Source organism: Sinorhizobium prairiense, assembly GCF_029201645.2.
GTDB classification, from domain to species: Bacteria; Pseudomonadota; Alphaproteobacteria; order Rhizobiales; family Rhizobiaceae; genus Sinorhizobium; species Sinorhizobium meliloti_A.
In genome coordinates, this window is record NZ_CP104131.1 from 2,638,155 (window position 1) to 2,865,784 (window position 227,630).

The window sequence follows — 227,630 nt, forward strand, 5'->3', positions numbered from 1 at the left end:
CGCCGTTGACGGTCGCGACCTTCAGCTTGTCGGCGTTGTTTTCGTAGAACGAGAGACCGAAGACGCCGATGCCGTTCTTGTTGGAGTCGATACGGGCCAGCGTCTCGGTGTAGTCGCCGTCGATATCGACGGCCATGCCGTCCTTGCGCACCGCGATGCACTTGCTGTGCTGCTGCTTCTCGTCGCTGACGGCGGCCTTGATGACGTCCTGAGCGCCGGTGTCCTTGCAGCCGGCGGCAAGGATCTTCTCTTCGAAGACTTCGCGCGTGCCGTGCTTTTCGCCCGGAATATAGGCGGCGATTTCGGCGTCCGGCAGCGATGCGTCGACTTCCGACCACTTCTTGTAGGGATTGGCGACGAGCTTGCCGTCGACGACGACTTCGGCAGCGAGCGCCTTGTAGATGTGCTCCGGCTTCAGGGCGAGGTCGGCATTGCCGGCGTCGGTGGCGAAGACGATACCGTCATAGCCGATCTTCACTTCCTGGATTTCGGTCACGCCGGCAGCCTTGCAGGCCTCGACTTCGCTGTCCTTGATCTTGCGGGAAGAGTTGGCGATATCGATCGTGTCTTCACCCACGCCCTTGCAGAATTCCTTGAGGCCGGCAGAGGAGCCGCCGGACTCGACCACCGGGGTCTTGAAGTCGGGGAAGGTCTCGCCGAAATTCTCGGCAACGATCTTGGCATAGGGAAGAACGGTCGAGGAGCCGGCGACCTGGATCTGGTCGCGAGCCGCAGCAACGCCCGCGAAGGCGGCGGATGCAACCAGCGCCGCTACAGTGAGTTTAAGAGATTTCATGAATGTTCTCCCGGAATGGGCTTGTGTTGGTGCGCCAGGGTTCAGCGCTCTCTTCGCCGTTTCATCGGCCGCCCCTAGTTAGCCGCCGATGGCTACAGCTTTTATGTCAATTCGGTGAAACATTTATGACAGGCTAACATGCTGAAAATACTTCCTGATTTCCGCGCAGGAATATTTCAGCGCGGCGTCGTGTGTCAGAAGCGGACCTTGAAGACCGTGCCCTTCCCCACCTCCGAATGGATGAGCAGGCGGGCGCGGTGACGCGTGAGGATATGCTTGACGATGGCGAGGCCCAGGCCGGTGCCTTTCTTCGACCGGCTCGCCTCGACATTGACCCGGTAGAAGCGCTCGGTGATGCGCGGGACATGCTCGGCAGGTATTCCCGGGCCGTGGTCGGTAACCGTCACCTCCGCCTGATGACCGTTCCCGCCGGTCAGCCGGACATCGACCTGCTTGCCTTCCTGCCCGTATTTGCAGGCGTTCTCTATAAGGTTTTCGAAGACCTCCACCAGTTCGTCCCGATCCCCCTGGACGAAAACCGGCGTCTGCGGAACCTCCAGCGCGATCGTCACGTCGAGCTCCCCCGCAAGCGGCGCCAGGCTGTCGCGCACGTGTCCGAGCAGCGGCCCGAGATCGACGGCATCGTCCGGCGCGATGTGCGACTTCAACTCGAGCCGCGACAGCGACAGGAGGTCGTCCACGAGCCGGCTCATGCGCGTGACCTGCTCGTGCATGATTCCGAAGAATTTCTCCTGGGCCTTCCGGTCGTCGCGGGCGGGGCCCTGCAGCGTCTCGATGAAGCCGCGCAGAGATGCGAGCGGCGTGCGCAGCTCATGGCTGGCATTGGCGACGAAGTCGGAGCGCATCCGGTCGATGCGGCGGGCCTGCGAGATATCGCGATACGTCAGCAGGAAGATGCGCCGGCCGGAAACTTCGGAACCTATGTCCGCGGGCGCGACGCGAACCACGTAGACCGCCTCCGAAGGCAGCCGTTCCGCATGCTCGATCTGGTTGACTTTGCCTGTCGCGATCGTCTCGCGCACCATGTCGAGAATGCCGGGCGAACGGACGCGGGCGGAAAGATAGCTGTCCTGGGGGATGGTTCCGAAAGCCTTCTCTGCGGCAACGTTCTGGAAGACGACGGTCTCGTCGGCCGCCACGACGAGCACCGGCATGTCGAGCGCGTCGAGCAGGGGAGCGAGCGGGTCGGCCTTGGTTTCCACGGCAGCGCCGACGCTCGCCGGCGCTGCCTGGACTGGCGGTACCCCCCGGTTGAGGATGGCCGCGACGAGCACGATCCAGAACGGCAGAACGGCCAGCGGATGGATGCCCGCCAGTGCGGCAAGGAAGGCGAGCACGACGGACAGGCCGAGAAGCCCGCGTTCCGCCTTCAACCTCGGCAGCAGGGTGCGCCAGAACACCTTCGCGCCATCCAACACGATACCCTCGTTCCTCAATTCGCTGCCTCCTGCACCTCGACGACTGCTGCTGACCCAGCCAGCGGCCCGGATGCCGCAGAAGTGAGGGTAACCGCCTCAAATCCTCCATCAGAATCCGGCCATAAGGGCGCAGAGATAGCGCTGCTTCATGACATGATTTTCACGACATGCTTGAATCCGCAATGTAATTATGGCCTCCTCCGGAGAAATCGAGCGAGCGGGAGGAAACAGATGGCACGCCACGAAGCACCGGCCGAAGCAAGGCCGGGGAACCGGGCGGTCGAACTGGAGATTGACGGCAGAAGCCGCATCTTCGACATCGACGATCCGGACCTGCCGAAATGGATCGACGGGGAAGCCTTCGGCTCCGACGATTATCCCTACAAGAAAAAGCTCGATCGGGAGGAGTACGAAGAAACGCTGACGAAGCTGCAGATCGAACTGGTCAAGGTGCAGTTCTGGATGCAGGCGACCGGCAAGCGCGTAATGGCGGTCTTCGAGGGCCGCGACGCCGCCGGCAAGGGTGGTGCGATCCACGCGACGACGGCCAATATGAATCCCCGCTCCGCGCGCGTCGTCGCACTGACGAAACCGACGGAGACCGAACGGGGGCAGTGGTATTTCCAGCGCTATGTCGCAACCTTCCCGACCGCCGGCGAGTTCGTCCTATTCGACCGCTCCTGGTACAACCGCGCCGGTGTCGAACCGGTGATGGGCTTTTGCACCGCCGACCAGTACGAGCAATTCCTCGAAGAGACGCCGCGTTTCGAGGAGATGATCGCGAACGAGGGCATCCATCTCTTCAAGTTCTGGATCAATATCGGCCGGGAGATGCAACTGAAGCGCTTCCATGACCGGCGCCACGACCCATTGAAGATATGGAAGCTTTCGCCGATGGACATCGCGGCGCTGAACAAGTGGGACGGCTACACCGGAAAACGCGACCGTATGCTGAAGGAAACGCACACGGAGCACGGGCCATGGACCGTCATCCGCGGGAACGACAAGCGCCGCTCCCGCATCAACGTGATCCGCCACATGCTGACGAAGCTCGACTATGACGGCAAGGACGAGACGGCGATCGGCGATGTCGACGAGAAGATCCTCGGCTCCGGCTCCGGTTTTCTCAGGTGATTCCGACGCGCTGACGATCAGCCGCCCGGCTGCACCCGGATCGCAAAGAGATCGAGGCTGTTGCCGCCGCCGCTGAGATCGCTGTTGATCACCAGTTTTCCAGGGCTGCTAGGTGCCGAGCCGCGCTCGAAATTGATCTTCAACAGCATGTCGACCCGCTCGTCGTGTACGGTGAAGCGGTGCCGGCCGCAGTCGCCGAGCGTCGAGAAATCGCATTCGACTGAGAATTCGGTTGCCTTGCCCGGAGCTGCCTGGACCGTCAGGGCGAGTGTCGATGACTTGCCCGACAGCTGAGCAAGGACATCCGCGGGAATTTCGATCGCCACATCGCCCTCCTTGGAGGCCGCTGCCGAAATCAACCGCAGGCTCTCGCCTGCATCACCGCCGGACGGTTCCGCGCTGGCGCGCGGCCCCGGCGTGACCGCCGCAGTTTCTCCGGGAGCAAAGACCTCTATCCAATCGCCGGAGAAGCCCTCCTGGGCGCCGAGGGTCTGCAGGCCGGCCGCGCCGTCGAAATCCTCCGCATCCACCGTCGCGGGCGGATTGGCGACGCCGGTGTCCGTCGGCGGCCGGAGCAGGTCGTTCGTCTGAACCCACCAGACGGCGACACCGGCCGCCGCTGCAAGCGTGGCAACGATCATCGCATAGGAGAAGAACCGGCTGCGCCTGCGCTTGCGCGGTCGCTGGTCGGCGACGCCCGGATCGGGAGCAGGCTTGCGCGCGGGTTCTATTCTTCCCTCGTCCGCCGCCGCTCTGAAAGCCGCCGGCGAGCCGTCGCGTTCGGGACGCAAAGCGCCAAGCCCGCCATCCGCCTGTGCAGGCGGGCTTCCCTCCGGCTTCAATGCCGGCTCGCTCCGTGGCGCGGCGGGTACTGACGCTTCGGGAGCGGGCTCTACCCTCTCGCCCCTCGCCTTCACCTCGCCAAGGCTCACCACCGGAGTCTGAGCGCGCTCCTTAAGGGCAGCGCGCTCTTCCATCTCGATCGCGCGGATGACCGCTTCGAGCCGGTGACGTTGCACGGAGATGACCTCCGGATCTTCGATCTGCTGCTTCTGCAGACCATTTTCCAGCGCCTGACGCGCCGACTGATAGATGCGCGCCCGGATCTCCGCATTGCTTCGATCCGCTCTTTCCAGCGCATTCCTGATCGCTGTCTCAAGTCCGCTCACGTCAAATCCTTCTGCGCGAAGTCTTCCGGTTGCCGCAATACGCTGCCGGATGTGCCTTTCTCGCGACGAGCCCCGCCTCTTCCCGTCACACGCCGTTGGTTTTATTAAGGATTGGGTAACCGCTGCATTGCGAATTCGCAAGTGCAGCCGCGACTTCGTCCGGTGTTCCCCAGGTAAAACATGGGCGAGCGTGGCCGAATTGCCGGAGCGCGCACCGCTTTGCGGTGTCGCAGCGTCTTATCGGAGGCGCAAAGGTCGCTATTGCCTTCGCGTTTGCTGCATGTCCTTGCGCGCCGGTGGACTTCAGGAACGATGCAGTAGGCAAGCGCGTCCGTTGCTGCTATCAGTTTTGACGTTTACGAGAACGTCAAAGTTGGGATGGAGATTTTTTCGATGTCGTTGCCGCCAATCCTGTCAGGGAAAACGAGGCTGCCGATCGTAGGGGCGCCGCTTTTCATCGTCTCGCATCCCCGGCTGACGATCGCACAATGCAAGGCCGGCATTATCGGCGCCTTTCCGGCGCTCAACGCCCGCCCGCAATCGCAGCTCGACGAATGGCTGGCGGAGATCACCGAGACACTGGCCGACCACGATGCCAGACACCCCGAGTGCCCGGCGGCACCCTTCGCGGTGAACCAGATCGTACACAAATCGAACGTCCGGCTCGAACAGGATCTGATGCTTTGCGTCAAGTACAAGGTTCCGATCGTCATCTCCTCGCTCGGGGCCGTACCGGAGGTGAATGCCGCCATCCATTCCTATGGCGGTGTCGTTCTCCACGACGTCATCAACAACCGCCATGCGAATTCCGCGATCCGCAAGGGCGCAGACGGGCTGATCGCAGTCGCGGCAGGCGCTGGCGGACATGCGGGAACGCTCTCGCCCTTCGCGCTCGTCCAGGAAATCCGCGCCTGGTTCGACGGGCCGCTTCTGCTCTCGGGCGCGATCGCCACCGGCGGCGCAGTGCTCGCTGCGCAAGCGATGGGAGCCGACATGGCCTATATCGGCTCGCCCTTCATCGCCACGGAAGAGGCCCGCGCGAGCGACGCCTACAAGCAGATGATCGTCGACAGCAACGCCGCCGATATCGTTTATTCCAATTACTTCACCGGCATACACGGCAATTACCTGAAACCGTCGATCCTTGCCGCCGGAATGGACCCGGCCAATCTGCCGGAAGCCGATCCCTCCAAGATGGACTTCGGCACGGCAACGGAAGGCGCCAAGGCATGGAAGGACATCTGGGGCTGCGGCCAGGGGATAGGCGCCGTGCGCGAAGTCGGCACCGTCGCCCGCCTTATCGACCGGCTGGAACAGGAATACGACGCCGCACGCGCACGCCTCGGCTTCGCTTCCAATTCCGAAGGGCCGCCGGCCCAGGAATTTTCAAGTTCTCGAAACTGATGGCTTGAAATCTCGCCGCTTTGCGTTTATCAGCGCCTCACATTCGTTCCGCGACGTTCGCGGAACCGCCCCAAGGGCCGCTTTAGCTCAGTCGGTAGAGCACATCATTCGTAATGATGGGGTCACGTGTTCGAGTCACGTAAGCGGCACCACTTTTCTCTTTTATTTTCACAGTCGTTGTGTGACTTCGGCATTTTGCGTGTCGGGCACTCGAGTTGGCGGAACCATGGCGGAACCGCAAACTCAGAAATACGCCATGTCGTCGGACCAGTCTTCCCGGATAGACAGTCCCCTCATCAGCAGCGGCGCGAGCAACCGCGGAACACCTTCTCGTAAACGTGGCGGGCGGCACGATGAGGATGGCGATCTACCCATTTCCGCGAAAATCTCGGGTCAAGCCAGACGGCAAGCTGAAGACGTAGGATAAGGCCGTCATTGCTGGTACCGGTCAACGGTCCTCGCCGAATTTCATCGGCGCGGTTATTCACGACGGCATGTAAGCCTATCGAAACAGCGGCGCGAGGTTGTCGATCGCCAGCTTCAGGAAGCGCGGTGGCAGAGTCTTTGGCTGTTCGCTTTCAAGGAATTCAACGATACGCTGGACCAGAGCGGCCGAAATAGTTCCGCGATGCTGCGCGGCATCCAACTCGTGTTGCGAGAAGCTCGTCACACGCGAGCAATCCAGAAAGCAATCGTGCGTCAGCGCGCCATGATCCGCAGCGGTAAGCGCGAGTTGTCCGACGCCGTGGCGCTGGGGATTCGTATTGATCCAGAAAAACAGATTTTCAGTCGCGCAAATACAGACCGTAAGCTTGTCCTTCGGCGGACGCGCAAGAGCGGTGTAGATGACGTAGACATGGCCGGCGATCACAGAACACCGTAGGCCGCAAACTCTCTGGCCTCGGCGACGATCGCTTCCCGCTCGTCTCCTTCGCCATCGATCATGTGTTCGTAGTCCATCGGCCCATTCGCCGGAGCTTCCAACCAGGCGCGCTCTTGATGGGTAAGGTTGGACAAGGCACCGAAGCCGCGCATGCGGCAAAAAGCAATCGCCTCGTCCAAACACTCCAAATCGCTGGGCGATAGCGCATCCAGATCTGGATCGCGCTGAGCGGCGACACGGGGATAAGGGTCACGTTCGATCAGGAGCGCCGCCATGAAGGCATCGGGATCGCCAGCTTGGTCCAAGCGGCCCTTGATGAAATCGTAAAGCGTCGATGGCACCGGACCGTTCGGCATCGCGATGAACGTATCGCCAACGATCGGGCGCGCATATCGGTTTAAGTGCTGCTTCTCGGCGAAGAAAAGAACCTTGGCCGCGAAGAACGCAGTCACGCCGGGCCACTTGGACGCGACATAGGTCAGCGCCTCTACACCCTTCTTCTCGTTGAATTGAAACCGCAGCATAGTTGCCCTCATATACGAGGCTATCTCACAAAACCCTTGACTTGTCACCCAACATGTGGAGCGCAGCAACTCGTAGTTCAATCTGTGTGGCGCATTTGTAGCACCCAAAAAAACCTGAGCCGATTTGTTTGGGGGCTGGTATCTGGTGGATCCGCATTTCTGGCAAGGCCAGCGCTTCCGTCCGCCGGCAACCGGACAAAGATAAAAATCGGGTGCCTGCGATGCCGACCTCATTGTCGGCGTTGCCCGTCGCGTGTTTGAGAGACGCGCCGAGCCTGCCAGTTTCGGCGAACGACAGGAACCATTTCCAAGCGTCTTCTCCTGGAAACGAGGCACCCGACCGCTGCTGTCCGCCTCTCCGGCCGCGGTGATCGCAGGATGCGCAAAGAAGGGAAATCTCTTTTCGGGCGTCCGACCGTGCTGAAAGCCGTGAGCGTGGCAGCAGGAAAGATAGCCACGCCCCGGCATTATCGATCGCCCCCGCGGACGCCGCTGATCTTTTAAGCGGACGGTCGTCCATGATCACGCCGTCGCGACTGGGGGGCCGCGCTGGCACAGCAAATCAGATCAGCGTATCCAGCCTTCGCGGGACATGATCTTCTGCGCTTCATCGGAGATCAGATAGTCCAGAAACGCTTTTGCTTCGGGATCGGCGTCGGGGGCCAGCGCGACGCTCAAGTCGCGCCATATTGCCCGATCGCTCGACAGCATCACCGCTTCCAGGGTGTCGGGGTTCGAAACCGGCCAATTCGGCCAGGTGATCCAGGCGTCTGCATCCAACGCTTTGAACGCCTTGAAGCTCGCGCCCGAACCATGTTCGAAAGCGACAATGTTCCTGCGGAACGCCGCGACATCCTCCAGCCGGCCGAGGCGGCCCGCGATGTCCTCCCATACACCCGTCCCCGATGTGTTGGCGACGCCAGCCCCCTCGGTTACGACGATTTTCGTCCCGACCGCCAGAAGGTCCTCGAATTTTGCGATCCCCTTGGGATTACCCGCTTTCACGGCAATCACTGCGGGACGCAGGTAAATCGGCGCGACCTGATCCGACGAAAATCCTTGATACGTCTCGAGAAAAGCAGTCATCGCCTGCTCGGAGGTACCCCAAATGACGTCCGCATCGGCCTGCGCCTTTTTCGACCATGTCTTCTCCGGCCCGGCGGTGATTTCGACCTTGCGGCCGGTCTCCTTCGTCCAGACGTCCGCGACTTTCCGGATGGCGGTGTGCGGACCGCCTGCACCGTACAGACGGATCACCCCATCCTGGGCATCGCGGCTGATCGAAGGGTCATGGAGCGCGGTGTCCTGCGCCGAAGCAGGCGTAGCAAGAATCGTTGTCAGAACAATCAGAAACGCAATTCGCACGGGCTTCTCCTTTTTATGCGTGTTGGACCGCAGCAGTCTTTCGACGGCGCGGCAGGAGAAACGACTCTCCGACGGGTACAATCCTTCCCTCATGGAGGAACACGAAACCGTGATCCCCCGTCACCCATCACGTGTAAAAATATCGCGTCAGGTGAAAGAACACCGGTGCCGCGAAGCTCAGCGAATCCATTCGGTCGAGTACGCCGCCATGGCCGCTGATCATCGAGCCCCAGTCCTTTACGCCCATCGAGCGCTTCACGGCCGAGAGCGCCAGTCCGCCGAGAAAGCCCATGGCGACGATGGCGAGGGCCATGGCGGCCGCCTGCAACGGCGTGAAGGGCGTTATCCACCACAAGGCCGCGCCGGCAGCTACGGCCGAAAGCCCGCCTCCGGCAAGTCCCTCGGCCGTTTTCGAGGGGCTGACGACCGGTGCGATCTTCGTCCGGCCGAAAAGCTTGCCGAAGACATACTGCATGACATCGCTGAACTGCGCGATGGTGATGAGGAAGAAGAGCAGCAGAAAGCCTTCGCCCGGCCGGCCGGGGATGTCGAGCGTGAGGAGGGCCGGTGCGTGGCTGATGCAATAGACCGTCAGCATCAGCCCCCACTGGATGCGCGAGACGCGCAGCAGGAACTGCTCCGTGTCGCCCTTGAGCGCGGAAAGGCTCGGCAGGAGGAGGAAGCCGTAGACCGGTATCAGAATGGTGAAAAGCGCATACCAGTCGATCGAGATCAGCCAGTATTGCAGCGGCAGCAGAACGTAAAAGGAAGCGACGAGCGGCAGGTGATCGGCGGCACGCGTCGGCGTCAGCGAGACGAACTCGCGCAGCGTGTAGAAGGAGGTGAGAGCAAAGAGCACGAGCGTGACGCCGCGGCCGAGAGCGAAACTCACCGCGAAGATGGCGATCATCACCCACCATGCCCTGATACGGGCATTGAGATTGTCGATCGTCGCCCGCCCGGTTTCGGACGTCGCGCGGCGCGACAGCACGAAGCCGATCAGCGATGCCGCTCCGAGAAGAGCGACTATGCCGGCGAAGAGGATAAAGAGTTTGTCGTTCAAGGACATGGCAGCCTCATCCGATGGGTTCCGGCGCAAGTGCGGCGACCGCTGCGCGGGCGCGTTCCAGAAAAGCCTCCTTCTCTTCGCCGGTGTGGCGCGCGACCGGCGGTCCGAAACGCACCGTGCAGCTGATGGGGACGGGCAAAAAGGTTCCCTTGGGAAAGGCGCGCGAGGGATTGTCGAGATAGGTCGGGATCAGTTCCACGTCGGGAAATTCCTGAGACAGCCAGTAGAGCCCGCTCTTGAACGGCCCCGGCAACCGCTCGCTGCCGCGCGTGCCCTCCGGGAAAAGGATGAGCGACTCACCCTCGCAGAGCACGTTGCGCAAGGGTGCGAGAGCCGCTCCGGGCGGCCCCTGCGTCGAGCGCTCGACGAGCACGCCGTTCAGCACCTTCAGTCCGATATGACGCCTCACGGCGCCCCTGCCCCAATAGTCCGCCGCGGCGATCGGATGCGTCGATGCGCGCAACGGACGCGGCAGCGCCGACCAGATCAGCAGCGTGTCGAGATGGCTCGCGTGATTGGCGAAATAGATGCGCTGGCGCATTTCCGGCCGCGAGCCCATCCAGTGCGCCTGCCCGCCTACGATGAACCGCGTGAGACCGATCAATGCCAGGTCGATCACGGATTCGCGCCTTCCCGAATGCGCGCGACGATGGCCCTGGTGCGGGTCGCGCATGTGACGAGCGCGCCGGCAAGGATGATCCACGCTGCGGCGTAAAGCACGAGGCGCTCTGTCATTAGAAACGCTTCCGCGAATGCCAGCACGCAGGCGAGACTCATCAACGCCATGCGGTGCTGTTTCGCCATGGGACCGCGGAAGTCCTGGCCCTGGCCGAGCGAGCCGCCGAAGACGCGCACATAGGCCGTCAAGGCGGCCGCAAGCGCTCCCGCCCAGCCGAGCCATCCCGCGCCGGCGGCATAGCCGAGTGCAACGATGAGCAAGGTGTCGGCGGCCCGGTCGGGAAACTCGTTGTAGAGCGCTCCCACCGGCGAACCGCGCCCGCCCTCGACCGCCACCATGCCGTCGAGAAGGTTGCAGAGGAGGCGCAACTGGATAGCGGCGAGCGCCAGGGGATAAAGGAACGGCCAGCGGACTGCGGAAAGGAGGGCCCCTGCCCCCAGCGCGGCAAAGACGACGCTTGCAAGCGAGATCTGGTTCGGCGTGACCGAAGTCTTCAGGAGCAACGCCGTCAAGCGCCGCGCGTAGCCGCTGTCGCGCGCGGCGATGGGGCGACGATCCGCGCCCGGCCTGTCTGCGTCTTCGCCGTCGGGTGCGACACTCATGTTCGAGAGGTACGGCCTACAAATGAAGGATTGCAGTCTGTCTTAAAACAACTTCCATGCAAATGCCATATCGCCGCGTGGCCGGCTTCGGTCTCACTTGGCGGAAATATCCACTCTGGGTATACCGTTGACGGTCGGCTCCGGCTGGCTCGTCACCTCGCGAAGCCATTCGCGCCAGATGGCGACGAGCAGCGCCATCAGGACCGGGCCGACGAAGAGACCGAGAAACCCCATCGTCTTGACGCCACCGATCAGGCCGAAAAACGTCGGCAGGAAGGGCAGCTTGATCGGGCCGCCGACGAGCCTCGGGCGCAATGTCTTGTCTACGATGAAGAGCTCCGTCGTACCCCAGGTGAACAGCGCGACGCCGTGGACGGGCGAGCCGCTTGCAACGAGATAGACCGAGACCAGGGTGAAGCAGAGCGGAGCGCCGCCCGGAACGAGCGCCATGACGCCGGTGATGATGCCGAGCGTCACCGGCGACGGCACGCCGGCCAGCCAATAGGCGACGCCGAGCACGATGCCTTCGCCGATCGCGATGATGCCCATGCCGGTGACCGTCGAGCTGATCGTAAGGGGCACCACGCGCGACAGCCTCTCCCAGCGCATCGGAAAGATCCGTTCGCCAAGATGGTCGAGCTGCTTCGAAAAGGACTGGCCGTCGCGATAGACGAAGAAGAGCGTGATCAGCATGAAAAGGAGCGTCAGGAAGGACTGGAAGGCGGAGGCGCCGACCACTAGCACGCCGCGATAGATATTGCCGATATTGGAGCCGCTCACGAGCTGCACCAATTCCCCGAGAGCGCCGGGGTGACCGACATATTTGACCCATTGTTCGCCGAGCCAGGCGCCCACCGCCGGGATCGTCGCCAGCCAGGCAGGCGCCGGGGCGCCGTTCGCATTGGTCGCAACCGCCCAGACGAGCCAATCGCGCACTTCGTCCACGGCATAGATCGCGACGAGCGAGATCGGCACGACGATAAAGGCGACGACGGAAATGATGGCGATCGTCGCAGCAAGTGTGCGGTTGCCGTTCACGCCCTGAAGCAGCCGCCAATAGATGGGCCAGCTCGCGAACCCGATGACCACCGCCGCAAGCACCGGCACGAGGAAACCATGGAAGAAATAGACGCCGCAAAGCAGAATGAGAACGAGCAGCCACCGGGCCGCCGAAATCGGCACGACGAGGGCGGAGCGTGAATGGGCCGGCTGCCCGAAGAGCCGCGGCTCCGCAGGTAGATTCTCTCGTTCGCGATTGCCCAATTGCACCAATTCTCCTCCGTCTCTTCGAACCTTACAACAAACCCGCAACCTTGCCAGCCCGTTCCGCTCCGCTGGACGCGGTTTCCGGCGCAATGATGGCGGCCGGCTCCGAATCGGCGCTTTACGCCAGAACGCGCGCATTTTCACCTAGCAAGGGGACGTGACAGGGAGATTAGAGCGGCTGAGGAAAAGCGCGTGCGGTTTCGCGCGCAGTCAGGCTACGCGTCCCCTCTCCGGCGATCAACGAACACCGAGGCGAGGAATATGGCGAAACCGCCGATGCCGAGCACGGCGCCGACGAGCCCCGGCGAAGTCCAGCCATAGCCGGCGGCGATGGCAATGCCGCCGAGCCAGGCGCCAAGAGCATTGGCGAGATTGAAGGCGGAATGACTGAGGGCTGCCGCGAGCGTCTGCGCCTTTCCGGCGACGTCCATCAGCCGGGTCTGGACGCCCGGAACGACGGCGAAGCCGCCGCCGATGAAAAGCACGTTGACGATCGCCATCCAGGGGCTCGTCATGGTGAAATAGAAGAGGATGTAGGCGAAGATGTTGAAGACGAGCGCGATGCCGATGGCGCGCGTAAGCGACCAATCGGCGAGCCGCGAACCCACGATATTGCCGAGGATCATGCCTGCGCCGAAGACCGACAGCATGACGGGCACATTGGCGACGGAAACGCCCGCGACCTGGGTCAGCGCCGGTGCGATATAGGTGAAGACGGCGAACATCCCGCCGCAGCCGATCGCACAGATGCCCAGCAGCAACCAGACCTGGAGGCTTCCCAGCGCGCTCAATTCCCGCAGCGGCGTCGCCTGCGGATCGCCCCTGTCCCGCGGCACGTGAAGCCAGATCAGGACCATTGTCATCAGGCTGATGCCGCCGACGATCGCGAAGGCGCTGCGCCAGCCGAGCGCCTGGCCGAACCAGGCGACGAGCGGCGTGCCGAAAAGGGTGGCGATCGTCAGCCCCATCATGACCCGCCCGACCGCGCGCGCCCGCTGGTTCGGTGCCGCAAGTCCTGCCGCGACCAGTGCCGCCACGCCGAAATAGGCGCCGTGCGGCAGGCCCGCGAAAAAGCGCGCGGCGACGAGCGGGTGGAAACTTGGAGCAAATGCGGACGCGAAATTGCCCAACGCAAAGACCGCCATCAGGACCAGCAGCACATGAAAACGGGCGAACCGCGCCGCAAGCACCGCGATCAACGGCGCCCCGACGACGACCCCGAGCGCATAGGCGCTGATGACGGCGCCGGCCGCCGGCACCGACACCGCGACGTCGTCTGCGACCTGAGGCAACAGACCCATAATGGCGAATTCGCCGGTACCGATACCGAAACCGCCGACAGCCAGCGCGATTTCCGCCGCGGAAACCCTGTTGCGGGACTTGCCTATATGGGTGGGGCCGATATCGGCGGAAAGGACGTCTTCGGACATGCGTTACCTTGGCTCGCGGCCCGTCGGCCGCCGCTTGGGAGGGATCTTGTAAAATATCTTGGGGACGTCGGCGCAGCCGATGTCGTGGCAGGGTATACTGCAGTGCAGTATAGGCGGGCCGGCTGCACCTGCAAGAACTGTGCTGCAGGGCACATCAATATTTCACAAACCGGTGCATGCCTGCCGATTGTTGACGTTTACGTCAAAGTTATATAATCCGGATTACGGCTTGAAGAGGCGAGCTAAAAGCAGCATCTTCGACGGAGAGGAAGATCGGGAGGGATTTTTCTTTGCCGCGATGACGGCCGTTCATTGGCGACCAGAGGGAGGAAGGTCATGGCGGAAGCAAGCACCCAGCAGTCGGGTTCCGGTACGGCGAAGATCTGGCTCGGATCCTACCCGCCGGGCGTGCCCGCCGACATCGGCCCGCTCACCTACCGCTCCATCGGCGAATTCTTCGATCACGCGGTTGCGCAATATTCCTGGCGGCCCGCATTCACCTGCATGGGCAAGGCGCTGACCTTCTCCGATCTCAATGCGCATTCGGCCAAAATCGGCGCCTGGGTCCAGTCGCTGGGGCTCGCGAACGGCGATCGGGTTGCGGTGATGATGCCAAACATCCTTCAAAATCCCGTCATCGTCTACGGAATCCTGCGAGCCGGCTTCACCGTCGTCAACGTCAATCCGCTCTATACGCCGCGCGAACTGGAGCACCAGTTGGTGGATGCCGGCGCCAAGGCGATCTTCGTGCTCGAGAACTTCGCCCATACGGTCGAGCAGGTGCTGCCCCGCACGAAGGTCAAGCATGTCGTGGTCGCCAGCATGGGCGACATGCTTGGTCCGAAGGGAACAATCGTCAATCTGGTGGTGCGCCGCGTCAAGAAGCTGGTCCCCGCCTGGTCGATTCCAGGTCACCTTTCTTTCAAGTCGGTTCTTGCCAAGGGCGCGACGCTCGGCTTCAAGCGGCCGAACGTGGCGCCGGGAGATGTCGCCTTCCTGCAATACACCGGTGGCACCACCGGTGTTTCCAAGGGCGCAACGCTGACGCACGCCAATCTTCTGTCCAACATGGCCCAGATGGAACTGTGGCTGAACACGGCCTTCCTGCGCAAACCGCGCCCGGAGAGTCTCACCTTCATGTGCGCGCTGCCGCTCTATCATATCTTCGCGCTCACGGTGAATTCGCTGATGGGGCTGGCAACCGGCGGCAACAACATCCTGATACCGAACCCGCGCGACATCCCCGCCTTCGTCAAGGAGCTCGGCAGGTACAGGACGAACATCTTTCCGGGGCTGAACACGCTCTTCAACGCGTTGATGAACAACCCCGAATTCCGCAAACTCGACTTCTCGTCCCTGATCCTGACCTTCGGGGGCGGCATGGCGGTGCAGCGGCCCGTCGCCGAGCGCTGGCTGGAGCTGACCGGCTGCCCGATCCATGAAGGCTACGGCCTTTCCGAGACCTCGCCGGTCGCGACCGCCAACCGCCTCGACACCGACGATTTCACCGGCACGATCGGCATGCCGCTGCCCTCGACGGAGATCGAGATCCGCGACGAGGACGGGCGCACGCTTCCCGCTGGCGAAATCGGAGAGATCTGCATTCGCGGGCCCCAGGTGATGGCGGGCTACTGGCAGCGCCCTGAGGAAACGGCCAGGGCCATTTCGCCGGACGGCTTCTTCCGCACCGGCGATGTCGGCTTCATGGACGCCGAGGGGCTGACGAAGATCGTCGACCGGAAGAAGGACATGATCCTCGTCTCGGGGTTCAACGTTTTCCCCAACGAGATCGAAGAGGTGGCGGCGACCCATCCCGGCATCCTCGAATGCGCCGCAATCGGTATTGCCGACCCGCATTCCGGCGAAGCGGTCAAGCTCTTCGTCGTGCGCAAGGACCCGAACCTCACCGAAGAAGAGGTCAAGCGCCACTGCGCCGCCAACCTCACCAACTACAAGCGGCCGCGGCACGTGGAGTTCCGCACCGAATTGCCCAAGTCGAACGTCGGCAAGATCCTGCGCAAGGATCTTCGCGGGTAACGGCTTGGGCGCGAAAACGCCCCTTACCCGGCCCGCCGGCCACCTTCTCCCCGCTGGACGGGAGAAGGGGCTCGTGGCACCGCCTCCGTTCAATTTTCCGCTGCGTGCGCGTCCGAGTCCCCTCTGCCCGCCTGCCTGGAGAGGTTAGGGGTGAGGGGAAGTTTTCGCCGCCCTGCCGATGGAGCGATGCGGCCACCTTTTTTCGCTGCAGCGCACACCTGCCCTTGATTTGCCGCGGTTAAACCGACTAGCTATCGCAGCCAAATTCCAATGCCCTCATTCCCATGCCCCAGTTGCGATGCAAGGAGCCCTGCGATGAAAGCGCTTGTCGAAAACCTGAAAGCCACTGCACGCGAAACCGATGCGACCGATATCCGTGCCGCCTTCGCGGCCGATCCGAACCGCTTCTCGCGCTTCAGCACAGCGTTCGACGACCTCCTCTTCGACTATTCCAAATGCGCCGTGAACGACCGGGTGATCGACGGCCTCGAAGCGCTCGCCAAGGCGGCGAAGGTCGAGGAAAAGCGCGATGCGATGTTCCGGGGCGATATCATCAACATCACCGAGGAGCGCGCGGTTCTGCACACGGCGCTCAGGAACAGGTCGAACCGGCCGGTTCTCATGGGTGGCAAGGACGTCATGCCGGACGTCAATGCCGTGCTGGAGGCCATGGGCAAGTTCGGTGACGACGTCCGCTCCGGTGCCCTGAAAGGAGCCACAGGCAAGAAAATCACCGACGTCGTCAATATAGGCATCGGGGCTCCGACCTCGGCCCTGTCATGGCGACGCTGGCGCTTGCCCCCTTCCATGACGGTCCGCGGCTGCACTTCGTTTCCAACGTCGACGGCGCCCACATCGCCGACACGCTGAAGCTCCTCGATCCCGAGACTTCTCTCTTCATCGTCGCCTCCAAGACTTTCACCACGATCGAGACGATGACCAATGCGGCGACTGCCCGCGCCTTCATCGCCGGCAAGCTCGGCGAGGCGGCGGTGGGTCATCACTTCGCGGCCGTCTCCACCGCCCTGGATAAGGTCGGCGCCTTCGGCATCGATGCCGCCCGCGTCTTCGGCTTCTGGGACTGGGTCGGCGGGCGCTATTCCATCTGGTCTGCGATCGGCCTGCCGCTGATGATCGCGATCGGCAAGGAGAATTTCGGCCGCTTCCTCGATGGCGGCCACGCCATGGACGAGCATTTCCGCAGCGCGCCGCTTCGCCGGAATGTCCCCATGCTCCTCGGGCTCATCGGCTTCTATCATCGCAACGTTCTCGGCTATCCGTCGCGGGCGATCCTGCCCTACGACCAGCGGCTGACGCGCTTCCCGGCCTATCTGCAGCAGCTCGACATGGAATCGAACGGCAAGGGCGTGACGCTCGACAGCCAGCCGGTCGAATTCGCGACCGGTCCCGTGGTCTGGGGCGAGCCCGGCACCAATGGCCAGCATGCCTTCTATCAGCTCATCCACCAGGGAACCGATATCATTCCCGCCGAGTTCATGATCGCGGCGAACGGCCACGAAAGGGACCTGCGTCATCAGCACCAGCTCCTGATGGCGAACTGCCTGGCGCAGTCGGAAGCCCTCATGAGAGGACGTACGCTGGCGGAAGCCAAGGCGCAGCTGACCTCCAAGGGTATGGACGAGGCAAAGGCCGACAAAATCGCACCCCACCGCGTCTTCACCGGAAACCGGCCGTCGCTGACCATCGTCTACGATCAGCTCGACCCCTTCGCGCTCGGCCGTCTGATCGCGCTTTACGAACATCGCGTCTTTGTCGAAGGCGCGCTCTTCAACATCAATTCCTTCGACCAGTGGGGCGTCGAGCTCGGCAAGGAACTGGCGACCGGCCTGCTGCCCGTCATCGAAGGCAAGGAAAGCACCGAGGGACACGATTCCTCGACCGCCGGACTCGTTGCTGCGCTGTTGAAGGCGGCACGCTGATCGACGACCGATCGAAGTGATCGGTCAGCCGCGCGGATTCTCCCCTTGCGGGGGAAATGGAGAAAGCCGGAGCGGGCATAGACGGCCGCGCGTGCTGCTTGGCCCCGCCGAGACCCGGCGTGGCCGGCACCGACCTCACAGCCCGAGTTCGTGCCGCCAGGGCGGGTTGGCGCCTGCGCGCGAAACAGTGACGGCCGCCGCCTTCGCTCCGAGCGTCAGGGCCTGACGGATGGCCTCGTCGGTCAGGCTTGCCACCTTCTCCTTGGTCAGGAGGCCGTTGAACTTCAACGAGGCCAGTACACCGGCGTCGAAAGTGTCGCCCGCGCCGACCGTATCGACGACCTCGACCCGTTCGCTCGCGACCTCGACCCTGTGGCCATCCGTATAACCGACCGCGCCGTCCGCGCCGCGGGTGATCAGCACCAGCTTCGGGCCGCGTTTCAGCCATTCGGCTGCGAGCGCGTCGTGACTGCCCTCCATGCCGAACCAGGCGAGGTCCTCGTCGGAGAACTTGACGATATCGGACATGGCGGCCATTCGCTTCATGCGTCCGACATGCGCCCCCGGTCTTTGATGAAGCCGGGGCGGATATTCGGATCGAAGGAGATCACCCGTTTTTCGTGCTCCCGCGCCATCAGCGCCTCGTAAGTGGAGCCGCAGGGCTCGGGAATGAGGCTGATCGCACCGAAATGCAGCGCCTCGCAGAAATCTCCGAGCGCCGGAAGGTGCTCCGTGGTGATCATCCTCCCGGCCGTGTTCTCGTCGAAGAAGGCGTAGCTCGCATGCCCGTCGACGAGCTTCACGAAGGCGAGCGTCGTGTGCAGCGGCAGCGTGGCGCAGGGAGCGAAATCGACATTCGCGGCCTCGAGCGTCGCGCGCAGGATGTCGCCGAACATATCGTCCGAGAGGCCGGTGAAGAAGCCTGTGGGGACGCCGAGCCGGCCGAGCGCGACGGCCGTGTTGAAGATCGCGCCGCCCGCATAGGGCGCAAAGGCGCTCTCGCCCGCCGCCGTCTCCCGCGGCAGCATGTCGATCAGGGCCTCTCCGCAGCAAACGATCATGTCCATTCCTCCCCAAACATATTCATCGATCCGGCAATCGCGCCAAGCCCTTCGCTACTGGACCGCGAGCGCGCTGACGCCCCCGTTACGGCCCGACCAGTCGAGCGGAGCGTTGAGGAAGGCTTCGACCTCGTTCAGCGTCTTCTCGTCGAACAGCGCCAGTTCGCGCGCGACGGCAAGCACGTTGCGCCAGGTGGCGATGTAGTGCAGGTCGACGCCCTTCGACTTCATGTTGCCGCGGGCTTCCGGGAAGATGTCGTAGTAGAAAAGCGCGATGCCGTGCTCGACGACGCCGCCGGCCGCGCGGATCGCGTCGATGAACTTGAACATCGAGCCGCCGGCGGTCGTCAGATCCTCGATGACCAGGACGCGCGCGCCCTCCGACATATGGCCTTCGATCTGGGCGTTGCGGCCATGTCCCTTCGGCGCCTTGCGCACGTAGATCATCGGCAGGCCGAGACGCTCGGCAAGCATGGCTGCGAAGGGAATGCCGGCAGTCTCGCCGCCGGCCACCACGTCGAACCGCTCGAAGCCGGCTTCGCGCAGGATCGTCGCAGCGGCGAAATCCATCACCGCGGAACGGATTCGCGGATAGGAGATCAGCTTGCGGCAGTCGATATAGACCGGGCTCGCCATGCCGGAGGAGAGCTTGTAGGGCTCGTCGGCGCGAAAATGCACCGCTTTGATTTCCCAGAGCATCTTCGCGACCAGGTCGGCCATCACCGCCTTATCGGTGAACGCATTCGAAAACATGGATTCTCCTTCTGCAATCAGGGCTGGACGACGGCCCAATGAAGCGGAAACATCGGGTCGAAGACCGTGACCGGGCCGGCCTCGGTTTCGATCTTGGCGGGATAGCGGACGGGCTCCTCCTGCTTGTGCAGCGTGATCGTTTCCTCGTTTGCCGGCAGGCCGTACCAGGCTGGGCCGTTCAGCGAGGTGAAGGCTTCCAGCCGGTCGAGCGCGCCCTCTTCCTCGAAGACGTGAGCGAGGCAGCTCAAGGTGTTGATCGATGTGTAGATGCCGGCACAGCCGCAGGCGCATTCCTTGAGCGGGTCGACATGCGGGGCAGAGTCCGTTCCGAGGAAGAAGCGGACGTCGCCCGAGATCGCCGCCTGGCGAAGCGCCAGCCGATGCGCCTCGCGCTTCGCTACCGGCAGACAGTAGTAATGCGGCTTGATGCCGCCGACGAGGATGGCGTTGCGGTTGATGATCAGGTGATGGGTGGTGATGGAGCCGGCAAGATTGGCCGCGTGCTCCCGGATATAATCGACCCCGTCCTTCGTCGTCACATGCTCCATGGTGATCCGGAGATCGGGCAGTCGCCGGCGGAGCGGGTCGAGAACGGTTTCGATGAAGACTGCCTCACGGTCGAAAATATCGACCTCGGCCGTCGTCACCTCGCCATGGACGCAGAGCGGCAGGCCGATCTCGGCCATGCGCTCGAGCACCGGCATGGCCTTGTCGATATCGCGGACCCCGCTCGACGAATTGGTGGTGGCGCCGGCCGGATAGAGCTTGACCGCCTTGACGAGGCCGCTCCTGAACCCAGCTTCCACATCGCCCGGATCGGTGCCCTCGGTAAGATAAAGCGTCATCAGCGGCTCGAACCGGTCCCCTGCGGGAATGGCGGCGAGGATGCGCTCGCGATAGGCGGCCGCATCGGCCGAGGTCACCACCGGCGGCACCAGATTGGGCATGATGATGGCACGCGCGAAATGGCGGCTCGTATCGGCGATCACGCCGCGCAGCATGCCGCCGTCGCGCAGGTGAAGATGCCAATCATCAGGGCGGCGTATAACGAGGTCTTGCATATCAGCGTTCTCCCGATGCTCGCGCCCGATCCGCGCGGCCGGCATCATGCGTACCGGTGCGCTCGAAGGGCGGCAACTCATGTGGTGAAACCGCGCCTCGATAACACCATTGCGCCGCCGAAGACAATGGCGATTCGAAAGGTCACCGCAGTCCGCGGCCGGAAACTGCGGGACGAATGCCGAGCACTCTAAAAGTCCCTGATCACGACATCCGCCGGCCTGCGGCTGTCGAGGACCCGGCGGGCATTGGGCAGGTCGTTGCCATAGGCCTTGCTGCGCGCCGCGTCTTCGTCATAGCCGTGATCGTACCAGCGCTGCAGGAGCCGCCGCTCGATCACCTCCAGACCCGGATCTATGAAGATCGAATAATCAAAGGCGCCGTCGAGGCCGTTCCAGGGCGCTTCCTCCAGCAGCAGGTAGTTGCCCTCGGCAAGCACGATACGCGTCTCGGGCGCGATGATCCTCGCCGAGGCGATCGCCAGTTCCCGGGAGCGGTCGAAGACCGGAACGAGAACCTCGCCGTCATCGGCGCGCACGGCAGCAAGCGTTGCGAGAAAGGATCGGACGTCGAAGGTCTCGGGTGCCCCCTTGCGGGCAAGCAGCCCTTTTTCTTCGAGAACGGCATTGTCCATGTGAAACCCGTCCATGGGCAACACCGCCGCCTTTTCGCCCGCCTGCGTGATCGCCTCCGCCAGCGTTTCGGAAAGCGTAGACTTGCCGGCGCCGGGCGGACCGGCGATGGCAACGATGAAGCGGCCGGAAACGACCGCCCGCTTCAGGATTTCATCCGCAAGGGATTTGACGCTCATGCCGCAATCGCCTCGCGCGGCGGCTCCTTCGCGCCGGTCATGAAGGCCACCGCATCGGACATGGTGTAATCCTTGGGATTGATGACGCAGAGGCGGCGGCCGAGACGATGGATATGGATCCGGTCCGCGACTTCGAAGACATGCGGCATGTTGTGCGAGATCAGCACGATCGGCAGACCGCGGCGACGCACGTCGAGGATCAGCTCCAGCACGCGGCGGCTCTCCTTCACCCCGAGCGCCGCAGTCGGCTCGTCCATGATGACGACCTTGGAACCGAAGGCGGCGGCGCGTGCCACCGCGACGCCCTGGCGTTGTCCGCCCGAGAGCGTCTCGACCGCCTGGTTGATGTTCTGGATGGTCATCAGACCGAGCTCGGAGAGCTTCGCCCGCGCCTGCTTTTCCATGGCGGCCCGGTCGAGCGAGCGGAACCACTTGCCCATGATTCCCGGCTTGCGGATTTCCCGGCCGAGGAACATGTTGTCGGCGATCGACAATGCCGGCGACAGGGCGAGGTTCTGATAGACCGTTTCGATGCCGGCTTGCCTCGCCTCCATCGGCGAGCGGAACTGGATGGGCCTGCCCTCCAGCCGGATCTCGCCCTCGTCCGGCGTGACGGCGCCCGATATCGCCTTGATCATCGAGGACTTGCCGGCGCCGTTGTCGCCGATAACGGCCAGGATTTCACCGGGATAGAGGTCGAAGTCGGCGCGATCGAGGGCAGTCACGCGGCCATAGCGCTTGACGAGGCCACGGGCGGTGAGAATGGGTTCCTGTGCCATCAGGCTGCTACCTTTCTGATCCACTGGTCGATTGCAACGGCGATGATGATCAGCAAGCCGATCAGGAGATAGGTCCATTGCGGGTCGGTGCCCATGAGGCGCAGGCCGAGCGAGAAGACGCCGACGATCAGCGCGCCGAAGAGCATGCCCATGATGGAGCCGCGGCCGCCGAAGAGCGAGATGCCGCCGATCACCACGGCGGTGATCGATTCGATATTCGCAAACTGCCCCGCTGTCGGGGAGACGGAGCCGATGCGGCCGATGAGGGTCCAGCCGGCAAGGGCGCAGATGAGACCGGAGAGCGTATAGATGGAGATGAGCATGCGCGTGACGTTGACGCCGGCGAGCTTTGCAGCCTCGGGGTCATCGCCCACGGCATAGACATAGCGCCCCCAGGCCGTGCGGTTCAGGACGTACCAAAGAAGGCAGACGAGGAGCACCATCACCACGACGCCATAGGTGAAGACGGCATTGCCGACGCGGAAGTTCTGGCCGAAGAACTGCAGGATCGGGGCATTCGCGGAAATGTCCTGAGCCCGGATCGTCTCGTTGGCGGAATAGAGGAAGTTGGAGGCGAGCACGATCTGCCACATGCCGAGCGTGACGATAAAGGGCGGCAGCTTCATCCGCGCGACGAGCGTTCCGTTGATGTAGCCGCAGAGCGCCCCCACCCCAAGACCGCAGATGACGGAGAGCACCGGCGGGAAGCCGTAGCGGAAGGTGAACTGCCCCATGATGACGGATGAGAGCACCATGATGGCGCCGACCGAAAGATCGATACCGGCGGTCAGGATCACGAGCGTCTGAGCGGCACCGACGATACCGACGATTGCCACCTGCTGCAGGATCAGCGTCATGGTGAAGGCGGAAAAGAACTTGCCGCCGAGAATGACCCCGAAGGCGATCAGCGACAGAACCAGCACGATCAGCGGCACCGCGGCCGGGCTCGAATGCAGGAAGTGCTGCAGCTTCTGAAGCAGCGTCTTATCATGCGCGTCGAAAGACGCTACGTCCGTCGAACTGTCGGCCAGGACCTTTTCGAATTCCTGGGATGGCTGTGCGGCCGTGTTTGTTTCGCCCATGGGGACTCCTCCCGTGAACCCCGCTCAAGAGGGGGTGCATTGCTGCAGGATGCGCGGCCCACCGGTCGAAGCGGCGAGCCTCAGAACGCTCGACGACAATCCCGCTTGCGCCGCGATCGGTTCTGAGAAGCCAGAGCGGAACGCGGGCAAGAAGCATCTCGCGCTTTCCTCGCCCCGCCCTGAAAATTGCGCAGGTTTTCGATGCCTTGTCAAAGACCTCGGCACTTGCGGAAAGGGCGGCCGGGGCCGCCCTTCCCCTCACGCCTGTGCGCGTGGCCGATCAGCCCCAGCACTTCTCCATGCCGGTCTTGGTATCGATCGACTCGACGCCGGATACCGGCTTGTCGGTGACAAGCGCGACGCCGGTGTCGACGAAGTCCTTGCCTTCGGTCGGCGTAGGCTTCTCGCCCGTATCGGCGAACTTCTTGATGGCCTCGATGCCGAGCGCCGCCATCATCAGCGGATACTGCTGCGACGTCGCGCCGATCACGCCCTCGGCGACATTCTTGACGCCCGGGCAGCCGCCGTCGACGGAAACGATCAGCACGTCCTTCTCGCGGCCGACGGACTTCAGCGCCTCATAGGCGCCGGCGGCGGCCGGCTCGTTGATCGTGTGGACGACGTTGATGGTCGGATCCTTCTGGAGGAGGTTCTCCATCGCGGTCCGGCCGCCCTCTTCGTTGCCGTTGGTGATGTCGTGGCCGACGATGCGCGGGTCATCCTCGTCGCCGATCTTGTTCGGGTCCTTGGGGTCGATGCCGAAACCGATCATGAAGCCTTGGTCGCGCAACACGTCGACGGAGGGCTGCGACGGCGTCAGGTCGAGGAAGGCCACCTTGGCCTCCTTGGCGGCATCGCCGAGCGTTGCGGCCGCCCACTGGCCGATGAGTTTGCCGGCGAGCAGGTTGTCCGTCGCAAAAGTGGCGTCGGCGGCATTGAGGGGTTCGAGCGGCGTGTCGAGCGCGATGACCAGAAGGCCCGCATCCCGTGCCTTCTGGACCTGGGCACGATACCCTGGGTATCGGAGGCGGCAATCAGGATACCCTTGGCGCCATCGGCAATGCAGGTCTCGATCGCAGCGACCTGGCTTTCGGAGTCACCGTCGATCTTGCCGGCATAGGACTTCAGGGTGACGCCCAGTTCCTTGGCCTTGGCGGCCGCGCCTTCCTTCATCTTCACGAAGAAAGGATTGGTATCGGTTTTGGTGATGAGGCATGCCGACACGTCGGCTGCCTGCGAGGGCGATGCGAAAGCAACGCCCATGGCGAGCGCGCCGAATGCGGCAGAAAGAACTGTCTTCTTCATTAAATCCTCCCAAGGATGAAAAATGCCGGCGCGCCGGCTTTCAGGACCCGCTGCAGCATTCTCCTCGGCTGCAGACGGCGCTTCCGACGGTCAATCAAGCACCAAAAATCCAGCCTGTCAATAAATAAATCAAATTGAATTATTATCTCGTTGTGGCATTCTGCGCGTAATGTCGCTTCCGTCCAATCGGGAGGATCGGGCATTGACAATCGCGGGCCGAATGCGGACAGGCCCACGCGAACCGAGCGGCGTCAGGGCGCCGCGATCAGGGTGCGGTCGCGGTAAAGCTTTAGGTACTGCATGGCCGTACCCGGATCGGGGAGGAACCGTACGGTACCAATGGGAGGAAACGGTGGCATGTCACTGACAGATGGCCCCTATACGGGGCCGCCTCAGCCGGATGTGGTCGACCCGAGCGGCGGGGCCAATCAAACGCGCGTGCGCGCCTATAACGAACGGCTGGTCATGTCGCTGGTGCGCCGTCACGGCAGCTTGTCCAAGGCCGAGATCGCGCGCCGCTCCGGTCTATCGGCGCAGACCGCCTCCGTCATCATGCGGTCGCTCGAAGCCGACGGGCTGCTCGTCCGCGGCGCGCCGGTGCGCGGCCGCGTCGGACAGCCCTCCATCCCCATGCGGCTCAATCCGGATGCGGTCTATTCCTTCGGCGTGAAGATCGGCCGGCGCAGTGCCGATCTGGTGCTGATGGATTTCCTCGGCACCATTCGGCTGCACCTGCATCAGATCCATACCTATCCGCTCCCCGAGGAGATCGTCAGCTTCATCGTCGGGGGCATCGGCAAGCTCGAGGGGCAGCTTGACGCCGGCGAGCGCGGCCGCATCGCCGGCGTCGGCATCGCTACGCCGTTCGAGTTGTGGAACTGGTCGGAGGAGGTCGGCGCGCCGCGCGAAGAGATGGACCGGTGGCGTGATTTCGACCTGCAGGCGGCGGTGGCCTCGCGCATCCGGCATCCGGTGTTCCTTCAGAACGACGGAACCAGCGCCTGCGGCGCCGAACTCGCCTTCGGTGTCGGCGCCAGTTACCCCGATTTCGTCTATTTCTATATCGGCTCCTTTATCGGCGGCGGCGTCGTGATCAACTCGGCCCTCTTTTCCGGCCGAACCGGCACCGCCGGCGCGGTCGGCCCGCTGCCTGTCGCCGGCAAGGACGGCAAGTCGACGCAGTTGCTGAAAATCGCCTCGGTCTTCGTCCTGGAAAAGCTGCTACGCGAACGCGGCATCGACCCGGAGCCGCTCTGGTACTCGGCCGACGACTGGATCGATTTCGGCGAGCCGCTCGAAATATGGATCCAGGATGCGGCGGCGGCGCTTGCACAAGCCGTCGTCTCCGCGGTTTCCGTCGTCGATTTTTCGGCGGCCGTGATCGACGGCGGCTTTCCGCCCTGGGTGCGGGCGCGCCTTCTTGCCGCGACGCGCAAGGCCCTCCAGACGCTCGACCTGCAGGGCGTCACGGTTCCGGACCTCGTCGAAGGCACCGTCGGCAGTCACGCCCGCGCGATCGGCGGCGCAAGCCTGCCGCTCTTCTCCCGCTATCTTCTGGACACCAATGTCCTCTTCAAGGAGCTTTGACCGTTGCTGAAAGGAATAAGCCCCATTCTGAGCCCGGAGCTTCTCTCCACATTGAGAGCGATGGGGCACGGCGACGAGATTGCACTTGTCGACGGAAACTATCCCGGGCTGGAGCACGCGCGCCGGCTCATCCGGCTGGACGGGCACCCGCTTGTCCCCGTGCTCGACGCCGTCTTGAGCATCCTGCCGATCGACGATTTCGTGCCGGAGGCGATCTTTCGGGCAACGGTCAAACAGGACCGCGATGCGCTCGACCCGGTGCATCGGGACATCATCGCCTGCTGTCGGAAACATGAGCCGACACAGCCGGTCGTTCCTTTGCTCGGAGCGGATTTTTATCAGCGGGTGAAGGCTGCTCATGCGGTGGTGCAGACCAGCGAGCCGCGGCTCTACGGCAACGTCATCCTGCGCAAGGGCGTCATCTATCCTGGAGAACGTGACGCCTAAACAAAGAACCCGCCGGCGAGCCGGCGGGTTCTTCTCGATCAGGGGTGCCTGCGTTAAGCGGCGACCGTGTTTCCGGTGCGGGCATCGAGCGAGAGCGCGCCCGGGCCGAAGCCTGCCAGCACCAGGAAGGCGCCGGCGATCGTGATGTTCTTCATCATCATGATCTGGTTGAAGACCGTCAGCAGCCCGTTTGCAGCCGGCGGGAAGTCCGGGACGTTGATTGCGCCGCTATGGAAGACGAAGGCGGTGACCACGCAGAAGGCGGCGAGCAGATAGGATGCGATGCGGGTCTGAAAGCCGACGAGGATCGCAAGACCGGCAACGAGTTCGAAGAGACCGGCGAGATAGGCGAGCGCCGTTGCGGCAGGCCAACCGGCACCGGTGATCATGCCGGCCGTCGCCGACGGGTCGGTGAGCTTGCCGAAGCCGGAGGTGATGAAGATGATCGAGAGAAGAATGCGCCCGATGAGCACGATGACATTCTGGGACATGCGCAAGGCTCCTGTTGGAAAACGTGTTGGCAGCAGAGATAACAAGATTTTCGAAATCCTCTAGCCGCCCACCCGGCGACAGATCGTTCACAATCTAGAGACGGAATCGATTCGTCGTCAACTGATGCCTTACCGCTTTGGCTCCGGTCGGCCGATCAAGCGCTTTTCTGTTGCAAGATGAGGCAACAGAGTCAAAACTCCCCGACGCGTAAAGGGGAACGCAGGGGTAACCGCAATGGCTGAAGTCATCCGGAGTTCCGCCTTCTGGCGGTCCTTCCCTATATTCGAAGAGTTCGACAGCGAAACCCTGTGCGAGCTCTCGGGCATCGCCAGCTATCGCAAATGGTCCGCGGGCACGGTCATTTTCCAACGCGGCGACCAAGGCGACTACATGATCGTGGTGGTTTCCGGGCGCATCAAGCTTTCGCTGTTCACGCCGCAAGGCCGCGAACTCATGTTGCGGCAGCACGAGGCAGGGGCGCTGTTCGGCGAAATGGCGCTGCTCGACGGACAGCCGCGATCGGCGGATGCGACGGCCGTCACCAACGCCGAAGGCTACGTGATCGGCAAGAAGGATTTCCTCGCCCTCATCACGCAAAGGCCGAAGACCGCCGAGGCGGTGATCCGCTTTCTCTGCGCGCAATTGCGCGACACGACGGACCGGCTCGAAACCATCGCGCTCTACGATCTCAACGCCCGCGTCGCCCGCTTCTTCCTGGCGACGCTTCGCCAGATCCACGGCAGCGAGATGCCGCAAAGCGCCAATCTCCGGCTGACGCTCAGCCAGACGGACATCGCCTCGATTCTCGGAGCGAGCCGGCCGAAGGTGAACCGCGCGATCCTGTCGCTGGAGGAGAGCGGCGCGATCAAGCGAGCGGACGGCATCATCTGCTGCAATGTCGGCCGCCTGCTGAGCATCGCCGATCCGGAGGAGGATTGATGCCGCTCGCCTAAAGCGGGCGGTTTCAAAAACTTGGAGCGGTTGAGCGTAAGGCCGAGGATGCATCACCGCATAACCCCGCTTTCCGGAGGGATCATCGCCAGCCTCGCCGTGGCGCTGCTGCTCTATCTCTCTGCCGGAACCATCCTCGACACCCAGCGTGAGCTCTTTTTCGATAATCTCACCCAATGGGTCCCCTCGCCGAGGTCGCCCGACATCATCGTCGTCGATGTCGACCGCAAGGCCTATGAAGCGCACGGCGGCAACTGGGACAGGGCCGCAACCGCCGATCTGATTACACGCCTGGCCGCGGCCGGGCCGAAGACGATCGCCGTCGATTTCGTTTTCAGTTCCGCCTGCGACCCGGCTTCGCCCGCAAACGCCGCGCTCGCCGCGGCGATCGGCAGGGCACCCGCGGCCCTCGGCTTCCTGGCGGCCGATCGCTTTCTCGAACGGCCGCGCCCCGTGCCGCCTCTGGCCCTCCGGCGCCAGCTGGCCGTCCCCGCGCAGTGGTTTATCGAAGGGGCAGAGACCTCTTGCCCGGCCTTCATGGACCGGGCGAGGGCTGCGACGGCGGCTTTTCTCGTCGGCGACGAAGACGCGCGAGTCCGGCGCGTTCAGGCTTTCGCCATACTTGGCAACGATGCCTACCCGGCGCTCGGCATCGAAGCGGGGCGGCTTGCCGCCGACAGCAGCACGCCCGTTCTCGGCGGAGAACCCGCCTGGCTGAGGCTCGATCACGCGATCATCCCCCTCGACGAGAACGGCAACCTGCGCTTCCCTGCAAGTTCCGAGGAGGCGATCGCCGCCCGCACGGTCTCTGCGGCCGAAATCCTCGCCGGTCGCTTGGAGAAAGGTCGTTTGGCGGGAAGGCTCGTCTTGATCGGCAGCAGCATGCCGAGCCTTGGCGGCCTTCGGCCCACCGCCTCCATGCCGCTCCAGCCGTCGGTTCAGATCCACGCCGACATCGCCAATGCAATCATGACGGGGTTCGTGCCCTACCGCGGCAGCAATCTGCCATTGATCGAGGCGGTCTTCGCCTTCGCAGCGGGAGTCGCCGCAGCATATGCAGCAACCAGGCTTCGCCCGATGGCATCCCTTATGCTGGGCGCTGCGACGGTGCTCGCCGTCATCGCCTTTGCCGGTGCGATCTATGCCTCCACCGGTTGGCTCTTCGACGCAGTCGGCACATCATTGGCACTGGTTGCGGTGCTCGTCGTCACCAGCGCATTGCAGTTCGCGCGTACGCGGCGCGCCGAGGCGATCGCCCGGCGGAAATTCTCGCAATATCTGCCGCAATCCGTGGTGGCGCGCTACATAGACGAGCCCGATCGCGGGCGCATGGCCGGTGAGGAACGCCCGGTGACGGCGCTCTTCACCGATATCGAGGGTTTCTCGACACTTTCGCAAAAGCTTGCTCCGCGCGAACTCGTGGCCCTGCTCGACGTCTATTTCGCCGAGGTGAACGCGCTCGTCGCCGGGCATGGCGGCATGGTCGACAAGGTCGTCGGGGATGCCGTCCATGCTCTCTTCAACGCGCCAGAGGACCTGCCCGACCATGTAGACAAGGCGATCGGCTGCGCCGCGGCGATCCATGTCCTGACCGAGGAGATGCGCGGACGTGCGCAATTTGCCGAACACGGTTTCGGCAGGACGCGCATCGGCATCGAAACCGGGCCGGCGGTACTGGGAGAGGTGGGCGCCGGAGGGAAGCTCGACTACACCGCCCATGGCGATGCGGTGAACCTCGCCGCTCGCCTTCAGGAGGCGAACAAGTTTCTCGGCACCGCCATCTGCGTCGGCCCGGCAGCGGCTGCGCAGTCGAATGCGGCGCTCAGATCCCTTGGACGCCACGATATCAGAGGCTTCGGATCGATGGAGCTATTTACGGTAGCGAGCGATGGGCTGAACAAGCACCTTCGAGCGGAATGAGGACCGCCACCGCAGCGCGGGATGCCGGCCATCGCCGCTACCTCAACCCGACGCTCGCATAGGCCTGACGAATCCGCACCTCTCCCCAGCGCGTCGGTTCGCTGGGAGCGGCGCCCGGGCGGCTGATATCGACGCCCTGGCCGGCCGCAACTGTCCGTGTAACGCCGCCGCCCCGAACGGACACCACGCCATGTTCAACGAAGACCGCGAACGCCGCTCGGCTCGGGCCGCAGAAGAATTTCGTTCCGCGAACGCCGATCATGCCGAAGGCGGTGCGCACCGCGACGTCCGTCTTGGGCAAGCCTTCGGGCCGGTCGAAGACCATCCGGCCCAGTCCCAGCTCCAGGGTTCCGCCCTGGCCGGCGATGTAGCTGTCGATCAGGAGTTCCGTTTGCGGCCCCAGCAGGATACGCGTTTCGCTGAGGGCGAGATCGGCGAAGCTGTTGCTGCTCGTCAGGACATAATCCTTGTCGAGAACCGCACCGCCGATCGCCAGCCGTTCCTCGTCCCCGCCCTGCCGACGGCGGACGTTGCCGCGGATCTTTGCGGCCTTGCCCACGACCGGAGCTGCTGCCGTCGAACGGCCGCCCGATACGGCGGCAAGCAACACCCCGCCAAGAAAGATCCGTCTCCTCACCTCGAACTGCCGCATCGGCTTCTCCGCTGGGTTTCGCAGCGCTCCCTGTTCGGCCTCCGGCTCCTCACGAGGATAGACCGAGGCGTCCCCGATGCAAGACGCATCTTGGGGTCTGCCTGAACTCACCGTTTCATCGCCTTCGCCGCTGTTTCCCGCGGAACAGATACCGAGTCGGAGCGACCCTAGAATGTGGGGGCAAGAGGGAGCGCACCATGACGAAATACGTTGAATCGAGCCTTCGTACCGGCCTGCATCATCTGCTCGCGACGGCCGTGCTCCTGCCCCTCTTCGCGACCATGCCTTCCGCGGCGCGTGCAAGCGATCTCACCGCCGCCGAGCAATGCGACCGCGAGGCCGGTAGCGAATTCGATCTCGAACGCAACAGGGCTTTCCCGGCCGTTGCGACGCAGAACATCCGCATCGGAGTGGCGCTTTCCGCCTGCCGCGAGGCCTATAATCAGAACGGCGGCGCCCGGACGCAGTTCCAGCTCGCACGCGTTCTCGACAGGGCTGGACAGAAGCTGCAGTCGGCACGAATTCTCGCCGAAGCCGCCGAGAATGGCCACGCTCTGGCAATGGCCAGCTATGCCGATCTCCTCGCCCAGCGCGGCATGGCCGGTAAATCCTCCGGCGATTTGCTGACCGTCCGGCGCTTCGCGCAGGCAACCGCGGAGCGGTTGCAGTGATGGGGGCGGCAGTCCGGTCTTCCGCATAGGTCCGACCCGCCCGAAAATGCCGCTTGACGCCTGCGAGCAGGCGCAGGAGCGTGACCCGTGAGACATCAACGCGGGACGCACATGACGAAGCTCATCATTTTCTCCGATCTCCACATGATGCCCGAAGGCGAGACGATCATCGGGCTGGACCCGTATCGGCGGCTCGCAAACGGCATCGCCCACGTCAACCGCTATCATGCGGATGCCGACCGGGTGATCTTCGCCGGCGATCTGACGCATCGGGCGGACCGCGCTTCCTACGAGCGGCTGAAGGCCCTTCTCGGCGAACTCACCCCACCGGCGGCACTCATGATCGGCAATCACGACCGGCGCGAAGTGTTTCTCGACGTCTTCGCCGAAACGGCGGTCGACGCGAACGGCTTCGTCCAGCAGGTGCTCGATTTCCCCGATTGCCGCGCGATCCTGCTCGATACGCTGTTTGCACCGCCCTACGACTATCCGGTGAGCCACGCCGGTCACCTATGCGACAGGCGGCTTGCCTGGCTCGGCCGGCAACTCGAAGAGGCCGGCGGCCGGCCGGCGCTCGTCTTCATGCACCACCCGCCGCATGTCAGCGGCTTTGCCGGTATGGACATGATCCGCCTCATCAACGAAGACGACTTCTACGCCCTGGTGAAGCGGCACGGCAATGTTCGTCATATCTTCGCCGGTCATGTTCACCGCACCATCAGCGGCTCCAGTCGCGGCATTCCCTTCTCGATCTTCAAAAGCCCCGTGCACCAGCAGCCGATGCCCTTCGACACGGCGGACGCATCTCTTTCGGTGGACGAGCCGGCGGCCTACGGCATAGCGCTGGTGACCGGCGACGGCGTGCTCGTGCATACGGAAGACTACGAGATAGCTAGACGCGACGCGGTGGGGACGTGACCTTCCGGCGCGAGCGGCAGGCATTCCGGCGCCACCCGCTTCGTGATAGGCTCATGCCATGAGCCAGTCCGTTCCCGCCAATCAGAATTTCGACTGCCAGAGCTGCGGCGCCTGCTGCGCCTATTCGGCCGACTGGCCGCGTTTTTCGCTCGAGACGGAGGAAGAGCTCGAGCGCATACCAGCAGACTATGTGGCTGCGGATCTCGGCGGCATGCGTTGCGAGAGCGGCCGCTGCACGGCGCTCGAGGGCAAGCTCGGCCGTTCCGTCGCCTGCAAGGTCTACGATATACGCCCCATCGTCTGTCGCACCTGCATGCCGGGGATGACGAGTGCCTGATGGCGCGGGAGCAACTTTTCGGGCTGCATGCTGACTTTCGTCCGGAACATTCGCCTGCACTCCGTATAGTTCTCCCTTTGTCTTGCCTGTCGTGGAGAAACATTCGGCCATAATGCTAATTTGCCGGATGGATGTTCGGCGATGGCACGCGTATTTTCTGCCACGACATCAGGGCGTCGATAGCGCCCGCTACCGTTCCGTGGAGGACAGCGTTCAATGAGCCCGAGCCCGCTTCAAAAAACCCCCGTCGAGGTCGCCCCGGCGCCGTTCGCCGACTTCGCACCGCCGGTCCGGCCACAGAGCACACTGCGCCAGGCGATCACGGCCGCGTACCGCCGCCCGGAAACGGAATGCCTGCCGCCGCTTCTCGAAGCGGCCACGCAGCCGAAGGAAACGCGCGACGCGGCCGCACGAACAGCCCGCAAGCTGATCGAGGCGCTGCGCGGCAAGCACAGCGGCTCCGGCGTCGAAGGCCTGGTGCAGGAATATTCGCTTTCCAGCCAGGAAGGCGTGGCTCTCATGTGCCTTGCGGAAGCGCTGCTGCGCATTCCCGACACGGCGACGCGTGACGCGCTGATCCGCGACAAGATCGCCGACGGCAACTGGAAATCGCATCTCGGCGGCAGCCGTTCGCTCTTCGTCAATGCCGCGACCTGGGGCCTCGTCGTAACCGGCAAGCTGACCTCGACGGTCAACGACCGCAGCTTGTCGGCGGCGCTCACACGTCTCATTTCGCGTTGCGGCGAGCCGGTGATCCGGCGCGGCGTCGACATGGCCATGCGGATGATGGGCGAACAGTTCGTTACCGGCGAGACGATCCAGGAAGCGCTGAAGCGTTCGAAGGAACTCGAGGAAAAGGGCTTCCGCTACTCCTACGACATGCTCGGCGAGGCCGCGACCACGGCCGCCGACGCGGAACGGTATTACAGGGATTACGAGAGCGCCATTCACGCGATCGGCAAAGCCTCCGCCGGCCGCGGCATCTATGAAGGCCCCGGCATCTCGATCAAGCTCTCGGCGCTGCATCCCCGCTATAGCCGCGCGCAGGCCGCGCGCGTGATGGGCGAACTGCTGCCGAAGGTCAAGGCGCTCGCACTCCTCGCCAGGAATTACGATATCGGCCTCAACATCGACGCCGAGGAAGCCGACCGGCTGGAACTGTCGCTCGATCTCCTCGAGGAGCTCTGCCTCGACGGCGAGCTCTCCGGCTGGAACGGCATGGGCTTCGTCGTCCAGGCCTACGGCAAGCGCTGCCCCTTCGTTCTGGACTTCATCATCGATCTCGCCCGGCGCTCCGGGCGGCGCATCATGGTGCGGCTCGTGAAGGGCGCCTATTGGGATGCCGAGATCAAGCGGGCGCAGCTCGACGGGCTCGCGGATTTCCCGGTCTTCACGCGCAAGATCCACACCGACGTCTCCTATATCGCCTGCGCAGCCAAGCTGCTTGCCGCGACCGATGTGGTCTTCCCGCAATTCGCGACACACAATGCCCAGACGCTCGCCGCCATCTATCACATGGCAGGCAGGGACTTTCAGGTGGGCAAATACGAATTCCAGTGCCTGCACGGCATGGGCGAGCCTCTTTACGAAGAGGTCGTCGGCCGCGGCAAGCTCGATCGTCCCTGCCGCATCTATGCGCCTGTCGGCACCCATGAGACGCTGCTTGCCTATCTGGTCCGGCGCCTGCTCGAAAACGGCGCCAACTCCTCCTTCGTGCATCGCATCAACGACCCGAAGGTTTCGATCGACGAACTGATCGCCGATCCCGTCGAAGTCGTCCGCGCCATGCCGGTCGTCGGCGCCAAGCACGACAGGATCGCCTTGCCGGCCGAGCTCTTCGGCGATGCGCGGACCAATTCCGCCGGGCTCGACCTTTCCAACGAGGAAACGCTTGCGTCGCTTACGGAAGCGCTGAAGGAAAGCGCGGCCATGAAGTGGAGCGCCGTGCCGCGGCTCGCAACCGGTCCCGCTGCCGGCGAGACGCGCGCGGTTCTGAATCCCGGAGATCATCGCGACGTCGTAGGCTCGGTGACCGAGACCTCGGAAGAGGACGCACGGCGCGCCGTGCGCCTTGCCGCCGAAGCGGCGCCGGATTGGGCGGCCGTGCCGCCGTCCGAACGGGCCGCCTGCCTCGACCGCGCCGCCGAGCTGATGCAGGCCCGCATGCCAACGCTTCTCGGACTGATCATCCGCGAGGCGGGCAAATCGGCACTGAACGCCATTGCCGAGGTGCGCGAGGCGATCGATTTCCTGCGCTACTATGCCGAACAGACGCGCCGCACGCTCGGCCCCGGTCACGGGCCGCTCGGGCCGATTGTCTGCATCAGCCCGTGGAACTTCCCGCTGGCGATCTTCACCGGGCAGATCGCCGCCGCACTCGTGGCCGGCAATCCGGTGGTCGCCAAACCCGCGGAAGAGACGCCGCTGATCGCCGCCGAGGGTGTGCGCATCCTGCATGAGGCCGGCATCCCGGCAAGCGCGCTGCAGCTTCTTCCGGGCGACGGACGCGTGGGTGCGGCGCTGGTCGCCGCAGCCGAGACCGCGGCTGTGATGTTCACCGGGTCGACGGAAGTCGCGCGGCTGATCCAGGCACAGCTTGCCGACCGCCTTTCGCCTGCCGGCCGGCCGATCCCGCTGATCGCCGAAACCGGAGGCCAGAATGCGATGATCGTCGACTCCTCGGCGCTTGCCGAGCAGGTGGTCGGCGACGTGATCACATCCGCCTTCGACAGTGCCGGCCAGCGCTGCTCGGCCCTGCGTGTGCTGTGCCTGCAGGAGGATGTGGCCGACCGCATCCTGACGATGCTGAAGGGCGCGTTGCACGAATTGGATATCGGCCGCACCGATCGGCTTTCCGTGGATGTCGGGCCGGTCATCACGTCAGAGGCGAAGGACAACATCGAGAAGCACATAGAGCGGATGCGCGGGCTCGGCCGCAAGGTCGAGCAGATCGGGCTTGCCTCGGAGACCGGAGTGGGCACCTTCGTGCCGCCGACGATCATCGAACTCGAGAAGCTTTCCGATCTTCAACGCGAGGTTTTCGGGCCGGTGTTGCACGTCATCCGCTACCGGCGCGACGATCTCGACCGGCTGGTGGACGACATCAACGCCACCGGCTATGGCCTCACCTTCGGGCTCCACACGCGCCTCGACGAGACGATCGCGCATGTGACGAGCCGCATCAAGGCCGGCAACCTCTACATCAACCGCAACATCATCGGCGCGGTGGTGGGCGTTCAGCCCTTCGGCGGGCGCGGTCTTTCCGGTACCGGTCCCAAGGCCGGCGGTCCGCTTTATCTCGGCCGCCTGGTTACGACCGCACCGGTTCCGCCGCAGCACAGCTCGGTGCACACGGATCCGGTCCTTCTCGACTTCGCCAAGTGGCTCGACGGCAAAGGTGCGCGCGCGGAGGTTGAAGCGGCCCGCAACGCCGGCAGCAGCTCGGCCCTTGGCCTGGATCTGGAACTGCCCGGCCCGGTCGGCGAACGCAATCTCTATACCCTCCATGCGCGCGGCCGCATCCTCCTCGTCCCGGCGACGGAGAGCGGGCTGTACCACCAGCTCGCCGCAGCGCTCGCGACCGGCAACAGCGTCGCGATCGATGCCGCCTCCGGTCTGCAGGCTTCGCTGAAGAACGTGCCGCAAACGGTTGGCCTGCGCGTCTCCTGGTCAAAGGACTGGGCCGCCGACGGGCCCTTCGCCGGCGCGCTGGTCGAAGGTGACACCGAGCGCGTCCGCGCCGTCAACAAGGCCATCGCCGCCCTGCCCGGCCCGCTCCTGCTCGTCCAGGCCGCATCGAGCGAGGAGATCGCCCGCAACCCGGACGCCTATTGCCTGAACTGGCTCGTGGAAGAGGTTTCCGCCTCGATCAACACGGCGGCAGCCGGCGGCAATGCCAGCCTGATGGCGATCGGCTGAGCGCTCCGATTTGCCCCTCCCCATCCCTCCCCCTTGTGGAGAGGGGTTGGGGAGGGGTGACCTTGACGATGACGGTGCGCCATCCGTCCGCTATGACCGCTGGAAGAATCGGGACAAAGCGGATGTTCACGCTCCAACGCATCGAGACCTCGACACAGGAAATCAAGAAGAGCCGCTTCCTGGCGATTGCCGGGCCGATCGAGGACGAATCGTCGGCCAAGACCTTCATTGCCGCCCACTCGGACACTGCGGCCAATCACAATTGCTGGGCCTGGCGGGTCGGCCAGAGCTATCGCTTCAGCGACGACGGCGAGCCGAGCGGGACGGCGGGCAAGCCGATCCTTGCGGCGATCGACGGTCAGTCGCTGGATCGCGTCGCCGTCGTCGTGACGCGCTGGTTCGGCGGCATTCTGCTCGGCAGCGGCGGACTGGTCCGTGCCTATGGCGGCACGGCGGCGCTTTGCCTGCGGGCAGCGGAGAAGATCGAGCTCATCGAGCGACAGCGCGCCGAGATCGCCTGCGACTTCGCCGATCTCGCGCTCATCAAGGCGCGGCTGGCAGCGCGCGGCGTGTCGATCGCCTCCGAGAGTTTCACCGGCACCGGTGCGGTGCTGTCGGTCGAGATACGGCAAGACGCATTAGACGACGTGCTCGCTCTGGTGAGCGATCTCAGTCGCGGCAAGGCGCTCGTGACACTCTGCGACTGAGCTTTCATCTGCGCCACTCTCGTCATAGTTATGCCAACCACCCGGAGCTGAAGTTCCGGCAGCAAGATGGATAGGATACATTCGATGAAAACAAGGATCTTGGGACGAACGGGCGCCACGATTTCGGAGATCGGTTTCGGCGCCTGGCAAATCGGCGGCTCCTGGGGCGACGTCAGCGAGGAGGATGGCAAGCGCGCGCTCAATGCCGCCCTCGACAGCGGCGTCACCTTCATCGACACCGCAGACGTCTATGGCGACGGGCGTTCCGAAAAAATCATCGCCGCGGTGCTGCGGGAACGGGGCGGGGAGAAACCATTCGTCGCCACGAAGGCAGGACGCCGGCTCAATCCGCACGTGGTGGAGGGCTATACACGCGGCAATATCGAGGCCTTCATCGACCGCAGCCTCGCAAATCTCGGCGTCGAAACGCTTGATCTCGTCCAGCTCCACTGCCCACCGCCGGAGGTCTACTATCGGCCCGAGGTCTTCGGCGCGCTCGATGGGCTGGTGACCAAGGGCAAGATCCGCCATTACGGCGTCTCGGTCGAGAAAGTCGAAGAGGCCCTGAAGGCTATCGAATATCCGGGCGTCGCCACGGTCCAGATCATCTACAACATCTTCCGCCAGCGGCCGCAGGACCTATTCTTCGCCGAGGCGAAAAAAGAATGTCGGCGTCATCGTGCGCGTGCCGCTGGCGTCCGGCTTGCTTTCGGGCAAGATCGGCAAAGATACGGTCTTTGCTCCAGACGACCACCGCAACTTCAATCGTGACGGCGAAGCCTTCGACGTCGGGGAGACCTTTGCCGGCGTGCCCTTCGACGTGGCGCTGCAGGCGGTCGACGAGCTTCGTACGCTGGTGCCCGCCAATGTGCCGATGGCGCAATTCGCCTTGCGCTGGATCCTCGCGCAGGACGCCGTTTCCGTCGTTATCCCCGGAGCCCGCAATGCCGCGCAGGCGCAGTCGAACGCCGCCGCCAGCGCCCTTGCGCCGATCGACGGCGCGACGCTCGCGGCAATCGAGGCGCTTTACGAGCGGCTCGTCAAGGTTCATGTTCATCAGCGCTGGTGATGGATGAACCGGTGAGAGGGTGATGACGAGGGAGGCATTCGATCTCGAACGCTTCGTCGCGGCGCAGAAAAGCACCTATCCGGCTGCTCTTGCGGAGCTTCGTGCCGGGGCCAAGCGGACCCACTGGATGTGGTTCATCTTTCCGCAGATCGCGGGCCTCGGCCATTCGCCGACGGCCCGATTTTATGCGCTGTCGGGCCTCGGCGAGGCGCGCGCCTATGTCGGACATCCGCTTCTCGGCCGACGTATTCTCGAATGCACGGAAGCGGTCAATGGGGTCAGGGGGCGCACCGCTCTTGAGATCTTCGGCCGGCCGGACGATCTGAAGTTTTGCTCATCGATGACGCTCTTCGAAGCGGCGGCGCCTGATGTCGACGCCTTCACCCGGGCGCTCGACCTTTACTTCGACGGCGTCCGGGACAAGAGGACGATTGAGATTCTCGGGAAGAGCTGAACCGCGCTCAAAAGGATGCGGCCGCTCCCTGCGACAGGACGAGCAGGAACAGCACCGCACAGACCGTCAGGCCGGCGATGATGAGCATCAGTTCCTTCATCATATAGCGATACATCGCGTCCCTCCTTTGCGGACGGCGAGTGCTGCTCCAGCACCGCACGTCCTGTTGGACGTACAAGGGGCTGTAGTGCTTCGCATTGCCGCATGCCTTGATCCTGAACCGGTCGAGGCCCAAGTGAAGGTGCAGCGGATCTAATATGGGAATCCGTTACGCGGCTTTAAGTTCCGCGCGAAGCACAAGTGTGTGAACGCTGGCGGGCGCCCGATGGAACGTCGCGCGCGCCCCGTTCAATTCCACTTCACCCGCCTGAGATGAGAGTTGCGAGCGCTGGCCGGAACACTATCTCCAGGAGTCCATCGCTCTAAAGCGCCCTTCATCGCACAAACTATGCAGGAGCTTGCTCATGCTTGTTAGGCTGACCGTACAGACGATCGTCTGGTTCGGGTTCATCGGAGCCGTCCTCTTTCTTTCCGCCGGAACGCTCGCCTGGCCCGCGGCGTGGAGCTACCTGTTCCTCATGCTTGCGCTTTCGTTCCTCGTCGGGCTGCTCCTTGCCCGGCACGATCCCGCGCTGCTCAAGGAAAGGCTGGCTGCCCCAATCCAGGAAGGCCAGCCCCTGGCCGACAAAGTGCTCCTTTCGGTGATCCTCCTGTTCCTTGTCGCCGGCTTCGCCTTCATGGCGCTCGATGCAGCGAGATTCAAATGGTCTTCCATGCCGGTCTGGGTGCAGGCTCTGGGTGCGCTGCTCCTCGTCCTCTCCATCGGATTCAGCTATCGGACATTGCGCGAAAACAGCTTCGCATCGCCGGTCGTCAAGTTGCAGACCGAGCGTGCGCAAAGCGTGATCACCACGGGACCCTATCGTTACGTCCGTCATCCCTTCTATACGGGCAGTCTTCTCTTCGTCGCCGCAACCTCTTTGTTCCTGGGCTCCTGGTGGGGGCTGCTCGTGGCACTCGGACTGGCGGTATTGCTCGCGATCCGGATCGGCATAGAGGAAAGGGCGCTGCGTACCGGGCTCGCCGGCTACGATGCCTATGCGGAACGCGTGCGCTACCGGCTCGTGCCCTACGTGTGGTAGCCGACCCGGCCGTTCGCCGTTGACTCCTCCGATGATGAGAGGAGAATGTCATCTTCCGCGTCACTACAGTGCCCCGCGTCCCGCCGGACGCCCGAAAGCTGCTGTAGCACTTTGAAGCGCTGCATTTTTTCTTGAGTCCAAACGGCTTGGGAAGACTGCAGCAGGATAGGAGAGGCGCCTACGATGACGATCGCCAGGAGACTTCAGGACTATATCGACGGCGAAGGGATCACCTACGACACCCTCGCGCATCACCGTACCGCAACCACCAGTCAGACTGCCGAAGCCGCCCATGTGCCGGGCAACAGGCTCGCCAAATCCGTGGTCGTTCACCACGAGATGGGCTATGCGCTCGCCGTCGTTCCGGCCACGCATCGGGTCGAGCTCTCCACGCTGCAGGACGTCATGAACCGCCGTCTCGGCCTCGCCTCGGAGGAGGAGGTCAGCGAGCTCTTCAACGATTGCGAGACCGGAGCCGTCCCGCCGATCGGGGAGGCCTATGGCGTGCCGGTCATTCTCGACGAGAGCCTCGACAGGGCAAACGATGTCTATTTCGAGGGCGGCGACCACAGGACGCTCGTGCATATGAGCGGCACCAATTTTCGCAACCTGACGAAGGATGCGCGGGTCGCCCGGTTCAGCCACCCGTCATGAGCCGAGCCGCTTATCGGCGGCGGGCCCGATCGGGGTTCACTGGGCGATACCGTCGTGGATATGGCGATGCAGGACGCGCTTCCCGCGGGAATGAGCATCCCCTGCTCCTGACCCTTGCGGTGAAGGTCGCATATGCCGGGAGACGTTCTCGCGAGCGGCGGAAAAAGCCGCTTGCCCTTGAAAGTCTGAGATGATTCGGAAAATTTTTACGAGGCAGGCTTCAGTCCGCCTGCGTCATCCGCATGCGCGACGGCAATGCAAGGTGCATTCTCACCGGAAACGCAGGTTTTCCTTTGTAAGCTCGTCGACCGACGAGCAGCCCATCAGCTTCATGCCGCGTTCGATCTCTATGCGCATCAGTTCCAGCGCCCGTTCGACGCCGGCCTGTCCTGCCGCAGCGAGCGGGAAGAGATAGTAGCGGCCAAGCCCGACCGCCTTCGCTCCCAGCGAGAGCGCCTTGAGCACATGGGTGCCGCGCTGCACGCCGCCGTCCATCATCACGTCTATCCTATCTCCGACGGCCTGAACGATCTCGTCAAGCTGGTCGAATGCGGTGCGTGAACCGTCAAGCTGGCGCCCGCCGTGATTGGAGAGCACGATTCCGGTGCAGCCGATCTCGACCGCGCGCTTGGCATCCTCGACCGAAATCACGCCTTTCAGACAAAACTGGCCGCCCCAGTGCTGCACCATCTCGGCGACGTCGTCCCAGGACATCGACGGATCGAGCATCTCGGTGAAGTAGCGGCTTATCGACATCGCGCCGCGGCCCATATCGACATGGTTTTCCAGCTGCGGCAGCCTGAAAGGCTCATGGCGAACGTAATTGACCGCCCAAGAGGGCTTGATCGCAAATTGCGTGATGCCGGCGAGATTGAGCTTGAAAGGAATGGCAAACCCCGTGCGCTTGTCGCGCTCGCGATTGCCCCCGGTGATGCTGTCCACCGTCAGCATCATCACCTCGATGCCGGCCTGCTTGGCGCGCCCCATCATCTCGCGGTTCAACCCACGATCCTTGTGGAAGTAGAACTGGTAGACCTGCGGGCCGTCGCAGATCCGCCGGGCCTCTTCCAGACTGACGGTGCCGAGCGAGGAGACGCCGAACATCGTGCCGAACTTCGCCGCCGCTGCCGCCACCGCACGTTCGCCCTGATGGTGGAACAGACGCTGAAGCGCGGTCGGCGAGCAATAGACTGGCATCGCCAGCCTTTGGCCCATCACCGTCACCGACATGTCGATATCGCCGACGCCGCGCAGGACATTCGGAACCAGATCGCAGCCCTCGAACGCAGTCGTATTGCGCCGGCAGGTGACCTCGTCATCGGCCGCGCCATCGATGTAGTTGAAGATCGGCGACGGCAGGCGGTGCTTTGCCATCCGACGGAAATCGTGGAAATTATAACAATCTTTCAGACGCATCTGCCCCTCGGACCCGAACGGCGGAATCAATAGCACTTTTTCGATAGAGCGGAATGAGGAAATCAAACGAGCCCCGACTGGAATCCGGCGCTCAGTCCGTCGTCGAGCCGGCAATGATGGTGAGGCGCCGCATGGATGGTATGTGGACACTGAAGAGGAAGACGCCCCACCATTCGGCGCCGTCATCGAAATAGTCCGAGACCTCCGGCAGCCGCATGTCGGACCAGTCGAGAATTTCGCTCGCGCGGTGCGGCGGCAATATGAAGTCCCTGATCTCCTCGAACACCGCCTGCACCTCGCCTGGCCTGGCGTCGAGCGGATAGGGCGGACTGGAGAAAGCGTAGGCGAATTGCCCGCCGGTTTCGGGGCAGGCGCTTGCACCCGAGATGATCTTCACACCCTCAAGCGAGCTCAAGACCGGATCCGTCAGCTGCGATCCGTCGGCGGTCTTATAGCGGCCGAGCCTCAGCAGGTTGCCGCTGTCCGGGTCGTACCAGTCGCCGAAGAATGCCTTTTCGGTGATGCGCCGGCTTCCCAGAGCGCGCAGCTTCCCGGCATCGAACCTATGGAAGTGGCGCAACGCCTGCGGAACTGCCGAAAGCACCTCCTCCTCCGTACCGCCTGCGTTCTCGAAGACCGCGAAATCGAGCACGCCCAGCATCTTGTCGAAGCGTTCAAAGGCAGGCGGCAGCTTCTCGATCCGGTTCATTTCAGTTTTTGGTCCGTCCAGTCGTCCGTCTTCAGGGGCTCCGCAACCCGAGTAAAAGCTCTGTCGCGGGTCACAAGGACCGCATCGAACGCGACCGCATGAGCAGCAATCATCATATCGAGGGGCGCGAGAGCCGCGCCCTTGGCTTCACAGGCAGCGCGTAGGTCGCCATAGCTTCGGGCGGCAGTGCGATTCCAGGGCAACACGTCTACCCGAAGAAGGAATTGCCTGACCCGTTCAGATAGCGTCCTCGGATAGCCTCGCTTGGCGAGACCGTAGAGCAACTCCCCCTCGGTGACGGATGATACGACAATATCCGTGATGGGAAGCGAGACCAACCGATCGATGATCTCGGGGCGGTCGCCCTTGATGACATGACCGGCAATCTTGGTATCGAGCATCCACAGGCTCATTCCTTCCAGCCCTCGAACGGATCTCTATCCTGCGAAGGCTGCTTGCGGTCGGCCGGCCCCAGGAAGTCGTCCCCGACCTGATCCTTGCCATAGAGTTCAAAAAGACCGTCCCATGAATCCGGCTTGCGTGACAGAATGACATCACCGGTCTTCGGATCACGACGAACGAACACCTCGCTGCCCTCGAAGCGGAACTCTGCAGGGAGCCTGACGGCCTGGCTGCGGCCGCTGGCAAATATCTTGGCTGTTTTGGTTGCCACGGTAACCTCCGCTTTCGATATCTATCATGATATATACCAAGCAGAAGATGCCTATCAAGCGGAGGACATCGACGGGGACTTTCGAGACGCTGCCGATCCGTGCAGGCCGGCGGCGTTCGCCATTTCTACCCATGGCACCCGCCCCCGTTGGCATGCGCGCCTGATATCTCGTCGCGACTATTTCAGAACGACAACGGCTTCGACTTCGAAGAGCATGGGGTCGATTGCAAGCTTGGGAACGGGAACCAAAGTCTGCGCCGGCAGCGCGGCGCCGAACATTTTCTTGACGTTGCTGGTCAGCACCTCAAGCTTGGACATGTCGTGATCGACGACGAAGACCGTGAGCTTGGCGACCTGATCCGGCCTGGCACCGAGCGCATCGAGGGCCGTGCGCAGATTTGCATAGGCCTGCTCGACCTGGACAGCGAAGTCCGGCGACAAGGCTCCGCTGCTGTCCTGGCCGCCCTGCCCGGAGATATAGGCCACCCGGCCCTCGCGGGGCACGATCACTGCCGTGCTGTAGCCGTTCGGCGTCGGGTCGTAGAGGTTTTGCGGGTTGACGATGGTCAGCTTGAGATCATTCTCATTCGCTGTCGTGGCAGTGGGAACGCCGGTGGTCATGATGATCAGCCCTCCGATAAGCAGATGCGTGATTGCGCGTGACATGTTTTTCTCTCGGGTCCGGGGCTGCGCGCAATGAACCTCGCCGCCTTCGGGATTGAACTTTTACTGCCGCATGATCTGATGACTCGTACGGCGTACCATTCACTCGCATCGTACATAGTACGAGTCAACCGTTCAGGATCGACTTTCGTGGCCTTGTCGGCTTAAATCGGCATTCTGATCAGCAAGGAAGACGGATGACGGCCAAACGCAGCGGCGCCCGGAGCAAACGGCCTCAGCGGACAGGTGTATCGCCACCGTCCGCGCAGGAGGCGCGCAGTGAACCGTCTCTCTCCCGGCAGCGTATCGTGGCGACCGCGGTAGAGCTGCTGGACGCCCACGGGATAGACGGATTGACGATGCGTCGGCTGGCCGATCGCCTCGGCTCGGGCGTGATGAGCCTGTACTGGCACGTCGACAACAAGGAGGATGTCTTCGATCTGGCACTGGACTCGGTGCTCGAATACCGTAGACCGCCACAAACGGTTGAGTCTCAGGACTGGCGCGGAGAAGTCGTTCACGTGCTCGAGGACTGGCGCGCCAGCATGCTGCGCCATCCCTGGTCGGCATCTCTGCTGCCGCGCCGGGCGCTCGGCCCGAACATTCTCAGCCGCCTGGAACTGCTGGGCAGAACCTTGTCCGGAGCCGGTGTAGCCGACGCAGATCTGAACGTCGCGTTATGGTCGCTCTGGAACTATGTGATGGGCGCCACCGTCACCCGGGCGAGCTTCGACGTCTCGGACGATGACAGGGCCGCGGCACAGCAGCGCCTTACATGTCTCAACGAACACTACGCGACGATCGGACGCTCCCGTCTGCTGCTGGACAACGATTGGGACGGCGCCTTCCGGAAGGGCCTCGACTTCCTGCTAGACGGCCTTGCTCCGAGACAATGAGCGTTCGGGTTTGCCGAGGCCGTTGCGACAGGATCATGTGAATGGATGCAGCACCTGATACGCCGGAGGCCGAGGCGTTGAGCTTTACGACCTGCTAACAGGAGGGGGACTGCTCGCCGGCGAAGTCGATGGAGCGGAATTGTCGCGGGCGCCGAAGAACGTCTTGGTCGCGCGCGAGACAATGACGCTCAGCCTACGCAGAGCCGTTCAACATTTCGAGGACTTGCAGATGACAACGAACCTTAGGGCGGAGATAATTGATGTCGTTTGCCACGATAAATTGCCTCTGGACATAGTGTAACCCATTGAGAAACAAGAGGTCAAATTTTGCCGCGTACAGCAAAACTCCCATAGTCCTGACGTCACGGGCCACAAACGGAAATCCGCGTTGGTGGGAAGGTAGCGCTAGACAATCTAGCGCTACCCTATTCCTCATTTCTCCGGCAGGCTTTCAACAGCGTCAAAGACACGAGCCGAGTAGGTGAGCGCCGCGCCGGCGTTCAATGCGATCGCCACTCCCAAAGCTTCGGCGATCTCGCCTTTCGAAGCTCCCAGTTCGACGGCCTTCTTGGAATGGACGGCGATACAGCCATCGCAGCGCGTCGTGACCGCGACGGCCAGCGCGATCAACTCGTGCATCTTCGGCTCGAGCTTGCCAGTATTGTTGCCGCTGTTCTCGATCGTGTTCAGGCCGCGCAGCACGTCGGGGCTGAGTTTCGCGAAGTCGCCGACCCGGCCGATGAGGGCATCCCGGTAGGCGTTCCAATCCTGCATGTTGTTCATGGCCCTCTCCCTCACTCACGTCCGGCGGTCACGCCGCCATCGACCGGGAGAATCGTGCCGGTAATCCACGAAGCCTGCTCCGAAGCGAGGAAGAGGATCGCCTCGGCGACATCACGCGGCTGGCCGTTGCGGCCGAGCGGATGGAACGAATTGAACGTCGGCAGAACCTCCTTGACCTGATCATCGGACAAGAAGGTGTTGTAGACGGGCGTCTCGACGACGGCCGGGGCGACTGCGTTGATCCGGATGTTGTATGGCGCAAGCTCGATCGCCAGATTGCGGACCATGGCGTGCACGCCGGCATTGGCGGCGGAATAGGCAGCCGAGGGCGTCGCGCCGATCGCCTGGATCGCCCACATGGAGCCGGTCTGGACGATTGCGCCGCCCTTGTCCTTCATTGCCTTGGCAGCGGCCTGAGCCGTGAAGAACTTGCCTTTGAGGATCGTGTCCAGATACCAGTCGTAATCCGCCTCGGTCAGTTCAATGAACGGCTTGGGGTTGAAGACGCCCGCATTGTTCACGAGAACGTCCAGGCCGCCAAACCGTGAGACCGCTGCCTCGACGAGCGCTGCTCCGGTTTCGGGCTTTGCGATATCGCCGGCGGAAACCACGAGGTTCTTGCCGCTCGGATCGATTTCCTTCGCCGCTGCTTCAAGTTTGCCAAGATCACGGCCGTTGATGGCGACCTTCGCACCTTCGGCCACGAAACGTGCCGCCGTCTCCTTGCCGATACCCGAGCCGCCGCCGGTGATCGCTACTACCTTGCCTTCAAATCGCATAATGATCTCCTTGTTGTCTATCTATCGATAGATAGAGGAGACCTACATAGAGATTGATTTCCTTCTGCGCAACCTCTATCTATCATTAGATAGACAAACGAGGTCGTGATGAGCGAAATGAGAGACGCGATCCTGGATGCAGCCGAGGAGCGCATTCGAGGCGCGGGTTATAGCGGCTTCAGTTTCCGGGAGATCGCGGCGGACGTCGGGGTCAAGAGCTCCAGCGTCCACTACCATTTTCCCACCAAGGAGAAGCTCGCCGCGGCGGTCGCCCGCCGCTACACGGATCGGTTTCTCGTGGGAGTAGACGAAAAAGTCCAAGCTGGCCGGGACATCGTCCAGGCGTGGCGTCAGGTTTTCCGCGACGCACTCGCACGCGACGGCAGGATGTGTCTTTGCGGAGCGATGGGGGCGACCTCCCACGATCTCGCCGACGAAGTCAGGAACGAAGTGAAGCGGTTCTTCAATCTCGGCATCCAACGACTTGTCGAGGGGGTCTTCGGAAGGACGCCGCGATCCAGGTTCTCGCGACGCTCGAAGGCGCTATGCTCACCGCCAACATTCTGGATGATCCCGCCATATTCGAAAGCGGCACTGCCGCTCTCGCCTAGGCGCGAATCGGTCTCGCCGACCGCCAGACAAGCGGGACCAGCACAAGAGCCACCGCGGGAAGCACGACCCAGTTGATCGTCTCCCATCCCGAACTGTGGAGGAGGGAGCCGGCGGAGAAGGACGCGCAGGCAACCGTACCGAAGACCAGAAAGTCGTTCGCTCCCTGGACCTTGCTGCGCTCGGACGGTCTGTAGCAGTCGGCGACCATCGACGTCGCCCCGATGAACCCAAAATTCCAGCCCACGCCGAGCAGGATCAAGGCCATCCAGAAATGGGCGATATCGAACCCGGAAAGTGCGACGGCAGCCGAACATCCGATCAGGAGAAGGCCAACGGCGGCAACCTTCTCCTTGCCGAAGCGAACCATCAGCTTGCCGGTGAAGAAGCTTGGCCCGTACATGGCAAGGATATGCCACTGAATGCCCAGGGCCGCTTGGTCCACCGAGTGGCCGTGGCCGACCATGGCGATCGGCGATGCCGTCATCACGAAGGTCATCAAACCATAGGAGACGACGCCGGTCGCGATGGCGAGCAGATAGCGCGGGGTTGTTAGAATGCTGAGGAGCGGGCGTCCATCGTCGGTTTCCATGTCTGAAACTTTCACCTTCGACGGCTGATGCAACATCAGGAGGACGGGAATGGCGAGAGCCGCCAGTGCCGCCTGGCTGATGAAGCTGCCCGCGAAGGGAGTGCCAGGGAATGCGTCTCGAGTCCAGATGACAAGTTGCGGTCCGATGATCGCCGCCGCCAGTCCGCCGACAAGAACGCGGGAAATGGCCTTCTGGCTCTCGGCACCCGTCGCGTTGTCCGCCGCGGCGAAGCGATAGCTCTGGACATACGAGGAATAGAAGCCAGCAAGAGCAGTTCCGAGGCAGAAGATGATAAAGCTGCTCAATGCTATACCGAGAGCCGCGATCAGCCCTGAGATAAGGCCAATTCCCGCACCTGTCAGATAGCCTGAACGGCGGCCGAAGCGCCTCATGACGTAAGCGGCCGGAAGGGTTCCGAGCGCCAATCCAAGATTCAGCAGACTGACGGGCAGCGTGATCAGATCCGGATCGGGAGAAAGGTGCTGCCCGACCAAGCCGCCGAGCGAGATGACGATCGGAGCGTTTGCACCGCCAAGCGATTGGGCAACCGTCAAAACCCATGCATTGCGTCGTGCGGTCGTCTCGACCGCACTGGCCTCTACTGCGCTCATCTGGCACCTTGTTTCGATAGATACTGGGAGACAGCGCGCTGGGCAGCCGTGACCGCCCCGGAGAGATAACCGGGTTCGGTGGGGCTGGTTTCGCTCCCGGCGAGGCTCAGCCGTCCATCCCACCCCCCGTCACCCACGCGTCGTCGCGAACGACGGGATGCCCGGCGGCGACAAGATCGGTCGAAGTGGCCGTCAGGGGATCGACGGCCCAATCCTTCAATAAAGTGGCGACAGGACTGCGGGCTGCGGGACCGAACAGCCGCTCGAGCTGGACCAGGCACGCAATCTTCAAAGTTTCCTCGCTGACTGCTGCGCGCTGTTCCGCGCCTACCCCGATGAATCCGAAGAGAGCAGCCCTTCCGGAAGCCGTCGTGGCGTCGTGGATCTCGGCCATCGGACCCGCTATGCTCTGCGCCGTCCCGGAAAGGCCTGCGGCTCTCCAGAACGGCCGGTCGTAGATTGCGAAGAACTTGGCGTGCGGCGCCATCCAGGTCGGCGTGTCGCGCCACCGTCCGGCGGTCGCGCCCTCCTGCGCCGGGCTGAACGTGATTGTAGCCTCGATGAGCCTCGGCGGCAGCGCTGCTATGACATGGTCGGCGTCGATGATATCTTGCTCGCCGCTGGCGTTCTCGACCGTCAGCCGGACACCCGTTGACATGAGCGTCATCCCCTTCACCTTCGTGCGGAGAAGGATGCTGTCAGGCGAAAGCTCGCGGGCGAGTGCCCGCACCGCCGCTGCCGTCCCGCCGGCGAGCCGCATCGATGGTGGCTCCTGCATCATAGCCGGGAAGCGTTGGGGCCTCTGGCTCGGAGATCGTTCGAAGACCACTTCGCCCTCGCTGTGCTGGACGAATGATTGAAGATCGAATTCAGCGACCAGGTCTGCCATCGCGGGCTGCATCTGCGGCCAGTACCAGGAAGGACCTAAGTCAAATCCGTCTTCCGATGAATTGCCGGAGGCATCAGCGGAGAAGACACGACCGCCGATACGCTCGCGTGCCTCGATGACCAAGGCGTCGACTCCCGAAGCCTTGAGCGCCCAGGCCGCATACAGTCCCGCGAGGCCCGCGCCGACGACGGCGACTTCGTATGATCTCATGTTACCTGTCCTTCGTCGTTCCGGCGTCTTCGAACCTCACGACGTCTTCATGGAGGAGCGGGCCAGATTTCATCCAGACGCGGGCGCCATCGTTTCCGACCTTGGCCCGAACCGCTTGTCCGGCAGGTAGGCGCAGCCATGACCAGTGGTCGAGAACGTCGCCTTCGACGGTAAAACCTCCGCCGAGAACAAGGAGTTCGAGACCATGCGGGTTGGCAACCTCCACAGCAGCGCCGGGCTGCCACTCCTCCATCATCACCTGCTCGTCTTTCCCATCGAAGAGGATGCGGGAGGACGACACGCCGGGCCGAAGCTGCGCTTCCTCGCCTTCGCCCGGACGGCAGACGACCCTTTCCCGATCGTCGGCCCTGAACTGCCAGAGCTTGACCAGGATGACACAACCCTCGTCGCTGCCCGGAGCATGACCCGTGCCTGGAGGATTGCGCACATAGGTGCCGACCGGGAAGTCTCCGCTCTCGTCCTGGAAGACGCCATCCAGGACGAGAAACTCTTCTCCGCCCGTGTGTTCGTGGCGCGCGAACCGGCTGCCGGACGCGTAACGAACGATCGATGTCGCTCTCGCCTTCTCCTCGCCGATCCTGAACAACATGCGGCGGTCCACGCCCTTGGCTGGGCTTGGCACCCAATCGATCCGGTCGGCGTGTATGAGCACGGGCTTGGTGAGGTCTTCGTTGATCAGCATGTCAAAGCTCCGACCTGCCGCCGTCGACGACGATCTCCGCGCCGAGCATGTAGCTCGATGCGTCGCTGGCAAGGAAAAGGACAGCGGCCGCGATCTCCTCAGGTCTGCCCATGCGCCCGATCGGCACCTGGCCGCCGACGCGTTCGGCGTACGCGCGGAACTCCTCTTCCGTCTGGTTTCTGCCGCGGTGGATCGGCGTTTCGATCGAGCCTGGGCTGACGGCGTTCACCCTGATCCTGCGGTCCAGAAGTTCAGCCGACATCGTCCTCGCGAACGAGCGGGCAGCGGCCTTGGAGGCGGACAATATTGCGCGGCCAGGAGTTCCCACCTGGTTGAGCCATGACGTGTTGAGAATGATCGAGCCGCCCTCGCTCATCAGCGTCAGCACCGACTGCACGGTGAAGAAGACGCCTTTCACATTCGTATCCATGATCGTGGCGTAGGTATGCTCGTCCACGGTGGCGAGCGGCGTCCCGATAGCCACGCCCGCGTTCGCGAACAGGATGTCCAGCGTCGAGAATTCCTCCGCAAGAATGGTCTTCATCCGATGGAGATCGGCGAGCGACGACACGTCCGCCTGAATGGCGAGAATATCGTTGCCCAGTTCCGCTTTTGCAGCCTGAAGCTTTTCCGCCGATCTGCCCGTGATCGCGACCCGTGCCGCATTCTCCCGGAGCATCTTCGCTGCCGCGAGACCAATCCCGCTCGATCCGCCTGTCACTAGTGCCGTCTTGCCTTGAAGTATCATGCGTGAACCTCCGTCTAAGGATCTACGAATGTCCTCTCGCAATTGCATTGACGAGGAAAACAAACGATATCGGAAACAAAGAAAATCTTTCTCGTAGGTGGAGAACGGATCACACATGAGGAATCTCACGAGGCTCAAATCACTGCAGGCTCTCGAAGCTTCGGCAAGACACGGAAGCTTCGTCGGGGCCTCCACGGAACTCGACGTGACCCCGCCCGCCGTAGGGCAACTCGTTCGCTCCCTGGAAGACTGGGTCGGCTATCCGCTCTTCCGGCGAACGCGGTCCGGGGCCGAACGCCTGATGCCCGTGGACGAGGCAAAGGAAGCTCTCGAGGACATCTCGCAGGGATTAGACCTCCTGGAAACAGGTCTGCGGAAGTTGCGCGGGCGCAAGGCGCGCACGGTCGTCGTCGTGACGGCATCCCAGGCGCTCGTCGCGAACTGGCTGCTCGGGCGGCTCGACGACTTCACCACGAAACACCCGAACATCGATGTACGTCTCGACGTCTCCGATCGCGTGATCGACCTCGCTCAAGGAGATGCCGATATCGGCATCCGATGTGGCCTAGGCAACTGGAAAGGTGTGAAGTCGACCTTCCTCATGGGTGAGGAGATCATCGCGGTATGCCATCAGCGTCTTTTACCGATCGACAGGGATGTGACTGCTGGCTGGATCGTGGGACAGACCCTGGTACATGACGGGACGTCGCATCCCGGGGGAGATTTCCCGTCATGGGCGGACTGGCTGGCGCGCGCAGGAGCGAACCAGCCTCCCGACGATGGCGGTCTGAAGATCAACTCGACCGCGGCCGTCATCAATGCGGCTGTCGCCGCCAGAGGCGTGGCGCTGGTAAGAAAGGCGCTCGTGGCGCAAGAGCTGCAAAGCGGCCGCCTGGTTCATCTGATGCCTCAGGTGAGATGGCCGGTGAAATGGGCGTACTATGCCGTGGCGGCACCGAAAGCTCTTCGCCGGTACGAGGTCACCGCCTTCCACGATTGGTTATGTGATCAAGCGCCATCGAGCTCGCTCGAATAGAGTGGCACGCATCCTAAGTCCGCTCCGCTTTGGCGCAAAAGTTGCCGCCAACAGCCAAACTTGTGTCAGGGCGATCCATGGGCTGCAGGGTTGGAAAGGGAAGCTTCCCGTCCCATAGGCAACATAGTGGCCAAAAAGGCAAAATATCGTGGCGTTCGACAATTGGAAAGAATGGCGCACCCGAAGAGATTCGAACTCCTGACCCCCAGATTCGTAGTCTGGTGCTCTATCCAGCTGAGCTACGGGTGCGTGCCTGGAAGCGGTGACCACCGCTTGCGTGGCGATCCTCTAAAGCGTCCTTTCGGCGATTGCAAGCGCCTTCGGGAAAAAATTTCATTTTTACGACGATGCCGGGAAGGGACGGAATATCAGGAACGTCCCTTGGCGCGGAAGGCATCGAGCCGCACCGGGCGGTCCGGCAGTTCTATGCGAAACAGCGTGCCGGGAGTGGGCTTTTCGACGAGCGCGATCGTTCCGCCATGGGCGAGCACCAGTTCGCGGGCGATTGCCAGACCCAGGCCCGTTCCGCCGGAGCGCGCCGAGCCGCGGAAGGCGGCGAAGAGATTTTCGCGTGCCTTGGCAGGCATGCCGGGCCCTGTGTCGTCGATCGAAATCGTCACCACGCTGCCGGTACGCAACGCCGAAACCGAGATCCGCCGCTCGGAACCATCCTCCGGCTTGTAATTGGCCAGCGCCTCGACGGCGTTGCGACAGATATTGTGGACGATGCGGAACAGCTGCTCGCTGTCCGCGTCGACCTCGATGTCGTCGCGGATCTGTATCTCGAACTCGATACCGTCCTGGCGATCGACGGCGAGCAGTTCGGCTACGTCCTCGACCAGCGGCCGCAGCGCCAGGAAACGGCGATGCGGCTCGGCCTCCGTCGTGCGGCCGTAGGAGAGCACTTCGCGCGTATAGCCGACAGCGCGGTCGATGGTCCGAAGCAATGTCGGCGCGAAGCGCTTGACCACGGGATCGTCCACGTCGGCCAGGCGATCGGAAATGAGTTGCGCGGAGGACAGGATGTTGCGCATGTCGTGGTTGATCTTGGAAACGGCGAGGCCGAGCTCCGCAAGGCTCTTCTGCTGCTTCAGGGTTCTCTGCAATTCGCGCTGCATGCTCGCCAGGTGCTGACCGGCGACCGCCAGTTCGTCCTTGCCTTTCGGCGGCACCAGCACGCGCTCGGGGCTCGACGGCTCGTCCGAAAACTCCTGCATGCTCTTGGTCAGCCGCCTGATCGGGAGAATCAGCATGCGATTGATGGCCAGGAAGATCAGCGCCGCGGTGATCAGCGAGATGACGATCGACAGGAGGAAGACGTTGCGCGAATAGACGAGCATGGCCGTGCGCAGCTTGGCGTCCTTCATCACCAGCTCGATCGTCGCCTCGCCTTCGCCCAGCGGGCCATAGACGCGCACCACCCGGTTGCCGCCGAAGATGAGCGTGTCGAAGGCGTCCCGGATCGCGCCCAGAGCCGTGAAGTTGGCTATGTCGTATTCGCCGTCGATCGCGGGGGGCATGTCGACGCTGGCGATCATCCGGGAGGCGTCCTTGCGGCGGATGACGATGGCCTTGGTCCCGGTCGCCATCAGGGTCTCGCGCTGCACGGCGCGGGGCAGCTCGACATTCTGAAGCCCGTCGACCACGACGGCGGCCGCCGCCACGGTGTTCAGGCGGTCCTGAAGCCAGCGAATGCGCATATTGGCGACGGAAGGCACGAAGATCAGTACCTCGGCCAGCATCACGAAGGCGACCGTCAGCAGCAGCAATTTGCCGGAAAGCCCGCCAAGAAAGCCGACCGCCGCTCGAGGTGCCGCACTCGCATTGGCCGGACGCGCGTCTTCTACCATAAGCCCAAAAGATTCCCTGGATCAGCCGAAATTCCGCAGAAACCGGATCGCGGTCCGCAGAAGGCGATTTCGCGCCATGGGGGAATAATAGGAGATAGCCGCCTGTTTTCCAATCTCCGAGAGAGTCGGATAGGGTGCGACATAAGTCTGGAAATGCCTGAGGGTCAGGCGGTTGGCGACCGCGAAGGCCCAGAGACCGATCATCTCCCCCGCTCCAGGGCCTGCAATGGCGGCGCCGAGAACCCGCCCGCGCCTGCCGACGACGATCTTTATCAACCCTCGATCCAATCCGTCGGTGCGGGCGCGATCATTCGCGGAAAAGTTCAGGCGAACGGTTCTGCCCCCCGGGGCGGTCTTCCGCGCGCGCTTCTCCGTCAAACCCACCTGCGCCAGCTCGGGCGCGGTGAAGATCACCTGCGGAACGATGGCCGCCCTCTCGCGTCCCGGCAGGCGGAAAAGGATCTGCTGCAGCACCAGCCGGGCGTGATAGCTCGCCTGATGCGTGAAGAGGCCGCCCGCCGCATCTCCGACCGCATAGACGCGGCGGTTGCTCGTCCGCAGGTCCGCCCCGACCTCTATGTGCTTCGGCCCGTGGCGGATGCCGGCCGCATCGAGATCGAGCGGTCCGTGATCGGAGGCACGACCGGCAGCCACCAGCAGGTCGCTCCCTTCGATCTCGAAAGGGCCGCTCTCGTTCTCGCAGAAAAGCCGGACGCCCGTCTCCGTTTGCTCCGCCGAGCGGATCTCCGTGCGCTCGTGCAGGAGCATGCCTTCCGCACGCAGCCCGTCGAGCACGATCGCCGCCAGCTCGGGATCCTGGCCGGATAGAGCCGCGGCCCTGTCCACGACCGTGACATCGGCACCCAATCGGCGGTGAGCCGCGGCCATCTCCAGGCCGACCGCGCCCGCGCCGATGACGACGAGATGTCGCGGCAGGCGTTTCAGGCCGAAGAGCGTTTCGTTGGTGAGAAACGGCGTCTCCGCAAGTCCGGGGATCGGGGGAATGGCGGGGGAGGAGCCGGCGGCGATCACAAAGCGGCGGGCGCGGATCAGATAGTCGCCGGCAGCGACGGTGCGGTCGTCTACGAAGCGGGCCGTTTCCTTGATCACCTCGACGCCGAGGCTGGTGAAGCGCTCTACGGAATCATGCGGCGCGATGCCTTCGATGACGGACTGTATGCGCGCCGTCAGCCGCTCGTGGTCGACGACTGGTCCCGCCGCGGCAATGCCGAATTCCGCAGCCTTGCGGATCGCTTCCGCATGCTTGGCTGCTGCGATCAGGGCCTTTGACGGCACGCAGCCGTAATTGAGGCAATCGCCGCCCATCCGGCCGTGCTCGACCAGAACGACGGGCACGCCGAAAGCGGCCGCCCCGGCGGCCACGGAGAGCCCGGCGGCACCGCCGCCGATCACGCAGATGTCGGGTGTCAGTATATTCGCCACGCGGCTAGGCCCTCCGCCTCCGTCACGCACCTTTGCGGCGCGACTGTATTAGCCTGAATGCCAGAGGCAATGCAGCAATCGATGCGAGGGCGACGAGGGCCAGCGAAATATCTCTGGTGGCGAAATCGGCAAGGACGAGTTCACGGCCGCTTGCAGCAGCAAAAGCGATCACGTCGCCGAGACCGCGGCCGAGCCAGGTATAGGCGAGAGTGCCCGGCACGATGCCGATCAGCGTCGCGAGCGCATAGGTGCGCAGCTTCACCTCGAAGAAGGCGGGCGCGATATTGATCAGGAAGAAAGGAAAGATCGGCGCGAGGCGCAGGATCAGGAGGTAAAGGAAGGCGTTGTCCCGGAATCCATCGGCAAGGCGCTCCAGGACGCCGCCGGCACGGCGCCTCAGGATGTCGCTGAAGGCGCCGCGCGCGGCGATGAATAGCAGGCAAGCCCCGAGTGTGGCGGCAAGAACCGTAATGGCTGCGCCGGCAAGGCAGCCGAAAAGGAAGCCCGCGGAGATCGTCAGCACCGATGCCGCCGGAATGGAGAAGACCACCACCGCGACATAAATCGCGAAGAAGACGAGAACCGAACTGACCGGATGGGCGGCGACATGGGCGGCGAGCGTCTCGCGCTGGTCGGCGAGCGCAGACAGCGAAACATAGTCCTGCAGGCCGTAGGCATAGCTCAGGACGCCGCCCGCAAGCAGAAGCGAAATCGGCAGGAAGCGCCAGGGAGAGCGATGCGGAACAGGCTGAAGGTCTCGCCGGCTCGACGAGGGTTCGAGAGCCGGTCCTTCTTCCGCCCCGTTGCTGATACCATGGCTCATGCGATTTGCCTTCGGTGAGATTCTGCCCCTGAATTAGAAGGAATTCACCCCCGGAACCAATAACGAATCGTCGCGCCGGCAAACGACGCCGTGACCGGGTCGCCGCGGCAAGTCACGCCGGCGTGAAAGTGCCTGCGGCCCCTTCCGGAGGGCAGGCTCATCTCGGAAATGCCGCTCGCGGCGATCGCCGATCGCCGCGAGCATAGCTCCTGTTACGCAACTCGAGCGCGCCGCGGCAGGCGGACTCAGAACTCCTCCCAGTCGTCGCGAGCGACCGCAGCGGAGCCGTTGCCGAATGCGCGCACGACCGTGCCCATCATGCGGCGGGCGGGCGAGGCCACCGGCCGGCTCGCTTCCCTTGCCGGCGCGACCGTACGCACCGCCTCGCGCTCGACCTTGAAGTAGGCGATGAGGTTGGCGAGATTGTCGGCCTCGGCGGACAGCTTATGCGTGGCGGCGTTCGCCTCCTCCACCATGGCGGCGTTGCGCTGGGTGACCTGATCCATCTGGTTGACGGCGGTGCTGACCTCGCCGAGACCCGTGGCCTGCTCGCGTGCGGCCGTCGCGATCGAATGGATGTGATCGTTGATCTTCAGGACGCGCGTCTCGATCTGACCGAGTGCGGCTCCCGTCGCCTGGACGAGCTTGACGCCGGTGGCCACTTCGCCGCCCGATTTAGAAATCAGCGACTTGATATCCTTCGCGGCGCTGGCTGCACGCTGGGCGAGTTCGCGGACCTCCTGGGCAACGACGGCGAAACCCTTGCCGGCATCCCCCGCGCGCGCCGCCTCGACGCCGGCATTGAGGGCCAGCAGGTTCGTCTGGAAGGCGATCTCGTCGATGACGTTGGTAATCTGGCCGATCTCGCTCGAAGCCTGTTCGATGCGGCCCATGGCATCGATGGCGTTGCGGACGACTGATGCCGACTCCGCTGCGCTGTCCTTCGCCTCCGTGACCATGACGGTCGCTTCCTGGGCCCGCTCCGTAGAATTGCGAACCGCGGCGGTTATCTCGTCGAGCGCCGCCGAAGTTTCCTCCAGCGCGGCGGCCTGCTGTTCAGTCCGCTTGGACAGGTCGTCGGCGGCACTGCGCAATTCCGTAGAGTTCCCGTTGATCGAGTCCGTCGTCATGCGGACCTCGCGCAGGGTCTTCTGCAGGGTCTGCAAGGTATCGTTGACGTTCGTCTGCAACTCGGCGAAGGCGCCCTGGAACTGGCCCTTCATGCTTTGCGTGAGGTCGCCCGTCGCCAGGCGCGCAATGACCCTCCGGGTCTCGGCGATGCCCATATCGACGCTGTTGACCAGTTCGTTGACGCTCGCCGCAAAGCGGTTGAGATCGTCGTTGTCGTAGTCCTTGCCGATGCGCCTGGTGAAGTCCCCTGCCGCAGCCGCCGCAACGACCGTGGCGATGCTCGACTGCAGGTCCGCGCTCTTTTCGCGCAGGACCTCTTCCTGGGCGTTGAGCTCTCGAACGGCGAGGCTGTTCTGCTTGAAGACTTCGACCGCCGCCGCCATGTCGCCGATCTCGTCCTTGCGCCCGGCGAAGGGCACATCGACCGAGAGATCGCCGCCGGCGAGCAGCTTCATCTTGCTCGTCAGATCGAGAATCGGGCGGCTGAGGTGATTGGTCGCAATATAGAAGGCGGCGCCGATCCCGGCCAGCATGCCGAGCGCTGCCGTTGCAAGGACGATCAGCACGATCGAGCGCTTGTAGTCGGCAAGATCCGCGGTGATCGTCTGAAGCGAGGCAAGATTCTCGTCGACGACCACGTCGATTTCGGCCTGGAACGCCTTGCGGTTGGCCCGGTTCGCCTCGTTGTTGCCCTGCTCGTTGGCCGCTTGCGGCGCGACTTGCGTGCCGAGGCGAGCCGTCTCGCTTCGGAACGTCTTGAATTCCTCCGCGCGCTGGACGAGGGTATCGAAGGCGGGCAGGACGTCGGCGGGCACCAGCGGCCGCCACTCGGTGAGCAGCGCGTCGATCTTGTCGAGGTTCTTGAGAATTCCCTCGGCAAAAGGCTTTGCCTTCTCGACCGTCGGCGCCGCATAAATGCCCCGCGCCTCCATCACCACCGCCGTTACCAGGCGATTGAGCCTCTCGCCCTTGAAGGCCCGGTCGGATGCGTTCTGGTATTCACCGAGCCGTTGGTTGTACTCGCTCACGATCAGCAACGACATGCCGGTGATCGCTATCGCCAGCAGACTCATGATGCCGACGATGAGGTTTATCTTTCCACGAATTTTCATGTCCTGTCCCTGTCCCCAGCCGCATACTCGCCTAAAACGGGAAAGTAACTCACGGCTTACACGCTACTGAGTAAATGCTAAAATGCGCGTGGTTAACAAAGCACCCATCGGGCCCACTCATTTTAGGGTGTCATGCGGCTAATCATGAGCACGCCGCCGGCGTCTGGGAATTGACTCTATCGGGTTTTTGTCCCTATAAGCCGCGCACGTCCGGTGGAGCCGCCCGTTGGCGGAGCCATGCCCGGCGCGTAAACGCTCTTGCATCATGCAAACCCAAGAAGGACCGCACACCGCGGTATTTAAATAAATGAAGCGTACCTACCAACCGTCCAAGCTTGTTCGCAAGCGCCGTCACGGCTTCCGTGCACGTATGTCCACCAAGGGTGGGCGCAAGGTCCTCACAGCCCGCCGGGCTCGTGGCCGCAAGCGTCTTTCGGCGTAAGCCGAATCTGCCCGAAACCTTATGTCCGGGCAAATGACGACAGATAAAGACAAGACGGCTGTCGGGCGGCTGAAAAGCCGTCCGCAGTTTTTGGCGGTCCGGGCTGGAGAAAGCCGCAGAGGCCCGCTATTTCTCCTCGAAGTTCTCGACCGGAACGATCCGGAGGGAGAAGCCCGCGTCGGCTTCACCGTTACCAAGAAACACGGCAATGCCGTCGAGCGAAACCGAATGCGCCGACGCCTCAAGGAAGCCGTGCGGCTTTCGGCCGGGTTTGCAATGAAACCCGGACACGACTATGTGATTGTCGCCCGGCGCGATCTCCTGAATGCCCCTTTCGACGCATTGACTCGGGCGCTTCGGGATCGCATCGAAAACAAGCCGAAACAGAAGCGGCCACCGGCCGGTTCCAGGAAATCATGATGGAAAACAACCGCAATTATTTCGTGGCGATCGCCCTTTCCGTGCTGATCCTTATCGCCTGGCAGTTCTTCTATGTCAGCCCGAAGATGGAAAAGGACCGCATTGCCGCGGAACAGGCGCAGCAGGCGCAACAGACCCAGCAACAGCCAGGCGCTCAGCCGGCTGCACCTGGACAGGCGCTGCCCGGCGGTGCGATCCCGAGCGCAGGCGAAAGCCGCGATCAGGCAATCGGCAAATCGGCCCGCGTGGCGATCGACACGCCGGCGCTTTCCGGCTCCATCAACCTGACCGGCGCACGCTTCGACGACCTGAAACTCAAGGGCTACCACGAAACCGTCGACCCGAAGAGCCCGGTCATCACGCTCTTCAGCCCGGCGGAGACCGCCGACGGCTATTTCACGGAAATCGGCTATATCGGATCGGACGCGACCGGATCGGTTCCGGGGCCGCAGACCACATGGACGCTTTCGGGCGGCGACAAGCTCACCCCCTCGACGCCGGTGACGCTGAGCTACACGAACGACAAGGGCATCACCTTTGTCCGGACCATCTCGGTCGACGACCGCTACATGTTCCAGGTGGTCGACAGCATCAAGAACGAGACCGCCGCGCCGGTCTCCCTGTCTTCCTACGGCCGCGTCACGCGCTTCAACAAGCCGACGACTCCGAGCATCTACGTGCTCCACGAGGGCTTCGTCGGCGTTGCGGGAGAGCATGGCCTCCAGGAAGTCGGCTATTCCAAGGTCGAAGACGACGAGCCCGTCGAACCGGGCAAGTCGACCGGCGGATGGCTGGGCATCACCGATAAATACTGGGCCGCGACGATCGTGCCGCCGCAGGCGACGCCCTTCGACATCCGGTTCTCGCATTTCGCCGACGGGCGCCCCCGTTACCAGAGCGACTACAAGAGCGATGCGGTGACGGTTGCCCCGGCCAGTCCGTGGAGCTGAAGAACCTCGTCTTCGCCGGTGCCAAGGAAGTCCCGGTCGTCGACAATTACGAAGTGGCCTATTCCATCCCCAACTTCGACAAGCTGATCGACTGGGGCTGGTTCTACTTCATCACCAAGCCGATGTTCAAAATGATGGATTTCTTCTTCCGTCTCTTCGGCAATTTCGGCATCGCGATCCTGATCACCACGATCGTCGTCAAGCTCATCTTCTTCCCGCTCGCCAACAAGCAATACGCATCGATGGCGAACATGAAGAAGGTTCAGCCGAAGATGGAGGAGCTGAAGAAGAAATTCGGCGACGACAGGATGGGGCTGCAGCAGGCGATGATGCAGCTCTACAAGGAAGAGAAGATCAACCCGCTGGCGGGCTGCTGGCCGATCCTCATCCAGATCCCGGTGTTCTTCGCGCTGTACAAGGTGATCTACGTCACCATCGAGATGCGGCATGCGCCCTTCTTCGGCTGGATCCAGGATCTCTCCGCGCCCGATCCGACGACGATCGTCAATCTCTTCGGCCTCCTGCCCTTCGATGCTCCGTCCTTCCTGCATCTCGGCGTCTGGCCGATCATCATGGGCATCACCATGTTCCTGCAGATGCGCATGAACCCGACGCCGCCGGACCCGACCCAGGCGATGCTCTTCACATGGATGCCGGTGGTATTCACCTTCATGCTGGCATCGTTCCCGGCCGGTCTCGTGATCTACTGGGCCTGGAACAACACGCTGTCGATCCTGCAGCAAGGCATCATCATGAAGCGTCAGGGCGTCAAGGTTGAACTCTTCGACAATCTGAAGTCGCTCTTCTCGAAGAAACCGAAACCGGCGGAATAGAGCACTTCCAGGAAGCGCAGTGAAAGAGTTGGAAGCCCCGGTGCGACGCGTTCCGGGGCTTTTCTTTTCGATTTCCCGAGCGCCACCGGCGCCGCCCGGGCGCTCTCAAGCTTGACAAGCCTCTGCAAAAGCCTGATGCCGAGGCCAAAGAGGAAACGCCAGAACATGTCCGGGACGAACAAGCAGAATGCCGCAAGCGTCTTCGGCCGGCCGTGGATCTTCATCCGCGGCGTGCCGTCGATGAAGTTCCTGCCGCCGGAGGGACCGACGGAGATCGCCTTTGCCGGCCGCTCCAATGTCGGCAAGTCGTCGCTGATCAACGCACTCGTGGGCCATAAGGGGCTTGCGCGCACATCGAACACGCCCGGCCGCACCCAGGAACTCAACTATTTCGTGCCGGACGGCTATTCCGGCGAGGCCGACGACCTGCCGCCGATGGCGCTCGTCGACATGCCGGGCTACGGCTACGCGCAGGCTCCCAAGGAACAGGTCGACGCCTGGACGAAGCTGGTGTTCGACTATCTGCGCGGACGCTCGACGCTGAAGCGCGTCTACGTGCTGATCGACGCGCGCCACGGCATCAAGAAGAATGACGAGGACGTGCTGGCACTCCTCGACAAGGCTGCGGTTTCCTATCAGATCGTGCTGACCAAGACGGACAAGATCAAGGCGGCCGGCGTGCCGCGCCTCGTCGGGGAAACCCTCGAAAAGATCAAGAAGCGGCCGGCGGCCTTTCCGGAAGTGCTGTCGACATCGTCGGAAAAGGGCGAAGGCATCGAGGACCTCCGCGCGGCGATCGAGCTTGCCGTGACGCGCTGAGGCGCGAAACGGCGCCGCTGAAGGGCGATCCCCTCGTCTTCGACCTCCGTCACTACCCTGACATGAAAAGCGCTCTATCTCTGCTTCGCGGCGGCAGATTGTCTGCCCGAAGGATCAGGAGAGAGACATGTCCGATTTGATTGTCGTGGGATTCGATTCGACGGATGAGGCCGACAAGGTCCTCTTGAAGCTCAACAGCCTGAGGAAGGAGTATCTGATCGATCTGGAAGATGCGGTCGTCGTCGTTCGCGATGCCGACGGCAAGGTGCATCTGAAGCAGAGCATGAACCTGACCACCGTCGGAGCCACGTCCGGCCTCCTTTCCGGCTCCCTCTGGGGCGGGCTCGTCGGGCTGCTCTTCCTCAATCCGCTCGCGGGTTTCGCCCTCGGCGGCGCTATCGGCGCCGGTGCCGGTGCGCTTTCCGGCTCGCTTGTCGATTACGGGATCGACGACGACTTCATCAAGTCGCTCGGCAACACCATCCCGAACAATTCCTCGGCGCTCTTCGTTCTGGTGCGCAAGGTGCAGCCGGAAAAGGTGCTGGCCGAATTCTCCGGCCTGCGCGGCCGCGTGCTGAAGACATCGCTCTCGCCGGAGCAGGAACAGAAGCTTCAGGAAGCCCTTTCCGAGGCGCAGACGCCGTCACCGCAGGCGGGGACATTCTGATCGGTTGCCGAAGGGCGATCGGCCCTCGTCGCACAACGATCTTCTCGCCGGAGCCGGCGGGAAGATCGCCACGCTCAGGCGGTTTCCGGTACGAATGACAGGGAGAGCCCGTTGATGCAGTGCCGCTTGCCGGTCGGCGGCGGACCGTCGTCGAAGATGTGGCCGAGATGACCGCCGCAGCGGCGGCAGTGGCATTCGGTCCTCATCATGAACAGGGTATCGTCCTCGCGTGTGCCGATCGCGCCGGGAAGCGCCTGCCAGAAGCTCGGCCAGCCGGTACCGCTGTCATATTTCGCCTCGGAGGAATAGACGGGCAAGGCGCATCCCGCGCATTGAAAGAGGCCGTTTCGCTTTTCATCGTCGAGCGGGCTGCTGAACGGCGGCTCGGTGCCCTCCTCCCGCGAAATGCGATAGCGGTCCTCGCCGAGCAGCGCCCGCCACTCCGCGTCGGTCCTGGTGATTTCGAAGGTGTCGCCGGCGACGGCGCGCATGGGCCCTAACAGACCGCGCAGGGTGACCACCGCGGCCAGGGCCGCGCCCGCCATCAGCAAGTCGCGCCGGCTGATCATCGGAACCTCCATCGGGCGATGCAACTGGCATTGGCCGAATCTGGAGCGAGAGGCGGAAGTGCTTCTTCCTCCCGCAGCCGGTTCGGCCTGATATCGTAATTTACCGCATCGGCCCGAAAATCGGTATCGATTTCCGGAAAGCACGATGCAACGATACGACAAATTGAATAAAGGCCTGTTCAGATTGGGGCCACCCGCCGCGGCCGGTTTGATTTCCTCATTCCTGTGCTCGTCACAGAGATGAAAGCAGCGCCGCGTCTGCGGCGCGGAAGAGCCTTTCCAGCCCAAGGACTTGGTCTGGCTGGATTCCTGTGACAAGCACAGGAATGAGGAAGAGGAGAGATTGCAGTCCTCCGAAGGTTCCCACAGCGCCGCTGTGCCGACAAACCGACCAGAGTTGCAGCAGCCGTCATGAACTCAAACTTTGTGCGTCCACTCGGGCGCACGGCGCTCAAAGCGGCCGCGGCATTCCTGCCGTGACTGCGTGGCCCGCGTGGAACGAGACTTAGAAAGCGCGCGCCGTGCCTTGCGCGATGACCGCACCGGTGGGCGAGCCGGTCGCCGAGCCGCCCAGGGGCTCGACACTGACGGAGAGCCTGGAGCCGCTGGCAATCCGGCTTCGCATTCCCGGCTCGAGCACGATTTCCCCTCGCCGGACGGCGGCAGCACGCCGAGCGAGACCGGGGGATCGTCACCTTTGATCAGCCAGAGTTCGAGCGATTTCTCCTCCATCTGTCCGGCGGCGGCCGGCGACAGTCTGAGGCGCCCCGTAGCCGGTTCGAAGTGCGTGACGAGGTTGATGGCGCTGCCTTGCGCTTCGAGGCTCGCAACGAGTTGCGTACCGCCCCGGCGATCGCTGAAAAGTCCGGCCACCGCGCCTGCCATTACGACGACAGCCGAAAGCGATACCAGCGCGACGCTGCGCCAAAGGGGAAGCGAGCCCCAGATGCCGCGGGGGTCGTCTGCGCCCCGGCCCGCTTCGAAGACCGCGTGCTCGGAGGAGCGAAACCTGCGGCGCGGCGCGACCGATTCATAGGCGTCGCCGAAGGCCGCAAGATTGTTCTGCCAGCGGATGACCATGGCGGCGAAGTTTCGGTCCGTTGCCATGCGCGCCTCGGCCTTGCGACGGTCCTCGGCAGACAGCGCGCCGAGCACGTACTCTCCCGCGATCACCTCGTCGCGGCGGGAATCTCCGCTTTCGGGCTTCTGCGTCGTCATGGCTTCCTGCACTCTCTCAGCTTTAGAAGGCCGGCACGATTCCCTTCGATCTCTTCCAGGCAGGCGTCGATGCGCCTATTCTCGGGACTGCGGCGGTCCTTTCCGGATCAAAGCAGGATCAGTCAAATCGCCAGCGCCGTCAATCGGCTTCTCGGCCATGCCGCGCACGCGGCGAGCACTTCGGCTCAGCCAGGCGACCGCCGTCACAATGGCTTTATGTTGCGCCCGGATCATTCCCTCCGCCAGAGAGTTGCGCTAAACAGCAGCCGGTATTTTTCGAGGATCCGCCATGTCCGCATCAGAAAGTGAAATTCAGGCCCGCCTGCTCGCCCAGGCTCTGCCCTACATGCAGCGCTACGAGAACAAGACGATCGTCGTCAAATACGGCGGTCACGCCATGGGCAATGCCGACCTCGGGCGCGCCTTTGCCAGCGATATCGCGCTTCTGAAGCAGTCCGGCGTCAATCCGATCGTCGTTCACGGCGGCGGCCCTCAGATCGGCGCCATGCTCAACCGGATGGGCATCGAGTCCAAATTCGAGGGCGGGCTCCGCGTCACAGACGAAAAGACCGTCGAAATCGTCGAAATGGTGCTTGCCGGGTCGATCAACAAAGAGATCGTCGCGCTCATAAACCAGACGGGCGAATGGGCGATCGGCCTTTGCGGCAAGGACGGCAACATGGTCTTTGCGGAAAAGGCGAAGAAGACCTTCCGCGACCCGGATTCCAACATCGAGCGCGTGCTCGACCTCGGCTTCGTTGGCGATGTCGTCGAAGTCGACCGCACCCTTCTCGATCTGCTCGCCCGCTCCGAGATGATACCGGTGATCGCGCCTGTGGCGCCGGGACGGGACGGCCACACCTATAACATCAACGCGGACACTTTTGCCGGCGCCATCGCCGGCGCGCTCAATGCGACGCGCCTTCTCTTCCTGACCGACGTTCCGGGCGTTCTCAACAAGAAGGGCGAACTCATCAAACAGCTCTCGGTCGCCGAGGCGCGGGCGCTGATCGCCGACGGCACCATCTCGGGCGGCATGATCCCGAAGGTGGAGACCTGCATCGAGGCGATCAAGGCCGGCGTCCAGGGAGTCGTCATCCTCAACGGCAAAACGGCACATTCGGTGCTGCTCGAAATCTTCACCGAGCACGGCGCAGGCACGCTGATCGTGCCGTGAGGCGCGCCTTGTTTGCGTGATTTGCCCCTTACCCTAACCTTCTCCCCGTCTTGACGCGTCATGACGGGGAAGGGTCACGGCAGCGGGATGAGGGACCAATCTCTTACCTCGTCCCGTAAACATTCTCCGCCTCGCCGCGCAGCCGGGCGATCATCTCCCGGTATGGGAATGGCCCATAGCTCACCCGCCCGACGCCGGCGGCCGCCAGCGTGGCAATGTCCGGCGCCCCCGGCATCATCATCACGTTGACCGGCAAAGGTGATGCCGCACAGAGCCTGGCGATGAGGTCCCGATCGGCGAGACCCGGTGCGAAGAAGCCGCTCGCGCCCGCATCCGCATAGGCCTCGGCGCGGGCGATCGCATCCTCCATCAGGGCCGCGTGGCGCGCCGCATCGCTTTCCTGCAGGAAGAGGTCGGTGCGGGCGTTGACGGACAGTGCGATGCCCTGTCGCTCCGCCATCTCGCGGATCGCGCGGATGCGAGCCGCCTGCTTGTCGATCGGATGGACGCCGCCCCTGCCAACCATCTGGTCCTCGAAATTGATGCCGATCCCGCCCGCATCGATGACTTGCGCGACATTGGCCGCGGCCTGGGCCGGGTCCACCGAATAGGCGCCCTCGAAGTCCACCGAGAGCGGCAGGTCCGTTGCCGCGACGATCTCGCGCACGGTCTCGAGCAGCAGAGGCAGCGGCAGCTTCTGCCCGTCCCCGTATCCATGTGCCGCCGCGACCGACCAGCTCCCGGTGGCGAGCGCCTTGGCGCCGGCCTCGGCCACGCACCGGGCGCTGCCTGCATCCCAGATGTTGTACAGAACCACCGGATCGCCTTTCCGGTGCAGTGCCCCGAAGGCGAGCGCTCTTTCTTCCTGGCTCATCGTATCTTCTCCCAGTCCGTCAGGTTGATCGTATCCGTTACATCGTTGGAGCGGCGGCCCGCGCAGGCATCTCCCGGTCCCATTCTCCGAAAAGCCCCACAGGACGCATTCTGCCCTCGTGGCGAAGCAGCCATTGCTTGCGCCGGAGCCCGCCCCTATAGCCCGTCAGCGATCCGTCAGCGCCGATGCAACGGTGGCAGGGCACCACGATTGCGAGGCAGTTGGAGCCGTTGGCCCTGGCCACGGCACGCACCGCCTGCGGGGTGGCGACCTTCCGCGCGATGTCGCTGTAGGAGCGTGTCTCGCCCACGGGTATCGCAACGAGTTCTGCCCATACCTGACGCTCGAAGGCACTGCCGTCGAGGGCGAGCGGTGTGCGAAAATCGGCTGAGCGCCCGGCAAAATAGTCGTTGAGCTCGCGCTCCACCTGATCGATGGGCGGCGTTCTGCCGGGCACCACCGCAGAGTGCGTCTTTCGCTTGAGACTCTCCATTTCGGCCGGGAGGGCCTTGCGATCATGGAACTCGATGAGGTGAAGATGCGTCTGGTCGGCAACCGCCACCATGGGGCCCAGCGGCGTCTCTATCCAGTCGGCAAAGAGCAGCACGCGCCCCTGCGATTTCGCGGGAGCCTGACCGATCAGCCGCCCGAAGGCGGCGCGAAAACCGCTCGGCGACTCATAGCCTGCATCGATCTGCGCCTCGATGACACTGGCGCCGCCGGAGAGCTGGCGGGCGGCTTCGCCCATTCGCCGCTGGCGGGCGAGATCGAGAAAGGTGACGCCGAGGGATCGCTTGAAGGCGCGCCGCACTGTCGACGGATCGAAGCCGCGCCGCACGAGATCGCCCTCCGTCCAGCGGTGCTCCGGCCGGCGGTCGAGCAGCTCGACAAGCTCCTTGACGAGCGGATCTTTCCCGGAAGCATCTTCCAGCGGGCGGCAACGTTGGCACGGCCGGAAGCCGGAATTGACGCAGGCGGAAATGCTGTCGAAGAACAAAGTGTTCTCCCGCTTCGGCTTGCGGGCGGGACATGAGAGCCGGCAGAAGATGCCGGTGCTCTTGACGCAAACGAAGGCCTGGCCTTCATAATCGGAACTGCGGGCCAGCAGCGCATCGTAAAGGATATCGTCGTTCGGCAGATCGAAAAGCATATTGCTTTGTAGCATCAGCCACACGCGCCGTCCGCCGAAATTCGGGCATCTATTCGTGCTGCTTGCCGAGCCCTCACAAGACGATCAGCATGACCACGCCGAGCACGATGAGCAGGCAGCCGAGCAGTTCGAGCCGGTTGATCCACTCCCGGAAGATGAAGAAGGAAGAGGCGAAGGTGAACAGCATCTCCACCTGAGCGACCACCTTGACGATCGCCGCCTGCTGCAGCGTCATCGCCGCGAACCAGCCGAAGGAGGCCGAGGCGCCGACGAAGCCCACGACGAATGCGGGCTTCCAGGCAGCGCCTATGCGTTTCAGTTCGTCGCGTTCACGCGCGACGATCCACAAAAGCATGACGATCGTCTGAAGCAGGATGACGAAGCCGAGCGTGAAGCTCGCCTGGATCACATAGTCCGGCTGAGGCAAACTCGGCTCCAGCGCCAGCGAGGCCGAGCGGTAGGACACCGCCGAGAGACCGAAAAAGGTACCGGAAAGCAGCCCCATTCCCGCCGTGCGGCTGAAGACCGATGCAAGCAGCGAGCGCGCGCTGAGCGTCGTTCGGGCGACGGAGATCAGCATGACGCCCACCACCGAAATGGCAATCGCAACCAACGCTCCCTGGCTCGCCTTTTCGCCGAGGAAGATCAGTCCGAAGAGCGCCGCCTGTGCGGGCTCGGTGCGGGAATAGGCCGTGCCGACCGCGAAGTTGCGGAAGGAGAAGAGATGGACGAGCAGGAAGGTCGCGGCGATCTGCGCCATTCCGCCGACCACCGCCCAGAGATAGAAAGTGCCGTTCGGCACCGGCAGCTGATGCCCGCCGGCGCGCCAAAGCAGGACGAGGTAGAGGAGCGCGAAAGGCAGTCCGAAGCCGAAGCGCACGAAGGTCGCGCCGGTGGTGCCCATGACGCCCTTCAGGTGCTTCTGCATGGCGGAGCGGACATTCTGAAGGAAGGCCGCGGCGACAGTGATGAGAACCCAGGTTTCCATATTTGCCCGCTAGCACGCAGGCCGAAAACAATCCATGACCAATCGGGGCACAGGTGAACAAACCGTTTTGCTTCGCAAGGCCGCCCGTGTCATAAACCCGCCATGAAGAAGCTCGACCGCCTGCCGACCCACGCCGAATTCGCCCATGTCACCGACTGGGTCTTCGACCTCGACAACACGCTCTATCCGCATCACGTCAATCTGTTCTCACAGATCGACCGCAACATGACGGCCTATGTTGCCGAACTCCTGTCGCTGGAGCCTGCGGAGGCGAAGAAGCTGCAGAAGGAATACTACCGCGACCACGGCACCACGCTTCAGGGCCTGATGCTTCATCACGGCATCGACCCCAACGATTTCCTCGAAAGAGCCCACGCCATCGACTACAGCGTGGTGCCGGCCGACCCGGCGCTCGGCGAGGCGATCAAGGCGCTGCCCGGACGCAAGTTCATCTTTACCAACGGCAGCGTCGCCCATGCGGAGATGACCGCGCGGGCGCTCGGCATCCTCGACCATTTCAACGATATCTTCGACATCGTCGCCGCCGGCTTCATACCGAAGCCCGCCGGCGACACCTACGACAAGTTCATGGGCCTTCACCGCATCGACACGGCGAATGCGGTCATGTTCGAGGATCTGCCGCGCAATCTGGTCGTCCCGAAGGCGCTCGGCATGAAGACGGTGCTGCTCGTGCCGCGCAATCTCGAATACGAATTTGCCGAGGCCTGGGAAACGTCGAGCGACGCGGACGATCAGATCGACTACGTCACGGAAGATCTGGCGGCTTTCCTGCGCGGTGTGGTTTCGACCGCGTAACTACCGCCGTCCGGACGCCATCGGGACCGAGCGGGGGTCGACCTTCTCGTAGAACCCGGCAATGATCTCCCATGCCTCTTCGGCCGTCTCCACGAAGTGCAACAGGTCGATGTCGTTGGGCGCGATGGTTCCGAACTCGGCCAGCGCCTCGAAATTGATGATGCTGCGCCAGAACTTCTCGCCGAACAGGATGAGCGGCACCAGGGCAAGCCGGCCGGTCTGCATCAGCGTCATGGTTTCGAACAACTCGTCGAGCGTGCCGAAGCCGCCGGGAAAGACCGTGACCGCCTTGGCGCGCAGCAGGAAATGCATCTTGCGGATGGCGAAATAGTGGAAATTGAAGGACAGGTCCGGCGTGACGAACTGGTTCGGCGCCTGCTCGTGCGGAAGCACGATGTTCAGGCCGATCGAAGGTGCGCCGACGTCGGCTGCGCCGCGGTTTCCCGCCTCCATGACGCCGGGACCGCCGCCCGTGACCACCACATATTCCTTGTAATCGAGCTTTGCCGACTGCTCCGAGCACAATCGCGCGAACTTGCGCGCCTCGTCATAATAGACCGACGCAGCCTCGAGATTCTTGCGCTGGATGTCGTTCTTGGCGGCCCAGGCTTCGCCGCCGGGCTCCGGAATGCGCGCCCCGCCGAACATCACCACGGTGGAGTTGATACCGCGCTCCTCGAGCATCATCTCGGTCTTCAGGAGCTCGAGCTGCAGGCGGACGGGCCTCAGTTCCTCACGACACAGGAAATCGTCGTCGATATAGGCGAGACGATAGGTGGGCGAAGCCGATTGCGGCGTCAGAGGCACGCTCGATGCACGTTGCCTGCTCTGGGAGCTGTCTGCCAGCGGATCCCAGACCCCATCCTTGCGGCGCAGAGTCCGCTTCTTCATGCGTGCCATGTTTCGTTTCCCGTCGCGTTTCGAACACCCGAGACCTCGTCCGGACGCGTCCCTTCGGGTCTTTCTCGGTCATAGAGGCGTCCCTACTGCCGGATTAGTCGAGACTTGCCAAGTCCCGTTGAGGAGCGCGAGCCGAAAAGGCCTTCAACTTTTTGAGGATCATGCTCCATGGGCGAGACGTTTCGGCGAAGCCGCGCGACATCTTGAATCGCTGCATAATCCGTGAAGCTGGTTCCGATTCGGGGAATTATGCAGTAGAGCTTGCAGCACAACGCCGAACTCGAAGGAATTCCGATGACGAACCACGACCTCGCCTCCCTGTCGCAGACGATCGAGACCGCTTTCGAAGGGCGCGACGCCGTCAACACCGGCACCCGCGGCGCGGTTCGCGACGCCGTGGAAACGGCGCTGAACCTGCTCGACAGCGGCAAGGTACGCGTCGCGCAACGGGGTGAGGACGGCACCTGGACGGTCAACCAGTGGCTCAAGAAGGCGGTGCTCCTCTCCTTCCGCCTCAATCCGATGGAACTCGTCAAGGGCGGCCCGGGTGAAGCCGTCTGGTGGGACAAGGTCCCCTCCAAATTCGACGGCTGGAGCGTCAACGAATTCGAGAAGGCCGGGTTCCGCGCCGTTCCGAACTGCGTGGTCCGCCGCTCCGCCTATATCGCACCGAATGCGGTGCTGATGCCCTCCTTCGTCAATCTCGGCGCCTATGTCGGCGAGGGTACGATGGTCGACACCTGGGCGACCGTCGGCTCCTGCGCGCAGATCGGCAAGAACGTGCATCTTTCCGGCGGCGTCGGCATCGGCGGCGTGTTGGAGCCGATGCAGGCCGGGCCGACCATCATCGAGGACAATTGCTTCATCGGCGCCCGCTCCGAGGTGGTCGAAGGCTGCATCGTCCGCGAAGGTTCGGTGCTCGGCATGGGCGTCTTCATCGGCAAGTCGACGAAAATCGTCGACCGCGCGACGGGCGAGGTGATGTATGGCGAAGTGCCGCCCTACTCCGTCGTCGTCGCCGGCTCCATGGCTTCCGGCTCCACCATGGCCAATGGGCAGCCGGCGCCGAACCTCTATTGCGCCGTGATCGTCAAGCGGGTCGACGAGAAGACCCGCTCCAAGACCGGCATCAACGAACTGCTCCGGGACTGACGATGGCCAAGGAGGGGCGGCAGCCGAGCATGACGTGGCTGTTCTTCAGCCCCTCCGGCCGTATCGGCCGCCTGCCTTTTCTCCTCGCCTGGCTCTTCTGGTTCGCCGTCGGCTCCATCTTCCTGGCGCAGATGATGAAGAACGAGGTGGACGACGCGGCGCTCGCGTTCTCGACGCTGGCTCTGATCGTCTCCGGCGTGCTTTCGACCGTCTCCATCGCCATGCTGGCGATCAAGCGCCTGCACGATATCGGCTATCCCGGTCCGCTGGCGCTCTGCCTCTTCATCCCGGTTCTGAGCCCGATCGTTTTCATCGGTCTCTGCCTCTGGCCGGGCGCAAACAGGGCAAACGAATATGGCAGCCGCCGCAACGCGCCGGCCGGAGATTGATTCCGCCCTGTACATTTCAACGCTCACCAAGTATGTAGCGCGGCAACTGAATAGGGCCGCGACCACGTTGGCCGCGGCAATCGACGCCTGATGACGGCCTGCACCGAGGTCCGCTCTTCCGCCGACGACAACCGAAATCCGAAAGAAGAGACATGACAGAATTCGCAGGGATCGCGCCGGCGATCGCCGAGGCGTTGGCAAAACGCGGTTACGAGACGCTGACGCCGGTTCAGCAAGCCATGCTGGATCCGTCGCTCGGCACCGCCGACGCGCTCGTCTCCGCCCAGACCGGCTCCGGCAAGACCGTGGCCTTCGGCCTCGCACTGGCGCCGACGCTCATCGGTTCGGCGAGGAAATTCGCGCAGGCCGGCGCACCGCTTGCACTTGTCATCGCGCCGACGCGCGAATTGGCGCTGCAGGTCATGCGCGAGCTCGACTGGCTTTACGAGATGGCGGGGGCCACCATCGCCTCCTGCGTGGGCGGCATGGATATGCGCAGTGAACGGCGCACGCTGGAACGCGGCGCCCATATCGTTGTCGGCACGCCGGGGCGGCTTTGCGACCATATCCGCCGTGGATCGCTCGATATATCGGGACTGAAGGCCGTCGTACTCGACGAGGCCGACGAGATGCTGGACCTCGGTTTCCGCGAGGACCTGGAGTTCATTCTCGAGGCGTCGCCGGCGGATCGCCGCACGCTGATGTTCTCTGCCACCGTGCCGCGCTCGATCGCGACGCTCGCCAAGAATTACCAGCGCGACGCCGTCCGCATAGGCGTCACCTCCGAGCAGAAGCAGCATGGCGACATCGAGTACCGCTCGCTGCTCGTGGCGCCGAGCGACCGTGAGAATGCCATTATCAACGTGCTGCGCTTTTACGAAGCGAGGAATGCGATCGTCTTCTGCTCGACGCGCGCCGCGGTCAACCATCTGACCGCCCGCTTCAACAATCGCGGCTTTTCGGTCGTGGCGCTCTCCGGCGAGCTCAGCCAGAACGAACGCACCCACGCACTGCAGGCCATGCGCGACGGCCGCGCCCGCGTGTGCATCGCGACCGACGTTGCGGCGCGCGGGATCGACCTTCCGGGCCTCGAGCTCGTGATCCATGCCGACCTGCCGACCAACTCCGACACGCTGCTGCATCGCAGCGGCCGGACCGGTCGCGCCGGCCAGAAAGGCGTGAGCGCGCTGATCGTGCCCGTGAATGCCCGCCGCAAGGCCGAGCGGCTGCTTGAAAACGCACGGATTACCGCCGCCTGGGCAAAGCCCCCGTCGGCCGACGAGGTGGCACGCCGCGACGACGAGCGCATCGCCGCCGATCCAGCCCTTGCCGAAGCGCCGCGCGAGGATGAACAGGCGATCGTCGAGACGCTGATCAGCCGGTACGGGGCGGAAAAGATCGCCGCGGCCTTCGTCCGGCAGTTCCGCTCGAACCGTTCCGCTCCGGAGGAGCTCGTGGAGGTCGCCGTCTACGACGATCGCAGGAAACCGCGTCGCGACGGCCCGGCTTTCACGGCCGACAGCGACCCGGCTCCGCGAGCCGACTTCGCCGACGGCCAGTGGTTTTCCCTCTCCGTCGGGCGCAAGCAGAACGCCGAGCCCCGTTGGCTGATCCCGATGCTTTGCCGTTACGGCAAGCTGAGCAAGCGCGATATCGGCGCGATCCGCATGCAGCCCGAGGAAACCTATGTCGAGATGACGGCCGACGGCGCAGAACGCCTTCTTGCCGCGATCGGCCCGAACCGGCTGCTGGAAAAGGGCATTCGCGTCAAAACCCTTCCCGGTGCCCCGGATACCTCCAGGCCGCGGCAGGACAAGCCGGACTTCGAGAAAAAGCGTCCGCCGGCGGCCGCATCGGAGCGCGAGCACAAGGACTTCAAGCCGAAGCGCAAGTTCGACAAGCAGCCTCCCGTCGCGCAGGATGCGCATCCGGACAGCCGGGGCGCGAAGCCCTGGAGCAAAAAGAAGGGCAAGCCCGAAGCGCAGAAAACCGGCGACTTCAAGCCTGGTGCCAAGCGCAACAACGCCAAGAAGCGCCAGCCTTGAGATGGCATTTCCCGCCGGGTGATCGGCATCGCGGCGGGAAACCTTGAGATGAACCCCCTACGGATCAGGCCTCCAGGAAGCGCAGACCTGCGACGGCGACGATGATCATGGCAATGCAGGCAAGCCTGAGCCAGGACACCGGATCGCCGAAGAGAACCATGCCGAGCACGGTGATGCCGACCGCGCCGATGCCGGTCCATGCGGCATAGGCCGTGCCGGCAGGCAGGTCGCGCATCGCGATGGTGAGCAGATAGACACTGCCCAATGCCGCGCCCACGCCGATGATGCTGGGCACCGGCCGGGTCCAGCCGTCTGCATATTTGAGCGCAAGCCCCATGACGATCTCGACGGCGCTCGCCGCCACAAGCATGATCCACGCCATTCCTGTTCTCCAATGATTTGAACTCTGGCGTCAATCTTGTAGCATGGGCACCGAAGTGCAATTACGCACCTTTTGGTAACCGTCACAATGTCTGCGAACCCGGCTTCCACGCCCCCGACCGCCATGCAATCGACGCCCAGTGTTTTCGATCCGACATGTTCCTCGCGTCACGCGCTGGAGCTCGTGGCCAGCAAATGGGCGATGCTGATCATCTCCGCGCTGGAGTCCGGCCCGATGCGCAACGCCGCGCTCATGCGCAGGCTCGGCGACGTCTCGCAGAAGATGCTGACGCAGACGCTGAAGGAACTGGAGCGAAACGGGCTGGTGATCCGCGAGGACAAGGGGACCGTGCCGCCGCATGTCGAATATCGGCTGAGCGAGGTGGGCCGCTCGCTGAGCGAAGCGCTGGTCGTGCTCGACCGCTGGGCGGAGACGCATTTCGGGAAGCTCGACGCCGCGCGCGAGCGCTACGACGCGCAGACGAACAGGTGAGAACGGGTCGTCACTCGCCGTTCTGCGACTGCGCCATGACCTTCACGACCCAATCGGCGAAAACGCGCAAACGGCTGCTCAAATGACGGTTCGGCGGATAGACGAGATAGATCGGCATCGGCTCGACCTGCCAGTCGGGCAGAACCGGAACCATCGTCCCGCTGCGAAGGTCCTCGCGCACCATGAAGAGCGGCGCCTGGATGACGCCCAATCCCGCCCGGGCGGCGGCAAGATAGGTGGTCGATTCGTTCGCAGCCACCGTATAGCGTCCACTGACCTCGATCTCCTCGTTGCCGCGCCGGAAATGGAACGGCATCTGCTGACCGGTCTTCGGCAGAAAATAGCCGACCACGTAGCAATTCTTCTCCAGATCGGAAGGGTGCTGCGGCACCGGGTGCCGCTCGAGAAAATCCCGCGAGGCGCAGGCGACGAACTTCATCTCCGTGATGCGCCTGGCGATCAGCGACTGATCCGTCAGGGTACCGGCACGTATGGCGCAATCGACGTTCTCCGCGAGATAGTCGATCGTTCGGTCGGAAACCCCGAGATCGATCTGGATATCAGGGTACTTCTCGTGGAACTCGGGCAGCGCCGGAATGATTACCAGATTGGCGAAGGCGCTTGCCGTCTCGACTCTCAGCCGGCCCTTCGGCAGGCTCTGGGCCGTCGAGAGGCTGCCGTCCAGTTCGTCGAGGTCGGAAAGCAGCCGTGCGGCGCGTTCGTAATAAAGCGCACCGTCCGGCGTCACCAGGACGCGCCGCGTGGTACGATTGAGCAGTTTCGTGCGCAAATGCGCCTCCAGTCCCTGGATGAGATTGGTGACGGTCGCCTTCGGCATGTTGAGGGAGGCGGAGGCACGGGTAAAGTTGCCGGTCTCCACAACCCGAAGAAAGGCGCGCATGGCCGTGAGTTGGTCCATTTTCAATAACCGAATTGTTCGAAATACCGAATAGTGTAATCACAACCCGCGGACTATTCCAGACGAAAGACAATGATATGCTGCAAACATCGCGAGTTGTCCCTCATCTAGGGATTCACCCGTGGCGGAGACAAGAGAGATGAACGCGCAATTTACGGAAGAGACGATGCAGACGAGCAAAGGCTCGTGCCGCGCCCGTGTCTACCGCGGCGCATCGCTGCTCGCGCCGCCGCCGATCGTACTGCATCTCCATGGCGGCGGCTTCGTCGACGATTCGATCGCGGCGGGCGAAAACGTGGCCAACTCCCTGGCGGCCGCGGGCGCGGTCGTCATCTCGCCGGAATATCCTTCCGCGTGCATGAACCCGTTTCCGGCGGCACTCGACTGCGCCTATGCGATGCTTTCGTCGATGCGCAGCCGCTGTCCGCAGTTCGCGCACAAGAAGTCGATGCTGTTCGTCGCCGGCGAAGAGGCGGGCGGCAATCTTGCGGCCGGCCTGGCGCTGATGGCGCGCGATCAGTTTCTGACCGACCTCAAAGGCCAGATCCTGCTGTCGCCGCTGCTCGACCCATGCCTGGCAACGGCTTCTTTTCGCAAGTTCTGTCCGCAGAGTTCGGTGCAATCGATCGCCGAAGGCTGGCAACAATATCTCGGCGAGCGCAGTGGGCTCACGCATCCCTATGCAGCGCCGGGCCATTGCAGCCGGCTCGGCGGTCTCGTTCCGGCCCTCGTCGTCACCAGCGAGGAGTGTCCGATGCGCGACGAGGCCGAAGCCTATGCCGAGCGTCTCCGCAAGGCCGGCGTTCCGGTGGAAACGCATGTGCTGCCGGGGCGTGCCTCATGGCTGCCTGTGGGCGGTGCGGCGCAGGAAATCTTGCCATCGCACGAAGAAATCCTATCCGGCATCTTTTCCCGCTTTTTCAAGCAGGCGGGAGCGAAGCCGGCCAAAGAGTAACAGATAAAACAGTAAGCACAGAGCCGGGCTCCCAACCGGCGAGGAGAAAACATGACATCGACAGTAACCCGCCGGGTCCTGTGGGGCGCCGGCTTGAGCATCCTTTTGTCCGTCGGCGGCGGCGCAGCCGTCTTCTTCGGGCTGCCCCAGCGTTTCCAGGCGGATGCCGCGACCGAAGCGCCCGCAGCAGCAGCGACCCCGCCGGCCGTTCCGGTTTCCGTCGCCAAGGCCGAATCGCGCCGCATCACGACCTGGGAGAGCTTCTCCGGCCGGCTCGAAGCGATCGAGCGCGTCGAGATCCGTCCCCGCGTCGGCGGCGCCATCCTGAGCGCCCATTTCCGTGAAGGCGCGCTGGTCCGGAAGGGCGATCTGCTCGTGACGATCGACCCCGAACCCTTTGCCGCAGCAGTCGAGCGCGCCGAGGCTCAGGTCGCCGCAGCCGAGGCCCGTGTCGCGCTGGCCAAGACCGAACTCGAACGCGGCCGCAAACTGGTGACCACCAACGCTATCCCACAGAGCGGGGTCGACCAGAGGCTCAGCGTCTACGACGAGGCGCGGGCGAACCTCCGCTCGGCGAAGGCCGCCCTCCAGACCGCCAGACTCGATCTGGAATATACCGAAGTGCGTGCGCCGATCAGCGGCCGCGTCGGCAGGCTCAACGTGACGGCGGGCAATCTGGTCTCCGCCGGCTCCGCCTCGCCGGTGCTGACCACGCTCGTATCCGTCGACCCGATCTATGCCAGCTTCAATGCCAGCGAAGAGGTCGTGGCGGCAGCCCTGGCAAAGCTTTCCGCCTCGGCGGCAAGGACCGAGGCGATCGAACGCATTCCCGTCGAGGTCGGCACTTCCGCCGACGAGGGAACGCCGATCACCGGCCATATCCAGCTCATCAACAACGAGGTGGACGCGGCAACCGGCACGATTCGCCTTCGGGCGGAACTCGCCAATGCCGATGGCCGCCTGATCCCGGGCCAGTTCGTGCGAATCCGGATCGGCGATCCGCAGCCCGAGGAAAAGCTGGTGATCAGCGACCGCGCCATCAGCTCGGATCAGGACAAGAAATTCGTCCTGGTCGTCGGCGCCGATAACAAGGTGGAGTACCGCCAGGTCACGCTCGGGCCAGTCGCGGACGGTCTGCGGATCGTGGAGAACGGCCTGAAGCCGGGTGAGAACATCGTGGTCAACGGCCTGCAGCGCGTGCGCCCCGGAGTCGTGGTTGCCCCGCAGCCGGCCGAACAGGCGACCGCCTCGATCGCCAAGCCATAAAGCGCCTGCGCCCTGCCGGACCATAGAGGCAGGGCGCCCACAACACATTCCTACGGCATGCACCGGTGCTCGCAGCGAACATTTTCGCCGCAGACGCTCCCTGCTTGCCTGAAGTTCCCAAGGGGGATGCCATGAATTTCTCACGCTTCTTCGTCGACCGCCCGGTCTTCGCGGGCGTTCTCTCCGTGATCATCTTCGTCGCGGGCCTGATCGGCATGACCGGCCTGCCGATTTCCGAATATCCGGAAGTCGTGCCGCCGCAGATCGTGGTCAGGGCGCAATATCCGGGCGCCAACCCGGCCGTCATCGCCGAAACCGTCGCCACGCCGCTCGAAGAGCAGATCAACGGCGTCGAGGGCATGCTTTACATGCAGAGCCAGGCGACCGCCGACGGTCTGATGACGCTGACCGTCACCTTCGAGCTCGGAACCGACCCGGACCAGGCTCAGCAGCTGGTGCAGAACCGCGTCTCGCAGGCCGAGCCGCGGCTGCCGGAAGAGGTGCGCCGGCTCGGCGTCACCACCGTCAAGAGCTCGCCCGACCTGACGCTCGTCGTGCACCTGATTTCGCCCAACGGGCAATACGACATCAACTATCTGCGCAATTACGGCGTCCTGAACGTCAAGGACCGGCTGGCGCGCGTAGACGGCGTCGGCCAGGTGCAGATCTTCGGCGGCGGCGATTATTCCATGCGCGTCTGGATCGACCCCGAAAAGGCCGCAGAGCGCGGGCTTGCAGCGAGCGACATCGCCAATGCCGTCCGTGGGCAGAACGTCCAGGCAGCCGCCGGCGTCATCGGGGCTTCGCCGTCGGTTCCCGGCCTCGACCTGCAGCTCTCCGTCAACGCTCAGGGCCGCCTCAAGACGCCCGAGGATTTTGCCGACATCGTCGTCAAATCGGGCGATAGCGGGGAGATCACGCGCCTCGGCGACGTCGCCCGCGTCGAAATGGGGGCGGCGGACTATTCGCTGCGCTCGCTTCTCGACAACAAGGCTGCCGTCGGCATGGGCGTGTTCCAGGCGCCCGGCTCCAACGCCATCCAGATCTCCGAAAACGTCCACAAGGTCATGGCCGAGCTGAAGCAGACCATGCCGGATGGCGTCGATTACGAGATCGTCTACGACACGACGCAGTTCGTCCGGGCGTCGATCGAATCGGTCATCCACACGCTGCTCGAAGCCATCGCGCTCGTGGTCGTCGTCGTCATCGTCTTCCTGCAGACCTGGCGCGCCTCGATCATCCCGCTCGTTGCCGTGCCCGTCTCGATCGTCGGTACCTTCGCGGTGATGTATGTCTTCGGCTTCTCGATCAACGCGCTCAGCCTCTTCGGCCTGGTGCTGGCGATCGGCATCGTCGTCGACGACGCCATCGTCGTCGTCGAGAACGTCGAACGCAACATCTCCCAGGGTCTCTCGCCGGTGCAGGCAACCTATCGCGCCATGCAGGAGGTGTCTGGGCCGATCATCGCGATCGCGCTGGTCCTCGTCGCGGTATTCGTGCCGCTCGCCTTCATCACCGGGCTCACCGGCCAGTTCTACCGCCAGTTCGCGCTGACCATCGCGATCTCGACGGTGATCTCAGCCCTCAACTCGCTGACGCTCTCGCCGGCGCTCGCCGCCCTTCTCCTGAAGGACCACCACGCCCCGAAGGACCGTCTGACGCGGGTCATGGATCGGTTGTTCGGCTGGTTCTTCCGCGGCTTCAACCGCTTCTTCGGAGCGAGTTCGGAGGCCTATGGCCGCGGCGTCGGCGGCATCCTTACCCGCAAGTCGCTGGTCATGGGCGTCTATGTCGTCCTCCTCGGGGTCACTTTCGTGCTCTTCCGCGCGGTGCCCGGCGGCTTCGTGCCGGCCCAGGACAAGCAATATCTCATCGGTTTCGCGCAGCTTCCGGACGCGGCGACGCTCGATCGCTCGGAAGACGTCATCCGGCGCATGAGCGAGATCGCCCTCAAGCACCCGGGCGTCGAACACGCCATCGCCTTCCCGGGCCTGTCGATAAACGGCTTCACCAACTCGTCCAATTCCGGCATCGTCTTCGTGTCGCTGAAGCCGTTCGAGGAGCGTACGACGCCCGAACTTTCGGGCGGCGCCATCGCCATGCAATTGAACCAGGAGTTCGGTGCGATCCAGGATGCCTTCATCGCCATGTTCCCGCCACCGCCCGTCCAGGGCCTCGGCACGACCGGCGGATTCAAGCTGCAGATCGAGGACAGGAACGGCCTCGGCTACCGGACGCTTGACGATGCGACCAAGGCCGTCCTCGCCAAGGCGATGGCGGCACCCGAACTCGCCGGACTCTATTCGAGCTACCAGATCAACGTGCCGCAGCTCTATGCCGACCTCGACCGCACCAAGGCGCGCCAGCTCGGCGTCGCGGTCACGGACGTGTTCGAGACGCTGCAGATCTATCTGGGCTCGCTCTACGTCAACGACTTCAACGCGTTCGGCCGCACCTACAGCGTGCGCATCCAGGCCGATGCGAGCTATCGCAGCCACGCCGACGACATCGGCAAGCTGAAGGTGCGTTCGCAGACGGGCGAGATGATTCCGCTGTCGGCCCTGCTCAACGTGGAGCAGACGGTCGGCGCCGAGCGGGCGATCCGCTACAACGGCTTCCTCGCCGCAGACATCAATGGCGGACCGGCACCCGGCTTCTCCTCCGGCCAGGCGCAGGCGGCCATCGAGCGGATTGCGGCCGAGACGCTGCCGCCCGGCATTTCGTACGAGTGGACGGATCTGACCTATCAGCAGATCCTCGCCGGCAATTCGGGCATTCTCGTCTTTCCGCTGGCGCTGCTGCTCGTCTATCTCGTGCTTGCGGCCCAGTATGAGAGCCTGCTGCTGCCGATCGCGATCATCCTGATCGTGCCGATGGGCATCATGGCGGCGCTGACGGGCGTCTGGCTGACCGGCGGCGACAACAACGTCTTCACCCAGATCGGCCTCATCGTTCTGGTGGGTCTGTCGGCGAAGAACGCGATCCTGATCGTCGAATTCGCCCGCGAACTGGAACTGTCCGGCAGCAATGCCGTCAGTGCCGCGATCGAGGCGAGCCGCCTCCGGCTCAGACCGATCCTGATGACCTCGATGGCCTTCATCATGGGCGTCGTGCCGCTCGTCACCTCCACCGGCGCCGGGGCGGAAATGCGCTCAGCCATGGGCGTGGCGGTGTTTGCCGGGATGATCGGCGTCACGGCCTTCGGCATCTTCATGACGCCCGTCTTCTATGTGCTCATCCGCAAGCTTTCCGGCGAAAGGCCTCTGAAGCACACGGGAGCGCATATCGAAGCCCCGCATCTCGCCCCCGGCGAGTAGCCTTTCCTGCCCCCCAAAACGGGGTCGATGGCGGGCCGGACATCTGTCCGGCCCGTTCTCTTTCAGCGCCCTGCGAAGCCCACCGGGCTCATCGGACGTGACAGCGGGTGGCTGATCGGATAAACCGGCAATCTCTGTTCCCGGACTACCTTTTCTGGCCCACCGGCTTCGCAGGCATACCTTCCATGTTCCCGACCGATCCCGTCTCCAATCTCGCTGCCCTCATTCGCTGCCCCTCCGTCACACCCGCCGAGGGAGGCGCGCTGACGACTCTTGAAGCCATGCTGGCACCGGTCGGCTTCAAGGTCGACCGGGTCGTGGCGAAGGAACCCGGAACGCCCGACATCGAAAACCTTTATGCCCGGATCGGAGGCGACGGACCGCATCTGATGTTCGCCGGTCACACCGATGTGGTGCCGGTCGGCGACGAGGCCGCCTGGAGTCGACCGCCCTTCTCCGCCGCGATCGCCGAAGGTGAAATGTACGGACGCGGCGCAGTCGACATGAAGGGCGGCATTGCCTGTTTCGTGGCGGCCGTCGCCCGCCATATCGAGAAGCATGGCGCGCCTAAGGGCTCGATCTCCTTCCTCATCACCGGCGACGAGGAAGGCCCGGCGATCAACGGCACGGTGAAGCTCCTCGAATGGGCGGCGGCAAGGGGCGAGCGCTGGGACGCCTGTCTCGTCGGCGAGCCGACCAATCCGGACGGCATCGGCGACATGATCAAGATCGGCCGGCGCGGGTCGCTCTCCGGCCGGATCACCGTTCACGGCGTCCAGGGCCACGCGGCCTATCCGCATCTTGCGGACAATCCGGTGCGCAGCATCCTGCAGTTCGCAAAGGCCCTGATGGACCCGCCCTTCGACGACGGAACGGAAAATTTCCAGCCTTCGAACCTCGAAGTCACGACCATCGACGTGGGCAATTCCGCGGTCAACGTCATTCCCGCGAGGGCGAGCGCCGCCTTCAACATCCGGTTCAACGACCGCTGGACGGCCGAAAGCCTGATGGCGGAGATCGTCGCGCGTCTCGACCGCGCAGCAGCCGACAGCGCGCTGAGGCCCGGCCGCGCTCCGGCCAGATACGAAATCGTCTGGAACGAGCGTCCGAGCCATGTCTTCCTGACGCGCAACAACGCGCTCATCGATTCGCTTTCAGGTGCCGTGGAGGCCGTCACCGGGCGGCAGCCGCAGCTGTCGACCACCGGCGGCAGCATCGGACGCGCGCTTCATCAAGGACTATTGCCCGGTCGTCGAATTCGGCCTCGTCGGCAAGACCATGCACATGGTCGACGAACGCGTCGCCCTTGCCGATCTCGAAACCCTGACCGGGATCTACGAAACCTTCATCGCCCGCTGGTTCGGTCATGCCGCTGCTTGAGGAAGTCCTTGTCTATATCAAGGGGCTGTGGCTGCTGATCCAGGGCAACCACGAAGGCTATCGCTGGCTGGACATCAGCGAGAGCGGGTTGTGGCGCTCCTTCACGGCGATCCTCTGGACGCTGCCGGCGCTGGCCGTCGGCTGGGCCTCATGGCGGCTCTATTATCTCTCGGTGATGCCGACCGGCACGACAGTCGGCATCGGCTTCTTCGGGAAGCTTCTCGCCGTCGATCTCGTGAGCTGGCTGCTGCCGATCGTGCTGATTGCCGTCCTCTCGCGCCCGCTCGGCTTTTCCGTCCTGGTGGTGCCGGTAATCGTCACGACCAATTGGCTCCAGGTCCCGTTGACCTATGCCATGGCGGTTCCGGCCGCGTTGCTGCTGGTCATACCCGGCAGCGCCGGTATGGCAGCCCTGTTGTGGCTTCTGCTGCTCGTCGCCAGCTCCGCGCTGCTCTTCCGCCTCTTGCGGACCGTTACCGCCAAGCAGAACCTGCTCGCCGCCGCCCTTGCCGCGATCTTTCTGCTGTCACCGCTGATGATCATGCAGTTCCTGCAGCGCCTGCTCGGCTTGATGCCGGGTTGAGCGGCGGCGTTCGTGAAAGCCCCTCATCCGCCTGCCGGCACCTTCTCCCCATATGATGGGGAGAAGGGACAAGCGGCATGCTCTTCGCGCTCCGTGCAGCCGCTTGCGTGAAAGGTGAACCGAGCGAGCGCCGCTTGTCCCTTCGCCCCGCGTGCGGGGAGAAGGTGGCCGGCAGGCCGGATGAGGGGCTGCTGTTTCCAGCTAGTAATCCACCCGCATGAAGTAAAGCCCGTCCGGCGGGGCGACCGGGCCGCACGCCTTGCGGTCCCGTGCTTCGAGTGCGGTCTGCAGGTCATCCGGCGTCCATTTGCCCTCGCCCACGAGCTTCAGGGAGCCCGCGAAGGAACGGATCTGGTTGTGGAGAAAGCTTTGTGCCGTGGCGCGGATTTCGATGAGCTCGCCCACACGCGTCACGTCCAGCCGGTCGAGCGTGCGCAAGGGGCTCGTCGCCTGACAGTGGGCCGAGCGGAAGGTGGTGAAATCGTGATGGCCGACGAGGCGCTGCGCCGCCTCGTGCATTGCGTCGTGATCGAGCGGCTTCGGCACCCACCAGGCGCGCCGCGCCTCCAGCGCCAGTGGCGACCGGCGGGAAACGATCCGATAGAGATAATGCCGGCGGATTGCAGAGAAACGCGCATCGAAACCGCCGGGGGCTTCCGCGACATCGAGGATCGACACCCGCTCGCCGGCGAGCGCCAGATGCGCGTTGAGGGCGTTTTGCAGCGTGTACGACTTCCACTCGCGCGTGAGATCGAGATGCGCCACCTGCCCGCTGGCATGAACGCCGGAATCGGTGCGCCCGGCGCCGCGGATCGAGACCGTCTCGCGGGTGAGCGACAGGACCGCCTTCTCGATCGCGCCCTGGATCGAGGGACCGTTGTCCTGCCTCTGCCAGCCGACATAATCGGAACCGTCATATTCGACGGTCAGGCGATAGCGGGGCATCAGGCGATCCTCGCGCCGGCAGCGATGGGCGTGCCGCGCAGGAAATCGGCCGAGGCGAGCGCCTTGCCGCCCGCACGCTGCAATCTCGTCAGCCGCACCGCGCCTTTTCCGCAGGCGATGCTGAGAGTACTATCAAGCACTTCTCCGGGAGCACCTTTCCCTTCCGACATCTCGGAGCCAAGCACCTTGACGCGTTCGTGGCGGCCGGCAATGTCGAGTTCGAACCAGGCGCCGGGAAAAGGCGAGAGGCCGCGGATATGGTTGTGCACCTCGGCCGCCGGCCGGGAGAAATCGATGCGGGTCTCTTCCTTCGAAATCTTGGCGGCATAGGCGACGCCCTCTTGCGCCTGCGGCGCGAGCGGAAGCTCGCCGGCCTCGAGCCTGGCCATGGCCTCCGTCATCAGCACCGCTCCGACCTGCATCAGCCGGTCGTGCAATTCGCCGGCCGTCATCGTCTCGTCGATCGGAACCGACTGCGCGAGAGCGACGGGGCCGGTATCGAGCCCCTTGTCCATTTTCATCACCATCATACCGGTCTCACGGTCGCCGGCCATGACCGCCCGCTGGATCGGCGCCGCCCCCCGCCAGCGCGGCAGGAGCGAGGCATGGCCGTTATAGCAGCCGAAGCGGGTGCCGGAGAGTATTTCCTCCGGCAGCAGCAGCCCGTAGGCAACGACGACCGCCACGTCCGCACCGAAATCCCGGAAGGTCTGACGGTCCGCGGCGTGCTTGAAGTTGACGGGCGTCAACACCGGAATGCCGAGGCGCTCGGCAGCCTGATGCACGGAGGATTTCTTGAGGTCGAGGCCGCGCCGGCCGGCCGGCCGCGGCGGCTGCGTGTAGACGGCGGCGATCTCGTGACCCGCCCCGGCGAGCGCCAGGAGCGTCGGCACGGAAAATTCCGGCGTGCCCATGAAGATGATGCGAAGCGGCAAGTGGCGGCCTCCGTCTCTTTCGATTGCCCGTGAGCGGGCGGCGCTCCAGCTCGAACGCGGCCGCGACGCTAGATCACGATGTTTCAGGCCGGGTCGACCTAAGACATGAACGGATCAGATCGCCTTTGCGCCGCGCGTCTTGGCCGCCTTGGTGAACCTGCGAATCACCATATCTCGCTTGAGCTTGGAGATGTAATCGATGAACAGGACGCCGTTCAGATGGTCGATCTCGTGCTGCAGGCAGGTGGCGAGCAGGCCCTCGGCCTCGACCGCCTGTTCCTTGCCCTCGCGATCGACATACTCGACCGTGATCGCGGCGGGTCGCTCGACCTCGGCGTAATAGTCGGGGATCGAAAGGCAGCCTTCCTCATAGACCGAACGCTCCTCGGACGAGCGGACGACCTTCGGATTGATGAAGACGAGCGGCTGTTTCTCCTCTCCCTCCTTCGTCACATCCAGAACCAGGAGGCGCTTCGGCACGCCGATCTGTATCGCGGCGAGACCGATGCCCGGCGCGTCGTACATGGTTTCCAGCATATCGTCGGCGAGCCGGCGAATATCGGCGTCAATGGTCTCCACCGGTGTCGACACCTGGCGCAGAACCGGATCGGGAAGAATGATGAGCGGCTTGATCGTCATGTCGATCCCCATAGCCGATCTTTCCCTCGACGCGCAAGAAAATTGCCATTGCGAAACCCGTGGCGCTCCAAGTGGGAACGACCGGCACGCGAAAATGTATGTTCTCGTTTTGATCTGGTTTTCGCACGCGAATCTGTTAGCCTGCGGCCATGGAGCCCATCCCCTTTTCCTTCGATCAGCCGCTGTTCCTCGTCGGCGCCCTGCCCGTCACGGCCGGCCACCTCGTCACAGCCGCCGCCCTTCTCGTGGTGCTGTTCTCGGCCATTATGGTGCGGCGCGCCCGTTCGGCTCGCGCGATCGACCGCGAAGAGCAAATGTCGGCGCTCATCGCGGCGCAGACGGAGATGCAGGGACGGATCGCCGCCATGACCGAGGTGCTGGGCGCCCGGCAGGCGGAACTGAACCAGTCGCTCAGCCAACGCATCGACGGAATGACGCATCGCATCGGCGCCTCGATCAGCGAGCAGACGAAGGCGACGCACGAAAATCTGCGGCGGCTCCAGGAGCGGCTCGCGGTGATCGACAACGCGCAGAACAACATCCAGTCGCTCGCCAAGGATATGGCCGGGCTGCAGAGCATCCTCGCCAACAAGCAGACGCGCGGCGCCTTCGGACAGTCGCGCATGGAGGCGATCGTCGCCGACGGCCTGCCGATGGGCGCCTTCGCCTTCCAGGCGACGCTTTCCAACGGCGCGCGGCCGGACTGCACCATCCGCATGCCGAACGGCCAGCCGCCGCTGGTCATCGACGCGAAGTTTCCGCTCGAGGCCTGGAATTCCATGAGGGACGCGGCCAGCGCCGAACGGCGGCAACAGGCCGCGCAGGCGTTCCGCCGCGACATGGAGGTGCATATCCGCGATATCTCCGGCAAATATCTCCTGCCGGGCGAGACCCAGGATACGGCCTTCCTCTTCGTTCCTTCCGAATCGATCTTCGCCGAAATCCATGAGCATTTCGAAGCGATCGTCCAGAAGGCGCACCGCCAGCGGATCGTCATCGTCTCTCCGTCGCTCCTGCTCCTCTCGATCCAGGTCATCCAGGCGATCCTGAAAGACGCCCGCATGCGTGAGCAGGCCCACCTGATCCAGGGCGAAGTCGTACGGCTGATGGAAGATCTCTCGCGTCTCGATGAGCGCGTACGCAAGCTCCAGGGCCATTTCGCCATGACGCAGAAGGATGTCGAGGACATCCTGATCTCCTCGGACAAGCTGACCCGTCGGGGCGCCAAGATCGAGGCGCTCGAGCTGCAGGCCGAGGGCGATCCGAGACAGGGCGAAAAGCCGGGCGACGGCAGCGGGCGCCCGATGGACGGGCGCATAGGGCAATTGAAGCTGAGAGTGGTTGACGAGGACTGACGGCGTCGGGCACTCTCCGGCAAATGCGTGTGTCGCCCGAAACCCTGCAGCGGTTTGGAATGACGACAGGCGAAAAACAAAGAAGCCGACGGGACGCCTCCACATGATCACTGTTTTTGGATCCATCAACATGGATCTGATCGCCACCACCGCACGCCTTCCGAAGCCCGGCGAAACTGTTGCCGGAATGGACTTTTCCACTGCGGCGGGTGGCAAGGGCGCAAACCAGGCGCTCGCGGCGCGCCGCGCCGGCGCCTCGGTGCGCATGGCAGGTGCCGTCGGCTCCGACGCCTTCGCCGAGGGCGCGCTGGCGCTGCTCAAGGAGGCCGGCACCGATCTCGATCTGACGAAGACCGTCGGCGAGCCGACCGGCACGGCACATATCATCGTCGGCGGCGACGGCGAAAACGTCATCGTTGTGGTCGCCAGCGCCAATGCACGCGTGAGCGAGGACGACGCCGCGAACGCCGTTGCAAGAATGTCTGCTGCCGACACGCTGATGCTGCAGCTCGAAATTCCAGCCGCCTCGGTGGAGAAGGCACTCTCCGAAGCAAAACGGCGCGGCGTCCGATCGATCATCAACATCGCGCCGCTGACGCCGGATGCGGCGCGCCTCGGCCGCACGGCCGATATCGTCATTGCCAACGAGACCGAGTTCGAGCTGCTCGCCGGCAAAGCGGGCATCGCCGGCGCCGAGCGGGAAGAGGCTATGAAGGGGCTGCACGCCGAGACCCGCCAGACCGTGATCGTAACGCTTGGCGCGGAGGGCGTGGTGGCGATTCACGAAGGCGAACTCCATCGCGCGAAGGGCCTCACGATCGAGCCCGTCGATACGGTCGGGGCCGGAGATACCTTCTGCGGCTATCTCGCCGCCGGCCTCGACGCCGGCCTCGCCTTTTCCGAGGCGCTCCGCCGCGCCGCGGTTGCGGGATCGCTGGCCTGCCTCAAGCCCGGCGCGCAGCCCTCGATACCGCTTGCCGCCGACGTCGCCGCCCGGCTCTGACGCACCTTCCAGGAAAGTGTGCCACCGTTTTCCGTCCGGAAGCGCACAGGTTCAGACTGTTTCAGTGTTTCCATGAAACATTGAAACGCGCTGGAAGACCGTGAGATAAGCGCCCGCCGGCAAGGCCGCCGCGCAAATCCTGCCGCTTGAACCCGGAATCAGGTGCGGCGTTGGCCGTATTTTAATCTTTGATCGTCTAATCAGGTCAGCGAGAAGGCCAGCTCCGGTTCGGCCGCTCCTCCATGCCGGTCGGCATCTGGCGCTCCATGAGGGAGCTTCACCCACAGTTCCGAATATGTCGCGCCGCGGGTTCAGCACCTGCGGACCTCTCAGTGCGTGAGGATTTCATGTTCAAGTTCCAAGCCAGATCGCTGGCGACAAAATTGATCGCGGTGACGGGAGGCACGATCGCCCTCGTGCTGCTCGCGTCGAATTACGTGCTTATCTCCCAGACGCGGGACCGTGTCGAAACGCTGGTCTTCGACGGCGCGAAGACGGAAGCGCGGGCGATCGCGGCCGACATCGCGGGAAGCGTCGGCGAACTTGCCGCCGCCGCGCGGACCATGTCGGGCGTTCTCGGGCGCGGCCATGCCGGACAGTCCACCGACCGCGCAGGCGCAATCAATCTCCTGAAGGCCAACCTGGAGCAGCATGGCTTTGCCTTCGGCAGCTGGTTCGCCGAAGAGCCCAAGGCCTATGACGGGAAGGACGTCGTCGACAACACGGAGCTTGGCGGCAATGCCGACGGTGCGTTCACGCCCTATTGGTCCAAGGACCGCAACGGAAATATCCAGCTCTCGACGTTCAAGGCCGATTATGCGGCCGAGTGGTACGGCCTCGCGGCGAAAAGCGGCAAGGGCGCCATCACCCAGCCATATCTCGCCGAGGGCACCGATGTCCCGACCACGATGACGTCGATCGCCTATCCCGTCATGTCGAACGGCAGAATGATCGGCGTTTCGGGTGTCGATATTTCGCTCGCCGCACTCGCCGACCGTCTCTCGGCGGTCAAGCCTTTCGGCTCCGGCCGGGTCTACCTGCTGTCGCAGAGCGGCAAGTGGCTCGCCGCACCCATCCCCGAACTGCTGATGAAGGAATATGACGGCGAAGGCGCCGAGTTGGTGAAAGACGCCCTTTCCGCCGGCACGCCCCGCATGATCGAGAACCTGACTTACGACGGTAACGAGCCTTTCGACCGTGTGGTCTATCCTTTCAGCCTGCCCGACGTGAGCGCGCAATGGCTGGTTCTGGTCGATGTTCCGCGCTCAGCCATCAATGCGCCGGTACGCGATCAGACCTATATGATGATCGTCGGCGGTCTGATCGTCCTCGGCGCGGTGCTCGCCGGCCTCTATTTCGCCGTTCGCCGCTTCGTCCAGAAGCCGCTTGCCGGCCTCGTGGGCGACGTCGAGACGCTCAGCAACGGAGAATATACCCGGCCGATTTCCGGTCAGGAACGCTCCGACGAGACAGGCGCCGTCGCCAGGTCGCTCGAGGGCTTCCGTCACCAGCTCGCCGACAACAGGCGGCTCGAAAGCGAGGCACGTCACGAGAGAGAGCAGGCCGAACTCGAACGCGGACGTTCGGAAAACGAACGCACCGAGGCCAGCGCTCTGCAGCGCGACATCGTCGCACGTCTCGGCAAGGCCCTGTCGCATCTCTCCGCCGGCGACCTCGCCTTCCGCCTTACCGGCGACTTCCCCGGCGAATACGCCCAGCTGAAACGCGATTTCAACGCGACGATGGAGAGCCTCGAAGAGACGATCCGCACCGTCAACCACTCTGTCGTCAATATCGGCAGCGGCACCAGCGAGATCTCAGGCGCCGCCAACGACCTGTCGCATCGGACGGAACAGCAGGCAGCAAGTCTCGAGGAGACCGCGGCCGCCCTTGACGAACTGACCTCGCAGGTGAACGCCAGCGCCGAAAACGCCAAGGTCGCCGCGAAATCCGTCGAGGTCGCAAGCAGCGACGCGGAACAGTCCGGCGAGGTGGTGCAGAAGGCGATCGCCGCCATGAATGGCATCGAGCAGTCGTCGCATGAAGTCAGCCGGATCATCGGCGTCATCGATGAAATCGCCTTCCAGACCAACCTTCTGGCGCTCAATGCCGGGGTCGAGGCCGCCCGCGCCGGCGATGCCGGCAAGGGCTTCGCGGTCGTCGCACAGGAGGTCCGCGAACTCGCGCAGCGCTCTGCCAATGCCGCAAAGGAAATCAAGACGCTGATCAATACATCGGCGGGCCAGGTTCGCGAGGGCGTCGACCTCGTGGGCAAGGCAGGCGGCGCGCTCGAGAAGATCGCCGAGCAGGTGGTGCAGATCAACGGGCTCATCCGCCAGATCTCAAGCTCCGCCTCGGAGCAGGCGGTGGGCCTCAAGGAGATCAATTCCGCCGTCAATCAGATGGACCAGGTGACACAGCAAAACGCTGCCATGGTGGAAGAGACGACGGCCGCCAGCATGGCGCTGAACGACGAGGCTCGCGCCTTAAGCGCGCTGGTCGCCCGTTTCCAGATCGCCCCGCAGGCGGTGCAGACCCAGGCCCCGGCCGAAATGCTGCGCGGTACGGCCGAGCGGATGCGTGCGGCTGCCCCCGCGGAAAATCGTCCCGCCCAGGCGCCGCGCAGTGCCGCCTACTCGAATTCGACTCAAAAGGTGCTTGCCAAAACATCCGGCGCCAATGCGCTCGCGCAGGACAACTGGGAAGAATTCTGATCGCGGCCCGCACCGGCTGCAAGACGGCGTCCGATCCTCATCGGGCGCCGTCGTCTTTTCCGGGCAAGGCGTACATGGCTCTCAGAGACGGGCCAACCGCTCGATCAAGAGCTCGAAGAAGCCCTCGTCGTCGATGTGCCGCATGACCTTGGCGTTGTGCGCCCGGCCGGTGACCTGCCACCAGTCGACCACGGTCATGCCCGTGGTGAGCGGAGACGCCGTTTCGATCTCGACGTTGCAGTCCCGCCCTGTGAATAGCTCCGGCCGCAGGATATAGGCGATCACGGTCGGATCGTGCAGCGGCCCGCCGTCGGTGCCGTATTTCTCGATGTCGAAACGCTCGAAAAATTCCAGCATCTCGGCAAGGGCCGCTGCCGCCGGGTTGCCGATCGCGCGGATTTTCTCCACGCGAACCTTCCGTGTCAGAACGCGATGGGTGACATCGAGGGGCATCATCACGATCGGGATGCCGGAGCGGAAGACGATCTCGGCTGCCTCCGGATCGACATAGATGTTGAATTCCGCCGCAGGCGTTATGTTGCCGCCCTCGAAGAAGCCACCGCCCATCATCACGAGCTCGCGTATCGAAGGCGCGATTTCCGGAGCCTTCGTCAAGGCCAGCGCGATATTCGTCAGCGGTCCGAGCGTACAAAGCGTCACGGCGCCCGGCGCCTCCGCACGCAGCGTTTCGACGATGAAGTCGACGGCGTGCTGCTCTTGAAGCGGCATCGTCGGCTCGTCGAGCGCAGGGCCATCGAGCCCCGTCTTCCCGTGCACGTGCTCGGCCGTGACGAGCGGGCGGGCGACCGGCCGCTCGGCACCTGCGAAGATCTTCACGTCGGTCCTGTTGCAGAGCTCGCAGACGATGCGGGCATTGCGGGCCGTCAGTGTCAGCGGAACATTGCCGGCAACCGCGGTGATGCCGAGGACCTCGATTTCCTCCGGGCTGCCGAGGGCCAGCATGATTGCCGCCGCGTCGTCCTGGCCCGGATCCGTGTCGATGATGATTTTTCTTGCGCTTGACACTTTTCATCTCCCTGCAGGACCGTCGCTCTCAAGTCAGAGACTATGATTTGCGCGGCCTGCGGAGGCAAGCCGCTTGCACTCACTGCACACAGCCACCATATTGCAGGCAGGATGCTGCTTGGCAGGTCCGACACATGGTCGCTTGAGCTGCAAGGGCTTGGAGAATGAGCAGAATAACGCCTTTTACGAGCCCGCTTCTGGTGGGTTTCGACAGCATGGAAAAGACCCTTGAGCGCATCGCGAAGGGCAATGACGGCTATCCCCCTACAATATAGAGCGAATTCGCGGCGATTCTGCCGCCGACGCGCCGGAACGCCTGCGCATAACGCTCGCGGTCGCGGGCTTCTCGGAGGAAGACCTCGACGTGACGACCGAGGAAAACCAGCTCGTGATCCGCGGCCGTCAGATCGAGACCGGCGAAAGGGAATATCTGCATCGGGGCATCGCCGCCCGGCAGTTCCAGCGGACCTTCGTGCTGGCCGATGGAATGCAGGTTCTCGGCGCGGAATTGCGCAACGGCCTCCTTGCGGTGGACCTGGTGCGCCCCGAGCCCGCCCGTATGGTAAAGAAAATTAATATTTCGGTCCCAGAATAGGATAACCGGCGAGATTTTTTCCTGCGCCGGCGACCACGGAGCATGACCATGGGACTGAAAGCCATCGACACATCGCTGTCGAAGAACGACCTTGCGCATCTTGGCGCAGGCGAGGTCGGCTATATCCGCAAGATGCGTTCTGAGGAGGTCTCCCGTTGCTTTCCGGAAGCGCCCGAGATGGGGCCTGGAATCGATCTGTGGGCCCTGTTCGGCGCCGATGGAACGCCTATCCTGCTGACGGACAACCGCTCCAGCACCTTCTTCAAGGCGGCGGAAGACGACCTTCGCACCGTCACTTTGCATTGAGCGGGTAAGAATTGCCCCTCTCCTCGCAGACGGAGAGGGGACTTAGGCAGCGGCCGCGAATCCCCTTCGCCCCGCGCGCGGGAAAAGGTGGCCGGCAGGTCGGATGAGGGGCCAACTCCAGACGCCCGGTTCACCTACGCCGAAAGGTCAGATAGGCCGAACTGCGCCCTTCCCGGCGGGCCTTGGCTTCGTAGCGCGTGCTCGGCCATCCGGCGAAAGGCGTCAGCCAGTCGGCCGCTGTCTCCGCCGTCCATTCGAAAGCCGCGTGGTCGCGGCAATGGATGAGCGTCCAGTTGATATAGCTGTCGATGTCCGAGGCAAAGCAGAAGACGCCGCCCGGCTTCAGGATGCGTGCGAAGCGGTCGAGATTGACCGCGGAGACGAAACGCCGCTTCCAGTGCTTCCGCTTCGGCCATGGATCGGGATAAAGCAGGTCGATCTGGTCGACGGATGCCGCCGGCAGCCAATCCAGCACCTGCGTCGCGTCGTCATCGTAGAGGCGGACGTTCCTGATCGCCTTCGCCTCGATCTGCCCGAGCAGCTTCGCCATCGAATTGACGAAGGGCTCCACCCCGATGAAGCCGGTCGCCGGGTCTTCCGCAGCACGGTGGATCAGGTGCTCTCCGCCGCCGAAGCCGATCTCCAGGCGGATTCTTTCGACGGGCTCGGGAAAAAGGGCCGTCAGATCGGCCGGAGCCGGCTTCTCGAGATCGAGCTTCAAAAGGGGCAGCAGGTGTTCGAGATGGGCCGCCTGGCGCTCCCGCAAGGGCTTGCCCTTGCGGCGGCCGAAGAAAGCCTCCGTTGCTCTGGCACCGCGCGTTTCGGTCATGTCGTTCTTCCCATAGATGAAGCAGGCTGCGGGTAGAGGACGCACATCGTTTTCCTCATCCAGCTCCGCATCCATGATTTCCGATCGAGCCAAGCCCGAAATCACAATGAAGGAGGCGGACGCTCCTCTCCGGAGCGCCCGCCTGACTGTTGCCACGGCTGATAACAGGCGGCTGCGATATCTTCAATACGCGGCTTCTTCCGAAGCTGCCTCGCCGGCAGGGCTTACGCCGCGCGGCTCGCCGCTCTTCCGTTGACGGACGAGGAGTCGCTCTCGATCGCCTCTTTCAGCGGCTTGACCAGGTCGAGCTTCTCCCAGGAGAAGGAACCGTCGCGGCCGGCCTTGCGGCCGAAATGGCCGTAGGCGGAGGTCTTGGCATAGATCGGCCGGTTGAGGTCGAGATGGCGGCGGATGCCCGTCGGCGACAGGTCCATCGTCTTGCGGATGGCGCTCTCCACCTGATCTTCCGAGACCTTTCCGGTGCCGTGCAGGTCGACATAGATCGACAGCGGCTGGGCTACGCCGATCGCGTAGGAAAGCTGGATGGTGCAGCGCTCGGCGAGGCCCGCCGCTACGACATTCTTGGCAAGGTAGCGGGCCGCATAGGCGGCCGAGCGGTCGACCTTGGTCGTGTCCTTGCCGGAGAAGGCACCGCCGCCATGCGGAGCCGCGCCGCCATAGGTGTCGACGATGATCTTGCGGCCGGTAAGGCCCGCGTCGCCGTCCGGTCCACCGATGACGAACTTGCCGGTAGGATTGATGTACCAGGTGCAGTCGTCGGCGATCTTCAGGTCCCCGAGCGCCTCACGGATATAGGGTTCGACCACGGAGCGGACCTTGGTGGAATCCCAGCTCTCGTCGAGATGCTGGGTGGAAAGAACGATCGAGGTGGCCTCGGCCGGCTTGCCGTCGACGTACCGCACCGTCACCTGGCTCTTGGCGTCCGGACCAAGCTTGGCGACTTCGCCTTCGCCCTTCTTGCGGGCCGCGGCGAGCAGATTGAGGATGCGGTGCGAATAGTAGATCGGCGCCGGCATGAGCTCGGCGGTCTCGCGGCAGGCATAGCCGAACATGATGCCCTGATCGCCCGCGCCTTCTTCGCCCTGCTTGTCGGCGGCATTATCCACGCCCTGCGCGATGTGTGCGGACTGGAAGTGCAGAAGAACGTCGATTTTCGCAGTCTTCCAATGGAAGCCGTCCTGCTCATAGCCGATGTCGCGGATCGCCTTGCGGGCCGCCGACTTGAACTTCGAGGGATTGATGACGTCGACGCCGTTCTTGTCTTTCTTGAGAAGGCTCGGCGGCAGCCTGACCTCTCCGGCGATGACCACACGATTGGTCGTCGCCAGCGTCTCACAGGCGATGCGCACAGTCCACGGATCGACGCCGGTCTTTGCGGCTTCGCGGTAGACCAGATCCACGATTTCGTCGGAGATACGGTCACACACTTTGTCCGGATGACCTTCGGCTACGGATTCACTTGTGAACAGGTAGTTTGCGCGCATGCGGGAAGTCCCCTCAATGAAAGAAGCGGTCCAAACGTTTAGTGGTTTTGCCGGTGAAAAACAAGCACACAACGACATAAATATATCTTTATATCGGCATCACTGCGACGTTCCGCTTTCCCGAAAATGCGGACTTGAGGGAAAATTTTCGCTCGCGGGAGTGAGCCGCCGCCAGCGCGCCTTGTCGGATGCGCAGCCTCGAAGCGCTGCCGTCCTTATCGGCAGGGTTGGAGCTCGGACAGCAGTCTCCATACGAAAAAAGCGGCTTGATGCCGCTTCTTTCGTGCCGGGCGACTTGCCGCCTATTCGCTCTCCGCCTCGGCGGCCAGTGCTTTAACGAGGTCTACCAGCTTGCGCCGGACCTTCGGGTCGGAAATTTTCACGAAGGCGCGGTTGAGCTGCAGCCCTTCCGAGGAGGACAGGAAATCGACGACGTAGTTGGAGCTCGACGCCTCGGCCATCCCCGGCCCGGTGCCGCCGCCATCGCCCGGAGCATCCTCGAAGAAGAACGACACCGGCACGTTGAGTATCTGCGAAATGTTCTGCAGCCGGCTCGCACCGACGCGGTTCGTGCCTTTTTCGTACTTCTGGATCTGCTGGAAGGTAATCCCCAGACTCTCGCCGAGCTTCTCCTGGCTCATGCCAAGCATCGTCCGACGAAGGCGAATCCTGCTACCGACATGAATGTCGATCGGGTTCGGTTTCTTCTTATTCTCGATCATATTCGCCTTCCTAAACACGCTGTTTACGTTACCAGCAACCCCGCATTGCAAAATATGCGCTGCGGCAACCCTGTCACGCTCGACGGCAGGCGAAGGTTGATGGCGAAATACACTATGCAATTTTAGGGGTTTTACGTCAATTCTTCCTAATATTAAAACCTGAGCGCGATATTACTGCAACCAGAAATAGAATTCCCATCGTCAGCCAAAAAATTTGTCTGCGCGTTGCGATATTTGTGAGCGTAGGCAGTTTTCCCGGCAGAATTGTGTCTAGAACCCCCTTGTAATTGTAGCCCAATACTAGCACTAAAACACCACGTGCATCAACAACTGCTGAAATACCAGTATTCGCGGCACGAATCATCGGAGTTCCGGTTTCGACCGCGCGGAGCTGCGCCTGATGGAAATGCTGGCGCGGGCCGGGGGTATCGCCGAACCAGGCGTCGTTGGTGATATTGAGGAGCGCGTCTGCGAGCCGGGCATTGCCGTCCACCTCGTCGGCGAAGATCGCCTCGTAACAGATCATCGGATAGATCCGCCGGCCGCCCGGCAAGGTCAGCATCGGGCGGGTGCTGGCCGCCGAGAAACCGCCCGGCATCGAGGCCGCGACGGAGCTCAGGCCCCAGGAGGTCAGCAGATCCTCGAACGGGAGGTATTCACCGAAAGGCACCAGATGCACCTTGTCCGCCGCACCGACGATCTGCCCTCGATCGTCGATGACATAGACCGAATTGTAATAGCGCGGCGGCAGTCCGGCACCGGCATCCTCGACCCTGACGGCGCCGGCGACGAGAACTTGCCCGTCCTGGAGAACGTCGGCGATCCGCGCCAGGGCGTCGGGATTGTCGGTGAGGATGAAAGGGATCGACGTTTCCGGCCAGACGACGATGTCCGGCCGTTTGGCGCCATCCTGGACCGGGGCGGCCGTCAGCGAGAGATGGTCCTCGAAAATCGACGCACGCTCGCGGTCGTCGAGCTTCTTGGCCTGGTCGATCACCGGCTGGACAACGCGGACGCTCATCTCCGGCTGGAGCGGCACAGGTGCCGGCTGGGCGAGCCGGTAAAAGCCGAAAGCGACATGTGCCACAAAGAGCGCTGCGGCGATGGCGAGACCGGCGCGCGCGCCCTTGCCCGTCCAGATCAGAGCCGGCGCGGCGAAGACGAAAACGGCCAGCATGTTGATCGTCGAAAGATTGACGACGCTGGCCGACTGCATCATCAAGGGCATCGGCATGGCCGCATAGCCGATGGCATTCCAGGGGAAGCCGGTAAAGAGAAAACCGCGCAGCCATTCGGCGATGCCGAAGCCGAGCGCAAGGGCGGCGATCCGGCCCCAGCCGTCCGACCAGAGGCTGCGGGCAATGACGACCGCCAGCGCGTAGAAGAGCCCCAGAACGGCCGGGAGGCCGACGACGGTGAGCGGCAGCGCCCAGGCGAACGCGTCCGCCTCGACCAGAAGCGCATTGCCCAGCCACCAGAGACCACCCAGGAAATAACCGAAACCGAAGGACCAGCCGATCGCCGCGGACGGCATCAGCCGCCGCAGCACGCCGTCGCCGGGGTCGGGCGCCACCCCGTCGATCAGCCAGACAAGGACGGGAAAGGAGACGAAAGCCGCCGCGAAAATGCCGAAAGGCGGCTGGGCAAGCACCGCCAGAAGGCCGGCGAGAAAGCCGACGAATGTTCGGGACACGCCCGAGAGAAGTATGATTCTGCCTGCCAGTCTTTCCATTGAACCTCCCGTCGGCGCCGGACGTGGGGGAGACCTTGCGCGGGACCCTGTCCTCGAGGATTCAAGGACACACGCAGCACGACCGAATCAATCGGCGGCAGTCTTCCAAAAAAGTGGCTGCTTGTCCCCTCTCAAGGCGACGGCGAGCCGGCCCTATTCGAACGAGGACGGAGGCTGGGCACCCGCCCCAGTGGGGCCGGCCGTGGTGAACGCATCGGGCAACGGCTCCTTCTCGACCTTCGGCAGGCGGCGGCGTGACGGCGGACGCTTGCGCATGATCCTGACGCGTTTGACGCGACGCGGATCGGCATCGAGAATCTGGAATTCGAAGCCGGGAATCGCCTGGACCACCTCGCCGCGGACAGGAATCCGGCCGAGCGATGCGAAGACCAGTCCGCCCAGCGTATCGACATCCTCGAGTTGCTCGCGCACGTCGAAGTCCGGTCCGACGGCCTCGGCGATCTCCTCGAGCTCCACCCGGGCGTCGGCGACGAAGACGTCGTCCGAGCTGCGCGCGAACATCACTTCCTCGTCGTCATGCTCGTCCTCGATGTCGCCGACCACCATTTCGACGATGTCCTCGAGTGATACGAGACCGTCCGTTCCGCCGTATTCATCGATGACGAGTGCCATCTGGATGCGCGCGGCCTGCATGCGCTGCATGAGATCCGAGGCGAGCATCGACGGCGGCACGAACAGGAGCTGCCGGACGATCCCCGCCTCCTCCACCGTCTTGTCGAGATCGACGCGAGAAAGATCGAAGCCTGCCTTCATCTGCCGGGGCGCCCTTTCGGGCTTGTCGCCATTCGCCGTCGTCGCCGCATGAGCTTTGCCGTTGCGGCGGCGGTTGCGCGCCTGCTTGGTCACATAGGCAAGAAGGTCACGGATGTGCACCATGCCGCGAGGGTCGTCGAGCCCCTCGCTGTAAACCGGCATGCGCGAGCGTCCCGACTCCTCGAAGAGCACCATGAGCTCGCCGATGGTGATATTCTGGTCCACCGCTTCGATGTCGGCTCGCGGAACCATCACGTCCTCGACCCGAACCTCGCGGAAGCGGAGGATGTTGTTGAGCATAGCCCGCTCTTCGGGCGAGAAAGCCGCATTGCCTTCGGCGTCCGTCATGAGCGCATCGGCGAGATCCTCGCGCAGGCTCGACGGGCTCACACCGCGCAACAGACGCGCGGCACGGCTCCAAAATGATGATGTGGATTTGCTGCCCTCGAATCGGGCGGCGGTACTACTACCGGCCTCGGTGTCGCCGGAGGCTTCCGCCTCCTCGGTCGCGACAGCGGCCGGCTGTGTCTTGAAGTCGCTCATCGTTCCAAACTGTCAATGCGGGGGTTGGTCCCCGTAGGGATCAGATAGGCCAAGACGCGCCAAAATGCGAGTCTCCAACCCCTCCATTCTCTCCGCTTCGTCGTCTTCGATATGATCATACCCGAAAAGATGCAGGAATCCATGAACGAGAAGATGCGTCAAATGGGCGTCGAAGGGCTTTTCGAGCTCCACCGCCTCCCGCCTGAGCGTCTCATGGGCGACCACGATGTCGCCGAGCATCGGCCCCGGCATCCTGCCCGGCGTCACCGGAAAAGCGGGAAAGGACAGAACATTCGTCGCCTTGTCCTGGCCTCGCCACTCCGCGTTTATCGCCCTGATCGACTGATCGTCGGTGAAGACCAGCGACAGTTCCGCCGCCTGTGCGGGCAGCGGCTGCTTCTCCTCACGCGCGAGAAAATCGGCCGCTGCCTCGAGAACACGCTCGCAAAAAGACCGAAGCTCGTCTTCGGGCGGCCAGTCTCCTGCCTCGACGCTGATCTGAATGTCCAATGCCGTCATGATAAACGCGGCCGCCTCAGCGATCGCTCTGCTCGCTCTCGTCGTGAACCGCCGTCTGGCTGTCATAGGCCCTGACGATCCGCGCCACCAGAGGATGACGGACGACGTCGGCATCCTTGAAGCGGATCACCGAGACGCCCTCCACGCCCTTGAGTATCTGCAGCGCCTCCACGAGCCCGGACTTTACGCCGCGCGGCAGGTCGACCTGACTCGGATCGCCGGTGACGATCATCCGGCCGTTCTCGCCGAGACGGGTCAGGAACATCTTCATCTGCATCGACGTCGTGTTCTGCGCCTCGTCGAGGATCACGGCGGCATTGGCAAGCGTGCGCCCGCGCATGAAGGCGAGCGGCGCGATCTCGATGACCCCCGCGGTGATTGCCCGCTCGACCTTGTCGCCCGGCATCATGTCGTACAGCGCGTCATAGAGCGGACGCAGATAGGGATCGACCTTCTCCTTCATGTCGCCGGGCAGGAAGCCGAGACGCTCGCCCGCCTCTACAGCCGGACGCGAGAGGATGATCCGGTCGACCGCGCCACGCTCCAGGAGCTGGGCGGCATGGGCGACGGCGAGATAGGTCTTGCCCGTGCCCGCAGGACCGACGCCGAAGACGAGCTCGGCCCGCTCCATGGCGCGGATATCAGGAATCCTGCATCGGCGTGCGCGCAGCGATTGTCTTCTTGCGCGTCGAAATCTGCGCCATTGTCAATTTGGCTTTGCGCTCCATCGTCGGCAACTGTAGCTGATCGTCGGCGGCGACCGCCATGCGGATCGCACCTTCGACATCGGATGTATCGATCGAAGCGCCACTCTGCAGCCTTCCGTAGAGATAGTCGAGGGCACGGCGCGCCTGATTGGTTGCGACGACGTCACCGGAGATGGCGACGGAGTTTCCCCGCGGCCGGGCGTCGATGCGCAATCGCTCTTCCAGCAATTTCAGATTCTGGTCGAACTGACCGAAGAGCTCGCTCGCAAAGCGGTTGTTCTCGAAGGTGAGCACGAAGTGATTGGCGTCCGTCGCGGATGTCTTCGACTGGCGAGATGAGGAAGAAATCAGTTCGTGTCCGTTCAAGCGGTCAGCTCCTCGCGTCCGATTCCCCGATCATCTCGGCAAACAGGCTGTTCGGCCCGGCCTTGGTGATTCGCACTCTGATAATGTCACCGATTTGCGATGCTTTTGCATCAACATTCACGGGCTGCAGCCACGGCGACCGGCCGACGAGCTGCCCCGGCATGCGGCCCGGCTTCTCCAGGAGCAGGTCGATCTCCCGACCCACACAGGCCTCGGCGAAACCGCGCTGCTGCTTTACGAGCAAAGCCTGCAATATTTCCAAACGCTTGGCCTTCACGTCCTCGGGAACCTGTTCCTTGAGCTCGGCGCCCGGCGTGCCGGGACGCGTCGAATACTTAAACGAGAAAGCCTGTGCATAGTTCACTTCCTCGACAAGTCGGAGGGTATCCTCGAAGTCCTGATCGGTCTCGCCGGGAAAGCCGACGATGAAATCGCCCGAAAGCGCAAGGTCGGGCTGCGCCGCACGAATGCGCTCGACGAGCGCCAGGTATTCGGCAGCCGTATGGCGCCGGTTCATCGCCTTCAGGATACGGTCGGAGCCCGACTGGACCGGCAGGTGCAGATAGGGCATCAGCTTCGCCATCGACCGGTGCGCCTCTATGAGGCTGTCGTCCATGTCGCGCGGATGGCTGGTGGTATAGCGCAGGCGTGCAAGGCCGTCGATTTCGCCGAGGCGCCGCAAGAGGTCGCCAAGGCTCCATTCGCGCCCATGCGGACCCTCGCCGTGCCAGGCGTTGACATTCTGTCCGAGCAGGGTGATTTCGCGCACGCCGCCCTCGACGAGCTTCTCCGCCTCCGCCACGATCTGTGACACCGGGCGCGAGACTTCCGAGCCGCGCGTGTAGGGTACCACGCAGAAAGTGCAGAACTTGTCGCAGCCTTCCTGGACGGTCAGGAAAGCCGTGACGCCCCGCGCACGGGTCTTGGCCTTATCGGGCGCCGGCAGATGGACGAACTTGTCCTCGATGGCATAGTCCGTTTCCACGATACGCTGGCCGGCGCGAGCCCGCTTCAGCGCCTCGGGAAGGCGATGATAGGTCTGAGGGCCTATGACGAGATCGACCGCCGGGACGCGGCGGAGAATCTCGTCGCCCTCCGCCTGGGCCACGCAGCCGGCCACGCCGATCAGCATCTCGCGGCCCTCGCGCGCCTTTGCCTTCTTCAGTTCGCGCAGGCGACCGAGCTCGGAATAGACCTTCTCGGCAGCCTTTTCGCGGATATGACAGGTGTTGAGCAGCACGAAATCGGCGTCTTCCAGGACATCGGTCGCAACATAGCCGTCGCGCGAGAGCGCATCCGACATGCGGTCGGAGTCATAGACGTTCATCTGGCAGCCATAGGTCTTGACGAAGACCTTGCGCGCCGGAACGTTCAGGTCGCCCGCCTCGGGCGACGTCGACAGAAGAGCGGTTTCCTGGGTCATGCGGGTTCTTTAGTGCATAGCGCCCCAAAGTTGAAGCATTTTCGGGCCGGCACGGCGCGAGCCGCGACCGGCCACCCTTTCAGGGTGATCCCGGATTGAGGCATTTGAGAGTACTACCGCGACCTTCGCGCATCCGACGGGACGTCGGGCGCCGCAGAGAGCGCGGCCGGCTCGAGCTTCGCGGCGGATCGGGAACGCCCTCGCAGCCGATCCGACAGCATTTTGCGGATACGCTGCTCGATGAGGCGGCTCACTTCCTTGCGGTTCGCGTGCCGGTCATAATCCACCGCCTCGCCGAAATCGACATCGACCTCCAGGGCTCCCTCTCTGAGCACCCCCAGAAGGTGCGGCACCAGACCGATGTCGCCCGGCCATGCGGCGATCGGCCGATGATAGCGACCCATCGGCATGCCGTGGATGCCGGTGTAGGAAATCGCCAGCGGCTGGACATGAACCACGCCGGTCGGCGACTGCGGGACCGCCGAAGCGGCCGCGCCGAACAGCGAGGTCTTGATGTCGAGCAGCCGGTTGCCGTCGGAGGTCGTTCCTTCCGGGAAGAGCACGACGATTTCCCCATCGGCGAGCCGTCGCCCGATATCATTGACCTGGTGACCGGTGGTGCGCTTCTGCTCGCGCTCCACGAAAACCGATGCCTGAAGGCGGGCGAGAAGCCCGAATACCGGCCAGCTCTTGACGTCCGACTTGGCAACGAAAACGACGTCCGCCACCGAGGAAAGCACCAGGATATCCTTCCAGGAGACGTGATTGGCGCTGAGGAGCAAGGGACGCCGGCGGTCGAGCTCGCCATGGACGCGGACGTGCAGGCCGAGCAGCAGGCAGGCGACGCGATGCCAGTGACGCGGCAGCCGGCGCCGCGGTTTCAGATCGAGCCAGAGACAAAGGATCTGGACCGGCATCAGCACCAGCGAGACCATGACGAGCAGCATGCCGCAAAGAGCGACCCGCACCCAATTGATCATCCGCAGGCACCTTCCAAACTGCGCTTCACCGTTTGCGTGAAATCATGAACGTGATCTATTCCAATGGGTTGAGACGCGGGATACGGGCGAAAACCGCACACGCCTTCCTCATCTCGCTCCAGAGCATTTCCAGGAAAAGTGTGTACCGGTTTTCCGTCCGGAAGTGCGTTGGCCCAAAGGGTTAGAGCGTTTCAGTGTTTCCATGAAACAGCGAGATGCTCTAACGAAGATCGAGCCGCATGACAAGCGCCGCGCTGCGCTCGCCGGGCCGCACCTGGTAATAGGCCTTCCGCTCCCCGACCTTGCGGAAGCCGAGCTTTCCGTAGAGACCGATCGCGGCCTGGTTCGTCTCGTCGACTTCCAGGAACAGTGCCTCTGCTCCCTTGACGGCGGCCTCCCGCATCGCCGCCTGCATGAGGCGCCAGCCGAGACCGGAGCGCGCGTAGCGGGGGTCGACCCCAATCGTCAGTATCTCGGCCTCGCCGGCGACCGCCCGCGACAGGACGAAGCCGCCGAAGGCCGGCCGGAACATGCCGTTGGCATTGGTCTGGCGCGCGACGAATCCGAACACTGTCTCCTGACTCAGGAGCCCATGGATTTCGCCGTCGCTCCAGGCTGCGGCAAAGCGCTGGCGATGCAGCGCGGCCGCGGCGCCGAGATCGGCCTCTTCAAGCGCGAAAATGTCGAATTCGGCGCGGCGGGTGAAATAGTCGGTAAGGCTCATCGGGGCGTTTCTTGGACGTTCTGGAGAATATACGGGCGAATGGCGTTTGGCGTCTTCCGGTCAGGCGCGGGTCACGGCGAATCCGGCCTGGGGCTTGGCGTCCGGTCCGCGCAGATAAAGCGGCTTAGGACGCGCAGAAGCCGGATCGGCCGCCGCGCCCAGCCGGGCGAGGGTCGCCATATCGATCTCGTCCGGCTTGCCGCCCGCCGCGCCGGTGACGGCAAGGGCACCGGAGCCGCAGACGATGCCGGCGAAACCGGAAAAGCGCCGGAGCGCTTCCTCGGCGGCCAGGATTTCCGCCTCCCCTGCGGCCGTCCCGAAGCATCGAAGGCCTGGAGGTAAAGCTCGTCCCGTTTGGCGTCGAGGACGACGAGCACCGGCTGGCCTGCCTGTTTCAGCCGCGCGCTTTCGGCGACGACCTGAAGCGTCGTGACCCCGACTGCCGGCTTTCCGAGCGCCAGGGCAAGGCCGCGCGCAGCGGCAACGCCGACACGGATCCCGGTGAACGATCCCGGACCTATCGTCACGGCAATCCGATCGATCTCGCCGAGTTCCCGGCCCGAGACGCTCAAGGCCTCATCCACGAATTCCATGAGGCGCTCCGCATGGCCACGTCCGATTTCCGCGCCCGCGCATGCCAGAAGCTCTCCGGAGCCGTCGTCGTAGACGGCAGCGAAACAACCGGACCCGGATGTATCAATGGCAAGAACTAGCATTTCAGCCGCGGTCTCCTCCCTGCGTCCTGCGATCGGTGCGGCTGCGAGGGTGCGCAACCGCAATTACCGCATCTACAAGTCGCTGCGGCACGTCGGAATCACACCTGTGATTCTATCCCAAAAACCACACCGGCATAAGGAATATGGAAAACGATATAAGGAAAATGAAGCCGAACTGGAAGCGAAGGATGCGCGGGCCCGCCATGCAGGTTTCCGCGCCTCGACCCGCTTCGGATCAGACGGATTCGACCGCTTCGACTTCAGGAACGAAGTGGCGCAACAGGTTCTGCACGCCGTGCCTCAAGGTCGCGGTCGAAGAGGGGCAGCCGGCGCATGCGCCTTTCATGTTCAGGAACACCGTTCCGTCCTTGAAGCCGCGGAAGGTGATGTCGCCGCCGTCCTGGGCGACGGCGGGCCGAACCCGCGTCTCGAGCAGTTCCTTGATCGTGGCGACGATCGCCTCGTCGCCCTCGTCGAAGAACTCGTCCTCCTCATCCGTCTGCTCGGCACGGCCGGCGCCCGACATGATCGGCTGCCCCGACATGAAATGCTCCATGATCGAGCCGAGGATCGCGGGCTTCAGGTGCTGCCACTCCTGCGCTTCCTTGCTAACGGTTATGAAGTCATAGCCGAAATAGACGCCGGTGACGCCGGGGATCGAGAAGAGCCGAGCCGCAAGGGGCGATCCTGCAAGGGCCTCTTCTTCGCTCCGGAATTCGGCGGTGCCGTTCTCCATCACCACCTTGCCCGGCAGGAATTTCAAAGTGGCGGGATTCGGTGTGGCTTCGGTCTGGATGAACATGTCTCACTCCGTTCTGCCGGGAGCGCTCCTCGACCGGCTTTTTAGAATTGTTCCAAAATATAGGAGCCTCGGGTGGAGCCCGCAAGGCGTAATAGCGTGATTCAAAGCGCTACAGCGACCTTTGCTCATGTGATGGGACGCGCAGCGCTGTGGAGATCAGGTCAACGCGTCGATTTCCTCATCCGTCAGAAGGTCTGGAATGACCGTGACCGGAATCGGGAAGGCCGCGGCCTTCCCGGCAATGGACGAAACGAGCGGCCCCGGGCCTTCCTTCGCCGATCCGGCCGCCAGCACCAGGATCGCGATGTCGCGGTCCTCTTCGATGGCGGCGTGAATCTGTTCCGTGGCGATGCCCTCGCGGATGACGATTTCCGGCTCGATGCCGATCCGTTCGCGCACCGTCTGCGCGATCTTGGCGAGCGTCGCCTCGGCCTCGTCCCGCGCTTCGGCGCGCATGATCTCCTCGACCCCCAGCCATTGCTGGAAGTCGCCGTCGGCGATCACGTAGAGCAGCACGAGGCCGCCATTGGAATTCTTCGCGCGCATACCGGCATAATGCACGGCGCGGCCGCATTCGGGCGTGTCGTCGATCACCGCCATGAACTTGCGGCGATGGCCTTCCATTCGTGAGAGTCGGGTTGAAACCATGCGGTGAACATTACAACGCCGCGCGGCGCCCGCAAGGTCTCATTTTCGTGAACTACTGCAAAAAGCCGATGATTTCGCGGACCTCGCGCATGGTCTTCTCGGCGCGTTCCCGGGCGCGCTCCCCGCCCTTGCGCAGGATAGCGTCGATATGCGCGGTATCGCCCATCAACCGGCGCATCTCGCCCGTGATCGGCGAAAGCACGCTGACGGCGAGGTCGGCCAGAGCCGGCTTGAAGGTCGAGAATTGCTGGCCGCCGAATTCGGCAAGCACCTCTTCTTTCGACCTGTCGGCGAGCGCGGCGTAAATGCCGACGAGATTTTCGGCCTCCGGTCGATCCTTAAGACCGTCCGCTTCGCTCGGAAGCGCGTCCGGGTCGGTTTTGGCCTTGCGGATCTTCTTCAGGATCGTATCGGCATCGTCCATCAGATTGATGCGCGACAGGTCGGATGGATCCGATTTCGACATCTTCTTGGTGCCGTCGCGCAGCGACATGACACGCGGTGCCGGGCCGCCGATCAAGGGTTCCACCGGTGGGAAATAGGCATGGATCGGCTCTTCTCCGACGACGATGTCGACGCCGTAGCCCCGCGTCCGGATATGCTCCATGAAGTCGATGTTGAACTTCTGGGCGATGTCGCGGGTGAGTTCCAGGTGCTGCTTCTGGTCGTCGCCGACGGGCACGTGGGTGGCGCGATAAACGAGGATGTCGGCCGCCATCAGGCTCGGATAGGCGAGCAGGCCGAGCGAAGCGTTTTCACGGTCCTTGCCGGCCTTGTCCTTGAACTGGGTCATCCGGTTCATCCAGCCGATGCGGGCGACGCAGTTGAAGATCCAGGCGAGCTCGGCGTGTTGCGGCACGGCCGACTGGTTGAAGACGATGTGCTTTTCGGGGTCGATGCCCGAGGCGATGAAAGCCGCCGCGATCGACCGGATCTGGCCCGGCAGGTCCTCATGCACGAGCTGCGCGGTGATCGAGTGCAGGTCGACGACGCAATAGATGCAATCGTTGTTTTCCTGAAGGGCGACGAATTTGCGCATCGCGCCGAGATAATTGCCGAGATGCAGGTTGCCGGTCGGCTGAACACCGGAAAATACGAGCGGCTTGAATTCGTTCATGTCGTCCCCAATCGGGCTTGTGGAGGGCCCGGCTCCAGTTGATATCCGCCGCGCTTATGCACGGCGGGCCGGGCGCAATCAAGAGGCATGGTCACGCGGGCTGAAGGAGATCCCACCTATTGCCGAAGGGATCGGCGAAGACGGCAACGGTTCCGTAGACCTCATGGCGGGGCGCCTCGAGGAACGTGACGCCTGCCGAAAGCATGGCGGCGTGATCGCGGCCGAAGTCGTCGGTAAAGAGAAAGAAGCCGACCCGCCCGCCGGTCTGATTGCCGATCGCGGCGCGCTGCCTTTCGCCCTCGGCCCTGGCGAGCAGGAGAGCGGTCTCCGCCGCACCTTTCGGCCGCACGACGACCCAGCGCTTGCCGCCGCCGAGGTCGCTGTCATCGAGGAGGTCGAAGCCGAGTTTGCCGCAGTAAAAGGCGATGCCCTCGTCGTAGTCGGGCACGACGATGGCGACGCGGGCAATCGACTGTCTCATTGCCGATCCGCCCCTTCGCTCGCCCGCTCGGCGGACGGGGCCGGTGCCCCCCGTTTGACGCTGCGGCGGATCATCGAGAGGCTTGCGCCGCCGGTCCCGAACGCGACCGCGAAATAGATCGCCATCGCGGCGGCGATCAGGCCGCAGAGCGTAAGGGCGCGGGTCGCAAGCGATGCGGCGGAAGAAAGGGGCAAGGCGAGCCAATCCACGGCAAAGTGCAACGCGGCCGCCATGACGGCAGCGGCGATCACCAGCCGGGGAATCCTCGTCAGCAAGGGAATATCGCGCCCCCAGTGCCCACGCCAGACGAGCGTCGCGAAAAGAAGCAGGGCGTTCACCCAGCCGGCGACGATTTCGGCCGTCGCGATGCCGCTAGCGGCAAGCGACGGAAAGAGCGTCAGCGCCAGGGAGACGTTCACGGCCACGGAAATTCCGGCGAAGATCATCGGCGTTCGGGTGTCCTCGCGGGCGAAGAATCCGGGAATGAAGGCCTTGATCAGCACGAAGGCCGGCAGGCCGAGGCCGTAGATCGCCAGAATATGCCCGACGACGACAGTGGATTCCGGCGAGAACTGGCCGCGCTCGAAGAGGAGCCGGACGATCGGCTCCGACATGACGAGCAGTGCCGCCGCGGCGGGAAGTGTCAGGAACAGCGTGAATTCGACGGAACGGTTCTGCAGGTTTGCCGCCTCTTTGAGATTACCGCCGCGCAGAGCCCGCGCAAGCTCGGGCAGAAGCACGGTCGCAACGGCAATGCCGACGACGCCGAGCGGCAGCTGATAGATGCGGTCGGCATAGACGAGCGACGAGACGGCGCCTTCCTTTGCAGAAGCGATATTGGTGTTGATCAGGAGGTTGATCTGCGTGATGCCGCCGGTGATCGCCGCGGGAAGCGCCAGCACCAGCAGGCGCTTGACGTTCGCCGTCAGCCGGGGCCGGCGAAAGCCGATCCGGATTCCGGCATTGCGCACCGCGACCCAGACGATCGCCAGTTGCACGAGGCCCGCGGCCAGCACCCCCCAGGAGAGATCATAGCCGACCGCGACCGCATCCTGGCCGCTGTACCAGGCATAGGCCAGAACGCCGATCAGGATGAAGTTCAGGAAGACCGGCGCGATGGCTGCCGCGAAATAGCGGTGCAGCGAATTGAGCATGCCCGCCATCATTGCCGCCAGCGACATGCAGGCGAGATAGGGAAACATGATCGTCGCGAAGGTGACGGTGCTTGTGAATTTCGCGGGGTCGTCGGCAAATCCGGGAGCGATCAACTGCCCGACGATGAAAGGCATCGCCAGTTCCATGGCGATCGTCAGCAGAAGAAGAACGGTGAAGAGGACGCCGAAGACCTCCTCGGAAAAGCGCCGTGCGCCTTCCATGCCGTGCGCCTCGATCTCCCTGGCGAAGAGCGGCACGAAGGCCGAATTGAACGCCCCTTCGGCAAAAAGCCTGCGAAAGGTGTTCGGCAGCCGGAAGGCGGTGTTGAAGGCGTCGGCGACCGGGCCGGTGCCGAGCGCTGCCGCCATGAAGGTTTCCCGGATGAAGCCGAAGAGCCGGCTTCCGAGCGTTGCGCCGCCGACGGTAGCGAATTTCTTGACCAGACTCATGTTTCGGCTTTTGTCGTTTTGGAACCGTAGGGTACGCGGGACACAGGGGTCGGCGCAATGATGCCGGAGGGCATGCGCTCGCGCGCTTCGTCCACCTCGCCCGCCAGCACCGCCTTGAGGCGCGCCGCGATGTTCATCTGCCGGTTCTCGCTGGTGATCTTCGAGCCGACCAGATCGGTGACGTAGAAGGTGTCGATGACCTTTTCGCCGAAGGTGGTGATATGGGCCGAGGCGATGTCGAGCGATAGGTCTGACAGCACCGCGGTCACTTCGGAAAGCAGACCGGTCCGGTCGAGGCCCTCGACCTCGATGACGGTGAACTTGTTCGACAGCGTATTGCTGATGGTTACCTCCGGCGTCACGGTGAAGGCCCTGCTGCGCTTCTTCACACGCGTCCGGCTGGCGATCACCTCCGGAAGCCGCTTGCGGCCGGAGAGCACGTCCTCGATCAGCTTGCCGATGCTCGCCGCCCGGCGCGTCTCGTCCTCGGCGACCGAGAACTCGCGGTTGACGAGAATGGTATCGAGCGCCCGGCCGTCCGATGTCGTGTGGATCTGCGCGCCGACGATGTTGGCGCCAGCCGCGGCGCAAGCGCCGGCGATGACGGTCAGCAGGCGCGGATGGTCCGGCGACAGCACCGTGATTTCGGTGATGGCGTGGAAGTCATGGGTCCGCACCATGGTCGCGAGCGTCCGGCCCGCATTGTCCGCCTCACGGATGAAGCCCGCATGACGCACCTGCTCCTCGAGCGCCACGGTCAGAAGATAGGGCTGGTAATGCAGCCGCACATAAGCCTGGCGCTCCTTCTTGGGCCAGTCGGCGAGCGCCTCCTCCAGCATATGGGCGGCGTGCTTCGCCCGCTCCTTGCGCGACAGTTCCGAAAAGCCGCCCGAGAGCAGAAGCTCGGTCTCGTAGTAGAGCGTGCGCAGGAGCTGGCCCTTCCAGCCGTTCCAGACGCCGGGCCCGACGGCGCGGATGTCGCAGACGGTGAGGATGAGCAGCATCTTCAGCCGTTCGAGGGATTGGACCCGTTCGGCGAAATCGACGATGGTCTTGCGGTCGTTAAGATCGCGGGTCTGCGCGACCATCGACATGGTCAGATGTTCCTCGACCAGCCAGACCACCATTTCCGTCTGTTTCGGGGTCAGCCTGAAGCGCGGGCAAAGCTTTCGCGCGACCTTGGCGCCGGCCACCGAATGATCCTCCGGGCGGCCCTTGGCGATGTCGTGCAGCAGAACGGCGACGTAGAGCGCCTCGCGGTCCTCGATACCAGGCATCAGCATCGCCGTCAGGGGATGCGCCTCCTCCTCCAGGCCCCGCTCGATGCGGGAGAGGACGTCGACCGAGCGCAGGAGATGCTCGTCCACCGTGTAGTGGTGATACATGTTGAACTGCATCATCGAGACGATCTTGCCGAATTCGGGAATGAAACGGCCGAGCACCCCCGCTTCGTTCATCCGGCGAAGGATCAGTTCCGGATTGCGCCGCGAGGTGAGAATCGACAGGAAGAGCCGGTTGGCCTCTTCGTTTTCGCGCAAGTGGGGCCTGATCAGGCTCAAAGAACGGGTCACCTGCTTCAGCGCCGCCGGATGAAATTCGAGCCCGTTAATGTCGGCGATGTGGAACAGGCGCATGAGGTTTGCCGGGTCGCGCTTGAACACGTCGGTGCTCGCAAGCGCGATGCGCCCGCCGTCATCGACGAAATCGAGCGTGCCCGCGATCTTGCGGACGCGATTGCGGAAGCGGCTTATGACGCCCGTTATCCCGGGCGTGTCCTTGGCCTGCTGGTCCTCCAGCGCCGAGCAGAAGATGCGGGTCAGGTCGCCGACGTCCTTGGCCACCAGGAAGTAGTGCTTCATGAAGCGTTCCACTGCCGAGAGCCCGGGGTGATCGTGATAGCCGAGCGCCTCGGCGATCTCGCGCTGGATGTCGAATGAGAGGCGCTCCTCCGCCTTGCCGGTCAGGAAATGCATGTGGCAGCGCACCGCCCAGAGAAAATCCTCGGCCTTCTGGAAGAGCTTGTACTCCTGCTTCGAAAGGACGCCGAGCTTGACGAGATCGGCGGAGTCCTTGACGCGGTAGAAATATTTCGAAATCCAGAAGAGCGTGTGCAGGTCGCGCAAGCCGCCCTTGCTTTCCTTGACATTCGGCTCGACGAGGTAGCGCGTGTCGCCCGCCTTGCGATGGCGCTCGTCCCGCTCGGCGAGCTTCGCCGCAATGAATTCCGGGCCGGTATTGCGGACGATCTCGTGGTCGAAGCGCGTTTCGAGTTCGTTCGCCAGGGCCGCGGACCCGCAGACATAGCGGCATTCGAGGATTGCCGTGCGGATGGTCATGTCTGCACGCGACAGGCGGATGCATTCCTCGATCGTTCGCGTTGCGTGGCCGACCTTGAAGCCGAGGTCCCACAGGATATAGAGCATGAATTCGATCGCCGGCTCCGCCCAGACCGCCTTCTTGGCGGGCAGGAGGAAGAGCAGGTCGATATCCGAGCCTGGCGCCAGCGTTCCGCGGCCGTAGCCGCCGACGGCGGTGACCGCGATGCGCGAAGCCTCGGGAGCCTTCGCGGCGTCGAAAATCTGGTTCAGCACGAAGTCGTGCAAAAGGGTAATCAGCTGGTCCTGAAGCCAGGAGATGCGCTCGGCGCATTTTATTCCTGCGCCGTCTGCGGCGAGCAGTTCGCGCGCCTTGGCGCGGCCCGCGACATTTGCCTCCTTGAAGGCCGCAAGCAAGGCCCGGCGCATCGGTTCGCGCTGTTCGGCATGAGCGGAGGCGATGAAGTCGCACCTGGCCCGAAGCGCCGACACGTCCAGGATTTCGGGAAAGGAGGTTTGGTGTCTGGCCATGAAGTGCCGAGGGGCGTCCTGTCCGACTTAGATCATTCGTTGCAAGCGCCGCTGTATAGCCCTTTTGCCGGCCGAATGACAGGGGAAATAGCCCGGCGAAATCAGCGGTTGGAAAGCTCCTTCTTGAACGCGTAAAGCGCGTCGAGCGCCTCGCGCGGCGTCATGTCGTCCGGGTTGAGCGCCTTCAGGGATTCCTCGACCTTCGAAGGACCCGACGATGCCCTCGCCGCCTCCTCCCGCCGGACGGCGACCTGGAACAGCGGCAGGTCGTCGATCAGCTGGCTCGCCGGATTCTTGCGGTCGGCATCCTCGAGCTTGGCGAGCACATCCTTCGCGCGGGCGACGACCGAGGGCGGCAAGCCTGCAAGGCGGGCGACCTGGATGCCGTAGGAGCGGTCGGCTGCGCCCGGGCCCACCTCGTGCAGGAATATGACGTCGCCGTCCCACTCCTTGACACGCATGGTCGCGTTCGACAGCCGCACGAGCTTTTCGGAGAGCACGGTCAGCTCGTGGAAATGGGTCGCGAAGAGCCCGCGGCAGCGATTGACCTCGTGCAGATGCTCGACCGCCGCCCAGGCGATCGACAGACCGTCGAAGGTCGCGGTGCCGCGGCCGATCTCGTCGAGGATCACCAGCGAGCGGTCCGTCGCCTGGTTGAGGATCGCCGCCGTTTCGACCATCTCGACCATGAAGGTCGAGCGCCCCCGGGCGAGATCGTCCGAAGCGCCGACGCGCGAGAAGAGCCGGTCGACCACGCCGATATGCGCGGCGGCCGCGGGCACGAAGGATCCCGTCTGGGCCATGATCGCGATCAGCGCGTTCTGGCGCAGGAAAGTCGACTTGCCGCCCATGTTGGGACCGGTGAGGAGCCAGATCGCGCCGCCCTGCTCGCCGTTCGGCGGAGAAGATCGCAGCCGTTGGCGACGAAAGGATTGGCAGCCTGGCGCCGCAAGGCCTGCTCCACGACGGGGTGGCGTCCTCCCTCGATCGCGAACATTCGCGAGCGGTCGACCGTAGGGCGCGTATAATTCTGCTCCTCCGCAAGCACCGCGAGCCCGGCCGAGACGTCGATCGTCGCGAGCGCCAGCGCTGCCGCCTTGATCGCCTCGGCCTCGGCGACCACCTCGCGCGTCATGGCCTCGAAGGTCTCGACCTCGATCGCCAGCGCCCGGTCCGCGGCATTGGCGATCTTCGTTTCGAGCTCGGCAAGCTCGGTCGTTGTGAAGCGCATCGCATTCGCCATGGTCTGGCGATGAATGAAGCGGGCGCGGCCGGCATCGGTGTCGGTCATCGATCCGGCATTGCCGGCGGTCACCTCGATGAAGTACCCCAGCACGTTGTTGTGCTTGATCTTCAGCGACTTGATGCCGGTTTCTTCGCAATATTGCAGCTGCAGCCCTGCGACCACGCGGCGCGACTGATCGCGCAGCGCCCGCATCTCGTCGAGTTCGGCGCTCGCGCCCTCGCGGACGAAGCCGCCGTCGCGTTTCAGAAGCGGCAGTTCCTCGGCAAGGGTTGCGTCGAGGCGCGCGAGCAACTCCCGCGGCAAGGCCGCGATCGTGTTGCGCGCTTCGGTCAATTCCGCCGAGAGCTCGGCGCCCGTAAGGAGCGCCGATATCGCCGCCGCGGCCCGCATGCCCGCCTGGATGGCACCGAGATCGCGAGGGCCGCCGCGGCCGAGCGCGAGCCGCGACAGGGCCCGCGGCATGTCAGGCGCCCTGCGAAGAGCGTCGCGAACATCCGTCGTAAACCGCGGCTGATCGGCCAGCACCTCGATCGAATCGAGCCGCTGGTTGATCCGCTCCGGGTCGGTCAGCGGCGACATCAGCCTTTCGGCGAGCAGCCTGGCGCCTCCGCTCGTCATCGTACGGTCGAGCGACTTGAGCAGGCTGCCGTCCCGGGAGCCGGAAAGCGTCTTGGCGAGCTCCAGATTGGCGCGGGTCGCCGGATCGATGAAGAGTGTCGAGGCGGCGCTTTCCCTTTCCGGAATGCCGAGCGCCGGGCGCTCCTGGAGCTGGGTTTTCTCGACATAGGAGACCGCCGCCGAAGCGGCCGCGAGCTCGGCGCGCGAGAAGCTGCCGAAGCCGTCGAGCGTCCCAACGCCGTAGTAGCGCGAAATGCGCCCCTCCGCCGTCGCGCTGTCGAAGAGGACGGCCGGCTGCGGCACCGCGACGCGCCCGAGCACGTCGAAGACGGCCCTGAGATCGGGATCGTGAAAGACGGTGTCGGGCACGATCAGCTCGCGCGGTTCGATGCGCAATATGTCGGCAAGCAGGCGGCTTTCCGCCGTCTCGGCGAGGCGGAAGATGCCCGTCGAAATGTCGATCCAGGCAAGGGCGTAGGCCGGCTCCGAGCCGCTCCTGATGCGCGCCAGCGCCATCAGATAGTTCGATTCCGAAGGCGAGAGCAGCTTCTCCTCGGTGATCGTTCCCGGCGTCACCAGGCGCACGACATCGCGGCGCACGACCGATTTGCTGCCGCGCTTCTTCGCTTCGGCCGGGTCCTCCACCTGTTCGCAGACGGCGACACGGTAGCCGGATGCGATCAGCTTCTGCAGGTAATCGTCGGCCGCATGCACCGGCACGCCGCACATCGGAATTTCCTGCCCCATGTGCTGGCCGCGTTTCGTCAGCGTGATACCGAGCGCGCGCGACGCCTCGACCGCATCCTGGAAGAACAGCTCGTAGAAATCGCCCATGCGGTAGAACAGGAGCGAATCCGGATTGTTCGCCTTGATCTCGATGAACTGCTCCATCATCGGCGTGGCAGTGGAGCGGCTCTCCTCGCTTGCGAGATCGGACACGGAAAGGACGTCGCCCGAACGGTTCGATGCATCCATCAGGAAATTCATGATTGTTCCAAAAAAGAGATGTCACACTATCCGCAAGCATTTATAGACGACAACAACAAAGAGGCTGACCAGGAGGGTCGCCCACAGGAGGTTGAGGAAACATGCCGGGTATCGACAAGACCGACCGCGCAATGACCAGCGTCACGGCGCAGGAAGCGCTGGATTTTCACTCTCAAGGTCGCCCCGGAAAACTGGAAATCTCGCCGACCAAGCCGATGGCGACGCAGCGCGACCTTTCGCTTGCCTATTCGCCCGGTGTCGCCGTTCCGGTCAAGGCGATCGCCGACGATCCGGCGACGGCATACGACTACACGGCTCGCGGCAACATGGTTGCGGTGATTTCCAACGGCACGGCGATCCTCGGCCTCGGCAATCTCGGCGCACTCGCCTCGAAGCCCGTCATGGAGGGCAAGTCCGTCCTCTTCAAGCGCTTCGCCGACGTCGATTCGATCGACCTCGAGGTGGACACCGAAAACGTCGACGAATTCATCAACTGCGTCCGCTTTCTCGGTCCCTCCTTCGGCGGAATCAATCTCGAGGACATCAGAGCGCCGGACTGTTTCATCATCGAACAGCGGCTGCGCGAAGTCATGGACATTCCGGTCTTCCATGACGACCAGCACGGCACCGCGATCATCGCCGCGGCAGGCCTCGTCAACGCGCTGACCCTGACCGGCCGCGACTTCAAGACGGCCAAGCTCGTCTGCAACGGCGCAGGCGCGGCGGCGATCGCCTGCATCGAGCTCATCAAGGCGATGGGCTTCAACCCGTCGAACATCATCCTCTGCGATACCAAGGGGGTCATCTACAAGGGCCGTACCGACGGCATGAACCAGTGGAAGTCCGCCCATGCGGTCGAGACCGACCGCAGGACGCTCGCCGAGGCACTTGACGGCGCCGACGTATTCTTCGGCCTTTCGGCCAAGGGCGCGCTTTCCGCGGACATGGTCCGCTCCATGGGCCCACGGCCGATCATCTTCGCCATGGCCAATCCCGATCCGGAAATCACGCCTGAAGAAGTGGCCCTGATCCGCGACGACGCGATCGTCGCGACCGGCCGCTCGGATTATCCCAACCAGGTCAACAACGTTCTCGGCTTCCCCTATATCTTCCGCGGCGCGCTCGACGTGCGTGCCTCGACGATCAACGATGCGATGAAGATCGCCGCGGCGGAAGCGCTCGCCAATCTCGCCAAGGAAGACGTTCCGGACGACGTCGCCGCTGCCTATCAGGGCAACCGCCCGCGCTTCGGGCCGCAATATATCATTCCCGTCCCCTTCGATCCGCGCCTCATTTCGGCGATCCCGATGGCTGTTGCAAAGGCGGCCATGGAGACGGGCGTCGCCCGCAAGCCGATCGAGGACCTCAAGGCCTATGGACAGCAGCTTTCGGCGCGGCGCGACCCGATCGCCTCGACGCTGCAGCGCATCGTCGAGCGCGTTCGCCGCCAGCCGAAGCGGATCGTCTTTGCCGAAGGCGAGGAAGTGCAGATGATGCGCTCGGCGATCGCCTATGCCAACCAGCAGCTCGGCACGGCGCTCCTGCTCGGGCGCGAGGAAGTGATGCGCGAAACCGCCGAGCGCGAAGGCATCGACCTCGACCGCGCCGGCATTCAGATCGTCAATGCGCGCCTGTCGAAGCGCGTCGGCGCCTATACCGATTTCCTCTATTCGCGCCTGCAGCGGAAGGGCTATCTGTTCCGAGACGTGCAGCGTCTGATCAATACCGACCGCAACCATTTCGCCGCCTCGATGGTGGCGCTCGGCGATGCGGACGGCATGGTGACGGGCCTTACGCGCAACTATTCGACCGCGCTCGAAGACGTGCGCCGCTGCATCGACCCAAAGCCCGGCCACCGGGTGATCGGCGTGTCCATTGCGCTCTGCCGCGGCCGTACGGTGCTCGTCGCCGATACCGCGGTGCACGACATGCCGACGTCCGAGGAGCTGGCGGATATTGCCGAGGAAGCGGCCGGCCTCGCCAAGCGGCTGGGCTATGTCCCGCGGGTGGCGATGCTCGCCTATTCGACCTTCGGCCACCCTTCCGGCGAACGCTCGGAGCGGGTACGCGAGGCGGTAAAGATCCTCGACCGGCGCCGCGTGGATTTCGAATATGACGGCGAAATGGCCGCCGACGTGGCACTCAATGCGCGGGTGATGGAGCAGTATCCGTTCTGCAGGCTTTCCGGCACCGCGAACGTGCTCGTCATGCCGGCTTTCCACTCGGCCTCGATCTCGACGAAGATGCTCCAGGAGCTGGGCGGCTCGACCGTGATCGGCCCGCTGCTGGTCGGCCTCGACAAGTCGGTCCAGATCGCCTCCATGTCGGCAAAGGACTCCGACCTCGTCAACCTGGCCGCGATCGCTGCCTATAACGCCGGGACGTGACGCGGGTCGGCGGAAAGCCGGAAAGCTGCTGACACTTCGGCTGTTGCGCGTCGCCAGGCTATGGTTGGAGCAAGCCTCAAGATCGCGCGAGCGCTCAAAACAAGAGCCCGCTTCCCGGGAACGGAGGCGGGCTCAATGTATCATGGCTGACCAATTTCGTTCGTGATGAAAAGTCGAGATTTGCTCGCGGAGCTACCCTCGCAGGCAGAGCGGCGAATGTTCTCCTTTATGGTTCAATATGCTTCCGTCATGAAAATTCGAGGTGCGGCGAGAGACGATCAGGACACCGACGAGGAGAAACGCCCCGCATCGGCGCCGTAATAGTTCAGGTAACGGCCGGAAATATTGCTGATCGGCAGGACGATCAGAACGTCGGTGGTGCGGAACGCTTGATCGACCACCGCCCCCTCGCCGACCATCGCACCGAGCCGCATATAGCCCTTGATCAGCGGCGGAAGCGCCGCGAGCGCTTTCTTCGGGTTGATCGCCTCCGGAGGCATCAGATCCATCGTCCGGTAGAGCTCCGGCCGGGCGGAAACCGCCCACTCGTCCCGGACCCGGACGTTATGATGCAGAAAGGAGAGCGCGAGCGCGTGCTCTTCGGGAACCACGCCCGGAAACGAACCGCAGCCGAACATCGCATCGATCCCGTGCTTCAGCGCATAGGCCCAATTGCCCTGCCACAGCAGTTCGACCGTGCGCCTGGTGCGATATTCCGGCAGCACGCAGGAACGTCCGAGTTCCATGAAGCGCTTGTCGGGATGACGCGTGAGAAGTTCGCCTATCGCAAACTCCGAAGCCGAGTAGAAGCCGCCGGTCCGCTCGGCAACGTCCTGGCGCAGCAGGCGGTAGGTTCCGACGATCTGCTCCTCCGCATCGCCCTCGATGGATGTATCGAGGACCAGCAGGTGGTCGCAGATCGCATCCCAGCTGTCGATGTCGCGCTTGCGTCGGCCGGCCTCGGGCGCCACCTGCGCCTTCATCTCCTCGACGAACACCCTGTAGCGTACTGCCTGCGCCGCATCGACCTCGGCTGCCGAACGGGCAAGGCGGGTCTCGAGATTGGCGATCCGTCCGAGAACATCGCCAGCCGGAGCCGCAACTGCCTTGCGGATGTAAGCATTGGAGGTGTCAACCACGCCCATCGAATCCAGAAGTTCGATCGTCATATCGTGTCATCCCGAACCGTCATTGCTGCCGGGCTTAGACCACGTTTCTGCAACAACATAGTGACACCAGGGCAGTATACAACCCCGACCCGGCCCGGTGCCCCGAAGCGAGGGATTCTAATTCGTAACGGGATCCATGAGGCGGGTGACTTCGGCAAGGAGCCGCTGCGGGTCGGCGGGCTTCGCCAGCACGGCGTCCGCTCCCGCGGCTCGAAGGCGCTCGTCGAGATCGCCGCGCGCGTCCGCGGTCAGGACGAGGACCGGCACCCGCCGCCTGCCTCCGGCGGCCTCCGCTTCACGAAGACGCCGGAGCACGTCGAGACCATCTCCGCCCGGCATGTTGAGGTCGGTGACGATCAGCGGCGGCGGGGCTGAACCGGCCGAGCGGAGTGCGGCTTCGAGCGTCTTGAAGTCACCGACATGATCGACGGCACGCCCTGTACGGCTGAGAACCGACCGCAGGACGAGTGCATTCACAGGGTCGTCCTCGGCAAGCAGGATGGCGCGAATGTCCGCCGTCGCGACCGTCGACGCCGGCTCCTCCCGCAACACCGGTCTGTTGTCGTTGATCGCGTCGCGTTTCTCCATTCCTCTGAGCCGCCCGAGCAGCACCTCGACCAGCGATCTCTCTCGAAGCGGGCGGATCAGCCAGGCCTCATATCCGCCGAGCCGGCTCACCGGATGGCTTGCGCGCTCCTCGGGGCTGATGAGATAGGTTCTGCGCAAACGCAGGCCGGCGATCGCCGGCTCGCGAGCAAGAAGCTCGCGAAACTGCGCCGCATGACGGTGATCGACGATGACATCCGTCAGCGGCAGCCGATTGCCGAGCGCGCCGGCCACGACCCGTTCTGCGATTGCAAGTGTCGAAGCCCGATGGCACGTACCGCCCAGCGTCTGGATCGTGGCGGCAAGCGCGGCCGAGGAGGGCCCCTCGGGCGCCATGACAAGCACCTGTGCACCCGCCAGAATGCCGCGCCGAACGGGAACGGTCGAGAGACCGGCGCCAGCCATCGGGAAGCGGATCTCGAACCGGCTTCCCTCGCCGGACATGCTCGTGGCGGTCAGGCTGCCGCCGAAGGCCTCCATGATCCGCCGGGATATCGCGAGGCCGAGCCCGGTGCCTTTGGCACGCTGGGCGTCATCGCCTGCCTGCTCGAACTCTTCGAAAACGCGCGCGAGTTCGTCGGCGGACATGCCGGGGCCGCTATCATCGATCCGGATGCGCATGGAGCCGTTCTCGATATCGACGGAGACGAAGACGCCGCCCTTCTCGGTGAATTTCACCGCGTTGCCGACCACGTTGAACAGCACCTGGCGCAGGCGCGCCGCATCGAAGAGCATCCGCTCGGGTACCTCGATGGCGACCGTTGCGCCGATCTCGATGTTCTTCTCGTGCGCGCGGGGCGAAAGCATCTCGACCACATTCTCGACTGTCTGGCGCAGATCCTCCTGCGACGGGCGCAGCTGGAACCGTCCGGCGGCAAGCGACGAAAAATCGATCAGGTCCTCGACCAGTTGAACCAGGGTGTGGCCGGACTGCTGCATGCCGGCGAGATAGTTCTTCTGCTCTTCCGACAACCGCGTCTCGGCAAGCAGCCGGCTCATGCCGAGGATGCCGGAGAGCGGGGTACGGATTTCGTGACTGACGGTGGCGAGCAGACGGGACTTCGCCCGGCTCGCCTCCTCGGCGCGCCGCCGCGCCTCCTCCCTCCGGCTTGCCGCCAGCATTTCCTCGGTAACATCGCGAGCGATGCTGTGGCGCATCAACCGGCCGCGCGCCGGGTCGCGGACATGCACGTCGTGCCAGTCGTAGAGCCGCGTGCCCGCGGGCGTATAGATATGCACAAAGTAGCGGTCTGGGCCCGGCTTCGGCTCGAAGCGCAATCCCAGCTCCGCGCAGGTCAGCCCTCGCGCGTCCGCGCATCCGCAAAGCTCATGGAAGGCGCCATTGGCCTGCATGATCCTGCCATCAGGGTCGCGGACGATGGCGAGATCGCCCATGGCGTCATGGATCGTCGCAAGCGCCGTGGGTTCAATGCCATGCCGTGCGGGGTCCTGCGCAGTCTCGCCGGCACCGACGACCCATTTCCCAGACGCCTCGTCGCGGCCGGACAAAAGCAGGAAGGCGCCGGCCATGCCGCCAGCCGCGATGATCGCCGGCAGCAGGTGCAGACCCGCGCTCGCACCGACGGCAAGGAGCAGCATTGCCGCAACGATGCCGGCGAGAGCATAGGCGATGCGCGCGACCGGCAGCCCTACCGAAAGGTCGCCCAACGACCGGCGCTGCCAGATGACGGCGGCGCCGAGCTTCACCGTGGGTGCCGCTGAGGCCGTCCTGCCGGCTGCCGACCCCGTGTCCGCGCCAGCCCTCATCCGCTCTCGAAACATCCGCTCGCTCATGCCCGCGGACTAGCACGGCAAGCCTTCCGAATGCCTTCAGCCGACGCCTAAAGTTTCAGGGAACGCTCCTTTTTCGCCTGCAGCAGTTCATCGAGAATGATCGCGCCGGCGCCGACGGTGATGAAACTGTCCGCAAGGTTGAAGACGGCAAAGGACCAGGTGGCCGTGTAGAACAGGATATAGTCGATGACATAGCCGAAGAGCAGCCGGTCGACGAGATTGCCGAGCGCCCCGGCAATGATCATCGCGTAGCCCAGATGGGCAAAGAACCGGTCCTTCGGCGTGCGGCGCCACAGCCAGAGCACGAAGGTGACGACCGCCAGCCGGATGCCGACGATGAACCACCCCTCCATGCCGGAGAGCATCGAGAAGGCGACGCCGTAATTGTAGGTTCGGTAGAGGGCGAGCATCGGCACGACCGGCACGCCCTGTTGGAACGGCAGATACGCCTCCACCAGATATTTGACGAACTGGTCGGCGGCGAGCGCGACCAGAATGAAGAGCGCGATCGGGAGCGGCCGCGAGAAAAGTGTCTGCTCCTCCTTCATCGGCCGCCATCCAGAGACAGGAGGTGGCGCCGAGCCTCGAACAGCATGATGCCGGTCGCGATGGCGAGATTGAGCGAATCGGCACGCCCCGCCTGCGGAATGCGGGCGAGTGCGCCAGCCTCGCGCGCGAGTTCCACCGGCAGGCCCGCCTGTTCATTGCCCATCAGAAGCACGACCGGCTTCGATTTGTAGTCGATCGTGCGATAGTCGACGGAACCCGCCAGATGGGTCGCGACCACCTGAACGCCGGCCGCTCTCTGCCAGCGTATGAAATCCTCCGTATTCGCCCGCGCGATCGGCATGGCGAAAACCGAACCCATGGTTGCCCGCACGGTCTCGAGCGAAAAGGGATCCGTGGTTTCGCCGACCAGGATTATCCCGGAAGCCCCGGCCGCGTCGGCGGTGCGGATGATGGTGCCGAGATTGCCCGGGTCGCGCACGCGGTCGAGCGCCACATAGGTCTCCCCCTCCTGCGGACGAATATCCTTGAGCGGAGAGTAGCGCTGCTCGAAGATGCCGACGACCATCTGCGGATTGTCGCGTCGTGTGATGGTGGAGATCACCTTCTCGTTGACTTCGAGGACGAGCCCGCCTCTGGCGACCGTTTTCGCGGCCACCTGCTCGACCTGAGGCTTGCCCTTCGCCGCCTTGGCATAGACGAGCGTCTTGATCTTCCAGCCGAGATCGAGCGCGTCGATGACGAGCTTCAGCCCCTCGGCCATGAAGGAGCGCGTCTCGTCGCGATGCTTCTTCTGCGTCAGGGCCCGGATATCCTTGACGATCGGATTGGTGAGGCTGGTGACCTCCTTCACCTGCCCGACGCGTGCCGTGCCGTGGTCGCTTCTTTCGTTGATCATTTCGGCACCCAGCGGCTGAAGAGAGAGGTGGAGAGTGCGCGGCCCGGTGCAGTGCCGTCGAGGCCGCCCTCGCGGATGATGAGTTCGCCCGATTCCACCCGACCGCCACGCCCGCGCATGGTCTCGCGCATGAGCTCGTGGATCGAATAGAAGCTCGCCCGGATCGAATAGGCGGTGAGCACGAGGCCCCGGGCGTCCGGCGACAGGATCTCGCGGCAGATGTCCAGCATCGCGGCCAGGTGATCGAACAATTGCCATACTTCGCCGTTCGGACCGCGGCCGAACTTCGGCGGGTCGGTGAGGATGATGTCGTAACGGCTGCCGCGCCGCTCCTCGCGTTGGATGAACTTCATGGCGTCGTCGCAGATCCATCGGATCGGCAATGTCTCGGCGCGCGCCAGGACCTGGTTCTCGCGCGCCCAGCCGATCGCCTTTTTGGAGGCATCGACATGCGTGACCTCCGCGCCCGCCTTGGCGGCGATCAGCGAGGCGACGCCGGTATAGCCGAAAAGATTGAGAACCTTCAGAGGCCGGCCGGCTGCGGCTACCTGGTCGCGCATCCACGACCAGTGGGCGAGCTGTTCCGGAAAGACGCCGACATGGCGGAAGGAGGTGAACCGGCCGAGGAAATCCGTATCGAGGAGCTGCATCGGCCAGGTCTCGCCGAGCACCTCGCCCGGAAAACGCCAACGCCCCATGCCGTCCTCTTCGGTATCGCCGGTGAAGACGGCATCGGCCCGCTCCCATATCGATGCCGGCAGGGCCTTCGGCCAAAGCGCCTGTGCCTCGGGGCGGACGATACGATCGGGGCCGTATTGTTCGAGCTTCTCCCCATCACCGCTGTCGACCAGATGATAGCCCGCAGCAGCGGCGGTCTCGAGGATAAGCGGCACCCTCTCGGCCGGCTTCTCGCCGCTTCTCGGCTCGATGCGCCGCGTCGGAGCACTCTCCTGGACGGACGGCCGCTCGCGCTTGCGCGGCGCCGCTTCCGGCGGCGGCCCTCCTGCCGCTGTCTTGGGCCCGGTCTTCGTCCTGGACCCGCCTTTTGTCCGGGGCCCGGCGCCTTTTGCGGGCGGCAGCCTTTGCTCGTGGCGGCCGCCGCGCGCCTCGGCGCCCCGGCTTTTTGCCGCCGTCACCGATGCGTTCTTCGATCGCCGGTCTTTTTCCTTCACGCGCTGATCCTTGGACTTCGTTCAACCATTCGGCGCAGCCACTCTCGACCGGTTTTACGCGCCTTCGCCACGTCCGTAGCATGTTCAGCCTGCAAATAGCATCGCCGGTGCTCTTGGCAAAGCCGTTTCCGATTGCCAAGATCGCCAACAAGAGTGGACGGGAGGACCGGCATGAATATGAGCGGAGAGGAACGTATCGCGGCTGACCGAGACGCGGTTTGGCGTGGCCTGAACGATGCGGACATTCTGAAGCGATGCATTCCCGGCTGCCAGTCTCTTGAATTGAAATCGCCAACCGAGCTTGCGGCCGTGGTCAAGATCAAGATCGGCCCCGTTTCCGCATCCTTCAACGGCACGGTCGTTCTGTCGAACCTCAATCCCCCCGCGAGCTACACCATATCCGGCGAGGGCAAGGGCGGAATAGCAGGCTTCGCCAAGGGCGGCGCCGACGTCACGCTACTGGACGAGGGCGCGGAAACCGTGCTGCGCTACGACGTCACGGCGGAGATCGGCGGCAAGCTTGCCCAGCTTGGCTCGCGCCTCGTCGATTCGACGGCGCGCAAGCTCGCCCAGCAATTCTTCGCGGATTTCAACCTGGCGGTCAGCGGCAAGGCCGAGGCGGCGAGCTGAGGGCTCGCAACGCGCTCAGCACCGATCCTCAGCCTTGCGGCGCGGGCAGGCTCGCTTGCGTCGCCAGCTTCTCCGCCTGGCCGCGCTGCTTTTCGGCCTCGCGATGCCATTTCAGCGCCTCGTGGGCCTCGCTGCGCGCGCGACGCCGATATTTTCCCTGGGTGAACCAGGTCACGGCAGCGCCGAGCACGAGACCGACAATGACGGCGAGAAAGAGAAATACGAAAAACGGAGCCGAGATCGAAAGCACGCTGTCGGCGGGATTGAACGGATTCAGCGCAAGCGTTGCCGTCTGGCGGTTGGCCACGCTCAGGACGATCAGCAGCACTCCGAGCGGCACGAAGACGACGATATTGATGAGTTTCTTGAGCATGCACCCGCTCCGACCAGAATGTTAATGCATGTCGCCCGGAATTGTGGGGCGGCTTCGCGACAACGACATGCATACGAATAGTGACATAAAGCGGGCCGCCTTGTTTCGACACGCTTATGAGGCGGAGAGCCGCACGATGTGCGGAACTCGGCGCCCGCGCGAGAGGCGCCTATCCCTGTGCGCCTCGTTCGTCAGTCGTCTTCACCGTTATTGTTGTCGTTCATCCCCGGATTGAGCCGCTCACGCAGTTCCTTGCCGGTCTTGAAGAAGGGCACCCACTTTTCTTCGACGAAGACGGAATCGCCGGTGCGTGGGTTGCGGCCGGACCGCGATGGCCGGTTCTTGACCGAGAATGCGCCGAAACCGCGCAGCTCCACCCGGTTGCCGGCAGCAAGCGCGTCCGTGATCTCATCGAGTACCGCATTGACGATATTTTCGACATCGCGGTGGTAGAGATGCGGATTGCGCGCCGCCACAATCTGCACCAGCTCTGACTTGATCACGTTCGCCCCCCTTGGTTTTTTTGGCTTGTTTTGTCTGCGTTTGCGCATTCGGGAAGGCTCGCCTGGAGCTACGGCCTCGTGACGCGGCTAGCACACGTGCCTTCCTCAATGCCCTTCAACCTGCCAAACCGAAACAAGACCGTCAAGAAACAACTTGTCCAGGCCGGTCTTTTCGAGGCTCTTCATCGTCGGAAAAGCCTCATATCCCAACGCCTTGACCGCTTCGGCCAGGAGCGATCCGAGGCCGAAGGACAGCGCGCCGCTCGGCGCTTCCCAGTCGAGGACGGGAAGGTCCTTCGAGACCTTTCGTTCGGCCAGAAACGCCCTGATTTCATCATCGCCGCCGAGCTCGTCTACCAGTTTGCCTTCCAGCGCCTGCCGCCCGGTGAAGATCCGGCCATCGGCAAGGGCCAGCGCTTCCGGCCGCTGCAGTTTGCGCCGCTCGGCCACCAGATCGACGAACCATCCGTAGCTGTCGTCGATCATCGCCTGAATCATGGCTCTCGCCTCGTCGCTCGGAGGATGAAACGGCGACGGTTCGGCTTTGAGAGGCCTCGATTTTATCGATTCAAGCGACACGCCGAGTTTGTCCATGAGGGTCTTGACCTGCGGATACTGGAAAATGACGCCGATGGAGCCGGTGATCGAGGTCTCCCCGGCAACGATCCGGTCGCCTGCAAGGGCGATCAGATAGCCGGCCGACGCGGCAAGCGTGCGCACATCCGAGACCACCGGCTTCTTCTCGGCGACCTTGCGGATGGCCTTGTAGATGACCTCGCCGCCATAGGTGGTGCCGCCCGGCGACGAGATCGTCACGATCAGCGCCTTGACGGACTGGTTGTCGGCGATCCGCTCCAGCCGCTCGACCAGCTCCCGGTCGTCCTGGATAAGACCTGTAACGGCGACGCGCGCGACGTGATCGCGCGCACGCTCCGTCACGTCGCCCCAGCCTGAAAAGGCAAACAGCGCGAGGCCGCCGGCGACGAGAACGGCCACCGCCGCCCAACGCCAGAAGCTCAGCTTTCTGCGCAGGCTGCGGCGGTCGGCAATGGCGAGTTCGTCCATGGGTGTCTCCGATTTGTGGTAAGGGGTTCTGTCAGTTTCCCGCGGAACATGCTATCCGCCTGAGACGCGGCAAGCTAGGGCAGTCTGCAACGCGACGCACGGGAATACGCTCCGGGCCGACGCGGGTTGCTGCATGAAACCCCTTGGGGTTTGACGCGGCATGGAGTAGAGCATGCCCGGCGGATTGAAATAGTGCGGCCGGATTGTCTTACAATGCAAAGTTTGCACCGCTCCATTGCCGGGCGGCAGCAAGATAACCATATTCGCCGTGGCTTACGCCGATGTATGTATATGTGTCCCTCGGACTGCCCGAGGTCAGAGGAAACTGACAGGCCCTTGATGCTGAACGAAGCCCGATCCCCGCAATCTTCGCCGATGTGGGTACGAGCTCTGCCGATGCCTATGCTTCGGCGGCGCGGCATTCGGCGCGCGTAAGGCGCCTGAAAGTCCTGCTGCCGCTCATCGCCGGCGCGGTTGCGCTGATCTTCGTCGCCGTTTCCTTCGTGCGCGCTTTCCTGCCCGAAGAGCTGCAGCTCGAGACGGCCACGATCGAGAACGGCAAGATCGTCATGCAGAACCCGGCGATTTCCGGCCGCAACAAGCAGGATATCAGCTATTCGATGAAGGCTGAGCGGGCGCTTCAGGATATCGCCAACCCGAACCTGATCACACTCGAGACCATTCACGCCGAGATGCCGGTCAACGATACGCTGATCGCCACGGTCGATGCGACGAGCGGTATCTACGACCGCGGCGCGAATACGCTCGACATGAACGCCCCGTTCACGATTTCCATGAATAATGGCGTCAATGCCGATTTCCAGTCCGCCTATCTGGACATCAATGCCGGCGAAATGGAGACGAAACAACCGATTGCCATCAGCATGAAGGGCGGATCGATCATTGCGCAGAAGCTGCGAATGACAGATAAGGGACGTGTCGTAACATTCGAAGGCATGGTAAGGGTCAATATCGAACCCAGCGCCATTCGCAAAAACGCAAAATAACAGGACCCCAAGAACAGGATCCCCTGCAGCCATGTCGGTCAAACCTGCCGCTCTCATAAGGATTTCAGCCGCTCTGGCCGTGGCCGGGCTCGGCGCTTCGCTGATTGCTTCCGCCGCCCTCGCGCAGGCAACCTCCAGTCGCATGCAGGGCCTTCAGCTTTCAAACGACCAGCCGATCCAGATCGAGAGCGACAAGCTGGAGATCAAGGATCCGGAAAGCAAGGCGATCTTCACCGGTAATGTGAAGGTCGTCCAGGGCACGACGACGCTGCAGGCCGGCAACATGACCGTCTTCTACAAGGCGGGCGGCGGCTCGGTCACCAGCGGCAACGCCGATATCGATCGGATCGAGGTCAGCAACAAGGTGTTCCTCAGCTCCGGTGCGCAGCAGGCGACGGGCGAAAGCGGCATCGTCAACCTGACCAACCAGACGATCGTGCTCAAGGGCAAGAAGGTCGTGCTGTCGGAAGGCAAGAACGTCTTCGTGGGCTGCCAGTTGAACGTCCAGATGGACACCGGCGAAGCGCAGCTCGACGCCTGCGGCGGCCGCGTACAGATCCAGCTCGATCCGCAGTCCCGCAAGACGAACTGACATAGACCCGCTCGTGCAGATTCCTTTCCTCCAAAAACGCAAACGGGGCAAAAAGCCGTCGGCGGCAGCGACAGCTGCCCGCGCGGTCGACAAGGCGCGCTACGACGGCACGCTGATTGCCCGGGGCCTTACGAAATCATACCGCTCACGCCGCGTCGTCAACGGTGTCTCGCTCGTCGTGCGCCGTGGTGAGGCTGTCGGCCTGCTTGGTCCGAACGGCGCAGGCAAGACGACCTGCTTCTACATGATCACCGGCCTCGTGCCGGTGGACGAGGGCTCGATCGAGATCAACGGCAACGACGTCACGACCATGCCCATGTATCGCCGGGCGCGCCTGGGCGTCGGCTACCTGCCGCAGGAGGCCTCGATCTTTCGCGGGCTGACGGTCGAGGATAACATCCGCGCGGTGCTGGAGGTTCACGACGAGAACGTCGAACGCCGCGAGAGCAAGCTCAACGATCTGCTTGGTGAATTTTCGATCACGCACCTGCGCAAATCGCCGGCCATCGCGCTATCGGGCGGCGAACGCCGGCGCCTCGAAATCGCCCGTGCGCTTGCGACCGACCCGACCTTCATGCTGCTCGACGAACCCTTTGCAGGCGTCGACCCTATCTCCGTCGCCGATATCCAGGCGCTTGTGCGCCACCTCACGTCGCGCGGCATCGGCGTCCTCATCACCGACCACAATGTGCGCGAGACGCTCGGGCTGATCGATCGGGCCTATATCATCCATGCCGGCGAAGTGCTGACGCATGGCCGCGCCAACGACATCGTCACCAATCCGGACGTGCGCCGGCTTTATCTCGGCGACAATTTCAGCCTCTGACATCTGCCGGCAGCGTGCATTCCGGCAGAACGGACGACCGCCGGCTGAATCGGCACCTCCGCCGCCGTCCGTGCTTGACCAAATTCCAGTAATAAGCAATTTTTGGGCCAACTAAAAAATGGGCCCGTCCAAGCGGACACGGCTCGGAGAACTCGACGGGAGTTTCACGCCAGCATGGCCTTGTCCGCCAGCCTTCATCTGAGACAGTCGCAGTCGCTGGTCATGACGCCGCAGCTGATGCAGTCGATCCAGCTGCTTCAGATGAACCATCTGGAGCTCAGCCATTTCATCGCACAGGAAGTCGAGAAGAACCCGCTGCTGGAGGTCCAATCGGCCGATGAGGCAACGACATCGGATCGCGAGGATGCCAGTCCGCATCCGGCTGAGACCGGCGGCGAGACCGACGAAGCGGCAGGTCAGAGCGATCTTTACGACAGCGCCATGTCGAGATCCGGCGAGAGGCTCAGCGAAGGCTTCGACGCCGACTTCGCCAACGTCTTCCCCGACGATACGGCGCCGCAGCGGGCGGATGCGCCCGAGCTTCTCGGCCAATGGAAATCCATGCCGGGCGCCGGCGACGCCGAGGGCTATGATCTCGACGATTTCGTTGCCGGCCGCAAGACGTTGAGGGAGGCGCTCGCCGAGCAGCTGCCCTTCGCACTCAGCACTGCCTCCGATCGGCTGATCGCCCTGCATTTCATCGACCAGCTCGACGATGCCGGCTACCTGCACGCCGACCTCGCCGAGACGGCCGAGAAGCTGGGCGCGGCCGGCGAGGACGTGGCGCGCGTGCTGCAGGTGCTTCAGCAGTTCGATCCGCCGGGGGTCTTTGCGCGCACGCTTGGCGAATGTCTTGCCATTCAGCTGCGCGCCCGCAATCGCCTCGACCCGGCGATCGAAGCGCTCGTGGCCAATCTCGAGCTCCTGGCACGGCGCGATTTCGCAAGTCTCAAGAAGATCTGCGGCGTCGACGAGGAAGACCTGGTCGATATGCTCGCCGAGATCCGCAAGCTCGATCCGAAACCGGGCACCAGCTTCGAAACCGGTGTGTTCGAGGCTATCGTTCCCGACGTCGTCGTGCGTGCCGCACCCGATGGCGGCTGGCTGGTCGAGCTCAATCCGGATGCCCTGCCCCGGGTTCTCGTCAACCACGACTATTTCACCGAAATATCACGGTCCAGCCGGAAGAACAGCGGCGAACAGGCCTTTCTCAACGAGTGCCTGCAAAATGCCAACTGGCTGACGCGCAGCCTCGATCAGCGCGCCAGGACGATCATGAAGGTGGCAAGCGAAATCGTCCGGCAGCAGGACGCCTTTCTCGTCCACGGCGTCGGCCACCTGCGCCCGCTGAACCTCAGGATCGTCGCGGATGCGATCAAGATGCACGAGTCGACGGTGAGCCGGGTCACCTCCAACAAATACGTGCTGACCCCGCGCGGGCTCTTCGAACTGAAGTATTTCTTCACCGTTTCGATCGGCTCGGCGGAAAACGGCGATGCACATTCCGCCGAGTCCGTGCGCCATCGCATCCGCACGATGATCAATCAGGAAAGCGCCGATGCCGTGCTCTCGGACGACGATATCGTCGACGTCCTCAAGAAAGCCGGCGTCGATATCGCCAGACGCACCGTCGCAAAATATCGCGAGACGATGAGCATCCCTTCCTCCGTCCAGCGCCGCCGCGAGAAACGCGCGCTGGCCAAAACCACAGCATTCTGAGCATTTCCGGGCGGCCGCAAGCGCGTAAGCCGGGTTGCGCTTTGGGCTCTCGCCTGCGGAACCGCCGGGGCTCGATGAACGTTTAATCCCACGACGCGCAATTGACTCTCCGCGGTACAGCGGATATGAGGCCGCCGCGCTTGCATAGAGGCAGCGCGCGCTCACGATTTCGGTTGTTCGGGACTCCCGTCGCTGAAGTGCTTGGATGACGGGGGCGCTTGGAATAGACTGGGCACGCAATTCACGAACAAGAGAGGAAACTCCATGAGTGTGCGTGTATCCGGTAAACATATGGAAATCGGCGATTCGTTTCGCGTCCGCATCGGCGAGCAGATCGAGCAGGCCGTAACCAAATATTTCGACGGAGGATATTCGAGCCAGGTCACTGTGGAAAAGTCAGGGTCGCGATTCAGCGCCGACTGCAAGCTTCATCTCGATACGGGCGTGGTATTGCAGGCAAACGGCCAGGCGAACGAGCCACAGTCAGCCTTCGACGCGGCTTCGGAGCGCATCGAGAAGCGGCTCCGGCGCTACAAGCGCAAGCTCAAGGACCATCACAACGGCAACGGGCAGAATGCCACCGAGGTGGCCTATCGAGTGATGGACTCGGTGCCCTTCGAGGACGAGGAAGTTCCCGACGATTATGCGCCGACGATCGTTGCCGAAACGACGAAACAGTTGAGAACAATGTCCGTCGCCAATGCCGTTATGGCATTGGACATGACGGATGAACCGGTGCTGATGTTCCGCAGCCCCGGCAAGGATGACCTGAACATCGTCTATCGACGCAACGATGGGAATATTGGCTGGATCGACGCCGCCAATATCAAGGCATGAGTGGGGATGGGGGAAGCCAGCCGGACTGGCGTCCCCCGTCTTTCCGATCAGCGGGACGGCGGAAAAGCTCGACTTTTCTGTGCATTCGACCCGCCAAGACAAAGATGGGTAGAGCCATCACGGCGCATTTGTGATGAGATTGCCAGGCTCTAACCGGCGAACGAGGATAAAAGAATGGCATTGGCAGGCTTGCTGCATCAAAATGCGATCATCCCGGCCATGAGGGCCAACTCGAAGAAGCAACTCCTTCAGGAATTGGCGGCAAAAGCATCGAAGCTCACCGGTCTTCCGGAGCGGGAGATTTTCGACGTCATCCTGCAGCGAGAAAGACTCGGCTCGACCGGGGTAGGCAATGGCATCGCCATCCCGCACGGCAAGCTTAGCAATCTGCCGTCGATCGTCGGTATCTTTGCGCGGCTCGATACGCCGGTGGATTTCGAGGCATTGGACGACCAGCCGGTCGACCTCGTCTTTCTGCTGCTTGCACCGGAAGGTGCCGGCGCCGACCACCTCAAGGCGCTCTCGCGCATCGCCCGCGTGCTGCGCGACCACGACATGGTGTCGCGTATCCGAGCGAGCGACTCGGCAAGCGCGATCTACACGCTGCTTAGCGACGACACGACATCGCACGCTGCCTGAGTATCTTCTGCCTGCTGTCCTGCCGGAGCGGTTGGAAGAGCATGCGATATTTCGAACAATGACGAAGGGCCGCGCACCTTGCAGAGTGCGCGGCCCTTCGCAAATCGAATTCATGCGCCGTCAGGCAGCAGGCGTCTCGCTTTCAGAGGACGCGGCTTTCGGGCCGCCCTTGGCAACACCGACCATTGCCGGGCGCAGAACGCGCTCGCCGATCGTGTATCCCGCCTGGACCACCTGGACGACCGTGTTGTTCGGGACCTCGGTGTTCGGGACCTCGAACATGGCCTGGTGGAAATTGGGATCGAACTTCTGGCCGGTGGGGTCCAGCTGCTTCACGCCGTGACGCTCGAGCGCCGCGAGCATCGACCGTTCGGTCATCTCCACGCCCTCGATGAGTGCTTTAAGGCCGGCATCGCCCGCCTCTCTGGCGTCGGCCGGAATCGCATCCAGCGCGCGGCGCAGGTTGTCGGAGACCGCCAGCATGTCGCGCGCGAAGCCCGCGACGGAATAGGACTTCGCGTCCTTCACGTCACGTTCGGTGCGCCGGCGCAGATTGTCCATCTCCGCAGCGAGGCGAAGATATTTGTCGCGCAGTTCCGCACTCTCGGCCCTGGCAAGCTCGAGCGGATCCGGCGCGGTCGTGGAAGCATCCGCCTCCGGCTTCTCCGCGGCTTGCGGCTCAGCGGCTGTTTCGAATTCTTCAGGCGCCGCGGCCTCGGGTCCGTTCTTGTTCGTTTCGTCGGTCATGACGTTCTCCGAATTTCTGTCTTTTGCTCTGTTCGGCATCATCAAACCAGCGGAAGTCGCTTTGCTTGAACGTTCTGTTGCCTGGATTTGAAGCCCGATATCGATGTTTGGGCCCGAAAAATCAAGGGTCGATTGCTTCATCGACCAAAAGGATTCGCTCAGCGCGACAGCCGCGACATGAGCTGTGCGGTGTAATCGACCATGGGAACGATGCGGGAATAGTTGAGCCGGGTCGGCCCGATGACACCGACCGCGCCGACGATGCGGTCGTCGCTGTCGCGGTAGGGAGCGACGATCAGCGAGGATCCGGAGAGTGAAAACAGCTTGTTTTCGGAACCGATGAAGATGCGCACGCCCGGGCCGCTCTCGGCGAGGTTGAGGATCTCGATCAGGCTGTCCTTCTTTTCGAGGTCATCGAAGAGCATGCGCAGCCGCTCAATGTCGTCCGTCCCTTCCAATCCTTCGAGCAGATTGGCGCGGCCCCTGACGATCAGCCGCGCCGGCTGGCCGTCGCCCTCGCTTCCGGACCAGATCGCCAGCCCGCGCTCGACCAGGTCCTGCGAGAGCGCGTCGAGTTCGCCGCGCACCGTCTCCTTGACCTTTTCCAGTTGCGTACGCAATTCGGGGATCGTCTGACCGGCAAGGTGAGCGTTGACGAAGTTCGCCGCTTCGGTGAGCTGGGCGCTGGTGATCCCGGCCGGCAGCTCGATGATGCGATTCTCCACCTGATCGTGCTCGCCGACGAGCACCGCCAGCGCCTTGGTCGGCGCCAGCCGGATAAACTCGACATGCTTGAGAACGGGATCGCTCTTGGTGGTGATGACGAGACCTGCGCCGCGCGACATGCCGGACAGCATCTGGCTCGCCTCGGTAAGAAGGTTTTCGACCGACCGGTCCCGATTTCCCGGGTGAACCTGCCTTTCGATCGAGGCGCGTTCCTCCGGCGAGAGATTGCCCACCTGCATGAAGGCGTCCACGAAGAAGCGCAGGCCCAGCTGCGTCGGAAGCCGGCCGGCGCTGACATGGGGGAATAGATCAGGCCCAGATCCTCGAGATCGCTCATCACGTTGCGAACCGAGGCCGGCGACAGCGACACCGGCAACAGCCGAGAGAGATTGCGCGAGCCCAGCGGCTCCCCGCTTTCCAGATAGCTCTCGACAATGCGGCGGAAGATCTCGCCGGAGCGCTCGTCCAGCGCCGATGCGATCCCCTTCGTTCCAGGGTTGCGCAGTACCATGTCAATCCGTGATCAGTATTCCGTGTTCGCAAAGAATATAGTGATCCGCACGGGGAATGGCAAAAGGGAAAAATCACTGCGAAGCTTCGACATCAAGCGGTTCCCTTTGCCCACGCCATGATCTAGAAGGCTCACGAAAGCGCCGCGTGTCTTCAGACGCGCAAAGGCCGCTGGAGCACTTTGAATTCTGCATGATCTTGTCCTTGAACCGAACAGGACTCGAAGCAACATGCAGTCGGGATCGACAGGAGTTGACGATGCGGCCATCCGGTAGAAAAATCGACCAAATGCGCAAGGTCTCGTTCGAGCGCAATTTCTCCAAGCATGCGGAAGGATCCTGCCTGGTACGCTTCGGCGACACGCATGTTCTGTGCACCGCCAGCCTCGAGGAAAAAGTTCCGGCGTGGCTGCGCAACGGCGGCAAGGGCTGGATCACCGCGGAATACGGCATGCTGCCGCGCGCGACCGGCGAGCGCATGAGGCGCGAGGCGGCGACCGGCAAGCAGAGCGGCCGCACGCAGGAGATCCAGCGGCTGATCGGGCGGTCGCTCAGAGCCGTGGTAGATCTTCCGGCGCTCGGCGAACGTCAGATCTCGATCGACTGCGACGTGCTTCAGGCCGACGGCGGCACGCGCACAGCGTCGATCACCGGCGCCTGGATCGCCCTCCACGACTGTTTGAAGTGGATGGAAGCGCGCAACATGGTCAAGCTGGAGAAGGTCCTGAAAGATCATGTGGCCGCCATTTCCTGCGGCATCTTCGCCAACCAGCCGGTCATCGACCTCGATTATCTGGAAGACTCGGCGGCGGAGACGGATGCCAATTTCGTGATGACGGGCAGCGGCGGCCTGGTCGAGATCCAGGGAACGGCGGAAGGCAAGCCCTTCAGCGAAGAAGAATTCGCAAGCCTGATGCTGCTCGCCAAGAACGGCATTGCCGAACTCGTCGAAATGCAGAAGCAGGCGATAGCAGGCTAGACTGCTCTCTGCTGCACGGCAGCAGAGAGATGATCTGACGCTCCGACAATTTACACTTCCGGACGGAACATCGTCATGGCTCTTCCGGAAGTGCTCTGGATCACTTGAGAGGAACCGGTCCGGTGCCGACATTCGAAGGCATTCTGGAAACCGCGCTTTACGCGGATGATCTCGACCAGGCCGAGGCCTTCTACGGAACGGTCCTCGGCCTTGAAAGGATCACGCGCGCCGGCAGTCGCCATGTCTTCTTCCGCTGCGGCGAAGGCGTGCTGCTGATCTTCAACCCGGCGGAGACGGTGAAGCCGCCTGCACCGGGCGCACTTCCCGTGCCTCCGCACGGGACGAAAGGCAACGGGCACATGTGCTTCCGGGTCGCCGCGGAGGCGCTCGACGCCTGGAAGACTAAACTGGAGGCAGCCGGGGTTGCGATCGAGGCGGATGTCCGCTGGCCGAACGGCGCCCGCTCCTTCTATTTCCGCGATCCGGCCGGCAACAGCCTGGAATGCGCGGAAGCGGGCCTCTGGGCCAAGGATTGATTTCGGCAGAACCTGGACGGAACGGAACAGATGCGCAGACTGATCGACAAGACGCTCGTCGTCGCGAGCCATAATGCCGGCAAGATCCGTGAGATCCGCGACCTCATCGGGCCACTCGGCTTCGAGGCGAAATCGGCAGCCGATCTCGATTTCGTCGAGCCGGATGAGACCGGCACGACCTTCGAGGAGAACGCGACGATCAAGGCGCTCGCCTCGGCCAGGGCCTCCGGACTGCCGGCGCTTTCGGACGATTCCGGTCTTGCCATCGACGCGCTCGGCGGCGCCCCCGGCGTCTACACGGCCAACTGGGCCGAACGTGAGGACGGCAGCCGCGACTTCCAGATGGCCATGGAAAAGGTCGAAGAGGCGCTCCGCGACAAGGGTGCGGTGACGCCCGAAAGCCGTACCGCACGCTTCGTGTCCGTTCTCTGCCTTGCCTGGCCGGACGGGCATGTCGAGCTCTTTCGCGGCGAGGTCGAGGGTTATGTCGTCTGGCCACCGCGCGGCACCAGCGGCTTTGGCTACGATCCGGTCTTCCAACCGAAGGGCTACGACACCACATTCGGCGAAATGAGTGCGGAGGAGAAGCATGGCTGGAAGCCGGGCGATCCCGAGGCTCTGTCGCACCGCGCCCGCGCATTCAAGCTGTTCGCCGAAACCTGTCTCGGCGCCTGAGTAGAAAGACAATGCAGATAGCCCCGCTTTCAGTGATCGGTGACGGCATGGACCCCGGTTTCGGGGTCTATGTGCACTGGCCGTTCTGCGCGGCGAAATGCCCCTATTGCGACTTCAATAGCCATGTGCGCCACCAGCCGGTGGATCAGCCTCGCTTCGTCGCCGCATTTCTGAAGGAAATGGCTGCGGTGCGCGCGCTTTCCGGTCCGAGAACCGTCACCAGCATTTTCATGGGCGGGGGTACCCCGTCGCTGATGGAGCCTCAGACGGTGGAGGCGATCCTCGACGGCATTGCCCGGCATTGGCACGTGCCCGATGGCATCGAGATCACCATGGAGGCGAACCCCTCCAGCGTCGAGGCGACGCGCTTCCGCGGCTATAGGGCGGCCGGCGTCAACCGCGTCTCGCTCGGCGTCCAGGCTCTCAACGACCGTGACCTCAAATTTCTCGGGCGGCTGCACGATGTCGAGAATGCGTTGAAGGCCGTGCGGCTCGCCCGCGAGATCTTTCCGCGGATGTCCTTCGACCTGATCTATGCGCGGCCGAACCAGACGGTCGAGGAATGGGAGCGCGAACTGAAGGAGGCGGTTTCCTACGCCGTCGATCATCTGTCGCTCTACCAGCTTACCATCGAGGAAGGGACGCCCTTCTACGGCCTGCACAAGGCAGGCAAGCTCGTCGTTCCGGATGGCGAGCAGTCGGCTGTTCTCTACGAGGCCACGCAGGAGATCACCGCCGCGATCGGCATGCCGGCCTATGAGGTCTCCAACCATGCCCGGCCGGGGGCCGAGAGCCGGCACAACCTCACCTATTGGCGCTACGGCGACTATGCGGGCATCGGTCCCGGGGCCCACGGGCGGCTGGCGATCGGATCAGGCAAGATCGCGACCGCAACCGAGCGCAACCCGGAGGCATGGCTGCAACGCGTCGAAGAGTGCGGCGAAGGCCTGATCGAGCGGGAACTGCTCGATTTCGAGGCGCAGGCCGATGAGCTTTTGCTGATGGGGTTGAGGCTGCGCGAAGGCGTCGATCTCGCCCGCTGGCAGACCCTCTCGGGCCGCGATCCGGATCCGGCCCGGGAAGAGTTCCTGATCGAGCATGGTTTCATCGAACGGATCGGCAATTCGCGGCTGCGCTGCACGCCCGCCGGAATGCTGATCCTCGACGCCGTGGTGGCCGACCTCGCCTGCTGATCGCGGGCCGAGCGGTTCAACCGCCTTCCTTTACCGGTGCGACGATCCCCAGGTAACCCCGAAGGGATCTTTGAGCTGGCCGTAATGATCGCCCCAGAAGGCGATCTCCAGCGGCATCGTCACCTCCGCGCCGGCCTCCACCGCCCGTTTCCACCAGAAATCCGCGTCGTCGACGACGAGGTGCAGCACGAAGCCCTCCGGCGGCTTCCAGGGATGGCCGAATTCCGGGAAGGGATCGTTCAGCATCAATGCGCCGCCGTTGATCGTCAGGTGGCAGTGGATGAGGCGCTTTCCGTCCTGGGCAAGTTTGCGGTCCTCCTCCTTGGCGCCGAAAGCGCGGACGTAGAAGGCCGCCGCCGCATCTGCATCCTCCACGTTGAGATAGGCGATGACACCGGGCCTGGGCGGGCGCGACGGTGCTTGCCAGTCGACCTCGGATCGAGGATCGAGATCGATCGCCGCCTTGAAGCTCCCGTCCATGTAGAAGGGAACGGATTCGTGCTGATGGGCAATCTTCCATCCCCTGTCGGTGCGCGTCAGGCCCAAGGTCAGGCGATACCAGAGCGCCGCCTTCTGACCATCGTGCTTCTCGCCGGAAAGATGCGTCAGCGCAGTGGCGAAGGCGACGTCGCCGCTCACCGAAACGTCGAGATCCTCGAGGGTGAAGCCGAGCGGTCCTTTCCACGTGGAGAACCACTGCTCGAGGCCGCCGGCATCTGCGTCGGAGGCCTTGAGGGGCGGCGCCAGGGAAAAGACGAGGCAATCGTCCGTGCCGTGGGCGAGGACGCGGGCGGCATCCTTCCGGCGCAACGCCTCCGCCCAGCCCCCGATTACCTCCTCGATTTCCGCAATGGCCGTATTGCTGCTCCCGGTAATGGTCATGACCCGGTCCTCCCCTCAGAGTCTCGCAACGAGTGCTGCAAGCTGATCGGCGCATTGGCCCCAGCCCTCGTGGAAGCCCATCTTCTCATGGGCATCGCGGTCCTCGACGCTCCAATGGAGCGCGCGGGCCGTATAGCGGGTCTTGCCGCCCTCGTTCTCGAAGGTCATGACCGCCGTCATGAACGGCTTTTCGGACGGCTTCCAGGCTTCCGTAAAGGCATCGGTGACGACGATCTTCTCGTTCGGCACGACTTCCAGATAGACGCCCTGATTAGGATAGAGTTCGCCCTCGGGCGAGCGCATGACAAAGCGGTTGATGCCGCCCGCCCTGACGTCGAGCTCCGCTTCCGTGATCGTCCACGGCAGAGGGGCGAACCACTGCTTCAGAAGCCCGGCTTCCGTGAAGGCCCGGTAGACCTTCTCGCGCGGGGCATCGATCAGCCGGGTCAGAACCAGTTCGCGTTCGCCGCCGGAATTGGTGTCGGTCGCTGCAGTCATTTTCGAATTCCTCCATGTTGGTTCATTCCAAGGACGAAAGAGGATGCCGCCTGCCGACAGGGGTCAGAAAAATTATCGCTCTTCTTCCGCGACCGTCGCCGGCTCGGCCGCGAGGTGATCGAGCTGCATGCGGATATAGGCCGCTTCGGCCGCGTTGGTGGCCAGTGCGATCGCCCGGTCGAAGGCGGCGCGCGCCTCGCATGCCCGGCCGAGTTGCTTCAAAAGGCCGCCGCGCAGGCCATGATAATAGAAATAGCCGGAAAGCCTCTCGCCAAGGGGCTCCACCATCGCCAGTGCGGCCTCCGCTCCCTCCCGTTTGGAGACGGCGACCGCGCGATTGAGCGTGACGACCGGAGAGGGCTGCAGGCGCTCGAGCGCCTGGTAGAGGAGGTCAATCTCCTCCCAATCCGTCTGCTCAGGACGTTCGGCGCGGGCGTGCAGGGCGGCGATCGCTGCCTGTATCTGGTAAGGCCCGGGGCGGCGATGGCGCATTGCCTTGTCGATCATCGCCAGCGCCTCGGTAATCATCGGCCGACTCCAGAGCCGCCGATCCTGATCTTCGAGCAGGACGACGGCACCGTTTGCATCGAAGCGCGCGCGGGCGCGCGAATGCTGAAGCAGCAGAAGTGCCGTCAGTCCCATGATTTCCGGCTCGGCGGGAAACAGCCGCAGCAGCAGCCGCGACAGGCGGATCGCCTCGTCGCAAAGATCGGCGGAGACGCCCTCGGCGCCGTTCATCGCCGAATAACCCTCGTTGAAGACGAGATAGATCATCGTCGCGACCGCAGCGAGCCGCTCGGCGCGATCGGCGGCATCGGGTGTCTCGAACGGGATGCCGGCGGCCGCCACGCGGGCCTTGGCGCGGGTGATGCGCTGCTCCATCGCGGCTTCGCTGACGAGAAAAGCACGGGCGATCTGCCTGACGGAGAGCCCCGATACGATGCGCAGTGCAAGCGCGATCTGCTGGGTTGCCGGAAGCGTCGGATTGCTGCAGACGAAGAGCAGCCGCAGGATGTCGTCGCGGTAATGCGCCCCGTCGAGGCGATCGGCGAGCTCGCTCTCCCGGTCTTCGAGGTCGGAGAGCAGTTCCTCCGGGGGCAGCGCCGTCTCGCGCGACTGCCGCCGCACCCTGTCGATGCCGCTATTGCGTCCGACGAAGATGAGCCAGGCGGCGGGATCGCGCGGCGGACCGGTACGGGGCCAGTTTTTCAGCGCCCGGATACAGGCCTCCTGAAATGCCTCCTCCGCCAGATCGAGATTGCGAAAGTAGCGCAGCAGCGCACCCATTGCCTGCGGCCGCGCGGAAACAAGAGCAAGATCGATCCAGCCTGTGTCGGTCATGAGGGCAACTCACCGGGTTTATAAAGCGCGAGCGGCCGGACTTCGTAGGAGCCCGTGCTCGGATTGGCGTTACTCAGATCGCGCGCGAAGTCGAGCGCCTCGTCCAGCGAGGCGCAATCGATCAGATAGAAGCCGAGCAACTGTTCCTTGGTCTCGGCGAAGGGGCCGTCGATGACGATCGTCTCGCCGGCGCTGTGGCGCAGCGTCGCCGCCGCCGTCGTCGGCACCAGCCGCGCCACGGGCCCCAGCTTGCCCGCTTCGACATATTTGCGTTGGACGGCGCTCAGATCACGCATGACCCGCTCGTCCTCCTCCTTGCTCCAGGCACTGGTGACGCTTTCATCGTTGTAGCAAAGCACGGCGTAAAGCATTGAAAATCTCCGCTCTGGTCTGAAGACGAATGGCGGTATTGATAGCCGACAAGCGACGGGAAAAAAACGCTCAACAAAAAAGCCCGGCGGACCGGGCTTTTCGTAACTTCGAGCTTACCTTCGTCTATTCGTTGATCAGTCGCTTCAAAAGCTCGATCTCGTGGCTGAGCTTGGTGTCGGCAGAAATCAGTTCCTCGATCTTGCGCACCGCATGGAGCACGGTCGTGTGGTCGCGCCCGCCGAAGCGGCGGCCGATTTCGGGGAAGGAGCGTGGGGTCAGTGTCTTCGACAGATACATTGCGATCTGGCGCGGCTTGACGATGACGCGGGTTCGGCGGTTCGAGACCAGCTCCTGACGCGAGACGTTGTAATGCTTGGCCACTACGCGCTGGATATCTTCGATGCGGACGCGGCGCGGTTCCCCGGCATTGACGAGATGGCCGAGCAGTTCGTCGACCCGCTCGATCGAAAGCTGCGGCTCGAAGGAGCGACGGAAGAGAAGCTGATTGAAGGCGCCCTCGAGTTCGCGGCCGCTGGCTGTCACGTTGCGGGCGACATGGCTCAGGATCTCGGGCGGAATCTCGAGCGAGGCATCGTCCTGGCGCGCCGCTTCGAGACGACGCTTCAGCATTTCCAGGCGCATCTCGTAGTCCGGCCCTTCCATCTCGATCGCCACGCCGCCTTGCAGGCGCGAGCGAACGCGGCTGTCGAGCGATTCCAGCTCCCAGGGTGCACGGTCGGCGGCGACGACCACCTGTTTGGCGGAGTCGAGCAGCATGTTCAACAGATGGCAGAACTCGTGCTGGATCGACTTGCCCTGCAGGAACTGCATGTCGTCGATAATGAGAAGGTCGATGTTGCGAAGCGATTCCTTCAGCGACAGCGCGTCATTGTCGCGGATCGCCGTTGCGAAACGCCACATGAAATATTCGGCCGTCAGATAGACGACGCGCGGCGCGCGCGCACTCTGGAGGGCCGCGAGAGCGATCGCCTGCAGGAGATGCGTCTTGCCGAGACCAACGCTCGAATGGATGAAGAGCGGATTGAAGCGCACGGCGCCGGCGCCGGCCTCGGCAATCGTACGCGCTGCCGCGAGCGCGACCCGGTTCGACGAGCCCTCTACGAAACTATCGAAACCGTAGCGCTGATCGAGAGGCGAGCCGAAAAGCGGCGCCTGGACGGGTCTCGCCGGAGCTGCCGCAACCGTGGCGGCGGCAATTGCCACGGAGGGGGCCGCCGAACGGCGGGAAGGAGAGACGGGCGCCGCTTCGGCAACCGCGGCAACGCTCTCCTCAGGAGCCGTCGGGCGATGACCGCGGGTCGCAGTGCGCACGAGGATCTCCACCTTCAGTATTTCGCCGTCCTCCTGCTGGACGAGCGTGGTGATCAGATCGAGATAGCGATTATTGATCCAGGACTTCAGAAAAGTCGTCGGGACCGAGAGGCGCACGACGCTTTTCGACACTGAATGGAGCTTGAGGCGTCCAAACCAACTTGCGAAGACATCCGGTCCGACCTGGGCTTTCAAGCGCGCACTTACCCGCTCAAACAGTGCGTCATGCCGCATGTCGTGTTTTTCCCCCGCCGCCTGAGACTGATTGCTTCCGGCCTGAAAACCTTCAGGTGCCGTCGCCAAATTCATCCGCATCTTGCCGCCTTCCAATTTCATTATTCCGACGCCGTCATTTCTGGCGGCCTCATCTTTATGTCCGCCCGCCACGGCCGCTCAAAGCCATGCCGCGTCAGCCGGACGCTCTGATACGCACCCCGGGCTCCTCATATCCCGTCACGGCGCGCTGCGCTCATTCGCTCGCCTTCGCCTCAAGCAAATGTCCCCTCGCACTTCGCCTTACCGACTCTGCACGGCTATTTTCAAGCCGACCAGAACCGTTTTTCCTCGTTGTCGGCTGACCGCACCCTCGTACGTAGCGAACAGCCCGAGCCTCCTTCTTCCTATCCCATGCATTCACAAGGCTAAGCCCGGCCGGCAACCATAAGACGAAACGTCCTCGCTCCGGTGCGAAGGCTCGCCCGGTTTTATCGTCTCGACTTGTTTGATTGATCGACGTGGAATTAACCCCGCCACAGGCGACGGAAAGCCCAAAGTCACCCCGATTGGAATGACCCTTAAACTTCCTCGTACAGATGTGATCTGTGTCCCCTGTGGAAGGCATTTAGGCAGGATCGCCCGGCAAGATCAATGGCGTTTTTTACCCGCTCGTAAGCGTCGACAGTTGACTCTCGTGCCGGGTTTTGCATGCCGCTCCCGAGTCCGGCGAGAATCGCTGTTGAATCAAGGGTTTTGTTTTTTGCGTTCTTGCTTAGCTGGCGAAAAAGAAAAAAAATAAAAAATGGCTTGACTCACTTCGGACTCAATCCGCCCGCGTCGCGAGACCACATTTTTGCCGCAACCTCTCATAAGCCACTGAAAAAACTGCGTATTTTTTGTCACGGGATTGACACGAGCGTGACCAGGTCAATCGCGCGCACCGTTGACGACGGCACGAATCGGAAAAGCCCGGCGGTAACGCCGGGCGCTTCATCAACAGCTTTTTTCTTAGCCGGGTTAGGCCGAAAGGCTCTTCACGCGCTGCGCCAGGCGCGAAACCTTGCGCGATGCCGTGTTGGAATGCATTACGCCTTTTGTGGCGGCGCGCATCAGCTCCGGCTGTGCCGCCTTCAGGGCAGCGGCTGCGAGTGCCTGATCGCCGGAAGCGATCGCTTCCTCGACCTTGCGGACGAAGCTGCGGATGCGCGAACGACGGGCCTTGTTCACTGCGGTACGGCGTGCGATCTTGCGGGTCGCCTTTTTCGCCGAAGTTGTATTGGCCATTGATGCCTCTCTTCGAAAACTGACATGGACTCCGCCTCGCCGTGCCGGGTCACTGCGACCTGTCATACAAGCAATTCGGGAGCATTATCGGAAAGCCTCGAACGAGGGCGTTCCAAACTGAGGGCGGCGTATAAAGGGAAACCGCCCGCACGTCAACGCGCAATTTGAGAAAACAGAGTCCTGTCCGTGGCTCACCTGTGTTTGAATTCGGCTTTGCGCTTGGCGACGAAGGCGGCCATACCCTCTTTCTGGTCCTCCGTTGCGAAAAGCGACTGGAAGAGCCGCCGCTCGAAGCGCAGGCCCTCGGCGAGCGTCAGTTCCAGAGAGCGATTGACTGCCTCCTTGGCCATCATCGCCGCCGGCAGCGAGAATGACGCGATCTTCTTCGCAGCGTCGAGCGCCTCCTCCAGGAGCCTGTCCGGAGCCACCACGCGCGAAACGAGCCCGGAGCGCTCGGCCTCCGCCGCGTCCATCATGCGGCCGGTGAGAATGAGGTCCATGGCCTTCGCCTTGCCGACTGCGCGGGTCAGGCGCTGCGATCCGCCCATGCCGGGAATGACGCCGAGCGTAATCTCCGGCTGGCCGAACTTCGCCGTTTCGGAGGCGATGATGAAGTCGCACATCATGGCGAGCTCGCAGCCACCGCCGAGCGCGAAACCGGATACGGCGGCGATCATCGGCTTGCGGGCGTTCGCGACATGCTCCCAGCCGCCAAGGAAATCGGCGAGGTAACCGTCGACGAAATCGAGCCCCTGCATCTCCTTGATGTCCGCGCCGGCGGCAAAGGCCTTCTCGGAGCCGGCAAGGACGATGGCGCCGACGTCCCTGTCGGCATCGAAGGCCTTCAGCGCGGCATCGAGCTCGCGCATCAGCACCGCATTCAGCGCATTGAGCGCCTGCGGCCGGTTGAGCGTGATCAGGCCCACGCGGCCCTGCGTTTCGACCAGCAACGTCTCGTAACTCATTCCCGTCTCCTTCACGCGTTGTCGCAAGATTGAAGAGCGGAATGTGCCATGCCGCCCTATTTCTGGCAGTGCGGACAATAAAAGGTCGAACGTCCCGCCTGTACTATGCGGGCGACCGTACCGTGGCAGCCGGGCGTGCGGCAAGCCTCGCCTTCCCTGTCATAGACGGAGAAGCTGTGCTGGAAATAGCCGAGACTGCCGTCCGCCTGAATGTGATCCTTGAGCGAGGAGCCGCCGGCGGCGATCGCATCGGCAATCACGGCGCGGATCCTTTCCGTCAGTGCAATCAGCGCCTGTTTCGGGCGGCCCCGCCTGTCGACGAGCGTGCCTGCCGCCCTTTTCGGCGAGAGGCCCGAGCGCCACAACGCCTCGCAGACATAGATATTTCCGAGCCCCGCGATCGTCCTCTGATCAAGAAGAGCGGCTTTCAGCGGCTGGACCTTGCCGGCGAAGCGGGCGGCGAGATAGGCGGCGTCGAGGGCATTGCCGGTCGGCTCCTCGCCGAGGCCGCGGAGATAGACGTGGTCGGCGAGCGCAGAGCGCCGTGCCAGATCCATGAAACCGAAGCGACGCGGATCGTTATAGATCACCCGTGCCGGACCGGAGCCGCCATCGAGATGGAAGACGACATGATCGTGCTTCTCGTCCTTGCCGCGCGGGTGGTGGAAAGCGCCGGGCGCGGCCGGATTGGCGCCAGCCTCTATCGGGCCCTTCTCGATCCGGAACGAGCCGGACATGCCGAGATGGGCGATGATGACGTCGCCGCCCTCGAGCTCGATCATCAGATATTTGGCGCGCCGCGAGAGGGCGATGATGCGGCGGCCCGCGACCGCGTTGGCGAAATTCTCGGGGAACGGAAAGCGCAGATCCGGCCGGCGCAACTCCGCCCGCACCAGAAGCGCGCCCTCCATGGTCGGCGCCAGTCCGCGCTTGACCGTTTCCACCTCGGGCAATTCCGGCATCGGCCGTGTTCCTTCATCCTTTATTCATCGCACCCGCCCACGTGAGCGGCACGCCATTCCCATGACGCCGTCGATAGCCTATATCCCGCTGCATGCGGCAGCCGGTCGCCTCTCGCTCAGATAGCGTGCACGGAGCGATTTCGCTATGGTGCCGGCAAAATTCGTTGAAGTGGAGTTTCGTATGGCGGATGAGCGCGTATCGGCGAGGGGCGGAATGGAGACCTCATTCGGTTTCCGCGAAGTCGGCACGGGCGAGAAGCAGCCGCTCGTCAACGACGTCTTCCACAAGGTCGCCAAACGCTACGACATCATGAACGACGTGATGTCGGCCGGGCTGCACCGCGTCTGGAAGGATGCGATGATCGCGGCGCTCAACCCGCCGAGCCGCGAGGGCTATCGGGTTCTCGATGTCGCCGGCGGCACCGGTGACATCGCCTTCCGCATCGTCGAGCGCTCCGGGCGCAAGGCCCATGCGACCGTCCTCGACATCAACGGCTCGATGCTCTCGGTGGGCGCCGAGCGCGCCCGCAAGAAGGGGATCGAGGCCAATCTCGACTTCGTCGAGGCCAACGCCGAAGACCTGCCCTTCGCGGCGAATTCATTCGACGCCTACACGATCGCCTTCGGCATCCGCAACGTGCCGCGCATCGAGGTCGCGCTCAAGGAGGCCTACCGCGTGCTGAAGCGCGGCGGCCGGCTCCTCGTGCTCGAATTCTCCGAAGTGGAGATGCCGCTGCTCGACCGCCTCTACGACGCCTGGTCCTTCAATGCGATTCCGAAATTCGGCAAGCTCATCACCGGCGACGATGCGCCCTACCAATATCTGGTGGAATCGATCCGCAAGTTTCCGAACCAGCGTGATTTCGCCGCCATGATCCGTGATGCCGGCTTCGCCCGCGTCTCCTTCACCAATTATACCGGCGGCATCGCAGCGCTGCATTCCGGCTGGAAAATCTGAGCGCATGAGCACTCCCGGAGCATATTTCCGTCTCATACGGATCGGCTGGGTCCTTGCGCGCGAGAATGCGTTTGCCGCGGTCCCCTCCGAACACCTGCCCCCGCTCGCACGATTCGTGCAGAAGCTCGCCGGCCTGCTCGCCAGCCGCGAGGCCCGGTTCGGTGCGCGCAGCGGCCGCCTCGCCCGGGCGGTGGAACGGCTCGGCCCTTCCTATGTCAAGATCGGCCAGTTTCTCGCGACCCGCCCGGACGTGGTCGGCGCCGAACTTGCCGCCGACCTCTCGCTGCTCCAGGACCGCATGGCGACTTTTCCCGAGAGCGCGTCCAGGGCCGCGATAGAGGCGTCTCTCGGGCGCCCCGTCGGCGAGCTCTTCGTCGAATTCTCCGAGCCGATCGCAGCCGCATCGATCGCCCAGGTTCATCCCGCCGTGGTCATGCGCGACGGCACGCGCGAAAGGGTGGCCGTCAAGGTCATCCGCCCGGGCGTGCGCCAGCGCTTTGTGGCCGACATCGAGGCCATGTATCTGGTCTCGCGCATGCAGGAGCGATTCCTGCCCTATACGCGCCGCCTGAGGCCGGTCGAGGTGACGAAGACGCTGGAGCAGACGACCAAGGTCGAAATGGATCTGAGACTCGAGGCCGCGGCGCTTTCCGAACTTGGCGAGAATACCAGGGAGGATTCCGGGTTTCGCGTGCCCAGGGTCGATTGGGAGCGCACCGGCCGCGACGTCGTGACGATGGAATGGATCGACGGCGTCAAGATGTCGGACATCGAAGGGCTGAAAAGGGCCGGCCACGACCTGAACCGCCTGGCCGAAACGCTGATCCAGTCCTTTCTGCGCCACACGCTCCGGGACGGCTTCTTCCACGCGGACATGCATCAGGGCAACCTCTTCGTCGACGATGCGGGCCATATCGTCGCCGTCGACATGGGGATCGTCGGCCGCCTCGGCCGGAAGGAACGACGCTTCCTGGCCGAGATCCTCTACGGCTTCATCATGCGCGATTATCAGCGCGTCGCGGATGTGCATTTCGAGGCCGGTTACGTTCCCTCGCACCACGACGCGGCAAGCTTCGCCCAGGCGATCCGCGCCATCGGCGAGCCGATCCACGGCCAGCCGGCCGAGACGATCTCCATGGCGAAGCTGCTGACGCTGCTGTTCGAGGTCACCGAACTTTTCGACATGCAGACCCGCCCCGAACTGGTGATGCTGCAGAAGACGATGGTCGTCGTCGAGGGCGTCGCCCGAACGCTCAATCCGCGCTTCAACATGTGGAAGGCGTCCGAACCGGTGGTCGGCAAGTGGATAAGGGACAATCTCGGGCCGAAACGCATCGTCGCCGACCTGCGCGACGGCGTTCATGCGGCGCTGCGGGTTGCCGAAGCGCTGCCGGAGATCGCAGCCCGGACCGAGCGGTTCTCGGCGGAAATCATGGCAATGAGCGAGAACGGCCTGCGCTTCGATCCGGAGACCGCGGAAGCGATCGGCAGAGCCGAGGCGCGCCATACGCGCTCGGGCCGTATCGCGCTATGGCTTATCGCGGCGACGCTCGTCTACATCGCCTGGCAGCTTGCGTGAACGGAGCGGCGGGCCGCCTTGCCCGCCGGCCGGGGAGAAGTGCCAGGCAGCCAGGCGTTGCCATCGATCAAAGCAGGAGGAAGGAATATGGATCTCGGCATTAGCGGCAAAAAGGCGCTCGTTCTCGGTGGCAGCAAAGGGCTCGGGCGCGGTATCGCCGAAGCGCTTGCGGGGAAGGCGTTGCGGTCGCGCTGACCGGCCGGAACGTCGAAACCGCAGCGAAGGCCGCAGCGGAAATCGGCCCGAATGCTGCCGGCTTTTCGCTGGACCTGGCAAAGCCTGAAGTCGTCGACCCCTTCCTCGATCGGCTCGCCGCTTCATTCGGACAGATCGATATTCTGGTGCTGAACGGTGGCGGTCCGCCGCCGACGAATGCTGCCGACATCGATCCCGGCTTCTGGCGGGCCCAGTTCGAGGCGATGGTGCTTTCCGGCATGCGCATTTCGCACCGCCTGCTGCCGTCCATGCGGGAGCACCGCTTCGGCCGCATCGTTGCCGTCGCCTCCACCAGCATCCGCGAGCCGATCCCCGGCCTGACGGCGTCCAATGCGTTGCGCAGCGCGCTTGCCGGCTGGATGAAGACGCTCGCCAGCGAGGTGGCAGCCGACGGCGTGACCGTCAACATGCTCCTGCCCGGCCGGCTTGCGACGGACCGGACCCTGAGCTTCGATCGCAAGGATGCGGAGGCCGAGGGCGTCAGCGTCGAAACCGTTGCAGTGCGCAGCCAGTCGGAAATTCCGGTCGGGCGCTATGGGACGCCGGCCGAGTTCGGTGCTGCCGCAGCCTTTCTCGCAAGCCGGCAGGCCGCCTACATCACCGGGATTGCGCTGCCCGTCGACGGCGGGCTCAGCCGTTCGATGCTCTGACCATGTTCATCCCGCTTCAGAGATCGGCTGCACGAGGCCTGTTGCGCTACGCCGTCATCGCTCTCGTCACTCTTTTCAGTCTAACAGGGGTCGCGAAGGCCGCCATGCTGGATAAAGAACTCCTCACGGCCGCCCGGCTGGGCAATGCCGCCGAAATCAGCGCTCTCGCAGAGCGCGGCGCACACGTGGATGCCCGCGACGAAACAGGCGCGACGGCCCTGCTCATCGCCACGCATGAGAACAATATCGAGGCCGCAAGGGCTCTCATCGCGGCCGGCGCCGACGTCAATGCCAAGGACCGCATCGAGGACAGCCCTTATCTCTATGCCGGCGCGCGCGGCCATCTCGAAATATTGAAGATGACGCTCGCGCATGGCGCCGATCTCAAAAGCACCAACCGCTACGGCGGCACCGCCCTCATTCCAGCCGCCGAGCGCGGCCATGTCGAAACCGTGAAGACGCTGATCGATGCCGGGGTTGCCGTCGACCATGTAAACCGCCTCGGCTGGACGGCGCTCCTCGAGGCGATCATCCTCGGCAGCGGAGGCGACAGCCATACGGAGATCGTCAGGCTGCTGATCGAGGCCGGTGCGGATGTCGACCTGGCGGACGGCGAAGGCGTTACGCCCCTCGCCCATGCTAAAAGGCGAGGGTTCCGGCGGATCGAGCGCCTCCTCCTCGCCGCCGGCGCTCATCAAACGGCGGAATGAAGGCTCAATGTACGTCGAAAATCAGTGATTTATGCGCGGCCACGGCTGCCGTGACGCCATCGCCGACCGCATGCGAGACCGAGCCCGCGCCCCGCGCGGCATCGCCACAGGCATAGATGCGCTCGACGCTCGTCTCCTTTGCCTCGTTCGTCCGGATATAGGGTCCGAGCGGCCCGTCCTCGAATTCGCAGCCGAGCGCTGCAGGCAGATCGCTCGCCATGCGGGTGCGCGACGCGACGAACAGGCCTTCGAGAGAAACGGTCCGGCCGCCATCGAGAACCACGCTCGCCTTCGCTCCGTCGACAGCGACGACCCTCTCCCTTTCGATCTCCACACCGCGCGCTTCCAGCATGGCGGCCTGAGCGGCATCGGGCTCGAACGCTCCATTGGCGAAAAGGGTGGTCGGCCCCCAGTCCGGCAGCATCATGGCCTGGTGAAAACTGGACTCACCGGTTGCGAGAACGCCGATGCGGCCCTGCCCTAGCTCATAACCATGGCAATAGGGGCAATGAAAGACGGCGCGGCCCCAGCGTTCCTGAAGCCCCGGTATCGACGGCAGCTCATCGACGACGCCCGTTGCCAGGATCAGCCGCCGCGCCGCGATCTTTTCGCCCTGCACCGAGACGACCAGATTGGCGCCGTCGCGGCGCGCCGTATCGGCCGTTCCTTCGACGAAACGCACATTGGGATAGGCCAGCAACTGTTCCCGGCCGTGCGCCGCGATCGTCGCAGGCGCCTCGCCGTCCCGGCTGAGGAACCCATGCGACGATTCGGCAAAGCGGTTCCTGCGCGCGCCCGCATCGACGATGACCACGGAGCGTCTGGCTCTGGCCAATTGCAATGCCGCCGACAGCCCTGCATAGCTTCCACCCACGATCGCCACGTCTACCGGCATCACATCAACCGCCATGGTTCTGCTCCTTCATCTGCTGGCGACGGATCGCCATTCGTCGCTGGAAATCGTTTGAAAGATCTGCGAGGCTTATTCGTTCCAATCGCTGCATGAGAAGCGCCTCGGCATCCCGGAGCGCTCCGTCCATCGCGGCATTGACCGCCTGCTCCACCACACAGCCGGGAGCCTCGGTTCGGTTGCCGATCGCAAACACGGGCGGTTCACCGAGCGCGGCATGCACGTCCGCAAGGCTGATGGTTGCGAGATCGCGCACGAGCGACCAGCCTCCGCCATGCCCCTTTTCGGAGCGGACGAGACCCGCTTCCCGTAAACCCGCCATGGTGCGTCGGACCACGACGGGATTGGTGGAGAGGCAGGCTGCCAACTCCTCCGAGGTGATGGTTTCACGCTCCGCCATGTGGAGGAGCGCATGCAAAGTAATGGAAAGTCGGCTATCGCGTTTCATGTAACTCAACATGTTACGTGAAACGCGGAAAGTCAAGCTTCAAATTCGGCCTGCACTCGAAATCAGGCGCGCAATTGCGTGCGGCAAGACGGTCGAGTAGGGTCGCCGGAAACGAACGGGAGCGGCTGGAGCCGAAGCGGAATGACACTGTCGGGCAAGCGCATTCTTCTCATCATAGCCGGCGGAATCGCGGCCTATAAGAGCCTCGACCTGATCCGCCGCCTGCGCGAGCGCGGTGCCGACGTGCGCCCGGTGATGACGGCGGCGGCGCAGCGTTTCGTGACGCCGCTGACCGTCGGCGCGCTTTCGGCCTCTCACGTTTTCACGGAGCTTTTCTCGCGCGAGGACGAGCAGGATGTCGGTCACATCCGGCTGGCGCGGCATTGCGATCTCGTGGTCGTGGCCCCGGCAACGGCCGACCTGATGGCAAAGATGGCGCACGGTCACGCCGACGACCTCGCCTCGACGGTGCTCCTGGCGACCGACCGGCCGGTGCTGCTCGCGCCGGCGATGAACCCGAGGATGTGGTCGCACCCGGCCACGCACCGCAACCGCGCGACGCTCGCCGGCGACGGCGTCCGCTTCGTCGGACCTGCCACCGGCGAAATGGCCGAGAGCGGCGAGGCGGGGGAAGGCCGCATGGCCGAAGCTCTGGAGATCGTCGCGGCGGTCGAGGAATTTTTCAACGGAGCAGGCCCGCTCGCCGGTCGCAAGGCCATCGTCACATCCGGACCGACGCACGAGCCGATCGATCCGGTGCGCTACATCGCCAACCGGTCGTCCGGCAAGCAGGGCCACGCGATCGCCGCAGCACTGGCGCGGCTCGGCGCCGAGGTCACGCTCGTTTCCGGGCCGGTGACGATCGCGGACCCCGCCGGCGTCCGCGTCGTACGGGTCGAGCGCGCCGAGGAGATGCGCGATGCGGTGCTGGCCGCGCTGCCGGCCGATGTGGCCGTCATGGTGGCAGCCGTTGCCGACTGGCGCGTCGCATCGGCCGCCGGCAACAAGATCAAGAAGCGGCCGGGCGAGGCCCCTCCTCCGCTGCAGCTTGCAGAGAATCCCGATATCCTGAAGACCGTCGGCCACCACGCATCGCGGCCTAAGCTCGTGATCGGCTTTGCCGCCGAGACCGAGAACGTCGCCGAGAACGGCCGCGCCAAGCTCCAGAAGAAGGGGGCCGATTACATTCTGGCCAACGACGTTTCGCCCGCAACCGGCATCATGGGCGGCGACCGCAATCGGGTTAAGCTGATCGGCCGTGACGGTACCGAGGAATGGCCGGAAATGGGCAAGGACGATGTCGCGGCGAAGCTCGCCGCGCTGATCGCGGCGAAGCTTTCATCCTGAGGACAGGCCGGAGGTGGGCGCTATTGCCAGGTCGGCCGTCCCGAAAAGGCGAACGTCGACGCCGTTTTCCCCGACGATGATCGCGGATCCGTCCGGAACCTCCACCCAGGCGCTGTCATCGTCATTGAGCGGCTCGGAGACGAGGCAATAGCCGCCACTCGACCCCATCGGACCTGCATAGAGCGTGGGAGCTTTCCAATCCGTGGCATAGCGGACCGCATAAAGATCGCAGCCGTCGGAGAAGGCCGCCGTGAAGCGCACGAGTGCCGGGCGTCCCAGGCGTTCGGCAAGCCGCTCGACGAAGGCGAGCGCCTCGGCAACGGCACCGAGGGGATCACGGTCGAGACCGAACTGCAGGGCAAGCAGGAAGAGCAGCTCCGAATCCGTCGTGCCGCTGCGCGCCGAATAGAGCTCGTTGTCGAGCATGGTCTCCATCGGCCGCCGCAAATGCTCGAAATCGCCGATCTGTCCATTATGCATGAAGGACCAGCGGCCGAAGACGAAGGGATGGCAATTGTCGCGGCGCGTGCCGCCGCCGGTGGCCGCGCGAACATGGGCGAGGAACAGCGGCGAGCGAATCTGCCTCGCAATGCTCTTGAGATTGCAATCCGACCAGGCGGGCAGGATGTCCCGGTAGCGGCCCGGCTCAGGACGGTCGCCGTACCACGCTATTCCGAAGCCGTCGCCATTGGTCGCCGTTTTCGCCCTGACGGCGCAATGGGATTGCTCGATCAGGGAATGCTTGGGCGACGTCACGAGTTCTTCGAGATAAAGCGGCTCTCCGCGATAGGCTGCCCAACGGCACATGCTCGATCACTCCGATTTCGCCCCGCCATATGAAAGCGATTCGTCCACCACCGTCACCAGTGATGTTTCAACGCAACATGGGTAAAAATGCGTTAACACATTCTGCCCAAGCATAGCGGACCGGGCGGACACGCCCTGTTCCATCAGGCACGCGGGACCGGATTTTCGAACAAATATTCCATATTGACAATTCGCGCGCATTTCATTTCATTTCGCCGAGCACAGACAGGGCTTGGCCCGGGAGAAACGAGATGAGCGGCAAGCGCAGGCTGGGCATTGGCCTGATCGGGACGGGCTTCATGGGCAAGGCGCATGCCCTTGGGTTCACGATTGCGTCACGAGTCTTCGACCTGCCCTTCGAGCTGGATCTCGTATCCGTGGCGGACGTGACGCAGGAGGGCGCGGAGGCGGCCCGCGGACAACTCGGCTTCCGCAAGGCGACGGCCGACTGGCGCGAACTTCTGACCGATCCCGAGATCGACATCATCGACATCACCACGCCGAACCTCCTGCACAAGGAAATGGCGCTCGCTGCGATTGCCCACGGCAAGCACGTCTATTGCGAAAAGCCGCTGGCACCGACGGTCGCCGACTGCGCCGAGATGGTCGCCGCCGCGCAAAAGGCCGGCGTCGTCACCCAGGTCGGCTTCAACTATCTCAAGAACCCGCTCATTTTTCTCGCCAGGGACATTATCGAAAGCGGCGAGATCGGCGAAATACGTTCGTTTCGCGGCATTCATGCGGAAGATTTCATGGCTGATGAGAGCGTTCCGTGGGGTTGGCGGCTGGACCCGCGCAGCGGCGGCGGTGCGCTCGCCGACATCGGCAGCCACATGATCGCCTGCATGCGCCATCTCGTCGGGCCGATCCGGTCCGTACTGGCAGAGACCGTCATCCACGTTCCGCAACGCCCTGTCACGCGCGGCGCCACAGAGACCCGGACGGTCGAGGTCGACGACGTCACGAGGGCCTTCGTCCGTTTCGAGAGCGGCGCGAGCGGAAGCTTCGAAGCGAGCTGGATCGCGACCGGCCGCAAGATGCAGCACGATTTCGAGATTTACGGCTCCAAGGGAAGCATCGTCTTCACCCAGGAGCGGCTGAACGAGATCAGGGTCTACTCCGCCGGCGACGACATCAGGAGCCGCGGCTTCCGGACGATCTGGGCGGGACCGGAGCATCCGCCCTACGGAGCCTTCTGCGTGGCACCGGGCCACCAGATCGGCTTCAACGAGCTGAAGGCGATCGAGGCCAACGAGTTCCTGGAAGCGATCGCCAAGGGCGGTAAGACCTCGACCGATTTCCGCGAGGGTTACGAAGTCCAGAAGGTTCTTTCCGCAACCTATCACTCCGCAAGGACGAACGAGTGGGTGGAGATTGGCTGATCTCGACGTCCGACTCGCTGCTGTCTTTGCCCCTCACCCTTACCCTCTCCCCGCGCGTGGGAGAGGGGACGTGCCCGATGGTTTGCGGGCGGTCATGGTTGCGAAGGTAGCGCCGCGCGTTTCCTTCGCCCCGCCTGCGGGAGACAAGCCTGAGGCGATGCGGGTATGCGCACTTCCCGCTGGATAAGGAACCAAAATGGAACGTCCATTCTATCGCTGCAATGGTTAGTCGATTAAACTGAGGCAAACGACGAGAGCGAGCCGGAGGCCCGAACGATGCCCACGCCTGAAACGATTGCCGATGTCCCGCAGGATTTCGAAACGCTGAAGGCGGTTATCCTCGAGCGCAAGGCGCAGCTGCCGAAACGGCTGAAACAGGTGGCCGCCTACTCGCTCGACAATCCGGACGAGATCGCCTTCGGGACGGCGGCGAGTATTGCGACTTCGGCCGACGTCCAGCCCTCGACGCTCGTGCGCTTCGCCCAGCACTTCGGCTTCGAAGGCTTTTCGAGCCTGCAGCAGATTTTTCGCGCACGCCTGCGGGAGCGTACGCCCGGCTACGAGGAACGGCTGAAGGCGCTGCGCCAGAACGATCACAGCAAGCTCGAAAGCGGATCGATCTTCAACGGCTTCGTTGCGGCCGCCCATCGCTCGCTCGACAACATCGCGACCTCGGTCGATCCCGAGGCATTCGAGCGCGCCGTCGGCATTCTCGCCAAGGCGAACACGATCTATCTCATCGCCAAGCGGCGCTCCTATCCGATCTCCAGCTACATGGCCTATGCTTTCGGCAAGCTGAAGGTGAAGTATCAGCATGTCGGAACGGCCGCGGGGATCGACGAGGACATGCTGGCCATGGCGACGAAGGAGGATGCCGCCTTTGCCGTCAGCTTCTCGCCCTACGCGTCGGAAAGCGCCAGCCAGGCGCGCTTGCTCGCCAACCGAAAGGTACCCGTTGTCTCGTTGACCGACTCCGCCTTCTCGCCGCTCGCCGAATCCTCCAGGGTCTGGTTCGAACTGGTCGAGGCCGATCATGCCGGCTTCCGTTCGCTCTCCGCCAGCATGGCCTTCGCCATGGCGCTGACCGTCGCCATCGCCGAGAAACGGCGCCGCATCGCCGAGGGCGAGTGAGGCAATATAGAACGGAAATTCCATATTGACGAAACAACGGAATTTATGTTTCATATGCTCGTCACCCATGGCATAGGCATATTTGTCGGCGCCGGTCCGGCGTCCGCGGGGAGGAAGCAGTGAGCCAGATTTCGTCGGCCCAAGTTCCATCAGGTGCGGGTGCCAAGCCCCTCGACCTCATCACGATCGGCAGAGCTTCGGTCGACCTCTACGGACAGCAGATCGGCACGCGGCTCGAAGACGTGGCGAGCTTCGCCAAGTCGGTCGGCGGCTGCCCCTGCAACATTTCCGTGGGCACAGCGCGCCTCGGCCTGAAATCGGCGCTCCTGACGCGCGTCGGCGACGAACAGATGGGCCGCTTCATCCGCGAGCAGCTTCAGCGCGAAGGCGTGGAGACGCGCGGCATCGTCACCGACCCGGAGCGGCTGACCGCACTTGCGATCCTCTCCGTCGAGAACGACAAATCCTTCCCGCTCCTTTTCTATCGCGACAATTGCGCCGACAACGCGCTTTGCGAGGACGATATTTCGGAGGACTTCATCGGTTCCGCGCGCGCGGTCCTCGTCACCGGCACGCATTTTGCCAAACCGAATGCGGACGCCGCCCAGCGCAAGGCGATGAGGATCGCCAAGGAAAGCGGCGCCAGGATCGTCTTCGACATCGATTACCGCCCTAATCTATGGGGTCTTGCGGGTCACGATGCGGGCGAGAGCCGCTACATCGCCTCGGACCGCGTTTCGGCGCATCTGAAGACCGTGCTCGGGTATTGCGACCTGATTGTCGGCACTGAGGAAGAGGTGCTGATCGCGTCGGGCGAAAGCGACCTCCTCGCGGCACTCAAGACCATCCGCTCCCTCTCCGAAGCCACGATCGTGCTCAAACGTGGACCGATGGGCTGCATTGTCTATGATGGACCGATCTCGGACGATCTCGAAGACGGTATCGTCGGCAAGGGTTTTCCAATCGAAGTCTATAACGTTCTCGGCGCCGGCGACGCTTTCATGTCGGGCTTTCTGCGCGGCTGGCTCACCGGCGAGCCGCACGCGACGTCCGCTACCTGGGCCAATGCCTGCGGCGCCTTCGCGGTCTCGCGCCTGCTCTGCGCGCCGGAAATCCCGACCTGGACCGAACTGCAATATTTCCTCGAGCACGGCAGCAAGGAGAAGGCGCTGCGCAAGGACGAGGCGATCAACCACGTGCACTGGGCGACGACGCGCCGGCGCGACATCCCGCTCCTGATGGCGCTCGCCGTCGACCATCGCAGTCAGCTCGAGGACATTGCCGAGGGAAATCCGGAACTGCTCTCGCGCATCCCGGCCTTCAAGGTGCTTGCCGTCAGGGCTGCGGCAGAGGTGGCTCAAGGCCGCTCCGGCTTCGGCATGCTGATCGACGACAAATACGGCCGCGATGCGCTCTATGCCGCCGGCGCCCATCGCGACTTCTGGATCGGCAAGCCGATCGAGCTTCCGGGATCACGGCCGCTTACCTTCGAATTCAGCCAGGACCTCGGCAGCCGCCTCGTCGACTGGCCGGTCGACCACTGCATCAAGGTGCTTTCCTTCTACCATCCCGACGATCCGGCCGAACTCAAGGCCGCTCAGGTCGCAAAATTGCGTTCGGCCTTCGAGGCGGCGCGCAAGGTTGGGCGCGAGATCCTGATCGAGATCATCGCCGGCAAGCACGGGACACTCGACGACCGGACCATTCCGCGGGCGCTGGAGGAGCTCTATGATGCCGGCTTGAAGCCGGACTGGTGGAAGCTCGAGCCGCAAGCGAGCCGCGCCGCCTGGGCTGCGATCGACGCCGTGATCGAGGCGCGCGATCCGCTTTGCCGGGGCGTGGTGCTCCTCGGCCTGGAAGCACCCTATGAGGTGTTGAAAGACGGTTTCGCCGCCGCCAGAATGTCGAAGACGGTCAAGGGATTTGCCGTCGGCCGGACGATCTTCGCCGACGCCGCCAAGGCCTGGCTTTCCGGCAGGATGACCGACGAGCAGGCAGTCTCCGACATGGCGGCGAAGTTCAAGGCGCTCGTCGATCTCTGGCTGCAATTGGGTGAGACCAAGGCGGCGTAGCGGTCAAATACAAAGGCGGCGCTAGGATGCGGCCGCGAGGAGGAAACAAATGAGCCAGAAAACCGTGCGCCTGACCATGGCACAGGCCGTGGCGCGGTTCCTGACCCGGCAGATGACGATCATCGACGGCGAGCGCGTGCCGATCTTCGGCGGCGTCTTCGCGATCTTCGGCCACGGCAACGTCGCCGGCGTCGGCGAGGCGCTTTACGGCGTTCGCGAAACGCTCCCGACCTACCGCGCCCAGAACGAACAGGGCATGGCGAATGCGGCGATCGCCTTCGCCAAGGCGAGCTTCCGCCGCCGCTTCATGGCCTGCACCACCTCGATCGGCCCGGGCGCGCTCAACATGGTGACCTCGGCCGCGCTGGCGCATGTCAATCGACTGCCGGTTCTCCTCCTTCCCGGCGACGTCTTCGCCAACCGCAGGCCCGATCCGGTGCTGCAGCAGGTGGAGAGTTTCGGGGACGGCACGATCTCGGCGAATGACTGCTTCAAGCCCGTCTCGCGGTATTTCGATCGCATCACCCGGCCCGAGCAGATCATCCCGGCGCTCCGCCGCGCCATGCAGGTCCTGACCGATCCTGCCGAATGCGGGCCGGTGACGCTATCGCTCTGCCAGGACGTGCAGGCGGAAGCCTACGACTATCCGGAAACCTTCTTCGACGAGAAGGTCTGGGTTCCGCGCCGCATCGAGCCTGACCTCGACGAGCTGGCATCGGCAATCGAGGCGCTCAGATCCGCGAAGAAGCCGATCATCATCGCCGGTGGCGGCGTGCTCTACTCGGAAGCGAGCGCCGAACTCGCTGCGTTCGCCGAGAAACACGGCATTCCGGTCATGGAGACCCAGGCCGGCAAGTCCGCTCTGCCGCATTCGCATCCGCTGAATATGGGTTCCATCGGCGTCACCGGCACGTCCGCCTCCAACGCATTGGCGGAAGAGGCCGATGTCGTGCTCGCCGTCGGCTCACGGCTGCAGGATTTCACCACCGGTTCCTGGGCGCTCTTCAAAAACGAGGCGCTGAAGATCATCGGCCTCAACGTCCAGGCGTTCGACGCCGGCAAGCACCAGGGACAGCCGCTGATTGCCGACGCGCGGGCCGGCCTCAACCGCATTTCCGGCGGTCTCGGCAGCCACAAGGCCGATACAGCCTGGACCGAGAGGGCAAAAGCGGGCAAGGCCGAGTGGCTTGCTGAAGCCGAGAGGGCGACCGCCACCACCAATGCCGCACTTCCCTCCGACGCTCAGGTCATCGGCGCCGTCCAGCGCGCCCGCGGCGGCAGGCAAACGACGCTCGTCTGCGCCGCCGGGGGACTTCCGGGCGAGCTGCACAAACTGTGGCAGGCGGAGGAGCCGGGCGGCTATCACATGGAATACGGCTTTTCGACCATGGGCTACGAAGTCGCCGGCGGTCTGGGCGTAAAGCTTGCCAAGCCCGATAGCGACGTGATCGTCATGGTGGGCGACGGCAGCTACATGATGCTGAACTCGGAGATCGCCTCTTCCGTCATGCTCGGCGCCAAATTCACCGTCGTGCTGCTCGACAATGCCGGCTATGGTTGCATCAACCGGCTGCAGATGGGAACGGGCGGCGCCAACTTCAACAATCTGCTGAAGGACACCCATCATGTGGAGCTGCCTCGGATCGACTTCGCCGCGCACGCCGCCGCCATGGGCGCCGTGACCCGCAAGGTCGGCTCGATCCCCGAGCTCGAAGCTGCGCTCGCGGAGACCGCCGACGAGGCGCGCACGACCGTGATCGTCATCGATACCGATCCGCTGATCACAACGGAGGCCGGCGGGCACTGGTGGGACGTCGCGGTACCGGAGGTTTCGGACCGAGACCAGGTGAAGGCCGCCCGCGAAGGCTACGAAAAGGCCCTCCAGGCCCAGCGGTTTGGTTGACACTGGCGTCCGGCCAGCGGCCCCTGACCCTCTCCGCGCAGGGCGGGGAGAGGGGACGTGCCCGGCGGTCAGCCGTGGCTTGCGGGTTGGGGCGGGGACAGCGCGGCTTGTCCCTTCTCCCCGCACGCGGGGAGAAGATGCCGGCAGGCGGATGAGGGGCCACACTGCGGCATCCTCGGCGCACCAAAAACGAAACTACGAACCGACTGCCCCAAACAGACCACGCAGCAGAAAGCAAAACACATGATCCGTTACGGAACCAACCCGATCGCCTGGAGCAATGACGACGACCATTCGATCGGCGCGCATCTGACGCTCGAGGACTGCCTCTCCGATTGCAAGAAGATCGGCTTCGACGGCATCGAGAAGGGCCACAAGATGCCGTCCGACCCCGAAGCGCTGAAGCAGAAGCTCTCAAGTTACGATCTCGTCTTCGTCTCGGGCTGGCACTCGACCAACCTCCTCACCCATGATGTCGAAGCGGAGAAGAAGGCTATCCAGCCGCATCTCGACCTTCTGAAGCATAATGGCTGCCGGGTGGCGATCGTCTGCGAGACCTCGAACGCCATTCACGGCGACGATTCCAAGTCGCTCGTGAAGGACAAGCCGGTTCTGCCGGCGGACAAGTGGGAGAAATTCGGCGCCGACCTCGAGGCGATCGCCGAATATTGCGCCGGCCAGGGCATCGATCTGGTCTACCACCACCACATGGGCACAATCGTCCAGACCGGCGAGGAGATCGACCTCCTGATGCGGAACACCGGTCCGGCGACCAAACTGCTGCTCGACACCGGCCATGCCTGGTTCGGCGGTTCCGACCCGGCGGACGTGGCGCGGAGATATATGGACCGGGTCCGCCACATTCATTGCAAGAACGTCCGCCCGGCGGTCCGCGCGGTGGTCGAAAGCGAAGGTCTGTCCTTCCTCGAGGGTGTGCGACGCGGCGTCTTTACCGTTCCGGGCGATGCGGAAGGGGGCGTCGACTTCCTGCCGGTTCTGAAGATCGCCGCCCAGCACGGCTATGATGGCTGGCTGGTCATCGAGGCCGAGCAGGACTCGGCCGTGCGCAATCCGTTCGAGTACCAATCGCTCGGGCTGAAGTCGCTGAAGGCCTTTGCGAAGGAAGCGGGGCTCGACGCGTAGACGCCCCTCACCCGGCTGCCGCCTCCCTTCCAGAGGGCTATGGAGAGGGGCAGACCTACAGACGCGAGATCAGGAGACCGCCGAATGTCCAAACTGCTCATCAAACCGAAAGCGCAATCCGGCCTGATGCAGGAGATCACGCCGGAAAGTGCCGGCTGGACCTATGTCGGTTTCGCCCTCCATCGGCTGCGGCCCAGCGAGACGACCGGCGGCGAAGCGGGCGAGAAGGAACTCTGCCTGGTACTCGTCAGCGGAAAAGCCAGGGTTTCGGTCGATGGCGAGGACTTCGGCGAGCTCGGCGAGCGCATGACGCCTTTCGAGGGCCAGCCCTATGCGGTCTATGTGCCGAGGGGCAGCAGCTGGCAGGCCGAAGCGACCACGGATCTCGACCTCGCCGTCTGCTCCGCGCCGGGCGGGGAAGGCTTCGAGGCGAAAATCATCCGCCCGGGCACGCACCCGCAGATGACGCGCGGCCGGGGCACCAACACACGCTACGTCACCAACATCATGCCGGAAGACGACGAATCGGCGCAGTCGCTGCTGGTCGTCGAGGTGATCACGCCGGGCGGCCACACCTCCTCCTACCCGCCGCACAAACACGACCAGGACAACCTGCCGGCCGAAAGCTATCTCGAGGAGACCTATTACCACCGCCTCAACCCGCCGCAGGGTTTTGCAATGCAGCGCGTCTATACCGACGACCGTTCGCTGGACGAGGCCATGGCGGTGGAGGATGGCGACGTGACGCTGGTACCGAGGGGCTACCATCCGGTGGCTGCGGTCCACGGCTACGATTCCTATTATCTCAACGTCATGGCGGGGCCGAAGCGGATCTGGAAGTTCCACAATGCGAGGGAACACGAGTGGCTGTTCACCGGCGTCTGACCCGCGGACGTCGCACTGGACGAATGGAGCCTTCGCCCTATCGTATCTTGCCGAAGCAAGCGACGAGGAGCGTTTCATGCATATCGACGGCCAGTGCCATTGCGGCTTCGTTACCTACGAGGCGGAGATCGATCCGGAGCACGTAACGATCTGCCATTGTAACGATTGCCAACGGCTGACCGGCACCGCCTACCGCGTCAGCACCAGCACGCCGCGATCATCGTTCCGGCTGACGGGCGGCGAGCCGAAGCTTTACGTCAAGACCGGCGAAAACGGACGCAAGCGGCTGCAATTCTTCTGCCCCGATTGCGGCTCGCCGGTCTACACGACGGGCACCGACGAGGACGCAGAGGAGATCGGCATCCGCGTCGGCACCATAAATCAGCGGCGCGAACTTGCACCACGCAAGCAGATCTGGTGTTCCTCCGCGCTGCCCTGGTCCGGCGAGATCGGCAAGCTGCCGGGGCTGCCTCGGGATTGACGGTTCAAGCGACCGGATAGGGCCCATCCGCAAAGACCGTGTCGTGGTAGCCCTTGGACCCGATCTCGATTGCGAGCGGGCTGCGGAAATCCTCACCGCGGCGCAGGCATTTCAGCACATGGGCAAAATCATATTTCGGCCGCCAGCCGAGACAAGCCGTCGTGCGCGCACTCACATAAACCCGATCGATCGTCGGAAAGAGCCGCCACCCCCGTTGCGCATAAAGCGCCTCGCATTCGGGAAAGCGGCTGAAGACGACGGATGGGGCATCCTCCCGCAGAGAGGCGAGATCGTCGCGTGTGAACGGCGTCGGGGCCGAGACGATGAAACGGCCAAAGCCGATCTCCATCGCCCGGTCGAGGGCCGATAGATGGGCGCTCGCGACGTCCTCGATATCCGCGCGCCGGTAGAGCAATTCATTCGCCTGCGCATTGGCCGTTTCAAAGCGGCCGCGGATTTCCGCATCGTCATCGGCCTCGGGAAAGAAGCGCGAGGTCCGGAGAATGACGGCGGGCAGACCGTGCCGCCGCGCGAAAAGCTCGCAGATCCCTCCGCCGCAACTTTGCTCACACCATAGATGTTACGCGGGATCGGCTGGACGTCTTCCGTGATCCAGGCTGCCGGCTCACCGGGCGCCGGCGTCAGGGCCGAACCGAAGGCGCTCGTGGTGCTGGTGAAGACAAAGGCGCCGACGCCCGCCCCGGCTGCCTCTTCCAGCAGATTGACCGTGCCCGCGACATTGGTATCGACGAACTCGCAATAACCGTGCGTCGCCACATGCGGCTTGTGCAGGGTCGCGGAATGGATGACTGCGCGCACGTCCTTCATTGCGTGACGGACGAAGCGGCGGTCGGCGATCGACCCGACGGCATCGGTGAATGGCGAGCTCTTGATGTCGATGCCGCGAACGTCGCGGCCGGCCGCGCGCAGTACCCTTATCAATGCCTCACCCAGATGGCCGGCGCTTCCCGTCACCAGTATCGTCATGCGTCGCTCCTTGTTGCCTTGAGGCTAGGCGCAGCGCGGCGAAGCCGGCAAGGCATAAATTATGCGTTCGCTCAGGAGATCGCGGTGACCAGCCGGCCCATCGCGCCGTCGGCGAGTGGTATGCGCTCCCAAAGCACGCGACCGGCAGAGATGGGAACGTCGTCGCGGCCGTTGGGCCCGGTCTCGACGGCCAGGAAAGCCAAACGGCCATCGTGCCAGCCGAGCTCCGCGAGATCGCGTTCCGCCTTCCGGATCTCCTGCGAGGCATAACGGAACATCGGCTCGCCGACCATTTCCCGCCGCCACTCCGCCCGCCGCCGGGGCGAAGCAGCCAGCAGCCGGTGCGAGTGGTCGCAGATCAGGTGAACCCTCGCGCTCGAGCTTTCGACCGGCCGCTTGAGAGCCGCATCGGCGGCTGAGGGCACCCTGGCGAATAGGCGCTCCAGCGCCTGCTGCTGATTTTCGGAAGGTGTGAGGACGCCCGCTTCCCAGCGCGATATCGTCGCCTGCGTCACCCGCATGAGCTCCGCCACATGGCTCTGTTTCATGCCGTTCAGGAGCCGCAGCCGCTTCAGCGTCCGTGCCGTGTAGAGCATCTCGGTTTCCTCCTGATCCGGCGAAGCTATCGGCCACCTGCGCTAGGCGGCAGGGAATGGAAACGCTATACCACCATAAGGGCTCAACGTGGAACGGGACAGCGAACGGTACATGGCGAAAGGGCATTTCAGAATGCTGCCGCGCCGCATCGCCGGCGTCGACGTGGTGGAAGCGACGACGAATCACAGTTTCGCGCGCCATACGCACGAGCAGTTCGGCATCGGCCTGATCCATGCGGGTGCGCAGACGTCGCTGAGCGGCCGCGGAACCGTCGAGGCGGAAGCGGGCGACGTGATCACCGTCAATCCCGGTGAGGTCCACGACGGAGCCCCGATCGGCGACGCGGGCCGGTCCTGGCGGATGCTCTATCTCGATCCGCCGCTGGTCGCCTCGCTCGTCGATGACGTCACCGAAGGGAAGAGGTCGGATTGCGAATTCTCGGACCCGGTGATCAGAAGTACCGGGCTGGCAGCCCGCTTCGGCGCGATCTTTGCGGCTGCCGCGGCCGCCGACGGCACCGAGACGATGCTTCGCTGGGATGAACTGGCCGTCACCCTGTTCGCGGAGGCGATGCAGCTTGCCTCGCCGGATGCGCCGGCAGGCGTGCCGAAGTCGGTCGCCTCGGCCGTGAGCCTTATCGAGGACGATCCGCTTGCGTCGCTTACGCTCGCGGACCTCGCCCGCGAGAGCGGCCTGAGCCGCTTCCAGCTCGTGCGTGGCTTCTCCAGGGCGACGGGACTGACGCCCCATGCCTATCTCCTCCAACGCCGGATAGACATCGTCCGGCGGCTGATCGCCGGGGGCACGCCGCTCGCGGAAGCGGCAGCTGCCGGCGGCTTCGTGGACCAGAGCCACATGACACGCGTGTTCGTGCGCAAATACGGCTTCTCCCCGGTGTCTACGCGCAAGCGGTAAACTGATTTCGCCGCCTTGCAATTTCGTACAAGACCGCGCGCTGCCGATCGGCCTTTCTGCCCCCATCATCAATCGGGAGCGATGGCGGAATGTCGAAGCAAGTTCAGGGATATGTTTTTTTGTCGCTCGCCATGGTGCTCGTCGGCAGCACCGTGATCGCGAGCAAGATCATCGCCGCCGGCCTGCCGCCGTTCACGGCAACGGCGCTGCGTTTTGCCATCGCCTTCCCTCTTTTCCTGGGCGTGATGCGCGCAACCGGGGCGTCCTGGCCCAAGCTGCCGAAGAGCGATTGGCTCATCCTCCTGTTTCAGGCGGGCGCCGGCAGCGTCGGTTACACGACTCTGCTCATTTCCGGCCTGAAACTCACCTCTGCGGCCGATGCCGGCGTCATCATCGGGACGCTTCCCGTCGTCTCCGCCGCAATCGCCATCATGGTTCTCGGCGAGCGTCCGCATCGCTCCGTGTTCGCGGCCGTTTGCCTCGCGGCGGCCGGCGTTCTCGCGATCGTCTTCCGGCCGGATGCAAACGCCGCGCATTCGCTCGCCGGCAGCGCGCTGATCTTCGGCGCGGTCATCTGCGAAGGCCTGTTCATCCTGCTCAACAAGCGCGTCAGCGTCGCGATTCCGCCGCTTGGCCTGTCGGCGCTGATGACGGGCTTCGGTGGTGCCATTGCGCTCCCGTTCGCGCTTGCAGAGCTTCCTTCGATGGGTGCGACAGGCGCCCCGGCGCTCGCGGCGGTCGCCTATTACGCGCTCGTGCCGACGGTCGGGGGCTTCGTGCTCTGGTATGCGGGACTTCAGAAGGTGAGCGGCACCGAGGCCTCGGTCTTCACCGCCTTGGCACCGGTTTCCGCGCTGCTCCTCGCCGCTGCCGTTCTCGGCGAGACGATCACCGCCAATCAGATGATCGGCATGGCATGCGTGCTGATCGCCGTGCTGAGCCTCGGTCTTCGCAGGGCCGGTCCGGAGCGGGCCGGATAGGGGAATCCGGCGCAGGCGCGATCACGCCGCCTTGGCGACGTGATACTCCTTGATCGCCACCATCTTGACCGCCGGATAGCGCTCCGATTCGTAGCGCAGCGAGAACCCGTCCTGCGCCAGGTATACCGGGTCCCCGTCAAGGTCCCGCGCAATGTCGCCGCGGTGGGTCGCGATGAACTTTTCGAGTTCGGCCGGGTTCTCGGCGGAGATCCAGCGGCAGATGGAGAAGCGCGACATCTCGAAGGAGACCGGCAGACTGTATTCCGCCTGCAGGCGTTCCTTGAGCACGTCAAGCTGGAGCGCGCCGACGACGCCGACGATCGCAGGCGCGCCGTCGTCCGGAGAAAAGAGCTGCACGACGCCCTCTTCCGCCATCTGCTGCAGCGCCTCTTTCAGCTTCTTCGCCTTCATCGCATCTTCCAGCCGGACGCGGCGGAGAATTTCCGGTGCGAAGTTCGGCACGCCCTGGAAGACGAGCGGCTCGCCCTCGGTCAGCGTATCGCCGATCCTGAGCGTGCCGTGGTTCGGGATGCCGACGACGTCGCCGGCGAAAGCCGTATCGGCGAGCTGGCGCTGCGAGGCGAAGAAGAACTGCGGCGCCGTCAACCCCATCTGCTTGCCGGTGCGCGAAAGCCGCGCCTTCATGCCGCGCTCGAGCTTGCCCGAGCAGACGCGGACGAAGGCGATGCGGTCGCGGTGGTTCGGGTCCATGTTCGCCTGGATCTTGAAGACGAAGGCGGTCATTCTGTCGTCCGTCGCCTCGACGGTGCGGATGTCGGCAACCTGGGCCCGCGGCGGCGGCGCGAAGTCGGCGAGCCCATTGATCAGGTCGCGCACGCCGAAGTTCCGCAGCGCCGAGCCGAAGTACACCGGCGTGAGGTGCCCTTCGAGGAAAGCCTTACGGTCGAAGGGCTTGCAGGCCTCGATCGCCAGCGACGCTTCTTCGATGAACGTGTCGCGTTCGTTCTCGGGCAGACGGTGCGAAGCCATTTCCGGATCGTTGACCTTTGTCAGCCGCTCCTGCGTGTCGGCGCCGCGCACCTCGTCGGTGGCAAGATGATAGGTGCCGCAGAAGGTCTTGGAGCGGCCGATCGGCCAGGTGACCGGCGCGCAGTCGAGCGCCAGCTTCTGCTCGACCTCGTCGAGGATTTCGAACGGATCGCGGCTTTCGCGGTCCATCTTGTTGACGAAGGTGATGATCGGGATGTCGCGCAGGCGGCAGACCTCGAAGAGCTTGAGCGTGCGCGGCTCGATACCCTTTGCCGCGTCGATCACCATGACAGCCGCATCGACCGCCGTCAGCGTGCGGTAGGTGTCGTCGGCAAAGTCCTCGTGACCCGGCGTATCGAGCAGGTTGAAAACAGTATCGTTATATTCGAAGGTCATCACCGAGGTGACGACGGAGATGCCGCGCTCGCGCTCGATCTTCATCCAGTCCGAGCGGGTCTGGATGCGGTCCTTCTTGGCCTTGACCTCGCCGGCGAGCTGGATCGCGCCGCCGAAGAGCAGAAGCTTCTCGGTGAGCGTCGTCTTACCGGCGTCCGGGTGCGAAATGATCGCAAATGTGCGGCGGCGGGAGACCGCCTCGGCAATGCTTTCGGCCATGATCTGAGTATCCTGTGAGTTGCGGCGTCCTTTACAGGCTCGGGGGCCAATATGCAATTGACTGCGGCAAGCCCGGCCGTGCTTATGACGGAATGACCATGCACACGCCCGAAAATCGACCTGCCCCGACCCCCGGCCTCACCCTCGTCCGCCTGCCTCATGGCGAGGGTCTCGACCTGCCGGCCTACGAGACCGCGGGTGCCGCCGGCATGGACCTCCGCGCGGCCGTGCCGGCCGAGGACCCGATGACGATCCGGCCGGGAGAGCGCGCATTGGTCCCGACGGGTTTTATCTTCGAGATCCCCGCCGGTCATGAAGGACAGATCCGGCCACGCTCCGGGCTGGCCTTCAAGCACGGCATCACCTGCCTCAACACGCCGGGCACCGTCGACAGCGACTATCGCGGAGAGGTGAAGGTGCTGCTCGTCAATCTCGGTGCGGAGGATTTCGCGGTCGAGCGCGGCATGCGTATCGCCCAGATCGTGATCGCCCCGGTGACCCAGCTGGCGATCCGCGAGGCAGATGGCCCCACGGCGACGACGCGCGGGGCCGGCGGCTTCGGCTCGACCGGAACTAGATAAGCGGCGGCAGGCGCCGCTTGACCGGCGAGGATTTGACGATCGACGTGTTCGTCTGCGCCTTTTCCGCGATGCGATCGAGGATCGTGTCGAGTTCCGCCATGTCGCGCACCAGCATCTTGGCGATGAAACAGTCGTCCCCCGTGACCTTGTCGCATTCGATGAATTCGGGCGTTTCCTGGATCAGCCTTTCGACGATATGCAGCATGCCCGGCATCGGCCGGATGCGGACGATCGCCTGCAGCGGATAGCCGAGACGCGCCGGATTGACCGAGATGGTGAAACCATCGAGCACGCCGCGCTCCTCGAGCTTGCGCAGCCGCTCCGCCGCGCTCGGCGAGGAAAGGCCGGCCTCCTGCGCCAGCTCCTTCAACGACACCCGGGCATTGGCGGCCAGAATTTCGAGAATGCGGCGGTCGAGCTCGTCCAGCATGCAACTCCCTCGTAAGTCAATTTAGCCTTATCGCCTTAATCTGTTAGGTATCCTCCCATAATTTCCTCTCAAAATCCATATCCTCGCGCCACCAGGCTCATTATTCTTGCAGCACAATGGATGGAGCAAAAGGCCATGGATAAGGACATACGGCGCGGAAGCGCGGAAATGACGGCGGCGATGCTGATTTCGGGAACGATCGGCTGGTTCGTTCTGATGTCGGGCCAGCCCGTCGCGGGCGTCGTCTTCTGGCGTTGCGTTTTCGGGGCTGCAACGCTCGCCGCGCTTGCGGCGGTCTTCGGCCTCATCGACCTGAGACATTTGCGGATGAAGGTCATTATTCTTTCCGCTCTGGGCGGCGTCGCGATCGTCGTGAACTGGCTCCTGCTCTTCGCCGCCTATCCCCGCGCCTCGATCTCCATCGCGACCATGGTCTACAACACGCAGCCCTTCATGCTGCTCGGGCTCGGTGCGCTCTTTATCGGAGAGAAGATCACCGCCAGCAAACTCCTCTGGCTCTCGCTCTCCTTCGCAGGCATGATCGCGATCGTCCTCGCCAAGCCCGCGGGCACTTATGAGCCCAGCGACTATCTCACCGGGATAGCACTGTCGCTCGGCGCCGCCTTCTTCTACGCCATCGCGGCGCTCGTTACCAAGCTCCTCAAGGGCACGCCGCCGCATCTGATCGCGCTGGTGCAGGTCATCACCGGAGCGGCCATGCTCGCCCCCTTCGCCCTCGTCGCGCCGCTGCCGCAGGGAACGCTCCAGTGGACGCTGCTCCTGACCGTCGGCGTGGTTCATACCGGTATCATGTATATTCTGCTTTACGGCGCGATACAGAAGCTGCCGACCCACATGACCGGCGCCCTTTCCTTCATCTATCCGGTGGCCGCGATCCTGGTTGACCGCATCGCGTTCGGACACGCTCTGCAGCCGGTGCAGATCGCGGGCTCGATCGCGATCCTCATCGCTGCCGCGGGCACCAATCTCGGCTGGACCCTTCGGCCATCTTCATCTTCCGCCAAGCGCCCGGCGGAAGGAAGCCTCTAACGCCGGGCCTCCGAGGCCATGCTGATGGCAAGACCCGCCAGCGCCGTGCTCATGAGCCAACGCTGCACCAGCATGAAGGACGGCCGACCGGAGAGGAAGGCGGCCACCCCTCCGGCGGTCATCGCGATCAGCGCATTGACGCTGACGCTGATCGCGATCTGCACGCTGCCGAAGATGAGCGACTGCGCGAGCACGTTGCCGGCCTCGGGGCGGATGAATTGCGGCAGCAGCGACACGTAAAGGATGGCCACCTTCGGATTGAGCAGGCTGGTGAAGAGGCCCATCGCGAAGAGCTTGCGCGGGCGATCCTTCGGGAGGTCCCGCACTTGAAAAATCGAGCGGCCGCCGGGACGAACGGCCTGCCAGGCAAGGTAAAGCAGGTAAAGCGCGCCTGCGAAACGAAGGGCGTCATAGGCAAAGGGAACCGCCAGAAGCAGGGCGGTAATGCCGAGCGCGGCAGACACCATGTAACAGACGAAGCCGAGGGCTATGCCCCCGAGCGAGATCAGTCCCGCCCCCGGTCCCTGGCAGATCGAGCGGGAGATCAGATAGATCATGTTCGGCCCCGGCGTCAGCACCATGCCGAATGCGATCAGGGCGAAGCCCAGGAGGTTCTGAATTTCGGGCATGGTGCGCCAGTCTCCCATGTTTTTCCGGAAAGTGTACGGCTCTACCGCCAAGGGCAACGCCGTTCTTGTCACCCGATCAATTTTCGCGCGTAGATGCGGGGGACACCCGGATTTTCCTCGGCGGCAGATTGCGGTACACCTGCCGCCTGGAAGCTCTGGACGGCCGGGCTCCTGTCGCAGAACATCGAGGCGCGGAAGTCGACGAGTGCGGCGCTCTCCTTCCTCTCGGGCCTGACGGTCACGCTCGGCAATCCGAAGACGATGCTTTTCTACGTGGCGCTCGTTCCGACGCTGATCGACCTCGCCTCGATAGGGATCCGCGACTACGGCCTGCTGCTCGTCGCGACTTTCCTCGTGCTTCTTGCCGTGCTGCTGCCCTATATGCTGCTTGCGGCCCGCGCCCGCTCGCTCCTGAAAGAGCCGCAGGCGCTGAAGGTCCTGAACCGGGCCGCGGCGGGCATTCTCGCCGGAACGGCCGCCTACATCGCGACCCGCGCGACCTGAAAAAGATTCCCCGCCGGCCGCTTCTCAACGGTTTTTTCCTTCAGCATCATCGATCCAGGGCTTTCCCGCTCTGGAAGCAAGCGCGCATAGCTCCTATTGTCGCAGCGACGATTTAAAAAACGAAGGGAGAAACCTATGCCTGAAGCGCGCAAGCCCGGCCGCGGCCGCGTCTTTTCTTCGATCACCGAAACGATCGGCGACACTCCCATCGTGCGGCTGGACAAGCTCGCCAAGGAAAAGGGCGTGAAGGCGAACCTGCTCGCCAAGCTCGAATTCTTCAACCCGATCGGCTCCGTCAAGGACCGCATCGGCGTCGCGATGATCGAATCGCTCGAGGCGCAAGGGAAGATCACGCCCGGCCGCACGACGCTGGTAGAGCCGACTTCGGGCAATACGGGCATAGCACTCGCCTTCGTCGCGGCCGCCAAGGGCTACAGGCTGATCCTCACCATGCCCGAGACGATGTCGGTCGAGCGCCGCAAGATGCTGACGCTTCTCGGCGCCGAACTGGTGCTGACGGAAGGCGCCAAGGGCATGAAGGGCGCAATCGCCAAGGCCCAGGAACTCACCGAGACGCTGCCCGACGCGATCATTCCGCAGCAGTTCGAAAACCCGGCCAATCCGGAAATCCACCGCAAGACCACCGCCGAGGAGATCTGGAACGACACGGAAGGCGCAGTCGACATCCTCGTGTCCGGCATCGGCACCGGCGGCACCATCACCGGTGCCGGCCAGGTGCTTAAAGCCCGCAAGCCGTCGGTCAAGGTGATCGCCGTCGAGCCCGAAGAATCCCCTATCCTTTCCGGCGGCGCCCCGGGTCCGCACAAGATCCAGGGTATCGGCGCGGGTTTCGCACCGGCGATCCTTGACACGAGCGTCTATGACGAAGTCGTCACGGTAAATGCCGGCGAGGCCATAGAGGCGGCGCGGCTCGTCGCAAGACTCGAAGGCGTGCCGGTCGGCATCTCCGCCGGTGCCGCGCTCCAGGCGGCGATAGAGGTGGGACAGCGCGGGGAAAATGCCGGCAAGAATATCGTCGTGATCATACCGTCCTTTGCCGAACGATATCTTTCGACGGTGCTGTTCGAGGGATTGGGAGCGTAGCGCCGGAGGTGCCGGCGAGCGCCCCTGATCGGCCTGCCGGCCACCTTCTCCCCGCAGGCGGGGCGAAGGGACTCGCGGCAAACCCGCAGCTCCCTTCTTCTCCGTCGAAATGAAATCAAATCGAACTTTCGGCCCCTGACCCGGCCTCTCCCGCCCATAGGGTGACGGCTTTTTCCATCGACGTCGGCCCCTTACGCGGCGACGGGCAGTCTCTCTCCCGCCACCCTGTAGGAGATCGCTTCGGCGAGATGGATGCGGCCGACCGTCGGCGCCTCGTCGAGGTCGGCGAGGGTGCGGGCGACCTTCAGCACCCGGTGGTAGCCGCGCGCCGAAAATTTCATCTTCTCCGCCGCGTCGCGCAGAAGCTGCAGGCCGGCGGCGTCGGGCTCGGCGATCTTTTCGATCATCGTCGTCGATGAGCGGGCGTTGCTCGTCAGCTCGGGATGACCGAGGCCGGCGAAGCGGTCTCTCTGCAGCTCGCGGGCGCGGGCGACGCGGCGGGCGACGGCGGCGCTCGGCTCGGATGTGCCGGGGCGGATCAAGTCGGCGGCGCTGACGGCCGGGACGTCGACGCGGATATCGATGCGATCCATCAGCGGCCCGGAGATCCGCGCCTGATAATCGGCCATGCAGCGCGGCCCGCGGGCGCAGCTCCGGCCCGGCTCGCCGGCCATGCCGCAGCGGCAGGGGTTCATGGCGGCAATGAGCTGGATCGCCGCCGGATAGGTGACGCGATGATTGGCGCGCGCGATGATGCAGGTGGCGGTTTCGAGCGGCTGGCGCAGAGCGTCGAGCGTCTGTGGAGCAAATTCCGGAAGCTCGTCGAGAAAGAGCACGCCGTTATGGGCGAGCGACGCCTCTCCCGGCTTCGCGCGGAAGCTGCCGCCGATCAGCGCCGCCATGGTGGCGGAATGGTGCGGCGCGCGGAAGGGCCGGCGGTCCGAAAGCTTGCCGCCCGGCAATTGCCCGGCGATCGAATGGATCATCGAGACTTCGAGCAGTTCGGCGGGCGAAAGCGGCGGCAGGATGGAGGGGAGCCGCGCCGCAAGCATCGACTTGCCCGACCCGGGCGGGCCGACCATCAGCACGTGGCATCCGCCTGCGTACTGACTATTACCGTGCTAATGCGGAGCTTCGTGCCCCGCGGTAATCCTCTGGAACTCCATAAGCAGTTCGGGAAACTGCTGCGCCAAATAGCGGACTACATGAACGTTGTCGATTAGGCGCTTTATGTAGCCAGTGGCAATGACGAGATCGAGGTGGTCATTGCCATAAGTTTCCTCCAACAGTCGGAATTCGCGGTCGAGCTTCTCCGACTCCTGTTCCATCAGCGCAATTTGCTCATCGGAAAGACTGCCGACCTTCTTCGGATTCGCGGAATCGACAAGCTGCGAAGGCGGCGTCGCGCCGACGAGCGACTTTGCGTATGTTACCGAATACTTGTTCATGGCGACCATGAGTTGAGCCGCTTCGATCTGCCGCAGCGGCTTCATCTTTCGCAGTTCCTTGAATGTGTTCATTGGCACATGTTTATCCTTCAGCAGTTCCACTGCTTCCGGACAGATACCAACCAAAAGCCGCCGCTTGCTTCGAATGTTCGAAACGTTGACGTTCAGGACTTTGGCGATGACGGCTTCTGGTACACCACGCTCAATCGCGTTTAGGATCATCTGGTGCTCCTGGACGATGGCAAGCCGGTTGACGCGTTTGTTGTACGTGTAAGCCTCATCGTCGGTGGCGATCAGACAATCAACTTCGGTGATGCCCATCTCCTGCAAGGCGGCGATCCGCAAATGGCCGTCTACCAGCAGATACTTTCCGGGCTCCCTGCGATCGCGGGCGACGGCAGGCGGTTCAACCAGCCCGGTTTGCTGGACCGATGAGCGGATTTGCCCGTACTTCTGGGTCTTCTTCAGAGCGTCCGTCACCATACGCAGCGGCGTGATGTCGGAAATCGCAATCGTCTGAGTTTCCCGCTCAAAGCCGACTGCCACAGGCTGGGGCGGCGTCATCCGGTTCATCGCAACAGCTCCTGCCGCTCCATCCGCGTCGCCAGCTTCTTTGGAACCGTGTGCAGGCCCTCGGCTTTCAGCAATTCTGCAAAGTCGTCGTCGTGTAGCAACTCGCGCATGGCGTGGGTAATGAAGATCAAGCGGCTCCGCGTCGCATCGGCCTTGCGGATCAGCAAACGCTTGCGGTCCGTGTCTTCTTGATACGCCTTGACCAGCGCATCCGACGACAGGTGGGACTTGGATTTCGTGGCGTTGCTGAGGCTCTTGCCGCGACGGCGACGGCTTTCGACCAGACGCTTGACGACCAACAACTTGCGCCCGCGCAGAACATTCGTCTCGTACGCCTGCTGAAGCGCCTCCTGCACACCGACGTCGTCGGAATTGGCAATCTCGACGGCCACACTGACGGGAACATGACCGGCTTCGACCGCCCGCAAAAGTCGCTGCTCACCCTGCTGCAGCAGCCGGGCAACACCCCTGACATACTCTGCAGAAAGGCCCGTCTTTCGCGCGATTTCCGTATCGGAGTAACCGCGCTCCTTCATCCCGCCGATATCGTGCACAAGATCGATGGCACGATGCAGCCGTCTAGCGCAGTTTTCGACTAGGCTCTTGATCAGACAAACCTGCGGATTGGCGTCGATGACGAAGGCGGGGATTTCCCGCTGCCCTAGCTGCTGAAACGCTTCTAGCCGTCCCTGGCCGCAGACGAGATCATAACGCGGGCCGTCTGGTCCATCCCGCCGCGTTACCGTAATCGGCCGTTTCAGGCCCACTTCGGCAATGCTGGCCACGATGTCTTGAAATGCTTTTCGGTTTCGCACGCGCGGGTTCAGAACCGTCACGCGACTCACTGGAATCACCTCGATTTGCCTTGAGGGTGTTTCTTCGGACATCAGGCGACCTCCCCAAGCGCAATGCGCTCGGCCAGCTCAAAGAGTGGCGTCAGCGTGTCGAAACGGTAAGCATCAAGCCAGATGCCATTATCTTCGCCCAGCCGCAGCACGTGCTGGTCCATGTCGAATCCGGGCAGGAGCAGGTAGTCGCGGGCGCGGCGATTCTCGCGATCCATGCGCACAGCAACGGTTATGTCCGGCAGCAGGCCCCGATCGAGCCGCACTTTCCAGCGCAGCGCGCCGGCTGCCGTCTGAAAGCAGCGCACAACCGCTAGCGACGCCGTGAATTCGCTATTGATGGTCAGGATTTCCGTAAGCGGGTCTTTCTCAACCTTTCCGCCTGCCCGTTCGATTCCGTCGATAGTCTCCGCGACAATATCAGGATGCAGACGGCGGAGCGTCCGGTTCACCTCAATATAGCGGTAGTCGCGATCAGGCGAGAATCCGACCAAGGCGTAAGCCTTTAGCAGCCCGCCGAAGCGATGCTGGTACGCGCTGCTCGACGGGCAACCCTCGACCTCGTCGATAATAAGGCCAGACAGGAGGCCTGTACGCTGGAAGAGCCCGCGCAGCAGTTCCAGCATCTCGTCGTTCGACAGGTGACGCGATCTGGCTTGGATAATCGCGCGGGCGGCATCGAATATCTCTGGCTCAACAATGCTTTGAAAGGCCTCATTCGCGCGCACCCACATCGACGGATCGTTGGCGACGCGCCGCTGCTTCAGCTTGAACGAAATGCGATTCCAGACATTGTTGCCGATGTATTTCTCGTTGATGAGTATCTGGTGTACCGTTCCCCGCGTCCAGGAACGCCCGAGATCGGTCAAAACGCCGCGCTCGTTCAGTTGTGCGGCAATTTCAAGCTCGTCGCAGCGGTCCTCGACAAACCGCCGATATATCCACCGCACGATCGCGACCTCCTCGGAGGGCCCCGGAACTAGCACCACGCGGTCCGTCTGGATGCTTTTGCGTTCGCCCGGTCCAAGCAGGCCCTTAGGGCGACCCTGTTCGTCGCGCAGTTCCCGCCGCAGGCCGAAACCAGGCGCACCGCCTTGCCGATACCCCATCTCGATTAGCCGGCACTGCCCGGCGAACACCTTCACAGACAGCTCGCGGCTATACTCGGCGGCCATTCGCCGCTTCACGACCTTCTGAACATCCGACCCGATGCTACCGTCATTCTCGAATTGCTCGGCGCAATATTCAACGCGAACACCCGCGCGGCGGCATCGGTATTCGTAGAAGGCGCTTTCGTCGGCGTCCTGGAAGCGACCCCAGCGGCTCACGTCGTAGACGAGCACAACCGCGAAATCCGCATGGCCCCCTTCGATGTCCTCTATCAACTGCCGAAGACCGGACCGCCCTTCGATGTTCAGCCCGCTGCGCCCAGCGTCGGTATAGGTGCGTACGATGGTGAAGCCGTGCTGGGCAGCAAAGCTGCAGATCGCGTCCGACTGGTTTTCGGTCGAGTATTTCTGGTGCTCGGTAGACATGCGCACATACTGCGCGGCCCGGAGGCGTCCGACCTCAGGTCCGCTGAGTGAAGGTATGTCGCCATTCGAAGGTCCCACCTCATCCAGCCATGAATTGGACTCTGTTTGCGGGTACAGGCCGGTAAAAGCCAGAGAATCCCAGCCACGTTCCTCGCCTTGTTCAATATACCGATGGGAGGCGGAAAGATGTTGCTGAAAACAGGCATAAGTTCCGTAGGTAACGTTGGCGCAGAATCAGCCAGTGCGACCTATGCCAAGTGCGTTGCCTCGGCGCTGCGCAGCGACTTGGGCGCAACGCATCAGGCCGTGAAAACCGTCATCCGCTGGACCGGAGCCGGAGAGCGCACCGTTACCAACTGGCTGGCCGGTGAGCACGGTCCGAGCGGTCCGCACTTGGCGCAATTGGCGCGCCACTCTGACGCGGTCCTAGATGCATTTCTTACCCTCGCGGGACGGGAGCTTCTTGTAGTAGATTTTGATATTCAACGCTTGAAGGCTGAACTCGCATCGACTCTAGCCGTTTTGGAACGCCTTTCAAGAAACGAGCGACCGTGATTAATGTAGCACAACGTTAGCAGATTGTGATTGCCCGCCGCCGCGACCTCCAGCGCCCGCTTGGCGCTTTCCTGGCCCTTGATGTCGGCAAGATCGGGAAGGCCCTCAGCGGCCGCCCGGACCGCCGGCTCGGGGCGGGAGAGCACCTGCGTGCCGCGGAAGTGATTGGCGATGGCGATCAGGCTGCGCGGGGCGAGAATATCGATTTCCGATCCGGCCCAGGCCGCCTCGGGCCCGCTTTCCGCCGGGCAGATCAGTCCCTTGCCGAGCGCATTCGCGCCGATCGCCGCCGGCAGCGCGCCGGCGACGGCTGCGATGGTGCCGTCGAGATTGAGTTCGCCGATGACGACATAGCCGGACAGCGCGTCCGCAGGCACAGCGCCGAGCGCCGCCATCAAGCCGAGCGCGATGGCGAGATCGAAATGGCTTCCTTCTTTCGGTAGGTCCGCCGGCGCCAGATTGACGGTCACCCGCTTGGCGGGAAGCGCCAGTCCCGATGCATGAAGCGCCGCCTGGACGCGCTCGCGGCTTTCGGCCACCGCCTTGTCCGGCAGTCCGACGATCTGCATACCGACCTTGCCGGGTGCAACCATCACCTGGACGTCGACCGGAACGCCCTCGATACCCTGAAACGCAACCGTGCTGACGCGCGCGACCATACTGCCCCCTGATTTCGAGCGGAGCGCGGAGGCTCATCGTCCTTCCGCAATCCCGCTCCAGCACGGCGGCCCACACACGCCGTCACAACCAAAGTCGGTTGTAACGGTACATCTTGCACGGAATACGCTTGAAAACAAGAACAATAATAGAACATCAACAGCGAGAGTGGCGGCCCGTAAAGATCAGGCGCGCTTCTTCTCGATCGCGTCCCAGAGCAGGCTTGCGACATCGGCACCGCCGAACTTCTTCACCTCGCGGATGCCGGTCGGCGAAGTGACGTTGATCTCGGTCAGGTAATCGCCGATCACGTCGATTCCGACGAAGAGGAAGCCGCGTTCCTTCAGCGCCGGGCCGATGCGGTTGCAGATCTCCCGCTCGCGCGCCGTCAGGTCGGTTGCCTCCGCGCGCCCACCCACATGCATGTTGGAGCGCGAATCGTGCTCGGCCGGAACGCGATTGATCGCTCCGACCGGTTCGCCGTCGACGAGCAGGATGCGCTTGTCGCCCTTGCGCACCGCCGGCAGATATTCCTGGGCGATATAGGGCTCGCGGAACATCTGCGCGAACATTTCGAGGAGCGACGAGAAATTGCGGTCGTCACGGGCGGAGTGGAACACGCCGGCGCCGCCATTGCCGTAGAGCGGTTTCAGGATGATGTCGCCCATCTCCTGGCGGAAGCGGGCGATCTCGTCCGGGTCGCGAGTGATCAGGGTCTTGGGCATCAGATCCGGAAATTCGGTCACGAAGATCTTCTCAGGCGAGTTCCTGACCCAGGCCGGATCGTTGACGACCAGGGTCTTCGGGTGCAGCCGTTCGAGCAGATGCGTCGAAGTGATATAGGCCATGTCGAATGGCGGATCCTGGCGAAGCAGGATGACGTCCATGGTCGAAAGATCGATCCGCTCCTCTTCGCCGAGGGTGAAGTGGTCGCCCTTGACGTCGCGCAACCGCATCTGCTGCGCGGTCGCATAGACCCTGCCGTCCCGGAGCGACAGCTTTTCGGGCGTGTAGTGGAACAGGCGGTAGCCTCGGGCCTGCGCCTCCAGGCTCATCGCGAAGGTCGAATCGCCCGCAATGGTGATGCCCGAAACATGGTCCATCTGGACCCCGACATTGACGATTCCTGCCATTTTCCCGTTCCCGATTGGATCCACGATGCGCATAGTTCCTTCGACCGGCGCCGGTCAGAAATCGAATTATACGGCAATTCGACGCGATGCTCCGCCCCTCGTCTTCGCGACGAGGCGGCACCGCCGAAATGCCCGCAAGATGTAGAATGCGTGCCGTGGTTAGGCAAGAAGGCTCCTGCCGCTCCCGGCTATCAAAAGGCGTCCGGCAGGTGTCGCGGCCAACGCCACGGCGCTACGGCGACAATGTCGTATCGCACCGACAGGCGGTGGAAATCGCCCTGACGCGACAGCCAGAGATCGCTTGCCGCTCGGATGCGCCGCTGCGCCGTGTCGGTCACGGCGAAGACCGCATCGTCCAGGCTCATCCGGGCCTTTACTTCGACGCAGGCGACCAGGTCGCCGCGCCGGGCGATGATGTCGATCTCGCCGAGCCTGGTGCGATAGCGCATGGCAACGATGCGATAGCCCTTGAGCATCAGGCAGAGTGCGGCGCGGTATTCGGCGATGTGGCCCCGCTTCAGCGCCTTCAGCTTGCGGGTGTCCGGTCGCTCAGCCTTCATCGCTATCCTTGAGATGAAGGAGCCGGTCGTAAAGCTCCTTGCGCGCCAGCCCCGTGCGGCGCGCCGCCTCGGTCGCGGCCTTGCCCATCGGCAGGTCGCGGGCGAGTTCCTTGAGCAAAGCGTCGACGTCGGCCGCCTCCGGCTGGGGCTTTGCCTCCGGCGGACCGATCACGAGGACGATCTCGCCTTTCACATTGGCGCTTTCGTCGTAACTCGCCGCGAGTTCGCCGAGCGTTCCGCGGCGGAACTCCTCGAAGGTCTTGGTCAGTTCGCGGCAGACGGCCGCCCTCCTGTCTGCGCCGAGGACCTGCGCGGCAGCAGTGACGGTCGCGGCAATGCGATGCGGGGATTCGAAGAAGATGAGAGTGGCGGGAACGGACGAGAGTTCGGCGAGCCGGTCGCGCTTCGCCTTGTCCTTCACCGGCAGAAAGCCTGCGAAGAGGAAGGCATCGCTCGGCAGGCCGGAGCCGACGAGGGCCGCAAGCGGCGCCGAGGGGCCAGGTATGGGAACGACCCGGTATCCCGCCTCGACCGCCTGCTGCGCCAGGCGGTAGCCCGGATCGGAGACGAGCGGCGTACCGGCATCGGAGACGAGCGCCACCGATTTCCCATCACCGAGTGCTGCAAGCAGCCGCGGCCCCGCCTCGGCGGCATTGTGCTCGTGATAGGCGGTGGGCCGATTGACGATACCGTAGCGGTCCAGCAGCACCCGCGTCACCCGCGTGTCCTCGCAGGCGAGCACATCGGCCCCCGCAAGCGTCTCTAGGGCTCTCAGCGTGATGTCGCCGAGATTGCCGATCGGCGTTGCCACGAGATAAAGGCACGGCTCCAGCGGGCGCGCAGGAATGTTGATATCGTGCAGGCGAAAACCGCGCCGCCGTTCCTTTTCGGATGCATCCGTGGATTGCTGCTTTTGCAACGCCGCCTTCCCAATCACTCCCGGCCCGATCATTCCGATCGACCATTCCGGCCAAGCCGGGTTCGCGCCCTTTATGAGTGAGCGGGGAGCCCGGGGCAAGGGCGGGCCGCGCATGCAGTCTCGCATTTGGGGAAGAGGCCTCAAAACCCCTTGCTTTTGCGGCTCTCTTTCTGCCATTTTGCCGGTCCACATCCTTCCGGCCGAGCGGCCGGGCACGCAGTTGACGCCGCGGCGGTCCCCTCGCCCGCGCGGCAATGGTTGAAAGCGGTAGCATCCATGCGTATTACTCTCGAGCGGTCCAACCTTTTGAAATCGCTGAACCATGTCCACCGCGTGGTCGAACGGCGAAACACCATCCCGATCCTTTCGAACGTGCTCCTGCGCTCCGACGGCGCCAGCCTCGAAATGAAGGCGACCGACCTCGACCTGGAGATCACCGAGGCGACGCCGGCGCAGGTGGAACAGGCCGGCGCCACCACCGTTCCGGCGCATCTGCTCTACGACATCGTCCGCAAGCTGCCGGACGGCTCGGAGGTGCTGCTGGTCACCAATGCGGAAGGCACGGCGATGACGGTCGCCTCCGGCCGCTCCAAGTTTTCGCTGCAGTGCCTGCCGCAGTCGGATTTTCCCGATCTGACCGCCGGCACGTTCTCGCACTCCTTCCGCCTGAAAGCGCCCGATCTGAAGATGCTGATCGACCGCACCCAGTTCGCCATCTCGACGGAAGAGACACGCTACTATTTGAACGGCATCTTCGTGCACACGGTCGAGAGCAACGGCGACCTGAAGCTGCGCGCCGTCGCGACCGACGGCCACCGGCTCGCCCGTGCGGATGTCGAAGCGCCCTCGGGCTCCGAGGGCATGCCCGGCATCATCATTCCGCGCAAGACCGTGAGCGAGCTGCAGAAGCTGCTCGACAATCCGGACGTGGTGGTGACGGTCGAAGTCTCGGACGCGAAGATCCGCCTCACGATCGGCTCCATCGTCATGACGTCGAAGCTGATCGACGGAACCTTCCCCGACTATCAGCGCGTGATCCCCGCCAGCAACGACAAGGAACTGCGCGTCGATTGCCAGTCCTTCTCGCAGGCCGTCGACCGTGTCTCCACGATCTCTTCCGAACGCGGCCGCGCCGTGAAGCTTGCGCTCGCCGACGGCCAGATGACGCTGACCGTGAACAATCCGGATTCCGGCAGCGCCACCGAAGAACTGCCGGTCGGCTACGAAAGCGATCCGCTGGAGATCGGGTTCAACGCCAAATATCTGCTCGACATCACCGGGCAACTGACCGGCAGCGAGGCGGTCTTCCTGCTGGCCGATCCCGGTTCGCCGACGCTCGTGCGCGATCTTGCCGCGGAGGATGCGCTCTACGTGCTGATGCCGATGCGAGTCTAAGGCGCGTTGAGATTCATCTTGAGTTTATGACGGCCGCTGCGAGATGGATAATGGCGTTGAAGCTCTGGTCGGTTTTGTCGGCACGCATGGCTCGATGCGCTTGAATTCCTTGAGTACCGACTGCGCGGCGTACTGCATGGTTCCTTTGATCGTTGCCGATCAAGGACAAAAACATGCAGCAGATCGAAGTGCTAAAACGACCGTTGCGCGTCTGATAAGACGCGCAACGCTGTAGGAAACGTATCGGAGGACTGCACTCTCTCCTCTGCTCTCGTCTCTGTGCTTGTCACACAGATGAGAGCAGCGCCGGGTCGGCGGCGCGGGGAAATGTTCTTTCAGCCCAAGGACTTGGTCTGGCTGGATCCCTATGACGCGCACAGGGATGAGGAAATCAAACAGGCCGCAGCACCGCGCTTAATCGAATTCCAGAGGCGCGCTCACGCGACGGCCTGCGCAACCAAATCGGGGTGCTGCGCGATCACGCGCACATAAGCAACGGCAAAATCCGGAGCAGTGGCGCGTGCTTGCTCCCAGTCCCGCAGCGTACCAACGGGAACGCGAAAGCGATTTGCGAACTCCGATTGCGACAAACCAAGCGCGGTCCTTGTCTTGCGAATCAGGCGAGCCCGCTGGCCGCGATTCATTGCTTCGGCCGTCACGTCGAAATCTTCCGCATCGGCCGGATCAGGAGGGGACGTAATATGCTCGTTCTTCACCCTTGTTGCTCCTTCTCACAGATATGAACCGGGGTAAATCATCCGCCAAACGAACACGCCGGTGAACAGCCTCTCGCCGACGACCCCGACCACCTTGAACCGTTCCTCGCCGTCGATCTCGCGAATGGAGGGGATGATCAAGTGATCCCCGTCGTCGAAAATACGCAGGCCAAAGGCCAACGATAGTTTATGTTTCTCGCGATTGGCGGCGTCTTTCCGAGGATCGAACCGGTCTTCCATGTTGGCACAATACGGGAATCCCGTATAAGAAGCAAAATGTGTCGTTTTGCTGAAAAATGGACGCTAACTTCTAGTTCAACTAATTCAAGCTTTCAGACCGTACCGGATTTCGAGTTCAACCGTCGCGCATCGTTCATGATCTGTCGTTTCTAGACGCAGTCGGACTTGTTTTTGCCGCAGATGGAAGCACATTATGAATAAGCGCTCACGCAGCCGCACGAATCACGATAAGAGCGCAACTGCAAATCATACTGTGAGGGGATTCGATGAGCTTGCGCTTGAGGGTGAAGGAAAAATTCGGTCGGAAATTCGACGAAGAGATCCGCTTCTTCAAGGGCTGGATGAGCAATACTCGTGCGGTCGGCGCGATCCTCCCGACATCCGCCATCACCGCACGCCGCATGGCCAGCATAGTCGATCCGGAATCCGGTCTGCCGGTCCTCGAGCTTGGCCCCGGCACCGGGGTGATCACCAAGGCGATCCTCGAGCGCGGCATAGAGCCTGAAAAGCTGGTTTCCATCGAATACTCGACCGAGTTCTACAATCAGCTCAAGGCGCATTTCGACGGCGTGCATTTCATCAACGGCGACGCCTTCGATCTTTCCCGGACGCTTGGGGCCTTCAAGGATCAGCAGTTCGACAGCGTCATTTCCGCCGTGCCGCTGTTGAATTTCCCTATGCATCGCCGCGTCGAACTCATCGAAGACCTGCTCTCGCGCATTCCCTTCGGCCGCCCGGTCGTTCAGATCTCCTACGGTCCGATGTCGCCGGTCGTCGCCATGCCGGACCGCTACCGAATCCAGCATTTCGACTTCGTCGTGCGCAACATTCCGCCGGCGCAGCTGTGGATCTACCGCAAGACGCACTGACGGCGTCACCTCCGGTGTTCGGCATCTATCTCACCCATCCGCAGGTCAGAATCGATCCCGCCGTCTCCGTGCCACAATGGAGCCTGTCCGAACTCGGCGAAGAACGCATGCGCGCCACGGCGAAACAGCCATGGGTCCGTTCGCTCGGACGCATCGTCGCCAGTGGCGAGAAGAAGGCGATCGAAACGGCGCGGTTCCTGGCCGACGCTGCCGGCATCCCGGTCGAAACTGACGAGGAGATGGGCGAGAACGATCGTTCCGCGACCGGCTTTCTGCCGCCGGAGGAGTTCGAGAAGGCGGCCGATCGGTTCTTTGCCCGACCCGAAGAGAGCTTCAAGGGCTGGGAGCGTGCCGTCGACGCCCAGGCGCGAATCTCAAGGGCCGTCTTCCAGGTCCTCGACCGGCACGATCCGGCGGTACCCATCGCCTTCATCGGCCATGGCGGTGTCGGTACGCTGCTCAAATGCCGGATGACGGGCACGGCGATCGCCCGTAGCGCCGATCAACCGCCGGGCGGCGGCAATCTCTTCGCCTTCCGTCTTGCGGATCGCGCCGTCACATGCGACTGGACGCCGATGGAGTTCTGGCAGGGGTGATCTCGATATGAGCACAAGCGCGCGCGACCGGCTGATCGTCGGCCTTGATCTTCCAACGGTGACCGAGGCCGAGAAAATCGTCTCGACGCTCGGCGAGGAAGTCCTCTTCTATAAGATCGGCTATCAACTGGCCTTCGCCGGCGGCCTCGACTTCGCGCGCGACCTCGCTGCAGGCGGCAAGCAGGTCTTCCTCGACATGAAGCTGCTCGACATCGACAACACGGTGGCCAAGGGCGTGGAGAACATCGTCAAGATGGGCGTGTCGATGCTGACGCTGCACGCCTATCCGAAGGCGATGAAATCGGCCGTCGAAGCGGCACGAGGCTCGAACCTCTGCCTGCTTGGCGTGACGGTGCTCACCTCGATGGACGAACAGGACGTCATCGATGCCGGTTATGAATATGATCCGCACAGCCTGGTCTTGCGCCGCGCGGAACAGGCCCGCGCCGCCGGCATGGGGGGCATCGTCTGCTCGGCGGAGGAGGCCGCCGCCGTGCGCAAGATCATCGGCGGCGACATGGCGCTGGTGACGCCGGGCATCCGCCCGGCCGGCGCGGAAAAAGGCGACCAGAAGCGGGTGATGACGCCGGCCGATGCGCTTCGCGCCGGCTCGAGCCACCTCGTCGTCGGGCGGCCGATCGTTGCCGCGCCCGACCCTCTCGCAGCAGGCCGCGCGATCCTGGCCGAAATGGAGAGCGCCCTCTCCCGTCGATCCGCCGTATAGCGCTCCGGCGCGGTTCGGGCCTGCTTGACCTGAGGCTCATTTTGCCGGAAGTAACCATCCCGTCTGCATGTCGTGAAAGACGAGGAGTTCATCATGGCCAAAGGATACTGGATCGCTCGGGTCGATATAAGGGACCCCGAACGCTATAAGGATTACGTGGCAGCGGCGAAGCCCGCCTTCGAAAAATACGGCGCGACCTTCCTTGCGCGCGGCGGCGAGTTCCATCGGCTCGAAGGTGCCGCTCGCACCCGCAACGTCGTCATCGAATTCCCCTCGCTGCAGGCGGCCGTCGACTGTTACAATTCGCCCGAATACCAGATTGCCGCGGCCATCCGCCAGGAAGTCGCCGATGCCGAAATGGTGGTCGTTGAAGGCGTTTGAGGCGAAGTCCCGCGGCGCATCGGGGCACGCCTCCGACGCGCGCGGATTGGCCTTCACCTCGCTCGACGCTTGGGCTATGTAGCAAGCAATTCTACCATTGACATCAGGAGTGCGTTTCTCATGACCTTGTCCAACCTTCCGCCGCTGGTGACGATTTTCGGCGGATCCGGATTTGTCGGCCGTCATGTGGTGCGCGCGCTCGCCAAACGCGGCTACCGCATTCGCGTCGCTGTTCGCCGTCCGGATCTCGCCGGCCACCTGCAACCGCTCGGCAATGTCGGGCAAATCTCTTTCGTTCAGGCCAATCTGCGCTACCGCAAGTCGGTCGATCGCGCTGTCGACGGTGCCGACCATGTGATCAACTGCGTCGGCGTGCTCTTCGAAAGTGGCCGCAACACCTTCGAGGCGGTCCAGGATTTCGGCGCGCGGGCGGTCGCCGAGGCGGCTCGGGCGACGGGCGCCACGCTCACCCATATCTCGGCGATCGGCGCCGACGCGAGCTCCCAATCGAGCTATGCCCGGACAAAGGGGCGCGCCGAGGCTGCGATCCTCGAAACGCTTCCGGCCGCGGTGATCCTCCGCCCGTCGATCATCTTCGGGCCTGAAGACGGATTTTTCAACAAGTTCGCCGAAATGGCCCGATTCTCGCCGGTCCTGCCGCTCATCGGCGGCGGCAAAACCAGGTTTCAGCCGGTTTACGTCACCGACGTTGCCGAGGCCGTGGCCCGCTCCGTCGACGGCAAGCTGACCGGTGGGACGATCTACGAGCTCGGCGGGCCGCAGGTGCTCTCCTTCCGCGAATGTCTCGATATCATGCTGAAGACGATCGACCGCAAGCGCTCCTTCGTGTCGCTGCCCTTCGGCATCGCCTCGCTGATGGGCAGCGTCGCCTCGCTCGTGCCGTTCATCACGCCGCCGCTCACCGCCGACCAGGTGGTGTTGCTGAAATCGGACAATGTCGTCTCGGCAAAGGCCGAGGCGGAAGGCCGCACGCTTGCCGGTATCGGCATCGAGCCGACAATGCTCGAGTCGATTCTGCCGACTTATCTCGTACGCTATCGCCCACACGGGCAATACACGCGCAGCGGCCGCGCCGCCTGAGCGGTCGCATCACACCGAACACATTCAAGCCGCCGGCTCCGCCGGCGGCTTTTTTGCGGCCCCCGCTGTGCCCATCCGGCAACAGCGTTGCAGTTCTGCCGCAGTCGAAAATCCGAATCTCGTTTACCGCAGATTCAGCTCGCACTGATATTGATCATGACATGGTCGCAGAATAAACACCGCTCGCACTGACTGCTCGGCGAGCGACGCCGGTGCAGACATCTCACTCGAAAGGCATAACGTCCCATGGGCAAGTCGATCGCAATCTTTTTTGCGTCTGCGGCACTGATCATTCTGGCTGGCTCGTTCATGGCACCCGGCACCGGGGCTAGCAGCGACAAGGGCTGCACGCCGGCCTACGGTGTCAACCCGTGCACGACGGCGTCGATCGGGTTTGCCGGCGAGTAAGCCGGACATTTTCGCCTCGGCTTCGAGCCGGGCATGTTGAGTTTTGGCGGGGGCCAGGAGCCGGGTGCGTTTCGAAAGAGACGCATCCGGCTTTATGTTTCCGGACTGTGTTATCCGAGCAGCCACAGGCCGACCAGCCCGGCGGTCCCGACGAGGATGCGCCAGATCGCAAAGGGCGTAAAGCCGCGATGCGAGACGAAGTCGAGCAGCGAACGCACCACGAAAATTCCGGCGATGAATGCAGCGATGAAACCGGCCGCGATCAGGCCGACATCGTCGAAGGAGAGCGCATCGCGGTTCTTGTAGAGATCGAGCGCAAAAGCTCCGACCATGGTGGGCATGGCGAGGAAAAGGAAAATTCAGCCGCGGAGCGCTTGTCGGTCCCCATCAGCAGGGCCCCGGCAATGGTCGCGCCGGAACGCGACGTCCCCGGGATCATGGCGAGACACTGGAAGAGGCCGATCTTCAGCGCGAGCGAAGGCGGATAGTCGAACACGTCGGTGTAGCGAGGCGTCAAAGGGAGCCGGTCGATCGCATAAAGAATGACGCCGCCGACGATCAGCACGACGCAGATGAGCATCGGCGTCTCGAAAAGCACCGACTTGATGAATCCATGCGCGGCAGCACCGATAAGCGCCGCCGGCAGGAAGGCGAGGAGAACCGAGAAGACGAAACGGCGGGCCTTGACGCTCGTCGGAAGGGCGAGCGCGATCGCCAGCAGCTTCTGGAAATAGACGAGCAGGATCGCCAATATGGCGCCGAGCTGGATCAGAACGGCAAAGGTGTTTCCCGGCGATTTGAACCCGAGGAAGTGTCCGGCAAGCAGCACATGCGCCGTCGACGAGACCGGGATGAACTCCGTCAGCCCTTCGATGAGGCCGAGGACGAGCGCGCTTATGATCGATTGATCCGCCATGTAAAAGCTATTCCTGATATAATTGGATGTGGGAGGAGAAAGTCGATTCTCTTGTGTTTGCCACCGCAACTACCTATAGCTCGTTGTAACGAGCCGTGGCCAGTTGCATATGCCGCGACGCCGATATCCCCGAAAACAGCTGCAATCTGATCATCGATGCCGACACTGTATCATCACCCCATGTCCCCAGCTTCGCGGTTCGTACGCCTTATTCTCTCAGAATATGGCTATCAGACGGAACTGAGCGAAGAGCAGCCATGGGAGAACCGGCGCGACTTCCTGACGCTGAATCCTGCCGGCACTCTGCCGGTCTATGTCGATGACAGCATGCGCGCGCTCTGCGGCGCCACGATCATCTCCGAATATCTCGACGAGACCAGCGGCATCATGAAGCGCGACCGCCGCCTTCTTGCCGAGGACCCGTTTCAGCGCGCCGAAATCCGCCGCCTCACCGAATGGTTCCTGCAGAAGATGGAAGCCGACGTGACGCGCCCGCTCGTGCGCGAGCGCATCTTCAAGCTGCAGATGACCCCGGACCAGGGCGGCGGTGCGCCGGATTCGAAAATTCTCCGCACCTCGCGCAGCAATATCCGCCAGCATATGAAGTATCTCTCGTGGCTCGCCGGATCGCGCCCCTGGCTTGCCGGCGATCGCATCTCCTATGGGGATCTCGCCGCGGCCGCGGCGATTTCCGTGCTCGACTATCTCGGAGAGATCGACTGGTCCGATGCGCCGAGCGCCAAGGAATGGTACCAGCGGCTAAAGTCGCGCCCGTCCTTCCGGCCTCTGCTCGCCGAGCGGGTGCGCGGCGTGACCCCGGTCTCACATTATGCGGATCTCGACTTTTAAGGACCAGATCATGCCCGGCGACGCTGCAAAAGCGGAGAACCAGGGCAGGAAACGACGGACCCTCACCGCCTTCCTGAAAGAGGAAGCCGCGGCCAAGGGATTCGACATCTGTCGCATCACCCATCCGGACGCCATACCCCACGCGCCCGAGCGGCTGAGGCAGTTCCTGGCTGCCGGCGCTCATGGTACGATGAACTGGCTCGCCGAGACAGCCGAGCGCCGATCCGATCCGCGCGTCCTCTGGAGCGAAGTGCGCTCGATCGTCCTCTTCGGCATGAATTACGCTCCCGAGGACGACCCGCGCGACGTCCTCGCCAGACGCGATCGCGGCGCGATCTCCGTCTATGCCCGCAATCGAGACTATCACGACGTGGTCAAGGGCCGGCTGAAAGAGATCGCCACGCGCTTTGCCGCGCGGGCGGGCGAGGACGTGAAGGTCTTCGTCGACACCGCCCCCGTCATGGAGAAGCCGCTTGCGGAAAAGGCCGGCATTGGCTGGCAGGGCAAACACACCAATCTGGTCAGCCGCGAATTCGGCTCCTGGCTCTTTCTCGGCAGCCTCTTCACGACAGCCGAACTGGAACTGGACGAGCCGGAGCGCGACCATTGCGGCTCTTGCCGGGCCTGCCTCGACGCCTGTCCGACCGATGCCTTTCCGGCGCCCTATCGCATCGACGCGCGACGCTGCATCTCCTATCTCACGATCGAGCACAAGGGATCGATTGCGCCTGAGTTACGGCCGCTGATCGGTAACCGCATTTATGGCTGCGACGACTGTCTCGCCGCCTGTCCCTGGAACAAGTTCGCGCGCTCGGCATCGGAAATGAAGCTCCAGGCGCGAGATGATCTCAAGAAACCGGAGCTCTCCTTCCTGCTGACGCTCGACGACACAGGTTTCCGGGCCTTCTTTTCCGGATCGCCGGTAAAGCGCATCGGGCGTGATCGTTTCGTCCGAAATGCCTTGATCGCCGCCGGAAATTCCGGTGAGAAGAGCCTGACAGAGGTCTGCAAGGCGCTGGCCGCCGATGCGTCGCCCACGGTCAGGGGGATGGCGGTCTGGGCGCTTTCGCGACTGATTTCATCCGCCGATCTGGCGGTCTTCGCCCGGCAATGCGGGCCTGAAACCGATGACGAGGTTCTTGCGGAATGGCAAATGGCGGGAGTGAACCGATGAATGTCCTGATCCTTGGTGCCGGCTATTCCGGCACGGCGATCGCGAGCGCGCTCTCTCCCCTGGCGACGTCCGTGACCGGCACCACCCGGTCCGCAGAAAAGCTCGCCCGTCTGCAGGCTGCCGGTATCCGCCCGATCCTCTTCGACGGCACGGAAATATCGGACGAGCTCGAGGATGCGATGAGGGAGACCACCCACCTCGTTCAGTCGATTGCGCCGGGCCGCGATGGCGACCCCTTGTTTCGCGCCGGAACGCCGCCGCTTGCCGACCTTCTGCCGCGGCTGGAGTGGGTGGGCTATCTCTCCACGGTCGGCGTCTATGGCGATCACGGCGGCGCCTGGGTCACCGAGGATACGCCGCTCAACCCGGTCTCGCAGCGCTCGCTCGAGCGTGTGGAAGCCGAAAACGCCTGGCTCGAGCACGGTGCGCAGCACGACATTCCGGTGGCAGTGCTGCGGCTCGCCGGCATCTACGGCCCGGGCCGCAATGCCTTCCGCAACCTCGCTGAGGGGACGGCGCGCCGCGTCATCAAGCCGAACCAGGTCTTCAACCGTATCCGCGTCGAAGATATCGGCGCGGCGAGCGCCTTTCTCGCAAAGCGCGGCGTGAGCGGCATCTTCAACGTGACCGACGACGAGCCGGCGCCGCCAGAGGACGTGGTCCAGGAAGCCGCCCGGCTGATGGGCGTCGAACCGCCGCCCGAGATCCCGTTCGAAACCGCAGATATGTCCCCCATGGCCCGTTCTTTCTACGGCGAGAACAAGCGCGTCTCCAATGCGCGACTGCGCCAGGCGGGCTTCGATCCGGAGTTCCCCAACTATCGCGTTTCGCTTGCACAGCTGTGGACATCAGGAACCTGGAACCGGAATTAAGCACCTATTTCGTCAAGGCCGATCAGAATATCGCGCGCGAACACAAGCAAGTCGGATGCAGTTTGAAAGTATTGATTTCACGCGAATCGCCTTGACACGATTATGCTGTCATTATTCGGTCTATACTTCGCCATTTTCCACAACCCTGGCGCTAGTAGCATGAATTCAACGGTCGCGATTCCCGACTTTTCATGCAAAGCGAAATTTTTAATGATTTTATTTCCGGGAGGCGTCGCTGCGCGGCCCGGAGCGCCGCCAGCAGCGCTTAGTGGCTGATTCCAAAGAACTTCCCTCGCCATTCTAAACTAATTCAATCTGTTGGTTATTTTTAAAATCGATCAGACTTCAGACATTCCTAATGAAAACTTAACGGTTGAAGCACGTTTTTGCCATGTTTCACCTCAATTAGCTCGATCAACAAAGGGAACTGACGAATTTTTCAAACCGAAGGGGGCATCGCTTGACGCCAGCGAAAATCAAGACTGCTGCCGCGGCAGCACTATTCACCGTCGGGATGGGCTTGGTCTCGGCATCGGAAAGTCAGGCAGCAGGCGCTGGCTGCGGGGGAGCATCCTGGTACGCGCTTTCGTCCAAAACGGCCTCCGGCGAAAGAATGAATGCCGCGCACCTGACCGCCGCGCATCGCAAACTGAAATTCGGCACGAAGGTCCAGGTGACCAACAAGCGCAACGGCAAGTCCGTCGTCGTCCGGATCAATGATCGCGGTCCGTTCATTCGCGGCCGGGTGATCGATCTTTCCAAGGCGGCTGCCTCCAAGATCGGCATGATCCGCTCCGGTACCGCCAGCATCTGTTACACCGTCGTCAACTCCTGACGATGCGCAGGTTTCGCTCGATTCATCTCGGGCGAGCCAGACTGCAAGGGCCGGTCGCGCCCCTTACATAATGCGGCCGCCGTCTTGCTCTTCGATGTCATCGCCGCTACCACGGCGAAAAAGGAGTTCATCGAAGATGCGATTGGGCGGAAGGCTCTCCGGAGCCATCGAGGTTCTTGACGATATCGAAAAGCGCAGGCGACCCGTCGCCGATGCCCTCAAGGATTGGGGCCTGTCCCACCGCTTCGCCGGCTCCGGCGACCGCGCCGCCATCGGCAACATCGTCTATGATGCCCTGCGGATGAAACTCTCCCACGCCTTTCTCATGGATAGCGACACCCCGGTAGCCCTCGGCCATGCGGTCATGTACCGGCAATGGGACTATCGCGCCGACACGCTTGCAGCGGAACTTGCCGACGACCGGTTCGCGCCCGAAGCGCCTTCGGAAGCGATGATGAAGGCCTTCGCTCAGCGACGGCTCGAAGATGCTCCCCTGCATGTGCAGGGCGATATTCCGGAATGGACGCAGGCCTCGTTCGAAGAGAATTTCTCCGACGACTGGCTCGCCGAGGCGAAGGCTCTTGCCGGCCGGCCGACTCTCGATCTGCGCGTCAACACGCTGAAGGCGACGCGCGAAAAGGTGCTGAAGGCGCTGGAGCGCAGCGGCGCCGAGCCCGCGGCGATTGCCCGGCATGGCGTGCGCATTCCCGCCGGCGAGGGCGCTTCGCGCCTGCCGAACGTAACGGCGGAAATCTCGTTCCAGAAGGGTTGGTTCGAGGTGCAGGACGAGGGGTCGCAGATTGTCGCAGACCTCGCCTTGCCCGGCGAGGGCGAGCAGGTGCTCGATTATTGCGCCGGCGGCGGCGGCAAGACGCTGGCCATGTCGGCGGCGATGAACAATAAGGGCCAGGTCCACGCTTACGACGCCGACCGCAAACGGCTGGCGCCCATTATCGAGCGGCTGAAGCGTGCCGGCACCCGCAACGTGCAGGTGCACGAGTCGACCGAGTCGCTCGCATCGCTCATAGGGCGGGTCGATCGCGTGCTTGTCGATGCGCCATGCACCGGGACCGGAACCTGGCGGCGGCGCCCCGACACGAAATGGCGCCTGACGCAGAAGAACCTCGAGGAGCGATTGGCCCAGCAGGAGGAGGCGCTTGCCGGTGCCGCCCAGTTCGTGCGCCCCGGCGGACATCTGATATACGTCACCTGTTCCGTCCTTCCGGAGGAGAACGAGGCGCAGGTCTACGGCTTCTGCGAGGACAATCCGGAATTCGAGGTCCTCTCGGCCGCCGACAACTGGGCGGCGCTCTTCGGCACCGACAAGGCGCAGCCCTGGTCCGCCGATATGAAGACCGTGACGCTGACGCCGGCATCGACCGGAACCGACGGATTCTTCTTCTGTCTCATGGGCAGGAAGAGTTAGGCCGGGGCGGATTCCCGCCATCCAGGCGGGACTGCACCTTCAAGCCGTTCTAAACTATACACTTTGACACCAGTTTGCTTTTGGTCCATGACTCTTGCGCTTTTCACGGGGTTGGAGCTGTACGCTCTATCGACGAGCAACAAGGAGAGGGTCATGACCAAGAATTTCATCCGCGCCGCGGCGCTGGCGCTCATGACGGCGACATCTGCGCTGGCGTTGCAGCCGGCGAATGCGGCGACGGACGCAGCCGCGGTCGTCAAGCATTACGCGGCCGTTGCGCACGCCAAATACGAAGATGCCCTGGCCACGGCAGAAGCGCTGGAAAAGGCCGTGGATGCGCTGATTGCAAGCCCGAGCGAGGAGACCTTGAAGGCCGCGCGGGAGGCCTGGCTGAAGGCGCGCAACCCCTATCAGGAAACGGAAGTCTATCGCTTCGGCAACACGATCGTCGACGAATGGGAAGGCAAGGTGAACGCCTGGCCGCTGGACGAGGGCCTGATCGACTATGTCGACGCAAGCTACGGCAGCGAGAGCGACGAGAACGCCCTTTTCACCGCCAATGTCATCGCCAACAAGGCGATCAAGATCGACGGGCAGGACGTCGATGCCACCGATATCACGCCGGAGCTCCTTTCCGGCACGCTGCAGGAGGCAGGCGGCATCGAGGCAAATGTCGCGACCGGCTATCACGCGATCGAATTCCTGTTGTGGGGGCAGGATCTGAACGGAACGGGCCCGGGTGCCGGCAACCGGCCCTACACGGATTTCGACACCAAGGCCTGCACCAACGGCAATTGCGATCGCCGCGCCGCCTATCTGAAGGCAGCGACGAGCCTGCTCGTCTCCGACCTCAAGGAGATGGTCGCGAACTGGACGCCGGACGGCGCTGCGACCAAGGCGGTCGAGGCGGACCCGAAGGCCGGCCTCGTGGCGATCCTTACCGGCATGGGCTCGCTCTCCTACGGCGAACTTGCCGGCGAGCGCATGAAGCTCGGCCTGCTCCTCCACGATCCGGAAGAGGAGCACGACTGCTTCTCCGACAACACCCACAACTCGCATCTGCACGACGCGATCGGCATCCAGTCCGCCTATAGCGGCGAGTATACCCGCGTAGACGGCAGCAAGCTCACCGGCCCTTCGCTTTCCGAGCTCGTCGCTGCCAAGGATGCGGCCCTCGACAAGGAAATGAAGGATGGTCTCGCCACCACGGTCGAGAAGATGCAGGCGATGACCAAGCGCGCAGAAGCGGGCGAGGCCTATGACCAGATGATCGGCGAGGGCAATGCGGAGGGCAATGCGACGGTTCAGGCGGCGATCGACGGGCTGATCGCCCAGGCGAAGACCGTCGAGCGCGTCATCGCCGCACTCGATCTCGGCACGGTGGAACTTGAAGGTTCCGACAGCCTGGATAATCCTGGCGCCGTCTTCCAATAAGCTGAAAAGGCGGGCCGCGACGGACAGGTGGCGGCCCGGCCTCCCTCGATGAATGTCTTCGCCCGCTTTTTCGCACTGACCGTTGCCGCTCTCATTTGCGTTGCCCCCGCGGCGTCGCGCGATGGCGGCATCGCGGAAAAGGCGGATGTCGGGTGCGCACCTGTTCGCGACGACCTTTCCGCCGATGACCTCGAGCGCGTTCTGTCGGTCACGCGCCCAACCACCGATTTTTCCAGGCCTGAGCCCTTCGAAGCAATGCCGGCCGGTGCTGCGACGACGATTGCACGGGCGGATCGGATGATCTTCTCCCGGGCATCGGACAACCTCCCCTTCGAGGACGAACAGGATTTTCACCTCGGCAAGGCGCTCTTCGAAAAGCTCTGGGTCTCCTCACCCTCTTCCACGCAGGCCTCGGACGGGCTGGGGCCGCTCTACAATGCGAGGGCCTGCGAGAGCTGTCATGCCCGCGACGGACGCGGCCGCCCGCCCGAGGGGGCCGCCGACGCGACGTCGATGCTCCTTCGGCTCGCCCGTGCCCCGCGCGACGATGCCGAGCGCGCGGAGATCGCCTCCCGTGCACGGCTCAACTTTCCCGACCCGGTCTATGGTGCTCAGCTTCAGGACAGCGCCGTGCCGGGGCTTGCTGCCGAGGGCCGCCTCGACATCACCTATACGGAAGAACTGGTGGCGCTTGCCGGCGGCGATACGGTCCCGCTCCGCAAGCCGCATTATGCGATCGCCGATCCCGGTTACGGACCGCTCGATGCGGCGACGACGCTGTCGCCGCGCGTCGCCTCGCCGATGATCGGCATCGGTCTCATCGAGGCCATCCACGAGGCCGACATTCTGGCGCGTGCCGATCCGGAGGATCGCGACGGCGACGGCATCAGCGGACGGCCGGCCCTCGTGCGCGAGCGCCGGACCGGCCGCGTCACCCTCGGCCGCTTCGGCTGGAAAGCGCAGAACCCGTCCGTGCGCCAGCAGGTCGCCGATGCCTTTGCCGTCGATATCGGCATCTCCACCTCCGATTTCGACCGCAGTCATGGCGATTGCACGGCTGCCCAGACGGGCTGCCTCGATCTGCCGGACGGCGTGCAGCCGCGGCTCGGAGCGGTCGAGGCCCCCGACCCGGTGCTCGACCTCGTGACGTTCTATTCCTCCAATCTTGCCGTGCCTGCTCGCCGCAAGGCGAGCTTTCCGGAAACCCTGAGGGGCAAACGGCTCTTCCATGAAGCCGGCTGCGCCGCCTGCCATGCGCCGAAATTCGTGACCCGCCGGGACGCCACGCACAAGGCGCAGGCGTTTCAGCTCATCTGGCCCTATTCCGACTTCCTCCTGCACGACATGGGCGAAGGCCTCGCCGACGGCCAGCAGGTCGGCGAGGCCAGTGGCCGCGAATGGCGTACGCCCCCGCTTTGGGGCATAGGCTTGACCAAGACCGTGAGCGGGCACAGCTTCCTTCTCCATGACGGACGCGCCCGAAACCTGGCCGAAGCCATTCTCTGGCACGGCGGCGAAGCGGCGAAGGCACGCAATGCCTTCGCCGCCATGCCGAAGGACGACCGCAAAGCCCTGATCACATTCCTGGAGTCCCTCTGATGCGCCTTCCCTTCGCGAGCCTTCCTCTCGCCTTTAGCCTGATATTCCTCGCTGCCCCCGCGGCGGCGCAGGAAGGCGGTGCGCTTTCCCCGCGTGTCGTCGAAGAGGCGGCCGTGCCGAGGGTGATGGCGCAGGCCGTGGACGGTTTCATCATCCCCGGCTATCGAGACCTTGCGGAGGCGACGAACGCCCTCTCCGAAGCGAGCGCCGCGCTCTGCAAGTCACCTTCCGAGGCGACCCTCGAAGCCGCGCGGTCGGCCTTTTCGAGCGTCGTCGAGAGATGGTCCGCGATCGAGATCATCCGCCTCGGTCCGGCCCTCGAACAGAACCGTTTCGAACGCTTCCTCTTCTATCCCGACCGGAAGAGCACGGGCTTGAAGCAGGTCCAGGCAATTCTCGCCAAGAAAGACGAGAGCGCCACAAGCCCGGAGACCCTCAAGGGGAAGAGCGTCGCCGTCCAGGGCCTCGGGGCACTCGAATTCGTGCTCTACGGTACCGGCGCGGAGGTTCTCTCCGGCAAGGAAGGGGATTTTCGCTGCCGATATGGGCTTGCGGTCTCGCAGAATTTGAGGAGCATCGCGGGCGAGCTCCTTGCCGCATGGGAAAAGCCGGACGGGATCCAGGCGGCCTGGAAGAAGCCAGGCCCGGGCAATCCGCTCTTCCGGGACAACAGGGAAGCCGCGACCGAGCTTCTCGGCGTGCTCGTCCACAGCGTCGAGATGATCAAGGACCAGCGGCTGCGGACCTTCTACGCCGGAACGGTCGACGGGACGCCCGACAGGGGCCGTCCGAAACTTGCCATCTACTGGCGCTCGGCCAACACGATGCCGGCGATCTCCGCGAATCTCGGTGGTCTCCAGAGACTCTTCGATACGGCCGGGATGGAAAGCCTTCTGCCAGCCGACAGCCGCTCGATCGCCGGTTCCATCGACTTCCTCTTCAAGGCTCTGATCGCCGCTACGGACGGTCTCGACGGGCCGATCGAGGACGCGCTTGCCGACGAGAGGCAGCGCGCCAAGCTGGATTTCATCGCACTGAACACGGCCGATCTGCTCGACCGGCTCAATCGCGAATTCGGCGGTTCGATCGGCCTCGGCGCCGGATTCTCCTTCGCCGACGGCGACTGACACGGGAACGTGAAAACGCTGCGGAACCCGATGGTTGACAAGCAGGGCATTTCGGAGCAAAGCGCATCCATGGCCGCCTACGCGGACATGTCTCACCAACAAGGATCAACTCAAGATGAACCCCGACAGTCGAAGTCGAGCCTTCATGCTCACGGCCGTCCGGACCTGATTTGATCAGGGCTCCGCCGGTCGGATGACTCGGCCCCATGGAGCCTGAAATGCTGCGCATCTACAAAAGCCAGAACAGCCGACTTGTGCACGTCGACCTCCTCGACGGCCTGGCATGCCAGGAACCGGTGATCTGGTTCGATCTCTTCAATCCGTCGAGCGAAGAAACGCGCCTTGTCGAGGAGCGCCTCGGCATTGCCATTCCGACCCGTGACGAGATGCAGGAAATCGAGCTTTCCGACCGGCTTTACCAGGAGGACGGCGCCGAGTTCATGACGATGACGGCGACCGCCAAACTCGACAGCGATTACCCGGCCAAGGTGCCCGTCACCTTCATCCTCAAAGGCGCGACCCTCGTGACGGTCCGCCATGCGGAGCCGAAGCCGTTCCAGGTCTATGCCAACCGCATCATGAAGCCGAACGGCGCGGCGTGCGAGACGGGAGAGCTCGTGATGCTCGGCCTGCTCGAGGCGATGATCGACCGTACGGCGGATGCTCTGGAGCGCGCAGGCAACGACGTCGATCAGATCTCACGGGAGGTCTTCCGCAAGTCGAACGCCAGCGCCACCAAGAAGACGCGCGACCTGCAGTCGCTGATCGAGCAGATCGGCCAGAAGGGCGACCTGCTGACCGTCATCCGCGAAAGCCTCGTCAGCATTGGCAGGCTCGTCGCCTATCACGTCGCCATTGAGGGGACCACGCACCGCAAGGCGGCCAAGGAGAGCCGGCAGCGGATAAAGCTCGTTCAGCGCGACGCGGCATCCCTCGGAGACCACGCGCTGTTCCTGTCGAACAAGATCAATTTCCTGCTCGACGCGACGCTGGGGCTCATCAACCTCGAACAGAACCAGATCATCAAGATCTTCTCGGTCGCCGCCGTCGTGTTTCTGCCGCCGACCCTGGTCGCCTCGATTTACGGGATGAACTTCGAGGTGATGCCGGAACTCACCTGGCGTTTCGGCTATCCCTATGCGCTGATGCTGATGGTCGCCTCGGCCCTGTTGCCGTATGTCTATTTCAAACGGCGAGGTTGGCTGTGATAGCGGAGTGACCTCGCTCGTTGCAGGAATTCGACCGTTGCAGGAAATCGCATGAAGACCAATACCCTCATCGACCGCCGCAGCTTCGTCAAAATGGCGGGTGCCGCGTGGGTGGCCGCCCTTGCCCCCCGGGGCGCCTTCGCCCTCGAAAGGGCCGATGCCGTCTTCGCCTCGGCCTTCATGGCGCAGGACGGCAGCTACGGTGTCGCGACGCTCACGGAAACGGGCGAGATCGTGGAGCGCAGGCTGCTGCCGGCGCGCGCGCATGGCATGACCTTCTCCCCGGTAAGCCGGCGCGCGGTCGCCTTTGCCCGGCGGCCGGGCACCTATGCCATGATCTTTGCGCCGGACGGCACCGCCGAGCCGCTCGTCATCACCTCCGCCGAGGGCCGGCACTTCTTCGGCCATGGCTGCTTCTCGGCCGACGGCCGGCTGCTCTATGCGACCGAAAACGACTTCTCCGCCAATCGCGGCATGGTCGGCATCTATGATGGCCGCCGGGATTTTACCCGTATCGGCGAGTTCCCGACTTACGGCATCGGCCCACACGACATGACGCTTGCCGCCGACGGACGCACGCTCGCAATAGCCAATGGCGGCATCGAGACCCACCCCGATTTCGGCCGCACCAAGCTCAATCTCGACCGCATGGAGCCGAGCCTGGCACTCGTGGACGCCGCGACGGGGGCGCTCATCGAGAAGCATGTGCTGCCGCCTCATCTCAATCGCCTTTCGACCCGACATGTCGACATCGGCGCCGACGGACGTGTCTGGTTCGCCTGCCAGTACGAAGGTGCGCGCAACGACCTTCCGCCGCTGGTCGGGCACTTCGCCAAGGGCGAGGACCTGACCTTCGTAGACCTGCCGGAACGAACCACCGCGGCGCTCGCAAACTATGTCGGCGCTATCGCGGTCAGCCGCCAGGAAGGGCTCGTCGGCCTCACCTCTCCCAAGGGCAACGTCGCGGTGACCCTCAACGCCAAAACCGGTGCCGTCCTCAAGGAGGAACCGGTTGCGGACGCAGCGGGCATTGCCGCCGCGAAGCACGGTTTCGCCGTCTCCTCCTACCGCGGCCTATTCAAGGAGCGAAGGAGCCCCGTTGCCTGGGATCAGCACATAATCCGGCTGGCGACGGATCAGATGGACGCGTCTCCGAAGTCGGAGAGCGCCGCGAGATCGTCCCAGCGATAGGCCACCTGATCCAGGCTTTCTCTGCCGACGCTGACCCGGCCCTCGCCGACGGCGCGGGCACCGAGCCGCTCATAGAATACCCGGTTGGGGTTACCCTTCAGCACCCAGGCAAAAAGCGACAATCCTCCTGTGTCGCGGCAATGGCCGGCGACGCTGCGCACCAGCGCGGAGCCGAGGCCTGCGCCATGGAACTCCGGCAGAAGATAGAGTTCGTAGAGCTCCCGGTCGAATGCTGGCGGCATTCCCCTTGCCTTGCCGCAATTTGCAAAGCCGATCACCCGGTCGTCGGTCATGTCGGCCGCGACCATGATGAAGCTGCCCGGAAGACGCATGCGCCGCGCATGCCGTATCGCCTGGTCCTCGACGGTCATGGCATCGAGATAGGCGTCGGATATGATGCCGCGAAACGTCGCGCGCCAGGTCCTGACCAGGACCGACGCGATCGTCATGAGGTCGTCGGGCACGGCCGGGCGGATTTCGATGCGCCGGAAGCTTTTCATAGACCACATATAGGTGGCGCCGCTTCGCCGCCAAACGGTACAGCGACTGGAAATCGCCGCCCCCGGCTCCATTTAGCACGCATGAACAGAACCGTGGTGCATGTCCTCTTCGTCATTGCCGTTCTCGGCCTCGGCCTCGCCATCGGCTACATCAACATCCCCGACGCATGGTATCGGTCGCTGGCAAAGCCGAGCTTCACGCCGCCGAACTGGGTCTTCGCTCCGGCCTGGTCGATCCTTTACGTGATGATCGGAATTGCCGGTGCCCGCAGCTTTCTCGATCATCGCGGCCACTCCGTCCTGTGGCCGCTGTGGCTCACCCAGATGATCCTGAACTTTCTCTGGTCGCCGCTGTTTTTCGGGCTGCACCAGATCGCTGCCGCGCTGGTCGTCATCTTCGCCCTGTTTGCGTCCATCGTGGCATTCATCCTCGCAAGCCTGCGCAAGGACCGGATTTCGGCTCTGCTGTTTGTGCCCTACCTTGCATGGGTGGCCTTCGCGACCCTGCTCAACGGTTCGATTTTCCTCATGAATTGAGCTTGCCGGGCCGCAGCCGGCGTGCCAGTCTCCGGGAAAATCCGGGCAGCGTTGTCCGCGGAATCAAGGCAAACCGACACATGGACGAAAGCGATCCTCACGACTTCAGGAAGCGCATCCGGGAAAGCTTCAGACGGCAGGCCGCGATGCGCACGATCGGAGCCGAGCTCACGCGCGTCGAACCGGGGACCGTCGAGATCGAGCTTTCCTTCGATCCCAAGCTGACGCAGCAGCACGGCCTTCTGCATGCCGGCGTAATTTCCGCCGCGCTCGATGCGGCGGGTACCTATGCCGGCTATTCGGTGATCGACCCCGACGCATCGCTGCTGACGATCGAGTTCAAGGTCAATCTGCTTTCGCCCGGACGGGGCGAGCGGTTCCTCTTTCGCGGCGAGGTGACGAAGCCCGGCACGACGATCATCGTCTCGGACGGGCGGGCCTATGCGGTCAGGTCCGACGGACCGGCCAAGCTCATCGCCTCGATGACAGGCACGATGATGGTGGTGCGCGGACGCGAGGGGATCGAAGGATGAGCTTCGAACTCAAGCCGGTAGCGGGGCGCACTATTCTCTATGTCATGGCTGTGGACGCCGAGTACGGTCCGTCCCTCCGTGCCAGGATCGCACCCCTGATGACGGGCGTCGGTCCGGTCGAGGCGGCCGTCAGCCTGACCAGGGCGCTCGCGGAGCTCCACGCCGGAGGCAGCCTGCCGGACCTCGTCGTCTCGCTCGGCTCGGCCGGGTCCGCGACGCTCGAACAGACCGAAATCTACCAGGCGGTCTCGGTCGCCTACCGCGACATGGACGCCTCGCCCCTCGGCTTCGAGAAGGGCGCGACGCCCTTCCTGGATCTGCCAGCCGTCGTTAAACTGCCGCTCAGCATTCCCGGCGTGAAGAAGGCACGGCTCTCGACCGGCGCCAACATCGTTTCCGGCAGGACCTATGACGAGATCGACGCCGACATGGTCGAGATGGAGACCTTTGCGATCCTGCGCGCCTGCCAGTCGTATGGCGTGCCGCTCATCGGGCTGCGCGGCATTTCGGACGGGAAGGCGGAGCTGAAGCATGTCGGCGACTGGACGGAATACCTGAACGTGATAGACGAGAAGCTCGCAGCCACCATCGACCGGCTCGAGGCGGCGCTGGAGGGGGGCGAAATCCGGCTCTGAGCCTTCTGCCCGGGCGCCTGATTGTCCGGGTGCAATGTTATCGTTGCGCCAAAGGCGGGCTTTCATTAAAGGCTCGCCATGATCAAGCTTGCTTGAAGGCCCGCTATGACCCAGACAGCCCATCCCGATACCGTCCTGATCGTCGACTTCGGCAGCCAGGTGACGCAGCTCATCGCGCGGCGCGTACGCGAATCCGGCGTCTATTGCGAGATCGTGCCGTTCCAGTCGGCCGAGGAAGGCTTCAACCGGCTGAAGCCGAAGGCGGTGATCCTGTCCGGCAGCCCGGCTTCGACCCTCGACATCGGCTCGCCCCGCGCGCCTTCCGTCATCTTCGACAGCGGCCTGCCGGTCTTCGGCATCTGCTACGGCCAGCAGACCATGTGCGCCCAGCTCGGGGGAAGGTCGAGAGCGGCCATCACCGCGAATTCGGACGGGCGTTCCTGGAAGTCGAGAAGGACTGCGCACTCTTCGACGGGCTCTGGTCGCTCGGCTCGCGCCACCAGGTGTGGATGTCGCATGGCGACCGGGTCACCGCATTGCCCGACGGCTTCGAAGTCGTCGCCACCTCTTCCAACGCACCCTTTGCCTTCATCGCCGACGAAAAGCGCAAATACTATGCCGTCCAGTTCCATCCGGAAGTCGTGCATACGCCCGACGGCGCAAAGCTCATCGCCAACTTCGTCCACAAGGTCGCCGGCATTACGGGGGACTGGACCATGTCGGCCTACCGCGCCAAGGCGGTCGAGGCGATCCGCAAGCAGGTCGGCGACAAGAAGGTTATCTGCGCGCTTTCCGGCGGCGTCGACTCGTCGGTGGCGGCCCTCCTTATCCACGAAGCGGTCGGCGACCAGCTCACCTGCATCCTCGTCGATCATGGTCTGATGCGAAAGGACGAGGCGGCGAACGTCGTCGCCATGTTCCAGGAGCATTACAACCTTCATCTGCTCCATATCGACGCCTCCGATCGCTTCATCGGCGAACTCGAAGGCGTCAGCGACCCGGAAACGAAGCGCAAGATCATCGGACGTCTCTTCATCGAGGTTTTCGAGGAAGAGGCCAAGAAGCTCGGCGGCGCCGACTTCCTCGCCCAGGGCACGCTCTACCCTGACGTCATCGAAAGCGTCTCCTTCACCGGCGGCCCCTCGGTGACGATCAAGTCGCACCACAATGTCGGCGGCCTGCCGGAGCGCATGAACATGCAGCTCGTCGAGCCGCTGCGCGAGCTCTTCAAGGACGAAGTCCGCGTGCTCGGCCGCGAACTCGGCCTGCCCGAAAGCTTCATCGGCCGCCATCCCTTCCCCGGCCCCGGCCTCGCGATCCGCTGCCCCGGCGGCATCACGCGCGAGAAGCTGGAAATCCTGCGCGAAGCGGACGCGATCTATCTCGACGAGATCCGCAAGGCGGGCCTCTATGACGCCATCTGGCAGGCCTTCGCCGTGCTGCTTCCCGTGCAGACGGTCGGCGTCATGGGCGACGGGCGCACCTACGAATTCGTCTGCGCGCTGCGTGCGGTCACCTCCGTCGACGGCATGACCGCCGACTTCTACCACTATGACATGGAATTCCTCGGCCGCGCCGCCACCCGCATCATCAACGAGGTCCGCGGCATCAACCGCGTCGTCTACGACGTCACCTCCAAGCCGCCGGGCACGATCGAGTGGGAGTGAGGAAACGGCGGCGATCGGCGGCTACAGCGTAGAATATCGTAGAAAAGGCGGGAAAATCAGAGGTTCGGCTGATCATGGAGTTCGGTCGTTTGGCCATTTCGATTGCATAGCAGTGCGTGCAGCCGGCAGTGACGATCGAACTTCCTGCCACAGGGTTCCAAGTGGAATCCGTCCACTCTATTTGAGTTTCAGCCATCAGATCCCCCACGCATTCGTCCGACCGGCGCTGCATTAGATCGCTCCGCGCATAGGATTGAGGATCTCAACTCCGGCAAAATCCCTTTCATTATCTGTTACTACCACGCAGTCGTTTGCGCCGGCGACAGCAGCGATGATCATGTCGAGCCCGCCGCGCGGCTTACCGGCCGCTTTGCCCGCCGCCATTAGCTGCGCCCAGATCAGGCCCGCTTTGTCGTCGAACGACAGGATGCGGCCAGCAAACAGAGCCTGAGGCCCTTCAGGCCCAGAAAACCACCTGTCGAGAGCGTCGCGCTTCTTGCCTCGTGGCTTCTCCAGAATCCTCCGTCGAATTTCCGCAACGGTCAGCGACGCGATGAACAGGTCCTCATCACGCTGCCTCGACATCCACGCCAGAAGCGACTCCGATGGCTGCGGTTTAACAACATTGCTGATGATATTGGTGTCCAGCAGATAGCGCGTCACAGGTCGACCTTGCGCGCATTTTCACGGGGGCGGGAAAGATCGAGTTCCGCGTTCACCAGCGGCGAACGCCGCAGCGCCGCGAGGATGCCGCCAGGTTTTGGCGGATCGCCAGCGATCGACTTGCTGACGGTGGCGCGAAGCTCTGAGGCCTCGGGCGTGTCTTCGGACAGGCGCCTGGCTAGCGATCGGATAAGGTCGCGATCGGCGTCCCGGCCAAGCACTTCGAAGCGAGCAAGGCCGCGCTTGCCAAGGCGAGAGCGATAATTCTGGATGGCGCGCTTCTGTGAACTTCCCATGACTGGCTCCGATATTTCCAGTAATATAGCCAGAATTCGGGCGTATAGCAAGGTCGCGCGGTCGGTGGACGGTCTGGTCGCGGCGCAGTGGTATCGTCGCTAATCGTGTGATACGCCTTGCTTGACGGTACTTTATGCGAAAGCGAAGGCACGATTTTCGCAAATGGCCCCAAAATCCAATGATCCGTTTTTTGACGGTCCACATGACGGTATTTCGGAGAGCGAAAAAATAATTTTTCAAGGGAAAAACAATGACTTAAGTCAGAGATCAACAATCGAGTGGGAGTGATTTTGCCCATCCGGCGATGCGAAAAATAATCAAAACCGTCCTCCACCTTGTTCCCGTGAGGCTTTAATTTAATCTGGATGTCATGCGCCGCTCGGATATCGACAGTCAAAACCGCTATCTGCTCAAACTGCAGCATGATTACCGCCTGGCGGCGGACATCGTCGCCCGCGCCTGGGCCGAGTTCCCTGAAGTTCAGGCGATCTCCGTCATCGGCTCGGTTGCAAAGCCGCTCTGGAAGGAGGTCCCTCGCTTCAGGAGTTTCCGCCGCAGCGGCATCGAGGTCTGGCACGAATGCAGTGATCTCGACATGGCGCTCTGGCTCGACACGCAAGAGCGCCTCACCGAACTGAGCAAGGCATGCGCCCGCTCCTTGCGAGAGGCATTCGAATCCGGAGCCGGCATGAGTGTTCCGGGCAACAAGGTCGATACCTTCCTGTTCGAGCCGGGAAGTGATCGCTATCTCGGTCGCCTCTGCCGCTTCAACGAGTGTCCCAAGGGCAAACTCGATTGCCTTACGCCCGGTTGCGGTGCGATTCCATTCAACAAGACCATTCCCGGGTTCACGCCCGGGGCCGATCTGCTGGCGCCGGCGCGATATGCGATGCTCTACAAGCGCGGCGTCGGCGTGCTGCGCTCGGCTCTTGACCTTCCGACGGTCGATGAGGATTGAGATCGGCGGCAGCCAGGGTCTACAGCCGTCGTCGGGGCTTGCAATACGGCGATGCCAAGCCTCATAACCGGTTTTCGAGTTTTGAGGACGAAACGAGTGGACATTTCCGAAATCATCATCGCCGGCGATACGCCGGGCATCGAGTGGCGGCTGCCGGTGTTCCGGTTCAAGGGGGCAAACGGCGCAGCGCCGCGGACCTATATCCAGGCGGCGCTCCATGCCAACGAGCTGCCGGGAACGGCCCTTCTTCATTTCCTGCTCGAACGGCTCCGCCAGGCGGAAAATGACGGCGCCGTTCTCGGGGATATCACCATCGTTCCGCAGGCAAATCCGATCGGCGCGGCGCAGTCGCATTTCGGCGAACTGCAGGGCCGCTTCGATCTGGGCTCCCGCACCAATTTCAACCGGGATTTCCCGTTGATCTCCCTTGGCGAGCGTGACGGTCTGCTTGAACGGCCGGACCGTTACTCGGCCGTCGATCGGCTGAAGCGGCACCTTCTTCATATGGCGCTCGGCGCGGATCTGGTGCTCGACCTCCATTGCGACGACGAGGGGCTGCAATATGCCTATATCGACGAGGCATTCTGGCCGGAGGCCGCCGACCTTGCAGCGGCCCTCGACATGGAGGCGGTGTTCCTTTCCGACGGGCAAAGCTCGGCCTTCGAGGAGGCGGTCGCCCATGCATGGAAGCACGAGAGCGAAGGCGAGCGCAGGACCGCCCTGCCCGGCCGCCTGTCGGTGACCGTGGAATTGCGCGGCACGCGCGACGTCTATCCGGAAATTGCGCGCAAGGACGCCGAAAGCATGTTTCGCTTTCTTGCCGGCCGCGGAGTCGTTGCGAGCACCGGCGTCGGCCTTCCGGCTTTTGCCGGCAAAGCCGTGCCGCTCGACAATATCGAGATGATCCGCGCACCGGAGGCCGGTGCGGTCCTCTTCCACCGCGATATCGGCGACAGCGTCGAGGCCGGAGAACTGCTGGCGACCATCCTGGTCCGCCCCGGCGTGCCGGGCGGCACCGTCGAGGTTCGGGCGCCGCAGGATGGGCTCATCGTCACGCGCGTCTCCACCCGTCTCGCCCGCCGCCGGTCCGACCTGATGAAGATCGCCTGCGCCGGGCCTTCGCGTGCGGCGCGCAAGCCGGGGACGCTGGAGGCCTGAACCGGCCGTTTCGACCAGTCGCGGTGCGGAACCGCTTGCCTTTCCGCCTGTGGGAAACGACTATGATCCGATCCACTGCTCCACAAGGAATACCGGATGTTCGACGCCCTCGCCCGCCAAGCCGACGATCCCTTGCTGGCCCTGATCGGCCTGTTCAGAAAGGATGAGCGCCCTGGAAAGGTCGATCTCGGCGTTGGTGTCTATCGCGACGAGACCGGACGCACGCCGATCTTCCGGGCCGTCAAGGCGGCGGAAAAGCGGCTTCTCGAGACACAGGACAGCAAGGCCTATATCGGCCCCGAAGGCGACCTCGTCTTCCTCGATCGGCTATGGGAACTCGTCGGCGGCGACACGGTCGAGCGGAGCCACGTTGCGGGCGTCCAGACGCCCGGCGGCTCCGGAGCCCTCCGCCTGGCGGCTGACCTCGTTGCGCGCATGGGCGGCCGAGGCATCTGGCTAGGGCTGCCGAGCTGGCCGAACCACGCGCCGATCTTCAAGGCCGCCGGGCTCGATATCGCCACCTACGACTTCTTCGACATTCCGTCGCAGTCGGTAATCTTCGATAACCTCGTGAGCGCGCTGGAAGGTGCCGCACCAGGCGACGCCGTGCTGCTGCATGCAAGCTGCCACAACCCGACCGGCGGCGTCCTGAGCGAAGCGCAATGGATGGAGATCGCCGCCCTGGTCGCCGAGCGCGGCCTGCTGCCGCTCGTCGACCTCGCCTATCAGGGGTTCGGCCGCGGGCTCGACCAGGATGTCGCGGGCCTCAGGCATCTTCTCGGCGTCGTCCCGGAAGCGCTCGTCGCGGTTTCCTGCTCGAAGTCCTTCGGGCTTTATCGCGAGCGCACGGGCGCGATCTTCGCGCGGACCAGCTCTTCTGCGTCGGCGGACAGGGTGCGCTCAAACCTCGCGGGCCTCGCCCGCACCAGCTATTCCATGCCGCCGGATCACGGCGCAGCGGTGGTGCGGACGATCCTTGACGACCCGGACCTCAGGCGCGACTGGGCGGAGGAGCTCGAGTCGATGCGGCTCAGGATGACCGGCCTGCGGCGGTCGCTTTCCGAGGGACTCCGCACCCGCTGGCAGAGCCTCGGCGCGGTCGCCGATCAGGAGGGCATGTTTTCCATGCTGCCGCTTTCCGAAGCGGAAGTGATGCGGCTGAGGACCGAGCACGGCATCTATATGCCGGCATCCGGCCGCATCAACATCGCCGGGCTCAAGACGGCGGAAGCCGCCGAGGTTGCCGGCAAGTTCACCAGTCTCTGATCTCTTGTCTTTTGCTCCGGGCCTTTTCCGACGCGCGGCGCCCGGCTATGTCCTCCCGCATCTGAAAGTACGGAGAGATTCGGCATGACGGTTACGATCTACGGCATCAAGAACTGCGACACGATGAAGAAGGCCCGGAACTGGCTCGACAGCCGCGGCACTTCCTACGATTTCCACGACTACAAGGCGGAAGGCATCGATCGCGCGCGACTCGAGCGCTGGTGCGCCGAACTCGGCTGGGAGACGCTGCTCAACCGCTCGGGCACCACCTTCCGCAAGCTGGATGAGGCCGACAAGCGGGACCTGACGGCCGACAAGGCGATCGCCCTGATGCTCGAGCAGCCGTCGATGATCAAGCGCCCGGTGCTCGAGGCCCAGGGCAGGCTGCTCGTCGGCTTCAAGCCGGAACTCTACGAAGCCGCGTTCGGGGCTTAGACCATGTCGAAGACGACCCGGGCGACGCAGGCTCTCGCAAAGGCCGGCGTGATCTTCACCGTTCACAGCTATGACTACGATCCCGGTGCCGAACGCGTCGGACTGCAGGCGGCTGAGGCGCTCGGCGAAGACCCTTCCCGCGTGCTGAAGACGCTGATGGCCGAGGTGGACGGCAAGCCGGTCTGCTGCATCGTGCCCTCGGACCGGGAGGTGAGCATGAAGAAGCTCGCCGCAGCCTTCGGCGGCAAGTCGGCAAGCATGATGAAGCCGGCGGACGCCGAACGGCTCACCGGCTATCACGTCGGCGGCATCAGCCCCTTCGGGCAAAGGAAGACCGTTCCGGCCGCAATCGAGGAAGCGGCGCTTGCCGAAGAACTGGTGTTCATCAATGGCGGGCAAAGAGGTCTGCAGGTACGGCTTGCACCGAAGGACGCGCAGGCCGTGTTGCGGGCAGTCGCCGCGCCTTTGATCGCCTGATCTCTGCGCAGAAGAAGGGCGCGCGTCAGCCGAGTCTCGAAAGCAGCGTCGCGAGCTCGCGTGCCTCTCCTTCGCTCAGTTTCGCGCCGACATGGCGCGCAATCGAAGGCGCATAGGTCTGCCACATGCGCTTCCGGGTGTCCCGCCCCTTCTCGGTCACCACGACCCAGCAGCCGCGGGCGTCTTCGTCGAAGGCCTTCCGTTGCACGAGTCCTTCCCTCTCCAGCCGGTCGATCAGGCGCGAAAGATTGTACTGGGCAAGCAGCGTGCGCGCCTCGATCTCGAAGGGGCGCAGTCTCCCGCCATCCGCCTTCACCAGTTCCCACAGCACGTCGTACCAGGCCAGCGGCGGCAGGTCCGCCTCCTTGAAATCCTTTTCGATGGCCGACAGCAGGCGCTGCTGTGCCCGCATCAGACCGATCCATGCAAGGGTAGCGGCCTCGGTCGGCTCGCTGCGTTCCGTCTTCTTCGTGCTCATAGATGCAATTACATCTATCTTGACCCATCTGGCAAGACAAGTTATATGCAGATGCATCTAAATCGAACCGGGAGCGACCGATGACCGCGCAACTCACCCTGATCAGCCACCATCTCTGCCCCTATGTGCAACGCGCCGCGATCGTGCTTGCGGAAAAGGGCGTGCCCTTCCAACGCGTCAATATCGATCTCGCCGACAAGCCGGACTGGTTCCTGAGGATTTCACCGCTCGGCAAGGTGCCGCTGCTGCGCATTCCCCAAAGCGGGAGCGAAGCGATCCTCTTCGAGAGCAGCGTCATCTGCGAGTATCTGGAGGAGACGCAGACCGGACCGAAGCTTCATCCCGCCGATCCGTTGCTGCGCGCGCGCCATCGCGGCTGGATGGAGTTCGGCTCTTCCATCCTTGCCGATCTCTGGGTCTACGAAACGACGCAGGACCCCGCGGCACTGGAGGCCAAGCGCAAGGTCCTCCAGGCGAAATTCGCGACCGTGGAGGCGGAGCTCGCCGGGGGTCCGTATTTTGCAGACAGCCGCTTCAGCCTCGTAGATGCGGTTTTCGCGCCGATCTTCCGCTATTTCGACGTGTTCGATCAGATCTCCGACCGCGGCATCTTCAAGGGCCTGCCGCGGGTCGTCGCCTGGCGCGAGGCGCTGGCCGGGAGGCCGAGCGTGAAAGCCGCAGTCGGCGAGGACTATCCGCAACGGCTGATGGCGTTCCTCGAGCAGCACCAAGCGGCGTTGCTCGACACCGGAAGAGTGGCGGCCTGAAGAACCCTTCTGTTTTCCGCGGAACCGGTCTAAAACCGCTGACATCCGTAAGAAGACGAGCAGGAGCCGCCATGAACGCCCCCCTCCAATCCACGAGGAATCCAATCGATCCCGTCAAGCTCGAAAAGCTCGCCGAGGTCGCCATCAAGATCGGTCTGCAATTGCAGAAGGGTCAGGACCTGGTGATGACCGCGCCGATCGCGGCGCTGCCGCTCGTGCGCCTCATCACCAAGCACGCCTATATGGCAGGCGCCGGACTGGTGACGACCTTCTACGCCGACGAGGAAGCGACGCTCGCCCGCTATGCCCATGCGCCCGACGAGAGCTTCGACCGCGCCAGCGACTGGCTCTATGAAGGCATGGCCAAAGCCTATGCGGGAGGAGCTGCGCGCCTGGCCATCGCCGGCGACAACCCGATGCTGCTTTCGGCTCAGGACCCGGCGAAGGTCGCCCGCGCCAACAAGGCGAACTCGATCGCCTACAAGCCGGCGCTCGAGAAGATCTCCAATTTCGACATCAACTGGAACATCGTCTCCTATCCGAACCCCTCCTGGGCGAAGCAGATGTTCCCGGACGATCCGGAAGCGGTCGCCGTCGAAAAACTCGCAAACGCCATCTTCGCAGCGTCGCGGGTCGACGTCGACGATCCGATCGCCGCATGGAAGGACCATAATGCCGAGCTGCACCGGCGCTCGGCCTGGCTGAACGGAGAGCGCTTCGCCGCCCTGCATTTCACCGGGCCCGGCACCGACCTCACCGTCGGACTCGCCGATGGGCATGAGTGGCACGGCGGCGCCTCGGTCGCCAAGAACGGCATCACCTGCAATCCGAACATCCCGACCGAGGAGGTGTTTACGACGCCGCACGCGCTGCGCGTCGAAGGCCATGTTTCGAGCACCAAACCGCTCTCCCACCAGGGCACGCTGATCGACAATATTAAGGTGCGTTTCGAAGCCGGCCGGATCGTCGAGGCCAAGGCTTCGCGGGGCGAAGAGGTGCTGAACAAGGTGCTCGATACCGACGAGGGCGCCCGGCGGCTCGGCGAAGTGGCGCTGGTGCCCCATTCCTCGCCGATTTCGGCCAGCGGCGTCCTCTTCTACAACACCCTCTTCGACGAGAATGCCTCCTGCCACATCGCGCTCGGCCAGTGCTATTCGAAGTGCTTCCTCGACGGTGCAAGCCTCAGCCAGGAGCAGATCCGCGCCCAGGGCGGCAATTCGAGCCTGATCCACATCGACTGGATGATCGGTTCCGGCGAGGTGGACATCGACGGGGTTCGCGCGGACGGCGCCCGTGTGCCCGTGATGCGCAAAGGCGAGTGGGCCTGATCGTTTTGCGGCATGGCGGTGCCCCTCATCCGCCTGCCGCACCTTCTTCCTGCGGACGCGCGAAGCAGACTCGCGGCAAAACCCGGCGTATCATTGCGGACATCCGCTCTCTCCGCTTGCGGGGAGAAGGTCGGTCCTCTGGTTAAACCCGAAGAGAGGGGCGGATGCCGCGCGGCGCGTCGCCTGTGCATACTGACTCATCCACACGCTTGCGAAGACGGTTGCGATCCCGAGCACCTGCACCGCCGTCAGCTGCTGATCGAGTACGGTCCAGCCGATGAGGATCGCGACGACCGGGCTCAAGAAGCCGAGCGGCGAAACCTGGGAGGGTTCGAGCCGCGATAACCCGCGGAACCAGAGCAGGTAGGTGAAGGCCGTGCCGATCAGACCGAGATAGGTAAAGCCCAGAATATTGGCTGCAGTGAGCGATGGCAAAGAGGGTTCCAGCAGGAAGGCGACCGGCACCAGAAGCAGTCCGCCGGCCGCCAATTGCCAGGCGGTGAAGGTGAGCGGCGAGACCGGCGGCGTCCAGTGTCGGCTCAGCACCGTGCCGAATGCCATGGAGACGGCGCCTGCCAAGCCAGCCGCGACGCCCACCGGATCCAGCGCCGCTTTCGGCGTCAGCACCAGGAGCGCGACCCCCGCCATGCCGGCAACGCCGGCAACGACGCTCAAGGCACGGGCCGGCGAGCCGAGAACGATGCGCGACAGGACGATCACGATCAATGGCTGAATGGCTCCGACGGTTGCCGCAACACCGCCGGGCAGCCGGTAGGCGGAAACGAAAAGCATCGTCTGGAAGAACGAGAAGTTGAGCGCGCCGAGCACGAAACTGCGCGCCAGCCATACACCCGTCGGCATTTGCCGGACGACAAGCAGCAGCAGCAGCCCTGCCGGAAGCGCCCTGAGCATTGCGACCGTGACCGGGTAACCCGCCGGCAGAAATTCCGTTGTGACCAGATAGGTACTGCCCCATATGGCCGGCGCTATGGCCGTAAGCAGAATATCGGAGCTGCGGATACCCATAACTTCACCTCAAGAATCTCTACGTCAAGATAACTCTAATCCAATTTATCTTGACGTCAAGATACATGGTGGCTACGACTTCAGAAAGGATGAAGCGTTCACTCCGATCGCTAGAGCATTTCAACGTTTCATAGAAACACTGAAATGCTCTAACGATTTGATCCAACGCACTTCCGGACGGAAAACCGTTACACACTTTTCCTGGAAGTACTCTAATGCAGACGGATATGGATCACGTAGACAAAATCCTGGCGCAGTGGCGCAGAGAGCGGCCGGAGCTGGATGTGACGGCCATGGGTCTGCTCGGCCGACTATCGCGGCTCCGGGCCCATCTCGCTCGTGAGGTGGAAAGCACCCTTGCCGAACACGGCCTGAACTCGGCGAGTTTCGACGTGCTCGCAACGCTGCGGCGCTCCGGCCCGCCCTTCCGGCTCTCGCCGGGCGATCTGTTGGGAACGACGATGGTCACCTCCGGCACGATGACCAACCGCATCGACCAGCTCGAGAAAGCTGGGCTTGTCGAACGCCTGGACAATCCGGAAGACCGGCGCGGCGTCCTCATCGCCCTGACACCGCAGGGTCTCAAGCGCGTGGACGCCGCAGTCACTGATCATGTCGCCAACCAGCAGCGCCTCGTTGCAGGCATAGAACCCGACGAACGGGAGGCTCTGGACGCGCTGCTCAGGAAATTCCTCGCGGTCTTCGAATAGGTCGCCGGTCAGATCCGGCTCACCAGAGCCCTCACACGCTGGAGATGGCGTTTCCGCTTCGCCTCCGTCACCCGATCCATGTCGTGCAGAGTGAGCATGCGGAAGTCCAGCCTCTTGCCGCAGAAGGCGGCGATGCCGCGCTTCAGCAGCCGCCGCACCGGATTTCCCATGTAGAGATGCACGACCCACCAGGGGGACCCGGTACTGGTCAGCGCCCAGAACAGCTTAATGTTGCCGAGGCGAGGAATGATACGGCCGCCCGCCGCATCATGGTCGAAAGCGACCCCGGGCGCAAAGACGCGATCGAAGAAACCTTTGAGGATCGCCGGAAAATTGAACCACCATTGCGGAAAGACGAGCACGAGTCCGTCCGCAGCCCGCAGCCGATCGATCCAGCGCGATACCCCGGAGGCGTCGTAACCTTTATCGAAATAGCTGCCCCGCTCGGCCACGGTCAGCCGCGGATCGAATCCTTCGCGATAAAGGTCGAGCAGATCGACCGTATGGCCTTTGGCCTCGAGCGTCTCCCTGGCCACGCGCGCGACACTCGCAGCGAAGCTCTCTTCTAGCGGATGGGCGAGCACCATCAGGATATGCATCAGAAGAGGCTGCCCTGCTTCGTCGGCTCGCCGGAGCGCGCAGGCCGCTTCTTCGGTGACTGCGGCGGAGTGCCGTCCTCGCCGGCGACCGCCGCCACGCGGCCATCGGCGAATTCCAGCGAAAGCGCCATCCCGGGATGCACGGCAGCTGCCTGTTTCACCGGCTCGCCCGCGGCATCGCGCACCAGCGCGAAGCCCCGCTGCAGAACGCTGTGATAGGAGAGCGACTGCAGCACGCGGTCCTGCGCCGAAAGCGCGCTTTTCATCCTGCGCAGATCGGCGGCGATCGCCGCATCCCCACGCCTGCTCAGGCTGGAGACGCGATCCGATGCGCGATGAACCTGGCCGATCAGCCGTGACGGCAGAACGCGGAGCGAGGCATCGGCGGACGAAATGCGCTGAGCGCCACGTTGAAGCTTGCGCTCGACGATGCGCTCGGCCCGGTTTACGGCATCTAAGACGCGCTGGCGCCGATCGACGATCCTTGCGGTCAGGAGCTCCGGCCGGAGATGGGCCGCATTGCGCTCGAAGCTTCGCCGCTTATTGGCCGTGTTCATCTGGAGGCCACGGCCGAGTCCGGCGGCCGCCTCGTCGAAGCGACGCCGCGGCAGGCCGAGCAATTGGTCGAGCGAGGGCAGCGCCCGTGCAAGCGAACGCAGCGTCTGGCGGCGATTGTCCATCTGCCGCGCCGCGGCGCCCTTGAGCCGGGCTGCGAGACCGGCGAGCTGGGCCTCGAGATCGGCCTTCACCGGTACCGCCATCTCGGCTGCACCGGTCGGCGTCGGCGCCCGCTGGTCGGCCGCATGATCGATCAGCGTCCAGTCCGTCTCGTGACCGACGGCCGAGATCAGAGGGATGGCGGAAGCCGCCGCGGCGCGCACCATCGCCTCGTCGTTGAAGCACCAGAGATCCTCGAGGCTGCCGCCGCCGCGCGCGACGATCAGCACGTCGGGCCGAGGAATGGCGCCGCCCGGCTGCAGCGCGTTGAAACCCTCGATCGCGGCCACGATCTCCTCGCAGGCGCCGTCGCCCTGCACGCGCACCGGCCAGACGATGACATGGACCGGGAAACGGTCGGCAATGCGGTGCAGGATGTCGCGGATCACAGCCCCGGTCGGCGAGGTCACGACGCCGATGACCCTCGGCATGAAGGGCAGCGGCCGCTTGCGGCCCGCATCGAAAAGCCCTTCCGCGGCAAGCTTACGCTTGCGTTCCTCGATCAGCGCCATCAGCGCACCTGCACCCGCGGGCTCCAGCGAGTCGATGACGATCTGGTACTTGGACGAGCCGGGGAAAGTCGTGACCCGGCCGGTCGCGATCACCTCCATCCCCTCCTCCGGCCGGAACTTCAGCCGCGCGAAGGTGCCCTTCCAGACGACCGCGTCGATGCGGGCGCGATCGTCCTTCAAGGCAAAATACGCATGGCCGGAGGAATGCGGACCGCGATAGCCCGAAATCTCGCCCCGCACCCGGACATGCTCGAAGGTCTGCTCGATCGTGCGCTTGATCGAGCCGGACAGTTCCGACACCGAATATTCGGCGACGTTGGAGGGAGATTCGGAATCAAAGAACGAAGTCATACGTCACTTGTAGCCGACAGCGCGGCGAAGATCAGCAGCAAGGCGCGTTTTTCTACATCGTTTCCCGTCCCGTGTGGAATGGTGAAACGATCCGGAGCAATTCTGGAAGAGTGTGCGCCTCTCCCGATATTGCTCTATTGGACGTCGCGCCCGCCCTGCCCGAAGAAGCGCCGGGTCGCGTCGTCGGCCGGAAAGAAGGATTCGATCAGAACGCCCTCGACGAGCGCGTCCTGAGTCGAGCCGAAGGTCGAAAGCGTCGTGATGAAGCTAAGCGACGCTTCGCCGACGCGCAGTTCGATGGGCAGCACCGGCAAGCGGTCCGTCGCCGGGAAGTTCTCGATCGCCATTGCCACCGCCGGGTCGGCAACCAGCCTGTCCAGCCTTCGCTGCAATGGGCTGCGCGGCCCCTGCAGCCACGCCTCCATGCGAACCCGCTGAACGAGATCGGCTGCGGCGGCTTCCCAATTGACCACGAGACCGCGGACCTTCTCCGCACCGAGAAAGCCGTCGAGGAAGTTCTCCCCCGGCTTGAACGGAACGCCCGTGGCACCGACAAGCGCCTCGAAAGCCGGATTGGTCAGCAGCACCGTATACTGATGGTCGAAAACGAGGCCCGGATAGGGATCGTGCCGGTCGAGCATCAGCCGGATGGCATGCGCGACAGCCGGAGGCATTGCATCGAGACCCGTCGCAGGCCGCGCCGCAACGCGCGGCCTGTAGCCCGCCGCGGTGAAGAGCGTGCCCTGTTCACGCGCGGGGACGTCGAGAACCGAGGCGAGCCGCAGGATCATTCCCTCGGACGGCTTGGAGCGGCCCGTCTCCAGAAACGAGAGATGGCGCGCGGAAATGCCCGCCGCCATTGCGAGGTCGAGTTGGCTCATGCGGCGATGTCCTCGCCATTCCTTCAGGCGGCTGCCGAATTCCATTCTTATCTTCCCTGTTGCGGGGGCAGCGTCGCCCGAACGCGGCACAAAATCCATTACCTCGGAGGTAATTGGTTTAATGACCGCTCTGGTCCAGCATCTGCCCATCGACAACCGATGGAGACAGATATGTTCGACCTTTCCACCCGCTCTCTTCTCAACAAGACATTTCTCGCCGACGGCATCTTTTCGCTGATCGCCGGCTCGGCTCTCCTCGCGGCAGCGCCACCGCTTGCGGCGGTCGTCAGTCCCGCCCTGTCGCCTGCGGTGATCATGGCGCTTGGCGCTGGGCTCCTCGTCTGGGGCGCCTTCCACCTTGCCGCCGCCAGAAAAGAAGGGCCGAGGGCCCTCGCAACGCGGATCAGCATCGCCGGCGACATACTCTGGCAGGTCGGAAGCCTCGCCATTCTTGCGTCTGCCTATTCGGCCTTGACGATCGCAGGAATGGCGCTGATCGTCGTGGCCATGGTGGGCGTCGCCGACTTTCTCTTCTTCAAGATGCGGGGCGCGTCTCAGGCGCGGCTGATCCAGGCGGCATGAAAGGATAAGCCCGGCGCAAAAGGCGCCGGGCCGATCCTTTAGCTTCAGACGGGCTCCCAGCCGTCTTTTCGCTGGCGCGGTAGATCGCGTCGATGAACATCTGGTTCAGGCGCGAGTTTTCCAGCGTCACCACGTCCTCCGCTTCACCTTTCGCAGCACGTGCGAAGGCCTCGGCCTCGAGCTTGTACTGACGCGCATCCTGGAAGCGGAAGAGCTGCGACTGGCCGTGGTTCTGGTTGGTCAATTCCACCTCTTCCCGGCCGTAGCGATCGGCATTGAAGGGCGATTTCACCTCGATGTAGCCCTTGTCGCCGTGGAAGACCATGACCTGGCGGGCGGCGAGCTGTGTCGAGATATAGAAGCTCAGCTCGAAATCGCCGAAGTCGGCACGAACGCTCGAATAGATGTCGGTGCCGAATTCCGGATCGCGCTCGGTACTGGCCTGGACGCGCAGCGGCTCCCTGCCGGTCGAAAACCGGGTCGTGATTGCCGGATAGACGCCGATATCCGGCAGACCGCCGCCGCCGAGCGAGGGGACGTTGCGCATGTTGCCGGGATCGCGGTTGTAATAGGTGAAGGCGCCCTGGACATGCCTGAGGCGCCCGATGGCACCTTCCGCTATGAGCGAGCGCACCTTTCGCCAGACGGGGCTGTAGGTCACCATATAGGCTTCCGAGATCAGTACCTTGTTGCGCTCGCGCGCCGCGATCACGGCGTCGATCTCTGCGGCCTTGAGCGCCAGCGGCTTCTCGCAGAGCACATGCTTGCCGGCATCCGCCGCCTTGATCGCCCATTCGACATGTTGCGACGTCGGCAGCGGGATATAGACGGCGTCGATCGTGTCGGAGGCGAGCATCTCCTCATAGGAGCCGAAGGCATGCGGCACGGAAAAACGGTCGGCCATGGTCCTCGCCTTGGCGAGATCGCGGCTCGCGATCGCCGTGACGACGCAGTTCTCGGCGTCCTGGATGGCGGGTACGACGAGCTCGCGGCCGATCTTGGCCGTCGACAAAATTCCGAAACGCAGCATGAGGCAGACTCCTTTTCGTGCGCGCCGCAAAGGACGCGCGACATTCCCCTGGGTCACTAGCTGCGCCGAGACTATCCCCGAGGTACGTACCTAGCAAGCCGTGGCGAGGTCAGAAAAACCACGAATGCCGGTGTCATTCGATGGCGAGCTGGCCTATGTTTTTGCCGCAATCCTCCCCATCGCAGCTTGTTTTCATCCAACCACATGGAGCGAAACCATGAAAATGCGCAGACTTGGCCGTACCGGCCTCTCGATTGCCCCGCTCGTCTTCGGCGGCAACGTCTTCGGCTGGACCGCGGATGAGAAAACGTCGTTCTCGCTTCTCGATGCCTTTTTCGATGCAGGTTTTAACGCCGTCGACACCGCCGACGTCTATTCCTCCTGGGCGCCGGGCAACAGAGGCGGCGAGTCGGAAACGATCATCGGCAAATGGCTGAAGCAATCCGGACGCTCGCGCGACAGCGCCGTCATCGTCACCAAGGTCGGTTCGGAGCTCGGACCCGACCGCAAGGGCCTCTCGCGGCACTGGATCATGCAGGCAGTCGAGGAATCGCTGAAACGCCTGCAGACCGATTATATCGACCTCTATCTCTCCCACTGGCCGGACCCCGACACACCCTATGAAGAGACGCTTGCCGCCTACGATGCGCTTCTCTCCCAGGGCAAGCTGCGGGCGATCGGCGCATCGAATCTCGATGCGCAGCAGATGCGCGACGCTCTCGACGTCGCGGCGGCGAACGGCCTGCCCCGCTACGACGTGCTGCAGCCCGAATACAATCTCTACGACCGCGCTTCCTATGACGGTCCGCTGCGCAATCTCTGCATCGCCGAGGAGATCGGCGTCATCACCTATTTCAGCCTTGCGAGAGGCTTTCTTTCCGGCAAGTACCGCTCACACAAGGATCTGGAAGGCTCCGCTCGCGGCGGCGGCGTCGAAAAATATCTCGACGGACGCGGCATGCGGATTCTCGGCGTCTTGGATGAAATCGCCGAGGAGACCGGCGCGAAACAGGCGGAGATCGCGCTGGCCTGGATCATCGCCCGCGACGGCGTCACCGCACCGATCGCCAGCGCCACCAATGCCGACCAGCTGGCAAGTCTGGTGAGATCGGCGGAATTGACGTTGCCGGAAGAGGCGATAAGACGGCTGAACGAAGTGAGCGAATAGAGGGGATTTGCCCTCGTCAGGAAGACCCGCCCCCGGCCGCAAGCTTCGGAAACCCTGGGTAAAGTTGCGCATGACTGCCCTCGTGGTTGGCCATGCCGGGCCTGGTCAGCAGCCCGCGCGGCTCGGCGTAGCTGCTGATCCTGCGGCGCGGCCTCTCGTGCCACTGGATGTTGAAGGCCCAAAGCTTGGGAAAAAGCAGAGCGAGGCGTAGGGAAGGTGGTCGTGAATCCACCAGGCCAGGCTCTGCCAGCCGCCTTCGTGACGTTCCCGGTCCCAGACCCAGGGAATGGCGATGCAGGCGGTGGCCCCCATGCAGCCCTCCGCATCGCGCATGTCCCAGATATGGTCGGCGGCCGTTGCCGCATTCGTCGAGCAGTTGAGCCTGTTGGCGTTGCCGAAGGCGTTCACGGCACGGTTTCGGTAGCCCGAGCGGATGTGCAGCCGACCGAAGGTCGCCTCGAGCGGTTCCAGAAGTTCGCCGCACAGTTTCCGTCCGGCCTCGATCGCCAGTTCCGGATCGTCGGGGATATTCGGAATCCCGTAGAACTCCGCGATCTCGGAGTGAAGGAAATCGCGCAGGAAAAAGTTCTTCGAGAGGCGTACGCGCCCGAGGTCTTCAAGCGATTTCATCGACCCAGGTTTCTTCATGCTTCCCTGCTTTCAGTTGCTGTGCTCACGCTCTGCGCTCACGCCTTCGCCACCGAAGCGCCGCCGTCGGCCAGCAGCGCCGCGCCGGTCACGAAGCTGGCACCGTCCGAGGCGAGATAAAGCGCCGCTTCGGCGATTTCCTCGGGTCGCGCAATGCGCTTCAATGCGTGCAGTCCTTCCACGAAACCGCGCGTCTCGGGCGCCGCTCCCGGGAGGTTCGCGAAATTGGCGGGCGTGTCGGTGCCGCCGGGCAGCAGCGCGTTCACGCGGATGCCGCGCGCGCCAAGCTCGACGGCCAGCGCCTGCACCAGCCCGATCAGTCCCGCCTTGCTCGCCGCATAGGGGGCGACCCCGGCAAAGCCGGCCGTGTGGCCGACGAAGCTCGAAGTGAAGGTGAGCGAACCACCGCCCCGCGCCGCGATTGCCGGAACCTGATACTTCACCGCCAGGAAGGCGCTCGTCAAATTGGTATCGAGCGTCTCGCGCCAGCCTTCGACGCTGAGCGACGAAATCTCTCCCATCGCACCGAGCGCCCCGGCATTGTTGAAGGCGGTATCGAGCCCGCCGAAGCGGCGCACCGCCAGTTCGACCAGCGCCTCATGCAGGGCTTCGTCGCGCACGTCGCCGGCAAGCGCTGCCGCCTCGCCGCCCTCTCGGGCGATCTCGTCGGTAAGCTCCGCAAGCGCATTCTCGTTGCGGGCGGTGACCACGACCTTTGCCGCCTCGCGCGCAAAGAGCAGCGCGGCGGCGCGGCCGATACCCGAGCTTGCGCCGGTGACGATCGCGATCTTACCTTCCAGTCTCGACATGATTCTTCTCCATCCGATTGCGTTGACGGCGGGACCATTGCCGATGCGCAACGCTGCAACCACCCGATTTCCGCCTGAAGTGAAACAGACACCCTTCGCGAAAGCGACGAATTTGACCCGCGTCTCACGCGCTTTTTGCAGTCGCGAGGAACAAATCTTCGCCCTTTGCTGTTGATTGCGGGTCGAAGGCAACACGAAGCAGACGAGGAAGGAAACCCGAAATGGCCAAAGAAAAAACGCTGGACGACCTGTTCCACGATACGCTCAAGGACATCTATTATGCCGAGCGGAAAATCCTGAAGGCTTTGCCGAAAATGGCGCGCGCAGCCCAGGCCCCTGAGCTGAAGGCCGCGTTCGAGAAGCACAAGGAGCAGACCGAGACCCATGTGGAGCGGCTGCAGCAGGTATTCGAAATGATCGGCAAGCGCCCGCAGGGCAAGACCTGCGAGGCGATCGAGGGCATCGTCGCCGAGGGCGAAGAGATCATGGACGAATTCAAGGGCACGGCCGCGCTCGATGCGGGCCTCATCTCCGCCGCGCAAGCGGTCGAGCATTATGAAATCTCCCGCTACGGCACCCTGAAGACCTGGGCAAAGACCATCGGTCTCAAGGATGCGGTATCGCTGCTCGACGCGACTTTGAAGGAAGAAGTCGTCACCGACGAGGACCTGACGAAACTCGCGATGGCCCAAGTGAACAAGAAGGCCGCGTAAGCCGTCACGACGGCCGGCGCTCCCCGCCGGCCGTCACCCGCTGTGGCGGAAGAAATCGATGAAGGCCCGGAGCGCCGGACGCATCAGCCGGCGGGTCGGATAATAGAGGAAGGGGCCCGCATAGGGCGCGCACCAGTCCTCGAGCACCCGGACCAATTTGCCCTCACCTACATATCCGCTGACGCGCGGCTCGAAGAGATAGGCGAGCCCCGCACCGCCGATCGCGGCCTCGATGATCGGCCGGTCCTCGCCCATAATGAGCGGGCCGTTCACCGAAACGGTCAGTTCCTCCCCCTCTTTCTCGAACTCCCAGCGATATAGGGTGCCGTTGGAGAAGCGGCGGCGGATGCAGCGATGGCCCGCCAGATCGCGCGGGTGCCGCGGCCGCTGGAAGCGCTCGAAATAGGTCGGTGCGGCGACGACCGCGCTTTTCAGCTCCGGCCCGACCTTCACCGCGACCATGTCGGCCTCCAGGCTCTCGCCGAGCCTGATGCCGGCGTCATAGCCCTCCTCGACAATATCGGTGAAGCCGTCCTCATTGGCGATTTCGAGAACGATGTCCGGATAGCGCCCGAGGAAGTCGCCAAGGCGCGGCGCCAGAATGAGGTCGGCTGCAAAACGAGGGGCGGTGACGCGCAGTTTTCCGGCCGGACGATCGCGCGCCTCCGCCGCCCGCTGCAGCGCCTCGGCAATGTCGTCGAGCGCCGGCCGCAGCCGCTCCAGCAGGCGCTTTCCCTCCTCCGTGGCCGCGACGCTGCGCGTCGTGCGCGCGAGGAGACGAACGCCGAGGCTCGCTTCCAGACTGCCCACGGCGTGGCTGACGGCAGATGGCGCGATGCCGAGTTCCTTCGCCGCCCCGCGAAAGCTGCCATGGGCGGCGACGGCGGAAAGGACGGCCAGTTGGGAGAGCTGTGTGCGGTTCATTGATCGAAATAATAGAACAGCCCGTGAGAATTGACAGAGATTTTCAACCGGCCGCGCGGCACCTATCTTCGCCTTGTCGTCGGGCCCGTGCCGAAAGGCTCAGTCCAGCGATATGCTTCTCCATCTTCTTCGCGAACGCCGTATGCCACCCCGCAGGCCGCGCGTTCAGCCCGAAAGGAAATCCAATGAAGACCCGCAAGCTCGGCAATGAACTCACCGTTTCGGCCGTCGGCCTCGGCTGCATGGGCATGAGCTTCGCCTATGGCGAAGCCGACGAGAGCCAATCGATCCGCACGCTACACCGCGCCATCGAACTCGGCGTCGACTTCTTCGATACGGCGGAAGTTTATGGGCCTTATGAGAACGAGAAGCTCCTGGGCAAGGCGCTGAAGAGCCGGCGAGACCAGGTGGTGATCGCCACCAAGTTCGGTTTCCGCATCGACCCGGGCAAACCCGCCGCCGAAGCGATCAAAGGCGTCGATGGCCGGCCGGAAAATGCGAAAGCCGTCGCCGAGGCCTCCCTCAAGCGACTCGGGACGGACGTCATCGACCTCTATTACCAGCACCGCGTCGATCCCGCCGTGCCGATCGAGGAAACCGTCGGCGCGATGGCGGAACTGGTGAAGGAGGGCAAGGTGCGCGCACTCGGGCTTTCCGAGGCAAGCGCTGCCACCATACGCCGTGCCCATGCCGTGCATCCGATCGCAGCGATACAAAGCGAGTATTCGCTCTGGTCGCGCGACCCGGAACAGGAGGTGCTCGACACCTGCCGCGAACTGGGGATCGGCTTCGTGCCCTATAGTCCGCTCGGGCGCGGCATGCTGACAGGCACCATCCGCAAGGTCGAAGATCTCGCTGCCGACGATTTCCGCCGGTCGCTGCCGCGCTTCCAACAGGAGAACTTCGAGGCCAACGCCGCGCTGGTCGCAACCCTCGAAAGGCTGGCCGCGGAAAGAGGCGTGACGGCCGCCCAACTCGCACTCGCCTGGGTGGTCAACCAGGGAGATGACATCGTTCCGATCCCGGGCGCGCGCAGGATCGAGCATCTGGAGCAGAACGTGGCTGCCGCCGGAATCGTCCTCACCGACAGGGAACGCGCCGAACTCGGCGAAGCGCTCTCTCCAACGCTGGTCGCTGGAAAACGCTATTCCGATGCGTCGCTGGCACTGACGAACAGGTGAAGACCCGACCGGCAGCGTCGAAGTCCTGGAGGGCATCGCAATTCCATTGCGATGTCCTACCTATGAGAAGATGTCCGCCTTCGTGGGAACAGGAGCGGCCTGCGGGGCGGATAGCCGCGTCTGTCACCGCTCCGGAAAGGAGGAAAAAACCATGTCCGAAGAGCAGGCCATCAGCGCGGTCGTCCATCTTTATGTCGACGGCATGGCCTTCGCCAACGAGGGAGCTTTGCGCAAGGCCTTCCATCCGAGCGCATCGATCGTCGGCAACGCAGGAGGAGCCGTCGAGTGGCAGACACGCGACGCCTTCATCGCCTCCATCGTGAGGGAAGGCGCGGCGTCCCCGGATACGCAGCCGCTCATGGAAGTGGAGATGGTCCACATCACCGGCGACGTCGCCAGCGTGAAGGTGATCGATGAATTCGCCGGCGCGCGCTATTCCGATTACCTGTCCTTGCTGAAGGTCGACGGGCGATGGCTGATCGTCAACAAGGTCTGGCACCGGCATGGCTAGTTGCGCGTCTCATAAGACGCGGCGGCGCTGCAGGACTTTCGGAGGATTGCAATCTCTGCTTTTTCCTCATCCCTGCGCCCGTCACAGGGATGAGAGCAGCGCCGCGTCTGCGGCGCGGGAAGCGTTCTTTCAGCCCAAGGACTTGGGCTGGCTGGATTCCTGTGACAAGCACAGGAATGAGGAAACCAAACCGGCTCCCCCTCACCTATTCATCAAGCGCGCAGCACGCCCCCAGTGCTCTTTGCCACGTTGGCGACGATGCGCGAGGTCAGCGCCTCGAAATCCTCGTCGGTCAGGGTGCGCTCTACCGGCTGGATCGTTACCTCGATCGCTACCGACTTCCTGCCCTCGCCGAGAGATGCGCCTTCGAAGACGTCGAAGACGTTGACGGCCGTAACCAGTTTGCGGTCGGCGCCGGACGCGGCCCTGACGATCGCAGCGGCCTCGACCGCCTTGTCTACGACGAAGGCGAAGTCGCGTTTGACTGCCTGGAAGGGCGAAAGCTCCAGTGCCGGCTTGGTGCGGGTCGCCTTCTTCTTCGGCTCCGGCATGGCATCGATATAGATCTCGAAGCCCAAAAGCGGCCCGGAGACGTCGAGGGCATCCAAGGTCTTCGGGTGGAACTCCCCGAAAGCGCCGAGCACGATCTTCGGGCCGAGCTTGATCGTCGCCGAGCGGCCGGGGTGATACCAGGCGGGACCGCCGGCTTCGAACTGGACATTGGCCATCGGCACGCCGCAGGCCTCGAGCACGGCGATGGCATCGGCCTTCGCGTCGAAGACATCGACCGGCTTGCCGCCGCCCTTTAGGGCGTTCGACCACGACCGGCCGGTGCCGTTGAGCGATGCGGTGCCGCGGCGGATGCCGCCGGCGACGCGGCGCTGCGCCTCGGGCGTGTCGCCCTCATAGATGCCGGAAACCTCGAAGATCGCGACATCGCCGTAGCCCTTGTCGGCATTGCGCTGCGCCGCGGCCAGGAGGCCCGGCAGGAGCGACGGCCGCATGTCCGACATGTCGGCGGCGATCGGATTGGCCAGCTTCAGTTCCGGCCGGCCGCCGCCGAAGAGTTTTGCATGCTCTTCCGGGATGAAGGACCAGGTGACGGCTTCGAGCATGCCGCGGCTTGCGAGCGCACGCCGCGCCTGGCGCGTGCGGATCTGCAGCACCGTCAGGATCTTGCCGTTGACGGCATTGTGGCTTGCAAGCGGCGCGGCGACGATGTTGTCGACGCCATGGATGCGCATGACCTCCTCGACGAGGTCCGCCTTGCCGTCGATGTCCGGCCGCCAGGAAGGGACGGTTACCGACAGGCGTTCGCCGGAGCCCTCGACGCCGAAGCCGAGCTTCCTGAGGATGGAAACGCTCTCCTCGGAGGAGACCTCGAGGCCGGTCAGGCGCTTGACCTCTGAGACCGGGAAATCGAGGGACTTGGGCTCGTGGCCCTCATAACCGACGACGTCCATCTTGGCCGCGGTACCACCGCAGAGCTCCAGCACCAGTTTGGTCGCCCGTTCGAGGCCAGGCGCCATGTATTCCGGATCGACGCCGCGCTCGAAACGGTAGCGCGCATCGGTGATGATGCCGAGCGTGCGGCCGGTCTTGGCGATGTTCATCGGATCCCAGAGCGCCGATTCGATCAGCACGTCGGTCGTCGCCTCGTCACAGCCGGAATGCTCGCCGCCCATGATGCCGCCGATCGACTCGACGCCTTCTTCGTCGGCGATCACCACATTGGCGGGCGACAGCGTGTATTCGCGCGTGTCGAGCGCCAGCACCTTTTCGCCTTCCCTGGCACGGCGGACCGTCAGGTTGCCCGCGACCTTCGCCGCGTCGAAGACATGCAGCGGCCGGCCCTGGTCGAAGGTCAGGTAATTGGTGATATCGACCAGCGCGTTGATCGGGCGGAGGCCGATGGCAGTCAGCCGCTGGCGCATCCAGGCGGGGCTCGGGCCGTTCTTCACGCCGCGCACGAGGCGAAGCGCGAAGCCGGGGCAGAGATGCCTGTCCTCACCGAGATCGAGGCGGACCTTGACGGGCGTCTCGCCTTCCACCGCGAAGGACGGGGCCGGCCGCGCCTTCAAGGTGCCGAGACCGGATGCCGCGAGATCGCGGGCAATGCCGTGGACGCTGGTGCAATCCGGCCGGTTCGGCGTCAGGTTGATTTCGATGACCGGGTCGTCGAGGCCGGCATAGGTCGCATAGCTGGTGCCGACCGGCGCGTTCTCGGGCAGATCGATGATGCCGGTGTGGTCGTCGGAGATCTCCAGCTCCTTTTCCGAGCACATCATGCCGCGGCTTTCGACGCCACGGATGTTGCCGACGGAGAGCGTCACGCCGATGCCGGGCACATGGGTGCCGGGCGCGGCAAAGGCACCGACGAGGCCCTTGCGCGCGTTCGGCGCGCCGCAGACGACCTGCACCGGCTCGCCGGAGCCGGTGTCGACCATCAGCACTCTGAGCTTGTCGGCATTCGGGTGCTGCTCGGCGGAGATCACCCTGGCGATGACGAAGGGCTTGAACGCCGCCTTGTCGTCGACATCCTCGACTTCCAGCCCGATCATCGTCAGGCGGGCGCAGATTTCCTCGAGCGAGGCGTCGGTTTCCAGATGGTCCTTCAGCCAGGAAAGCGTGAACTTCATGATGTCACCTGTGTCCTTGATTTTCTGCGCGGGTCACGCCGAGAGGCCGCCGAAGAGCGTCGGCATGTCGAGCGGGCGGAAGCCGTAATGGGTCATCCAGCGGACATCGGCATTGAAGAAGTCGCGCAGGTCGGGCATGCCGTATTTCAGCATGGCGATGCGATCGAGCCCCATGCCCCAGGCGAAGCCTTGATATTCGTCCGGATCGAGGCCGCCGGCCCTGAGCACGTTCGGATGCACCATGCCGCAGCCGAGAATCTCCATCCAGTCCTTGCCCTCGCCGAACTTGACGATCGGGCCGGAGCGGTCGCACTGGATGTCGACCTCGAAGGAGGGTTCCGTGAACGGGAAGAAGGACGGGCGGAAACGCATCGTCACCTGATCGACCTCGAAGAAGGCCTTGCAGAATTCCTCGAGCACCCAACGCATATTGGCGACATTCGCCGTCCTGTCGATGACGAGACCTTCCACCTGATGAAACATCGGCGAGTGGGTCGCGTCGGAATCCTGGCGGTAGGTCTTGCCCGGAATGATGATGCGAATTGGCGGCTGCCCGGCCTCCATCGTGCGTATCTGCACCGGCGAGGTGTGCGTGCGCAGCACCTTGCGCTCACCCTTCTCGTCGGGCGCGAAGAAGAAGGTGTCGTGCATCTCGCGGGCCGGATGACCTTCGGGGAAGTTCAGGGCCGTGAAGTTGTAGTAGTCGGTCTCGATATCCGGCCCCTCGGCAATCGAGAAACCCATGTCGCCGAAGATCGCGGTGATCTCGTCGACGATCTGGCTGATCGGATGGATGCGGCCGCGCTCGGCCGGCGAGGACCGGACGGGCAGGCTGATGTCCACCGTCTCGCGCGCCAGCCGTTCGGCGATCGCCGCGTCCTTGAGCGCCGTCTTGCGGGCGGAGATCGCCTCCGTCACCGTGTTCTTCAGCGCATTGATGCGCGCGCCGCGGGTCTGGCGCTCCTCCGGGCTCATCGAACCGAGCGTCTTCAGCAGTTCCGAGATCGATCCCTTCTTGCCGAGCGCGCCGACGCGCACCGCCTCGATCGCCCCTTCGTCGGCGGCGGCGGCGATTTCCGCCAGCAAGGTCCGTTCCAATGTTTCCAGTTCGCTCATTCTGTCCTGCCTCGATGCGGTTCGTGTATCGGTTCGACACTTCGGCGGTAGGATCGCCGCGAGCCGAACAAGAAAAACCCGCGCCAGCCCTGCCAGCGCGGGTTTCCCAACAATTTCAGAAACGGTCTTGGGAAAACGCTGGCTTAACGGACAGCGCTTTCAAACTCGTTTGCCGTGCCGGCTTCCTTGAGATAGGCGAGCGCCTTCTTGGAAGCTTCGACCAGGGCGCCGAATGCCGCCGGCTCATGGATTGCCATGTCGGACAGGACCTTGCGATCGACTTCGATACCGGCCTTGTTCAGACCGTCGATGAAGCGGCCGTAGGTAAGGCCGAATTCGCGGACGGCAGCGTTGATGCGCTGGATCCAGAGCGCGCGGAAATTGCGCTTGTTGACCTTGCGGTCGCGGTAAGCAAACTGCTTGGAACGATCCACCGCTGCCTTGGCGGCGCGGATGGTGTTCTTGCGGCGGCCGTAGAAGCCCTTGGCGGCCTTGAGCGTCTTCTTGTGCTTGGCGTGGGAGGTTACGCCGCGTTTTACACGTGCCATGTCATGATCTCCTTAAAATCCAAATCGCCAGACGTCTTAAAGACCGTTAGGCAGGTAGTTCTTGACGACCTTCTTGCCATCGGGCTCAGCGAGAACCATGGTTCCGCGCGCGTCGCGAATGAACTTGTTGGACCGCTTGATCATGCCGTGGCGCTTGCCAGCAGCAGCAGCTCGAACTTTGCCGGTTGCGGTGATTTTGAACCGCTTTTTGGCAGACGATTTCGTCTTCATCTTGGGCATTTTGCTACTCCATTGTTCTTGATATGCGAAACAGGCAGACGAAGCCCATTTCCAGCGTTAAGAACGGCCACGGCATGCCCTGCCGGACCGTTCGGACGGGGGCTTATAACCGCACATCCCGGAAAAGGCAAGCGGTCCGGAGGTCGCTCGCGTAAGCTTTCCCAAAAAGGAAAGCCGCCCCACGAACTCCTCCCGGGGCGGCTTCACCAAGCGTGTCTGGTCTGTCAGGCTCCGCCGATCACTTCGGCGCAAGAACCATCATCATCTGGCGGCCTTCGAGCTTGGGTTCGGCTTCCACCTTGGCGATTTCCTGGGTGTCGTCCTTGACCTGCATCAGAAGTTTCATGCCGAGTTCCTGGTGGGCCATTTCGCGGCCGCGGAACTTCAGCGTCACCTTGACCTTGTCGCCTTCCTCGAAGAAGCGGTTCATGGCCTTCATCTTCACCTCATAATCATGGGTGTCGATGTTGGGGCGCATCTTGATTTCCTTGATCTCGACGATCTTCTGCTTCTTGCGCGCCTCGGCGGCTTTCTTCTGGTTCGCGTATTTCAGCTTGCCGAGGTCGAGGATCTTGCACACCGGCGGATCGGAGTTCGGTGCGATCTCTACGAGGTCGAGACCGGCCTCGTCCGCCATGCGGAGCGCCTGGTCGATCGGAATGCTGCCCAAGTTCTGGCCTTCGGCATCGATAAGCTGAACCCGGGGACCCGGATTTCCTTGTTTGCGCGCGGTCCTTCCTTGACTGGAGCGTCCGCTTTGAAGGGTCTGCGAATGGTCGTACTCTCCTCGAGCTATTGATAGTAAATATTCGGTCAAACGGTCAGCGCGATCTCAAACAGAAGCGCTTGAAACAGTCACTGACGGCAATGTGTGAATTGCGGCTCCAGAGTCAATAGCATGGCCCGCAATGAAAATCATCCTCTGTCGATGCCCGAAAGAATCTGTTTTAGAAGGAAATCCGTCATTATCAGGCCTTCAGGGAGTTACTCGATGTCGACCACGCCGGCTGAAACCGAGATCACGCGGATCGAAGTGGGAACGGGAGATGCGGCCAGAAGCATCGCCATGCGTATCTTCCGCGCCGGAAATCCGTCGGATGTCCAATTGAAAGACCGGCAGCATCCAGGCCATCCGGCGCTCGTCTGGCTCGGCGGCTACCGATCCGACATGACCGGAACGAAGGCGGTGGAGGTCGAGCGGCACGCGCGCGAGGCCGGCACCGACTGCATTCGCTTCGACTATTCGGGCCATGGCGCGTCGGACGGCGACTACAGGGACGGTACGATCTCGCGCTGGGTCGAGGAGAGTCTCGCCGTGATCGATCACGCCGCGACGGCGCGCATGATCCTGATCGGTTCCTCCATGGGTGCCTGGGTCGCGCTGCGCCTTGCCGAGAAGCTCAAAAGCCGCGCCCGCCTCGGGGAAGGTGGGGTCGGCCGCCTCTGCGGCCTCGTGCTGATCGCCCCGGCCCCCGACTTCACCGCCGAGCTCATCGAGCCCA

General features: G+C 63.6%; 199 protein-coding genes, 2 tRNA genes and 28 pseudogenes (2 of these 229 cut by a window edge). 107 read left to right on the forward strand and 122 right to left on the reverse strand.

Features of this window, described 5'->3' with window-relative positions:
• Positions 1-796, reverse strand: the 5' portion of a protein-coding gene (locus N0Q91_RS15420) for a substrate-binding domain-containing protein (protein ID WP_275596834.1). Its footprint begins 239 nt before the window's first position; 796 of the gene's 1,035 nt are visible here — the first part of the coding sequence; the start codon lies at positions 794-796; its stop codon lies off the left edge, out of view.
• A 194-nt stretch (positions 797-990) separates the two neighbouring features.
• Complete coding sequence (phoR, locus tag N0Q91_RS15425; RefSeq protein ID WP_275596835.1) at positions 991-2,253, reverse strand: phosphate regulon sensor histidine kinase PhoR; 1,263 nt, start codon at positions 2,251-2,253, stop codon at positions 991-993.
• A gap of 213 nt (positions 2,254-2,466) precedes the next feature.
• On the opposite strand from phoR, the gene ppk2 reads away from it, so the two are divergent.
• Positions 2,467-3,369, forward strand: a complete 903-nt coding sequence (ppk2, locus tag N0Q91_RS15430) for a polyphosphate kinase 2 (protein WP_275596836.1) — start codon at positions 2,467-2,469, stop codon at positions 3,367-3,369.
• Positions 3,370-3,386: 17 nt separating this feature from the next.
• Here ppk2 and N0Q91_RS15435 read toward each other — a convergent pair whose 3' ends face one another.
• Positions 3,387-4,538: a biotin transporter BioY gene (locus N0Q91_RS15435; RefSeq protein ID WP_275596837.1), complete on the reverse strand. Its 1,152-nt coding sequence runs from the start codon at positions 4,536-4,538 to the stop codon at positions 3,387-3,389.
• Between the two features lie 393 nt (positions 4,539-4,931).
• Here N0Q91_RS15435 and N0Q91_RS15440 point away from each other — a divergent pair, with 393 nt between their 5' ends.
• Together N0Q91_RS15440 and N0Q91_RS15445 are read left to right on the forward strand one after the other, a co-directional pair.
• Positions 4,932-5,942 carry an NAD(P)H-dependent flavin oxidoreductase gene (locus N0Q91_RS15440; protein ID WP_275596838.1) on the forward strand — a complete coding sequence of 337 codons (1,011 nt, stop codon included), beginning with the start codon at positions 4,932-4,934 and terminating at the stop codon, positions 5,940-5,942.
• Between the two features lie 76 nt (positions 5,943-6,018).
• A tRNA-Thr gene (locus N0Q91_RS15445) sits at positions 6,019-6,094 on the forward strand.
• Between the two features lie 165 nt (positions 6,095-6,259).
• On the opposite strand, the pseudogene N0Q91_RS15450 reads toward N0Q91_RS15445, so the two are convergent.
• From N0Q91_RS15450 to N0Q91_RS15490, 9 genes and pseudogenes are all read right to left on the reverse strand, one after another.
• Positions 6,260-6,412: pseudogene (locus tag N0Q91_RS15450) on the reverse strand (YfjI family protein); the annotation flags it as partial.
• Between the two features lie 32 nt (positions 6,413-6,444).
• Positions 6,445-6,813 (reverse strand): hypothetical protein, encoded by a 369-nt coding sequence (locus tag N0Q91_RS15455; protein ID WP_275596839.1) that lies wholly within the window; start codon positions 6,811-6,813, stop codon positions 6,445-6,447.
• Complete coding sequence (locus N0Q91_RS15460) at positions 6,810-7,349, reverse strand: Panacea domain-containing protein (RefSeq protein ID WP_275596840.1); 540 nt, start codon at positions 7,347-7,349, stop codon at positions 6,810-6,812. Before N0Q91_RS15460 ends, N0Q91_RS15455 begins: the two co-directional genes overlap by 4 nt.
• A gap of 567 nt (positions 7,350-7,916) precedes the next feature.
• Entirely contained in the window at positions 7,917-8,714 is a 798-nt protein-coding gene (locus tag N0Q91_RS15465; RefSeq protein ID WP_275596841.1) for an extracellular solute-binding protein, read from the reverse strand.
• A 127-nt stretch (positions 8,715-8,841) separates the two neighbouring features.
• A complete protein-coding gene (locus N0Q91_RS15470; RefSeq protein ID WP_275596842.1) occupies positions 8,842-9,783 on the reverse strand; it encodes a phosphatidate cytidylyltransferase in 942 nt (313 codons plus the stop codon).
• 7 nt (positions 9,784-9,790) lie between these two features.
• Complete coding sequence (locus N0Q91_RS15475; RefSeq protein ID WP_275596843.1) at positions 9,791-10,402, reverse strand: lysophospholipid acyltransferase family protein; 612 nt, start codon at positions 10,400-10,402, stop codon at positions 9,791-9,793.
• Positions 10,399-11,064, reverse strand: a complete 666-nt coding sequence (locus N0Q91_RS15480; RefSeq protein ID WP_275596844.1) for a CDP-alcohol phosphatidyltransferase family protein — start codon at positions 11,062-11,064, stop codon at positions 10,399-10,401. The genes N0Q91_RS15475 and N0Q91_RS15480 overlap by 4 nt, the downstream gene beginning before the upstream one ends.
• A 93-nt stretch (positions 11,065-11,157) precedes the next feature.
• Positions 11,158-12,333: an AI-2E family transporter gene (locus N0Q91_RS15485; protein ID WP_275596845.1), complete on the reverse strand. Its 1,176-nt coding sequence runs from the start codon at positions 12,331-12,333 to the stop codon at positions 11,158-11,160.
• 212 nt (positions 12,334-12,545) lie between these two features.
• Positions 12,546-13,760: an MFS transporter gene (locus tag N0Q91_RS15490; protein WP_275596846.1), complete on the reverse strand. Its 1,215-nt coding sequence runs from the start codon at positions 13,758-13,760 to the stop codon at positions 12,546-12,548.
• A 336-nt stretch (positions 13,761-14,096) separates the two neighbouring features.
• Here N0Q91_RS15490 and N0Q91_RS15495 point away from each other — a divergent pair, with 336 nt between their 5' ends.
• The gene (locus N0Q91_RS15495; protein WP_275596847.1) at positions 14,097-15,797 is read left to right on the forward strand and encodes a long-chain fatty acid--CoA ligase; all 1,701 of its coding nucleotides are present in this window, start codon (positions 14,097-14,099) and stop codon (positions 15,795-15,797) included.
• Positions 15,798-16,112: 315 nt separating this feature from the next.
• Positions 16,113-17,737: pseudogene (pgi, locus tag N0Q91_RS15500) on the forward strand (glucose-6-phosphate isomerase).
• Between the two features lie 135 nt (positions 17,738-17,872).
• Here pgi and N0Q91_RS15505 read toward each other — a convergent pair.
• The 7 genes and pseudogenes from N0Q91_RS15505 to N0Q91_RS15535 all read right to left on the reverse strand — a co-directional run bounded on the left by N0Q91_RS15505 (position 17,873) and on the right by N0Q91_RS15535 (position 24,587).
• Positions 17,873-18,798, reverse strand: a pseudogene (locus tag N0Q91_RS15505) (carbohydrate kinase family protein).
• A 54-nt stretch (positions 18,799-18,852) separates the two neighbouring features.
• Positions 18,853-19,551 carry an orotate phosphoribosyltransferase gene (locus N0Q91_RS15510; RefSeq protein WP_275596848.1) on the reverse strand — a complete coding sequence of 233 codons (699 nt, stop codon included), beginning with the start codon at positions 19,549-19,551 and terminating at the stop codon, positions 18,853-18,855.
• A 17-nt stretch (positions 19,552-19,568) separates the two neighbouring features.
• Positions 19,569-20,612, reverse strand: coding sequence for a dihydroorotase (gene pyrC / locus N0Q91_RS15515; protein WP_275596849.1), 1,044 nt, complete (start codon positions 20,610-20,612; stop codon positions 19,569-19,571).
• Between the two features lie 188 nt (positions 20,613-20,800).
• Entirely contained in the window at positions 20,801-21,421 is a 621-nt protein-coding gene (locus tag N0Q91_RS15520; protein ID WP_275596850.1) for a nucleoside triphosphate hydrolase, read from the reverse strand.
• A complete protein-coding gene (locus N0Q91_RS15525; protein ID WP_018094083.1) occupies positions 21,418-22,200 on the reverse strand; it encodes an ATP-binding cassette domain-containing protein in 783 nt (260 codons plus the stop codon). Before N0Q91_RS15525 ends, N0Q91_RS15520 begins: the two co-directional genes overlap by 4 nt.
• The gene (locus N0Q91_RS15530) at positions 22,200-23,282 is read right to left on the reverse strand and encodes an ABC transporter permease (RefSeq protein ID WP_275596851.1); all 1,083 of its coding nucleotides are present in this window, start codon (positions 23,280-23,282) and stop codon (positions 22,200-22,202) included. Before N0Q91_RS15530 ends, N0Q91_RS15525 begins: the two co-directional genes overlap by 1 nt.
• Before the next feature lie 280 nt (positions 23,283-23,562).
• Positions 23,563-24,587, reverse strand: a pseudogene (locus tag N0Q91_RS15535) (sugar ABC transporter substrate-binding protein).
• 357 nt (positions 24,588-24,944) lie between these two features.
• Between N0Q91_RS15535 and N0Q91_RS15540 the strand changes: the two are divergent.
• A complete protein-coding gene (locus N0Q91_RS15540) occupies positions 24,945-26,174 on the forward strand; it encodes an ROK family transcriptional regulator (RefSeq protein WP_018094079.1) in 1,230 nt (409 codons plus the stop codon).
• Positions 26,175-26,177: 3 nt separating this feature from the next.
• Entirely contained in the window at positions 26,178-26,621 is a 444-nt protein-coding gene (locus tag N0Q91_RS15545; protein WP_275596852.1) for an RbsD/FucU family protein, read from the forward strand.
• Between the two features lie 53 nt (positions 26,622-26,674).
• Here N0Q91_RS15545 and N0Q91_RS15550 read toward each other — a convergent pair whose 3' ends face one another.
• The gene (locus N0Q91_RS15550; protein WP_018094077.1) at positions 26,675-27,112 is read right to left on the reverse strand and encodes a DoxX family protein; all 438 of its coding nucleotides are present in this window, start codon (positions 27,110-27,112) and stop codon (positions 26,675-26,677) included.
• Between the two features lie 235 nt (positions 27,113-27,347).
• Here N0Q91_RS15550 and N0Q91_RS15555 point away from each other — a divergent pair, with 235 nt between their 5' ends.
• Positions 27,348-28,052: a Crp/Fnr family transcriptional regulator gene (locus N0Q91_RS15555; protein WP_275596853.1), complete on the forward strand. Its 705-nt coding sequence runs from the start codon at positions 27,348-27,350 to the stop codon at positions 28,050-28,052.
• Between the two features lie 60 nt (positions 28,053-28,112).
• A complete protein-coding gene (cyaD1, locus tag N0Q91_RS15560; protein ID WP_275596854.1) occupies positions 28,113-29,984 on the forward strand; it encodes an adenylate cyclase CyaD1 in 1,872 nt (623 codons plus the stop codon).
• Positions 29,985-30,021: 37 nt separating this feature from the next.
• Here the strand turns inward: cyaD1 and N0Q91_RS15565 are convergent, their stop codons facing one another.
• Positions 30,022-30,636 (reverse strand): FecR domain-containing protein, encoded by a 615-nt coding sequence (locus N0Q91_RS15565; RefSeq protein ID WP_275596855.1) that lies wholly within the window; start codon positions 30,634-30,636, stop codon positions 30,022-30,024.
• A 197-nt stretch (positions 30,637-30,833) separates the two neighbouring features.
• On the opposite strand from N0Q91_RS15565, the gene N0Q91_RS15570 reads away from it, so the two are divergent.
• The 9 genes and pseudogenes from N0Q91_RS15570 (at position 30,834) to N0Q91_RS15610 (ending at position 40,506) form a co-directional block, all read left to right on the forward strand.
• Entirely contained in the window at positions 30,834-31,307 is a 474-nt protein-coding gene (locus N0Q91_RS15570; protein ID WP_275596856.1) for a sel1 repeat family protein, read from the forward strand.
• A 111-nt stretch (positions 31,308-31,418) separates the two neighbouring features.
• Positions 31,419-32,225 (forward strand): 2', 3'cyclic nucleotide phosphodiesterase SpdA, encoded by an 807-nt coding sequence (spdA, locus tag N0Q91_RS15575; RefSeq protein WP_275596857.1) that lies wholly within the window; start codon positions 31,419-31,421, stop codon positions 32,223-32,225.
• A 58-nt stretch (positions 32,226-32,283) separates the two neighbouring features.
• Positions 32,284-32,585 (forward strand): annotated as a pseudogene (locus N0Q91_RS15580) (YkgJ family cysteine cluster protein); the annotation flags it as partial.
• Between the two features lie 193 nt (positions 32,586-32,778).
• The gene (putA, locus tag N0Q91_RS15585; RefSeq protein ID WP_275596858.1) at positions 32,779-36,480 is read left to right on the forward strand and encodes a trifunctional transcriptional regulator/proline dehydrogenase/L-glutamate gamma-semialdehyde dehydrogenase; all 3,702 of its coding nucleotides are present in this window, start codon (positions 32,779-32,781) and stop codon (positions 36,478-36,480) included.
• Positions 36,481-36,602: 122 nt separating this feature from the next.
• Positions 36,603-37,187 carry an IMPACT family protein gene (locus N0Q91_RS15590; protein WP_100669709.1) on the forward strand — a complete coding sequence of 195 codons (585 nt, stop codon included), beginning with the start codon at positions 36,603-36,605 and terminating at the stop codon, positions 37,185-37,187.
• 84 nt (positions 37,188-37,271) lie between these two features.
• Positions 37,272-38,256, forward strand: a pseudogene (locus N0Q91_RS15595) (aldo/keto reductase).
• A 22-nt stretch (positions 38,257-38,278) separates the two neighbouring features.
• Positions 38,279-38,710, forward strand: coding sequence for a DUF1810 domain-containing protein (locus tag N0Q91_RS15600; RefSeq protein ID WP_100669711.1), 432 nt, complete (start codon positions 38,279-38,281; stop codon positions 38,708-38,710).
• Between the two features lie 464 nt (positions 38,711-39,174).
• Positions 39,175-39,852, forward strand: coding sequence for a methyltransferase family protein (locus N0Q91_RS15605; RefSeq protein WP_275596859.1), 678 nt, complete (start codon positions 39,175-39,177; stop codon positions 39,850-39,852).
• A 183-nt stretch (positions 39,853-40,035) separates the two neighbouring features.
• Complete coding sequence (locus N0Q91_RS15610; protein ID WP_275596860.1) at positions 40,036-40,506, forward strand: aminoacyl-tRNA deacylase; 471 nt, start codon at positions 40,036-40,038, stop codon at positions 40,504-40,506.
• A 270-nt stretch (positions 40,507-40,776) separates the two neighbouring features.
• Here the strand turns inward: N0Q91_RS15610 and N0Q91_RS15615 are convergent, their stop codons facing one another.
• The 5 genes from N0Q91_RS15615 to N0Q91_RS15635 form a co-directional block, all read right to left on the reverse strand.
• The gene (locus N0Q91_RS15615) at positions 40,777-41,922 is read right to left on the reverse strand and encodes an alpha-hydroxy acid oxidase (RefSeq protein ID WP_275596861.1); all 1,146 of its coding nucleotides are present in this window, start codon (positions 41,920-41,922) and stop codon (positions 40,777-40,779) included.
• A 91-nt stretch (positions 41,923-42,013) separates the two neighbouring features.
• Positions 42,014-42,631: a hypothetical protein gene (locus N0Q91_RS15620; protein ID WP_275596862.1), complete on the reverse strand. Its 618-nt coding sequence runs from the start codon at positions 42,629-42,631 to the stop codon at positions 42,014-42,016.
• Positions 42,628-43,044 carry a type II toxin-antitoxin system VapC family toxin gene (locus tag N0Q91_RS15625; RefSeq protein ID WP_275596863.1) on the reverse strand — a complete coding sequence of 139 codons (417 nt, stop codon included), beginning with the start codon at positions 43,042-43,044 and terminating at the stop codon, positions 42,628-42,630. Before N0Q91_RS15625 ends, N0Q91_RS15620 begins: the two co-directional genes overlap by 4 nt.
• On the reverse strand, positions 43,041-43,304 hold the full coding sequence (locus tag N0Q91_RS15630; RefSeq protein WP_018094055.1) for an antitoxin: 264 nt from the start codon (positions 43,302-43,304) through the stop codon (positions 43,041-43,043). Before N0Q91_RS15630 ends, N0Q91_RS15625 begins: the two co-directional genes overlap by 4 nt.
• A 177-nt stretch (positions 43,305-43,481) precedes the next feature.
• Entirely contained in the window at positions 43,482-43,970 is a 489-nt protein-coding gene (locus tag N0Q91_RS15635) for a RidA family protein (protein WP_100669718.1), read from the reverse strand.
• A 194-nt stretch (positions 43,971-44,164) separates the two neighbouring features.
• Here N0Q91_RS15635 and N0Q91_RS15640 point away from each other — a divergent pair, with 194 nt between their 5' ends.
• A complete protein-coding gene (locus N0Q91_RS15640; RefSeq protein WP_275596864.1) occupies positions 44,165-44,863 on the forward strand; it encodes a TetR/AcrR family transcriptional regulator in 699 nt (232 codons plus the stop codon).
• 432 nt (positions 44,864-45,295) lie between these two features.
• Here the strand turns inward: N0Q91_RS15640 and N0Q91_RS15645 are convergent, their stop codons facing one another.
• Both N0Q91_RS15645 and N0Q91_RS15650 read right to left on the reverse strand, forming a co-directional pair.
• Entirely contained in the window at positions 45,296-45,646 is a 351-nt protein-coding gene (locus N0Q91_RS15645; protein WP_379937047.1) for a carboxymuconolactone decarboxylase family protein, read from the reverse strand.
• An 11-nt stretch (positions 45,647-45,657) separates the two neighbouring features.
• The gene (locus tag N0Q91_RS15650) at positions 45,658-46,425 is read right to left on the reverse strand and encodes an SDR family NAD(P)-dependent oxidoreductase (RefSeq protein WP_275596865.1); all 768 of its coding nucleotides are present in this window, start codon (positions 46,423-46,425) and stop codon (positions 45,658-45,660) included.
• A 117-nt stretch (positions 46,426-46,542) separates the two neighbouring features.
• Between N0Q91_RS15650 and N0Q91_RS15655 the strand changes: the two genes are divergently transcribed.
• Entirely contained in the window at positions 46,543-47,112 is a 570-nt protein-coding gene (locus N0Q91_RS15655; RefSeq protein ID WP_345774972.1) for a TetR/AcrR family transcriptional regulator, read from the forward strand.
• Here the strand turns inward: N0Q91_RS15655 and N0Q91_RS15660 are convergent.
• The 4 genes and pseudogenes from N0Q91_RS15660 to N0Q91_RS15675 all read right to left on the reverse strand — a co-directional run bounded on the left by N0Q91_RS15660 (position 47,033) and on the right by N0Q91_RS15675 (position 50,785).
• Positions 47,033-48,238 carry an MFS transporter gene (locus N0Q91_RS15660; RefSeq protein WP_275596866.1) on the reverse strand — a complete coding sequence of 402 codons (1,206 nt, stop codon included), beginning with the start codon at positions 48,236-48,238 and terminating at the stop codon, positions 47,033-47,035. The genes N0Q91_RS15655 and N0Q91_RS15660 overlap by 80 nt on opposite strands.
• Positions 48,235-49,337 (reverse strand): annotated as a pseudogene (locus tag N0Q91_RS15665) (flavin monoamine oxidase family protein). Before N0Q91_RS15665 ends, N0Q91_RS15660 begins: the two are co-directional and overlap by 4 nt.
• A 1-nt stretch (position 49,338) precedes the next feature.
• Positions 49,339-50,040 (reverse strand): cupin domain-containing protein, encoded by a 702-nt coding sequence (locus tag N0Q91_RS15670; protein ID WP_275596867.1) that lies wholly within the window; start codon positions 50,038-50,040, stop codon positions 49,339-49,341.
• A 1-nt stretch (position 50,041) separates the two neighbouring features.
• Entirely contained in the window at positions 50,042-50,785 is a 744-nt protein-coding gene (locus N0Q91_RS15675; RefSeq protein ID WP_275598142.1) for an SDR family oxidoreductase, read from the reverse strand.
• Positions 50,786-50,903: 118 nt separating this feature from the next.
• On the opposite strand from N0Q91_RS15675, the gene N0Q91_RS15680 reads away from it, so the two are divergent.
• Positions 50,904-51,824 carry a LysR substrate-binding domain-containing protein gene (locus N0Q91_RS15680; protein ID WP_275596868.1) on the forward strand — a complete coding sequence of 307 codons (921 nt, stop codon included), beginning with the start codon at positions 50,904-50,906 and terminating at the stop codon, positions 51,822-51,824.
• Between the two features lie 172 nt (positions 51,825-51,996).
• Here the strand turns inward: N0Q91_RS15680 and N0Q91_RS15685 are convergent.
• From N0Q91_RS15685 to N0Q91_RS15705, 5 genes are all read right to left on the reverse strand, one after another.
• A tRNA-Arg gene (locus N0Q91_RS15685) sits at positions 51,997-52,073 on the reverse strand.
• Between the two features lie 119 nt (positions 52,074-52,192).
• Positions 52,193-53,674, reverse strand: coding sequence for a sensor histidine kinase (locus tag N0Q91_RS15690; protein ID WP_275596869.1), 1,482 nt, complete (start codon positions 53,672-53,674; stop codon positions 52,193-52,195).
• Between the two features lie 21 nt (positions 53,675-53,695).
• Positions 53,696-55,117, reverse strand: a complete 1,422-nt coding sequence (locus N0Q91_RS15695) for a dihydrolipoyl dehydrogenase family protein (RefSeq protein ID WP_275596870.1) — start codon at positions 55,115-55,117, stop codon at positions 53,696-53,698.
• 22 nt (positions 55,118-55,139) lie between these two features.
• Positions 55,140-55,940, reverse strand: a complete 801-nt coding sequence (locus tag N0Q91_RS15700) for a TVP38/TMEM64 family protein (protein WP_275596871.1) — start codon at positions 55,938-55,940, stop codon at positions 55,140-55,142.
• Positions 55,941-56,185: 245 nt separating this feature from the next.
• Positions 56,186-58,183 carry a methyl-accepting chemotaxis protein gene (locus tag N0Q91_RS15705; RefSeq protein WP_275596872.1) on the reverse strand — a complete coding sequence of 666 codons (1,998 nt, stop codon included), beginning with the start codon at positions 58,181-58,183 and terminating at the stop codon, positions 56,186-56,188.
• 307 nt (positions 58,184-58,490) lie between these two features.
• Here N0Q91_RS15705 and rpmH point away from each other — a divergent pair, with 307 nt between their 5' ends.
• From rpmH to N0Q91_RS15730, 5 genes and pseudogenes are all read left to right on the forward strand, one after another.
• Positions 58,491-58,625, forward strand: a complete 135-nt coding sequence (gene rpmH, locus N0Q91_RS15710) for a 50S ribosomal protein L34 (protein WP_003531576.1) — start codon at positions 58,491-58,493, stop codon at positions 58,623-58,625.
• 21 nt (positions 58,626-58,646) lie between these two features.
• Entirely contained in the window at positions 58,647-59,045 is a 399-nt protein-coding gene (gene rnpA, locus N0Q91_RS15715; protein WP_018094046.1) for a ribonuclease P protein component, read from the forward strand.
• Positions 59,045-60,828, forward strand: a pseudogene (gene yidC, locus N0Q91_RS15720) (membrane protein insertase YidC). The gene rnpA and the pseudogene yidC overlap by 1 nt, the downstream one beginning before the upstream one ends.
• 165 nt (positions 60,829-60,993) lie before the next feature.
• Positions 60,994-61,647, forward strand: coding sequence for a ribosome biogenesis GTP-binding protein YihA/YsxC (gene yihA, locus N0Q91_RS15725; protein WP_018094044.1), 654 nt, complete (start codon positions 60,994-60,996; stop codon positions 61,645-61,647).
• Between the two features lie 127 nt (positions 61,648-61,774).
• Complete coding sequence (locus N0Q91_RS15730) at positions 61,775-62,314, forward strand: DUF1269 domain-containing protein (protein ID WP_275596873.1); 540 nt, start codon at positions 61,775-61,777, stop codon at positions 62,312-62,314.
• 74 nt (positions 62,315-62,388) lie between these two features.
• Here the strand turns inward: N0Q91_RS15730 and msrB are convergent, their stop codons facing one another.
• Positions 62,389-62,883, reverse strand: coding sequence for a peptide-methionine (R)-S-oxide reductase MsrB (msrB, locus tag N0Q91_RS15735; RefSeq protein WP_275596874.1), 495 nt, complete (start codon positions 62,881-62,883; stop codon positions 62,389-62,391).
• A 505-nt stretch (positions 62,884-63,388) separates the two neighbouring features.
• Positions 63,389-64,101, reverse strand: a pseudogene (locus tag N0Q91_RS15740) (anti-sigma factor).
• 289 nt (positions 64,102-64,390) lie between these two features.
• On the opposite strand from N0Q91_RS15740, the gene argB reads away from it, so the two are divergent.
• On the forward strand, positions 64,391-65,278 hold the full coding sequence (argB, locus tag N0Q91_RS15745) for an acetylglutamate kinase (RefSeq protein ID WP_018094040.1): 888 nt from the start codon (positions 64,391-64,393) through the stop codon (positions 65,276-65,278).
• 103 nt (positions 65,279-65,381) lie between these two features.
• Here the strand turns inward: argB and N0Q91_RS15750 are convergent, their stop codons facing one another.
• The 3 genes from N0Q91_RS15750 to N0Q91_RS15760 are packed head-to-tail and all read right to left on the reverse strand — an operon-like array spanning position 65,382 to position 68,290.
• On the reverse strand, positions 65,382-66,152 hold the full coding sequence (locus N0Q91_RS15750) for an isocitrate lyase/PEP mutase family protein (RefSeq protein WP_275596875.1): 771 nt from the start codon (positions 66,150-66,152) through the stop codon (positions 65,382-65,384).
• Positions 66,153-66,189: 37 nt separating this feature from the next.
• A complete protein-coding gene (locus N0Q91_RS15755; RefSeq protein WP_275596876.1) occupies positions 66,190-67,317 on the reverse strand; it encodes a bifunctional transcriptional activator/DNA repair enzyme AdaA in 1,128 nt (375 codons plus the stop codon).
• Between the two features lie 58 nt (positions 67,318-67,375).
• Entirely contained in the window at positions 67,376-68,290 is a 915-nt protein-coding gene (locus N0Q91_RS15760; RefSeq protein ID WP_275596877.1) for an EamA family transporter, read from the reverse strand.
• A 102-nt stretch (positions 68,291-68,392) separates the two neighbouring features.
• On the opposite strand from N0Q91_RS15760, the gene N0Q91_RS15765 reads away from it, so the two are divergent.
• The gene (locus N0Q91_RS15765) at positions 68,393-69,106 is read left to right on the forward strand and encodes a pyrimidine 5'-nucleotidase (RefSeq protein WP_100669737.1); all 714 of its coding nucleotides are present in this window, start codon (positions 68,393-68,395) and stop codon (positions 69,104-69,106) included.
• Here the strand turns inward: N0Q91_RS15765 and N0Q91_RS15770 are convergent, their stop codons facing one another.
• Positions 69,107-70,006 carry an LOG family protein gene (locus tag N0Q91_RS15770; protein ID WP_100669738.1) on the reverse strand — a complete coding sequence of 300 codons (900 nt, stop codon included), beginning with the start codon at positions 70,004-70,006 and terminating at the stop codon, positions 69,107-69,109.
• Between the two features lie 294 nt (positions 70,007-70,300).
• On the opposite strand from N0Q91_RS15770, the gene dapD reads away from it, so the two are divergent.
• From dapD to N0Q91_RS15785, 3 genes are all read left to right on the forward strand, one after another.
• Positions 70,301-71,158, forward strand: a complete 858-nt coding sequence (gene dapD, locus N0Q91_RS15775; RefSeq protein WP_026168518.1) for a 2,3,4,5-tetrahydropyridine-2,6-dicarboxylate N-succinyltransferase — start codon at positions 70,301-70,303, stop codon at positions 71,156-71,158.
• A gap of 2 nt (positions 71,159-71,160) precedes the next feature.
• On the forward strand, positions 71,161-71,547 hold the full coding sequence (locus N0Q91_RS15780) for a DUF805 domain-containing protein (protein WP_275596878.1): 387 nt from the start codon (positions 71,161-71,163) through the stop codon (positions 71,545-71,547).
• A 152-nt stretch (positions 71,548-71,699) separates the two neighbouring features.
• The gene (locus N0Q91_RS15785) at positions 71,700-73,592 is read left to right on the forward strand and encodes a DEAD/DEAH box helicase (RefSeq protein ID WP_275596879.1); all 1,893 of its coding nucleotides are present in this window, start codon (positions 71,700-71,702) and stop codon (positions 73,590-73,592) included.
• Between the two features lie 64 nt (positions 73,593-73,656).
• Here the strand turns inward: N0Q91_RS15785 and N0Q91_RS15790 are convergent, their stop codons facing one another.
• On the reverse strand, positions 73,657-73,974 hold the full coding sequence (locus tag N0Q91_RS15790) for a DMT family transporter (RefSeq protein ID WP_018094031.1): 318 nt from the start codon (positions 73,972-73,974) through the stop codon (positions 73,657-73,659).
• A gap of 87 nt (positions 73,975-74,061) precedes the next feature.
• Here N0Q91_RS15790 and N0Q91_RS15795 point away from each other — a divergent pair, with 87 nt between their 5' ends.
• Positions 74,062-74,466 (forward strand): winged helix-turn-helix transcriptional regulator, encoded by a 405-nt coding sequence (locus N0Q91_RS15795; RefSeq protein WP_198516588.1) that lies wholly within the window; start codon positions 74,062-74,064, stop codon positions 74,464-74,466.
• Between the two features lie 10 nt (positions 74,467-74,476).
• Here N0Q91_RS15795 and N0Q91_RS15800 read toward each other — a convergent pair whose 3' ends face one another.
• Positions 74,477-75,385, reverse strand: coding sequence for a LysR family transcriptional regulator (locus tag N0Q91_RS15800; RefSeq protein ID WP_100669741.1), 909 nt, complete (start codon positions 75,383-75,385; stop codon positions 74,477-74,479).
• 139 nt (positions 75,386-75,524) lie between these two features.
• On the opposite strand from N0Q91_RS15800, the gene N0Q91_RS15805 reads away from it, so the two are divergent.
• From N0Q91_RS15805 to N0Q91_RS15825, 5 genes and pseudogenes are all read left to right on the forward strand, one after another.
• Positions 75,525-76,340: an alpha/beta hydrolase gene (locus N0Q91_RS15805; RefSeq protein ID WP_100669742.1), complete on the forward strand. Its 816-nt coding sequence runs from the start codon at positions 75,525-75,527 to the stop codon at positions 76,338-76,340.
• A 51-nt stretch (positions 76,341-76,391) separates the two neighbouring features.
• Positions 76,392-77,606 (forward strand): efflux RND transporter periplasmic adaptor subunit, encoded by a 1,215-nt coding sequence (locus N0Q91_RS15810; RefSeq protein ID WP_018094027.1) that lies wholly within the window; start codon positions 76,392-76,394, stop codon positions 77,604-77,606.
• Between the two features lie 131 nt (positions 77,607-77,737).
• Complete coding sequence (locus tag N0Q91_RS15815) at positions 77,738-80,923, forward strand: efflux RND transporter permease subunit (protein WP_100669743.1); 3,186 nt, start codon at positions 77,738-77,740, stop codon at positions 80,921-80,923.
• Between the two features lie 185 nt (positions 80,924-81,108).
• Positions 81,109-82,303: pseudogene (dapE, locus tag N0Q91_RS15820) on the forward strand (succinyl-diaminopimelate desuccinylase).
• Positions 82,290-82,886: a hypothetical protein gene (locus N0Q91_RS15825; protein WP_018094024.1), complete on the forward strand. Its 597-nt coding sequence runs from the start codon at positions 82,290-82,292 to the stop codon at positions 82,884-82,886. The pseudogene dapE and the gene N0Q91_RS15825 overlap by 14 nt, the downstream one beginning before the upstream one ends.
• A 201-nt stretch (positions 82,887-83,087) precedes the next feature.
• Here N0Q91_RS15825 and truA read toward each other — a convergent pair whose 3' ends face one another.
• The 3 genes from truA to def form a co-directional block, all read right to left on the reverse strand.
• A complete protein-coding gene (gene truA, locus N0Q91_RS15830) occupies positions 83,088-83,831 on the reverse strand; it encodes a tRNA pseudouridine(38-40) synthase TruA (protein WP_275596880.1) in 744 nt (247 codons plus the stop codon).
• Entirely contained in the window at positions 83,831-84,766 is a 936-nt protein-coding gene (gene fmt / locus N0Q91_RS15835; RefSeq protein WP_275596881.1) for a methionyl-tRNA formyltransferase, read from the reverse strand. Before fmt ends, truA begins: the two co-directional genes overlap by 1 nt.
• Positions 84,767-84,880: 114 nt before the next feature.
• Positions 84,881-85,405 (reverse strand): peptide deformylase, encoded by a 525-nt coding sequence (gene def, locus N0Q91_RS15840; protein ID WP_003527648.1) that lies wholly within the window; start codon positions 85,403-85,405, stop codon positions 84,881-84,883.
• Between the two features lie 149 nt (positions 85,406-85,554).
• Between def and N0Q91_RS15845 the strand changes: the two genes are divergently transcribed.
• The 3 genes from N0Q91_RS15845 (at position 85,555) to N0Q91_RS15855 (ending at position 90,477) form a co-directional block, all read left to right on the forward strand.
• On the forward strand, positions 85,555-86,760 hold the full coding sequence (locus N0Q91_RS15845; protein WP_275596882.1) for a DNA recombination protein RmuC: 1,206 nt from the start codon (positions 85,555-85,557) through the stop codon (positions 86,758-86,760).
• Positions 86,761-86,863: 103 nt separating this feature from the next.
• Positions 86,864-87,763 (forward strand): ribokinase, encoded by a 900-nt coding sequence (locus N0Q91_RS15850; RefSeq protein ID WP_275596883.1) that lies wholly within the window; start codon positions 86,864-86,866, stop codon positions 87,761-87,763.
• A 347-nt stretch (positions 87,764-88,110) separates the two neighbouring features.
• The gene (locus tag N0Q91_RS15855; RefSeq protein WP_275596884.1) at positions 88,111-90,477 is read left to right on the forward strand and encodes a methyl-accepting chemotaxis protein; all 2,367 of its coding nucleotides are present in this window, start codon (positions 88,111-88,113) and stop codon (positions 90,475-90,477) included.
• Positions 90,478-90,558: 81 nt separating this feature from the next.
• On the opposite strand, the gene N0Q91_RS15860 is transcribed toward N0Q91_RS15855, so the two are convergent.
• Positions 90,559-91,503: a nucleoside hydrolase gene (locus N0Q91_RS15860; RefSeq protein WP_018094018.1), complete on the reverse strand. Its 945-nt coding sequence runs from the start codon at positions 91,501-91,503 to the stop codon at positions 90,559-90,561.
• Positions 91,504-91,667: 164 nt separating this feature from the next.
• Here N0Q91_RS15860 and N0Q91_RS15865 point away from each other — a divergent pair.
• Together N0Q91_RS15865 and N0Q91_RS15870 are read left to right on the forward strand one after the other, a co-directional pair.
• A pseudogene (locus N0Q91_RS15865) lies at positions 91,668-92,098 on the forward strand (Hsp20 family protein).
• A 48-nt stretch (positions 92,099-92,146) separates the two neighbouring features.
• The gene (locus N0Q91_RS15870; protein ID WP_275596885.1) at positions 92,147-92,404 is read left to right on the forward strand and encodes a BQ00720 family protein; all 258 of its coding nucleotides are present in this window, start codon (positions 92,147-92,149) and stop codon (positions 92,402-92,404) included.
• A 130-nt stretch (positions 92,405-92,534) separates the two neighbouring features.
• Here N0Q91_RS15870 and trmB read toward each other — a convergent pair whose 3' ends face one another.
• The 18 genes and pseudogenes from trmB to mutS all read right to left on the reverse strand — a co-directional run bounded on the left by trmB (position 92,535) and on the right by mutS (position 114,281).
• Positions 92,535-93,233, reverse strand: coding sequence for a tRNA (guanine(46)-N(7))-methyltransferase TrmB (gene trmB, locus N0Q91_RS15875; RefSeq protein WP_275596886.1), 699 nt, complete (start codon positions 93,231-93,233; stop codon positions 92,535-92,537).
• 224 nt (positions 93,234-93,457) lie between these two features.
• Positions 93,458-94,738, reverse strand: a complete 1,281-nt coding sequence (gene metK / locus N0Q91_RS15880; RefSeq protein WP_100669750.1) for a methionine adenosyltransferase — start codon at positions 94,736-94,738, stop codon at positions 93,458-93,460.
• A 302-nt stretch (positions 94,739-95,040) separates the two neighbouring features.
• On the reverse strand, positions 95,041-95,460 hold the full coding sequence (locus N0Q91_RS15885) for a helix-turn-helix domain-containing protein (protein WP_003527670.1): 420 nt from the start codon (positions 95,458-95,460) through the stop codon (positions 95,041-95,043).
• Positions 95,461-95,596: 136 nt separating this feature from the next.
• Positions 95,597-97,192 (reverse strand): apolipoprotein N-acyltransferase, encoded by a 1,596-nt coding sequence (gene lnt, locus N0Q91_RS15890; protein ID WP_275596887.1) that lies wholly within the window; start codon positions 97,190-97,192, stop codon positions 95,597-95,599.
• Positions 97,193-97,345: 153 nt separating this feature from the next.
• Positions 97,346-98,509 (reverse strand): hemolysin family protein, encoded by a 1,164-nt coding sequence (locus tag N0Q91_RS15895; protein WP_275596888.1) that lies wholly within the window; start codon positions 98,507-98,509, stop codon positions 97,346-97,348.
• A gap of 12 nt (positions 98,510-98,521) precedes the next feature.
• Complete coding sequence (gene ybeY, locus N0Q91_RS15900) at positions 98,522-99,028, reverse strand: rRNA maturation RNase YbeY (protein ID WP_100669753.1); 507 nt, start codon at positions 99,026-99,028, stop codon at positions 98,522-98,524.
• 16 nt (positions 99,029-99,044) lie between these two features.
• Positions 99,045-100,101 (reverse strand): annotated as a pseudogene (locus N0Q91_RS15905) (PhoH family protein).
• Positions 100,102-100,105: 4 nt separating this feature from the next.
• Complete coding sequence (miaB, locus tag N0Q91_RS15910) at positions 100,106-101,524, reverse strand: tRNA (N6-isopentenyl adenosine(37)-C2)-methylthiotransferase MiaB (protein WP_018094010.1); 1,419 nt, start codon at positions 101,522-101,524, stop codon at positions 100,106-100,108.
• Between the two features lie 113 nt (positions 101,525-101,637).
• The gene (gene olsA, locus N0Q91_RS15915) at positions 101,638-102,504 is read right to left on the reverse strand and encodes a lyso-ornithine lipid O-acyltransferase (protein WP_275596889.1); all 867 of its coding nucleotides are present in this window, start codon (positions 102,502-102,504) and stop codon (positions 101,638-101,640) included.
• A gap of 220 nt (positions 102,505-102,724) precedes the next feature.
• On the reverse strand, positions 102,725-103,228 hold the full coding sequence (locus tag N0Q91_RS15920) for a GNAT family N-acetyltransferase (protein WP_275596890.1): 504 nt from the start codon (positions 103,226-103,228) through the stop codon (positions 102,725-102,727).
• A gap of 60 nt (positions 103,229-103,288) precedes the next feature.
• Positions 103,289-103,944: pseudogene (tsaB, locus tag N0Q91_RS15925) on the reverse strand (tRNA (adenosine(37)-N6)-threonylcarbamoyltransferase complex dimerization subunit type 1 TsaB).
• A 235-nt stretch (positions 103,945-104,179) separates the two neighbouring features.
• Positions 104,180-104,746: a NifU family protein gene (locus N0Q91_RS15930; protein ID WP_100669759.1), complete on the reverse strand. Its 567-nt coding sequence runs from the start codon at positions 104,744-104,746 to the stop codon at positions 104,180-104,182.
• A 156-nt stretch (positions 104,747-104,902) separates the two neighbouring features.
• Positions 104,903-105,394: a universal stress protein gene (locus N0Q91_RS15935; RefSeq protein ID WP_003527692.1), complete on the reverse strand. Its 492-nt coding sequence runs from the start codon at positions 105,392-105,394 to the stop codon at positions 104,903-104,905.
• 52 nt (positions 105,395-105,446) lie between these two features.
• Positions 105,447-106,511 carry a tryptophan--tRNA ligase gene (gene trpS, locus N0Q91_RS15940; protein WP_275596891.1) on the reverse strand — a complete coding sequence of 355 codons (1,065 nt, stop codon included), beginning with the start codon at positions 106,509-106,511 and terminating at the stop codon, positions 105,447-105,449.
• A 91-nt stretch (positions 106,512-106,602) separates the two neighbouring features.
• Positions 106,603-106,992, reverse strand: a complete 390-nt coding sequence (locus N0Q91_RS15945; RefSeq protein WP_275596892.1) for a VOC family protein — start codon at positions 106,990-106,992, stop codon at positions 106,603-106,605.
• Positions 106,989-108,596 (reverse strand): murein biosynthesis integral membrane protein MurJ, encoded by a 1,608-nt coding sequence (gene murJ / locus N0Q91_RS15950; RefSeq protein ID WP_275596893.1) that lies wholly within the window; start codon positions 108,594-108,596, stop codon positions 106,989-106,991. Before murJ ends, N0Q91_RS15945 begins: the two co-directional genes overlap by 4 nt.
• The gene (locus N0Q91_RS15955; protein WP_275596894.1) at positions 108,593-111,442 is read right to left on the reverse strand and encodes a [protein-PII] uridylyltransferase; all 2,850 of its coding nucleotides are present in this window, start codon (positions 111,440-111,442) and stop codon (positions 108,593-108,595) included. The genes murJ and N0Q91_RS15955 overlap by 4 nt, the downstream gene beginning before the upstream one ends.
• A gap of 101 nt (positions 111,443-111,543) precedes the next feature.
• Positions 111,544-114,281, reverse strand: a pseudogene (gene mutS / locus N0Q91_RS15960) (DNA mismatch repair protein MutS).
• A gap of 113 nt (positions 114,282-114,394) precedes the next feature.
• On the opposite strand from mutS, the gene N0Q91_RS15965 reads away from it, so the two are divergent.
• On the forward strand, positions 114,395-116,680 hold the full coding sequence (locus tag N0Q91_RS15965; protein ID WP_018093999.1) for an NADP-dependent malic enzyme: 2,286 nt from the start codon (positions 114,395-114,397) through the stop codon (positions 116,678-116,680).
• Between the two features lie 278 nt (positions 116,681-116,958).
• Here the strand turns inward: N0Q91_RS15965 and olsB are convergent, their stop codons facing one another.
• The 5 genes from olsB to N0Q91_RS15990 all read right to left on the reverse strand — a co-directional run bounded on the left by olsB (position 116,959) and on the right by N0Q91_RS15990 (position 122,826).
• Positions 116,959-117,849, reverse strand: coding sequence for a l-ornithine N(alpha)-acyltransferase (olsB, locus tag N0Q91_RS15970; RefSeq protein WP_275596895.1), 891 nt, complete (start codon positions 117,847-117,849; stop codon positions 116,959-116,961).
• A gap of 117 nt (positions 117,850-117,966) precedes the next feature.
• Positions 117,967-120,249, reverse strand: coding sequence for a hybrid sensor histidine kinase/response regulator (locus N0Q91_RS15975; protein ID WP_275596896.1), 2,283 nt, complete (start codon positions 120,247-120,249; stop codon positions 117,967-117,969).
• A 47-nt stretch (positions 120,250-120,296) separates the two neighbouring features.
• Positions 120,297-120,797, reverse strand: a complete 501-nt coding sequence (gene lspA, locus N0Q91_RS15980; protein WP_100669767.1) for a signal peptidase II — start codon at positions 120,795-120,797, stop codon at positions 120,297-120,299.
• Positions 120,794-121,654, reverse strand: a complete 861-nt coding sequence (locus N0Q91_RS15985; RefSeq protein WP_275596897.1) for a TrmH family RNA methyltransferase — start codon at positions 121,652-121,654, stop codon at positions 120,794-120,796. The genes lspA and N0Q91_RS15985 overlap by 4 nt, the downstream gene beginning before the upstream one ends.
• A complete protein-coding gene (locus tag N0Q91_RS15990; RefSeq protein WP_275596898.1) occupies positions 121,651-122,826 on the reverse strand; it encodes a class I SAM-dependent methyltransferase in 1,176 nt (391 codons plus the stop codon). Before N0Q91_RS15990 ends, N0Q91_RS15985 begins: the two co-directional genes overlap by 4 nt.
• Positions 122,827-122,997: 171 nt before the next feature.
• Between N0Q91_RS15990 and N0Q91_RS15995 the strand changes: the two genes are divergently transcribed.
• On the forward strand, positions 122,998-123,456 hold the full coding sequence (locus tag N0Q91_RS15995; protein WP_018093993.1) for an SRPBCC family protein: 459 nt from the start codon (positions 122,998-123,000) through the stop codon (positions 123,454-123,456).
• 28 nt (positions 123,457-123,484) lie between these two features.
• Here the strand turns inward: N0Q91_RS15995 and N0Q91_RS16000 are convergent, their stop codons facing one another.
• The 3 genes from N0Q91_RS16000 to sppA all read right to left on the reverse strand — a co-directional run bounded on the left by N0Q91_RS16000 (position 123,485) and on the right by sppA (position 125,397).
• On the reverse strand, positions 123,485-123,829 hold the full coding sequence (locus tag N0Q91_RS16000) for a hypothetical protein (RefSeq protein ID WP_018093992.1): 345 nt from the start codon (positions 123,827-123,829) through the stop codon (positions 123,485-123,487).
• A gap of 191 nt (positions 123,830-124,020) precedes the next feature.
• Entirely contained in the window at positions 124,021-124,332 is a 312-nt protein-coding gene (locus N0Q91_RS16005) for an integration host factor subunit beta (protein WP_003527713.1), read from the reverse strand.
• A gap of 105 nt (positions 124,333-124,437) precedes the next feature.
• Positions 124,438-125,397, reverse strand: coding sequence for a signal peptide peptidase SppA (gene sppA / locus N0Q91_RS16010; RefSeq protein ID WP_275596899.1), 960 nt, complete (start codon positions 125,395-125,397; stop codon positions 124,438-124,440).
• A gap of 339 nt (positions 125,398-125,736) precedes the next feature.
• Between sppA and lptC the strand changes: the two are divergent.
• From lptC to ptsN, 6 genes and pseudogenes are all read left to right on the forward strand, one after another.
• Positions 125,737-126,404 (forward strand): annotated as a pseudogene (gene lptC / locus N0Q91_RS16015) (LPS export ABC transporter periplasmic protein LptC).
• Between the two features lie 31 nt (positions 126,405-126,435).
• Entirely contained in the window at positions 126,436-126,996 is a 561-nt protein-coding gene (locus N0Q91_RS16020; protein WP_018093989.1) for an LptA/OstA family protein, read from the forward strand.
• 19 nt (positions 126,997-127,015) lie between these two features.
• Positions 127,016-127,822, forward strand: a complete 807-nt coding sequence (lptB, locus tag N0Q91_RS16025) for an LPS export ABC transporter ATP-binding protein (RefSeq protein ID WP_375341883.1) — start codon at positions 127,016-127,018, stop codon at positions 127,820-127,822.
• A gap of 174 nt (positions 127,823-127,996) precedes the next feature.
• The gene (gene rpoN / locus N0Q91_RS16030) at positions 127,997-129,541 is read left to right on the forward strand and encodes an RNA polymerase factor sigma-54 (protein WP_275596901.1); all 1,545 of its coding nucleotides are present in this window, start codon (positions 127,997-127,999) and stop codon (positions 129,539-129,541) included.
• A gap of 264 nt (positions 129,542-129,805) precedes the next feature.
• Entirely contained in the window at positions 129,806-130,378 is a 573-nt protein-coding gene (hpf, locus tag N0Q91_RS16035; RefSeq protein ID WP_100669775.1) for a ribosome hibernation-promoting factor, HPF/YfiA family, read from the forward strand.
• A 174-nt stretch (positions 130,379-130,552) separates the two neighbouring features.
• Complete coding sequence (gene ptsN, locus N0Q91_RS16040; protein WP_018093985.1) at positions 130,553-131,017, forward strand: PTS IIA-like nitrogen regulatory protein PtsN; 465 nt, start codon at positions 130,553-130,555, stop codon at positions 131,015-131,017.
• Between the two features lie 120 nt (positions 131,018-131,137).
• Here ptsN and grpE read toward each other — a convergent pair whose 3' ends face one another.
• Positions 131,138-131,764 carry a nucleotide exchange factor GrpE gene (gene grpE / locus N0Q91_RS16045; protein ID WP_026168514.1) on the reverse strand — a complete coding sequence of 209 codons (627 nt, stop codon included), beginning with the start codon at positions 131,762-131,764 and terminating at the stop codon, positions 131,138-131,140.
• Positions 131,765-131,922: 158 nt separating this feature from the next.
• Positions 131,923-133,001: pseudogene (hrcA, locus tag N0Q91_RS16050) on the reverse strand (heat-inducible transcriptional repressor HrcA).
• 257 nt (positions 133,002-133,258) lie between these two features.
• Here hrcA and rph point away from each other — a divergent pair.
• The 4 genes from rph (at position 133,259) to hemW (ending at position 136,382) form a co-directional block, all read left to right on the forward strand.
• Positions 133,259-133,978, forward strand: coding sequence for a ribonuclease PH (gene rph, locus N0Q91_RS16055; RefSeq protein WP_018093983.1), 720 nt, complete (start codon positions 133,259-133,261; stop codon positions 133,976-133,978).
• A gap of 122 nt (positions 133,979-134,100) precedes the next feature.
• Entirely contained in the window at positions 134,101-134,514 is a 414-nt protein-coding gene (locus N0Q91_RS16060) for a VOC family protein (protein WP_275596902.1), read from the forward strand.
• Between the two features lie 30 nt (positions 134,515-134,544).
• Positions 134,545-135,189 (forward strand): RdgB/HAM1 family non-canonical purine NTP pyrophosphatase, encoded by a 645-nt coding sequence (gene rdgB / locus N0Q91_RS16065; protein ID WP_275596903.1) that lies wholly within the window; start codon positions 134,545-134,547, stop codon positions 135,187-135,189.
• Positions 135,190-135,200: 11 nt separating this feature from the next.
• The gene (hemW, locus tag N0Q91_RS16070) at positions 135,201-136,382 is read left to right on the forward strand and encodes a radical SAM family heme chaperone HemW (protein ID WP_275596904.1); all 1,182 of its coding nucleotides are present in this window, start codon (positions 135,201-135,203) and stop codon (positions 136,380-136,382) included.
• Between the two features lie 16 nt (positions 136,383-136,398).
• Here hemW and N0Q91_RS16075 read toward each other — a convergent pair.
• From N0Q91_RS16075 to mutM, 8 genes and pseudogenes are all read right to left on the reverse strand, one after another.
• A pseudogene (locus N0Q91_RS16075) lies at positions 136,399-137,264 on the reverse strand (nuclear transport factor 2 family protein).
• A 15-nt stretch (positions 137,265-137,279) separates the two neighbouring features.
• Entirely contained in the window at positions 137,280-137,762 is a 483-nt protein-coding gene (locus tag N0Q91_RS16080; protein WP_275596905.1) for an SRPBCC family protein, read from the reverse strand.
• A 72-nt stretch (positions 137,763-137,834) separates the two neighbouring features.
• Positions 137,835-139,103, reverse strand: a complete 1,269-nt coding sequence (locus tag N0Q91_RS16085; RefSeq protein ID WP_018093977.1) for an RNA polymerase sigma factor — start codon at positions 139,101-139,103, stop codon at positions 137,835-137,837.
• Positions 139,100-139,474, reverse strand: coding sequence for a YciI family protein (locus N0Q91_RS16090; protein ID WP_018093976.1), 375 nt, complete (start codon positions 139,472-139,474; stop codon positions 139,100-139,102). Before N0Q91_RS16090 ends, N0Q91_RS16085 begins: the two co-directional genes overlap by 4 nt.
• Positions 139,475-139,598: 124 nt before the next feature.
• Positions 139,599-141,041 carry a chromosomal replication initiator protein DnaA gene (gene dnaA, locus N0Q91_RS16095; protein WP_033047210.1) on the reverse strand — a complete coding sequence of 481 codons (1,443 nt, stop codon included), beginning with the start codon at positions 141,039-141,041 and terminating at the stop codon, positions 139,599-139,601.
• A 999-nt stretch (positions 141,042-142,040) separates the two neighbouring features.
• Entirely contained in the window at positions 142,041-142,307 is a 267-nt protein-coding gene (gene rpsT, locus N0Q91_RS16100; RefSeq protein ID WP_003527759.1) for a 30S ribosomal protein S20, read from the reverse strand.
• 191 nt (positions 142,308-142,498) lie between these two features.
• On the reverse strand, positions 142,499-143,272 hold the full coding sequence (locus N0Q91_RS16105) for an enoyl-CoA hydratase (RefSeq protein ID WP_275596906.1): 774 nt from the start codon (positions 143,270-143,272) through the stop codon (positions 142,499-142,501).
• A 56-nt stretch (positions 143,273-143,328) separates the two neighbouring features.
• Entirely contained in the window at positions 143,329-144,234 is a 906-nt protein-coding gene (mutM, locus tag N0Q91_RS16110; RefSeq protein WP_275596907.1) for a bifunctional DNA-formamidopyrimidine glycosylase/DNA-(apurinic or apyrimidinic site) lyase, read from the reverse strand.
• Between the two features lie 181 nt (positions 144,235-144,415).
• On the opposite strand from mutM, the gene ubiE reads away from it, so the two are divergent.
• From ubiE to N0Q91_RS16130, 4 genes and pseudogenes are all read left to right on the forward strand, one after another.
• Positions 144,416-145,192 (forward strand): bifunctional demethylmenaquinone methyltransferase/2-methoxy-6-polyprenyl-1,4-benzoquinol methylase UbiE, encoded by a 777-nt coding sequence (ubiE, locus tag N0Q91_RS16115; protein ID WP_275596908.1) that lies wholly within the window; start codon positions 144,416-144,418, stop codon positions 145,190-145,192.
• Between the two features lie 4 nt (positions 145,193-145,196).
• Positions 145,197-146,771 carry a 2-polyprenylphenol 6-hydroxylase gene (ubiB, locus tag N0Q91_RS16120; protein WP_275596909.1) on the forward strand — a complete coding sequence of 525 codons (1,575 nt, stop codon included), beginning with the start codon at positions 145,197-145,199 and terminating at the stop codon, positions 146,769-146,771.
• Positions 146,772-146,858: 87 nt separating this feature from the next.
• Positions 146,859-147,637 (forward strand): annotated as a pseudogene (locus tag N0Q91_RS16125) (SDR family oxidoreductase).
• Positions 147,638-147,741: 104 nt separating this feature from the next.
• On the forward strand, positions 147,742-148,347 hold the full coding sequence (locus N0Q91_RS16130; RefSeq protein ID WP_345774901.1) for an ankyrin repeat domain-containing protein: 606 nt from the start codon (positions 147,742-147,744) through the stop codon (positions 148,345-148,347).
• A gap of 4 nt (positions 148,348-148,351) precedes the next feature.
• Here N0Q91_RS16130 and N0Q91_RS16135 read toward each other — a convergent pair whose 3' ends face one another.
• Positions 148,352-149,257 carry an NAD(P)/FAD-dependent oxidoreductase gene (locus N0Q91_RS16135; protein WP_275596911.1) on the reverse strand — a complete coding sequence of 302 codons (906 nt, stop codon included), beginning with the start codon at positions 149,255-149,257 and terminating at the stop codon, positions 148,352-148,354.
• On the reverse strand, positions 149,247-149,705 hold the full coding sequence (locus N0Q91_RS16140) for an Rrf2 family transcriptional regulator (RefSeq protein WP_100669785.1): 459 nt from the start codon (positions 149,703-149,705) through the stop codon (positions 149,247-149,249). The genes N0Q91_RS16135 and N0Q91_RS16140 overlap by 11 nt, the downstream gene beginning before the upstream one ends.
• A gap of 141 nt (positions 149,706-149,846) precedes the next feature.
• Here N0Q91_RS16140 and coaBC point away from each other — a divergent pair, with 141 nt between their 5' ends.
• Positions 149,847-151,052 carry a bifunctional phosphopantothenoylcysteine decarboxylase/phosphopantothenate--cysteine ligase CoaBC gene (gene coaBC / locus N0Q91_RS16145; protein WP_275596912.1) on the forward strand — a complete coding sequence of 402 codons (1,206 nt, stop codon included), beginning with the start codon at positions 149,847-149,849 and terminating at the stop codon, positions 151,050-151,052.
• Here coaBC and N0Q91_RS16150 read toward each other — a convergent pair.
• Complete coding sequence (locus N0Q91_RS16150; RefSeq protein WP_275596913.1) at positions 151,044-151,859, reverse strand: class II glutamine amidotransferase; 816 nt, start codon at positions 151,857-151,859, stop codon at positions 151,044-151,046. The genes coaBC and N0Q91_RS16150 overlap by 9 nt on opposite strands.
• 251 nt (positions 151,860-152,110) lie before the next feature.
• Here N0Q91_RS16150 and N0Q91_RS16155 point away from each other — a divergent pair, with 251 nt between their 5' ends.
• From N0Q91_RS16155 to N0Q91_RS16185, 7 genes are all read left to right on the forward strand, one after another.
• On the forward strand, positions 152,111-153,241 hold the full coding sequence (locus N0Q91_RS16155; RefSeq protein ID WP_275596914.1) for a Gfo/Idh/MocA family protein: 1,131 nt from the start codon (positions 152,111-152,113) through the stop codon (positions 153,239-153,241).
• Positions 153,242-153,517: 276 nt separating this feature from the next.
• Positions 153,518-154,372 carry a MurR/RpiR family transcriptional regulator gene (locus N0Q91_RS16160; protein WP_100669789.1) on the forward strand — a complete coding sequence of 285 codons (855 nt, stop codon included), beginning with the start codon at positions 153,518-153,520 and terminating at the stop codon, positions 154,370-154,372.
• A gap of 119 nt (positions 154,373-154,491) precedes the next feature.
• On the forward strand, positions 154,492-156,444 hold the full coding sequence (locus N0Q91_RS16165; RefSeq protein ID WP_275596915.1) for a bifunctional 5-dehydro-2-deoxygluconokinase/5-dehydro-2-deoxyphosphogluconate aldolase: 1,953 nt from the start codon (positions 154,492-154,494) through the stop codon (positions 156,442-156,444).
• 49 nt (positions 156,445-156,493) lie between these two features.
• Positions 156,494-158,347 carry a 3D-(3,5/4)-trihydroxycyclohexane-1,2-dione acylhydrolase (decyclizing) gene (iolD, locus tag N0Q91_RS16170; protein WP_275596916.1) on the forward strand — a complete coding sequence of 618 codons (1,854 nt, stop codon included), beginning with the start codon at positions 156,494-156,496 and terminating at the stop codon, positions 158,345-158,347.
• Between the two features lie 243 nt (positions 158,348-158,590).
• Positions 158,591-159,490 carry a myo-inosose-2 dehydratase gene (gene iolE, locus N0Q91_RS16175; protein WP_275596917.1) on the forward strand — a complete coding sequence of 300 codons (900 nt, stop codon included), beginning with the start codon at positions 158,591-158,593 and terminating at the stop codon, positions 159,488-159,490.
• Positions 159,491-159,574: 84 nt separating this feature from the next.
• Positions 159,575-160,375: a 5-deoxy-glucuronate isomerase gene (gene iolB, locus N0Q91_RS16180; protein WP_100669792.1), complete on the forward strand. Its 801-nt coding sequence runs from the start codon at positions 159,575-159,577 to the stop codon at positions 160,373-160,375.
• 76 nt (positions 160,376-160,451) lie between these two features.
• Positions 160,452-160,856, forward strand: a complete 405-nt coding sequence (locus N0Q91_RS16185; RefSeq protein WP_018093958.1) for a GFA family protein — start codon at positions 160,452-160,454, stop codon at positions 160,854-160,856.
• Between the two features lie 4 nt (positions 160,857-160,860).
• On the opposite strand, the pseudogene N0Q91_RS16190 reads toward N0Q91_RS16185, so the two are convergent.
• Positions 160,861-161,843 (reverse strand): annotated as a pseudogene (locus N0Q91_RS16190) (NAD-dependent epimerase/dehydratase family protein).
• Between the two features lie 71 nt (positions 161,844-161,914).
• Entirely contained in the window at positions 161,915-162,439 is a 525-nt protein-coding gene (locus tag N0Q91_RS16195) for a helix-turn-helix transcriptional regulator (protein ID WP_275596918.1), read from the reverse strand.
• 112 nt (positions 162,440-162,551) lie between these two features.
• Between N0Q91_RS16195 and N0Q91_RS16200 the strand changes: the two are divergent.
• Both N0Q91_RS16200 and N0Q91_RS16205 read left to right on the forward strand, forming a co-directional pair.
• Positions 162,552-163,360 (forward strand): annotated as a pseudogene (locus tag N0Q91_RS16200) (AraC family ligand binding domain-containing protein).
• A gap of 84 nt (positions 163,361-163,444) precedes the next feature.
• Complete coding sequence (locus tag N0Q91_RS16205; RefSeq protein WP_275596920.1) at positions 163,445-164,335, forward strand: DMT family transporter; 891 nt, start codon at positions 163,445-163,447, stop codon at positions 164,333-164,335.
• 21 nt (positions 164,336-164,356) lie between these two features.
• Here N0Q91_RS16205 and N0Q91_RS16210 read toward each other — a convergent pair whose 3' ends face one another.
• Positions 164,357-165,940 (reverse strand): peptide chain release factor 3, encoded by a 1,584-nt coding sequence (locus N0Q91_RS16210; protein WP_018093953.1) that lies wholly within the window; start codon positions 165,938-165,940, stop codon positions 164,357-164,359.
• 98 nt (positions 165,941-166,038) lie between these two features.
• Here N0Q91_RS16210 and dut point away from each other — a divergent pair, with 98 nt between their 5' ends.
• Positions 166,039-166,521: a dUTP diphosphatase gene (gene dut / locus N0Q91_RS16215; protein ID WP_275596921.1), complete on the forward strand. Its 483-nt coding sequence runs from the start codon at positions 166,039-166,041 to the stop codon at positions 166,519-166,521.
• On the opposite strand, the gene N0Q91_RS16220 is transcribed toward dut, so the two are convergent.
• Positions 166,514-166,951, reverse strand: a complete 438-nt coding sequence (locus N0Q91_RS16220; protein WP_003527801.1) for an Lrp/AsnC family transcriptional regulator — start codon at positions 166,949-166,951, stop codon at positions 166,514-166,516. The two genes, dut and N0Q91_RS16220, sit on opposite strands and share 8 nt — an antisense overlap.
• Positions 166,952-167,086: 135 nt before the next feature.
• Between N0Q91_RS16220 and N0Q91_RS16225 the strand changes: the two genes are divergently transcribed.
• Complete coding sequence (locus tag N0Q91_RS16225; RefSeq protein WP_275596922.1) at positions 167,087-168,001, forward strand: DMT family transporter; 915 nt, start codon at positions 167,087-167,089, stop codon at positions 167,999-168,001.
• Here the strand turns inward: N0Q91_RS16225 and N0Q91_RS16230 are convergent.
• Positions 167,998-168,630 carry a LysE family translocator gene (locus N0Q91_RS16230; protein WP_275596923.1) on the reverse strand — a complete coding sequence of 211 codons (633 nt, stop codon included), beginning with the start codon at positions 168,628-168,630 and terminating at the stop codon, positions 167,998-168,000. The two genes, N0Q91_RS16225 and N0Q91_RS16230, sit on opposite strands and share 4 nt — an antisense overlap.
• Before the next feature lie 144 nt (positions 168,631-168,774).
• Here N0Q91_RS16230 and N0Q91_RS16235 point away from each other — a divergent pair.
• Positions 168,775-169,134, forward strand: a pseudogene (locus tag N0Q91_RS16235) (LysE family translocator); the annotation flags it as partial.
• 135 nt (positions 169,135-169,269) lie between these two features.
• Positions 169,270-170,238 (forward strand): cysteine synthase A, encoded by a 969-nt coding sequence (gene cysK, locus N0Q91_RS16240; protein WP_275596924.1) that lies wholly within the window; start codon positions 169,270-169,272, stop codon positions 170,236-170,238.
• 191 nt (positions 170,239-170,429) lie between these two features.
• Here cysK and N0Q91_RS16245 read toward each other — a convergent pair.
• From N0Q91_RS16245 to rsmI, 8 genes and pseudogenes are all read right to left on the reverse strand, one after another.
• A pseudogene (locus N0Q91_RS16245) lies at positions 170,430-171,341 on the reverse strand (YifB family Mg chelatase-like AAA ATPase); the annotation flags it as partial.
• 18 nt (positions 171,342-171,359) lie between these two features.
• Entirely contained in the window at positions 171,360-172,259 is a 900-nt protein-coding gene (locus N0Q91_RS16250) for a plasmid partitioning protein RepB C-terminal domain-containing protein (protein ID WP_275596925.1), read from the reverse strand.
• The gene (locus N0Q91_RS16255) at positions 172,256-173,146 is read right to left on the reverse strand and encodes a plasmid partitioning protein RepB C-terminal domain-containing protein (protein WP_275596926.1); all 891 of its coding nucleotides are present in this window, start codon (positions 173,144-173,146) and stop codon (positions 172,256-172,258) included. The genes N0Q91_RS16250 and N0Q91_RS16255 overlap by 4 nt, the downstream gene beginning before the upstream one ends.
• On the reverse strand, positions 173,146-174,717 hold the full coding sequence (locus N0Q91_RS16260; protein ID WP_448131174.1) for a recombinase family protein: 1,572 nt from the start codon (positions 174,715-174,717) through the stop codon (positions 173,146-173,148). The genes N0Q91_RS16255 and N0Q91_RS16260 overlap by 1 nt, the downstream gene beginning before the upstream one ends.
• 449 nt (positions 174,718-175,166) lie before the next feature.
• Positions 175,167-175,853, reverse strand: a pseudogene (locus N0Q91_RS16265) (magnesium chelatase domain-containing protein); the annotation flags it as partial.
• A 183-nt stretch (positions 175,854-176,036) separates the two neighbouring features.
• Entirely contained in the window at positions 176,037-176,984 is a 948-nt protein-coding gene (gshB, locus tag N0Q91_RS16270; RefSeq protein WP_026168508.1) for a glutathione synthase, read from the reverse strand.
• Between the two features lie 191 nt (positions 176,985-177,175).
• The gene (locus N0Q91_RS16275; RefSeq protein ID WP_018093945.1) at positions 177,176-177,544 is read right to left on the reverse strand and encodes a YraN family protein; all 369 of its coding nucleotides are present in this window, start codon (positions 177,542-177,544) and stop codon (positions 177,176-177,178) included.
• Entirely contained in the window at positions 177,534-178,496 is a 963-nt protein-coding gene (gene rsmI, locus N0Q91_RS16280) for a 16S rRNA (cytidine(1402)-2'-O)-methyltransferase (RefSeq protein ID WP_275596927.1), read from the reverse strand. The genes N0Q91_RS16275 and rsmI overlap by 11 nt, the downstream gene beginning before the upstream one ends.
• A 243-nt stretch (positions 178,497-178,739) precedes the next feature.
• Between rsmI and dnaN the strand changes: the two genes are divergently transcribed.
• Positions 178,740-179,858: a DNA polymerase III subunit beta gene (gene dnaN, locus N0Q91_RS16285; RefSeq protein WP_100669803.1), complete on the forward strand. Its 1,119-nt coding sequence runs from the start codon at positions 178,740-178,742 to the stop codon at positions 179,856-179,858.
• Between the two features lie 437 nt (positions 179,859-180,295).
• On the opposite strand, the gene N0Q91_RS16290 is transcribed toward dnaN, so the two are convergent.
• Both N0Q91_RS16290 and N0Q91_RS16295 read right to left on the reverse strand, forming a co-directional pair.
• On the reverse strand, positions 180,296-180,574 hold the full coding sequence (locus N0Q91_RS16290; RefSeq protein WP_275596928.1) for a helix-turn-helix domain-containing protein: 279 nt from the start codon (positions 180,572-180,574) through the stop codon (positions 180,296-180,298).
• A 15-nt stretch (positions 180,575-180,589) separates the two neighbouring features.
• Positions 180,590-180,814 carry a BrnT family toxin gene (locus N0Q91_RS16295; protein ID WP_410177256.1) on the reverse strand — a complete coding sequence of 75 codons (225 nt, stop codon included), beginning with the start codon at positions 180,812-180,814 and terminating at the stop codon, positions 180,590-180,592.
• Between the two features lie 266 nt (positions 180,815-181,080).
• Here N0Q91_RS16295 and pmtA point away from each other — a divergent pair, with 266 nt between their 5' ends.
• The 6 genes from pmtA to N0Q91_RS16325 all read left to right on the forward strand — a co-directional run bounded on the left by pmtA (position 181,081) and on the right by N0Q91_RS16325 (position 184,893).
• Complete coding sequence (gene pmtA / locus N0Q91_RS16300; RefSeq protein ID WP_100669804.1) at positions 181,081-181,683, forward strand: phospholipid N-methyltransferase PmtA; 603 nt, start codon at positions 181,081-181,083, stop codon at positions 181,681-181,683.
• 14 nt (positions 181,684-181,697) lie between these two features.
• The gene (locus N0Q91_RS16305) at positions 181,698-182,279 is read left to right on the forward strand and encodes a histidine phosphatase family protein (protein ID WP_275598145.1); all 582 of its coding nucleotides are present in this window, start codon (positions 181,698-181,700) and stop codon (positions 182,277-182,279) included.
• Positions 182,280-182,286: 7 nt separating this feature from the next.
• Positions 182,287-183,003, forward strand: a complete 717-nt coding sequence (pyrF, locus tag N0Q91_RS16310) for an orotidine-5'-phosphate decarboxylase (protein ID WP_275596929.1) — start codon at positions 182,287-182,289, stop codon at positions 183,001-183,003.
• 93 nt (positions 183,004-183,096) lie between these two features.
• On the forward strand, positions 183,097-183,384 hold the full coding sequence (locus N0Q91_RS16315; RefSeq protein ID WP_100670036.1) for a DUF1330 domain-containing protein: 288 nt from the start codon (positions 183,097-183,099) through the stop codon (positions 183,382-183,384).
• Between the two features lie 120 nt (positions 183,385-183,504).
• On the forward strand, positions 183,505-184,485 hold the full coding sequence (locus N0Q91_RS16320; protein ID WP_100669807.1) for a complex I NDUFA9 subunit family protein: 981 nt from the start codon (positions 183,505-183,507) through the stop codon (positions 184,483-184,485).
• Positions 184,486-184,731: 246 nt separating this feature from the next.
• On the forward strand, positions 184,732-184,893 hold the full coding sequence (locus N0Q91_RS16325; protein WP_100669808.1) for a hypothetical protein: 162 nt from the start codon (positions 184,732-184,734) through the stop codon (positions 184,891-184,893).
• Positions 184,894-185,003: 110 nt separating this feature from the next.
• Here N0Q91_RS16325 and N0Q91_RS16330 read toward each other — a convergent pair.
• Positions 185,004-185,809, reverse strand: a pseudogene (locus N0Q91_RS16330) (undecaprenyl-diphosphate phosphatase).
• A gap of 156 nt (positions 185,810-185,965) precedes the next feature.
• Here N0Q91_RS16330 and N0Q91_RS16335 point away from each other — a divergent pair.
• From N0Q91_RS16335 to N0Q91_RS16380, 10 genes are all read left to right on the forward strand, one after another.
• On the forward strand, positions 185,966-186,658 hold the full coding sequence (locus tag N0Q91_RS16335; RefSeq protein ID WP_018093934.1) for a glutathione S-transferase family protein: 693 nt from the start codon (positions 185,966-185,968) through the stop codon (positions 186,656-186,658).
• A gap of 10 nt (positions 186,659-186,668) precedes the next feature.
• Positions 186,669-187,832 (forward strand): tRNA epoxyqueuosine(34) reductase QueG, encoded by a 1,164-nt coding sequence (queG, locus tag N0Q91_RS16340; RefSeq protein ID WP_275596930.1) that lies wholly within the window; start codon positions 186,669-186,671, stop codon positions 187,830-187,832.
• Positions 187,829-188,704, forward strand: coding sequence for an SDR family oxidoreductase (locus N0Q91_RS16345; RefSeq protein ID WP_275596931.1), 876 nt, complete (start codon positions 187,829-187,831; stop codon positions 188,702-188,704). Before queG ends, N0Q91_RS16345 begins: the two co-directional genes overlap by 4 nt.
• 460 nt (positions 188,705-189,164) lie before the next feature.
• Positions 189,165-189,539: a septal ring lytic transglycosylase RlpA family protein gene (locus N0Q91_RS16350; protein ID WP_003529787.1), complete on the forward strand. Its 375-nt coding sequence runs from the start codon at positions 189,165-189,167 to the stop codon at positions 189,537-189,539.
• A gap of 136 nt (positions 189,540-189,675) precedes the next feature.
• A complete protein-coding gene (locus N0Q91_RS16355; RefSeq protein WP_275596932.1) occupies positions 189,676-190,965 on the forward strand; it encodes an RsmB/NOP family class I SAM-dependent RNA methyltransferase in 1,290 nt (429 codons plus the stop codon).
• Between the two features lie 153 nt (positions 190,966-191,118).
• Positions 191,119-192,399: an imelysin family protein gene (locus N0Q91_RS16360; protein ID WP_275596933.1), complete on the forward strand. Its 1,281-nt coding sequence runs from the start codon at positions 191,119-191,121 to the stop codon at positions 192,397-192,399.
• A gap of 48 nt (positions 192,400-192,447) precedes the next feature.
• Positions 192,448-193,998, forward strand: coding sequence for a di-heme oxidoreductase family protein (locus N0Q91_RS16365; RefSeq protein WP_275596934.1), 1,551 nt, complete (start codon positions 192,448-192,450; stop codon positions 193,996-193,998).
• A complete protein-coding gene (locus tag N0Q91_RS16370) occupies positions 193,998-195,125 on the forward strand; it encodes an imelysin family protein (protein WP_275596935.1) in 1,128 nt (375 codons plus the stop codon). Before N0Q91_RS16365 ends, N0Q91_RS16370 begins: the two co-directional genes overlap by 1 nt.
• A gap of 218 nt (positions 195,126-195,343) precedes the next feature.
• Positions 195,344-196,333 (forward strand): magnesium/cobalt transporter CorA, encoded by a 990-nt coding sequence (gene corA / locus N0Q91_RS16375; RefSeq protein WP_275596936.1) that lies wholly within the window; start codon positions 195,344-195,346, stop codon positions 196,331-196,333.
• Between the two features lie 51 nt (positions 196,334-196,384).
• Positions 196,385-197,524, forward strand: coding sequence for a DUF1513 domain-containing protein (locus N0Q91_RS16380; RefSeq protein ID WP_100669814.1), 1,140 nt, complete (start codon positions 196,385-196,387; stop codon positions 197,522-197,524).
• Here N0Q91_RS16380 and N0Q91_RS16385 read toward each other — a convergent pair.
• Positions 197,470-198,024: a GNAT family N-acetyltransferase gene (locus tag N0Q91_RS16385; protein ID WP_275598146.1), complete on the reverse strand. Its 555-nt coding sequence runs from the start codon at positions 198,022-198,024 to the stop codon at positions 197,470-197,472. The two genes, N0Q91_RS16380 and N0Q91_RS16385, sit on opposite strands and share 55 nt — an antisense overlap.
• 81 nt (positions 198,025-198,105) lie before the next feature.
• Between N0Q91_RS16385 and N0Q91_RS16390 the strand changes: the two genes are divergently transcribed.
• From N0Q91_RS16390 to guaA, 4 genes and pseudogenes are all read left to right on the forward strand, one after another.
• Entirely contained in the window at positions 198,106-198,561 is a 456-nt protein-coding gene (locus N0Q91_RS16390; protein ID WP_275596937.1) for a TspO/MBR family protein, read from the forward strand.
• An 80-nt stretch (positions 198,562-198,641) separates the two neighbouring features.
• Positions 198,642-199,094, forward strand: coding sequence for a PaaI family thioesterase (locus tag N0Q91_RS16395; RefSeq protein ID WP_018093923.1), 453 nt, complete (start codon positions 198,642-198,644; stop codon positions 199,092-199,094).
• A complete protein-coding gene (locus tag N0Q91_RS16400; protein WP_018093922.1) occupies positions 199,091-199,729 on the forward strand; it encodes a 5'-methylthioadenosine/S-adenosylhomocysteine nucleosidase in 639 nt (212 codons plus the stop codon). The genes N0Q91_RS16395 and N0Q91_RS16400 overlap by 4 nt, the downstream gene beginning before the upstream one ends.
• A 105-nt stretch (positions 199,730-199,834) precedes the next feature.
• Positions 199,835-201,396: pseudogene (gene guaA, locus N0Q91_RS16405) on the forward strand (glutamine-hydrolyzing GMP synthase).
• Here guaA and N0Q91_RS16410 read toward each other — a convergent pair.
• From N0Q91_RS16410 to N0Q91_RS16420, 3 genes are read right to left on the reverse strand one after another with little or no spacing between them, the layout of a single operon-like run.
• Complete coding sequence (locus N0Q91_RS16410) at positions 201,359-201,628, reverse strand: DUF5131 family protein (protein ID WP_448136913.1); 270 nt, start codon at positions 201,626-201,628, stop codon at positions 201,359-201,361. The pseudogene guaA and the gene N0Q91_RS16410 overlap by 38 nt on opposite strands.
• Positions 201,628-202,059 carry a type II toxin-antitoxin system VapC family toxin gene (locus N0Q91_RS16415; protein WP_275596939.1) on the reverse strand — a complete coding sequence of 144 codons (432 nt, stop codon included), beginning with the start codon at positions 202,057-202,059 and terminating at the stop codon, positions 201,628-201,630. The genes N0Q91_RS16410 and N0Q91_RS16415 overlap by 1 nt, the downstream gene beginning before the upstream one ends.
• Positions 202,056-202,355: a hypothetical protein gene (locus N0Q91_RS16420; protein ID WP_275596940.1), complete on the reverse strand. Its 300-nt coding sequence runs from the start codon at positions 202,353-202,355 to the stop codon at positions 202,056-202,058. The genes N0Q91_RS16415 and N0Q91_RS16420 overlap by 4 nt, the downstream gene beginning before the upstream one ends.
• A 371-nt stretch (positions 202,356-202,726) precedes the next feature.
• Here N0Q91_RS16420 and N0Q91_RS16425 point away from each other — a divergent pair, with 371 nt between their 5' ends.
• The 5 genes from N0Q91_RS16425 to ybaK all read left to right on the forward strand — a co-directional run bounded on the left by N0Q91_RS16425 (position 202,727) and on the right by ybaK (position 206,650).
• A complete protein-coding gene (locus N0Q91_RS16425) occupies positions 202,727-203,314 on the forward strand; it encodes a hypothetical protein (RefSeq protein ID WP_275596941.1) in 588 nt (195 codons plus the stop codon).
• Between the two features lie 96 nt (positions 203,315-203,410).
• Positions 203,411-204,472, forward strand: coding sequence for a succinylglutamate desuccinylase/aspartoacylase family protein (locus N0Q91_RS16430; RefSeq protein ID WP_275596942.1), 1,062 nt, complete (start codon positions 203,411-203,413; stop codon positions 204,470-204,472).
• Positions 204,473-204,568: 96 nt separating this feature from the next.
• Complete coding sequence (tatA, locus tag N0Q91_RS16435) at positions 204,569-205,738, forward strand: tyrosine aminotransferase (protein ID WP_275596943.1); 1,170 nt, start codon at positions 204,569-204,571, stop codon at positions 205,736-205,738.
• An 84-nt stretch (positions 205,739-205,822) separates the two neighbouring features.
• The gene (locus N0Q91_RS16440; protein ID WP_100669823.1) at positions 205,823-206,173 is read left to right on the forward strand and encodes an ArsC family reductase; all 351 of its coding nucleotides are present in this window, start codon (positions 205,823-205,825) and stop codon (positions 206,171-206,173) included.
• A 3-nt stretch (positions 206,174-206,176) separates the two neighbouring features.
• Positions 206,177-206,650, forward strand: a complete 474-nt coding sequence (gene ybaK / locus N0Q91_RS16445) for a Cys-tRNA(Pro) deacylase (RefSeq protein WP_018093914.1) — start codon at positions 206,177-206,179, stop codon at positions 206,648-206,650.
• 25 nt (positions 206,651-206,675) lie between these two features.
• Here ybaK and N0Q91_RS16450 read toward each other — a convergent pair whose 3' ends face one another.
• Positions 206,676-207,128 carry a MarR family winged helix-turn-helix transcriptional regulator gene (locus N0Q91_RS16450; protein ID WP_275596944.1) on the reverse strand — a complete coding sequence of 151 codons (453 nt, stop codon included), beginning with the start codon at positions 207,126-207,128 and terminating at the stop codon, positions 206,676-206,678.
• Positions 207,129-207,208: 80 nt separating this feature from the next.
• Here N0Q91_RS16450 and N0Q91_RS16455 point away from each other — a divergent pair, with 80 nt between their 5' ends.
• Positions 207,209-207,895 (forward strand): glutathione S-transferase family protein, encoded by a 687-nt coding sequence (locus tag N0Q91_RS16455; RefSeq protein WP_275596945.1) that lies wholly within the window; start codon positions 207,209-207,211, stop codon positions 207,893-207,895.
• 71 nt (positions 207,896-207,966) lie between these two features.
• Positions 207,967-209,223 carry an aminopeptidase gene (locus N0Q91_RS16460; RefSeq protein WP_275596946.1) on the forward strand — a complete coding sequence of 419 codons (1,257 nt, stop codon included), beginning with the start codon at positions 207,967-207,969 and terminating at the stop codon, positions 209,221-209,223.
• A 90-nt stretch (positions 209,224-209,313) separates the two neighbouring features.
• Here N0Q91_RS16460 and N0Q91_RS16465 read toward each other — a convergent pair whose 3' ends face one another.
• Complete coding sequence (locus tag N0Q91_RS16465; RefSeq protein ID WP_275596947.1) at positions 209,314-210,249, reverse strand: EamA family transporter; 936 nt, start codon at positions 210,247-210,249, stop codon at positions 209,314-209,316.
• Between the two features lie 215 nt (positions 210,250-210,464).
• On the opposite strand from N0Q91_RS16465, the gene N0Q91_RS16470 reads away from it, so the two are divergent.
• Positions 210,465-210,959 (forward strand): MarR family winged helix-turn-helix transcriptional regulator, encoded by a 495-nt coding sequence (locus N0Q91_RS16470; protein ID WP_275596948.1) that lies wholly within the window; start codon positions 210,465-210,467, stop codon positions 210,957-210,959.
• Between the two features lie 8 nt (positions 210,960-210,967).
• Here the strand turns inward: N0Q91_RS16470 and N0Q91_RS16475 are convergent, their stop codons facing one another.
• The 3 genes from N0Q91_RS16475 to N0Q91_RS16485 all read right to left on the reverse strand — a co-directional run bounded on the left by N0Q91_RS16475 (position 210,968) and on the right by N0Q91_RS16485 (position 214,064).
• Positions 210,968-211,558, reverse strand: coding sequence for an NAD(P)H-dependent oxidoreductase (locus N0Q91_RS16475; RefSeq protein ID WP_275596949.1), 591 nt, complete (start codon positions 211,556-211,558; stop codon positions 210,968-210,970).
• Entirely contained in the window at positions 211,558-213,138 is a 1,581-nt protein-coding gene (xseA, locus tag N0Q91_RS16480) for an exodeoxyribonuclease VII large subunit (protein ID WP_275596950.1), read from the reverse strand. Before xseA ends, N0Q91_RS16475 begins: the two co-directional genes overlap by 1 nt.
• Positions 213,139-213,272: 134 nt before the next feature.
• Complete coding sequence (locus N0Q91_RS16485) at positions 213,273-214,064, reverse strand: helix-turn-helix domain-containing protein (protein WP_275596951.1); 792 nt, start codon at positions 214,062-214,064, stop codon at positions 213,273-213,275.
• Between the two features lie 126 nt (positions 214,065-214,190).
• Here N0Q91_RS16485 and N0Q91_RS16490 point away from each other — a divergent pair, with 126 nt between their 5' ends.
• A complete protein-coding gene (locus tag N0Q91_RS16490; protein WP_275596952.1) occupies positions 214,191-214,601 on the forward strand; it encodes a hypothetical protein in 411 nt (136 codons plus the stop codon).
• Positions 214,602-214,645: 44 nt separating this feature from the next.
• Here N0Q91_RS16490 and N0Q91_RS16495 read toward each other — a convergent pair.
• Positions 214,646-215,631, reverse strand: a pseudogene (locus tag N0Q91_RS16495) (Gfo/Idh/MocA family protein).
• A 217-nt stretch (positions 215,632-215,848) separates the two neighbouring features.
• On the opposite strand from N0Q91_RS16495, the gene N0Q91_RS16500 reads away from it, so the two are divergent.
• Entirely contained in the window at positions 215,849-216,799 is a 951-nt protein-coding gene (locus N0Q91_RS16500; RefSeq protein ID WP_275596953.1) for an aldo/keto reductase, read from the forward strand.
• Between the two features lie 16 nt (positions 216,800-216,815).
• On the opposite strand, the pseudogene N0Q91_RS16505 reads toward N0Q91_RS16500, so the two are convergent.
• Positions 216,816-217,447 (reverse strand): annotated as a pseudogene (locus tag N0Q91_RS16505) (hypothetical protein).
• Between the two features lie 38 nt (positions 217,448-217,485).
• Complete coding sequence (locus N0Q91_RS16510; protein ID WP_100669835.1) at positions 217,486-218,256, reverse strand: SDR family oxidoreductase; 771 nt, start codon at positions 218,254-218,256, stop codon at positions 217,486-217,488.
• Positions 218,257-218,477: 221 nt separating this feature from the next.
• Between N0Q91_RS16510 and N0Q91_RS16515 the strand changes: the two genes are divergently transcribed.
• Positions 218,478-218,969 carry a YciE/YciF ferroxidase family protein gene (locus N0Q91_RS16515; protein WP_018093900.1) on the forward strand — a complete coding sequence of 164 codons (492 nt, stop codon included), beginning with the start codon at positions 218,478-218,480 and terminating at the stop codon, positions 218,967-218,969.
• Positions 218,970-219,002: 33 nt separating this feature from the next.
• Here the strand turns inward: N0Q91_RS16515 and N0Q91_RS16520 are convergent, their stop codons facing one another.
• The gene (locus N0Q91_RS16520; RefSeq protein WP_275596954.1) at positions 219,003-219,893 is read right to left on the reverse strand and encodes a LysR family transcriptional regulator; all 891 of its coding nucleotides are present in this window, start codon (positions 219,891-219,893) and stop codon (positions 219,003-219,005) included.
• A 185-nt stretch (positions 219,894-220,078) separates the two neighbouring features.
• Between N0Q91_RS16520 and N0Q91_RS16525 the strand changes: the two genes are divergently transcribed.
• Complete coding sequence (locus tag N0Q91_RS16525; RefSeq protein WP_275596955.1) at positions 220,079-221,074, forward strand: aldo/keto reductase; 996 nt, start codon at positions 220,079-220,081, stop codon at positions 221,072-221,074.
• Positions 221,075-221,225: 151 nt separating this feature from the next.
• The gene (locus N0Q91_RS16530) at positions 221,226-221,585 is read left to right on the forward strand and encodes a nuclear transport factor 2 family protein (RefSeq protein ID WP_100669838.1); all 360 of its coding nucleotides are present in this window, start codon (positions 221,226-221,228) and stop codon (positions 221,583-221,585) included.
• A 212-nt stretch (positions 221,586-221,797) separates the two neighbouring features.
• On the opposite strand, the gene pheT is transcribed toward N0Q91_RS16530, so the two are convergent.
• The 5 genes and pseudogenes from pheT to infC all read right to left on the reverse strand — a co-directional run bounded on the left by pheT (position 221,798) and on the right by infC (position 226,902).
• Positions 221,798-224,224, reverse strand: a complete 2,427-nt coding sequence (gene pheT / locus N0Q91_RS16535; protein WP_275596956.1) for a phenylalanine--tRNA ligase subunit beta — start codon at positions 224,222-224,224, stop codon at positions 221,798-221,800.
• A gap of 33 nt (positions 224,225-224,257) precedes the next feature.
• Complete coding sequence (gene pheS / locus N0Q91_RS16540) at positions 224,258-225,340, reverse strand: phenylalanine--tRNA ligase subunit alpha (RefSeq protein ID WP_100669841.1); 1,083 nt, start codon at positions 225,338-225,340, stop codon at positions 224,258-224,260.
• Positions 225,341-225,483: 143 nt separating this feature from the next.
• Positions 225,484-225,888 carry a 50S ribosomal protein L20 gene (gene rplT, locus N0Q91_RS16545; protein ID WP_004435481.1) on the reverse strand — a complete coding sequence of 135 codons (405 nt, stop codon included), beginning with the start codon at positions 225,886-225,888 and terminating at the stop codon, positions 225,484-225,486.
• Between the two features lie 36 nt (positions 225,889-225,924).
• On the reverse strand, positions 225,925-226,128 hold the full coding sequence (gene rpmI, locus N0Q91_RS16550; RefSeq protein WP_004435490.1) for a 50S ribosomal protein L35: 204 nt from the start codon (positions 226,126-226,128) through the stop codon (positions 225,925-225,927).
• A 238-nt stretch (positions 226,129-226,366) separates the two neighbouring features.
• Positions 226,367-226,902 (reverse strand): annotated as a pseudogene (gene infC / locus N0Q91_RS16555) (translation initiation factor IF-3).
• Positions 226,903-227,119: 217 nt separating this feature from the next.
• Between infC and N0Q91_RS16560 the strand changes: the two are divergent.
• On the forward strand, positions 227,120-227,630 hold the 5' portion of the coding sequence (locus N0Q91_RS16560; protein WP_100669842.1) for an alpha/beta hydrolase. The gene runs 341 nt beyond the window's last position; only the first 511 of its 852 coding nucleotides appear in the window; it begins with the start codon at positions 227,120-227,122; its stop codon lies off the right edge, out of view.

Coding starts and splice junctions, on each gene's coding strand:
- rph (WP_018093983.1), top strand. CDS start 133,259: ATGCGGCCATCCGGTAGAAAAATCGACCAAATGCGCAAGGTCTCGTTC.
- N0Q91_RS16380 (WP_100669814.1), top strand. CDS start 196,385: ATGAAGACCAATACCCTCATCGACCGCCGCAGCTTCGTCAAAATGGCG.
- N0Q91_RS16335 (WP_018093934.1), top strand. CDS start 185,966: ATGCCGACACTGTATCATCACCCCATGTCCCCAGCTTCGCGGTTCGTA.
- N0Q91_RS16140 (WP_100669785.1), bottom strand. CDS start 149,705: ATGAAACGCGATAGCCGACTTTCCATTACTTTGCATGCGCTCCTCCAC.
- N0Q91_RS16490 (WP_275596952.1), top strand. CDS start 214,191: ATGTTCGACCTTTCCACCCGCTCTCTTCTCAACAAGACATTTCTCGCC.
- N0Q91_RS15780 (WP_275596878.1), top strand. CDS start 71,161: ATGGCCAAGGAGGGGCGGCAGCCGAGCATGACGTGGCTGTTCTTCAGC.
- rpoN (WP_275596901.1), top strand. CDS start 127,997: ATGGCCTTGTCCGCCAGCCTTCATCTGAGACAGTCGCAGTCGCTGGTC.
- rpmI (WP_004435490.1), bottom strand. CDS start 226,128: ATGCCCAAGATGAAGACGAAATCGTCTGCCAAAAAGCGGTTCAAAATC.
- N0Q91_RS15815 (WP_100669743.1), top strand. CDS start 77,738: ATGAATTTCTCACGCTTCTTCGTCGACCGCCCGGTCTTCGCGGGCGTT.
- N0Q91_RS15935 (WP_003527692.1), bottom strand. CDS start 105,394: ATGGTTTCAACCCGACTCTCACGAATGGAAGGCCATCGCCGCAAGTTC.
- N0Q91_RS15985 (WP_275596897.1), bottom strand. CDS start 121,654: ATGATCAACGAAAGAAGCGACCACGGCACGGCACGCGTCGGGCAGGTG.
- N0Q91_RS15795 (WP_198516588.1), top strand. CDS start 74,062: ATGTCTGCGAACCCGGCTTCCACGCCCCCGACCGCCATGCAATCGACG.
- N0Q91_RS15855 (WP_275596884.1), top strand. CDS start 88,111: ATGTTCAAGTTCCAAGCCAGATCGCTGGCGACAAAATTGATCGCGGTG.
- murJ (WP_275596893.1), bottom strand. CDS start 108,596: ATGAGTCTGGTCAAGAAATTCGCTACCGTCGGCGGCGCAACGCTCGGA.
- N0Q91_RS15755 (WP_275596876.1), bottom strand. CDS start 67,317: ATGCTACAAAGCAATATGCTTTTCGATCTGCCGAACGACGATATCCTT.
- N0Q91_RS16360 (WP_275596933.1), top strand. CDS start 191,119: ATGACCAAGAATTTCATCCGCGCCGCGGCGCTGGCGCTCATGACGGCG.
- N0Q91_RS16510 (WP_100669835.1), bottom strand. CDS start 218,256: ATGTCGAGACTGGAAGGTAAGATCGCGATCGTCACCGGCGCAAGCTCG.
- N0Q91_RS16195 (WP_275596918.1), bottom strand. CDS start 162,439: ATGCTCTACACGGCACGGACGCTGAAGCGGCTGCGGCTCCTGAACGGC.
- dnaN (WP_100669803.1), top strand. CDS start 178,740: ATGCGTATTACTCTCGAGCGGTCCAACCTTTTGAAATCGCTGAACCAT.
- olsA (WP_275596889.1), bottom strand. CDS start 102,504: ATGATCAATTGGGTGCGGGTCGCTCTTTGCGGCATGCTGCTCGTCATG.
- N0Q91_RS15565 (WP_275596855.1), bottom strand. CDS start 30,636: ATGCGGCAGTTCGAGGTGAGGAGACGGATCTTTCTTGGCGGGGTGTTG.
- N0Q91_RS16530 (WP_100669838.1), top strand. CDS start 221,226: ATGTCCGAAGAGCAGGCCATCAGCGCGGTCGTCCATCTTTATGTCGAC.
- N0Q91_RS15520 (WP_275596850.1), bottom strand. CDS start 21,421: ATGAGCGTCAAATCCCTTGCGGATGAAATCCTGAAGCGGGCGGTCGTT.
- N0Q91_RS16205 (WP_275596920.1), top strand. CDS start 163,445: ATGTCGAAGCAAGTTCAGGGATATGTTTTTTTGTCGCTCGCCATGGTG.
- N0Q91_RS16225 (WP_275596922.1), top strand. CDS start 167,087: ATGGATAAGGACATACGGCGCGGAAGCGCGGAAATGACGGCGGCGATG.
- N0Q91_RS15995 (WP_018093993.1), top strand. CDS start 122,998: ATGAATATGAGCGGAGAGGAACGTATCGCGGCTGACCGAGACGCGGTT.
- N0Q91_RS15825 (WP_018094024.1), top strand. CDS start 82,290: ATGCCGCTGCTTGAGGAAGTCCTTGTCTATATCAAGGGGCTGTGGCTG.
- metK (WP_100669750.1), bottom strand. CDS start 94,738: ATGCGCGCAAACTACCTGTTCACAAGTGAATCCGTAGCCGAAGGTCAT.
- miaB (WP_018094010.1), bottom strand. CDS start 101,524: ATGACCCAGGAAACCGCTCTTCTGTCGACGTCGCCCGAGGCGGGCGAC.
- N0Q91_RS16390 (WP_275596937.1), top strand. CDS start 198,106: ATGAACAGAACCGTGGTGCATGTCCTCTTCGTCATTGCCGTTCTCGGC.
- ybaK (WP_018093914.1), top strand. CDS start 206,177: ATGTCGAAGACGACCCGGGCGACGCAGGCTCTCGCAAAGGCCGGCGTG.
- N0Q91_RS15670 (WP_275596867.1), bottom strand. CDS start 50,040: ATGCTGATCAACGAAGACCTCACCAAGCCCGTGCTCATACACGCCGAC.
- N0Q91_RS15895 (WP_275596888.1), bottom strand. CDS start 98,509: ATGAGCGACTTCAAGACACAGCCGGCCGCTGTCGCGACCGAGGAGGCG.
- trpS (WP_275596891.1), bottom strand. CDS start 106,511: ATGAACGAATTCAAGCCGCTCGTATTTTCCGGTGTTCAGCCGACCGGC.
- xseA (WP_275596950.1), bottom strand. CDS start 213,138: ATGACTTCGTTCTTTGATTCCGAATCTCCCTCCAACGTCGCCGAATAT.
- def (WP_003527648.1), bottom strand. CDS start 85,405: ATGACGATCAAGCCGCTCATCATTCTTCCCGATCCGGTTCTGCGCCAG.
- argB (WP_018094040.1), top strand. CDS start 64,391: ATGTCCGCATCAGAAAGTGAAATTCAGGCCCGCCTGCTCGCCCAGGCT.
- ptsN (WP_018093985.1), top strand. CDS start 130,553: ATGGCATTGGCAGGCTTGCTGCATCAAAATGCGATCATCCCGGCCATG.
- cyaD1 (WP_275596854.1), top strand. CDS start 28,113: ATGCATCACCGCATAACCCCGCTTTCCGGAGGGATCATCGCCAGCCTC.
- N0Q91_RS15530 (WP_275596851.1), bottom strand. CDS start 23,282: ATGGGCGAAACAAACACGGCCGCACAGCCATCCCAGGAATTCGAAAAG.
- N0Q91_RS15610 (WP_275596860.1), top strand. CDS start 40,036: ATGACGATCGCCAGGAGACTTCAGGACTATATCGACGGCGAAGGGATC.
- dut (WP_275596921.1), top strand. CDS start 166,039: ATGCACACGCCCGAAAATCGACCTGCCCCGACCCCCGGCCTCACCCTC.
- N0Q91_RS15605 (WP_275596859.1), top strand. CDS start 39,175: ATGCTTGTTAGGCTGACCGTACAGACGATCGTCTGGTTCGGGTTCATC.
- msrB (WP_275596874.1), bottom strand. CDS start 62,883: ATGATCAGCCGGCGCGACTTGCTGATGGCGGGCGCGGCCCTGGCCGCG.
- N0Q91_RS15620 (WP_275596862.1), bottom strand. CDS start 42,631: ATGAACCGGATCGAGAAGCTGCCGCCTGCCTTTGAACGCTTCGACAAG.
- N0Q91_RS16475 (WP_275596949.1), bottom strand. CDS start 211,558: ATGCATATCCTGATGGTGCTCGCCCATCCGCTAGAAGAGAGCTTCGCT.
- N0Q91_RS16400 (WP_018093922.1), top strand. CDS start 199,091: ATGAGCTTCGAACTCAAGCCGGTAGCGGGGCGCACTATTCTCTATGTC.
- lnt (WP_275596887.1), bottom strand. CDS start 97,192: ATGGAAAGACTGGCAGGCAGAATCATACTTCTCTCGGGCGTGTCCCGA.
- N0Q91_RS16275 (WP_018093945.1), bottom strand. CDS start 177,544: ATGAAGGCTGAGCGACCGGACACCCGCAAGCTGAAGGCGCTGAAGCGG.
- N0Q91_RS16230 (WP_275596923.1), bottom strand. CDS start 168,630: ATGCCCGAAATTCAGAACCTCCTGGGCTTCGCCCTGATCGCATTCGGC.
- truA (WP_275596880.1), bottom strand. CDS start 83,831: ATGCCCCGCTATCGCCTGACCGTCGAATATGACGGTTCCGATTATGTC.
- N0Q91_RS15750 (WP_275596875.1), bottom strand. CDS start 66,152: ATGAGCCAGGAAGAAAGAGCGCTCGCCTTCGGGGCACTGCACCGGAAA.
- pyrC (WP_275596849.1), bottom strand. CDS start 20,612: ATGCAAGACCTCGTTATACGCCGCCCTGATGATTGGCATCTTCACCTG.
- N0Q91_RS15635 (WP_100669718.1), bottom strand. CDS start 43,970: ATGTCACGCGCAATCACGCATCTGCTTATCGGAGGGCTGATCATCATG.
- dnaA (WP_033047210.1), bottom strand. CDS start 141,041: ATGCGGCATGACGCACTGTTTGAGCGGGTAAGTGCGCGCTTGAAAGCC.
- N0Q91_RS16325 (WP_100669808.1), top strand. CDS start 184,732: ATGGGCAAGTCGATCGCAATCTTTTTTGCGTCTGCGGCACTGATCATT.
- N0Q91_RS15850 (WP_275596883.1), top strand. CDS start 86,864: ATGATCACTGTTTTTGGATCCATCAACATGGATCTGATCGCCACCACC.
- N0Q91_RS16410 (WP_448136913.1), bottom strand. CDS start 201,628: ATGCAGCGCCGGTCGGACGAATGCGTGGGGGATCTGATGGCTGAAACT.
- N0Q91_RS15570 (WP_275596856.1), top strand. CDS start 30,834: ATGACGAAATACGTTGAATCGAGCCTTCGTACCGGCCTGCATCATCTG.
- N0Q91_RS16315 (WP_100670036.1), top strand. CDS start 183,097: ATGGCCAAAGGATACTGGATCGCTCGGGTCGATATAAGGGACCCCGAA.
- N0Q91_RS16395 (WP_018093923.1), top strand. CDS start 198,642: ATGGACGAAAGCGATCCTCACGACTTCAGGAAGCGCATCCGGGAAAGC.
- N0Q91_RS16370 (WP_275596935.1), top strand. CDS start 193,998: ATGCGCCTTCCCTTCGCGAGCCTTCCTCTCGCCTTTAGCCTGATATTC.
- N0Q91_RS16365 (WP_275596934.1), top strand. CDS start 192,448: ATGAATGTCTTCGCCCGCTTTTTCGCACTGACCGTTGCCGCTCTCATT.
- N0Q91_RS15640 (WP_275596864.1), top strand. CDS start 44,165: ATGACGGCCAAACGCAGCGGCGCCCGGAGCAAACGGCCTCAGCGGACA.
- lspA (WP_100669767.1), bottom strand. CDS start 120,797: ATGAAGGAGGAGCAGACACTTTTCTCGCGGCCGCTCCCGATCGCGCTC.
- N0Q91_RS15800 (WP_100669741.1), bottom strand. CDS start 75,385: ATGGACCAACTCACGGCCATGCGCGCCTTTCTTCGGGTTGTGGAGACC.
- N0Q91_RS16420 (WP_275596940.1), bottom strand. CDS start 202,355: ATGGGAAGTTCACAGAAGCGCGCCATCCAGAATTATCGCTCTCGCCTT.
- N0Q91_RS16295 (WP_410177256.1), bottom strand. CDS start 180,814: ATGGAAGACCGGTTCGATCCTCGGAAAGACGCCGCCAATCGCGAGAAA.
- N0Q91_RS16345 (WP_275596931.1), top strand. CDS start 187,829: ATGAATGTCCTGATCCTTGGTGCCGGCTATTCCGGCACGGCGATCGCG.
- N0Q91_RS16210 (WP_018093953.1), bottom strand. CDS start 165,940: ATGGCCGAAAGCATTGCCGAGGCGGTCTCCCGCCGCCGCACATTTGCG.
- N0Q91_RS16185 (WP_018093958.1), top strand. CDS start 160,452: ATGCATATCGACGGCCAGTGCCATTGCGGCTTCGTTACCTACGAGGCG.
- N0Q91_RS15810 (WP_018094027.1), top strand. CDS start 76,392: ATGACATCGACAGTAACCCGCCGGGTCCTGTGGGGCGCCGGCTTGAGC.
- putA (WP_275596858.1), top strand. CDS start 32,779: ATGAGCCCGAGCCCGCTTCAAAAAACCCCCGTCGAGGTCGCCCCGGCG.
- dapD (WP_026168518.1), top strand. CDS start 70,301: ATGACGAACCACGACCTCGCCTCCCTGTCGCAGACGATCGAGACCGCT.
- N0Q91_RS15510 (WP_275596848.1), bottom strand. CDS start 19,551: ATGTTTTCGAATGCGTTCACCGATAAGGCGGTGATGGCCGACCTGGTC.
- N0Q91_RS15490 (WP_275596846.1), bottom strand. CDS start 13,760: ATGTCCGAAGACGTCCTTTCCGCCGATATCGGCCCCACCCATATAGGC.
- N0Q91_RS15440 (WP_275596838.1), top strand. CDS start 4,932: ATGTCGTTGCCGCCAATCCTGTCAGGGAAAACGAGGCTGCCGATCGTA.
- N0Q91_RS16470 (WP_275596948.1), top strand. CDS start 210,465: ATGCAGACGGATATGGATCACGTAGACAAAATCCTGGCGCAGTGGCGC.
- N0Q91_RS16160 (WP_100669789.1), top strand. CDS start 153,518: ATGCCCACGCCTGAAACGATTGCCGATGTCCCGCAGGATTTCGAAACG.
- hemW (WP_275596904.1), top strand. CDS start 135,201: ATGCAGATAGCCCCGCTTTCAGTGATCGGTGACGGCATGGACCCCGGT.
- N0Q91_RS16220 (WP_003527801.1), bottom strand. CDS start 166,951: ATGCTGGACGAGCTCGACCGCCGCATTCTCGAAATTCTGGCCGCCAAT.
- pheS (WP_100669841.1), bottom strand. CDS start 225,340: ATGAGCGAACTGGAAACATTGGAACGGACCTTGCTGGCGGAAATCGCC.
- pyrF (WP_275596929.1), top strand. CDS start 182,287: ATGAGCACAAGCGCGCGCGACCGGCTGATCGTCGGCCTTGATCTTCCA.
- N0Q91_RS16520 (WP_275596954.1), bottom strand. CDS start 219,893: ATGAACCGCACACAGCTCTCCCAACTGGCCGTCCTTTCCGCCGTCGCC.
- N0Q91_RS15790 (WP_018094031.1), bottom strand. CDS start 73,974: ATGGCGTGGATCATGCTTGTGGCGGCGAGCGCCGTCGAGATCGTCATG.
- N0Q91_RS15550 (WP_018094077.1), bottom strand. CDS start 27,112: ATGTCCCAGAATGTCATCGTGCTCATCGGGCGCATTCTTCTCTCGATC.
- N0Q91_RS15705 (WP_275596872.1), bottom strand. CDS start 58,183: ATGAAAATTCGTGGAAAGATAAACCTCATCGTCGGCATCATGAGTCTG.
- mutM (WP_275596907.1), bottom strand. CDS start 144,234: ATGCCGGAATTGCCCGAGGTGGAAACGGTCAAGCGCGGACTGGCGCCG.
- pheT (WP_275596956.1), bottom strand. CDS start 224,224: ATGAAGTTCACGCTTTCCTGGCTGAAGGACCATCTGGAAACCGACGCC.
- N0Q91_RS16255 (WP_275596926.1), bottom strand. CDS start 173,146: ATGTCCGAAGAAACACCCTCAAGGCAAATCGAGGTGATTCCAGTGAGT.
- N0Q91_RS15540 (WP_018094079.1), top strand. CDS start 24,945: ATGTCACTGACAGATGGCCCCTATACGGGGCCGCCTCAGCCGGATGTG.
- N0Q91_RS16155 (WP_275596914.1), top strand. CDS start 152,111: ATGAGCGGCAAGCGCAGGCTGGGCATTGGCCTGATCGGGACGGGCTTC.
- N0Q91_RS15975 (WP_275596896.1), bottom strand. CDS start 120,249: ATGAGCGAGCGGATGTTTCGAGAGCGGATGAGGGCTGGCGCGGACACG.
- N0Q91_RS16450 (WP_275596944.1), bottom strand. CDS start 207,128: ATGAGCACGAAGAAGACGGAACGCAGCGAGCCGACCGAGGCCGCTACC.
- trmB (WP_275596886.1), bottom strand. CDS start 93,233: ATGACCGAAACGCGCGGTGCCAGAGCAACGGAGGCTTTCTTCGGCCGC.
- N0Q91_RS16500 (WP_275596953.1), top strand. CDS start 215,849: ATGAAAATGCGCAGACTTGGCCGTACCGGCCTCTCGATTGCCCCGCTC.
- queG (WP_275596930.1), top strand. CDS start 186,669: ATGCCCGGCGACGCTGCAAAAGCGGAGAACCAGGGCAGGAAACGACGG.
- N0Q91_RS15460 (WP_275596840.1), bottom strand. CDS start 7,349: ATGCTGCGGTTTCAATTCAACGAGAAGAAGGGTGTAGAGGCGCTGACC.
- N0Q91_RS16440 (WP_100669823.1), top strand. CDS start 205,823: ATGACGGTTACGATCTACGGCATCAAGAACTGCGACACGATGAAGAAG.
- pmtA (WP_100669804.1), top strand. CDS start 181,081: ATGAGCTTGCGCTTGAGGGTGAAGGAAAAATTCGGTCGGAAATTCGAC.
- N0Q91_RS15600 (WP_100669711.1), top strand. CDS start 38,279: ATGACGAGGGAGGCATTCGATCTCGAACGCTTCGTCGCGGCGCAGAAA.
- ubiE (WP_275596908.1), top strand. CDS start 144,416: ATGGCGGATGAGCGCGTATCGGCGAGGGGCGGAATGGAGACCTCATTC.
- N0Q91_RS16135 (WP_275596911.1), bottom strand. CDS start 149,257: ATGGCGGTTGATGTGATGCCGGTAGACGTGGCGATCGTGGGTGGAAGC.
- N0Q91_RS16465 (WP_275596947.1), bottom strand. CDS start 210,249: ATGGGTATCCGCAGCTCCGATATTCTGCTTACGGCCATAGCGCCGGCC.
- hpf (WP_100669775.1), top strand. CDS start 129,806: ATGAGTGTGCGTGTATCCGGTAAACATATGGAAATCGGCGATTCGTTT.
- rpsT (WP_003527759.1), bottom strand. CDS start 142,307: ATGGCCAATACAACTTCGGCGAAAAAGGCGACCCGCAAGATCGCACGC.
- N0Q91_RS16320 (WP_100669807.1), top strand. CDS start 183,505: ATGACCTTGTCCAACCTTCCGCCGCTGGTGACGATTTTCGGCGGATCC.
- rdgB (WP_275596903.1), top strand. CDS start 134,545: ATGCGCAGACTGATCGACAAGACGCTCGTCGTCGCGAGCCATAATGCC.
- rpmH (WP_003531576.1), top strand. CDS start 58,491: ATGAAGCGTACCTACCAACCGTCCAAGCTTGTTCGCAAGCGCCGTCAC.
- N0Q91_RS15955 (WP_275596894.1), bottom strand. CDS start 111,442: ATGGCCAGACACCAAACCTCCTTTCCCGAAATCCTGGACGTGTCGGCG.
- corA (WP_275596936.1), top strand. CDS start 195,344: ATGCTGCGCATCTACAAAAGCCAGAACAGCCGACTTGTGCACGTCGAC.
- N0Q91_RS15885 (WP_003527670.1), bottom strand. CDS start 95,460: ATGATCGAGAATAAGAAGAAACCGAACCCGATCGACATTCATGTCGGT.
- N0Q91_RS15525 (WP_018094083.1), bottom strand. CDS start 22,200: ATGGCACAGGAACCCATTCTCACCGCCCGTGGCCTCGTCAAGCGCTAT.
- N0Q91_RS16355 (WP_275596932.1), top strand. CDS start 189,676: ATGCGATTGGGCGGAAGGCTCTCCGGAGCCATCGAGGTTCTTGACGAT.
- N0Q91_RS16485 (WP_275596951.1), bottom strand. CDS start 214,064: ATGGAATTCGGCAGCCGCCTGAAGGAATGGCGAGGACATCGCCGCATG.
- N0Q91_RS15845 (WP_275596882.1), top strand. CDS start 85,555: ATGGAGCCCATCCCCTTTTCCTTCGATCAGCCGCTGTTCCTCGTCGGC.
- yihA (WP_018094044.1), top strand. CDS start 60,994: ATGTCCGGGACGAACAAGCAGAATGCCGCAAGCGTCTTCGGCCGGCCG.
- N0Q91_RS15730 (WP_275596873.1), top strand. CDS start 61,775: ATGTCCGATTTGATTGTCGTGGGATTCGATTCGACGGATGAGGCCGAC.
- N0Q91_RS15480 (WP_275596844.1), bottom strand. CDS start 11,064: ATGAGTGTCGCACCCGACGGCGAAGACGCAGACAGGCCGGGCGCGGAT.
- N0Q91_RS15760 (WP_275596877.1), bottom strand. CDS start 68,290: ATGGAAACCTGGGTTCTCATCACTGTCGCCGCGGCCTTCCTTCAGAAT.
- N0Q91_RS15650 (WP_275596865.1), bottom strand. CDS start 46,425: ATGCGATTTGAAGGCAAGGTAGTAGCGATCACCGGCGGCGGCTCGGGT.
- N0Q91_RS16080 (WP_275596905.1), bottom strand. CDS start 137,762: ATGACTGCAGCGACCGACACCAATTCCGGCGGCGAACGCGAACTGGTT.
- N0Q91_RS15805 (WP_100669742.1), top strand. CDS start 75,525: ATGAACGCGCAATTTACGGAAGAGACGATGCAGACGAGCAAAGGCTCG.
- N0Q91_RS16105 (WP_275596906.1), bottom strand. CDS start 143,272: ATGAGTTACGAGACGTTGCTGGTCGAAACGCAGGGCCGCGTGGGCCTG.
- grpE (WP_026168514.1), bottom strand. CDS start 131,764: ATGACCGACGAAACGAACAAGAACGGACCCGAGGCCGCGGCGCCTGAA.
- N0Q91_RS15495 (WP_275596847.1), top strand. CDS start 14,097: ATGGCGGAAGCAAGCACCCAGCAGTCGGGTTCCGGTACGGCGAAGATC.
- N0Q91_RS15555 (WP_275596853.1), top strand. CDS start 27,348: ATGGCTGAAGTCATCCGGAGTTCCGCCTTCTGGCGGTCCTTCCCTATA.
- ppk2 (WP_275596836.1), top strand. CDS start 2,467: ATGGCACGCCACGAAGCACCGGCCGAAGCAAGGCCGGGGAACCGGGCG.
- N0Q91_RS16460 (WP_275596946.1), top strand. CDS start 207,967: ATGAACGCCCCCCTCCAATCCACGAGGAATCCAATCGATCCCGTCAAG.
- iolB (WP_100669792.1), top strand. CDS start 159,575: ATGTCCAAACTGCTCATCAAACCGAAAGCGCAATCCGGCCTGATGCAG.
- N0Q91_RS15965 (WP_018093999.1), top strand. CDS start 114,395: ATGCCGGGTATCGACAAGACCGACCGCGCAATGACCAGCGTCACGGCG.
- N0Q91_RS15625 (WP_275596863.1), bottom strand. CDS start 43,044: ATGAGCCTGTGGATGCTCGATACCAAGATTGCCGGTCATGTCATCAAG.
- N0Q91_RS16020 (WP_018093989.1), top strand. CDS start 126,436: ATGTCGGTCAAACCTGCCGCTCTCATAAGGATTTCAGCCGCTCTGGCC.
- N0Q91_RS15930 (WP_100669759.1), bottom strand. CDS start 104,746: ATGTTCATCCAGACCGAAGCCACACCGAATCCCGCCACTTTGAAATTC.
- N0Q91_RS15945 (WP_275596892.1), bottom strand. CDS start 106,992: ATGAGACAGTCGATTGCCCGCGTCGCCATCGTCGTGCCCGACTACGAC.
- rnpA (WP_018094046.1), top strand. CDS start 58,647: ATGTCCGGGCAAATGACGACAGATAAAGACAAGACGGCTGTCGGGCGG.
- N0Q91_RS15645 (WP_379937047.1), bottom strand. CDS start 45,646: ATGAACAACATGCAGGATTGGAACGCCTACCGGGATGCCCTCATCGGC.
- N0Q91_RS16385 (WP_275598146.1), bottom strand. CDS start 198,024: ATGAAAAGCTTCCGGCGCATCGAAATCCGCCCGGCCGTGCCCGACGAC.
- olsB (WP_275596895.1), bottom strand. CDS start 117,849: ATGACGATCGAACTTCTGGATTCGATGGGCGTGGTTGACACCTCCAAT.
- N0Q91_RS16085 (WP_018093977.1), bottom strand. CDS start 139,103: ATGACCGACACAGGCTGGATCGATCTTGCTCTTGTTTCCGCGCGGCCG.
- N0Q91_RS16425 (WP_275596941.1), top strand. CDS start 202,727: ATGCGCCGCTCGGATATCGACAGTCAAAACCGCTATCTGCTCAAACTG.
- gshB (WP_026168508.1), bottom strand. CDS start 176,984: ATGGCAGGAATCGTCAATGTCGGGGTCCAGATGGACCATGTTTCGGGC.
- coaBC (WP_275596912.1), top strand. CDS start 149,847: ATGACACTGTCGGGCAAGCGCATTCTTCTCATCATAGCCGGCGGAATC.
- rplT (WP_004435481.1), bottom strand. CDS start 225,888: ATGGCACGTGTAAAACGCGGCGTAACCTCCCACGCCAAGCACAAGAAG.
- N0Q91_RS16000 (WP_018093992.1), bottom strand. CDS start 123,829: ATGCTCAAGAAACTCATCAATATCGTCGTCTTCGTGCCGCTCGGAGTG.
- N0Q91_RS16130 (WP_345774901.1), top strand. CDS start 147,742: ATGCTGGATAAAGAACTCCTCACGGCCGCCCGGCTGGGCAATGCCGCC.
- N0Q91_RS15765 (WP_100669737.1), top strand. CDS start 68,393: ATGAAGAAGCTCGACCGCCTGCCGACCCACGCCGAATTCGCCCATGTC.
- ubiB (WP_275596909.1), top strand. CDS start 145,197: ATGAGCACTCCCGGAGCATATTTCCGTCTCATACGGATCGGCTGGGTC.
- N0Q91_RS16515 (WP_018093900.1), top strand. CDS start 218,478: ATGGCCAAAGAAAAAACGCTGGACGACCTGTTCCACGATACGCTCAAG.
- N0Q91_RS15590 (WP_100669709.1), top strand. CDS start 36,603: ATGTTCACGCTCCAACGCATCGAGACCTCGACACAGGAAATCAAGAAG.
- N0Q91_RS16090 (WP_018093976.1), bottom strand. CDS start 139,474: ATGCTTTACGCCGTGCTTTGCTACAACGATGAAAGCGTCACCAGTGCC.
- N0Q91_RS15920 (WP_275596890.1), bottom strand. CDS start 103,228: ATGAGCCTTACCGACTATTTCACCCGCCGCGCCGAATTCGACATTTTC.
- iolE (WP_275596917.1), top strand. CDS start 158,591: ATGATCCGTTACGGAACCAACCCGATCGCCTGGAGCAATGACGACGAC.
- N0Q91_RS15770 (WP_100669738.1), bottom strand. CDS start 70,006: ATGGCACGCATGAAGAAGCGGACTCTGCGCCGCAAGGATGGGGTCTGG.
- N0Q91_RS16250 (WP_275596925.1), bottom strand. CDS start 172,259: ATGAACCGGATGACGCCGCCCCAGCCTGTGGCAGTCGGCTTTGAGCGG.
- iolD (WP_275596916.1), top strand. CDS start 156,494: ATGAGCCAGAAAACCGTGCGCCTGACCATGGCACAGGCCGTGGCGCGG.
- cysK (WP_275596924.1), top strand. CDS start 169,270: ATGCCTGAAGCGCGCAAGCCCGGCCGCGGCCGCGTCTTTTCTTCGATC.
- N0Q91_RS15660 (WP_275596866.1), bottom strand. CDS start 48,238: ATGAGCGCAGTAGAGGCCAGTGCGGTCGAGACGACCGCACGACGCAAT.
- N0Q91_RS15690 (WP_275596869.1), bottom strand. CDS start 53,674: ATGGTAGAAGACGCGCGTCCGGCCAATGCGAGTGCGGCACCTCGAGCG.
- N0Q91_RS16455 (WP_275596945.1), top strand. CDS start 207,209: ATGACCGCGCAACTCACCCTGATCAGCCACCATCTCTGCCCCTATGTG.
- N0Q91_RS15680 (WP_275596868.1), top strand. CDS start 50,904: ATGAGGAATCTCACGAGGCTCAAATCACTGCAGGCTCTCGAAGCTTCG.
- N0Q91_RS16150 (WP_275596913.1), bottom strand. CDS start 151,859: ATGTGCCGTTGGGCAGCCTATCGCGGAGAGCCGCTTTATCTCGAAGAA.
- N0Q91_RS15470 (WP_275596842.1), bottom strand. CDS start 9,783: ATGTCCTTGAACGACAAACTCTTTATCCTCTTCGCCGGCATAGTCGCT.
- sppA (WP_275596899.1), bottom strand. CDS start 125,397: ATGGACGAACTCGCCATTGCCGACCGCCGCAGCCTGCGCAGAAAGCTG.
- N0Q91_RS15870 (WP_275596885.1), top strand. CDS start 92,147: ATGGGACTGAAAGCCATCGACACATCGCTGTCGAAGAACGACCTTGCG.
- tatA (WP_275596943.1), top strand. CDS start 204,569: ATGTTCGACGCCCTCGCCCGCCAAGCCGACGATCCCTTGCTGGCCCTG.
- N0Q91_RS15785 (WP_275596879.1), top strand. CDS start 71,700: ATGACAGAATTCGCAGGGATCGCGCCGGCGATCGCCGAGGCGTTGGCA.
- ybeY (WP_100669753.1), bottom strand. CDS start 99,028: ATGACGGCATTGGACATTCAGATCAGCGTCGAGGCAGGAGACTGGCCG.
- N0Q91_RS15655 (WP_345774972.1), top strand. CDS start 46,543: ATGAGAGACGCGATCCTGGATGCAGCCGAGGAGCGCATTCGAGGCGCG.
- rsmI (WP_275596927.1), bottom strand. CDS start 178,496: ATGATCGGGCCGGGAGTGATTGGGAAGGCGGCGTTGCAAAAGCAGCAA.
- N0Q91_RS15615 (WP_275596861.1), bottom strand. CDS start 41,922: ATGCGTCTGAAAGATTGTTATAATTTCCACGATTTCCGTCGGATGGCA.
- N0Q91_RS16525 (WP_275596955.1), top strand. CDS start 220,079: ATGAAGACCCGCAAGCTCGGCAATGAACTCACCGTTTCGGCCGTCGGC.
- N0Q91_RS15700 (WP_275596871.1), bottom strand. CDS start 55,940: ATGAGCCATGGTATCAGCAACGGGGCGGAAGAAGGACCGGCTCTCGAA.
- spdA (WP_275596857.1), top strand. CDS start 31,419: ATGACGAAGCTCATCATTTTCTCCGATCTCCACATGATGCCCGAAGGC.